Consider the following 228629-nt stretch of genomic DNA (forward strand, 5'->3'; position numbering starts at 1 on the left):
GGCAATCGCGACGAGTCCGGTGCGATCCGAGCCACGGCGACGGAGGCCGGCGCCGTCTACATCGACCCCGCGGCCCCGAGCCCCTGGCTCGACCAGGCCAACAGCCCCGACTTCGATCTCGGCGATCGGCTCCACCTGAACGATGCCGGGCAGGCGTACCTCGCGGCGCGGTTCGTCGATGCCGTGCTGGCATCGGTCGAATGACCCCGGCGCTCAGGCGGGCGCGAGCTCCTTCGCCACGAGCGTGAGCACGTCGTACGACGCCACGAGCTCGTCGTCCTGGTTGCGCAGCACCGCGTCCCAGCGCACCTCGCCGTACTCGTCGGTCTCGCGCGGCGTGATCTGCTTCGCGGTGAGCTCGACCCGGATCGAGTCGCCGGGCGACACCGGCGTGACGAAACGCAGGTTCTCGAGGCCCGAGTTCGCGAGCACCGGGCCCGGCGCCGCGTCGACGAAAAGACCCGCAGCCCACGAGACGAGCAGGTACCCGTGCGCGACCCGGCCCGGGAAGAACGGGTTCGCGGATGCCGCATCCTCATCCATGTGCGCGTAGAACGTGTCGCCCGTGAACGCCGCGAAGGTCTCGATGTCGTCGAGCGTCACGGTGCGCGAACCCGACACGACCTGATCGCCGATGCGCAGTTCGGCGAGCGACTTGCGGAACGGATGCACTCCGCCGGGGCGCGCCTCCGACCCGGCGTGCCACACGCCGGTGAGGGCGGTGAGCATCTCGGGCGATCCCTGCACGGCCGTGCGCTGCATGTGGTGCAGCACCGCACGGATGCCGCCGAGCTCCTCGCCGCCGCCCGCCCGCCCGGGGCCGCCGTGCACGAGGGTCGGCAGCGGTGAGCCGTGGCCCGTCGACGAGCGCGCGTCGTCGCGATCGAGGAACAGCACGCGGCCGTTGTAGGCCGCGATGCCCGACGCCAGCGCCACGGCGACCTCGGGGTCGTGCGTCGCGACGCTCGTCACGAGCGATCCGCCGCCACGCGCCACGAGGGCGGCGGCCTCGGCGAGCGAGTCGTAGCCGATGATCGACGACACCGGGCCGAACGCCTCGACCTCGTGCAGCGCGGGGCTCGCGGCATCCGCGAATCTCAGCAGCATGGGGGCGACGAAGGCGCCATCGGATGCCTCGCCGGTGGCGCCGCCCTGAAGCGTGACGGTCGGGGCATCCGTCGAGCCGATGACGAGCTCGCCGCCGCCTGCCTCGAGCCGGCCGACCTGGCGCAGCACCTCGTCGCGCTGCGCGAGCGAGGCGAGCGGGCCCATCGTGACGCCCTCGGCGCGCGGGTCGCCGACGACCACCCGCTCGGCGATGCGGGCCCGCACGGCGGCGATCACGGCCTCGACGGATGCCCCGGGCACGATCGCCCGGCGGATCGCCGTGCACTTCTGCCCGGCCTTCGTCGTCATCTCGGCGACGAGCTGCTTCACGTACGCGTCGAACTCGGGGGTGCTCGGCACCGCGTCGGTGCCGAGCACGCTCGCGTTGATCGAGTCGGTCTCGCTCGTGAACCGTACGCCGCCGGTCTGCACCGAGGCGTGGGCGCGCAGCTTCTCGGCGGTCGACGCCGAGCCGGTGAAGGCGACGAGGTCGCCGAGCCGCAAGTGGTCGAAGAGCTCGGGCACACTGCCCGAGACGAGCTGCAACGAGCCCGCGGGCAGCAGCCCCGACTCGACGAGGATGCGCACGAAGGCCTCGGCGAGGTATCCGGTCGGCGTGGCGGGCTTCACGAGCGTCGGAACCCCGGCGAGGAACGCGGGCGCGAACTTCTCGAGCGATCCCCATACCGGGAAGTTGAAGGCGTTGATCTGCACGGCCACGCCGGGCAGGCGGGTGTAGATATGCCGCCCGAGGAATGAGCCGTCCTTCGAGAGGTTCTCGACCGCGCCGTCGACGTAGACCTTCGAGTTCGGCATCTCGCGACGCCCCTTCGACGAGTACGTGAAGAGCACGCCGATGCCGCCGTCGATGTCGACCCACGAGTCCTGCTTCGTCGCGCCGGTGCGCGCCGAGAGCTCGTAGAGCTCGGCCTTCCGCTCGCTCAGCGCGAGCGCCATCTGCTTCAGCAGCACCGCCCGCTGGTGGAAGGTGAGCTCGCCGAGCGAGGCCTGCCCGACGGTGCGGGCGTACTCGAGCGCGGCGCCGAGGTCGAGCCCCGCGGTCGAGACGCGGGTGACGAGCTCACCGGTCGAGGCGTCCCGCACCTCCGTCGCGCCCGCCGCCTCGCCATCAGGGGTCCACCACTCGCCGTTCACGTAACTCGGCAGCATCTCGGTCATCGGTGTTCCTTTCACGGGGCATCCCAGAGGTAGAAGCCCTCGCCGGTCTTGCGGCCGAGCTTGCCCTCGGCGACCAGGCGCCGCAGCAGCGCGGGCGGGGCGAAGCGTTCGCCGAGCGTCGACGAGAGGTACTCGGCGATGCCGAGTCGCACGTCGAGGCCCACGATGTCGGTCAGGCGCAACGGCCCGATCGGATGCTTGTAGCCGAGGGTCATCGCCGCGTCGACGTCTTCCGCCGAGGCGACGCCGTCTTCGAGCATGCGGATCGCCTCGAGCCCGAGTGCGACCCCGAGCCGTGACGAGGCGAAGCCCGGGGCATCCGCGACGACGATCGGCGTCTTGCCGATCGCGTGCACCCAGCCGCGCGCCCGCTCGACGAGCGGCCCGTCGGTCGCCTCGCCGCGCACGATCTCGACGAGCGTCGAGGCGGGCACGGGGTTGAAGAAGTGCATCCCGAGGAACTGCTCGGGCCGGTCGAGCAGGGCCGCGAGCTGGTCGATCGAGATCGACGAGGTGTTCGAGGCGAGGGCGGCGCCGGGCGCGAGCACCGACTCGACGCGGGTGAGCGCGTCGATCTTCACTTCGAGCTGTTCGGGCACGGCCTCGACGACGACGTCGCAGCGGGCGAAGTCCTGCACGTCGGTCGACGTCGCGAAGCGCGAGGCGATGGCCGGCTCGTCGTCGTCGGCGGTGCCCCTCGCGACGGACGCCGCGATGGACTCGAGCACCCGGCCCGACGCCGCCGACGCGGCATCCGCATCGCGCTCGACGACCGTGACGCGGGATCCGGCGAGCAGGAAGGCGTGCGCGATGCCGGCGCCCATGCGCCCCCCGCCCAGCACGCCGACATCGGCAGGAGCGCCTGTTGCGGTCTCGTTCACTTCTGCTTCCTCTCGAGGAACTCGGTCATGCGCCGGAACTTCTCGGGGCTCTCGAAGAGCACGGCCTGCTCCTCGAGGTCGACGGCGGGGTGCTCGCCCCGCTGGGCGCGGAACACGCGCTTCGTCGCGATCGTCGCGGCCCGGTCGTTGCGGGCGATGCGGTCGGCGATGACGTGGGCGGCCGCGAGCAGTTCGTCGGCCGGATGCAGCTCGCTCACGAGCCCGATCTCGAGCGCCTCGGCGGCGCCGATCGTGCGGCCCGTGAGCAGCAGCTCGATCGCGCGGGCGTCGCCGACGATCTCCTTCAGCCTCCAGCTCGCGCCGGCCGCGGCGATGATGCCGAGGCCCGTCTCGGGGTTGCCCATCTTCAGCGTGGGCGTCGCGATGCGGATGTCTGCGGCATACGCGAGCTCTGCACCGCCGCCGAGCGCGTACCCGTCGAGGGCGGCGATCACGGGCATCGGCAGCAGCGCGAGGCGCACGAACGCGTTCGCGTTGATGCCCGCGCGCGCGTCATCGGCTCGGCGTTCGCGAAGCTCGGCGATATCGGCGCCCGAGGCGAAGACACCGCCCGCACCGGTGAGGATGAGGGTGCGCGGCATCGCTTCGAGCTCGGCGCAGAGCAGGTGGAGCGCATCGATCGTCGCCTGGTCGATCGCGTTGCGCTTGCCCGGCCGATTGAGCGTGGCGACGACCCGGTCGTCGTGCCGCTCGACGAGGAGCGGTGAGCTCGCGGCATCCGTCGTCGCGCCCATCATCGCGCCTCGCTCCCCGGTCGATCCGTCGTCGCGCCCATCATCGCGCCTCGCTCCCCGGTCGATCCGTCGTCGCGCTCATCGCACGCGCCCCGCTCCCGGTCGATCCGTCGCCGCGCTCATCGTCGCGCCTCGCTCCCCGGTCGATCCGTCGATGTTCGCCCAACAAGGCGAGACGAAGGGCGAAGATCGACGGATCGATGCCTGACGACTGCCCGCACGGTGGCCCGCACGGTCGCCCGAGGCCCGCAGGCGCGGCCCGACGCGTCGTCGCGCTCATTTCACGCGCTCCACGATGAGTGCGCTGCCCTGGCCCACTCCGACGCACATCGTGGCGAGGCCGTAGCGCGAGTCCTCGCGCTCCATGCGGCCGAGCAGCGTCACCACGAGGCGCGACCCCGACGAGCCGAGCGGATGCCCCAGCGCGATCGCCCCGCCGTCGGCGTTGACCCGCTCGGGGTCGAGGCCGAGCCGGCGCATCGCGGCGAGCGACTGGGTGGCGAACGCCTCGTTGAGCTCGATCGAGCCGAGATCGGCGATCGACAGGCCCGAGCGGGCGAGCGCCTTCTCGGTCGCGGGCACCGGGCCGAGGCCCATGATCTCGGGCGCGAGCCCGGCAGAGGCGCCGACGACGACGCGCGCCCGCGGTGTGAGCCCGTAGCGCTCGACCGCTTCGGCGCTCGCGACCACGATGGCCGAAGCCCCGTCGTTGAGGGCGCTCGAGTTGCCCGCCGTCACGATCGAGCCACCGGGCACGACGGCGCGCAGGCGCGCGAGCGCCTCGAGGGTCGTCTCCGGCCGCGGACCTTCGTCGACGAGCACCTCGCCGCGCGCCGTCGCCACGCCGACGATCTCGGCCTCGAACCGGCCCGCCGCGATGGCTGCCTCGGCGCGCCGCTGCGAACGCAGCGCGAAGGCATCGGCCTCTTCGCGCGTGATGCCGTCGACCCGCGCGACCTCTTCGGCCGTCTCGGGCATCGAGAAGGTCGCCTTGTCGCGCGAGAGCAGTCTCGGATTCGGGAAGCGCCAGCCGATCGACGTGTCGTAGGCGGCGCCGGGCTTCGCCCACGGCCGCTCGGGCTTGGCCTGCACCCACGGCGCGCGGGTCATCGATTCGACGCCGCCGGCGATGATGAGGTCGGCGTCGCCGGCCCGGATCGCCTGCGCCGCCATCGTGATGGCCGACATGCCCGAGGCGCAGAGCCGATTGACCGTGATGCCCGGCACCGAGTCGGGAAGTCCGGCGAGCAGCACCGACATGCGGCCGACGTTGCGGTTGTCTTCGCCGGCCTGGTTCGCCGCACCGAAGATCACCTCGTCGATCGCGCCGGCCTCGATGGCCGCCCGCTCGAGGCCGGCCCGGCGCAAGGCCTCCCCGACGACGAGCGACGCGAGGTCATCGGGCCGCACTCCGGCGAGCACGCCGCCGTAGCGGCCGACCGGCGTACGCACTCCGCCGACGAGGTAGGCCTCCGCCATGGTTCACTCCTGACCGCACTGTCCGTGGAACGCTGCACCCAGCGTAGGCAGGTGCGCGGTATTCGACCGGTCCCGAATTCCCGACCGACCGTTCAGAAGGTAATTATGGCAAATGGATGCCTCGGGCGCCACCCGACTCACTCTGCCCGCGCCGATCGTGGGTGCGCTGCGCTGTAGGTCAGCGGATTTGCGCGAGGATCGCCTCGGCGACCGCCGTCGCCCCGTCGTGGCTCGTGACCTCGTACACCGAGTCACCGACCCTCATCAGCACCGGCGAGGACGGGCCGTCGGTCACCAGCGCAACGATCGCGGCGTCGGCACCGCTCGCACCTGCGACGGCCGAGAGATCGAGCGGTGCGAACGCCGTCGAGACGTCGTACTGCCCCAATAGGTCGAAGAAGACACCAGCGCCGTGGACGACCGAGATGCGCGGCCCGCGTTGACTGTCGGTGAGGTAGTCGCACGAGTACGACCGAGACGCGCCCGCGACCGCCTCTTCGAACGACTGCGGAGCGCGCGTCGTCGGGTCGTCGACCTCGGCCTCGGTGAACGTCGTGTCGAGCGCCATACCGATGGCTTGCGGGTCGAGGCCGCCGTTGCAGACGGCGTCTCCCTGTCTCTGCGACGCGGCGGCCGGCCACGCGAGTTGCGCGGGCGTCGCCTCCTCCACCGCGCCGAACACCGACTCGGCCACGGTTCCCAGCCTGGCGAGGACCTCTTCGGGCGGAAGGCCGTCGTAGCGCGTGCCCGTCGTGCCGAGACCGGGTGCGCTCAGGCGCATGGCGACCCATGCGTCTCCGACGGGTGCCGTGAGTTGCCAGCCCGACTCACCGACCGTTGTCGATACCTTGATGCCGCTGATGTCCAGCGTGTCGTCGGAGGGTGCGTCACCGGCCCACGCCGGTTGCCACTGCTCAGCTGCATCCGGCAGCACCTCGACGGTGAGGTACGCAACGTCGGCGCCACGGGCGTAGATCGTGGTCGGCGCCTCGCCAACGCGCCAGGAACAACCGAGGCCACCCGCCGCGGCGATTTCCACGGCGTCGAACGCATCGGTCGGCCGGATCGCCCGCACCGGCTCGGGCGCGATGGCGTCGCTGCCGGTCATCGCGGCCGCGAGGTGCGCACCCGACACGAGATCTCCGCACGTCAACGGTCCTGCGGGAGCGCCCTTCACCGGCGTCGGCTCGGCGACCGGCGTCGGTGCCGGGTCAGGCGCGGCGCAGCCAATCAGGAGCAGGACGAGGGCGGCGGCCATGCCGACATTCACGAGGCGCATGGCGCGAGCCTAGTGGGCCGAAGGGGGGTCAGAACTCAGGGATGCCCCGGTGACGACGAAGGCCCGCATCCACACGGGATACGGGCCTTCGATCGAGTGGTGCGCGACTCAGCCGGCGAGCTTCTCGTCGGCGGTGGCGGACTCGGTGTCGACGGCCTCAACGACGTCGACGATCTCGACGACCTCGACCGTCTCAGCGAGTTCGGCCGTCTGCTCGGCCACGACCGACTCGGCCCCGACCTCGGCGGCGCCGCGCTCGAGTTCGCCGGCGAAGTCGTCGCCGAGGCGCATGTCGACGAAGTCGACGTCGATCTCGGCGCGGTCGAGCAGCTCGGTCATGCGGCGTTGCCGGTTGCGCGGGATGAGCGTGACGACCTGGCCGGCCTTGCCCGCGCGGCCGGTACGGCCCGAGCGGTGCAGGTAGGTCTTGTACTCGTCGGGCGCGTCGGCCTGGATCACGAGATCGATGTCGTCGACGTGGATGCCGCGCGCCGCGACATCCGTTGCGACGAGCACGTTGACCCGGCCCGAAGTCAGCTGCTGCAGGTTGCGTGTGCGACGCGACTGGTTCAGGTCGCCGTGCAGGGCGACCGCGCGGATGCCGTAGTCCTCGAGGTGCTCGGTGAGGTCTTCGGCGAACGCCCGGGTGCGGCTGAAGACGAGGGTCTTGCCCGCGCGGTTGGCGAGCTCGGCGACGATGTCGCGCTTCTCGTGGTTGCCGATGACGAACACGCGGTGCTCGATCGTCGACGAGGCCTGGTCTTCACCGGCGACCTCGTGCACGGCCGGCTCGACGAGGAACTCGTCGACGAGCGTTGCGACGCCCTTGTCGAGCGTCGCCGAGAAGAGCAGCTTCTGGCCGCCCGCGGCGGTGTGACGGATGATGCGCTGCACCGGCTCGAGGAAGCCGAGGTCGCACATGTGGTCGGCCTCGTCGAGCACCGTGATGACGACCTCGGAGAGGTCGAGTCGGCGCTGCTCGATGAGGTCTTCGATGCGTCCGGGCGTGCCGATCACGATGTCGACGCCGCGCTGGAGCGCGCCGACCTGGCGCTGCTGCGGCACGCCGCCGTAGATCTGCGTGGTGAAGAGGCCGACGCTCTGCGCGATGGGCTGCACGGTGCGGTCGATCTGCAGCGCGAGCTCGCGGGTGGGGGCGAGGATGAGCGCGCGGGGCTTGCGGCCCATCTGGCGCTTGCCGCCGGCCTTGCCGGACTCGGCCCAGAGCGACATGAGACGCTCGACGGTCGGGGCGCCGAAGGCGATGGTCTTGCCCGAGCCGGTCTTGCCGCGGCCGAGCACGTCGCGACCCTCGAGCACGACCGGGATGGTCGCGGCCTGGATCGGGAACGGCGACTCGGCGCCGAGCTCCTTGAGGGCGCGCACGACGTTGCCGCCGAGACCGAGGTCGGCGAAGCTCACACCCTCGGCGTCGGTCGCCTGGATGGCCTCGGCCTCGAGGCGCTCGAGCACGACGTCGTCGTTCGGCGAGAAGCGGTGACCCTGCTCCTTGGCCGGGTAGAAGCTCGAATCGCGGCGACCGGAGTCGGCGAAGCCGGGGCGGTCGACGTCGCGGCGAGGCGCGCGGTCGGCACGGTCGTAGGAGCGGGCGGGGCGGTCGCTGCGGTCGAACGAACGCGCCGGGCGGTCGCTGCGGTCGAACGAACGCGCCGGGCGGTCGCTGCGGTCGAACGAACGCGCGGGGCGGTCCTCGCGGTCACGGCGAGGGGCCCGGTCATCGCGGTCGAAGGATCGCGCGGGGCGGTCCTCGCGGTAGGCGGGGCGAGCCGGGCGGTCGCTGCGGTCGAACGAACGCGCGGGGCGGTCGTCGCGATCGCGACGGGGTGCACGGTCGTCGCGGTCGAAGGAACGCGCAGGGCGGTCGTCGCGATCGCGACGGGGCGCACGGTCATCGCGATCGAACGAACGCGCGGGGCGGTCGTTGCGGTCGAACGAGCGAGGTGCACGGTCGTCGCGGTCGAAGGAGCGAGCCGGACGGTCGTTGCGGTCGAACGAGCGGGGCGCGCGGTCGCCGCGATCGTTCCGGTCGTACGAGCGGGGCGCACGCTCGTCGCGGTCGTTGGAGCGTGCCGGCCGGTCGTTGCGGTCGAACGAGCGGGGCGCGCGGTCGTTCCGCTCACCCGAGCGGGGCGCGCGGTCGTCACGATCGAAGGAACGCGCCGGGCGATCGTTGCGGTCGAACGAACGCGGTGCGCGCTCGTCACGGCCGTCGCGGTCGGAGCGATGGGGGGCACGGCCGGTGGAGACGCGCTCCTCGCGCGACCAACGCTCCTTGCGCGGGGCGTCGGCGGGCTCGGGGCGGTAGCCGCGGTGACCCTCGCTGCGCGAGCCGGGCTTCGACGAACCGGCGCGCGCCGGGCCGCCCTTCGAGCCGCCCTTCGCGTACGAGGGATCGAAGTTCTTGGCGGGCCTGCCGCCTTGGGGTTTCTTGTTCTTGGGCATGGTGACTTCCTGGGTTGTACTCGTGTACATGGCAGCGCCACTGCAGGCGCAGCACACTGAGAACCCGGAGCATCGTCGACCGGGGCCGTTCACATACGGTGACTATCCGAGGCCTGATGCCCCGAAACCGGCCCTTTGGACTCACAAACCCATCCGCGCACGGCGCGGTGTCCAGAACCGACTCGGCAACGATACCGGAATCTTCTGGGAAAGTCCCGCACGAGGCATCCGACCGCGAGCCCTTCACGAACGCCGGCCGCGCCGGTAACACCCGGGAAACGCACGCGGCGTACGCTCGGCGGGTGCACCCCTCAGTGACCGTCGCCGTCGAACCGCCCCGCCAGCCCGAGGTCGAGCGCCTGCTCGACGGCAGCACCGCCTACGCGGAGAGCCTCTACCCGCCGGAGAGCAGCTTCCTGCTCGACATCGCGACGCTCGAACGCGCAGAGGTGGCCTTCTACGTCGCCCGCGACGGCGACCGCGCCGTCGGCATCGCCGCGCTCGTCGCCGAAGCGGATGCCTCGCGCGGCGAGTTGAAGCGCATGTTCGTCGATCCCGAGGCTCGCGGGCGCGGCGTCGCCGCGGCGCTGCTCGACCGCATCGAGGCGGATGCCGCCGCCCGCGGCATCATCGAGATCGTGCTCGAGACCGGCGACCTGCACGACGCGGCGCAGGCGCTGTATGCGCGGCGCGGGTACCGCCTGATTCCGCAGTTCGGCCAGTACGTCGGCGAACCGCACTCGGTGTGCTTCGCGAAGACGCTCATCGCGGCCCCCACAGCGACGACGGGAAGCGTTTCCAACGACCCTGGCGTGAGGTAGCATCACTCCACCCCTGAACCCGGAGCCCGGTGTGACCTCGACCCGACGCACAGGCGGCTCCGGCACCCGCGCCAGGCGGGTGCTCTGGGCCGTCACGGCCGCAGCAGCCGCCATCGCGAGCGTCGGCGCGCTCTCGGGGTTCCACCAGCAGCTGCGGGAGATCGACCCGAAGGGCTCCGACGCCGCGAGCGAGGTCGCGAGCGCGGCGATCATCGGCATTCGCACCTTCACGGCGCCGGCCGGCATCGGCGTCGAGCCTGATCTCGAATACGGTGCCCGCGAAGACGGGACGCTGCTCACCCTCGACGTCTGCACCCCGGCGCGCGTCGGGTTCCCGGTCGAGTCCCGAGCCGCGGTCGTCTCGATCCACGGCGGCAGCTGGGCGCGCGGAGACAAGGCGAACTCCGACTGGCGCAACGTCTGCCTGTGGCTCGCGAGCGAGGGCTTCGTCGCGGCATCGGTCAACTACCGGCTCGTGCCCGACGTCCGTTTCCCGGCCCAGATCGACGACGTCGCCCTCGCCGTCGAGTGGCTGCGCTCGCCCGAGCAGGCCGAGCGATTCGGCATCGACCCCGATCGCATCGGCGCGTTCGGCGGTTCGGCCGGCGGCAACCTCGCCGCCCTGCTCGGCACGACCGGCGACGGTCCGCTCGACGAGGGCTCGCGGGTCGCGGCGGTCGCCGAGCTCTCGGGCCCCGTGGAACTCGGTGCGGCTGAGCTCGCGGCCGACGAGGCATCCGATTGGCTGCACCGCATCGTCGGCGAGTACCTCGACTGCCCGCCCGGAGCGAGCGATGCGCAGTGCCCTCAGGCGACGGATGCCTCGGCCGGCTCCCATGCCGACCCGAGCGATCCGCCGTTCTTCATCGGCCACGCCGAGCGCGAGGTCGTGCCGCTCGGCCAGTCGCAGCGATTCGCCCAGACCCTCGCGGCGGCGGGCGTGCCCGTCGAACTCGTGGTCGTGCCGGGCGTCGATCACTCGATCGGCATCCTCGACGAGACGCTCCGCGCCCGCGTGGCGGCGTTCCTGCACGCGCACCTCGGCTGAGCCGCGAGGTGCCGCCCCCCGACTCCGTGCCGCCCGCTCGGCACTCGGCAACCCCTGTGCCGAAGCCGGCCGCGCGTCGTAGGCTCGGGGCGTTCCCGATGGGAGGCGGCATGCCCGAGCACGACTCACCCGGCCTCGGCCGACGCAACGACGACCCAGGCCGCGGCGACGCACGCGACGGCTCGAGCGGCAACGGCTCGGACGGCAACGGCTCGGGCGCCCGCGACTCGAGCGGCAACGACTCGCCGGTGCAGCTCTCGCGCGACGACTGGCGGGTCATCCTCACCCGCACGGTGCACGAGTACCGCATCAACCAGGTGCACGACATCGCGGCCGCCCTCACCTTCTACGGGCTGCTGGCGGTCTTCCCGGCGCTCCTCGCCGCCCTCGCGCTGCTCGGCATCTTCGGGAGCGCCGAGGCCGTGATGGCCGACGTGATGAGCGTCGTGGAGGAGCTCGGCGGCGCATCCGTCGTCGACGCTCTCAGCGAGCCCATCGACCAGCTGCTGAACGCCTCCCACGCGGGCCTCGCGTTCGTGACCGGCCTCGTCGGCACACTCTGGGCCGCGTCGGGCTTCGTGGGCGCCTTCGGCCGCGGCATGAACCGCATCTACGAGGTCGAGGAGGGCCGCCCGTTCTGGAAGATGCGCCCCGCGATGCTCGCGGTGTCGGCCGTGCTGGTGGTGCTCGGCGCCATCGCCGCCGTCGGCCTCGCGGTGACCGGACCGGTCGCCGAGGCCGCCGCGAGCGTGCTCGGGCTCGACGACGGCGTCGCCTTCTGGTGGGATCTCGGCAAGATCCCCGTGCTCGCGGCGATCGGCATCCTCGTGATGGCGATGCTCTACTGGGCGGGGCCGAACGTGCGGCGGCGGAACCTGCGCTGGTTCAGCGTCGGCGCGGTCGGCGCCCTGCTCGCGTGGATCATCACGACGGCGCTCTTCGCCGTCTACGTCTTCGGGGTCGGCAACTACCAGCGGGTCTACGGCGTGCTCGGCGGGGTCATCGCCTTCCTCCTGTGGGTCTGGCTCTCGAACCTCGCGATGCTCTTCGGCGCCGTGCTCGACACCGAGGTCGAGCGGGCACGCCAGTTGCGTGCCGGCGTCGCCGCCGAGGAGCGCGTGCAGCTGCCGCTTCGCGACGCCCGGCTGATCTCGATCAATCGCGCGCAACGCCGGCGCGATGTGCGCGCCTCGGCGGCCATGCGGCCCGACGCGGTCGTCGACGCGGTGACCCCGCCCGCGGGGCGCCGACCGCACGGCTGACCCGCACCCGGGCACAGTACCGGCGTAGGGGCGGGGAATCGCTCTGACGAGGGATGCGACGGCGCGCACCGCGTGGTTGAGTACTGGCATCATGGCCCCGATCCAGCAGCCCACTCCACGCCCGTCGGATGCGTCGGCACCCGTGCCGCCCGCACCGCCGGCGCCGGGCGTGCCGCCGAGGCCGGCGGCATCCGCGGCGTCGGCGACATCCGCGACATCCGCGACGAAGTCGAAGTCGAAGCCGAAGCAGGCGAAGCCGCACCGACCGCGGAGCGCCGCGATGCCCGCGATGCCCGCGAATCCGGTCCACATCACCGACGACGAGCGCCAGTTCCGCGCGTGGATGTGGGTGACCACCTCGCTCCTCGCGATCACCCTGCTGTCGGTCTCCGTTCCCCTGGCCGCGACGATCTACGGCGTGCACCTGCTCGCGGCCTTCGGCACGAGCCTCGCTGTCGCCGGCGCCCTGCCCCTCTCGGTGCGACTGCCATGGGTCGCTGCCGGCCTCTCCGCGGCCGGCCTCCTCTCCTTCGCGCTGCTCGCGTCCGGCTCCGACGGGCCGCCGTGGCCGTGGCCGGTCACGTCGATCATCGCGCAGGGCGCACTGCTCATCGTGCTCGGCCTGATGTTCGAGTGGCGGGTGGGCTTCATCACCTGGGTCGCCGCAGTCGTCGTCACGTTCCCGTTCGCCTTCGTCGATGCGGGCGCCGCGGCCAACATGGTGACGGGGGCGGCCGTCACGGCGCTCGCCTTCTCCATCGCCGTGCTCGTCGCCCAGCGCCGGCTGATCGGCGTCGAGCTCTTCCGCGAGCGCGCGCATTCGGCATCGGAGCAGCAGCGACGCCTGCTCGTCGAGGAGCGCAATCGCATCGCCCGCGAACTCCACGACGTCGTCGCGCACGGGCTGTCGATCATCCACGTGCAGGCGACGAGTGCGCCCTACCGGGTCGAGGGGCTGAGCGAGGGGGCCAAGACCGAGTTCGCCGAGATCGCGGTATCCGCTCGCGCGGCGATGACCGAGATGCGGCAACTGCTCGGGGTACTCCGGAGCGCGGACACCGCTGCGGAGACCGCGCCGCAGCCCGGCCTCGCCGAATTGCCCGAGCTCGCGGCATCCGTCGAGCGCGCCGGGGTGCCGGTGACGCTCGGCGTCGCCGAATCGCTGCCCGACGCCGGGCTCGCCGCGACGGCCGCGTACCGCATCGTGCAGGAGGCGCTCAGCAACGTCGTGCGGCACGCCCCCGGCGCACCCACCTTCGTCTCGGTGGAGATGCACGCCGACGACCTCGTCGTGTGCATCGACAACGAGGCGGCGACGGCCGCCCCGGCGCCCGATGCGAAGGGCGGCGGCCACGGCCTCATCGGCATCGACGAGCGCGCAGCCCTGCTCGGCGGGCGCGCCGAGTACGGCGCGCGTCCCGATGGCGGATACCGTGTTCTGGCGACCCTGCCGATCGGGTCCGACGGAGGTACGGCGTGACGATCTCGGTGCTCATCGCCGACGACCAGGCGATGGTGCGCGCCGGGTTCGCCGCCGTGCTCGCCGCCCAGCCCGGCATCGAGGTCGTCGGGCAGGCCGCCGACGGCGACGAGGCCGTGTCGATGGCGCACGAGCTGCGACCCGACGTGGTCGTGATGGACGTGCGCATGCCCGGCCGCAACGGCCTCGAGGCGACGCTCGCGCTGCAGACCCCGCCGCGATCGAGCGACTACGTGCCGCGGGTGCTGATGCTCACGACGTTCGACATCGACGACTACGTCTACGAGGCACTGCGCGCCGGGGCGAGCGGCTTCCTGCTGAAGGATGCCACGCCCGAAGAGCTCGTAGCGGCCGTGCGCATCGTGGCCGCCGGCGACGCGCTGCTCGCGCCGAGCGTCACCCGTCGCCTCATCGAGGACTTCGCCCGCTCCGGGCCGCCGCCGCGCCCGTCGGGCACTCGCCTGGCCGAGCTCACCGATCGCGAGCGCGAGGTGCTCACCCTCGTGGGCCGCGGCTTCTCGAACTCGGAGATCGCCGCCGCCCTCTTCATCGCCGAGCAGACGGTCAAGACGCACGTCAGCAAGATCCTCTCGAAGCTCGGGCTCCGCGACCGCGTGCACGCCGTCGTGCTCGCATACGACACCGGGCTCGTGCAGCCGGGCTCCTGACCTCCGTCCCGCCCCTACTCCGGTAGGGCGCCGTCGGGCTCCCGAGCGCACCGCCGTAGGGGCGGCGAACCGCTCCCCCGGGTGATGATCGGCGCGGCACCGCGTTCCTAGCCTGCTCGCGTGGGCGGAAGGGCCGCCCGGACGGAGCCGGTCATGACCGACGCACTCGTACGCTCGCCGGGGATCACCCGGGTCGTTCCGGCGGCTCGCGCCGCGGCATCCGAACCCCGCTCGTCGGGCGTCGCCCGCGACCCGAGCGTCGACGCGATCCGCGTGGCACTGCTCGTCGTCGTCTTCGCCCTGCACGCGATGATGGTGGGCGTCAGCGTCGGCGCCGACGGCCCGGTGCTGCAGAACGCCATCGAGCATCAGGCCTGGTTCGCGCCGGTGAGCTGGGTCGTGCAGATCATGCCGCTGTTCTTCATCGCGGGCGGGTTCTCGAGCTTCCACCACTGGCGGTCGATGCGGTCGCGAGGAGCGAGCGGCGCCGAGTACGTGCGGGCCCGGCTCGAACGCCTCGTGCGGCCCGCGATCGCCGTCGTGGCCGTCGTGGCCGGCTCGCTCGTCTGGCTCGCCCCGGCCGGTCTCGCACCCGAACTCGTCGCGACCGCGGGGTTCCGCATCGGCCAGCCGCTGTGGTTCCTCGGCGTCTACCTCGCGACGTCGGCGCTCGTGCCGCTCATGGTGCGCGCCCACGAGCGAGCCCGCATGCTCACCCCGATCGTGCTGCTCGCGGCAGTCGTCGCCGTCGATGCGCTGCGCTTCTCGACCGGCATCGAGGCGATCGGCTTCCTGAACCTGCTGCTCGTGTGGCTGCTCGTGCAGCAGCTCGGCTTCCACCTCGCCGACGGCGGTCTCGACCGGCTCGCGCCCTCCGCGCTGTGGGGCGTCGCCGCGGCATCCCTGACGCTGCTCGCCGTGCTCACGGTCGCCGGCCCGTACTCGGGCGACATGTACGTGAACCTCAACCCGCCGACCCTCTGCCTGGTCGTACTCGGCGTCGCCCAGCTCGCGCTCTTCCAGCTGGCGCGCCCGCGCATCAGGGCCTGGGTCGAGCGGGCGGATGCCTCGCGGCTCGTGTCGGCCGTCGGAGAGCGCGCCATGACGATATACCTCTGGCACATGCCGGTGCTCGTCGCCCTCGCGGGCGGGCTGCTCGTCGCGAACGCCGGCGCCGGCCTCGCGCTGCCCGAGCCGCTGAGCGCCGACTGGTGGGCGACCCGACCGGTGTGGCTGAGCGTGGCCGCCGCCGCGGTCGTGCCCGTCACCCTGCTGTTCGCACGCTTCGAGCGGGGGCGGGCTCATCGCCCGGTGCCGCATGCGGCCCCCGCTGCGTCGGAGTCGCGGCCGGCCGCCCGATCGGCGGCGGTCGACGCCGTCTGCGGCGTCGCCGGAATCGCCGTCGTGCTCGTGACCGGGTTCGGCCCGGTGCAGGCCGTGATCGCGCTGGCCCTGCTCGCGGTCGCGCTGCGCGGCAGCACGACCGTGCGAGCGGCTGCACGGTCGGCGGTGCCCACCCGACCGACGGGGCTTCGTCGAGCACGCAGCAGGGCGGGAACGTAGACTGGTTCGCGGGGGAACGACCGGTGTCGCACACGTGCACGTGCGCCTCGCATGCGCAATCGACGCGAACACCGGGCTCCGTGCTCACCCGGCGCCCCACCGCCGGCGCACGTGCAGCAACCACGCACACGGACCTGAGGGGAACGAATTGTCCACTTCGATCAACACGCACGACGGTGTCACCGTGTTCCTGACCTCCGCCACCGAAGCCGACGTGCACGCCGACGGCGGCGTGGTCGGCATCCAGGCCGCCGACGGCAACGAGCTGCGCGACCGCGTCGTCGCCTTCGTTCAGGAGCGCGCGCAGCGTCTCGGCATCGAGGCCACGGCTTCGCTCATCGACGATTCCTCGCACTGGACGCTGACGGTGGAGGCCGACGGTCGGGTGACCGAGGTTCCGACGGGCCTCCTGCCCGATGAAACGGAGCACTCGCGCCCGACCCCGACCGCGCCGATCCCGCTCCTGCTCCCGGCCGCCGGGGTCGGTTCGACCTCGGTCTCGGTCTCGGCACCGGTTCCTGCGCCGGTCTCGGCCTCTGCCTCGGCCTCGACCTCGGCCTCGGATGCATCGCCGAGCCCGGTCGCGGCGCCGACGACGATCCCCGCGCCATCCTCGCCCTCCGCTCCAGTCGCCGCATCCGCACCGGCCGCCGCGCCCTCGCGGGCCGCAGCACCATCGCACTCACCAGCGGCACCGGTGTCGGCTCCGGCAGCAGAGGCGCCCGCGCCGGCCCCGGCCCCGGCTGCGGCTGCGGCTGCGGCTGCGGCTGACCTCAGGCCGCACCGTCCCACCGTCGACGACCTGCTCTCGAGCCGCCCCCGGGTGCGCCCGTTGAAGGCGACCACCGGCTGGCAGGGCCGGGTGCGCCGCATGAGCGGCGGCCTCATCTCGCCGAAGCCGAGCGCAACCGAGCAGACGAAGCACGAGCAGACGAACCGCGTGCAGAAGCGGCTCGACGGCCCGCGCACGATCGTCGTGCTGAACCCGAAGGGCGGCGCCCACAAGACCACGAGCACGCTGCTGCTCGCCGCGACGTTCGGCCGGCTCCGCGGCGGCTCGACGCTCGCGTGGGACAACAACGAGACGCGCGGCACCCTCGGCTGGCGCGCGCAGCACACCCCGCACCACCGCACCGCCGTCGACCTGCTCACCGACCTCGATCGGTTCGAGAACCCCAGCGTCGCGAGCCTCAGCCAGCTCGACGACTACGTGCGCACGCAGGTCGACGCCCGGTTCGACGTGCTGGCCTCCGATGAGGATGCCGCCGCGACATCCACCATCGACGACGCCGCCTTCGACCGGCTGCACCGCACGCTCTCGCGGTACTACCGGCTGCTGATCGTCGACACCGGCAACAACATGCGCGCCTCGAACTGGGTCGCCGCCGTGGCCGCCGCCGATCAGCTCGTCATCGTCTCGACGGTGCGCGAAGACACCGCCGCGAGCGCCGCCTGGCTGCTCGACGGACTCGCCGAGAAGGGCTTCGGCGACAAGGTCGACCGCGCCGTCACGATCCTGACGTCCCCTTCTGAGCGTCCCGATCGCGAGCTCGAGCAGCGCCTCACCGACCACTTCGGTGCGCTGACCGCCGCCGTCACGACGATCCCCTACGACGCCGCCCTCGTCGACGGCGGCACGATCGACTTCGACGCGCTCTCATCCGAGACGCACGACGCGTGGCTCAAGGCGGCCGCGGTGGTCGCCGACCAGCTCTGACCGGGAAGCTCTCATGACGACGGAACCGATCACCGTCTCGATCCGGCGCGAGGTCGACCCCGAGCGCATCTCCGAGGCGACCGCCTGGGTGCAGACGGGCGTGAACCTCGCCAACAAGTACCCGGGCTTCCTCGGCTCGGGCTGGGTGCGCGCCGGTGAGGGCTCGCAGGTCTGGCACATGCTCTACCGCTTCGCGAGTGAAGAGACGCTCGAGGCGTGGGAGCGTTCGCCCGAACGCACCTGGTGGCTCTCGATGGGCGAGGAATTCGTGCGCTCCGAACGCAGCAGGCGGCGCACCGGCATCGAGGGCTGGTTCGACGAGCCGGCGACGGGTTCGGTTCCGGTGACGGATGCCGCGGCATCCGTCGTGCTCGACGAACTGCCGCCCGCGCCGCCGCGATGGAAGCAGGCCGTGACCATCTGGCTCGGCTTCTTCCCGCTGAATCTCGTGTTCACCCTGCTCGTCACCTCGTTCCTGCCCGGCTGGAACGAGCTCGCCGTGGTCTGGAAGGTGCTCGTCACGACGCTCCTGCTCACGCCGATCATGACGTTCTGGGCGTTGCCGTTCGTCACGCGGATGCTCCGGCGCTGGCTCGCGCCCCGAGCGGGCTGAGTCGGGCAGGCTCAGCGGATGCCGCGGATGCGGCGCGACAGCGTCGCCGCCGCCTCTCGCACTCCGGCGACCGCCTGCTCGCGCAACTCGGGTCGCGCGCCATCGGGGAACGTCACGGCGATCGCGGCGGCCGGCCAGCCGAGGTGGTCGACGACGGCCGCACCCGCCGAGGCGAGCCCGGGGGTCACCTCGCCGTCTTCATCGGCCCAGCCCCGAGCACGCACCTCGGCGAGCTCGCGTTTCAGGCGACCGTAGCTCCAGTCCGCGGCCTCCGCGGCACCGCCGCCCGCGGCATCCGCCTCGCCCTGCGGTCGCCGCGACGCGAACGCCGAGCGGTCGGGGTAGAGCGCGCGCAACTGCGCAGGCGGCAGCGCGGCGAGCATCGCCTGGCCGGTCGCGGTGAGGTGGGCGGGCAGGCGCACGCCGACGTCGGTGACGAGCGATGGCCGCCGCGGCGCGCGCTCCTCGACGAGGTAGAGCACGTCGCGCCCGTGCAGCACGGCGAGGTGCCCGCTCTCGCCCAGACGATCGACGAGGGCGGCGACGAGGGGCCGGCCGAGACGGGCGAGCGGCTGCTGGCGCGAGAAGCCGCTCGACAGCTCGAACGCGGCGATGCCGAGCCCGTAGCGGCGCTCCTCGGGCAGGTGCACGACGAAGCCACGCTCCTGCATGACGGCGAGCAGGTGGTAGACCGTCGAGCGCGGGAGGCCGAGCGCGTGGGCGATCGTCACGGCGGGCACCGGCCCGCGCTGCGCCGCGAGGTGGGCGAGGATCGCGAGCGTCTGATCGGCCGCGGGAACCTTCGACACCCCGCGGTCGACTGCGCGCGCTTCGTCGCGCTGCTTGCTCGATTCCGACACGTTGGGTCCTCTCGACGAGATGGCTCGGCTTCAGCCTACGCCCTCGTCTGGGATACCGGACGGCTGCTGTTCTGGTCGTGTTCCCGCGCGCGCGAGGGCGGTGTGGAATCGGAGGCATGAGCATCGCTCCCGATTCCGTACCCGCCCGCGCCGCGGCATCCGTCACCGTCGGCACCGGCCCGCTCGGCATCGACGAGGTCGTCGCGGTCGCGCGCGGCCGGGCGACCGTCGTGCTCGACCCGGCCGCACTCGACGGCGTCGCGGCGAGCCGCGCGGTCATCGAGGGCCTCGCCGCCGACCCCGAACCGCACTACGGCATCTCGACCGGCTTCGGCGCGCTCGCGACGACCTTCATCGCCGAAGACCGCCGCGCCCAGCTGCAGGCGAGCCTCGTGCGCTCGCACGCCGCCGGATCGGGCGCCGAGGTCGAGACCGAGGTCGTGCGCGCGCTCATGCTGCTGCGCCTCTCGACGCTCATGACCGGCCGCACGGGCGTGCGCCGCTCGACCGCCGAGACCTACGCGGCGATCCTGAACGCGGGCATCACGCCGGTGGTGCGCGAGTACGGCTCCCTCGGCTGCTCCGGCGACCTCGCACCCCTCGCGCACTGCGCGCTCGTCGCGATGGGCGAGGGCAAGGTGCGGGTCGCGGGCCCGTCGAGCGGCACGGGTGGCTCGACCGGCTCGGGTGGCTCGGGTGGCTCGGGTGCCTCGACCGGCTCGATCACGGATGCCGCGGGCGCCCTCGCCGCCGCCGGCATCACGCCGCTCCGCCTCGCCGAGAAGGAGGGCCTCGCCCTCATCAACGGCACCGACGGCATGCTCGGCATGCTCGCCCTCGCGATCGACGACCTCCGGATGCTCCTGACCACCGCCGACATCGCCGCCGCCATGAGCGTCGAGGGGCTCATGGGCACCGACGCCGTCTTCGCCGAGGATCTGCACCGACTGCGTCCGCACGCCGGACAGGCGGCCTCGGCCGCGAACCTGCGGCGCCTGCTGTCCGGCTCCCCCATCGTCGCGAGCCACCAGGGCCCCGAGTGCACCCGGGTGCAGGATGCCTACTCGCTCCGCTGCGCCCCGCAGGTGCACGGCGCCGCCCGCGACACGCTCGCGCACGCGGCATCCGTCGCCGATGCCGAGCTCGCGAGCGCGATCGACAATCCCGTGCTGACGCTCGACGGCCGGGTCGAGTCGAACGGCAACTTCCACGGGGCACCCGTCGGGTACGTGCTCGACTTCCTGGCGATCGCGGTCGCGGATGTCGCGTCGATGAGCGAGCGGCGCACCGACCGGTTCCTCGACCGAGCGCGCAACCAGGGTCTGCCGCCGTTCCTCGCCCACGAGGTCGGGGTCGATTCGGGCCTGATGATCGCGCAGTACACCGCGGCGGGCATCGTGAGCGAGCTGAAGCGGCTGGCCGCACCCGCGTCGGTCGACTCGATCCCGTCGTCGGCGATGCAGGAGGACCACGTGTCGATGGGCTGGGCCGCAGGCCGCAAGCTGCGTCGCGCGATCGACGGACTCGCCCGCGTGCTCGCGATCGAGGTCATGACCGCCGCGCGCGGGCTCGCGCTTCGCGCACCGCTCGCACCGGGCGCGGCGACGGGCGCGGTCGTGTCGCTCGTCGCGGAGGCCGGCGCCGTGCCGGGGCCCGACCGCTTCCTCTCGCCCGAGATCGAGGCGATCTCGGCGCTTGTGGCATCGGGCGACGTGGCCGCACGTGCGAGCGCGGTCACGGGCGCACTCGCCTGAGCGGGTGACACCCGGGGCTGAGTCTCAGCTCAGCCGAACCGCCCATTGACGTAATCGAAGGTGCGCGGGTCGATCGGGTCGGCGAACATCGCCTCCGTGTCGCCGTGCTCGACGATCGCACCGGGCGTGCCGTGCGAGGCGAGGAAGAACGCGCACTGCTGCGAGACACGCTGCGCCTGCTGCATGTTGTGCGTGACGATCACGATCGTGACGTCGTGCACGAGCTCGAGCATCGTCTCCTCGATCACCCGCGTCGACGTGGGGTCGAGCGCCGAGCACGGTTCGTCCATGAGCAGCACGCGCGGTTTCACCGCGAGGGAGCGGGCGATGCAGAGGCGCTGCTGCTGGCCGCCCGAGAGTCCGCCGCCGGGCGCGCGCAGGCGGTCCTTGAGCTCCCGCCAGAGACCCGCCTTGGTGAGGCAGGTCTCGACGAGGTGGTCCTTCTCGTCGCGCGAGGCTCGGATGCCCGTCAGGGTGAGCCCGGCGAGCACGTTGTCGTAGATCGACATCGCCGGGAACGGGTTGGGCTTCTGGAAGACCATGCCGATGTGCTTGCGAGCGTCGACGAGGCGCCGGCCCGTGTCGTAGATGTCGTCGCCGTCGAGCAGGACCTCGCCGGCGAGACTCGCCGAGGGCACGAGCTCGTGCATGCGGTTGAGGATGCGCAGGAAGGTGGACTTGCCGCATCCCGACGGCCCGATGAGCGAGGTGACCACACCGGCGGGCATCGTGAGCGAGACGCGGTCGAGCACCTGGTGATCGCCGAACCAGGCGGAGATGTCGCGCGCGTCGAGGGTTGCGAGGGGCGCGGGGGGCTCGTCGGCCGGCGCCGGCGCGGTGGCGGTCGCGTTCCGCATCCCGGGCAGGCGCAGCGAAGGCAGCAGGCTGCCCCGGCCTCGCGCCCGGCTCTCGGGCAGCACCTCGACGATGGTGGTGGTGTTTTCGGACATGGTTCCGGCTTTCGAATCGGGCGGGATCAGAGGAGGTTCGGGAGCAGGCGGGCCACCTGATCGGCGACGAAGAGACCGGCGAGGAGGACGACCGGGACGAATACGATCCAGGTCTTCTGCGCGCCGATCCGGCGGAATGCCCAGACTGCCGCGACTTCGACGACGATGAGGAGCTGCAGTGCGAACACCAAGGCCCAGACCGTCGTGGTGTCGGTTGCGAGGGCGGTGTCCTCCCTCGGCAGCGTCAGGCTCGAGGTCTGCCGGGCCCCTGCCGGTTGCACCTCCGAGGTGAGCTTCGCGTCGACGTAGGCGATGCCGCCCGGCACGAACGCGGCGCCGCGCGCGGTCTGCAGGATCAGCCGGCTCTCGCCGCGCTTGGGCGCAGGCGGCGTCGGATCGCCGGCGTACCGGAGCCCGATCACCTCGAACTTCTGCAGGCCCTGGCCGGTGCGAACGGTGAACTTCTCACCCGGGGCCAGTCGCTGGATGCCCGAGAACGGGCCGCCGTACGCTGCGTTCCGGCCCATGATGACGCTGACCCCCGCCTGACCGGGCAGCGCCGTGTCGCGACGATGCCCCGGGCCCGCCGTCAGCTGCGCCGACGAGGTGCCCTCGACGACGAACTCCCGGAGGTCGAGGCTCGGGATGTCGAGCAGGGCGACGGGCACGCCGTCGGCGAGCAGCACGTCGTCGAAGTCGCCCTCACTCACCGGCGCGGTGCCCGCCTCGAGTGCGGCTCGGAACGTGTCCGACAATCGCTGCTGCGCGGCGAAGTGCTGAACATGGCCGAACAGCATCAGGTTGAGCACGAACATCAGCGCCAGCGCGGCGAGCATCGCCGAGGCGCTGCGGGCCAACGCCTGCGCGGGACTGAGCGGGGCGTAGACGACCGGTGCCCGCGGCGGACGCTTGGGCGGTTTGGGCGGCCTCGGGAGCTTCGGCGGCCTCGGCGGGCGAAGCCGACGTGCAGATGGCGCGGCGGTGGCGTCGCCGACCGTGTCGGCGCTGTCGTACTCCTCGAGCTCGGTGGTCGTCACGCGGTCTCCCCGGCGACGATCGGCAGCTCGGCCCGCCGCAGGAAGTGCCGCACGGCGGCCGCCCCGAGGAGCGCCGCGGCGGTCACGCCGATGAGCCACGGCGGCGCGAAGACGAAGGCGTCGCGGGTGACCGGGGTGAGCTCGGTTCCGTCGACCACCTTCGGCGGAGTGAGGCGCGCGTGTGCGGAGATGAGCGTCCACTGGCCCACCCCGGGCACGTCGGCGCTGATCGTGCGCCGCTCACCGGGCTTGAGATTCACGACGCGCACGTCGTCGACCTGGCCGATCCGGTTACCGAACGGCCCCTCCATCCAGAAGTCGGCCCGCATCGTGATGGCGGAGTCCGAGACGTTCCGAACGGTGAACCAGAGCTGCAGGTCGCCGCCGAAGGGGTTGGGTGATGGCGAGTACCCGCTGCTCAGGCCGCCGAGGTAGAGCACGCCGCCGAGCTCGAATTCATCGGGTCCGGGGGGCAGGTCGACGACCGGTTCGACGGATGCCCCTGGGGCGACGCTCCCCGGGCCGCGCGTGCTCGGCGATCCACTCCCGCCCGAGCTCCCGACCGGGGTACTGCCACTCGGGCGGCTGACCGGAGGGGCGCTCGGACCGCAGCTCGGCACCGGCGTGGGTGCCGCCGTCGACGTGGGCTCGGGCTTCGGCGGTGGGCCCAGGACCGTCGCCGAGAGCTCGATGCCGCGCACGTTCGGCGGCTCGGGGCACGTGAGCGCGCTCCGCACCTCGTCACCGGCTGCGTGCGCGGCCGCGACCCCGCCGCCCAGCAGCATCGTCGCGAGCGCGGCAGCCGCGACACCGCGTGTCACCGAGACTCCCAGTGCACCCGCCCCCGCGACCCGCCCTCGGCCGCTGCGATCCCGACCCACGGCGCTCAGCTCTCCGAAACGCCGCGCGAGCCCTCGCCCGCGCCGACGAGGTCGCGTTCGGCATCCGCCTTGCGACGCGCCTCCGCCTCGGTGTGTTCGATCCAGGCCTTCGCGTTCCGGTCGTTGCGGCTGCGGCTGAAGCGGATCCAGGCCCAGACGCCGAGTCCGATCACGACGAGCGCGAGCAGCACCCACGGCACGACGAAGATGACGATGTCACGGTGCACCACGCTGAGCGGACCCGGGTTGAGCGCTTCGGGGTCGACCTTCGGCGCCATCGACACGTACGGGTTCAGGTACACCCACTGCCCGACGCCGGGCACGACCACGGTGACGGTGCGGGTGCTGCCGGGCAGCATTTCGCTGAGCTCCTCTTCAACGGCGGCGCCCAGGCCGACGCCGAAGACGCCCGTCACTCCGACGATCATGTCGGCACCGAGCGCGACGTTGCCCGCGTTGCGAACCGTGAACGTGACCGTGGTGTCGCCCGCGAACGGGTTCAGGGTCGGCTCGTACGACGCGGTCATGCTCGAGACCGTGAGGTTCGGCTGGAGCTCGCCCGGCACCCGCACGTAGAGTCGCGTGCCGACGCGTCGGTCGACGAGTACCTGCCCGTCGGGCGAGACCGCGGAGATCACGATGCCGGCCGCGTGGTCGCCCGGCGCGGCATCCGCCGGCACCGTGACCGAGAACGGCACGACCTTCGACTCGCCCGGCTGAAGCAGAATGTCGAGCTTCGTCGTGCCGCCGTCGAACACGACCCAGGCACCGGCGTCCGAGGGCGCCACTCCGGTGTCGAGCAGGCCGTAGCCGCCGTCTTCGCTGTTGAACGCGTCGGTCGCGAAGACCGCGAAGGTCTGGGCGACGGTGCCCGTGTTCGCGACCACGTAGGCGTCTTCGACTGTCTGACCGGGACTCACCTGGTAGCTGAACCGAGTACGACCGGTGGTGTTGGCATCAGCCAGCGGGGCGCCCGAGATGCCGATGGTGCCGTCGTCTCCCTCGGCGAACGAGCCGGCGGCGGGCGCGATGGCGGCGGCCGTGCCCGCGAGGAAGGCGAGGGCGAGGAGCGCGGCGAGACGGGAGATCGGGCGCGCACGGGTCGGGAAAGATTGCACAGTACATCTCCCCAGCACCGGTTGTCCTCGACTCATCCGAGTGCTGAACGAGCCGTGAACGAGAGACGGCGAGGGGCGATCTCCGGCGGGGCGGCTCCGGCGGGGCGGTCCGCGGAAACGCAGAGGAGGGGCGGCGCCGAAGCGCCGCCCCTCCCCTGTTGCGGAGCTACTTCGAGACGAGCGTGAGCGTCATCTTCGAGGTGTAGGTGCCGGCGGGCGCGTCAACCGGAGCGACGAGCTTGAGGTCGGCGCTCAGCTTCGTGATGCCGAGGCTGCCGGGACCGGCGGCGCCGTCGGCGAATGCCGACGGGTAGGCGGCGGTGCCGGGCGTCTGCGCGGCGCCGGCCGTCGCCGTGGTGGAGGTGGTGCCCGCGGCGACGACCTTCGGGGTGCTGCCGAGGTGCTTCGCCTCGATGGTGTTGGTGCCGGAGACGAAGTTCGCGACCGACTGCGTCAGGGTCCAGCCCGGGCGCGAGACGACGCGGTCGTCGCTGACGGTGACCTCGGGGAGGGTGGCCGTCGAGGTCGACAGGCGGTTCACGAGCGTCGCGGTACCGAAGGTCGCCGCGGCGTTCGCCGGAACGGTCAGCTGCAGCGCACCGTCCTCAGCGGCGATGGTGGTCGCCTGGAGGTCGATGTCGCCGGTCTGGCACGAGGCCGGGTCGGCGACACAGGGGTCCACGGGCGCGGTGACGTCGGTCGACGCCACGTAGCTCCAGGTGCCGCCGGGGTAGACGGTGATGTGCGCGTACATCACGCCGGAGTCGGCGATCAGCACGTCGTTGCTCTTCGTGAAGGCGATGCCGAGCGAGAACTGACCGCCGTTCGTCTTCACCGTGCCCATGTTGGCGCCGTCGATCTGGAAGATCGAGATGTTCGGGTAGGAGACGTCCTTCGTTCCGGGAGCGAACCCGGCGTCGTTCTTGCCGACCCAGTTCTGGATGTCGCGCTCCTGGCCGCGGGTCGAGAGGAAGACCTTCACGCCCGTCGCGTCGGCCGAGCCGACGAAGGCGTCGCCGGGGTTGACGGCGTTCGGGTTGCCGAGGATGAAGTCATCCCACTGACGAACGGCGCCATCAGCGATGAGCGTCGCGTTGTCGTCGAGGATGTAGAAGGCCGACGAGGAGCCGGACGGCGTGATGGCCGCCATGGCTGCCGGCGCGGTGGCGCCGACGAGTGCGAGTGCGATGGCGCCGGCGACGGCTGCCTTCGCTCGGATGGACTTGAGCATGTTCGTGTTCTCTTTCTCTGAAAGCGGGATCAGCCGGCGGGGTACGCGGCGATGGGAGTGCTGCTCGAAGGTGCGAGGAAGCCGAACTTCTTCTTCACGGCGCCCGGGTGGAAGGCGAGGTTGCCGAAGTTGGTGAGGCTGTTCGACTTGGTGGAGTCGATCAGGTTGGCGAGTGCCGGGTCGAACGCGGCGGAGCCCGAGAACGTCGAGTCGACGCGCGAGCGCTCCACGATCAGGTAGGTGTCGCGGCCGAAGGTGCTGTTGGAGTAGTAGCCGGCGCTCGGCACGAGGTTCGGCGCGGTGCCGGTGAAGGGCACCTGACCGGCGACGGGCGAACCGAGCAGCACGGTCGGAGCTGCGGCGAGCGTGTTCACGCCCGAGACGTTGTTGCCCTGCGAGACCCAGTTCGCCACCGAGAAGGGGATGATCTGGTTGTCGCCGAGCACGGTCGCGTCGTTCTCGGGAAGCGTCGTGGTCGCCTGGTCCGCCACACCGGAGGGGTTCGTCACGCCGATCGCGCCGAGGAAGAAGCTGCGCGTGCCCGAGCCGTTCTGCGGCAGCTTCGGCGTCACGGTGACGCCGTCGATGCTCGTGAGGGTGCCCTCGTAGATCGCCTTGAGCTGCGCGGCGGTGAGGTTCGCCCACGCGGCGGTGCCGCCCTTGTAGGCGTACGCGAGTGCGTCACGGCCGTAGGGCACGTAGAGGAGCTTGCCGTTCGCGTCCGCGTTGGAGCCCGGGCCGCTCGACGAACGTGCGATGTCGACCTGGCCGGGGATGGGCTTCGCGGGCGTCGTGTTGCCGCTCGCCGACCAGTTCGCGCCGTCGATCGAACGACGCAGCGCGTCGCGACCCTGGCTCGAGCCTGCGGGGCGGGCGAAGTACACGCCGGCGCTCTTCGTCTGGATCGCGGCGGAGCCGAACGAGTCGAAGTTGCCGAGCGTCGAGATGCCCGACTTGACGCGGACGAACGATCCCGACGCACTCGTGCCGTTGATGAGCGCGTTCATCGAGTCCTGCAGGGTGTCCGAGCCGACAGCCACGTAGCTGTTCGACACGGGCTCCGCGGAGGCGGACGAGGCGATGGCGACGCCCGAGAGGGCGACACCGATGGCCGCGCTGAGCGCGACGATCTTCTTGAGTTTCACTGAGTTCCTATCCGAGAGGTGTGGATGTGGAGGTGACGATGTGCCGAACTGCAGATGATGCGGTCCTGCGGGTGATGCGGTACTTCGGGTGATGCGGCATTGCGGGTGGTGCGGTACTTCGGGTGGTGCGATGGAACGGTCGGGTGAAGTCGGGATGGTCAGCGACGCTGACGGAATCGGGGGATGAGCGGAACGGCGGCAGCGCCCGCCAGGCCGGCGAGGAGGCTGATGGGCAGTGCGGCCTGGACGCCGACGAGCTCGGGGTCGTCTGGCGTCGTTGCGCCCGAGAGCGCGGTGGCGGCCTCACCGGTCGCCTCCGGCGCGCCGTCGGCGGGGACCGGGGAGCCGCCCGCCGTCGAGCTGGATGGGGTGAGCCCGGTGGCCGCCGTTCGCGGCGCCTGGCCCGTCGACTGGACGCTGCCCCGTACGGGCGATTTCGCCGGCGTGCCCGCCTGGATGGCGTCGGCGGCGGCAACGGCCTGGGTGCGCCACCCCTCGGGCAGCGGCGCATAGCCCTCGGGCAACTGCCCGAGCGCGACGCCGGGCGTCTGTCCGGTCGATGCCGCGTAGCGGATGAACGTCGCGTAGCTGGCCCGCAGGCGGGCATCGGTCATCGCGGGATTGACCGCGGCGTACACCGGCATGGCGAGCGGGTAGGCCGCAGGTGCGCCCTGCGCCCTGCTCGATGAGAAGTCGAAGCCGTAGACCTGGGGCTGAGTGGAGGATGCGGTCATGGCCGCCGCCGCAGCGGCGATCGACTCCGTGCTCGGAGCGACGAACTGCCCCGCCGGGTTCAGCAACGAGGTGGTCACGATCTGGTACTTCGCCGCAGCCGCGGTGTCGGTCAGCCCGATCACCCCTTGGCTGCCGGGCAGGTTCCGGGGGGTCTTGACGTACTTCGGCGGATTGCCGAACGCGTCCCACGCGCCGAGGACGAGACCGTCGCCGCGCAAGGTGAGGTACCCGGCCGTGTCGAGCGTGTTCGTGTACGGACGCCAGGTCACGGTGTTGATCGCCGCGGGACCCTGCGGAACGGCGGCCACTTCGGACGGGTCGGCCTTGGGGAAGTCCTCCCTCGGCAGTTCGACCCCGTTCTGCGTGGGGTTGATCGCGCCATCCGTCGAGCTCCACTTGTTCACGACCATGCCCCACGGATCGGGTGCGCCCGCGAGGAAGGCGCGCGCCTCGGCGTCGGCCATCACGTAGCTCCACAGGGCGTACGCGGCATCCGAACGCCCCTGCGGGACGATCATGTCGGACAGTGAGACGTTCGCGATCGCCTGCTGCGACCACTCAGGATCGTCGGCGTTGACCTCGAGGAAGTCGGGATCGAAGAGCAGGTTGCGAGGGTTCGGCACGAATGCCGTTCCTGCGGTGTGGCCGAGGTGACTGCGATCGGCGTCGAACGGCAGTGCATCGCGATACGAGGAGGTGAGCAGCTTCGCGATCAGGCGCGGGGTGAGCTTCATCGACTCGAAGGGCAGGCGTGCCTTCGCCGCGTACTCCGGCGGCACGGTGCCGTCGACCTTCGGCAGCCGGTCGATGGCGAATGACACCGTCACGCCCGTGAGCGCGACGGGCGCGTAGCTCAGCTTGTCGGTGATGTCGGGCGCGAGCGGCCGCGACGTGAGTGCGAGCGGGGCGGGGATCGTGCCGTTCGCGGCGACCGACGCGTCGCTCTCGGGGCCCGTGAGGAGGGTGTAGGCGTCACCGCCCTGGGCGCCGCAGAGCGTCGGCTGCCAGGACGCGATCGCCGTCGCGGCGAGTTCGGAGCCCGCGAGGTGGCGTTCGGCGGCGCCGATCGTGCAGCTGAGCCCGAGCGGGCGGAAGTCGAGGCGCACGGCGAGGCGGTGCTTCCAGGTGTCCCAGAACAGCCCCGACTTGATGATCGCGGACTCGCCGGCGTCGGCGGTGCCGCGGGGAATGGCGACGAGCCAGCAGGATGCCCCGGTGACGCTGCCGTCGGTGGCGGTGACCCGGGATCCACAGCCGAGACCCCGCGACTGCACGGCGGTCTGCACCTCGAACTTCGTCGAGCCTTCGCCGTTCGACGCCGATCCGGCCCACGGGATCTCGTTCGACGTGAACTGCGTGAAGAACTCGTTGGTGTTGACGCTCACGCCCGGAACCTTCGCTCCACCGACGACCGCCGCGACGGTCTCCCCAGTCACCGAGCGGAACGGCACCGCGGAGTAGGCGGGCGAGAGGAAGCCGTTCGCCGGCGTCGAGAATGCGGCGTCTTCGGGGGCGACGGTGCCCTCGCTTCGGTTGCCGTCGCGAGTGGCGCCCGGTGTCAGGAAGGCGCCGTACTGGCACGTCTCGCGGTCGGGTCCGCCGTCGGGAGCATCCCCCCAGCACTGCGCGAACTGCAGGAAGTTCTCGCCGCCAGTCTGCTGGGTCGGCGGCGAGGACTCCTTGCCGCCGGTCCAGCTGATCTCGAGCCCCTGGGAGACGAGACCGCTGGTCTGCGAGACCGTGATCGCGAGATCGGGGAACGGGGCGTTCTCGACGTCGGGGTCCTGCTGGGCGGCCGTCACGGTCACCGACTGGGCGTCGTCGGCATGAGCAGAGGGGGATGCCGCGACACCCGCCAGAGCGAACACGCCGAAGACGAGCGCACCGGTGAGGGCTCCGGCGACGCCGGATGCCATCCACGTCGATGCGCGGCGGTCGGTACGTGCTTCGGGCACAGGACGCTCCAAGGTGATTCGCGGCAGACTCACTGCCGATCCGGGTCGAAAGTATGGGCGGTTCGTGTCATTCAGATGAACGATGCGGCAACGACGTCTCGCGCGGACATGGCGCGGAGTCGCGACATCCCGAACGCGCACGAAATCAAAGTTGAACTGGGGTTTCGACACGCCGATGAGCCGGAAGCGCGCGGCGCTCCGGCTCAACCGCTGCGGCGGTCAGTTCGGGGTCGACGCACCCCGTCGAAGACGACGGGAGGCCAGCGGCGGCACGACGATCGCCGCAACGAGGAACGCGCCGGCCGCGAGCATCAGGAACTGGGCGGCGCCCCATCCCTCGTCCGCGAGGGTGAACGGCGAGGAGACCGCGAGCCCGGCCGTCGTCGCGGATCCGGAGATGAGGTTGCCGTTGGCGTCGTAGAGCGGCTCGGAACCCGCAGCACCGGCCGCAGCACCGGCGGCGGCGGCATCCCCGCCCGCCGTGGACCCGGCGTCCGACGAGCCGCCGCCCGACCCCGACCCCGTGATCGCCGTCTCCTGGGGCGCTCCGGCGGTGCCGGTCGTGCACTGGTTCGGTCCCTGCTTGTCGCAGTCCGACGGCTGCGGCGCCGTGGCGGCGAGCTGATTGCTGCCTGGAGAGTCCCCGGGCTTGAAGGTCGGGTTGTTGCACGCATTGATGTCGACGTCGCCGACGGATGCCCCGGGGATGCGCTTGATCTGCTCGAACCCGGCCAGCACGAGGTTCATGGGCAGCGGCGAGTAGCCGAGCTGCGGCGCCTGCTGTTGTCCTTCGCAGAGCATGTAGTTCGCGAAGGTGCCGAGCGTCTTGCCCTTCTCGGCGGTGAACGTGCGGTAGACCGCGGAGTTCACCTCGGTGGGCACGATCATGTACGAGTAGCTCGAGAGCGGGTACGTGCGCGGGTCGGCGCTGTTGTAGACGCCGTCGAGGTTCTGCGTCAGGTCGGAGTTGATCTGCGCATGCATGAGGCCGACGGCGACGGACGACGCGGTCGGCTCGATGTAGTAGCCCGAGGAGTTCAGCACCTTCGCGACCGGGAATCCCGCCTTCAACGCGTAGGAGTACTCGACGTACGTGATGGCGCCCTCGCCGTAGTTCTGGCTGACGTACCCGGCCACGCCGAGCGAGCCGTTCTGCGCCTTGCCGTTCGACGGCGGCGGGAACTGGGAGGTCATGCCGCTCGTCCAGGTGTCGGGGTACTGGCGCGACATCCAGAGCGTGAACTGCGCCGACGACCCCGATCCGTCGGAGCGGACGACGGGCACGATGGGGCGGTCGGGCATCGCGAGGCCCGGGTTGTCGGCCTGGATGGCCGCGTCATTCCACTTCGAGATGGCGCCCGTGAAGATCTTGGCGATGACGGGCCCCGACAAACGCAGGTTCGTCACCCGCTTGCCGCCGATCTTCAGGTTGTACATGAGCGAGGTGCCGCCGGCGACGATCGGCATGTACGCGAACCCGCCGCGCGGGTTCTCGGGCTGCGAGCCGTCCTGCGGTTGGGACTGGAACGGGATCTCGCTCACCGCGAAGTCGACGGCGCCGTTGAGGAAGTCGGTGCGCCCGGCCGAGGAGCCCATGCCGTTGTAGTCGACCTTCATGCCGTAGTTCGCGAGCACGTTCGTGCGCCACTGATCGAGCGCGTTCTGCGACCACGTCGAACCCGACCCGGAGATCGGCGCCCAGGAGTCGGCGCGGGCCGACTGCGGAGCGGCCTGCCCGGCGACGCCGAGGAGCAGCATGCCGGCGATGCCGGCGCTGATGAGGCGGAACAGGCGTCGACGCGAGGTCATTGGGGGTGCTCCTTCGGGTGGTGCTGTGGCTCGGCCGGCGCGCTTCGCGCGGGCCGTTCGGCGATGCGTTGCGCGTCACGCGCCGACGCCGCGGCGACCGCGCGACGTCGTCGGCCCGAGAGCTGACCCGGGCCGCGTCCGCCGACGAGGCGCGCGATGGCGAAGAGTAGGAGGACTAGGAAGATGAGGGTGGCCGCCGCGCCGAACCCGCGCGCGATCATGTTCGGCTCCGGCGACTTGACGAGCTCGAAGACCTGCAGCGGCAGCGAGATCATCGGCCCAGAGAACGGGTTGAGGTTCATCGCCGCGGTCACGCCCGAGGTGAGGAGCACGGGCGAGGTCTCTCCCACGCCGCGCGCCGTGCCGAGGATGACGGCCGTGACGAGTCCGGGCCGCGCGGTCGGCAGCACGACATGCCAGACGGTGCGCCAGCGGCTCGCTCCGAGGGCGTACGAGGCTTCGCGGAGGTTTCCGGCGACGAGTCGCAGCACGACGTCGGAGGCGCGGATGATGATCGGCAGCATCATGACCGAGATCGCCAGCGATGCGGCGAACCCCGATCGTTCATGCGTGACGAGCGTGATGACGGCGGCGTAGACGAAGAGGCCGGCGACGATCGAGGGCAATGCCGTCATGGCGTCGGACACGGTGCGCACGAATCGTGCGAATCGCCCGCCGATCTCGTTCAGGAAGACCGCGGTCGCGATGCCGAGCGGGATGGTGACGGCGAGCGCGATGCCGATCTGGATCAGGGTGCCGACGATCGCGTGCAGCACGCCGCCCGCAGTGAGCGGGTCGAGCGGGCCGGCGAGGCCCATCGTCTCGGTGAAGAAGTTGAGGTGGCTGATCGCCGGGATGCCGCGGCCCACCGTGTACAGCACCACGAAGGCGAGCGCGCCGAGCAGCACGCCGCCCGCGCTGTAGAGCAGCGCCGTCATCACCCGGTCGGCGACCTCCTGGCGATCGGCACGCAGTGCGACGAGGAACGCGTACATGCCGATGAAGCAGACGAACGCCACGACGGCCCATCCCACCGCCCCGGTCATGGGCGTGAACCAGCCGAAGAGCAGCACCGCGACCGCGACCGCGGCGGCGAGCGCGCCTAGCAGGTTGAACCGGTCGTCGAGGGTGGCGCCGCGCACCTGGCGGCGGGGCCCGATCGGGAGGTCGCCACGTTGCGGTGTGACCGTTCGGCCGACGCGGCCCGCGGATGCCGCGGGGTCGCTCTCACCCGAGGGGGCGGCGTGACGCCCGCCCTCGAGTTCGGCGAGCTCCGCCGGGTCGATGACCGTCGTGATCGTGTCGGTCGCGTTCATGGTTACGCCTCACTCTCCGCGCCCGAGCGCGATCGAGCGACGATCGACGACGCCGTGAAGTTGACGACGAGCGTGATGAGGAACAGCACGAGTCCCGCCGCCATGAGTGCCGAGAGGCCGAACTGGCTCGCCTCGCCGTAGCGCAGCGCGATGAGCGCGGACACCGAGTTGGAGCCGGTCTTCAGCACCTGCCAGTTGATCGTGAAGATGGGCGAGATGATCATGTACACCGCGATCGTCTCGCCGAGCGCGCGCCCGAGGCCCAGCATGACGCCGCCGATGATGCCGCCTCGGCCGAACGGGAGCACGACCGTGCGGATCATCCCCCAGCGGGTCGACCCGAGCGCGAGCGCGCCCTCGCGCTCACCGGGGGGCGCCTGCGAGAACGCCTCGCGCATGACGGAGGTCTGGGTGGGCACGACCATGAGCGAGACCACGATGCCGGCGATGAACGCCGACGAGGTGAACGCGCTGGCATCGGTGAGCTGGTCCCCGTCGGGGCCCGTGACGGCGAAGATGGGAATCCAGCCGAAGTAGATCGAGATCCACTGCGCGACCGGGATCACATTCTGTTGCAGGAAGAAGACGCCCCACAGCCCGAAGACGACGCTCGGCACGGCAGCCATCAGGTCGACGAGCGAGACGAGCATCGACTTCACACGGCCCGGCACGATCTCGGAGATGAGGAGTGCGGTGCCGAGCGCCAGCGGCACCGAGATGCTCATCGCGACGAGCGCGATCGAGACCGTGCCGAACAGCACTGCGGCGATGCCGAAGGTCTGCGTCTCGGGCGACCACTTCTGCTCGGTCAGGAAGGAGAATCCCGAGACGGCGAGCGCATCGCCGGCACGCAGCGAGAGGAAGACGCCGACCGCGAGCATGACGGCGACGGTGATCCCGCCGGCCGAGTAGCTGAGGGCCCGGAACACCCCGTCGGCGGCCGACGGCTTCGACGCGAGCGATCGGGCGCGATCCCGTGACGGTTCCGATGCCGGCCCGGGTGACACCGGAGCACGCAGCACCTCGGTGCGACCACCGTCGGGCGAGGTTCGCGAAGCCGTCGCGATCTCGTCGACCGGCTCGAAGGGCGGATCCGCGTCGACGACGGCGCGGTGCGACGATCCGTCCGGCGCGTTCATGACGCGGCCGAACGACACGAGGACGGGCTCATCGGGTTCCTCAGGGATGACACGGGCGGGCTGTGGTGCAGCGGCGAAGCCGTGACCTCGGAACACGATCCGCGAGCAGGGTGAACGACCGACGTCGCGGGCGCGAAGGAGACGTGGACTGGGCGTGGCGCATGGGCCCTCAACCGCCCGGGGGCCCGGGGGTCGGCGCGGGCGTCGGTGTGGGCGTCGGCGTCGGCGACGGTGTGGGTGCCGGCGTCGGCGCCGGCTCGGCGCTCGCCGCGACGACGATCGTGACGGTCGTGCCGATCCGCAGCACGGTACCGGCGTGCGGTTCGACGCCGAGCACGGTACCGGCGGCGGCCGTGCCGCTCCGCTCCACGGCGACGTTCGCCGCGAAGCCGGCGCTCTCGAGGAGCGCGGCAGCACCGGCCTGCGACATCCCGACGGTCTCGGGCACCCGATTGAACCCCGAGGCGACGGTCAATCCGATCACGCTGCCCTGGTCGACGCGCGTGCCGGCACCCGGAGCCGATGCGAGCACCGTGTCGCCGGCGTGTCCCGAATCGATCACGGACAGCGTGCCCGCGACGAGACCGGCGGCCTTGAGCACGTCCCGGGCTTCGGCGAGCGACATCATCGCGAGTTCCGGCACGTCGACGGTCTCTGCGGGCGCGTCGGCCTCGGCCGAGGCCGACGGGCCGGGGCCGGCCGGCACGTCGACCGCGGGTGCGGAGCTGGGCGGCGCGGTGGCGGCGGGCGGCGTGGCGGCGACGAACGCGAGGATCGCCCCGACCGCGGCGACGGCTGCGATCGCGGACGCCCAGGCTCCGAGCCGTCGCGGTCGCCCGCCGACGATGCGCTTCGCGGCACCAGGCCTCACGCCTGGCGCCGTGGTCCGGGCGACGCGGTGCACGGCCGTCGACACCGCATCCGACGGCCGGGCCGGCACGCTCGTGCGCCCGAGGACCCGGGTCGCAGTCGGCGGGAGCGGATCGAGCCGACCGGGCTCGGCGAGGGCCGGCTCGGCGACGGAGACCTCGATCTCGATGGCGGCCCGCATCTCGGCCGCGGAGGGGAACCGGTCGTCGGGATCCTTGAGCATGGCGCGCACCACGATGCGGTCGAGCCCCCGCGGAATCCGCGAGTCCATCACCGACGGCACGGGAGGAGGCGCGGCGAGGTGGGCCCGGATCGTCTCCGCGGCCGTCGCGCGTTGGAACGGTGCGCGCCCGGTGAGCGCGAACGAGAGCACCGCTCCAAGCTGGTACAGGTCGCCGCGCTCGTCGACCGGGGCACCGCGTGCCTGCTCGGGCGACAGGTAGTCGACACTGCCGATCACGCCGGCGTCGCCGACGGCGTCGTCGCTGCGGAGGATGTCGGCGCCGAGCGCCGCCCGCCCCGCGGCATCCGCGAGGCCGAAATCGAGCAACCGCACGCCGTCGACGCCGATCTCGCCCTGCTCGCCGGCGACGACCATCACGTTCGCCGGAGACACGTCGCGGTGGATGACGCCGGCACCGTGTGCGACCTCGAGGGCCCGCAGCACGCCGTCGGCGACGGCGACGGCTTCGGCGACGGCGAGTGCTCCGTGGCGTGCGACGTGCTCGGACAGGCTGAGGCCCTCGGCGCGTTCGAGCGCGATCCACGCGACGGCGTCTCCGGATGCCTCGTGCACGCCGACCCCGAGCACCCCCACGATGTTCGGGTGGCGCAGCTGCTGCGCGCGTCGAGCCTCGGCGAAGAACGCCTCGCGCGCGCTCGGCCGGCCCGACAGGTGCGGGTGGAGGAGCTTCAACGCGACCCGGTCGCCGCTGCTCGTGTCGATGGCGGCGAACACCGACGCGGAGCCGCCGGTACCGAGGAGCTCCCCGAGTCGGTACCGGTCGGAGATGAGGCTCGAGCTTCCCGTCATTCGGGTGCGGACTGCGCGTAGCGGTTGGCTGCGTCGGCGACGGCGTCGACGTAGGCCTCGACGTGGTTGTAGGAGAAGATCGCCCTGCGCCACCCCGACGGGTCGGAGAGGTCGCCGGAGCTGCACAGGTATCGGCCGGCGGCGAGCGCCGCGTCGTCGATCTGCTGGGGGTCGGCCGTGCCCTCGCCATCGCCGTCTGCCCCCCAGCGGGCCCACGTCGAGGGGATGAACTGCATCGGGCCGACGGCACGGTCGACCCGCGCCGAGCCGTCGATCAGCCCGCCGTCCGTGTCGTCGATCGCCGCGAACTCCGTGCCGTCGAGGTCGGGCCCGAGGATCGCCGGCCGGGCGACGCCGCGCTCGTCGAGAGCGGAGCCCGCGTGGGTTCCGTGGCCGGACTCCAGGTGGCCGATGCCGGCGAGGGTCGACCACCCGAGGTGGCAGTCGGGCGATTCGCCGCGGATCGCGAGTTCGGCGCCCGCGTAGGCGCGCACCGCGCGCACCGGGATCCCGGTGCGCGTCGCCGTGGCGGCCGCCCACGCGGGGTCGACCCGATCGGCGTTGCCGCGCACGCTCGCGGGGGCCGCGTCGGGGGCCGCGAGCTCGGCGAGCCCGGCCGGCGGTTCCGCGACGGGATCGATCGCATCGGAGACGAGCGACGACGCGAGCCGGTCGTGCGCGCCCGGCTCGGAGTAGGCGAAGACGCCGCCGACGAGCCATCCCAGGAGTCCGACGAACGCGGCGACGACGCACACGGCCGCCCACCGCGGCGCGGACGCCGCGCGCGGCGTCCGGTCACCAGGACTGGGCATGCCCGCTCGAGGTGAGTCGCCGGCTGAGCCGGCCCGAGGGGGCCGGTCGATCGACCTCGGCCGACAGCACGGCGTTCGGCAGGGCCGCGAGCGTGCCCGCGACCGATGCGGCCATCGCCGAGGTCGAGCTGTACCAGCGGCCGCACGTCATCACCGGCACACCGTCGTGGGTGACGATCCATCCGTGCGTCGCGGGCTCGGGGCCCATCACTGCGGAGACCTCGAGATCGGCCGCGTGCCGCTGCAGCCGCTGCACGTGCATGCGCGCCGCCTCGAAACTCGAGTAGAGCAGGTAGCTTCGGCCGAGTTCACGGTTGTTCGTCGCAAGGAGGCGCCACAGGCCCGATACGGCACCCGGCGTCTTCGGGGCCGGGACGAGCGGCGCGGCACGACGCGCCGCTCCCGTCGCAGCGGGTCGCGTCGCCGCGGCCAGGGGTTCCCGGAACCGGCCCCACGCCAGCAGCATCGGACTGTCGGACAGACGGAATGCGGTGAACACGACGCGTGCGTGAGGTGCCTCAAGCTCGCCGGGCACGAGATCATGGATGCCGGTCACGGTGGTCTCTCTGGGGCAGGAGCATGGTCTGCTGTTCAAGAGAACATTCGGGGCGACAGGTTACCGCAGCCCCTCCGGTGTGCTTGCTACAGGTGTACGGCAAGTGATGAAACGGTGCCGGAGGCACGGTGCCCCGGGGCCTGGAATCCCTCTGACGCTCACGCCGCGTGCTCGGTGCGCGCTCGGGACCAGGACCGGGACGGCTCCCCTTCGCTGAAGGAGACGTGGCCGGCGGATGTCGAGTCGATGTCGTCTGCCTGACCCCGTTCCGGCCGATCCGCCCGAGTCCGCCGGAGTGGCGCGACAGGCGTCGCGACCGAGCGCCCGGGCCGCGCCCTCGGCTGTTGTGCGCCTCCGACGCCGATGCGAGACTGAGGGAGTCGGTCACCGATCCGGCAGCCGAACGGAACCCATGATGTCGAGACGTTTCCTCTCCGGCCACGACGAGCGGCCGCTCCAGGTACGGCGTGCCCGGAGCGACGGGTTCGCGCTCGCTGCCGCTGCAGCCGCGATCGTGCTCGGCGTGGCGGGGATCGGCCCCGCCCAGGCCGCGGAGCCGGCGCCCGGTCCCGGAGCTGCCACGAGTGCGCCGACATCGGAGACGCCGACCCCGACTCCGACGCCGACTCCGACGCCGAGCGATCCGCCCTCGACGCCGCCTCCGAGCCCCGAGCCGACGCCCAGTCCCGAGCCGACGCCCACGCCGAGCCCCGAACCGACGCCGACGCCGATTCCTCCGACGCCGACGCCGACGCCGATTCCTCCGACGCCGACTCCGACGCCGTCTCCCACACCTGCTCCGAGCCCCGCTCCCTCCGAGCCCGCGCCGACCGATTCGAGCACCTCGGCACCCGGCGGCGTCACTCGCTCCGGCACGCCGGTCGCGCTCGAGGGCGCCGGCCCGGTCGGCCGCATCGTGCGCGCGCGAATCGATCCTGAACTCCTGGCGCTGCTCGGCGCACGGTCCGCCATCGACCGGGCGGCCAGCGAGCTGCGCGAGGCCGAGGCGGAGCTCGAATCGGCGCAGGCGACCGAAGAGCTGGCCCACTCGATCGCCGAGCAGCTCGAGGTCGACGCCGAAGAGGCGCGCGACGAGGCCGACGCCGCGGCTCGCATCGCCCTGGCCGCGGCGCAGGGCGACGGCGCGGCGATGGGCTCGATGGACGCCGTCTTCGGCGCGGGCAACGATCTGCTCGCCGGCCTCGGGGCCGTCGCCCGGGTGACCCAGATCGCCGGTGACGCCGACGAGCTGCTCACGATCGCGGCGAAGCGCGCCGCCGCAGCCGAGCGCGCCGAAGACCGCGCGGCCGAGGCCGAGGCCGAGGCCGGCACGATCGACATCTCCGCCGTCGCAGACCAGGTCGCGAGCGCGACGCGGGTGCTCCAGACGGCGACGAACGAGTCGAGCGACCTCAAGACGCGAGTCGCCGCGTCGAGCATCGCCGTGGTCGAATCACTGCCGCACGATGCCGGGCAGCTGAGCAGCCAGGGCTGGGCGGAGCCGGTCGCGGGCCGCATCACCGACGGCTACGGACCCCGGCCCGACAAGCCCGTCGCGGGCGTCAACGAGTTCCACCGCGGCACCGATCTTGCGGCGGCCTGCGGCACGCCGGTCTACGCCGCGACCGCCGGCGTCGTCGCGGAGGCCGGGCCGAACGGCAGCTACGGCAACTGGGTGCTCATCGGCCACGGTGCCGACGTGTCGACCGGCTACGCGCACCTCGCCGACGGCGGCGTGCTCGTCGCTCCCGGACAGGCCGTGTCGGCCGGCGAACTGATCGGCACCGTCGGCAGCACGGGAGCCTCCACCGGATGTCATCTGCACCTCGAGGTGCGCCTCGGCGGGGTCGCCGTCGACGCGGTGCCCTTCCTCGCGGCTCGAGGCGTCGCATTCGACTGAGTCGCGGTGCATCGCGGCATGCGGCGAGCGCATCGGCCGATGGCGCGGCGTGCAGGCGCTTGCCTGCCCTCGACTCAGAGCGCGGCGAGCTCGGGGATCAGGGCCTGCGCCACCGAGAGGTCGCCGCGCAGCGAACGATCGTCGTCGTCCGCGGGGAGCACGGAAACCGCGCGCGCAGCATCGGCGAGGCGCGACGGCAGCGACGACGCGCGGATGCCGCGTTGCCGCAGCAACCTCGACGACTCGACGAGTTCGCACCCGAGCAGCACCCGGGCGGCCTCGAGCGCCTGCTCGAGCTGTGCGACCGCCTGCGTCGCGAAGCTCGCATCCTCCTCGGCGCCGCGCGAGAGCACGACCGACGACAGGGAAGCGGGCTGGGCCGCGTGCCGCAACTCGCCCAACGCGGATGCCGCCACGTACTCGATCATGAGCGTGCCCGAGGAGCCGGCGGGCCCGACTGCGAGGAACGGCCGGCGCCCGGTGAGATCGGGTTCGTTCAGCATGCGGATCCGCGAGAACGAGATCGGCCCGGTCTGCGCGAGCGCGAGGTTCATGCCGTCGCTCGCCAGCCCGAGCGCGGCCTGGAAGAAGCCGGCGTGGTGCACGACAGCGCCATCGCCGTCGAAGACGAAGAGCGGGTTCTCCTGGGCGACGTCGATGAGGGCGTCGAGCCGGGAGCGCAGGCGCCCGGCCGCATCCCACGCCGCCGCGGTAGATACGACGAACGCTCGCAGACCGTAGGAATCTTGGATTCGCGCGGGCTCCACGATGCCGTCGCCGACGAAGGAGCGCACACGTTCGGCGACCGCCTCGGCACCGGGTGCGGCGGCGGCCGCTGCTGCCGCCGCGGAGAACGGCGACGGGTTGCCGTCGAGCGCCACGAAGCTCAGCGAGTACGCGACGATCGATGCACGCAGCACCTCTTCGAGCTCGACGAGCGCGAGGCATGCGCGACCGATGGTGAGGGCGCTGCTGCTCATGAAGGCGAGCGCGTTCTCGGATCCCCACGGACGCATCGGGGCCAGCGGCCGGCTCGCGGGCAGTTCGCCCTGCAGGGTCAGGCCGGTTGCGGCGAGCGCTGCGAGGTCGGCCGTGCCGATGGCTCCGTAGCGCAGCACGGTCGGCAGCGCATCGTCGTTCAGCATGGCGGCGACCCCGTCGAGCACGTCGGCACGGATGCCGCTGCCGGCGCGGGCGAGTTGCGCGAGTCTCACGGCGAGCATCGCCCGGACCGCCGGGGCGGACAACGGATCGCCCGCATCGGTGGCGTGGCTGCGGAGCAGCCGCAGGCCGTGATCGCCGTCGGCCGTCTCGACGATGGTGGACCGGTTCGCCCCGACCCCGGTCGTGCGCCCGTAGGTCGGGATGCGCGCGCTCAGCGCGTCGGCGTCGCGCGCTGCCCGCACGACACGGTCTCTCGTGGCGTCGGAGATGCGCACCGTCTCGCCCCCGACCGCCACCGCGACGATGTCGTCGACCGTCGTTCCTCCGTCGAAGTTGATCACAGGGTCCTCCGTTCTCGATGCCGTACTATTCGACCTCCTTTGTACCTCAAATCAAAGAAAAGTATTGCCATTCGGTGACAAATGGTTTTTACTAGATGAAACACTCATTGGAGAGCGAACATGGCCGAACCGTCCACCCGAACAGTCGATCGGGCTCTGAGCCTGCTCGCCGTGATCTGCGACGACGGCCGATTGACGCTCTCCGAGGCATCCCGGGCGGTCGACCTCTCGCCGAGCACTGCGTTGCGTCTGCTCCGCACGCTCGAGACGAGCGGCTTCGTCCGTCGCGACGACGACGGCAACTACCGCCCGGGCAGCCGCATCATCCAGCTCGGTGCGCAGTCGCTGAGCAATGAATCCCTCATCGCCCAGGCGCATCCGATCATGGAGGCGCTCGTCGAGGAGACCGGTGAATCGGCCTACCTCAGCATCGAGGGGCACCGTTCCACCGCCCTCTACATCCACATCGTCGAAGGCACCCACTCGGTCCGCCACACCAGCTGGGTGGGCCGAACGATTCCGCTCGATCGCTCCGCGGCAGGGCACGTACTCACCGGCGGCACGCCCGCAGAGGGCTACGTGGTCGTCGAACGCGGCGTCGAAGCGGATGTCACGGCGATCGCAGCCCCGATCCGATCGGAGCGAACGGTCGTCGCAGCGCTCAGTCTCGTCGTCCCGAGCTATCGGATCGACGACCTGGGCATCGCCCGTCAAGGCCGCGCCCTCGCCGAGGCGGCCGCGTCGCTCTCGGCCGGTCTCAGCAAGCGCACCATTTCGTCTGCAGGAGGAGACGCATGATCACGTTCGACAAGGTCTCGAAGGTCTATCCCGACGGCACCGTCGCCGTCAATGAATTGAGCCTCGAGGCTCCCAACGGCAAGCTCACGGTACTCGTCGGTCCATCCGGATGCGGCAAGACCACATCCATGCGGATGATCAACCGGCTCATCGACCCGAGTTCGGGGGTGATCAGCCTCGACGGGGTCGACACGCAGTCGCTCGACCGTGTCGCGCTCCGCCGCCGCATCGGGTACGTCATCCAGAATGCCGGCCTGTTCCCGCACCGCACGATCGTCGACAACGTGGCGGCACTGCCGCGACTCCTCGGCAACGGTCGACGCGAGACGCGCGCCGCCGCGCTCGAACTGCTCGAGCGGGTCGGGCTGAACGAGAGTTTCGCGAACCGCTACCCGTGGCAGCTCTCGGGCGGCCAGCAGCAACGCGTCGGCGTCGCGCGGGCACTGGCGACGAATCCCCCGTTCCTGCTCATGGACGAGCCGTTCAGCGCCGTCGACCCGATCGTCCGCGAGCAGCTCCAAGACGAGTTCCTCCGGCTCCAGGCCGACATCTCGAAGACGATCGTCATGGTCACCCACGACATCGACGAGGCGCTGAAGCTCGGCGACCAGGTGGCGGTGATGCGCTCGGGCGGCACCCTCGCCCAGGTCGCCTCGCCCGCTGAACTGCTCGCGGGGCCGCGCGATGCCTTCGTGGCCGACTTCATCGGCACCGCCCGCGGCTACCGGGCGCTCGGCTTCATCCACGACGACACCGTCGCCGTGACCCGGGAGCCGACGATCACCTTCGGCCAGAACACGGGCACGATCACGGCGGCCGGCGACTGGGCGGTCTTCGTCGATGCCTCGAACCGCCCGCTCGGCTGGGTCGACGTGCACGGGCCCGACCGCGTCGTCCGCGAGTCCGAGATCAACCTCAGTGGAACCGTGGCCCGTTCGTCGGGCACCCTTCGCGACCTGCTGAACTCCGCGCTTTCCAGCCCGAGCGGCCGCGGTGTCGTGGCCGGCGATGGCGGGCAGTTCGTCGGAACCGTGTCGGCGACCGAGATCGTCGAGGCGATCCGCCGGTCGAAGGAGACGAGGGTGGCGTCATGAACATCGACTGGGTCTGGTCGAACCTGCCGCGCATCGGCGAGCTCACGATGAACCACATCGTGCTGACGCTCATTCCGACACTGCTCGGCCTGCTCGTCGCGCTGCCGCTCGGCTGGTGGGCGCACCGTTCCCGTCGGGGCTACCCGGTGATCGTCGGGGCCGCCGGCCTGCTGTACACGATCCCCTCGCTCGCGCTCTTCGTGATCCTGCCGCCCATCCTCGGCACCAGAATCCTCGACCCGCTCAACGTGGTCGTCGCGCTCACGGTCTACACCGTGGCACTCCTCGTCCGCGTCGTGTCCGACGGGCTCGGCTCCGTGCCGTTCGAGACGGTGCAGGCCGCCGAGGCGATGGGGTACCGCAGCTGGCAGCGGCTCGTGCTCGTGGAGCTGCCCGTCGCCGTGCCCGTCATCGCGGCGGGCCTCAGGGTCGCGGTCGTCTCCAACGTGAGCATCCTCACGATGGCGGCGCTCCTCGGCATCCCGCAGCTCGGCTCCCTGTTCACGCAGGGCTTCCAGCTCCGGCTCTTCGTGCCCCTCATCACCGGCATCGTGCTCTGCGTCGTGCTGGCGGTCATCTTCGACGCCCTCATCATCTGGTTCAACCGAATCGCCACCCCGTGGCGCCAACGGACGGTGACCTCATGAACGTCCTCGACTGGTTCCTCGACCCCGCGAACTGGGTCGGCCCCGACGGCATCCCCGTGCAGGTCGGATTCCAGCTCCTCTACTCGGCGATCGCCCTCGCGATCTCGCTCGCCATCGGTGTTCCGCTCGGCATCTTCATCGGGTACACCGGCAAGGGCGAGGGCATCGTGGCCGGCCTCGCGAACTCCCTCCGGGCGCTCCCGACCCTCGGCCTCCTCGTGCTCCTCTACCTGGTGCTCGCACCGGTCGTGATCGGCCAGATGGTGTACGTGGTGCCGACGATCATCGTGCTCGTGCTGCTCGCCGTGCCGCCCATCCTGACCGGAACCTACTCGGGCATCCAGTCGGCCGACCCCGACGCCGTGAACGCCGCACGCGGGCTCGGCTACACGAAGCGCCAGATCCTCTGGAACGTGCAGCTGCCCTGTGCGCTCCCGCTGCTGCTCTCGGGCGTTCGCAGTTCGACCCTCCAGGTCGTCTCGACCGCCACGGTGGCCGCCTACCTCGGCCTGCAGGGCCTCGGCCGCTACATCCTCGATGGGCGCGCTCAGGGCGATTACGCGCAGATGGCCGGCGGGGCCATCCTCGTCGCCGCTCTGGCCCTCGTGCTCGAGTTCACATTCATCGGCGTGGGACGCCTGGTCGTCTCGCCCGGTCTCCAGCGCGTCACCCGGCGAACCCGGAAGACCAACGTTTCCACCGCGACGTCTGCGATCCAGCTCGGCGCATCCTGATCCCCACCCCCCTCCACCCCTTCCACCCAGGAGAGTCATCATCATGAAGAAGGCATTGGCCATCACGGCCCTCGCGGCCGCGGCCGCGCTCACCCTGTCCGGCTGCGCCGGCGACCCGCTCTCGGCCGGCGGCGACTCCGGCGACTCCTCGAGCTCGCAGGTCATCATCGGCTCGGCGGACTTCACCGAGAGCCAGCTCATCGCGAGCATCTACTCGCAGGCGCTGCAAGCCGCCGGCGTCGACGTCAAGGAGCAGTTCAACATCGGCAGCCGCGAGGTCTACATTGCCGCGCTGCAGGACGGCTCGGTCGACCTCCTCCCCGAGTACTCCGGCGCGCTGCTGAAGTACCTCGACCCCGAGTCGACCGCGAGCGCCTCCGACGAGGTGCTCGTCGAACTCGAGGAGAAGCTGCCCGAGGGCGTTTCGATGCTCGAGGCGTCCGAGGCGCAAGACAAGGACATCCTCGCGGTCACCCAGGAGACCGCCGACAAGTACTCGCTGACCAAGATCTCCGACCTCGTGCCGGTTGCCGGCGAGCTCTCGCTCGGCGGACCGCCCGAGTGGAAGACGCGCGTCAACGGCGTGCTCGGCCTCGAAGAGGTCTACGGCCTGCAATTCAAGGAGTTCGTGAGCCTCGACGCCGGCGGACCCCTCACCATGACGGCCCTGACGACCGGTCAGGTCCAGGTCGGCGACATCTTCAGCACCGACCCGGGGCTGACCGAGAACGACCTCGTGGCGCTCGAAGACGACAAGTCGCTCTTCGCCGCCGAGAACGTCGTGCCGATCATCACCTCGTCGAAGTCGAACTCGACGATCGAGGAGACGCTGAACGCGGTCTCCGCCAAGCTCACCACCGAAGACCTCATCGCCATGAACGGTGAGGCCGCGACCGGGACGAACCCGGCCGACATCGCAAAGAAGTGGCTCGCCGACAACGGATTGAGCTGAGCCATCACCGTGCCGGGCCGACTGTCTGGAATCCCGGACAAGCCTCGCGCGAGCCGCGTTGTTCCGCGGCCCGGCACGGTGTGCAATTCACTCGAGGGGATTTCTGCGTGAAGCACGCGCCGACATCCGCATCTCACAACACTGCACCGACAAGGAGCGACAGCATGTCCGAATCCCGTACCGTCCGCGCCGCGCGCGGCTCTCAGCTCACTGCGAAGAGCTGGCAGACCGAGGGGCCGTTGCGGATGCTCATGAACAACCTCGACCCCGAGGTGGCCGAGCACCCCGAAGACCTCGTCGTGTACGGCGGCACGGGCCGAGCAGCCCGTAGCTGGGAGGCGTACGACGCGATCGTGCGCACCCTCGAAGACCTCGAAGCCGATGAGACCCTGCTCGTGCAGTCGGGCAAGCCCGTCGGCGTGTTCCGCACCCACGAGTGGGCACCCCGCGTGCTCATCGCGAACTCGAACCTCGTCGGCGACTGGGCGACGTGGCCCGAGTTCCGCCGGCTCGAGGCACTCGGCCTCACCATGTACGGCCAGATGACGGCCGGCTCGTGGATCTACATCGGCAGCCAGGGCATCCTGCAGGGCACCTACGAGACCTTCGGGGCGGTCGCCGACAAGCGCTTCGGCGGCACGCTCGCCGGCACGCTCACCCTCACCGGCGGCGCAGGCGGCATGGGCGGCGCCCAGCCGCTGGCCGTCACCATGAACGAGGGAGCGGTGCTCATCGTCGACGTCGACGCGACCCGCCTGCAGCGCCGCGTCGACCACGGCTACCTCGATGAGATGACCGACGACCTCGACGACGCGATCGCCCGGGTGCTCGCCGCGAAGACCGAACGCCGCGCCCTCTCGGTCGGCCTCGTCGGCAACGCCGCCACGGTGTTCGCCGAGCTGCTCGAGCGCAAGGTGCCGATCGACATCGTCACCGACCAGACCAGCGCGCACGACCCGCTCTACTACCTGCCCGAAGGCGTCACCGTCGAGGAATGGCACGCGTACGCCGAGGCGAAGCCCGAGGAGTTCACCGAGCGCGCCCGCGCCGCGATGGCCAAGCAGGTCAAGGCGATGGTCGAGTTCCAGGATGCCGGAGCCGAGGTGTTCGACTACGGCAACTCGATCCGCCGCGAGGCGGAGCTCGGCGGCTACGACCGCGCATTCGCGTTCCCTGGCTTCGTCCCCGCCTACATCCGGCCGCTCTTCGCCGAGGGCAAGGGCCCGTTCCGCTGGGCGGCGCTCTCGGGCGACCCGGCCGACATCGCGGCGACCGACAAGGCGATCCTCGAGCTGTTCCCCGAAGACGAGCACCTGCGCCGCTGGATCATCCAGGCCGGCGAGAAGGTGCACTTCGAGGGCCTGCCCGCGCGCATCTGCTGGCTCGGCTACAAGGAACGGCACCTCGCGGGCCTGAAGTTCAACGAGATGGTCGCCTCGGGCGAGCTCTCGGCGCCCGTCGCCATCGGGCGCGACCACCTCGACTCGGGCTCCGTCGCCTCCCCGTACCGCGAGACCGAGTCGATGGCCGACGGTTCCGACGCCATCGCCGACTGGCCGCTGCTCAACGCCCTGCTCAACACGGCGTCGGGCGCCACGTGGGTCTCGATCCACCACGGCGGCGGTGTCGGCATCGGCCGCTCCATCCACGCGGGCCAGGTCGTCGTCGCCGACGGCACCCCGCTCGCCGCCGAGAAGATCGAGCGGGTGCTCGTGAACGACCCCGGCACCGGCGTCATGCGCCACGTCGACGCGGGATACGACCGCGCCGTCGAGGTCGCCCGCGAGCGCGGCCTCCGCGTGCCGATGCTCGAGGGCTGACGGCCGCTGCCCGACACCTCGCGCCGAGCGTGCAGTTCTCGCCCTCTCAACGGCGAGGACTGCACGCTCGCGAGTGCGTTCCATCCGACTCCCGCCGCAACGTCTCACCGATCCCGGAGCAGGCCATGAGCATCCTCATCACGAACATCGGCGAACTCGTCACGAACGACCCGGCACCGGGCCGCGACGGCGGGTCGCTCGGCATCATCCGCGACGCCGCCGTGCTCGTCGACGACGGCCTCGTGAGCTGGGTCGGCAGCGGCGGGGATGCCGCGGCGCACGCCGAGGCATCCGGCACCGAGCTCGTGGACGCCGGCGGCCGGGCGCTCATCCCCGGCTTCGTCGACACCCACACCCACCTCGTCTTCGGCGGCGACCGCGCCGAGGAGTTCGCCGCGCGCATGGCCGGACGGCCGTACGAGGCGGGCGGCATCCGCTCCACGGTCGCGGCGACGCGAGCGGCCGGCGACGACGAGCTTCGGGCACGCCTCGCGGGCTTCGTCGCCGAGCTGCACGCCCAGGGCACGACGACGTTCGAGATCAAGTCGGGGTACGGCCTGTCGGTTCGCGACGAGGAGCGCCTCGTGCGCCTCGCACGCGAGGTGACCGACGAGGTCACGTTCCTCGGCGCCCACGTCGTGCCGTTCGAGTACCGCGAAGACCCCGCGCTCGGCGACGGCGCCGCCGACGCCTATGTCGACCTCGTGGTCGGCGAGATGCTCACCGCCTGCGCCCCGCACGCCCGCTGGATCGACGCGTTCTGCGAGCGCGGCGCCTTCACGCCCGAGCAGTCGCGCCGCGTGCTCGAAGCCGGCGCTGCCGCCGGGCTCGGGGTGCGGGTGCACGGCAACCAGCTCGGCGAAGGCGGCGGCGTGCGCCTCGCGGTCGAGCTCGGGGCCGCCTCGGTCGACCACTGCACCTACCTGAGCGATGCGGATGTCGCGGCGCTCGCCGCCGGCGACACGGTCGCGACCCTGCTGCCCGGCGTCGAGTTCTCGACCCGACAGCCCTACCCCGACGCCCGACGGCTCCTCGCCGCCGGCGTCACCGTGGCACTCGCGAGCGACTGCAACCCCGGGTCGAGCTTCACGAGCTCGATGCCGTTCTGCATCGCCGTCGCGGTGCGCGACATGGGCATGACCCCGGCCGAGGCGCTGTGGGCGTCGACGGCCGGTGGCGCGGCAGCGCTCAGGCGCACGGATGTCGGCGCGATCCGCCCCGGCGCACGAGCCGACCTCGTGCTGCTCGACGCCCCGAGCCACGTGCACCTCGCCTACCGCCCCGGCGTGCCGCTCGTCGCGCGCACGTGGAAGGACGGCGCGCTCGTCGCCTGAGCGCGAGGCCGCGGCATCCGCTCCGCTCGGCTCGTCGACCGGCCTCAGCCGCGACGCACCTCGATCGCGCTGACGCCGCTGAGGCTGATCCACGCCCGGTCGCCGGTCTCGACGAGCGTCGCGAGCACGTGGTCGCATGTGCTGCAGCGCACGACCGTGCCGGCGCCGCTGCGGTAGACCATCGCACGGGCGAGCTCGCCGACCGAACCGCAGCCGTTGCACCGCGCCGTCGCGGTCGTGACGTCGAAGCTGAAGAAGTCGGCGAACGGGCCGGCGAGCGCGTTGCCGTCGACATGCTGCATCAGGTTCCTCCGTATCGCTCGGTGCGGATCGATCGCGGATCGTGCCCGAGTTCGACGAGCCAGTCGGCGACGCGCTCGACGAAGCCGGTCGACCCGCAGACGTAGACGCGCGGCTGCTCGGCGGCCGGGAACACCGCCGCCTCGAGCGTCTCGCGCGTGATGCGCGCAGCCGGCGCCCGCCACCCCTCTGGGGCACGCCGCGTGTAGACGAGGTCGAGCCGGAACGGTGCGGATGCGCCGACGAGCCGCTGCAGTTCGCCGGCGAAGTACACGTCGTCCGGTGTGCGCGCCGAGTACAGCAGCCGGAATGGCACCGGGTCGTCGGCATCGCCGTGCGCCTGCGCCATCGCGAAGAGCGGCACCACCCCGGATCCGCCGGCGATGAGCTGCACGGGGCGGGCGTCGCCGGTCTCGGCGACGGGCGCCCAGACGAAGAACGCGCCGAGCGGCCCGTGCACCTCGAGCATGTCGCCGGCCCGAACCTCGTCGACGAGGTACGGCGAGACCTCGCCGTCGGGCAGCTTGTCGACGGCGAGCGTGACGCGGGTGCCCGGCCCAGACGAGGCGATCGAGTACGAGCGGGTCGCCGTGTATCCGTCGGGCGCGGTGAGCCGCACGTCGAGATGCTGCCCGGCCGCGTTGCCGGGCCATCCGTCGACCTCGAGCTCGAGGCGGGAGGCATTCGGGGTCTCGCGCCGCGCCGCCGCGACGGTGGCGACGTGCCAGCCCGAGCGCGGGACCGCTCGGAGGGCGGCGCTTGCGGCCGGCGTCGCGGTCGCACCCGGAGTCGAGACCTCGCTCACCAGTAGCGCTCCTCCTTCCACGGGTCGCCGTGCAGGTGGTAGCCGTTCTGCTCCCAGAAGCCTGGCTCGTCCTGGTCCATCATCACGAGGCCGCGCACCCACTTCGCGCTCTTCCAGAAGTAGAGGTGCGGCACGAGCAGTCGCGCCGGCCCGCCGTGCTCGGGCTCGAGTGCTTGGCCGTCGAACTCGAATGCCACCCAGGCCTTGCCGTCGAGCAACTCGTCGAGCGGCACGTTGGTGGTGTATCCGCCGTAGCTGTGCGCCATGACGTACTCCTGCTCGGTCTCGACCTGCTCGAAGAGCGTGTCGAGCGAGACGCCGCGCCAGCTCGTGCCGAGCTTCGACCAGTGCGTGACGCAATGGATGTCGGTGTCGACCTCGTCGATCTGCAGCGCAAGGAACTCGTCCCAGTTCCAGCGGTGCACGGCCGACTCCGTGCGGATCGTGAACTCCCATTCGGCGGTGTCGACCTCGGGCGTCGGTCCCGCCGACAGCACCGGAAAATCGTGCACGAGGGTCTGGCCGGGTGGAAGCCGGTCGTCGCGCTCACGACTCCGCCCGCTGAATCCCCTGGTGATGAACGACATGGCGCACCCCTCCCGTTGGCATCGACACTAGCGAGGCACGGGCCCGCTGTCACCGGAGATTCCTGCTCGTCGGACCAGGCGGCACCGAAGTGGCGGCGCGAGGCGGAGTCGAGAATACGACTCGAGGTGATCGAAGCTCGAGAGGCAGGCCCGAGGTTGCGCCTCGGACCTGCCTCCCCTGCAGCACGGCCGCCCTCCACCGGCCGCTGCGTTCCCCTGGCCTCGCCCGCTACCCATCGGTCGCGCCAGGGAAAGCGGTCAGCTCACGGATATCTCCCAGAGCGAGTAGCCGTACGACGTGCCGCGTGCGGTGCCGAGGACTCGCACGTGGCGGCCGGTCGCGTTCACCGCGACCACGTCGACGCCGCCGTCCCCGCCGATCACGGAGGCCGCGGTGCTCCACGTCGTTCCGTCATCGGAGACCTGCACCTGGTAGTCCCGTGCGTACGCCCCCTCCCACTCGAGGCGCACGGAGCTGAGCTGACGCGGCACTCCGAGGTCGACCGCGATCCACTGCGGATCGGAGCGAAGGCTCGACCAGCGGGTCGTGGCATTCCCGTCGACGGCATTCGAGGCGGGGAACGCGGCCGTCTCCTGGCTGGAGGCGGAGGCGGACTTGCCGTGAGCGAGGTTCGCCGGTGAGCCGTAGGCACTGAGCGAGAACAGCGAGTAGCCGTAGTTCGTGCCGCGCGCGGTGCCGAGGATCCGCAGGTGCCTCCCGACGACGTTCAGCGAGACCGTGTCGACCCCGCCGTTGCCGCCGTTGACGGTCTCCGCCGTCGTCCATGTGGTGCCGTCGCCCGAGACCTGCACCTGGTAGTCGCGCCCGTATGCGGCCTCCCACTCGAGACGCACCGAGCTGAGCTGGGTCTGCGCGCCGAGGTCCACCGCGATCCACTGCGGATCGGAGCGAAGGCTCGACCAGCGGGTCGTCGCGTTGCCGTCGACCGCGTTCGAGGCGGGGAAGGCCGCGGTCTCCTGGCTGGACGCGGTCACCGGGCGACCCTGTGCGAGGTCGGTGGCCCCGGTGCCGTACCCGTCGTGGAGGGTCGCGACCGCCGAGCTCGAAAGCGCCTCGTCGTAGAGCAGCACGTCGTCGAGTCGCCCACCGAACGAACGGTTGCCGCCGAGCGCACCCTGCGGGAGTGCGATGGTCTGGGCGATCTGCCCGACCTGCTGGCCGTCGACGTACAGCCGGGTCCCCTGGCTGTCGGCGACGAGCGCGATGTGCACCCATTCGTTCAGCGGCAAGGTGTAGTCGAAGGAGTAGTCGCCGACGCCGAACTTGGTGATGCCGAGCCTGGCGCCGGTGTTGTGCTGCTCGGCCTTGATCGCCCCGTTCCACGACCGCAGCAGCTGGGTGTCGGTGCTCGCGGTTTCGCGGTTGACCCACATCGCTGCCGTCCACGGAGGTGCGACGTCGGCGCCGCCGAGCGAGAACCGGCGGTTTGCGGCTGCCGTGAACCGGATCGCGGCGCCGTCGACGCCAGCCACGTCGCGAGTCGGCGCCGAACCGGTGTACGCGGTCCCGTGCAACTCGCCGATGCTGTCGGTGACGCCTGGATGGGTCATCGCTGTGGCGTAGTGGGTGTCACTCGACGGCGTAAAGGCCGTGTCGAAGTCGTATCGGTGGCTGGGCTGCCCGTCGTCGGTACGAGCATTCGACGGCGCGATTGTGCCGGGCGCGTCGCCGATCGCAGCCACCCGCTCGCGGAACTGAGCGAGGGTGTCGAGCGTCGGAGTGCTGTTCCAGGTGCGCTCGGCGAGCTCGGATCGGCGGGGCGCGAGCTCATCCATGAAGTAGCGGTCCTCGCCGTAGAACAGCTCGTCGGCCCACACCGCCAGCTGCTGACCGAGGTTGTGCCCACCTGGAGTCGCCGGGGTCCAGCTGTAGATGTTGCCCTTCGCCACATGGCGGCTGTCGCCGAACATGGCGGGGATCAGGAAGAACCGGGTGTAGCTGCCCGTGTTGTACGCCGTGTTGACCACGTCATAGCCGAGGGATCGCAGGTTGTCGGCGTTCGCGAGCGATCCGAAGTTCACGAGGATGATGTCGGTGTCGGGCAGCACATTCGACCCGTTGGCCCACATCATCGCGCGCTTGCCGTTCTCCGCGAGCGCATCGGCCTGCTGGTTCGCGAAGCGTTCTTGCAGCTGTTCGAAGGTGTCGATGGCCGGGTCGCTCGCGATCGCGGCCTCGACGTAGTCGCAGCTCGCGAGCTCGTGCGGCACCTCGTCGTTGCCGATGTGGAAGTAGGGGCCGTCGAACCACGCGGCGAATTCGCCGATGAGATCGACCGCCCACTGCCGCTTGCCGGCGTCTGTGTAGTCGAGGACCCAGTTGTACTGACTGCCGCACTGGCTGCGCAGCGATCGATCGGTGCCAGTGCCGAGGGCGACCGCCGTGGCGTGCGCGGGCAGGTCGATCTCGGGCACGAGCGTGACGTTGTGGTCGTTCGCGAAGCGTTCCAGGTCGTCGATCTGCGCCTGCGAGTAGCGCTCGGACGGGCTCGATGGGGCGATACCCGCATACGCCTCGCTGTACAGGCGAACGGCCTCCGACTCGTTGAAGTGGAGCTGGAGCACGTTGAGCTTCTGCCAGGACATGTCCCGGATGAGCGCCTTCAGGGTGTCGATCTCCCAGTAGCGCCGCCCGACGTCGACGCTGATGGCGCGGTAGCTGAGGCTCGGCTGGTCGACGATGACCCCGCGGGCGAACTCGTCGGCGCCGGTGTTCAGCCGCAGCAGTTGCAGGAGCGTCCGGGTGGCATTGAACAAGCCACTCGACGTCTGGGCCTCGACGGTAACGGTGTCGGCGGTCGTGACCCGGTAGCCGCTGTCCCCGAGCCCGGTGTCCGTCGCGAGGTCGAGCACGATATCGCCCGGAACCGGTGTCGCGCCGACCGTCACCGCGAGCGTAACACCGCCGACCTCCGCGAGGTCGGCGGCGAAGGAGTCTGCGACGTGCTGGACGCTCCGGTCGACCACGAGCGCGGGCCGCGGCGAGATCACGGAGACATCCGTCGCCTCACCGGCCGGGATGACGATCCGGCCGGACTGGTGCAGGGCGAAGCTGCCGCTGCCCGCGGTCCAGGACTGCACACGTGGGACGATGTCGAGCGGGTCGGCGGCGGCCGCGTGCGCGGTCGGAGCGCTCATCGGGAGCAGGGTTGCGGCGACGACGACGGCCCCGCCGACGATGGCGGCCAAGCCGCCGTGGATGTGTAGGTTCGGTGACACTGGTTCAACTCCTCATCGAATAGTTCAGCTGTTCATCCGGGTAGTCGGTGCGCTCTCTGATGACGCGGGCGACGGTGCTCCAGGCTGCATCGGACAGCCCTTCCGCGGGGAAGAGCACGAATCCATGACCGGTGTCGGCGAGTCGTCCGAGCTCGGGAACGAGGTCGTCGAAGTCGAAGGGGGAACCCCAATCAGCGGCGCCCGCGAAGTGCGGGTCCGCCGTCGTCTGCACCACCGGCACGACTGCTGGACCATCGGCGTGGAGCCGGACGTCGGCGAACATGCGAGATGCGAGACCGACGTCCTGATGGATGATGGAGTGGTAGGCCATCGGCAGCAGCGCGTCGACGTACGGTGCGAGTTGCGCGGCCGATTGGCCGACCGCGGCGGAACGCTCGAACTCTTCTTGCGGCACCAGGAATGCGCCGACCCAGGCGTCGGGCCGTACCGCTCGGATCGAGCCGCTCACCCGCTGCACGACGTCCGTGATCGTCTTCGTGCGGAAGGCTCGCCATTCCTCTTCGAAGCTGCCGAGAATGACCTGGGCGGCGGCGGCCGGGTCGTTCCGTGGAAGGTCGAGGCCCGTCTCGGCGCAGAACAGGGCGACGGTCCGCTCATCGAACGAGTACTCCCCGAGACGCGGACCCGGCGTTCGAAGCTCGAGTTCCCAGTGCATCGGCCAGCGGATGAAATCCAGGCCGATTCCGTCGGCACCACTGCTCAACAGAAGCGCGACCGCTCGTGCGGCGAGCCCGTCGGCGATGCCGCCGTCGGTGGGGACGGCGCCCGTGTACCACTCGAGCCTCGGCCGTGACCGGCCCTCGGCACTGATCGGCTCGACCGTCGCCGACCGTTCCGAAACCTCGAGGTCGTCCTCGAAGAAGCACGCCATGGAGACGATCAGCTGCATTCCCCACGCGTGACACGCATCCGTCAGCCAGCGAGGCGGCTGACGGTGCTCGACGAACACGTGGCTGAGACCGTGCCGTGCTGCGGAGGCGACGAGCGATCGTGCGGTCGAAGGATCGTCGAGCGTCGAGACCTGCAGGAACACCCCGAACACTCGCTTCGTCATTTGACCCCCGACATCAGTTCCAGGCCGCGCATGTAAGGCCGCTCGAACACGATGAAGAACGCGAGCGGGGGCAGCACCGCGAGCGTCGCCGCTGCCATCCAGATGTTGTAGTCCGTCTGGAACGTGGAGCCGAGTCCGAGCAGCGACAGGCCGAGCGGGGCGGTGAACGTGGACTGCGATTCGGCGACGACGAGCGGCCAGAGGAACTGATTCCACGAGAGGAGGAACGTCATGACGCCGACGGTGGTGATGGCGGGCGCCGCCATCGGCACGATGATCCGCACGAAGATGCCCCACTCGCTGGCACCGTCGATGCGAGCCGCCTCGATGTACGAACTCGGGATGGCGAGCACGAATTGGCGAGAGAGGAAGATCGCCTGCCCGGTGAGCACGAAAGGGATGATGAGCGCCCAGAGGGTGTCGATCATGCCCAGCTGCCGGATCACGAGGTAGAGCGGAATCAGCACGGCCGAGAACGGCAGGAGGGTCGAGCCGAGCAGCGTCCACATGAGCCCGTCGCGACCGCGGAAACGGAACTTCGCGAACCCGTATCCGACCATGAGCGAGAGCGCGATCGACGCGAGCGCGGTGAGCGCGGCGACGAGGGTGCTGTTCCAGAGGAAGGTGATGAACGACTCACCGGCGAATCGCGGCTCGAACAGCGCTTCGACGAAGTTCTCGGGATGCCACTCACGAGGAATCCACTGGATCGGCACGGTGAGCACCTGGTCTGCGGACTTGAAGGCCGCCGAGACCATCCACACGATGGGGAAGAGGCTGACCGCGGCCCACACGAGGAGGACGGCGTACGAGGCGACGAGCGATGCACGCACGCGGCGGGTTCGGGTCATGATTCGTAGCTCTCCTTGAGCATGCGCGATGCGACGAGGGCGAACGCGAGCGAGATGAGGAGGAACACGACCCCCGCGGCCGAGGCGTATCCACTGTTGCCGAACGAGAAGAAGTTCTCGTAGAGGAAGATCGGCAGGGTTCTGGTCTCACCGGCCGGACCACCGCCGGTGAGCATGAAGACCGGCTCGAACAATCCGAGCGTCGTCACGAACGCCGTCACCACGACGAAGACGGTGATGGGCTTCATCATCGGCCAGCGGATGCGCCAGAAGACTGCCCATGCGCTGGCGCCATCGAGCCGCGCCGCCTCGATGACGTCGTCGGGGATGCTCCGGATGCCGGCGAAGAAGAAGATCGTGTACAGACCGGTCTGCTTCCAGATGATGAAGATGCTCACTGCGATCGGAGCCAGCGTCCGATCGGAGACCCACGGAACGTTGATCAGTGCCTCAGCCCCGACGGACGCCGCGAGCGACGCGAGCACGCCCTGATTCGGCAGGAAGATGAGCTGGAAGACGAGACCGGTGGCCACCCAGTCGGTCACGACGGGCAAGATGATCGCCAGTCGCCAGAGCCGCCCACCGCGGATCGCCGGCTGCGCGAGCACGGCCGCGAGCCCCAGCGCGATCGCGAGGCTGACGACTGATGCGCCGACCGAGATCGTGAGCGACGCCGCCACCGAGCGGTGGAACAACGGGTCGCTCGCGAGAGCGAAGTAGTTGTCGAGTCCGATCCATTCGGGGTCGCTGCCAACCCTCCACGAGGTCATGGAGTACCCGATCGTCGCGATGAGGGGCAGCGCCCAGAAGACGACGAAGAAGGCGAGCGACGGTGAGATGAAGCTGAGCGCGATGCGAGCTTCTCCGTTGCGTGGCCGTTTGGGCGGCCGGGGGCGCTGGGTCGAGGGCGGTGCCGCGACGGGTGGTGCGATGGTGTCGATCACGTTGAGTCTCCGTGGTGGGCCCTGCCCGACCCGGCAGAAACTCGGGTCGGGCAGGGAATCGAGTGGGACTTAGCCGAGCCGCTCCAGCTCCGCCTGGAGCTGGTCGGCCGCTTCCTCGGCAGATGCACCGTCGTAGATGACGCGGTCGATCGCGCGCACGAGGGCGGCACCGGCTTCGTCATAGCTGTGCGGCACGGGGGTCACCTCGTAGTTGCTGAGGGCGTCGACCCACAGCTGCAGCCAGGGGCTCTCCTCGAGTGCGCTCTGGTAGGCGTCCGACTCCAGGAAGGCCAGACTCGGCTGCATGTATCCCAGTCGCTCGAACCAGTCGGCGGACTGCTCGGTCTCGCCCTTCTTCCCGAGCATGAAGGCCAGGAACTCCTGGCTCGCGGCCTTTCGCTCCTCCTCTGCGTTCGCATTGATGGACCAGCCCCACAGCCACGAGACGTTCTTGTAGGTGTCTGGGTTCTCGGGGTCGACGACGGGGTTCGGAGCAACCCCGAAGTCGAAGTCCTCGTTGTTCTGGATGGCCGACGAGGGGTACCAGGTGCCGGCACTCACCATGCCGGCACGACCCTGCGGGACGTCGGCGAACCAGTTGTTGAGGAAGTTCGGGTCGTACGCCTCGTACTTGTACGTGAAGTCGTGGATGAGCTGGAACGCCTCGACTGCGGCCTCGGTGTTGCCGGCGGGCGCACCGTCGACGAAGATGTCGTCCTGGCCGTACTGCCGCAGGAAGGTGTAATAGTTCTGCGCGTACCACTGCGGGGAACGGAAGTTCGCGAAGAACCCGAGCTGAAGCCCGATGCGTTCGAGCGCCCCGCCATTCTCGACGCGCAGCTTCTGGCCGATCTCGCCGATCTCCTTCCACGAGACCGGCTTGTCCTCGGGCAGCGGCTCGATGCCGGCATCCGCGAAGACCTCCTTGTTGTAGAAGAGGTTCAGCGTGTTGAACTCCGAGAAGAGGCCGAGGAGCTCACCATCGGAGACGAGCGCGTCTGTGCTCCCCGGCAGGTACGCGTCGATGAGTTCCTGGTCGTCCTCGTAGCCGAACGTCTCGGGGTCGATGGGCTCGAGATACCCGTTCTCGGCGAAGGTCTTGTAGTTCCAGTCGCCCATGTCCCATACGTCGGGACCGCCGCCGGACGAGAGTGCCGAAATGAGTTTCGCGTCGTACGACACAGCGCCCGCGAAGGGGATCGAGGTGAGCTTGATCTGGACCCCCTCGTGCTCCGCCTCGAACTCCGGGATCCACTTCTCGGTGAGGACCTGTTGCAGCGGCTCGAATTCGTGAGTCCAGACTTCGAGCGTGATGGTGTCATCTCCGCCCGCGCCGGTCGAGCAGCCGGCGGCGCCGAGCGCAAGCGCTGCCACCGCTGCCGCCGACACGTACTTCCGTACGATTGGTAGCCGTTCCATGGAATATCCTCCAATGTTCCGCTCCACGAGTGTGAGGCTCGTGTCGCCCAGTGCGTTTGATAGGTTCTCCGTCGTCCACGTGACGCCGAGGCGCTGGCGGAAGGCGTGAGTTGCGGCGCCGAGGATGACGCCGTCTGCGCCGAGCGTCGAGAACCGAACGACGGGAATGTCTCCCTGCCGTACGACCCGAGCGCGCAGCTCTTTGCGGGTAGCTTCGACGAGCGCGCTTCCGAGCGCGCGCACGGGTCCGTCGAGAACGAACTCCGGAATGCCGGACGTCGCACCGAGAATGTCGACGTAGGCGGCGATGTGGCGACTCGCATCCGCGATCCGCGAATTCAAGACGCGGACGGCCCCGTTTGTGACGCCGTTGTGGCGCAGGAAGAGGGTCTCGGGGTCGACCCCATCGAGGATCGCGTCGAGCGAGGCGACGGCGCTGAGGCAGCCGGCATGGCCCAATGGGCAGACGCGGTCGCCGCCGAGGACGATGAGATGACCGATGTCACCCCCCGACTGCGCAGGTTCGATCAGGTTGACGCCGCGGGCGAGCATCGCGACCGACAGCGTCTTGCCGAGGTGGATCGCGCCGATGCTCGGGCTGACAGCGCGGCTGAGCGTCGCTTCGAAGACCGCCGACGCCGCAGCGTCGCTCATGACTAACACGGGCGCTTCGACCTGCTCGCTGACCAGGGCTGCGATATCGAGTCCGTCCCAGCCGAGCTCGTGGGAGACGACTCGGCCGTCGCCCGAGACACCGCCCGGAACGGCGATCCCGACGGAGAGGACGTTCTCTGGCCGCCGCCGCCGAAGCGAGGCCACCGCCACCGCCACGACGTCGATGATCGGCGTCGTGCCGACCGAATACTCGGTGAACTCGTCGACGGTGCCGTCGAGGAGCACGCACGTGCAGGTGACCTGACGGGCGCGAACATCGATCGCGATGACGATGTGGTTCACCCGGTCCAGCTCGAGCCGGGTCGCCGGCTTCCCGCTGTCACCCGCGCGCGTGCCGGCCTCGGCGACGATACGCCGCTCGATGAGCTCGGCCACGATCGCAGAGACTGTCGCCCGGGTCAGGCCCGTCGATCGGGCGATATCAGCACGAGACGCCTGCGCATTCGCAGCCGCGATGTGCTGCAGAACGAGCTGCTCGTTCGTCACCCGAAGCGACTGCTTCGTGCCCTTGGTGCCCTGGTTCATGGGGTCCTTTCTTTGATTGTTTAGTAAACGAACAATCGATCCAGGAGTCAAGACCCAATATGTTCCAGCTCGATAACGGAACGATCTCGCTGCCCGGAGCGCCCCCACGGCCGACACCGTCGCCTCGATGTCACGGAACGGCCGGCCCCGTTCGGCTCGCGGGAATTACACCCGGATCAACAGAGAGATCATCGAAGGGCAGACGTGGTCGAGCTTCGCTGCGACGTGCTGTGCCGACGTCGCCGACGCGCCCCGGTGACGGTTCGTCGGCCCGCTGTCACCGGCCGTGCAGTGGCGAGCGATCGGGAGCGTCGAACGTCACGCTGACGGGCGGCGCTGCGCTGCGGCCGCCGTGCGTCGCGATGCGCACGTCTGACCAGGAGGCCACGTCGAATCGGAACACGGCGACCGCGGCCGTCGGCATCGCCTCGGCCTCGCGGAAGAGGCGCGCGGCCAAGTCGGTCATCTCGGGGTTGTGCCCCACGAACATCGCGCACGCGAGGCGGTCGTCGAGCGAGCGCACGACCCTGAGCAGCGTGTCGACGGATGCCGAGTACAGCCGCTCGTCGGCGATGACGCGCCGCTCCTCGGTTCCGAGCGCCGCGGCGACGAAGGCGGCGGTCGAGCGCGCACGCTCGGCGGTGCTCGTGACGATCACGTCGGGGCGGATGCCGCGCTCGCCCAGGCGGCGACCCATTCGCGGTGCCTCGCGCCGGCCGCGCTCGTTCAGCGGACGGTCGTGGTCGAGCAATCCCGGCGTGTCCCAGCTCGATTTCGCATGGCGCATGAGTACCAGTGTCTTCACGATGCGTCCTTCCCGTCGAGCCGGTCGTCGGGGCCGCCGGTCAGCGCAGAGCGATTCCCGCCGCGACCTCCAACACGCAGAGTGCAGCCAATCGTACGGTACGCCCGTCGGGCGCGTCTGCGGTGGCGTCGACCTCGGCGAGATCGACCGACTCGACGCGCGAGTCGCCTCCTGCGGCTCGGGCCGCCTGCCGAAGCTCGTGCGCCGAGATGCCGCCGGGCACGGATGCCGGGCACCCGGGCGCCACGCTGCGGTCGCACACGTCGACGTCGAGGTCGACGTGGATCGGGCCGCCACCGGCGCCGGCGATCTCGAGCGCCTCGGCGAACACCTCGGCCATGGGGCGGCGATGCAGTTCGTCGCGGTGCACGACCGTGATGCCGAAGTCGCGTGCGCGATCGGCGTACTCGCGCGAGTTCACGAAGTCGGCGATGCCGATCTGCACGATGCGCCGGCCATCGAGCCCGGCCTCGAGCAGCCGCCGCACGGGAGAGCCGTTGCTCGCTCCGTCGCGCAGGTCGTAGTGCGCGTCGAGCGTGATGAGGCCGGCGCTCGCGAGCCGGTCGCCCCAGGTGCCGAGGGCGACGGGGAGGGTGAGCGAGTTGTCGCCGCCGAGTGCGATGACGGCCGTGGATCGTCCGGCCGCCGCAGCGACGGCCTCACGTACGCGGGCTTCGCCCTCGGGGCCGTCGGGCTCGGCGACATCGCCCGCGTCGACGATGGTCAGCCCGTCGAGCGAGCGTGCGTCGTCGCGGCGCCCTCGATCGGCCATGATCGTCGGGCTGTAGCGCCGAAGCGTCGCCCGGATCGCCGCGGGCGTCTCGTGCGCCCCAGTCGGCGAGAGCGAGGTGCGAAAGGCCGGCACGCCGATCAGGGCGAGGTCGGCGCGCTCGTTCGCGGGGAGCCCGTCGAGCGGCGGCCAGTCCCCGGCCCGAGGCCAGAGCGGATCATTCGGAAGCGCAGCATTGCCCATGCTCTGACGCTAGCAATGACGGATGCCGCGAGCCGAGGCATCCGTCATCACCGCTGTCTGTGATGCCAGACGCTTCGGTCTCAGTTCGAGTTTCAGCTTCGGGTTCAGCTCAGCTCAGCCGCGGAGTGCGGCGAGGAGCTCGCGCTCGCGCGCGGCGCTCAGGCCCGCGCCGCGCTCACGGTCGAGCCCCTCGCCGCGCTCCCACTCGAGCAGTTCGCCGAGCAGCGCGTCGAGCGGCCGGAGCCGGAGACCCGCCGCGATCGCCGCGGCGTTCGAGCGATCGAGGAACGCCTTCCACTCGGGGTCGATGATCCAGAGCGGCAGCGACTCGGGGCCCGACCACTCGGCGACGCCCTGATCGGCGAGCCACCTGGGCGAGACCGCGACGACCTCGCCCTGGTGCCCGGCGATCGCCCGGGACCGCTCGATCCAGTCGCCGAACGTCGTGCGTTCGCCGACCGTGTTGAAGGCGCCGGTCAGCCGCCGCTCGATCGAGTCGAGCGTGAACGCCACGAGATCGTCGACGTGGATCGCCTGCACCGCGTTGTCGAGGGTGTCGGGGACGAGCATCGGATCGTCGCTGCGCGCCGCGCGCGCCACCCAGTAGCCGCCGCGCCCCGAGGCGTCGCCGGGCCCGGTGATGAGCCCCGGCCGGATCACGAGTAGCCGGTCGCCGAGCGCATCGCGGTATGTCTGCTCGATGGCGGACTTCGCCTCGCCGTAGGTCTCGGCGGTCGACTCGTCGTCTTCGAGCGGCGGCATGAGCTCGGCCGACTCGTCGGCGCCCGGTTCGTTCTGCGCCGCGTAGACGTTGCACGAGGAGATGAAGGTCCAGTGCTTCGCCCGGGACGCGAGCGCGGCGGCCGCACGGCGGGCGAAGCCGGGCTGGCGGGTGACGTCGATGACGGCATCCCACTCGCGTTCGGCGACGGCATCGTAGGCGCCGGGCTGCGAGCGGTCGGCCGCGACGAACGCCGACCCCTCGGCGGCCGCGCCCGCCTCGCCTCTCGCGAGCGAGGTCACCGCGTGCCCGCGGCGCAGCGCCTCCCTCGCGAGTTCGCGACCGAGCCACTGGGTTCCACCGAGGATCAAGATGTCCATGCGGCCATCACAGCACGATGCGGATGCCGCGTGCGCGTCTGTTCTCGCAGCGCGAACCTCGCGGCATCCGCTGCTACCGTCGGAGCATGCTCGGGTGGCACGTCCTCCCGGTTGCGGGAAATCGATCGTGCGCAGGCGGGGGCCGCAGCAGCGCTCTTCATCGGCGCGACTCGGGAATAGTCCGGGCCGGCACGCGTTCCACCTGATGACAGATACCCCCTAGGGGTATATTGTCGATTCGAGCGGCACGACGGAGGAAGATCGATGAGCACGACTCACGACGGACGACACGAGCACGAGGCGCACGCCGTGCACGCCGTGCATCAGCACGATGCCGCCGGCCACGACGCGCACGACAACGCCGGCCACGCCGGCCACGCCGGCCACGCCGGTCACGATCCGCATGCCGGCCACGACATGAGCGGCCACGGCGGCCACGGAGACCACGTCGGCCAGTTCCGGCGGCTCTTCTGGATCATGCTCGTCATCGCGATCCCGACGATCGCCTTCAGCCCGATGTTCGCGTCGATCCTCGGCTACCCGCTGCCCGACAACGCGGTGCTCCCGTGGATCTCACCGGTGCTCGGCACCGTCATGTACGTCTGGGGCGGCAAGCCCTTCCTCACCGGCGCCTGGTCGGAGCTGAAGGCCCGCACGCCCGGCATGATGCTGCTGATCGGCCTCGCGATCACGGTCGCCTACTTCGCCTCGCTCGGTGCGAGCCTCGGCCTGCTCAGCCACCACCTCGACTTCTGGTGGGAGCTCGCCCTCCTCATCGTCATCATGCTGCTCGGCCACTGGATCGAGATGCGCTCGATCATGCAGGCCTCGAGCGCTCTCGACGCCCTCGCGGCCCTGCTGCCCGATGAGGCCGAGCGGGTGATGGATGCCGCGGGCGCAGCCACCTCGACCGAGACGGTCTCCCCCTCCGAACTCGTGGTCGGCGACGTCGTCATCGTGCGCCCCGGCGGGCGCGTCCCGGCCGACGGCGAGGTGATCGACGGCACCGCCGCGATGGACGAGTCGATGATCACCGGCGAATCCGTCACGGTCGCCCGCGGCCCGGGCGACCACGTCGTCGCCGGCACGGTCGCCACCGACACGGCGATCCGGGTGCGGGTCGGCGCCGTGGGCGACGACACGGCACTCGCCGGCATCCAGCGACTCGTCGCGCAGGCTCAGGCGTCGAGTTCCCGCGCCCAGCGCCTCGCCGACCGGGCGGCGGGATGGCTGTTCTGGTTCGCGCTCGGCGCCGCGGTGCTCACCGCGATCGCCTGGACCCTGCTCGGCGACCCCGACGACGCCGTGATCCGCACCATCACCGTGCTCGTGATCGCCTGCCCCCACGCGCTCGGCCTCGCCATCCCGCTCGTCGTCTCGATCGCGACCGAGCGCGCGGCGAAGGGCGGCGTGCTCGTCACCGACCGGCTCGCGCTCGAGACCATGCGCACGGTCGGCGCGGTGCTCTTCGACAAGACCGGCACCCTCACGAAGGGCGAGCCCGCGGTGACGGATGCCGCGGCGGCACCCGGCCACGACCTCGACGAGGTGCTCGTGCTCGCGGCCTCCGCCGAGGGCGATTCCGAGCACCCGCTCGCCAAGGCGATCGTGGCCGAGGCCGCCCACCGCGGACTCGCCGCCCGCGCCGCGCGCGGCTTCGAGGCGTCCGCCGCGATCGGCGTGCGCGCCACGGTCGACGGCCGCGCCGTGCAGGTCGGCGGCCCCGGCATGCTCGAGCGCGACGGGCTCCCGCCGCTCGAGGCATCCATCGCCTGGGCCGAAGCCGGCTCGACGGTGCTGCACGTGCTCGTCGACGGCGAGGTGGCCGGTGCCATCGCGCTCGCCGACGAGGTGCGGCCCGAGTCGAAGGAGGCCGTCGACGCGCTCCACGCGCTCGGCGTGCAGGTCGTGATGATCACGGGCGACGCCGAGCCGGTCGCCCGCACCGTCGCCGCGCAACTCGGCATCGACCGGGTCTACGCGGGCGTGCGCCCCGAAGACAAGGCCGCCAAGGTGCAGGAGCTGCAGCACGAGGGGCTCTCGGTCGCGATGGTCGGCGACGGCGTCAACGACGCGCCCGCGCTCGCGCAGGCCGATGTCGGCATCGCGATCGGCGCCGGCACGGATGTCGCGATCGCCTCGGCCGGCGTCATCCTCGCGTCATCCGACCCGCGTTCGGTCGTCTCGGTCATCGAGCTGTCGCGGGCGAGCTACCGCAAGATGTCGCAGAACCTCTGGTGGGCGGCCGGGTACAACCTCATCTCGGTGCCGCTCGCCGCGGGCGTGCTGGCCCCGATCGGGTTCGTGCTGCCGATGTCGGTCGGCGCGATCCTGATGAGCCTCTCGACGGTCATCGTCGCGGCGAACGCGCAGCTGCTGCGCCGCCTCGACCTGCGGCCCGAGGCCTCGACCCGTGCGGTGCTCGAGCGGGTGCGCTGAGGTACGGACCCGCGTACGTCGACTCGTCGGCCCGGGCGCCCCCGTCGACTCACCGCACAACTGCAGGGGATTTCGAGCATCGGGGCCGTGTGGGACTCCATGACGACGAATCCCCTGCATCCTGCACGCGAAGCGCGGCGCAGGCTCCCCCTCACACGAACTCGATCAGCCGCTCGATCATGATGATGCGCCGCGCCGCCTCGATGAGGGCGAGGTGCGAGAACGCCTGCGGAAAGTTGCCGAGGTGCTGGCCGGTCTCGGTGTCGAGCTCCTCGGCGAGCAGGCCGAGCGGCGAGACGATGCGCAGCAGCTTCTCCATCAGGGCGCGGGCCCGCTTGCCCTCGCCGATGATCGTGAGCGCCGACACCAGCCAGAACGAGCAGATGAGGAAGGTGCCTTCGCGACCGGTCAGGCCGTCGTCGGTCTCATCCGTGCGGTAGCGCAGCGCGAACCCGTCTTCGCTGAGCTCGTCGGCGATCGCGAGCACGGTGGCCCGCAGCCGCTCGTCGTCGGGTTCCAGGAACCCGTAGATCGCGGCCAGCAGAGCGGATGCGTCGAGGGCGTCGGTGCCGTAGTGCTGGCGCAGCACCCCTCGATCGCTCAGCCCGTTGCCGATGACGTCGGCGGCGATCTCGTCGGCGACGCTGCGCCACTCGGTCGCGCGTTCGGCATCGCCGACGATCCGGCCGAGCTTCGCGGCCCGGTCGAGCGCGACCCAGCACATGATCTTCGACGACACGTAGTGCTGCGGCTCCCCGCGCGCCTCCCAGATGCCCTGGTCGGGCTCACGCCAGGCCACCGAGGCGCTCTCCGCCTGCGAGCGGATGAGCGGCCAGAGCGAGCGCGGCACCCGCTGACTGCGCCGCGAGTGCATGAGGATCGCATCGAGCACCGCCCCGTACAGGTCGTTCTGGCGTTGCGCGAACGCGCCGTTGCCGGTGCGCACGGGGCGGGAACCCCGGTAACCCGTGAGGTGGTCGAGTGCGTGCTCGGTGAGGTCTCGCCGCCCGTCGATGCCGTACATGATCTGCAGCGAGCCGTCGTCGTTCGTCTCGAGACCCGAGAGGAACTCCACGAACTCGTCGGCCTCCCAATCGAGGTCGAGATAGTGCAGCGCCTGCACGGTGAACGACGAGTCGCGGATCCAGGTGTAGCGGTAGTCCCAGTTGCGCTCGCCACCGGGCGTCTCGGGCAGCGACGTCGTGAGGGCCGCGACCGTCGCGCCCGTCGGCATGTACGTGAGCCCCTTGATCGTCAGGGCCGAACGCTCGAGCGCTTCGCGCCACGGGTGGTCGGGGATCGTCGCGTCGCTCAGCCAGTCGCGCCAGAATGCCGCCGTGGAGTCGAGGTCGTCGCTCGCCTCCTCGACGCTCGCCGGCCCATCGAGGTCGTCGGCCCACGACAAGGAGCAGAACGCCTGCTCGCCCGCGTGCAGCGTGTGACGGGCGCGCACGTGTCCGCCCTGGATGCCGAGCCGGAGGTCGGAGCGAAGCCTCAGCGACGAGCCGGCACCGCTCGCCGTGGCACTGTGCTCGTCGGCGGCCTCCCAGACGGCGTCGACCCGTCCGTAGTCGAAGACCGGCTCGCAGAGGAGTTCCATCTCCACATGACCGGCGAAGCAGCGCACGGTGCGCACGAGGCAGTGCGCGGCATCCGCGTCGTCGGGCGCCCGGGTGTGCGGGGTGGTCGTGTCAGAGGTGGCGCGCGGAACGACGGTGAGCGCGTCACGCACCTCGGCCCAGCCCGTCGGGGTCTTCCACGTGGTGATGAGCACGTTGGTGCCGGGCTCGTACGTGCGGGCCGATGGGGCGTTGACGTCGAACGGCGCGAAGCGGAAGTATCCCGCCTGCCGATCGAGGATCGTCGCGAAGACGCTCGGCGCATCGAACCTCGGCGGGCAGAGCCAGCCGACCGCACCGTCGGGCGCGACGAGCGCGCCGGTGTGGCAGTCCGAGAGGAAAGCGAACGACGCGATCGGCGGGAAGGGCGACCGGGCGACCGCCCCCTGCAGCTGCGGCGCCCGCCCCCCGCTCACGTCGTCGCCCCCGCGATGTCGGGTGCCCGCTTCGAGTCCGTCACCCACTCATGACAGCACAGCAACGGGGTCCGGCGCGAGGGGCGCGTGATTCGGCCGCGCCTCGATCAACGACCTCGGGCACTTCCGGCACCCGAGCGATCAGGCGTCGAGCAGCTCTCGCACGAGCCCGATGTTGCTCATCGCTCGGCCACCCGATACCCGGCTTCGTCGACGGCCGCGGCGATCGCGGCGCCCGAGATCGGAGCGGCACTGCGCACCGTCACGCTCGAGACGCCGCCGGCGACGAGATCGATCGCGACCGCCTCGACGCCATCGATCGCGGCGAGTTCTTCGGTCACGTGCGCGACGCAGTTGCCGCAGGTCATGCCCGAGACGCCGAAGCTCGCCTCGACGAGCGCCGCGTCGTCGCCGTGCCGGTGCGCCGAATCGGGAGCCGAGGCATCCGCCGCCGTGTCGACCGCGCAACAGGCGCAGCCGCCGCCCGTCAGTGCGATCTCGGTTCTGCCGTCAGGGGTCAGTGTCATCGAACCATCCGTTCCTCGTCGCTTCACTATACCCCCCTCGGGTATAACGAACGCCAAGTCGCTCCGGCGTGCAAGCATGAGGAAGGAAATTCTCGGGCGTGATGTCGATCCGGCGTCGGCCCGTTCGACGCCAGAGTGAGGCGGGCACTTCGGCCCCCTCCCCACGAAGGAGAGAACCATGAAGTACATGCTGATCATGCGGTCCGACGACGCAGCGGTCGAGGCCTACGAGAACCTCGACTTCACCGAGGTCATCGCCGCCATGGGCGCCTACAACGAATCGCTCCTCAAGGCGGGAGTGCTGCTCGCCGGCGAGGGCCTCACCGACGCGAAGGAGGGCTTCGTCGTCGACTTCGACTCGACTCCCCCGGTCGTCACCGACGGCCCCTACGGCGAGACGAAGGAGCTCTTCAACGGCTTCTGGATCATCCAGGCCTCGAGCGCCGAAGAGGCCGCAGAATGGGCCAAGCGCTGCCCGCTCGGCCCCGGCTCGAAGCTCGAGGTGCGCCGCGTCACCGAGCTGGAGGACTTCCCCCAAGACAACGAGTGGATCCAGAAGGAGGCCGGCTGGCGCGCCGAGGCCGAGGCACGCACCGAAGGCACGGTCGGCTGAATGAGCGAGACGGATGCCCCGGGCACGGCCGGAGCGGCGAACGACGCCGCCGACCGTGCCCGGCGCGCCGTCGCCGCCGTCTGGCGCATCGAATCGGCGCGCATCGTCGCGACCCTCACGCGTTTCGTCGGCGACGTCGGCCAGGCGGAGGACCTCGCGCAGGAAGCGCTCGTCGAAGCCCTGCGGCAGTGGCCGGCCGAGGGTGTGCCGAACAACCTGGGCGCGTGGCTCACCGCGGTCGCCAAGCGCCGGGCGATCGACGGCTGGCGCCGCCGCGAGCGCCTCGACGAGCGGTACGCGGCCATGGCGCGCGATCTCGAGCGCGACGGCGCCGAGGCATCCGACACCTTCTGGGACCCCGACACCATCGACGACGACATCCTGCGGCTCATCTTCGTGTCGTGCCATCCCGTGCTCTCCCGCGAGGCGCAGATCGCCCTGACGCTGCGCATCGTCGGCGGCCTCTCGAGCGACGAGATCGCGCGGGCGTTCCTCGTGCCGACGGCCACGATCCAGCAGCGCATCGTGCGCGCGAAGAAGACCCTCGCCGCGGCGAAGGTGCCGTTCGAGGTGCCCGAGCCGAACGAGTACGCCGAGCGCCTCGGTTCGGTGCTCTCGGTGCTCTACCTCATCTTCAACGAGGGCTACCTGCCCGCGACGGGCGAGGCCTGGGTGCGACCGGATGTCTCGGCCGAGGCCCTCAGGCTCGCCCGCATGGTCGCCGGGCTCATGCCCCGCGAAGCCGAGGCGCAGTCGCTCGTCGCGCTGATGGAGTTCACCGCCTCGCGCTTCGCGGCGCGCACGGCCCGCGACGGCACGCCGATCCCCCTCGACGAGCAGGACCGCTCGCGCTGGGACCACTCGCAGATCGCGCGCGGCCGCGATGCTCTCGCCCGCGCCGACCGCCTCGGCCGCGGCCGCGCGGCCTATGGCCTGCAGGCGGCGATCGCCGAGTGCCACGCGGTCGCGGCATCCGTCGACGACACCGACTGGGCGCGCATCGTCGTGCTCTACGAGGCGCTCGGGCGCCTCGCCCCGTCGCCGGTCGTCGAGCTGAACCGCGCCGTCGCGGTCGCGATGTCGACCGGGCCGGCGTCGGCGCTGCGCATCGTCGACGAGCTCGTCGCCGGGGGCAGGCTCGCGGGCTTCGCGCCGCTGCCGGCCGTGCGCGGGGAGCTCCTGCGCCGACTCGGCCGCACCAGCGAGGCCCGGGCCGAACTCGAGGCCGCCGCGCGGCTCACCGGCAACGAGCGCGAGCGTGCGTCACTGCTCGCGAAGATCGCCGAGCTGCCGCCCGCGACGCGGTAGACCACGGATCGCGCACGTTCCTGCGTCGCGTGCGCACGTTCCTGCGCCGCGTGCGTGCGTGCGGGCGTGCGGGCGTGCGAGCGTGCGGGCGGGCGGGCGGGCGAGCGTGCGTGCGGGCGGGCGGGCGTCGGTTTCGTTCGCGCGCCGAGCCCTGGACGGGAACCATCGATCGCAGACCACATCGATCCGTCGATGTTCGCCCTACGCCTGACGGGATGGGGCGAAGATCGACGGATCGATGGAGGAAGTGCCGCCAGCTCAGTCGCTCTTGCTCGGCGAGACCGCTCCGGGGTTTGATTGCCCGGCGGCGTGCGACCCGCCAGCGGCGGAGGCACCAGCCCCGGCCGAGGCGCCAGCCGCACCCGAGGCACCAGCCGCACCCGAGGCGCCAGCCGCACCCGAGGCACCAGCCCCGGCCGCCGAACCTGACCTGTCCGCCGCGCCCGACCCGCCCGCGGCGCCCGAGCCATCCGAGCCACCCGGCGCATCCGGCCCACCGTCGGCCGTCGCCTCACCCGAGGCATCCGGCCCGCCGTCGGCCTTCGCCTCGCGCCTGGCCCGGCGACGCTCGCGCCCGCCCTCGACGAGGTCGTAGAGCACGGGCAGCACGACGAGCGTGAGCGCGGTCGACGACACGAGTCCGCCGATGACGACGAGCGCGAGCGGCTGCGAGATGAACCCGCCGTGCCCGGTGATGCCGAGCGCCATCGGCAGCAGCGCGAAGATCGTCGCGAGCGCGGTCATCAGGATCGGCCGCAGACGACGTGAGGCACCGTGCACGAGGGCTTCGCGCACGGTCATGCCGCGATCCCGATACTGGTTCACGAGGTCGACGAGCACGATCGCGTTCGTCACGACGATGCCCACGAGCATGAGCACGCCGACGAGCGAGGCGACTCCGAGCGGGATGCCGGTGATCACCTGCAGCGCGATCGCCCCGGTCGCGGCGAACGGCACCGACACGAGCAGCAGCAGCGGCTGCAGCAGCGAGCGGAACGTCGCCACCATCACGATGTAGACGATGAGGATCGCCGCGAGCAGCGCGAGGCCGAGCTGCGAGAACGACTCGGTCTGGTCGGCGGTGACGCCGCCGATCGACGCGGTGGTGCCGGCCGGCAGCTCGACCGACTCGACGGCGGCCTGCACCGCGCCGCTCGCCGTGCCGAGGTCGTCGCCCGAGGGCGTCGCCGAGACGGTCGAGCTGCGAAGGCCCTGCACGGTCGTGACGGATGCCGGCCCCTCGACGTTCTCGACGGTGGCGAGCGTGTCGAGCCGCACGAGCCCGGCGGGCGTCGGCACCTCGAGGGCGGACAGCTCCTCGAGGGTGGCCGGCGGGTTCGCGGTGGCGAGGTAGATCGTGAGGGTCTTCTCGTCGATCACGACGGAGCCCGCGCTCTGCGGCTGCATCGCCGCGGACACGACCGCACCGAGGGCGACCTCTGAGTAGCCCGCGGCCGCGGCATCCGCTCGGTTCACCTCGACGGCGACGTAGGGCTGGGACTCCGACAGGTTCGACGACACCTGCGCGATGGAGTCGATGCCGTCGAGCTCTTCGACGACCGCGTCGGTCGCGGACTGCAGGTCTTCGGCGTTCGAGGCGGTGATGTCGACCTCGATGTCGTTCGAGGCGCCGAACCCGCTCGACGCGGCGAGCGTCACGTCGCCGACGTCGTCGAGCTCGGCCAGTTCGTCGCGCACACTCGCCTGCAGGGCGTCTTGGTCGGCGCTCTCGTCGGTCGTGACCGAGTAGGTCACGGTGGCACCGGCACCGCCGAACGCGGCCGCGAGTCCGCTGCCGACACCGATCGAGGTCTGCACGGTCTCGACGCCCTCGGTGTCGCGAATCACCTGCTCGACCGGCTCCGACGCCGCTTCCAGCGCGTCGAGGCTCGTGCCGACCGGCAGCTCCTGCGACACCTGGAACGTGTTCTGACCCGAGGAGCCGAGGAAGTTCGTCTTCATGAGCGGGGTGAGCGCGACCGTGCCGCCGAGCACGAGCACGGCGATGATGAGCGTCACGGCGCCGTGCTTCAGGGTCCACTCGATGATCGGCAGGTAGCCGCGCTGCAGTCGCGACGGGTGCTCGAGTTCGTCGACGGATGCCGCGGCGCTCGTGCCGCCGGCCGGAACCGCCGTCTCGTCGACGAACGCGGCCGCGGCGATCTCGGCCTCGTCTTCATGCTTGTGCAGCTTGGCGGGCTTCAGGAACCAGTACGCGAGCACCGGCACGATCGTGAGCGAGACGAGCAGCGAGGCGGCGAGCGCGATGGTCACCGTGAGTGCGAAGGGGCGGAACAGCTCGCCCGTCACGCCCTCGACGAGTGCGAGCGGGAGGAAGACCGCGACGGTCGTGATGGTCGACGCCGTGATGGCGCCGGCGACCTCGCGCACGGCGTGCACGATCGTGGCGGCCTTGTCGACGCCCTCGATGAAGTGCCGCTTGATGTTCTCGATGACGACGATCGAGTCGTCGACGACGCGGCCGATCGCGATCGTGAGCGCACCGAGCGTGAGGATGTTGAGCGTGTAGTCGGCGGCCTGCAGTCCGATGAAGGTGATCAGCACCGAGGTCGGGATCGAGATCGCGGTGACGAGCGTCGCCCGGATCGAGAGCAGGAAGACGAGGATCACGATCACGGCGAACACGAGCCCGAGCAGGCCCTCGGTCGCGAGCGACTCGATCGACTGCTCGATGTAGGGCGCCTGGTCGAAGACGACCGTGAAGCTCGCACCCGGGTTCGTGGTGTCGAGCGAGGCCTCGAGGTCGGGCAGCAGCGCGGTCACCGCGTTCGACACCTCGACGGTGTTGGCGGCGGGCAGCTTCGTGACCGAGATGGTGAGCGCCGGCTCGCCGTCGACCCGCGAGATGCTCGAGACGGGATTGTCGGCGAGTTCGACGGATGCCACGTCGGCGATGGTCGCCGCGACGGGCACGCTGACCGGGGCCGCCTGCGCGCCGGGGAACTGCTGCTCGGCCCCCGCGGGAAGCTCGGCACCCGGCATCTCGGCGCCGGGCGTCTCGGCGCCTGCGTCGGGCGCCTGCGCCGCGGCATCCGGCGCCTGCTGCTCGGTCGCGCCGAGTACGGGCAGTGCGGCGATCTCGTCGATGCTGCCGATGCGCGTGCCCGTCTGCACCGCGAAGGTGGAGTCGCCCTCGGTGATGGTGCCGGCGGGCACGAGCAGGCCGTTCTGCTGCAGCGCGTCGCGGATCGCCTGCTGCGACAGCCCGAGCGCCGCGAGCTTCTCGGCGTCGGGCGTGATGGTGACCCGCTGGCCGACCTGGCCGATGAGGCTCGCCTCGCGCACGCCGTCGATGTCGGCGATCTCGCCGAGCGTGGTGCGCTCGATCTCGTCGGAGAGCGCGCTGATGTCGTCGGCGCCGGTGACGGCGATCTGCAGCACCGGGAAGTCGTCGAGGCTGAGGGCGAGCACCTGCGGGTCGACGTCGTCGGGCAACTGGCTCGAGATGCGGTTCACTGCCGACAGCAGCTTCTGCTCGGCGAATGCGAGGTCGGTGCCGTAGGTGAAGCTCGCGGTCACCCGCGAGACGCCCGTGGAGCTCGTGGTCGAGGTCGACTCGAGCCCAGTGATGCCCTGGATCGCGGTCTCGATCGGCGTCGAGACATCCGTGTCGACGATGTCGGGCGAGGCGCCGGGGTAGCTCGTCACGATCGAGAGCTGCGGGAACTCGATCGACGGCGCCAGCTCCTGCTTCAGGCTCGTGAGCGAGATGCCCCCGAAGATCGCGACGACGACGGTGATGAGGGCGATGAGCGCGCGGTTCTTCATGCTGAGCGCGGCGAGCAGATGCATTGCACGATTCTCGCAGGCGTCTGCCTCGCGGGTATCCCCGAAGCAGTGAAATCCGAACGAGACTCGGCAATTTCCCATGGTCGCGCTGTCTCATCGGCCGGCGGATGCCGCGCTCGACGTCGCCCGCGGGCATCGCCCGGGATGACTCAGATGACCGAGGCGAGGAGGCTCTGGTCGGGCGCCGGAGCCGCGCCGGAGAGCGAGCGCCAGGCCCGGGCGAGCGCCTGCACCGCGGCATCCGTCGTCTCGGCGGGAGAGCAGATCGGCAATCGCAGGAATCGCTCGAACGCACCGTCGATGCCGAACCGCGGGCCCGCGGCGACGATCAGCCCGTGCGAGCGGGCCGCGAGCGCGAGCTGCGAACTCACGGCGGCGCCGAGCCCGACCCACGTCACGATGCCGCCGTCGACGTGCGGCACGTGCCATTCGGGGAACGCTTCGGCGAGCAGGCCCTCGAGCCGCTCGCGCCCGGCGCGCAGCTGCTCGCGGCGCAGCTCGAGGATGTCGTCCATGTGCTGCAGTGCGCGCGTGACGAGCAGCTGCTCGATGATCGGCGTGCCGAGATCTCCGGGCGACCGCACCGCGAGGAGGCGCCGGATGAGCGGCCGGTCCGCGCGGATCCAGCCGACGCGCACGCCGCCCCAGACGGTCTTGCCGACGGATCCCACCATGATCGCGGGCCCGTATGCGGCCATCGGCAGCAACGACTCCGCGCGGTCGATGTCGAGTTCGCCAGTCGTCTCGTCGGCGACGATCACGGTGCCCTGCCGCGCGGCCGCGTCGAGCACCCGCTCACGGGTTTCGGCGCTCATCGAGCGCCCCGTCGGGTTCTGGAAGTCGGGCATGAGGTAGGCCGCCACTGGGTTCGAATGCACGATCGCCCGGGTCATCGCCTCAGCCTCGGCCTGGCCGCTCCAGCCCTCGTCGTCGCGCGGCGCGACACCGACCGGCACGAGCCGGGCACCCGCGACGCGGAGCGCTTCGTACGCGTGCGGATAGGTCGGCGCCTCGATGATCGCCCGGTCGCCGCGGCCGATGAGCGCGCGCGAGAGCAGGGAGATCGCGTGCTGCGCACCGATCGTGACCATGATCTGCTCGGGCGTCGTCGGGAGGCCGCGCGCCGTGTAGCGGTCGGCGATCGCCGCCCGCAGCGCGGGCGTGCCGATCGGGTCGAACCCGGCGTCGCCGAGGTGCTCGGGCAGGTCGTCGACCGCCTGCCGTGCGAGATCGGGGAGCCACGGCAGGGCCGGCGGCGCCGCCTTGGAGAAGTCGATGTAGTCGGCCGCGGGCGGAGCCGGCAGGATCGTCGGCGCCCCTGGCAGTCTCGCGACGCTGCCCGAGCCGCGCACGCTCAGCACGAGGCCGTGTTCGCGAAGGTGGCGATACGCGGCGGTCACGGTCGTGCGGCTGAGCCCGAGTCGCTCGGCGAGGTCGCGTTCGGCCGGCAACCTGGTGTCGACGGGGATGCGACCGTCGAGCACGAGCAGCCGGATGCGTTCGGCGAGCGCGTGGTACGCACTGCCGGCGCCCGCACGCCAGTCGCCGAGCAGCCGCTCGAGCGATCGCGCCGTCAGTGTGGACTCCGCCATTCGAGCCACTTTAGGCGAATTGGCTCTTGGAGAACAGGCCAATCGTGCAATTGGATTGCAGAATGCCCCGCCCCGCCCGCTTCACCTCCGCCGATTCGACGCCAGTGCTCGTGCGCCGATTCGTGCAGCTCTTCGTCGGCCTCTTCCTCTACGGCATGGGCATCGCCCTCATCGTGCGCGGCGAGCTCGGCGTCGCCCCGTGGGACGTGCTGACCCAGGGCATCGCGAAGCAGACCGGCCTGCAGTTCGGCCTCATCACCGTCATCACGAGCGGGTTCGTGCTGCTGCTCTGGATCCCGATCCGGCAGCGGCTCGGCTTCGGCACCGTCATGAACGCGCTGCTCGTCGGCCCGTCGGCCGACATCGGGCTCTGGCTCATCCCCCCTGGGCTCGATCTCTGGGTGCGCGTGCTCCTGCTGCCCGCGGGCATCGTCGTGCTCGCCGTGGCCACGGGCCTCTACATCGGCGCGCACTTCGGCCCGGGTCCGCGCGACGGCCTGATGACCGGCCTGCACCGGGTCACCGGTTGGAAGATCTGGATCGTGCGCACCGGCATCGAGCTCGTGGTGCTCGCCGCCGGATGGCTGCTCGGCGGCAATGTCGGCCTCGGCACCGTCGCCTTCGCGGTGCTCATCGGCCCGCTGTGCGGGGTCACGATCCCGATGTTCGCGATCAAGCGCACCCCGCTCGCCGCCGGCGACCCCGCTCTCGTGGCACCGACGGCCGTGGCCGCCGACGCGGCATCCGCTCGCTCGACGACCTGACCACCCTCGAACGGCAGTCGCCCCCGAGGCCGGGACACGTCGGGGCGACTGCGCTCCCCGCCCGAGGCAACGAAGCGCGTCGGAGGCAACGGATCCGTTGCCTCCGACGCAACCCGTTGCCTCCGACGCGCAGGGCCTAGAGCTCGCGCTCGGCGTAGGCCGTCATCGCGTCGCGCACGAACCCGGCACCCGCCTGGCCGCCGTAGTTCGCGCCGAAGCGCTCGTCGGCCACGTACATCTCGGCGAGGCCGAGGAAGTACTCCTTCGTCGGGCCCGCGCTGCCGCCGCCGGGCGTGCCCGGGATGCCGCGCAGCCACTCGAACTGCCGCTGCGCGAGCCCCTGCGCCTCGTCGCCCGCGGGGTCGACGCCGCGTTCGTGCGCCGAGATCCAGTCGCGGTTCAGCTGCGACAGGCGCTGCTGCCAGGCCGTCTTCTCGTCGGCGCTCATCGAGCGCCACCACGCGTCGCTCTTCGCATACGCGTCTTCGCCCCACCGCTCCTCGACCTCCTCCCTGTACCGGGTGTGGTCGAAGCCGTCGAACATGTTCTCCGCCATGAGTCGTTCACCTCCTTCCAGTGCTCCGATGGTGTGCTCGACCGACGCGATCTGCCGCGCCAGTCGGTGCTGCTCCCTGCGCAACCACTCGAGGTGGCTGCGCAGCGCATGCCCGGCGCTCCCCTCGCGGTCGAGCACCTCGCCGATCGCGGGGAGCCCGAGCCCGAGGTCGCGCAGCAGCAGGATGCGCTGCAGGCGCACGAGCGCGCCGTCGTCGTAGTAGCGGTACCCGTTCGAGCCGACGCGCGTCGGCGCGAGCAGCCCGATGTCGTCGTAGTGACGCAGGGTGCGGCTCGTCGTGCCGGCGAGCTTCGCGATCTCCTGGATCGACCAGTCCACGGCGTGGCTCCTCTCTCGTGATCGGGCGGTCGTGCCCACGTCTGGAACGGTAAAGCTTGACGCCGCGTCAATGTCAAGTGCCGCCGCCCTGTCCTTCCGGCGGATATACGATCCGCCACCCCGCGCCGATCGAGCCGCTCCCGGCGCGCCGGATCGTATATCCGCCGGAATGGGCGACTTGCGTCGGGCGCAAACGCGATATATCGTGTCCTCATCAGAACTCGCGATATATCGCGACCCGGATTTCGAGGGCAGCGGATGCCGCGGCATCCACCTCGCGTGACGCAACGGCAACAGAAGGAGCACGGCATGTCCATCGAGAAGTGGGTCGTGAACCCCGGCGAGAGCCGGGTCATCGACCTCGAACTGGTCCGCAAGCTCAAGGTCAGCCTGATCGGCGGCAAGGTCGACGTGATCGCGCACGACGAGCCCGGCGCCCGCATCGAGATCTCGAACGTGACCGGCAAAGACCTCAAGATCGAGGTCGACGGCGATGCCGTCGAGATCGACCACCCGCAGCTCCGGTGGGACAACTTCATCGACGTTTTCAAGGGGTTCATGGGCCAGGCCAAGGCCGAGATCTCGATCCTCGCGCCGCGGCACATCGTGCTGAAGCTCGGCGTCGTCTCAGGCGACGCGCTCATCTCGGGCTTCACGAGCGACGCGAAACTCAACACCGTCTCGGGCGACCTCGTGCTCGACAACCACGAGGGCGACGTCGAGCTCTCGACCGTCTCGGGCGAGGTGTCGGCGGGCAACCACACCGGCCGCATCACCGCGCACTCGGTGTCGGGCGATGTCGTCGCCACCGGCGACGTGCGCTCGTTCAACGCCGACACGGTGTCGGGCAACATGATCCTCGACGCCTACGGCACACCCGACCGGGTCGACGCCAACACCGTGTCGGGAGACCTGACGGTGCGCTTCGCCCCCGGCTCGGGTGCGCGCTACCGCATCAACACCGTCGGCGGCACCGTGCTGCTCGACGACACGACCATCAAGGGCATGCTCGGCAAGGGCTTCGAGCGCACCACCGGCGAACTCGCCGGCCAGTGGCTCGACCTCGGCGCGAACAGCGTGTCGGGCTCGATCTCCGTCATGCACCGCGAGCCCGCGGGCAGCAGGGCGACGGATGCCGCTGGCGCGAGCCACGGCGACGCGGCGAGCTCCTCGGGCTCGGGCGACGAGGCATCCGCATGACTCCGCCGGTCTTCGCGCACGGGAGTCTGCGCCTCTACCTGCTCGCGCTGCTCGACGAACAGCCGCGCCACGGCTACGAGCTGATCCAGGCGCTCTCCGAGCGTTTCGGCGGCACGTACAGCCCGAGCGCCGGCACGATCTACCCCCGCCTGTCGAAGCTCGAAGAAGAGGGCCTGGTCTCGAAATCGACCGACGGTCGCAAGACCGTCTACGAGATCACCGATGCCGGTCGCGCCGAACTCGAGGCACGCCGGCCCGAGCTCGACGCGATCGAGAACGAGGTCACCGACTCGGTGCGGCGTCTCGCCGATGGCGTGCGGGCCGAGGTGAACGACGCCATGCGCTCCCTCAGGGCCGAGCTCGCGAGCGCGGCCCGCGAAGCGAAGCGGTCGGCGACCAAGACCTCGGCGTCGACGGCGGGCGGCACCTCCACCACCGGCTGGGGCGGCGACGCCCGCGTCGAGACGAGCCGCGCGGTGCATGAGGCCGACCTCGTGCTGAGCGAGTTCCGCCAGCAGCTGCGCACCGATCTGCGCACGCAGGCGAACCGCGGACGCGTCACCCCCGAGTCGGTCACGCTCTTGAAGGCGCGCCTCGCCCAGGTGCGAGCCGACGTGCTGGCGACGCTCCCCGAGCACTGAAGGTGCGAGCCGGGCGGCGCCTCACCCGGGGCGTCGCCCATTCGGCCTGCCCGCTCCGGCGCGCTCCGGCCGGCTCCGGCCCGCGTGTCGGCGGGCGGTGCTTGCATGGGCAGATGCCCGACATCGAACTGCGCGCGTGGTCGAAAGACGATCTCGAGTTGCTGCACCGTGCGAACACCCCTGAGCTCATGGACCAGCTCGGCGGCCCCGAGAACGACGAGCAGGTGCTCGCCCGCCACGAGCGCTACCTCCGGCTGCAGCGCGAGGGCACGGCCCATCAGTTCCGCATCGTGATCGAAGGTCATCCCGAAGGCGTCGGCATCGTCGGCTACTGGCAGCACGAATCCCACGGCGAGCCCGCCCTCGAGGCCGGCTGGTCGGTCGAGGCCGAGTACCGCGGCCAGGGCATCGCCCCCGCCGCGGTCATCGCGATGCTCGAGGCGGCGCGCTCCGCCGGCGAGTCGCTGCCGGTGCACGCCTACCCTCGGGTCGACAACCCCGCGTCCAACGCCGTCTGCCGCAAGGCCGGCTTCCGGCTGCTCGGCGAGGAGCGGTTCGAGGTGAAGCCCGGTCTGGTGCTGCAGACCAATGACTGGGTCGTCGACCTCGAACCGCTCGCTCGCGCGTAGCGGGCCTCTGCACAGCGGGCCTCTGCACAGCGGGCCCGTACGTAGGGAGCCTCCGCGTAGCTGGCCTCCGCGCAGAGCGTCCGCGCTACGCGGCCTCCGCGTAGCGGGCCTCCGCGCGCCTCAGCCGGCGCCGTCAGCTCAGGCCGTGCCGCCCGAGGAACCCGTGCCGTCGCCCGTGCCGTCGCCGGCACCGTTTCCGTCGCGCGGCCCCGCCCCGGGGCCGGCGCTCTTGCGCTTCGCGTTCACGATGATCGCGGCGATGAGCGCGAGGATGCCGAGCCCGCCGACGACGAAGCCCGCAACGGCCCATCCGTCGGGCCCGCCGGCGGCGGTGTCGAGCGTCTCGGCGTGCTCGCCCTCGTGCTCGCCGCCTTCGTCACCGCTGTCGGCGTGGTCGCCGTCTTCAGCTGCCGCGTCGTCGTGCGGCGGCTGTTCGGTCCAGACGCCGGTGGCGCCGTCACCCACGCCGAAATCGATGGTGCCCTCGATCGGGTGGCCGTCGCTCGAGACGGCTCGCCAGCGCACCTGGTATTCGCCCTCGAGGTCGGCGGGCAGCGATGCGGTCACGCGCGGGCCGGCGATCACGGGCTCACCGACGGCGACGTCTTCGCCGTGGTGATCGACCACGACGACGGCCGTGCCGACCTCGATGATGTCGTTCGAGAAGTCGAGCGCGACCTCGCTCGGGGCGGCGTCGAAGACCTGCCCGGGTTCGGGGCTCGAGCCGATGAGTTCGTCGTGCGCGAAGGCGGGCGCCGCGCCGGCGAGGGTGATGCCTGCGGCGACGGTCAGTGCCGCCGCGGCGAGCACCATGGTGCGGAGGCGAGTGGTTCGGGTCGTCGGCCGGTCGACGGTGGTTGCGATGGTCATTGCGATGGGGAGTCCTTCTCCTCGGGTCCGGGTCGCGCGGCGATCGCGCACAGGCGCGCCACGAGGCATCCGGAAATCTCTGGGTTCCGCCGGTCGGCGGGATTACGCGGAGACGAGGAGGAACGGCGGTCCGCGGTACCGGAAGGCGGTGAACCGGAGCCTCGACCGAAGCCGCGGCGCCGGCGCCTCGATGGGCCGGCTGCCCGGCAGCGGGAGCGCGACCGGCCGCAGGTGCGACGAGAGCCGCAGCACGAAACGTCGTGCAGCGGTGCCGATCGCCCGCCACGCGGCCTGCTCGACGGCGAGCAGGTACACGACGGTGAGCGCCGCGGCGAGCGCGTGCCCGCCGAGCATGGCGATCTCGGTGTGCGGGTGCGAAGCGCTCGCAGCGGCGGCGACGAACGTGACGGTCTGATGATGGCCGGCGCCGCTCTCGACGAAGGAACCGGTCGGCGCGCCCGCCACGACCCCGAAGAGCAGGTGGAACGCGCCCTGGCTGACGATCACCGCGAGCGTGGTGCCCAGCGGGGTCGAGCGCCGGCCGACGAAGGCGACGGATGCCGCGAGGGCGACGATGCCGGCGAGCGCCAGGCCGACCCAGCCCGGGGCCTCGCCCCCGCTGACCCCGTGCGAGAACGCCGCGAGGAACACGGCGACCAGAGCGGTGGCCGAGCCACGCGCAAGCTGCGCCGCACGGTTCACGTCATGCCCCCAAGGGGTCGAAGGGTCGAGGAATCGCCACAACTCTACAAGGCGCTCCTGACCCCGGCCACGGCGGCCGCCCGACCGCCCCGCGAGCCGCCCGTGACCCGCCGCGCGACCAACCCCGTGCCCCGCCCTGTGACCCCTGCCACGGGGCATCCAACACTTCATGACGTTCGCACTTGACACCGGGCGGCGCAGGAGTAGTGTCAACCGCCGTGACGAATGAGGCGGACACCCCGCCGGCCGAACTGAAGTCGCCGAAGCACTGGATCATCGGCGACCCGCTCCCGACCGAACACCTCGAGGGACAACTGCTCCCGAAGCGATTCGCCCTGCCGATCTTCGCGAGCGACCCGCTCTCCTCTGTGGCGTACGCGCCGCAGGAACTCCTCATGATCCTCATGGTCGGCGGACTCGCGTTCCTGAGCTTCGCCCCGTGGGTCGCGCTCGCGGTCATCGTGCTGCTCGTGACCGTCGTCGCGAGCTACCGCCAGCTCATCCGCGCCTACCCCTCGGGTGGCGGCGACTACGAGGTGGCGCACCGCAACCTCGGCGAGAAGGCCGGTCTCGTGGTGGCCTCGGCGCTGCTCGTCGACTACGTCATGACAGTCGTCGTCTCGGTGGCCTCGGGCGTCGACAACATCATCTCGGCGATCCCCGAGCTGAACCCGTTCCGGGTCGAGATCGCGATCCTGTTCGTCATCATCCTCGCGGCCATCAACCTCCGCGGCGTCTCGGAGTCGTCGAAGGCGTTCGCCGTGCCGACCTACCTGTTCATCGCCAGCGTCTTCGTGATGGTCGTCGTCGGCCTCACCCGCACCTTCCTCGGCGATCCCCCGGTCGCCGAGTCGGCGACGTTCGGCGTCGAGGCGGAGTCGCTGACCCAGGCCGGCATCATCCTCCTGCTGCTTCGCTCCTTCGCGAGCGGATGCTCCGCCCTCACGGGCGTCGAGGCCATCTCGAACGGCGTGCCGGCATTCCGGCTGCCGAAGGTGCGCAATGCGCAGATGACGCTCGTGCTCATGGGCGGCATCGCGATCGTGCTCTTCGCAGGCCTCACGGTGCTCGCCCTCATCTCGCAAGTGCACTACGCCGAGAACCCCTGTCATCTCATCGGCTGGACGGAGTGCGCGACCGAACCGCAGCGCAGCCTCATCGCCCAGGTCGCCGCGGCGACGTTCGGCGACGCCACGGTCTTCTTCTACGTGATCCAGGCCGCGACCGCGCTCGTGCTGCTGCTCGCGGCCAACACGGCCTTCAACGGATTCCCGTTGCTCGGCTCGGTGCTCGCCCGCGACGGCTACGCGCCGAAGTCGCTGTCGACGCGCGGCGACCGCCTGATCTACTCGAACGGGGTCGTGATCCTCGCGCTCGCGGCATCCCTCATCCTGCTGATCTTCCAGGCGAACCTGACGGTGCTGATCCAGCTCTACATCATCGGCGTCTTCGTCTCCTTCACCCTCGGCCAGACGGGCATGGTGCGGCACTGGATCCGGGCGCTGCGCGCGCCTGGCCGCCCCGCGCAGCCGAGGGCGAAGCAGGTCGACGACGTGAAACCGCTCTCCCGCGGCGCGATCTGGCGGGCCCTCGTGATCAACGCGATCGGCGCGGCGATGACGGCGGTGGTGCTCATCGTGGTCACGATCACGAAGTTCACCCATGGCGCGTGGATCGTGTTCGTGCTGATGCCGATCCTGTTCTTCCTGATGATGGGCGTGAACCGGTACTACCGCGACGTCGAGAAGGAGATCGAGGTCGACCCGACGACAACGTTCGGCGCGACCGGCGACCACGCGGTCGTGCTCGTGGGCCGCATGCAGAAGCCCACGCTCAAGGCGCTCGATTACGCGATCGCCGCCCGGCACGACTCGATCGAGGCGGTGCACGTCTCCCTCGACGACGAGGAGACGAAGCGCCTCAAGAAGGACTGGGTGAAGCAGAACATCCACGTGAAGCTGCGCATCCTGAACTCGCCGTATCGCGATCTCAGCCACCCGCTGATCCAGTACATCAAGGCGCGTCGCGAGGAGCACGGATCCGAGGTGGTCACGGTGTACATGCCGCAGTACATCGTGGGCCACTGGTGGGAGAACCTCCTGCACAACCACAAGGCCAGGCGCGTCCGCCAGAAGCTGCTCCTCGTGCACGGCGTCACGGTCGCCCTCGTGCCGTGGTTGCTCGACTCCTCCGACCTGCTCTACGGTCGGCGTTCGCGGCCGCTGCCCGGCCAGGATCGCCGCGGCGAGCCCGTGCGCCCGGTGCCGCGGCGTCCGATCACCGAGAGCGCGCAGAAGCCGAAGCGGTAGCATCGGTCCATGGCCACTGAGGCGACGGATGCCGCGGTGCGCGAGTTCCTCGACGGGGTGGCGCATCCGGTGCGCAGGCGCGACGCAGCGACGCTGCTCGCCCTGATGCAGCGCGTGACCGGCGAGCCGGCGCACCTCTGGGGGCCGTCGATCGTGGGCTTCGGCGCGTACCACTACGCGTATGCGAGCGGCCGCGAGGGCGACGCCCCGGCCGCCGGGTTCTCGCCGCGCAAGGCCGCATCGACCGTGTACCTCGCCGACGGCATCGGCGCGCACGCCGAGAAGCTCGCAGCACTCGGCCCGCACACGACGGGCGTCGGATGCCTCTACCTGAAGAACCTCGACGACGTCGACCTCGGCGTGCTCGAGAGCATCGTGCGCGACTCGTACCAGACGGTGACCGACGGCACCTTCGGTCAGCGCGCCCGCGACGGCGGCTCGGCAGACTGACGCGCACGCGCCGCAACAGGCGGACACGCCGGGACGGCGACGGAATCAGGTGGCTCCGGCCATCTCGTGCGCCCGGTTCCTGTTCTCGCTCAGTCGCTAGAGCATCGCCATGATCTGCCGCGCGATCATGCGACCCGCCCGGTTGGCGCCGATCGTCGAGGCTTGGGGTCCGTAGCCGGCGAGGAAGATGCGCGGGTCGTTCCACGCGGCGCCCTGCCCGACCGTGATTCCGCCGGTCTTCTCGCGCAGCTTCAACGGCGCGAGGTGCCGCAGGTCGGGGCGGAATCCCGTGGCCCAGATGATCACGTCGGCGCGCGCCATGCCCGACTCGTCACCGTCCCAGACGACCCGGTCGCCCTCGATGCGATCGAACATCGGCCGCGCGACGAGCAGCCCGCGTTCGATGCCCGCGGCGATGCGGCGGCTCCTGGGCACTCCGGTGCCGCTCACGATCGACGGCAGGGCGCGGCCCGAGCGTGCGGCCTCGTCTTGCGTGGCCACGGCGGCGGATGCCCCTTCGAGGTCGAGCTCCTGCCGGTCGAGCCAGTCGATCGGGCGCCGTGACACCCAGGTGAGCCCGGCCGCGACCTCTTCGAGTTCGAGCATGAAGCCGATGGCCGACGTGCCGCCGCCCACCACCACGACGTGCTTGTCGCGGAAGTCCTCGGCGTCGGTGTAGTCGGAGGTGTGCACGTGCCGGCCGGCGAACTCGGCCATGCCCGGGTAGTACGGCACGAACGGCGACCCCCAGGTGCCGGTCGCGTTCACGAGGAACTGGGCCGAGATCTCATGCTGGGGCACCGACGGCGCTGCCGGCTCTTCGAAGGTCTTCCGGCGTCGCCCGAAGAGGCCACGGGCGGCCTTCTGCTCCTCGAGCGGTTGCGGGGCGAGGTCTTCGTAGCGCACGAGCAGGTCGACCCCGTCGTTGGAGACCCGGCGCACGTTCATCGGGCGCCGCACTCGCAGGTCGAAATGCCGTTCGAACCGGTCGTAGTAGTCGGCGACGACCTCTTTCGCGGGCAGGTTGCGGTCGGCGGTGTCGAAACTGAGGCCCAGCTCCGCCATGCCGGGCAGGTCGTTGACCCGATGCGCGGTGCCGAGCCGAAGCGAGGACCATCGGTGCTGCCATGCGCCGCCCGGGCCGGGCGCGCGGTCGAGCATGACGAAGTCCTCATCTGCCACGAGCTCGAACCGGCGCAGATAGAAGGCGACCGACAAGCCGGCCTGCCCGGCGCCGATCACCACGACCTTCACGCGTTCGGGGCTCGTCATCACCTGACAATCTCAGCATGGGTTGCTGTGTACGTGCAGCAAGCGAGCCGAGCGCCCGCGCACACCGACCGCGCACACGGCCTCGGTCCGCCCTGTGGAGGACGCCGAAGCGCCTCGACGGCGGTGCTAAACTGGCGGTCGGACGAATTCATTTATCAGATGAGCGCCGGGTGAAGAACACATCCCACCCGGCCAGATGTCGTAAGGGGGTCACGCATGGGGCGCGGCCGTCAGAAAGCCAAGCACACCAAGGTCGCTCGGGAGCTGAAGTACTTCAGCCCGAACACCGACTACAACGCGCTTGAGCGCGAGCTTACGAGCTCGCCGCATGACGAGTACAGCGAAGAGGCGTCGAAGTGGGCGGAGTATGCCGCCGACGATGACGACACCTATGTCGCGGGTGACGAACAGCGCGCATAGACGCCGCTCTCGTCACCGAACCTCCTTCCCAGCGTTCGACGCACCCGTCTGAGGCCGAGCCTCGACGATACCGAACCATGACGCTGTGTGACATGCGCGTGTCGCTAGACCGCGTCGCGCCACCCGGCCGCCGTCTCGACGAAGTGTTCGAGCTCGGCGAGTGACCCGGTCGGCGTGATGGCACGAAGCACGATCTCGTCGACGACGCCGTCGTAGTCCGGGAGACCGGCCGGCCCGTCGAGCGTCGCATCGATCGCGCGGATGCCGAGACGGGCGAAGTTCGCCGCGTACGACGGGAACGCGCCGTAGCGCTCAGCTTCCTGCTCGAGCTCGGCACGCGCGGCGGGGTCGACGATGGTGCGCACATAGAGGATGCCGCGGGCGGCTCGATCGCCGGCAGCGGCGCGAAGGTCGGCCATCGCCGGATCGGCGGCCTCGGGCGTCAGCCAGTTGAAGAGCACGCCGTCGGCCTGCTCGGCCGCGAGCCGGCGCATCCGCGGCCCGAGTGCACCCACGACGATCGAGGCGCCAGTCGACTCCCGAAGCGCGGCGATGCCGTCTTCGACGAGGGCGAGCGGATGCCGCGCACGACCCGAACCGATGCCGATCGTCACCCGATCCACCGGGAGCCCGGTGAGGTCGAGCGTCGTGGCCGGCCGGCGGTCGAGCGGAATCACCCCGGTCGCGAGCCCGAGCGTCTCGGTGACGCCGGCGGCCGCACGGAGTCCGGCGAGCGAGTCGCCGCCGGGCACGTCGTTGAGCCACAGCGCGTTGAACCCGAGCCGCTCGATGCGCGGCGCGAGTGCGCGCATCACCTCGTCGCCGGTGGAGCCGATGAGACCGATCGAGACCGGGGTGCGCATGATGCCGCGTTCCGGCTAGCCCGCGTACGAACCGACGAGCCGCACGGCGCCGCCGTCGACGCCCTTGGCGCCCTGTTCGAAGCCCGCGAGGTCGCGGTCGCCGACGGTCACCGTTCCGGCCTGCCAGGCCGGCAGTCCGAGGGCGCCGAGTGCCGAGACGACGGATGCCGCGGCATCCGCTCGCACGACGGCGAAGAAGCCGATGCCGAGGTTCCAGGTGCCTTCGGTCGACTCGAGCGTCGTGCCGGCGAGGTCGTTCAGCACGCGGAAGACGGGGGCCGGCGACCAGGTCGAGCGGTCGAGCTCGACCCACGAGCCGAGCGGCAGCACGCGAGCGAGGTTCGCGGCGATGCCGCCGCCGGTGACGTGCGAGAGCGAGTGCACCGCGTCGCCGTGCGGGCCGGCGAGCAGCTCGACGAGCTGGCCCGTGTAGAGGCGAGTGGGCTCGAGCAGCGCCTCGCCCCACGAGGAGCCGAGCTCATCAGACCGATCGACGTAGTCGATCTCGGCCTGCCGAAGAATACTGCGCACGAGCGAGAACCCGTTGGAGTGCAGGCCGCTCGACTCGATCGCGATGACGACGTCGCCCGACTCAACCCGATCGGCGCCGAGCAGCCGGTCGGCTTCGACGATGCCCGTCGCGGCCCCTGCCACGTCGTAGTCGTCGGCGCCCATGAGGCCCGGGTGCTCGGCGGTCTCGCCGCCGACGAGTGCCGTGCCGGTCTCGGCGCATGCACGGGCGATGCCCGAGACGATCGAGGCGATGCGCTCGGGAACGACCTTGCCGCAGGCGATGTAGTCGGTCATGAAGAGCGGCTTCGCGCCGACCACGACGATGTCGTCGACGACCATGCCCACGAGGTCTTGCCCGATGGTGTCGTGCTTGTCGAGCGCCTGCGCGATCGCGATCTTCGTGCCGACGCCATCGGTCGAGGTCGCGAGCAGCGGGCGTGCGTAGTCTTTGGCGAACGAGAGATCGAAGAGACCGGCGAAGCCGCCGACCCCGCCGAGCACGTTCGGTCCGTGCGTCGCGGAGACCGCCGCCTTCATGAGTTCGACGGCGAGATCACCCGCTCGCGTGTCGACTCCGGCAGCGGCATAGGACGAGTTCGAGGTCACCCGTCAAGCGTACTCGCGCGCCGCGCGCCGAACCGTGCCGATGAACGCGACGAGGGCTAAAATACTGCCATGCAGCCGGAAGGCACGCCATCGTGGGTGATCCGTGAGAACGCGAGTCGCCCGGTGCTCCTTGCGCTCTACCTGCGCGAGGTGCTCGCGATCGCCTCGCCGGTCGAGCTGCCGCGCCTCCGCGATGTCGGGCCCGTCGGCGAGCGGCTGGAGATCGACGAACACGACCTGCTCGAGCGGCAGTGGCGCGCGTGGTGGGCGATGACCGTCGAGCCCGAGGCGCATCCGTCGCTCGTTCCACTCGAACTCGTCGACGCCTTCGAGACGGACGTCGCGCTGCCGACCTCGGAAGCCGAGGCCCTCGCCGCCGCCATCGTGCCGCACGCCGAGGCCGCACGGGCGTGGGCCGCCTGGGCGCACGAGGGCTACCGCAACGCCTCGGCGTCGCGCCGCGGCGACTCCTACCGCGCGTACGCCGGCACGATCGCCGAGCACGAACGCGAGGTCGGCCGCCGGGCGCACTCCTTCGAACTCAACGTCGAGGTCATCCCGTTCACCGCGCCAGGCGTCTGGTGGATCGGTGCGATGACCGTCGCGGTCACCGACTCGCTGCGAGCGGATGCCTCGGCGTTCGACGACGCCATGCACCCGATCATCGCCGAACTCGCGTGAGGTTCCGCGTGCCAGACTCGACCGCATGAGCATCTGGTTCGGCGAGCCCTCCGTGGAGTGGGCGAACTCGCGCTGCGACGACACCCTGATCCGCGCCCTCGGCATCGAGATGACCGAGCTCACCGGGCATTCGCTGAAGGGGCGCATGCCGGTCGACCACCGCACCCGGCAGCCCGGCGGGGTGCTGCACGGCGGGGCATCCGTCGCCTTCGCCGAGACCCTTGCGAGCTGGGGCTCGAGCTTCACCGTCGACGCCGACGCGAACTACTGCGTCGGCATGGAGATCAACGCCAATCACGTGCGCCCGGTCGCCGACGGCTGGGTCTACGGAGAGGCGACGCCGCTCACCCGAGGCCGCACCACGCAGGTCTGGGAGATCAAGATCACGGATGCCGCGGGCAAGCTCGTGTGCGTCTCGCGGTGCACCATGGCCGTGCTCGCGAAGCCGTCGGAATACTGAGTCCGACGCCGACATCCGCTCATCTGAGCACCCGAACCTGTACAGACGGCTCACACGCGCGCGTATGCGAGGATTGATACGTCCTGCTCGGACACTTTCCCCACCTTCGAGGAGCCATCGCTCGCATGTGCGGCATCGTCGGCATCGTCTCCACTGAACCGGCCAACCAGCAGATCTACGACAGCCTGCTGCTGTTGCAGCACCGCGGTCAGGACTCCACCGGCATCGCCACGGCCGATGGCTCGGTCTTCCACATCGCGAAGGCGCGCGGGCAGGTGCGAGAGGCGTTCCGCACGCGTGACATGCGCTCGCTCATCGGCAACATCGGCCTCGGCCACGTGCGCTACACGACGAAGGGCGCAGCCGAGCGCGAAGAAGAGGCGCAGCCCTTCTACGTGAACGCGCCGTACGGCATCGTGCTCGTACACAACGGCAACCTCACGAACACCCGCGAGCTGTCTGAAGACCTCTTCCGCATCGACCGCCGGCACGTGAACTCGACGAGCGACACCGAGATGCTGCTGAACGTGCTCGCCACCGAACTGCAGGGCCAGATCACCGGGCTCGATCTCGACCCCGACCAGATCTTCGCGGCCGTCGAGCACGTGCACGAGCGCGTCGAGGGCTCCTACGCGGTCATCGCACTGATCGCCGGCTACGGGCTCCTCGCCTTCCGCGACCCGTTCGGCATCCGCCCGCTCATCCTCGGCCGCCGCACCGCCGACAACGGTCGCGACGACTGGGTCGTGGCATCCGAGTCGCTCGTGCTCGAGTCGGGCGGGTACGAGATCGTGCGCGACGTGCACCCGGGCGAGGCCATCTTCATCGGCCTCGACGGCGAGATGATCTCGCGGCAGTGCGCGAAGAACTCGCAGCTCGTGCCGTGCTCGTTCGAGTACGTCTACCTCGCCCGTCCCGACTCGATCATGAACGGCATCTCGGTCTACGAGGCACGACTCCGCATGGGCGACCGGCTCGCGACGACCATCGAGACGCACGTCGACAAGGGCGACATCGACGTCGTCATGCCGATCCCCGACTCATCCCGCCCGGCCGCGATGCAGGTCGCGCAGAAGCTCGGCATCGAATACCGCGAGGGCTTCTACAAGAACCGCTACGTCGGCCGCACCTTCATCATGCCCGGCCAGGCCGAACGCAAGCGCTCGGTGCGCCAGAAGCTCAACGCCATGGGCACCGAGTTCAAGGGCAAGAACATCCTCATCGTCGACGACTCGATCGTGCGCGGCACGACCTCGAAGGAGATCGTCGAGATGGCCCGCGCGGCGGGCGCCAACAAGGTCACCTTCACCTCGGCCGCCCCGCCGGTGCGCTTCCCGCACGTCTACGGCATCAACATGCCGAGCCGTCAGGAGCTCATCGCCTACGACCGCAAGCTCCCCGAGATCGCCTCGGAGCTGAGCGCCGACCACATGATCTACCAAGAGGTCGCCGACCTGCAGGCCGCGATCACCGAGGGCACCTCGATCGAGAAGCTCGACCTGTCGTGCTTCACGGGCGAGTACGTCACGGGCACGGTCACCGAGGAGTACCTCGGCTGGGTGGAGCGCACGCAGCTCTCCTGAGCGGATGCCGCAGCATCCGTTCGCGTCGACCGGCGCGCGCTCGACGACTATTCGTCGACGGGGTGGATCGTCTCGTGCTCCGCCGTCACGGCCTTCGCCCGCCGGGCCGAGGCACGGTCGATGAGGAGCGCCACGACGGCGCCGAGGGCGACGCCCACCGTCGCGCAGGCGAGCAGCAGGAAGCCGAACACCTGCCCCTTGTCGAACTCGTCGTTGTCGGGGAACGCGACCGTGAGGATGAGCGCCACGACGGCGCCGAGGAGGGCGCCGAGGGTGAGGAAGCGCGAGTACTTCGGGGCGCGCCGCACCGTGACGGTGTCTCGCGCGACCTCGGTCTCGAGCGGCACGGCGCGGGCCACGTCGGCGCGGAGCTCGTCGCGGAACTCGTCGGGATCGGAGGCGTTCGAGTGGTCGGTCACCCTTCCATTGTCCCGCACCTTCACCCCGTCGACGACGGGAGCTTCGCCTCAGCCGACGATCGGGAGCACGTCGGCGAGCTCGGCGCGCTGACCCGAGGCGTGAACGCGGCCCGTCGCCCGAGCGTCGGTCCACGACAGGGCGCCCGTCGCGAGGGCGAGCCAGGTCGAGGCATCCGTCTCGACGACGTTCGGCGGGGTGCCGCGGGTGTGCTTCGGCCCCTCGATGCACTGCACCGCACCGAACGGCGGCACGCGCACCTCGACCGTGCCGCCGGGCGCCTGCTCGGCGAGCAGCTGCAGCGTGTACCGCACCGCGAGCGCGAGCGTCGAACGGTCGACGGATGCCGCGGCCTCCGCCCCGTCGGCCGTCACCGTCTGCACGACGGTCACCGCCGCTCGGCCTATCTCGTCGCTGATCCTCACCCGTGCCATGCCGGTCATTCTGCCATCGGCGCCGGCTTCTCGTGCGGCGCGAGGCGATCAGGCCTCGCTCGTGCGCCCGCCCTTCGGTGCGATGCCCATGAGCGTCAGCACGAGGATCATCACGGCGCCGGCGAAGATCGCGATGTCGGCGACGTTGCCGATGAAGAGGTCGCCGTAGCCGATGAAGTCGACGACGTGGCCGCGGCCGAAACCGGGCTCGCGGAACAGTCGATCGCCGAGATGGGTGATCGCGCCGCCGAGCAGCAGCCCGAGTGCGATGGTCCAGCCGACGGAGCCGACCCGGCAGGCGAACCAGGCGAGGGCGATCGCGCCGACCCCCGCGAGGATCGCGAAGACCCACGTGTACTCGGCGCCGATCGAGAACGCGGCGCCGGGGTTGTAGACGAGCACGAACCGGATGAGCTCGCCGATCACCGGCACCGTGCCGCCGTCGCCGAGTTCGGTCTCGGCCCACCACTTGCTGCCCTGGTCGACGAGCACGACGAGCGCGGCGATGCCGAGCACCCACCAGAACAGGCGATGGCCGCCGGCGGCGGGCCGCGGGCCCGCGCTCGAGCGCGCGCCCTCACTGCCGGCCGGTTCGGGCGCGTCGCTGGTGTCTGAGCTCACCCGCACCATTCTCGCAGCCCGGCCGGGCGACCGCGCGTGCCGTCGGCGCACGCTCACCCGCCGACCGGGCGACCGCAACCGGACGTCTCGGCGCGGCCCGACGCGGTAGCCTGAACCGGTGAGAATCCTGGTCCTCGGCTCGGGCGCGCGCGAGCACGCCATCATCCTCGCGCTCCTCGATGAGGAGGCCGGCCACGAGATCATCGCGGCCCCCGGCAACGCGGGCATCGCGGCATCCCGCACCTCGTCGGCCCGCGGCAGCGTGACGTCCATCGCGCTCGACCCGACCGACCCCGGGCTCGTCACCGACTACGCGCTCGACAACGACATCGAGTTCGTCGTCATCGGCCCCGAGGCCCCGCTCGTCGCGGGCGTCGCCGACGCGCTGCGCACGCGCGGCATCGCCGTGTTCGGGCCGGGCAAGGCCGCCGCCGCGCTCGAGGGCTCGAAGACCTTCGCGAAGCGAATCATGCAGGCCGCCGACGTGCCGACGGGGCGTGCGAACCTCGCCGAGACCCTCGACGACGTCGAGGCGACGCTCGACGAGTTCGGCGCCCCGTATGTCGTCAAGGCCGACGGCCTCGCGGCCGGCAAGGGCGTGCTCGTCACCGACGATCGCGCCGCCGCCGTCGCCCACGCCACCCACTACCTGCAGCAGGGGCCGGTGCTCATCGAGGAGTTCCTCGACGGGCAGGAGGTCTCGCTCTTCCTGCTCTCCGACGGCACGAACGTGCTGCCGCTCTCGCCCGCGCAGGACTACAAGCGCCTGCTCGACGGCGATGCCGGCCCCAACACCGGCGGCATGGGCGCGTACTCGCCGCTGCCGTGGCTCGCCGACGCCGCCGACGGCCGGGGTGGCCGCTTCGGCAGCGAGCAGGCGTTCGTCGACGAGGTCATCGAGACGATCGCGCTGCCCACCGTGCGCCGGCTCGCGGCCGAGCAGACGCCGTTCATCGGGCTGCTCTACGCCGGCCTCATCCTCACCTCGCGCGGCATCCGCGTGATCGAGTTCAACGCGCGCTTCGGCGACCCCGAGACCCAGGTCGTGCTCCCCCGCCTCGACACCCCGCTGTCGGGCCTGCTCTACGCCGCCGCAACGGGCGGGCTCGGGTCGCTGCCGCGTCCGGAGTTCCGGGCGGATGCCGCGGTCACGATCGTGCTCGCGAGCGAGGGCTACCCCGAGTCGCCCGAGACCGGGCGCCCGATCGAGGGCATCGAGGCCGCGGCATCCGTGCCCGGCGTTCATCTCGCGCACGCCGCGACCGCGATCGGCGCAGCGATCGCAGCCGGCACCGACGAGCTGCCGCTCATCGCGACGGGCGGCCGCGTGCTCAACGTCGTCGCCGTCGGCGACGACTTCGCCGAGGCCCGCCGCCGCGCGTACGAGGCACTCGGGCACCTGCGGCTCGAGGGCGGCCAGTACCGCACCGACATCGCGGCCCGCGTCGCCGGCTGACGGCGCCGACCGTGCGCGAGTACGGTCGAGACATCCGCGAATGCCGCTGCCGATCCCGGAGGACATCATGACGAACCACAACGGGGCCTACCCCGGCTGGACCCACGTCTACTCGGGCAAGGTGCGCGACCTGTACGTGCCGACCAAGGTGCTCGACGACGACGACACCTGGACCGGCGACCCGCTGCGCCTCTCCCCGCTCGTGCTCGTGGTCGCGACCGACCGGGTGAGCGCCTTCGACCGGGTGCTCTCGCCCGCGATCCCGGGCAAGGGCGCGATGCTCACGAGCCTCACGCGCTGGTGGTTCGACCGCCTGCCCGAAGTGCCGAACCACCTGGCTCATCCGCTCGACGACCGGCTCGAGGCGCTGGAGTTGCCCGGCGTGCCGACCGAGTTCGCCGATCGCGGCACGCTCTGCCGCACGCTCGACATGTTCCCCGTCGAGTGCGTCGTGCGCGGTTTCCTCACCGGCGGCGGCTGGAAGGAGTACCAGGAGACGGGCGCCATCGGCGGCGTGCCGTTGCCCGAGGGGCTGCAGAACGGCGACCGCCTGCCCGAGCCGATCTACACGCCCGCCTGGAAGGCCCCGCTGGGCGAGCACGACGTGAACGTCTCGTACGAGCGCACCGTCGAACTCGTGGGCGAGGTCGTGGCCGCGCAGCTGCGCGAGCTCTCGCTCGAGATCTTCGCCCGGGCGTCGGTGATCGCCGAGGCCCGCGGCCTCATCCTCGCCGACACGAAGTTCGAGTTCGGAGCCGACCGTACGACCGGCATCGTGACGCTCGCCGACGAGGTGCTCACGAGCGACTCCAGCCGCTACTGGGATGCCGATGCGTACGCCACGGCCGCGACGCCCGAGCTGCGCATGGCGAGCTTCGACAAGCAGATCGTGCGCGACTGGCTCGCCGCGAACTGGGACCCCGAGGTCTCCGAGGAGCCGCCGACGCTCCCCCACGAGATCGTCGAGCAGACCGCCGCACGGTATCGCGAGCTGCTCGAGCGGTTGACGACCGGCGACTGACGACCGGCGACCGGCGACTGACGCCGGAATACCGTCGGGTCGACCGAGGTTACTATTAGTTGTGATTACAACCAATGGCCAGCCCGGCGGCACCGGCCTCCTCGCCGCGGACACCGGCATGGGCGCCGTGACGCTGCGCGTCGGCGATCTCGACGCCATGATCCGCTACTACCGCGACGGCGTCACCCTCGAACTGCTCAGCCACGACGGGCCGACGGCCGTGCTCGGCCGCGGCAGCACGCCGATCGTGATCCTCGAGCACGCGCCCGAGCTTCGACACGCCTCCCCGCGCGACGCCGGCCTCTTCCACACCGCGATCCTCTTCGACACCCGCGAGGCGCTCGCGACCGCGATCTACTCGGTCGCCTCGAAGCATCCCGGCACCTTCACCGGCAGCGCCGACCACCTCGTGAGCGAGGCCTTCTACTTCACCGACCCCGAGGGCAACGGCGTCGAGTTGTACTTCGACCGCGACCGCTCGCAGTGGAGCTGGGTGCACGGCACCGTCGAGATGGCGACCCTGCAGCTCGACCCCAACGCGTACCTGCGCGAGCACCTGACCGAGGGCGGGGCGGATGCCGCGGCATCCGGCGCCGGACTGGGCGACGCCGTGGTCGGTCACGTGCACCTCGCGGTCGGCGACGTCGCGAGCGCTCGCGAGTTCTACGTCGAGCGGCTCGGCTTCGCGACCACGGCGGCGATGGGCGACCAGGCACTGTTCGTCTCGGCGGGCGGCTACCACCACCACATGGCGATGAACACGTGGAACAGCCGGGGAGCGGGTCGTCGCGGCCTCGCGCTCGGGCTCGGCAAGGTCGAGATCGTCGTGCCGGGCGCCGACGACCTCGGCGCGCTCGGCGAGCGGATGTCGCACTTCCGCGTCGCGACGCGCGACGACGGCCGCAGCCTCGCGTTCGACGACCCGTGGGCGAACCTCGTCGAGGTGCGCGCCGCGGGCTGACGCGATTCGAGCCGGCCCGTCAGCTCGAGACGGGCTTCGGGCCCTTCGCGTGCGACATGTCGTGGAAGGCCGCGAATTCCTGCCCGGGCACGGGCATCGGCGTCGTGCCGGGTCGCGCCCTGAGGCCGTCGAGCACGATCGTGAGCTGCCGCCGCCAGAACGGCAGGTACTGGTGGCCGTACTGCCCGAGCGACCCGAGCATGTCGACGAGCACGCTGAGGTCGACCGCCGTGACGTCGGCGCGGAGGGTCCCCTCGGCCTGCGCGCGTGCAACGAGGCCGTTGATCCCCGCTTCGAACTCGGCGCCCGGCCGGTACGAGGGATCGAGCTCGGCGACCCGCCGCATCACCAGGGGCAGGTACGGCGAATCGGCGAGCCAGGCGCCGAGCCGCTCGAGGTAGAGCTCGACGGACCGCCAGCCGGTCTCGGCCCTGAGTATCTCGGGCGCGAAATCGTGCAGCTCGGCAACGGCGGCGTCGTAGAGCTCGCGTACGAGCGCGTCGCGGTTCGGGAAATGGCGATACACGGTGCCGGCGCCGACGCCGGCCCGTGCCGCGAGTTCATCGAGTGGCGCATCGATGCCCCGCTCGGCGAAGAGACGCCTCGCTTCGCCGAGCAATCTCTCATGATTACGTCGCGCGTCGCGACGGATCGGTGCTGGCGGACTCACCCTCCCACTGTACGCTCGCGGGCGAGTATCATTCGGAGGGTCGTCTCCGCTTACCCGAGGATCGACGACCGGCTCCCTCGAGGGGAAGAGGGACCGCGGCGCGGCAGGCATCGAACCGGTTCATCCGAGGATGCCCGCCGCGCCGGCTTCGAGCCGCACACGACGTGGGATGCCGCGCGGCTGGGCCGCGCCGAGCTGGGCCGCCACGACCCCCGCGCCCGCCTCCGTCACAGCTCCCGTCACGGCCTCCGACCCGGCGAGCGCGAAGAGCGCCTGACCAGCTCACCCGTCGCCGGGGCGCCCCGTGGCTAGGCTGGAGCCGTGACTACTGAGCCAACCGAACCCGGCGAGGGCGCGGTCGACGGCGTCGAAGCCAACACCCGCACGATCGAGGCATCCGTCGTCACCGATTTCAGCGATCGCATGAGCTACGGCGGGTACCTCGACCTGCCGACGCTGCTCTCGGCGCAGCGGCCGATCTCGCGGCCCGAGCACCACGACGAGCTGCTGTTCATCATCCAGCACCAGACCACCGAGCTCTGGCTGAAGCTCGTGCTGCACGAGCTCGAGACGGCGCGCGACCTGCTGCGGGCCGACGAGCTCGCGCGTGCGCTCAAGTGCATCGCACGCGTCAAGCACATCCAGAAGACCCTGACCGAGCAGTGGTCCGTGCTCGCGACGCTCACGCCCGCCGAATACGCGCAGTTCCGCGGCGTGCTCGGCAACGCGAGCGGCTTCCAGTCGTACCAGTACCGCGCGGTCGAGTTCGTGCTCGGCAACAAGAACGCGAAGATGATGCAGGTCTTCGAGTCGGATGCCGCGGCGAGCGCGATCCTCCGCCACGCGCTCGAATCGCCGAGCCTCTACGACGAGTTCCTGCGCCTGCTCGCACGTGCGGGCTACCCGATCCCGGCCTCGATCCTCGAGCGCGACGTGACCGAGGCGTGGACCTTCGCGCCCGAGCTCGTGCCCGTCTTCGCGAAGATCTACGCCGACACCTCCGAGCACTGGGCCGCGTACGAGACGTGCGAGGAGCTCGTCGACCTCGAAGACAACTTCCAGCTCTGGCGGTTCCGCCACCTGAAGACCGTCGAGCGCATCATCGGCGGCAAGACCGGCACCGGCGGTTCGAGCGGCGCGACGTTCCTGCGCCGGGCCCTCGACCTCACCTTCTTCCCCGAGCTGTACGCCGTGCGCACGGAGATCCCGGGCTGACGATGCCCGGCCGCTTCGATCTCGGACCGCTCGCACAACCCGTGCGGCGCTCGATGTGCGGCGAGCGTGCGGGCGAGGCCGGCACGATGCTGCCGCCGTTCATCGACCACCACGTGCACCTCATGATCATCGGGCCCGATGCGCTGCGCGAGACGGCACTCGCCGGCGTCGTCGACCTGGGCGGCCCGCTCGACTCGATCTCGACGTACGCCCGTCGCAGCGGCGTGCCGCGGGTCGCCTTCGCGGGCAGCTTCCTCACCGCACCGGGCGGGTATCCGGTCGGGCGGCCGTGGGCGGCGCCCGGCAGCGCCCGCGAGATCGGCGCCGAACGGGGCGACGCGCGCGCCGCCCTGCCGACCGCCGCCGAGACGGCGGTGGCCGAGCAGCTCGCGTTCGGGGCATCCGTCATCAAGGTCGCCCTCAACTCGGCGGCCGGGCCGGTGTTCGACGCCGCGACCCTCGGCTCGATCGTCGCGGCCGCGCACGCGTCGGGGGTGCCGGTGGTCGCCCACGTCGAAGGCGATGGGATGTCGCGGCTCGCGATCGACGCGGGCGTCGACGCCTTCGCCCACACGCCGTTCACCGAGCGGCTCGACGACGCGGTGATCGCCCGTGCCGTCGCGGCGGGGCAACGCTGGATCTCGACGCTCTTCGTGGCCGGGTACGGCGAGCAGACGCCCGAGGCCCGCATCGCCGTCGACAACCTGGCGCGCTTCCATGCCGCCGGCGGGCGGGTGCTCTACGGCACCGACCTCGGCAACGGCGACCAGCCGCTCGGCGTGAACCCCGCCGAACTCGCACTGCTGCTCGACGCGGGCCTCTCGCCGGCCGCGCTGATCGAGGCCCTGACCGACCCCTGGCCCGCGCGAACGCGTCATTCCACGCCGGATTCCCTCGACCGCGCGCCCTTCTCGTCGCGATCCGACGCGCTCGCGGCTTCGCCCGGCGATGAGCACGGGGGCTGGGCGAGCTCGGCGGGCTCCGCGGTGGCGACGTTCGTGCCCGGGGATGCGCCCGCCGACGTCGCGGAGCTTCCCGGCTGGCTCGCCGCCGCCGCTCTCTCGCCCATCGAAGACCTCGAGCCGCACGACGACGGCCGCTCCCCCGACCGAACCCTCATCCGAACCGATGACTTGGAGTCCAGGTGACCCTCGACCAGCATCTCGCCTTCGCCCGCCGCATGGATCGCGCCGACGGGCTCGCCCACTATCGCAAGCGATTCGCGGACGCCGAGACCGACGTCGTCTACTTCGACGGCAACTCGCTCGGCCGGCCGCCGCTGTCGGCGATCGAGCGCGTCGAGCGGTTCCTGCGCGACGACTGGGGCGGGCGGCTCATCCGCGGCTGGGATGAGGCGTGGCTGCAGATGCCCACCGAGATCGGCGACCGCATCGGCCGGGCCGTCATCGAGGCCAAGGCCGGGCAGACGATCATCGGCGACTCGACGACCGTGCTGCTCTACAAGCTCGCTCGTGCGGCGGTCGACGCCCAGCTCGCCCGCAGCCCTGCTCGGCGCGAGATCGTGGTCGACACCGACAACTTCCCGACCGACCGCTACGTGCTCGACGGCATCGCCCGGGAGCGCGGCATGCGGCTGCGCTGGATCGAGGTCGACACCTCGGCGGGCGTGACGCCCGAGCAGCTGGCCGAGGCCGTCGGCCCCGAGACGGCGCTCGTCGTCGTCTCGCACGTCGCCTACCGATCGGCCTACCTCGCCGACGCCCCCGAGCTCACCCGCATCGCGCACGACGCCGGCGCGCTCATCCTCTGGGATCTCTGCCACTCGGCCGGCTCGGTTCCCGTGAAGGCCGACCTGTGGGGCTTCGACCTCGCGGTCGGATGCACCTACAAGTACTTGAACGGCGGCCCCGGGTCGCCGGCCTTCGCCTACGTGCGCGACGACCTGCAGGAGGTGCTCGTGCAACCGATCCAGGGCTGGTGGGGCACGAGCGACATGTTCGCGATGGGGCCGGAGTACGAACCGGTGCCCGACATCCGCCGCTTCCTCTCCGGCACAGCGCCGATCGTCGGCATGCTCGCGATGGAGGAGACGCTCGCGATGATCGAGGAGGCCGGCATGCCCGCCCTCCGCGAGAAGTCGATCGCGCTCACCGAGTACGCGATCACCCTCGCCGACGACTGGCTCGCCCCGCTCGGCGTCACACTCGCCTCCCCCGCCGACGCCGAGGAGCGCGGCAGCCACGTCACCCTCCACCACGGCGCCATGCGCGAGGTGACCGCGCGGCTCTGGCAGCAGGACGTCATTCCCGACTACCGCGACCCCGGGGGCCTGCGCATCGGACTCTCGCCGCTCTCGACGAGCTTCGAAGAGGTGCACCGCGGACTCGCGGCGACCCGCGACGTGCTGAAGACGGTGCTGCTCGAGCGAGCGGGGCTCGCGTAGGGGCCACCCGCCCCGGCGCTGCCGGCCGGCACCGCGTGGGGGCATCGAGCGCGTCTCGTCGCGTCGCTTTAGCAGCCCTGCGCACCGGTGGCAAGCCCATCGGCCGATCCGGGGGGCTTCGAGGCGTCGAGCGTACGATGACTCGATCACCGGCGAAGGGAGCAATGATGACGGACACCGACCGGAACATCGATGACGCCAAGGACGCCGCACAGGACGCGGCGAACCGAGCGGCCGAGACGACTCGCGACACCGCGAAGCGAATGACCGACATCGCGGCGGACGGCGCGCGAGACGTGAAGTCCGCCGGCGAGCGATTCGGAGACACGGCGGCACAGTCCGCCGGGCAGGCTGCCGCCGGGTTCCGCGACCTGAAGGGCACGGCCGGCGGCGCAGCCGACGCGGTCGGGGGGCAGGCGAGCGCCGCCCTCTCGAGCGCGAAGGAGATCGCCGACGACGGCGTGAGCTATGTCAAGGCGAAGTATCGGGAGAACCCGGGCCTCGTCATCGCCGTCGGCGCTGCGGCGCTCGTCGGCATCAGCTTGGTGGTCAAGGCCATCTCGCGCCGCTGACGGCCAGATCTGCCGAATACGGACGAAGGACGACCCGGCCGCCGACGACGCGGCCGGGTCGTTCGCCCGTAGACCCGATGCGCACCGTCGGCCACGGATGTCCCGCCGCCACGGCCGCCCGGTAGAATCGAGGCATCCACCTCCCCACACCGGACGGAGAACCTCGGTGCCCACCATCGTCGTCGACGTGATGCCCAAAGCCGAACTGCTCGACCCCCAGGGGAAGGCCGTCGCCGGCGCCCTCGCCCGCACCGGTCGCACCGGGTTCAGCGGCGTGCGCATCGGCAAGCGATTCGAACTCACCGTCGACGGTCCCATCGACGACGCCCTCAAGGCGAGCGTCAAGGAGATCGCCGAGGAGATCCTCTCGAACGGCGTCATCGAAGACGTCGTGGGCATCCACTACGAGGTGACGAACGCGGAGCTCGCCGAAGAGGCGTCCGAAGCGGCATCCGTCACCGACGACGGCTTCGGCGCTCCCGCCGGCGAGACCCACTGAGGCCCGGGGGCGATCGCATGCGCATCGGCGTCATCACCTTCCCCGGCTCGCTCGACGACCGCGACGCCCAGCGCGCCGTGCGCATCGCGGGCGGCGAACCGGTCGCGCTCTGGCACGGCTCGCACGACCTCGAGGGCGTCGACGCGCTCATCCTCCCCGGCGGCTTCAGCTACGGCGACTACCTGCGCTGCGGCGCGATCGCCTCGCTCAGCCCGATCATGACCGAGGTCGTCGACGCGGCGAACGCCGGCATGCCCGTGCTCGGCATCTGCAACGGCTTCCAGATGCTCACCGAGGCGGGCCTGCTCGAGGGCGGACTCATCCGCAACGACCACGGCTCCTTCATCTGCCGCGACCAGGTGCTCACGGTCGAGAACGCGTCGACCGACTGGACCGCCGAGTTCGAGGCCGGCCAGCAGATCACCATCCCGCTGAAGAACGGCGAGGGCGGCTTCATCGCCGACGGCGAGACGCTCGACCGGCTCGAGGGCGAAGGCCGCGTGGTGTTCCGCTACGTCGACGTGAACCCCAACGGCTCGCTCCGCGACATCGCCGGCATCTCCAACGTGCGCGGCAACGTCGTCGGGCTCATGCCGCATCCCGAGCACGCCGTCGAGCCCGGCTTCGGCCCCGACACCGCGGCCGCGATGCGTTCCGGCATCGACGGGCTCGGCTTCTTCACGAGCGTCGTCAAGCGCGCCCTCGTCGAGGCCTAACCCCCGACACGAGAACAGGAACGGGCGGCCCGGTCGGGCCGCCCGTTCCTGTTTCCGTGGCCGAAACGGCGCGCCCTCCTGTACTGAGAACGCGCCGCTCAGGGAAAGACGACTACGCCGCCACGCCCTCGCCCGCAGCCACCGCACGGAGCGTGGCGCCGAGGCCGGCGTCGACGTTCGTCCAGTACTGGAAGAAGCGCTCACGGATCTCGTCGACCGTGATCGCGGACGCCTGGCCGAGGAGCGTCGCGATGAGGCGCGCCCGCGCCTCATCGTCGAACACCTCGCGGTACAGGGTGCCGGGCTGGCCGAAGTCGCTGTCGTCGGCACGCAGGGTGTACGCCGAGCGCACGAGCTCGCCGTCGCTCTCCCAACCGCCCTCGGCGGCCTTCTCGGCATCGGCGACGGGGCCGCCGAATGAGTTCGGCGCGTAGACCGGGGCGCTCGGTGCGTTGAAGTGGTGACGCTGCGCGCCGTCTTGCGAGTAGTTGGCGACGGGCGCCGCGTGCGGCGCGTTCACCGGAATCTGGTTGTAGTTCGTGCCCACCCGGTAGCGCTGCGCGTCGGGGTAGCTGAAGACGCGAGCCATGAGCATCTTGTCGGGGCTGATCGCGATGCCGGGCACCGTGTTGGCGGGCGAGAACGCCGCCTGCTCGATCTCGGCGAAGAAGTTCTGCGGGTTCCGGTCGAGGGTGAGCGTGCCGACCTTGACGAGCGGGTAGTCGGCGTGCGGCCACACCTTGGTGAGGTCGAACGGGTTGAACCGGTACGTCTTCGCGTCGTCGTAGGGCATGACCTGCACGTGCAGGTCCCACTTCGGGTGGTTGCCGGCCTCGATCGCCTCGTGCAGGTCGCGGCGGTAGTAGTCGGCGTCGGCACCGGCGATGGCCTCGGCGGCGGCCGGGTCGAGGTGCAGGTCGCCCTGCTGGGTGCGGAAGTGGTACTTCACCCAGAACTTCTCGCCTGCGGCGTTGATCCACTGGTAGGTGTGCGAGCCGAAGCCGTGCATCTCGCGCCACGACTTCGGCAGGCCGCGGTCGCCCATGAGGTAGGTGACCTGGTGGGCCGACTCGGGCGAGAGGGTCCAGAAGTCCCACTGCATGTCGGCGTCGCGAAGACCCGAGCCCGGGAGGCGCTTCTGCGAGTGGATGAAGTCGGGGAACTTGATCGCGTCGCGGATGAAGAAGACGGGCGTGTTGTTGCCGACGATGTCGTAGTTGCCCTCGGTCGTGTAGAACTTCACCGAGAAGCCGCGCACGTCGCGCCAGGTGTCGGGCGAACCCTGCTCGCCGGCGACGCTCGAGAAGCGCATCAGGGTCTCGACCGTCGAGCCGGGCTGGAACACCGCGGCGCGGGTGTACGCCGAGACATCCTCGGTCACCTCGAAGCGGCCGAACGCGCCGCCGCCCTTCGCGTGCACGATGCGCTCCGGAATCCGCTCGCGGTTGAACTGCGCGAGCTTCTCGACGAGGTAGCGGTCGTGGAGCACGGTTGCGCCGTCGGCGCCCACCGTGAGGGAGTGGGCGTCACTGGCGACCGGGGTACCGGTCTGCGTCGTGGTGGGTTCAGACATGCGTCCTTCTCTCTCTTCTTCTCTGGGGTCGCCGGCCATCGGTCGACGGGGCGTCGATAGGGAACGCCCGAGTTCGGGCGCGACGGCGCGAACCGACGCGGATGCGAAGCCGTCGGGCGATCCGACGGCGGGACTCAGCTCAGCTCACTGCGCGCGCTGCACTCGGGGCAGAGCCCCCAGAAGGTGACCTCCGCCGTGTCGATGCGGAACCCGTGGGTCTCGCTCGGCGTCAGGCACGCGGCCTCGCCGACGACGCAGCCCACGTCGAAGACGGTGTTGCAGCTCGTGCACACGAGGTGGTGATGGTTGTCGCCGGTGCGCGTCTCGTACAGCGCGGGCGAGCCGGCCGGCTCGATCTTGCGGAGCAGACCCGCCTCGGCCAGTGCGCCGAGCACCCCGTAGACGGCCTGCCGCGACGTGCTCGGCAGGATCGCGGCGACGCGCGTGTGCACGTCGTCGGCGTCGAGGTGCTCGCCCGGGCGGAAGACGTCGAAGACCGCGAGGCGCGACTCGGTGACCTTGAGGCCCGCGCCGCGAAGCCGGGCCGACGCCTGTTGGCGTTCGTCGGTGGCGCTCGAGGTCATGACTCGAGCCTATCGGTTGTTTTGAATCTGTCAAAACAACTTGGCGGTGCCGGCTCGGGCACTCGGGCGCCGCACCCGGGCACCGCACGCGGGCACCGCACGCGGGCACCGCACGCGGGCGCCGCACTCGCCCGACGTAGGCTGTGAGCGAGCACGCACCGCGGAGCAGAGGAGATCGTCGTGGCGACGCTTTCGGCAAGCCAGGTCACCGTCACCGTCGGCGAGGTCATGGCCGACCTCGCCGCCCTCGAAGACCCGAAGATGCGCGCGGTGAACGAGCGCCACGGCGACGACCACGGCGTCAACCTCACCAAGCTGCGCGCGGTGGCGAAACGCCTGGGAACCCAGCCCGACCTCGCCGATCGCCTCTGGGCCACGGGCGACACTCCAGCCCGTCTCGTCGCGATCCTGATCTGCCGCCCCAAGGCGTACCGCGCGTCAGAGCTCGACGCCATGCTCCGCGACACGCGCGTGCCCAAGGTGCACGACTGGCTCGTCAACTACGTCGTGAAGAAGAGCCCGCACGCCGAAGAGCTCCGCTCCCTGTGGTTCGACGACCCCGACGCGGTCGTCGCCAGCGCCGGGTGGGCGCTGACCACCGCCCGTGTGGCGAAGTCGCCCGAGGGTCTCGACCTGCCCGGGCTGCTCGATCTCATCGAGACGCACATGAAAGACGCGCCCGATCGCCTGCAGTGGGCCATGAACGAGTGCCTCGCGAACATCGGCATCCACCACCCCGAGCTCCGCGCCCGCGCGGTCAGCATCGGCGAGCGGCTCGAAGTGCTCAAGGACTACCCCACACCGCCCAATTGCACCTCGCCGTACGCGCCGATCTGGATCACCGAGATCGTGCGCCGCCGGGCCGCCGGGCAGCCCGGCAGCTGACCGAGCCGCTCAGCGGTCGGTGCGGCGCTCCAGCGGTTCGGGCAGCACCCAGCGCTTCGGGCGCTCCGCGTCGACGGGCTGCGAACGACCGCGGAGGTAGAACATCACGAGGGATGCCGCGATGAGCGCCGTGCCGAGCGGGATGACGAGCGTGTTCAGCAGATCGAGCGCCAAGAGCCAGAAGTACAGCACGGTCTGGCCCGGTTCGGTGTTGAGCCAGGCGCTCGAGTAGAGCCCCGGCTGCACGAACGTGGCCAGTACGCCGCCGGCGAGCGCGAGCGCGATGCCCCACCAGAGCGTGATCTTCGGCATGCTGTCCCGCATCGGACCTCCTCGTTCGGTGGCACACGCTACCAAGGATTGCCCGCGATGACCCGGATGCTCCGCGAGGCGGACGGGCCCCGCGGCATCCGCTCGGTCGCATCCGCTCAGTACTGCAGGAGCGAGAAGACCTCGTATCGGTCGCCGAGCGCCTCGCGCCCGCCGAGGCCCTCGAGCTCGAGGGCGACGGAGATGCCGGCGACCTGCCAGCCGGCGCGCTCGACGAGACGAGCGGCGGCTCCGACCGTGCCTCCCGTGGCGAGCACGTCGTCGACGATGAGCACCCGCGAGCCCGGGGGCAGCTCCCCCTCGTGCACCTCGAGTGCGGCCGTGCCGTACTCGAGGGCGTAGTCCTCGCGCAGCACCGCACGCGGCAGCTTGCCCGCCTTGCGCACCGTCAAGACGCCCGCGCCGCAGATCGCCGACGCCGCGCCGGCGATGAGGAACCCGCGCGCCTCGACCCCGCCGATGACGTCGAACCGGCCGGCGAACGGCTCGGTCAGCGAGGTGCCGAGCGCGTGCAGCGCCGGCCCGCTGGCGAAGACCGGGGTCAGGTCGCGGAACGTCACGCCGGGTTCGGGAAAATCGGGGATCGACGCGATGAGGCTCGAGACGAGCTCGCGTGCAGACTGCTCGGTCACCGGCCAAGGCTATCGCGCGGCGGCTGGGCGACCGCGGGGAGCGCCGAGCCACCGCCATCGCCGCCACCACCACCACCACCGATCAACCGTTCGTACGATGGCACGCTCAGCCGGGCCTGACAGCATGGAAGCATCCCGAACTCTGGAGCACCCGTGTCACCGAAACGCCTGTACCGCACCCTCGCCCTCGCCGAGGCCGTCACGTGGACCATCCTCATCGTCGCGATGATCCTGAAGTACGCAGCGGGGGTCGAATGGGCGGTGCTGGTCGGCGGCTCGATCCACGGGTTCGTCTTCCTGTCGTACGCGCTCACGGCCGTGATCGTCGGCGTCAACCAGCGCTGGAACCTCGGCCGCATCGCGTTCGCCGTGCTCACCGCGATCGTGCCCTACGCGACCATCCCGTTCGAGCTGTGGCTCGTGCGAAAGGGCCACCTCGAGGGCGATTGGCGCCGCGAGAAGACCGACCACCCGGCCGACGGCAACTGGGTCAACGCCCTGCTGCGCTGGTTCCTCGCCCGCCCCGTGCTGCTCGTCTCGCTCGCGGTCGTCGGCATCGCCGTCGTCTTCGCGAGCCTGCTCGTGATCGGCCCGCCCGGGGGCCGCGAGGCCTGACGACGAGCGGATGCCGCGGCATCCACTCGCCCGCCCGGCCCTGCGGCCCGAATTCGGCGCCGCCGTCGCCCGACCGGCGCAGAATGGTGGCATGCCCATCCTCAACAAGGACATGTCGGTCTGCATCTCGCTCGCGGGCCGGCCCTCGAACCTCGGCACGCGATTCCACAACTTCCTCTACGACGAGCTCGGCCTGAACTTCATCTACAAGGCGTTCACGACCGATGACATCGAGGGCGCCGTGCGCGGCATCCGTGCGCTCGGAATCCGCGGATGCTCCGTGTCGATGCCCTTCAAAGAGGCCGTGATCCCCCTCGTCGACGTCGTCGAGCCCTCGGCCGCGGCGATCGAATCGGTCAACACGATCGTGAACGACCACGGTGTGCTCACCGCCTCGAACACCGATTACGAGGCGATCGCGCAGCTCATCGCCGAGCACGGCATCGACCCCGCCCAGCGCGTGCTCGTCCGCGGATCGGGCGGCATGGCGAAGGCCGTCGTCGCGGCGTTCCGCGGAGCGGGATTCGCCGACGTCACCGTGCTCGCACGCAACGCGTCGCTCGGCCCGGCCCTCGCCGAGCAGTACGGCTACGCCTGGACCCCGACCGACCCCGCGCCGGGTGCCGACGTCATCGTGAACGTCACCCCGCTCGGCATGCAGGGGGCGGATGCCTCGGCGCTGGCGTTCTCCGACGAGCACGTCGCCGCGGCATCCGTCGTCTTCGACGTCGTCGCGTTCCCCGCGGAGACGCCGCTCGTCTCCGCCGCTCGCGCCGCAGGCAAGCTCGTGATCAGCGGTGCCGAGGTGCACGCGATGCAGGCCGCGGCGCAGTTCGAGCGGTACACGGGCGTGCCGCTCACCCGCGATCAGGTCGAGCGCGCCGCCGCGTTCTCGCGGGTGGAGTAGCCCGACGGATCAGCGCCGCACGCGGTTGACGAGCGCGGTCCAGACGAGCGCGGCGGTCGAGCAGACGAGCAGCGCCACGAAGACCCAGGGCAGTCCGCCGAGCCCGATCACGCTGTAGAGCACGGCACCGAGCAGCGCACCGCCGCCGATTCCGGTGTTGAACGCGGTCGTGTAGAAGGATGCCGCGGCGTCACGGATGCGCGCCGAAGCCGAGTGCAGCAGCCGGGTGTTGAGCATCGGCGGGAGCGCCCCGAACGCGGTGCCCCACAGCAGGAAGCACGCGATGCCGACTCCCGGCACCTGCGGGAACAGGGCGAGCCCCGCGACGCCGAGCGCCGTCGCGATGAGCGCGACCGCGAGTCCGACGGTGGGGCGACGGCCGAGCAGTGTGCCGGCGAGCAGCAGGCCGACCGCGCCGGCGATGCCGTAGGCGAGCAGCATCGGGCTGATCGCACTCGGCGCCATGCCCATGACGTCGGTGATGAACGGCGCGACGTAGGTGTAGAACGTGTACGCGCCGACCATCGTCACCGCCGTGATCAGGCACACGACGAGCACCGGCACGAAGGTGGCGTCGCCGCGCAGCCGGAGCGGTGCGGCATCCGCCTCACCGGCGTGGTGGCGCACCGGAGGCAGGAACCGCCACACGAGCAACGCGCCGAGCAGGGTCAGCGCGCCGATGCCCGCGAATGCGAGTCGCCAGCCGAAGGCCTGGCCGAGCGCGGTGCCGAGCGGCACGCCGAGCACGAAGGCGAGCGAACCGCCGGCGACGCTGATCGAGACGGCGCGGGCGAGCTGCTCCTTCGGCACGAGGTGGCCGGCGTAGGCACCGACCACCGACCAGAAGAGGCCGTGCGCCGCGCCGCCGAGGATGCGGGTCGCGAGCACCGTGCCGTAGTTCGGCGCCAGCGCCGTGAGCACGCAGCTGACCGCCAGCACGGCGAGCGTGATGACGATGAGCGTGCGCCTCGGCACGCGCTTGGTGAGGCTCGCGAGCGGCACCGTGAGCACCACGACGGTCGCCGCGAAGACCGTGACGAGCAGGCCGATGAGCGGCTCGCCGACCTGGAGCTCGCGGCTCATGTCGGGCAGGAGGCCGGTGGGGATCATCTCGATCGTGACCGAGAGGAACACCGCGGCGGCGAGCACGAGCAAGCCGAGCCACGGGAACGGTGGCGCGACCGTGGGTGTGGAGGCGGAAGAAGTGGAATCGACGGGAGTTGACGGCGTCATGGAGTACCTGAGCGAAGGGCGTTCCCCGCGGGCGCGGGGCGGGGCTCCGCGAGCGCTACGGCGGGTCGACTGCGCGCTGATGTGCGCGCCCAGGGCCGCCGGGAATGCGACGACCACTCGACAGTCTACCGAATGTCCATCTTCGCCGGGCGTGGGAGGCAACGAGTCGCGTGGGAGGCAGCCAGTCGCGGGGGAGGCAACGGATCCCGTGGAGGCAACGAGTCGCGTGGGAGGCAACGGATCCGTTGCCTCCGACGGGATTCGTTGCCTCCGACGTGAGGGTCGCGCGCAGGTCGCGCGTGCGGGTCGCGCGCGGGTCCGCGCGCGGGTCGCGCGCGGAGAGAGGTGCGCCGCGGCGGCCGGTAGACTTCTCGGGTCAGGCATCCGCCCCGCGGCATCCGCTCGCCGCCGTTCTCTGGAGCTCGCCACTCGTGACCACCGAAACCCCCGAGACCATCGCTGCTCCGACGACCCCGGTGCTCGACACCGTCGAGGTCGCGGCCACCACGCCCGAGAAAGAGCAGCCGTACGCCGCGCTGGGCCTGAAGCCCGACGAGTACGAGCGCATCCGCAACATCCTCGGCCGCCGCCCCACGAGCGCAGAGCTCGCGATGTACTCCGTCATGTGGAGCGAGCACTGCTCGTACAAGTCGTCCAAGGTGTACCTGAAGCAGTTCGGCAAGAAGGTCACGCCCGAGATGAAGAAGAACCTCATGGTGGGCATGGGCGAGAACGCGGGCGTCATCGACGTCGGCGAGGGCTGGGCGGTCACCTTCAAGATCGAGAGCCACAACCACCCGAGCTACATCGAGCCGTTCCAGGGCGCCGCGACCGGCGTCGGCGGCATCGTGCGCGACATCATCTCGATGGGCGCCCGGCCCGTCGCCGTCATGGACGCCCTGCGCTTCGGCGCCATCGACCACCCCGACACCGCCCGCGTCGTGCACGGCGTCGTCTCGGGCATCAGCTTCTACGGCAACTGCCTCGGCCTGCCGAACATCGGCGGCGAGACCTGGTTCGACCCGGTGTACCAGGCGAACCCGCTCGTGAACGCCCTCGCGGTCGGCGTCATGCGCCACGAAGACCTGCACCTCGCGAACGCGAAGGGCGCCGGCAACAAGGTCGTGCTCTTCGGCGCGCGCACGGGCGGCGACGGCATCGGCGGCGCGTCGATCCTCGCCTCCGACACCTTCGCCGAGGGCGGCCCCACGAAGCGCCCCGCGGTGCAGGTGGGCGACCCGTTCGCCGAGAAGGTGCTCATCGAGTGCTGCCTCGAACTCTTCGCGGGCGACCTCGTCGAGGGCATCCAAGACCTCGGTGCGGCCGGAATCTCGTGCGCCACGTCGGAGCTCGCCTCCAATGGCGACGGCGGCATGGCCATCGTGCTCGACGACGTGCTGCTGCGCGACCCCACGCTCACGCCCGAAGAGATCCTGATGAGCGAAAGCCAGGAGCGCATGATGGCGATCGTGCGCCCCGAGAAGCTCGACGGCTTCCTCGAGGTCGTCAAGAAGTGGGACGTCGAGACGAGCGTGCTCGGCGAGGTCACCGACACGGGCCGCCTCAGCATCATGTGGCACGGCGAGGAGATCGTGAACGTCGACCCGCGCACCGTCGCCGTCGACGGCCCGGTCTACGAGCGACCGGTCGCCTACCCCACCTGGATCGACGCACTGCAGGCCGACACCGCCGCGAAGCTCGACCGCCCGGCCACCCCCGACGAGATCCGCGCACAGTTCCTGCAGCTCGTCGGCTCGGCGAACCAGGCGGATGCCGCGTGGGTGACCAACCAGTACGACAAGTACGTGCTCGGCAACACCGCGCTCAGCTACCCCGACGACGCCGGCATGGTGCGCGTCGACGAGGAGTCGGGCCTCGGCGTCTCGATCGCGACCGACGCCAACGGGCGATACTCGCAACTCGACCCGCGTCAGGGCGCGAAGCTCGCCCTCGCCGAGGCGTACCGCAACGTCGCCGTCTCCGGCGCGGTGCCGGCCGCCGTCTCCGACTGCCTGAACTTCGGCTCCCCCGAGAACCCCGAGGTCATGTGGCAGTTCTCCGAGACCGTCGAGGGCCTCAGCGACGGATGCCTCGAGCTCGGCATCCCCGTCACGGGCGGCAACGTCTCGTTCTACAACCAGACCGGCGACGTGCCGATCCACCCGACCCCCGTGATCGCCGTGCTCGGCGTGATCGACGACGTGGCCCGCCGCATCCCGAGCGGCTGGCAAGACGACGGCCACAACATCTACCTCCTCGGCGACACCGCACTCGAGCTCGACGGCTCCGCGTGGGCGGGCGTCGTGCACGGCCACCTCGGCGGACGCCCGCCGGCCGTCGACCTCCCCGGCGAGAAGCGCCTCGCCGAGCTGCTCAACGCGGCGGCGATCGAGGGTCTCATCGACTCGGCGCACGACCTCTCCGACGGCGGCCTGGCGATCGCCCTCGCCGAGGCGGTCGGCCGCTTCGGCCTCGGCGCCCGCGTCGTGCTCGACGAGATCGCCGGCGACGCCGGCATCGACCTCGCCACCGTGCTCTTCTCCGAGTCGACCGGCCGGGTCATCGTCACGGTGCCCCGCGAAGACGACGTGAAGTTCCGCGGGCTCTGTGAGGGCCGCGACTACCCGGTGCGCCGCATCGGCGTGACCGACGCGACCTCGAGCGCACTCGAGGTGCAGGGCCTCTTCACCATCTCCATCGACGAGCTGCGCAGCGTGAACCGCGCCCCGCTCGCCGAGGCGTTCGGCCCCATCGTCGGGTATTGACGAGCGGCGTCTGACGAGCCGGGCCCTGAGCGAGCGGATGCTGCGCCGATGACCGATCCCGACGGAACCTCGTACACCGAGGCGTACGCCGCGTCGCACGGCAGGTTCGCGGTCATCCCGGCCGCCTACGTGGTGCTCCTGAGGGGCGACGAGGTGCTGCTGCAGCTCCGCCGCGGCACGGGCTACTTCGACGAGTACTGGGCGTGCGGCGCCGCGGGACACGTGGAGCAGGGCGAATCCCTGCTGGCGGCCGCGGTGCGCGAGGCCCGCGAAGAGCTCGGGGTCGAGCTCGACGAGTCGGCTCTCACTGTGCTGACCGTCATGCACCGCACCGGGGGCGCCCCGCACCTGGCGATCGAGGAGCGCATCGACGTGTTCTTCAGCGCGACCGAGTGGCGGGGCGATCCCCGGCCGATGGAGGACAAGGCGGCCGAGCTCGGCTGGTTCGCGCTCGACGCGCTGCCCGACCCGGTCGTGCCGCACGAACTCGCGGTGCTCGAGGCGTTGCGCGACGGCCGGCTCGGGCCGATCACGCCCTACGGATTCTGATCGTGGCTCCCGAGTCGTCTCCGCTCGCCCTCATCTGGGTGCCGATCGCGGTGTTCGCGCTCGCGATCGTCGTCGGCGTCGTCGTGCGCTGGATCCGCGCGCCGCGCGGGGCGCGCTCGCGCTTGCGCCACGCCCTCGGTCCGATCATGAGTGCCGGCGAGACCTACCAGGAGCTGCACACCGGGCAGCGCGGCCTGCAGGACTCGATCATCGAGGCGGTGCAGGAGCAGGAGTCGCACGGCGCGGAACGCGGCACCGGCGACGACACACCCGACGCCACCCGCTACGCCGGGCGGTAGCCTGTCGACGACGGGCGCGGGGAGGCGACGACGAGCGGGCTGAGCGAAGGGACCGAGACGATGGACGGCATGTTCGGCTGGAACATCATGGCGGCGCTCGTGGCGCTGCTGTATCTCGCCGTCATCGTCTGGGTCGTCTCGCAGATCGTCCGAAGCGCCGAGCTCAACGAGCTCGAGCGATGGGTCTGGGCCATTGCGGTGATCTGCTTCCCGCTCCTCGGATCGATCGTGTGGTTCATCGCCGGGCCGCACCCGTTCGGCATCCGCCTCGCTCGCGGCCCTCGGTAGCGCGGCGCCGGCTGAGGCCGGTTCGGGCCGACGCGCTCAGTGGTGCCCGACCGCGTTCAGGCGCCGGACGGCGGGTTCGCGAGCAGCTCGACCCGATCGGCGAGATACCGGTCGAGGGCGGTGAGGGCGTCGGGCTGCGTCGGGCTCCATCGCACGAACACCTCGTCGCCGACGACGACGAGCGGGCCGGATGCCGCGGCGCGACCGAGCTCGGCCAGGTCGATCGGCACCGTGTCGAAGTTCACGGTCTCGCCCTCGGCGATGCCGCCCTTGATCGCGGCGGCCCGATAGGCACGTTGCTCGGCGATCGCCGCGGCGGGCGTGCTTCGCCGGGCCTCGCGCTCGGCACGCACGACACGGCCGGTCGCCGAGAGCCGGCCGTCGGGCGCGAGCAGGAGCACCCCGAGCCTCCACACCCGCCCGATCGGCGCCATCCGCGCCGCGCGTGGAATGCCCAGGGTGCGTCGCTCGGGCACGTAGTCGGCGAGCACCTCGTCACGAGCCGAGTGCTCGCGCAGTCGCGCGACGGCGTCGACCACGAGGGCGCCCACGGCGTGCGCGGCACCGGCGGCACCAGCGCCATCGGCGGCGTCCGCACCACGATCGGCGTCCGCACCACCGGCGCCCTCCCCGGCATCCGTCATCGTGATCGCCCGATGAGCTCGAGCAGGGCGAGACCGTAGGCCTCGGAGACATCCGGATGCTCGAAGCGCCGCCGCTCGCCGCCGAGCTCGATCTCGACCTCGAAGGAGTCGTCGAGACGCCGCAACGCCCGGAAGGTGGAGCGCAGCAGCTCCCGCAGCTGGTCTTCGCGGGGCAGCCAGACCGCGTCGCCGATCGAGACCGAGTCGAGCGCCCACTCGGTCGTGCCGTTGAACCCCAGCACCGTGTCGGTCGGAAACCGCTGCGGCTCGATCGTCATCTCACTGACGGTGAACACGTCGGCCTCGACCTCCGCCTCGACCGATTCGGGCAGGTCGAGCTGAAACCGGTCGCCCGATTCCGGATGCCAGGAGAGCCCCGCGTTGCGGAGCGCGAGCGCGAGCTCGCGGCTGATCACGACGAGCCCGTCGCGCCGGTCTCGCTCACCGCGCCCGTCTCGATCACCGTGCCCGGCTCTACCGCCGCGCCCCTCTCGACCGCCCCGCCCGTCTCGACCACCGTTCCCGGTTCGATCGACCCGCCCGGGCCGGCCACCGTGCCGGGCGCGCTGTAGTTCGCATTCACGAGGATCGGCATGTGATCCGACGACCCCCGCGGGAGCGTCTCGATGCCCACGATGTCGAGGCCGACCGACGTCGCGAGATCGAAGTGCCCCCGGAAGAACTTGTACCGCGTGTAGGTGCGCTTGTCGCTGAGCGTCAGGTCGTAGCCCGAATCGCGTACCTTCTCGCCGAGATTCTCCTTGAAGATCGGGTAGTTGTAGTCGCCGACCATGAGGGTGGGCAGGCCGGGGCCGAGGAACTGCAGCTCGCCGAGCGCCGACTTGATCTGGTGCCGGCGCAGCGAGTTGAGCGCGGTCAACGGCGCCGCGTGGAACGACGCGACGATGAGCTCGCGCTGCGCCTCGAGGTCGAAGAGCCGCACCCCGATGAGTCGCTCGTGCGCGGGGCGCAGCACCCGATCGTGCAGGGACTTCTTGAGCGAGAACGCCTGGATGCGCACCGCGTGGAAGCGATCGGCACGGTAGTACAGCGCAAGACCGAGTCGGTTGCGCTGGGTCGCGTCAGCGAGGTGGAGCTCGTCGATCTGCCGTGGCAGGTCTTGCGTGTCGCACTCCTGCAGGCACAGTATGTCGGGCGAGTAGCGTTCGACGAGGCCGGCGAGCTCACCGCTGGCCCGGTGCTTGCGGAGGTTGTAACTGATCACGCGCATGATCGAATCAGCCTACGTCGCCAGACTCCGGATCCTCCCAGAATCACACCGGTCGCCGGCCCGGCGCGACTCCGACCCGCACGTACCGCCCGGTCGCCGCCTCGTCGAGTGCGAGATCGATTTCGGTCAGCGGATGCGTCGCCCCCACGAGTTCATCGAGCCGCAGCGGTTGCCACGACCGCTCCAGGAACTCGACGGCCCGCACCAGCTGCGGTGCGGAGTAGTTGTGCACCCCGGTGACCGAGACGAGTCGCCGCACGATCGACTCGGGGTCGACGCTCACTTCGGCCCCGGGGGCGCCGCTGCCGATGATCACTGCGACACCGCCGACACCGACGACGTCGAACACCGTGCGAACGGCGGTGGCCGCCCCGGATGCCTCGACGGCCACGACCACCTCCCTGAATCCGCGTGCCTCGAACCGCGTGAGCACCGCTTCGAGCCGGTCGGGCGAGGCCCCCTTGGCATTGGGATCGACCGGCACCGCACCGATCCGGCGGGCGAACTCACGCCGAGAGGCATCCGGATCGGCGACGATGACCTCGGCCCCCGACTCGATCGCCATCGCCGCGACGCTCAGTCCGATCTGGCCGGCGCCGGTCACGAGCACGAGCGCGCCGGCGAGCTCGACCCGCTCGGCGGCCGCGTCGAGCGCAGCCATGGCCGTCGCCGTCGCGCACGAGGCCGGCGCGGCGACCGCGGCCGGCAGCGTCTCGCTCACTCGCACGATCGCGGTGCCGGCTCGCACCTGCACATGGGTTGCGAATCCGCCCGAGAGTTCCCAGCCGCGGTGCACGCGCTCGTGCCCGTACTTCGCGAGTGAGCGGCACTTCTGGGTGAGGCCGCGTCGGCAGCGGTCGCACTCACCGCAACTGACGGTGACCGACCAGACGACGCGGTCGCCGAGTTCGAGCAGGCTCCCGTCGGCCCGCACGGCGCCCTCGCCGATGGCGACGACCCGGCCGACCTGTTCGTGTCCGAGCACGAGCGGCGCGGCGGCCGCTCGATCGCCACGCACGGTGTGCACGTCGGATCCGCAGATCGTCGCGAGTTCGACCTCGACGAGCGCCTCGCCCGGGGCGAGTCGCACTCCCGGTGCGGCGAGCGCGTCGTGCGGCCGACCCGGTTCATTCCAGACCATGGCCACGGGCGAGGGCTTCACGATGACGTCGAGCTCGCCGACCCGCTCCACGGTATGCATCGTCACCCCTTACTCGCCCCGGAGACCGAGCAGCGCGGGCAGCTCGGTGATGGCGTCGATGACGGCGTCGGCTCCTGCCGCCTCGAGCGCGTCGCGGTCGTGGGCGCCGCTCAGCACGCCGACGACCCAGCCGGCCCCGGCGTTGACACCCGACTCGATGACGCTCGCCGTGTCGCCGACGACGACCATCGCATCCACCGCGCTCGCCTCCGTGCGCAGCAGCGCCGTGAGCGGCAGATCGGGGTGCGGGTAGCCGCGGCCGGCGTCGGCCGGCGACAGCACGAGCGCGGCGAGGTCGTGCCACCCGAGTTCGTCGAGGATCAGGTCGCGGGTCTCGGGCGAGAAGCCGGTGGTGATGGCGATGGATGCCCCGGCGCCGTGCAACTCTTTGACGACGTCGGCCGCACCGACGATCTCGGCGATTCCCTCGCTCGCGACGAGCTCGGCGTATGCGCCCTCGAACGCCGCGTTGCCGCGCTGCGCAAGCTCCTCGTCGCCGCCGGCGAGCACCCGGAACACGCCGATCTTCGACTGGCCCATCGTGTCGCGCACGAATTCGAGCGCCGGTTCGAGCGCCTCGACCGCGACGATGCCGCTGCGTTCGACGGCGAGCGCGAAGGCCCGTTCGACGACGACGCCGTCTGCGACGGTCATGCCGGCCAGGTCGAACACGATGAGCTCGATGTCGCTGGACTCCTCGTCTTCGTCGAGGTCGTCGCCGAGATCGTCGAACTGCTCGTCGAGGTCGTCGAGGTCGACGTACAGATCACGGGAATCGGTCTCGCCCGGCTCGGCGAGTTCGGCGAGCTCGTCGCGTTCGGCGATCTCGTCAGCGGAGAGTCCGGCGGTGGGATTCGAGGTCATGATGCACCTTTCCGAGGGTGTCGTGCCTGACGTGCCGCAGGTGCGAGCCCGCGCTGGCCGGCGGCTCTTCGGAGCACGTGACAACGAGTGGTCGGACCTCCCGTGACCGCAGCTCCCCCGAGCGCATGCTGTGAGGTGTTCCGTCCGCCCACGGTAGGTGCCAGCCGTCAACGCCGGGCGGCGCCATGGTTACGGGAAGGTGAACCGCGTGCGGCGCTCGCACTCCGCGCCGACACCGGCTCGGGATGCGGGCGACGGCTCAGCGGCGGATGCGCGCGGGCCCCATCGCGGCACCGAGCCCGACGAGGATGATGCCCGCGAAGAGCCAGCCGTACCGTGCCGAGACGACCCCGATCACGGCGAGCACGATGCCGATCGCGACCACGATGCGGGCCAGGATGCGGCGCAGCTTCGGTCTCTCGAGGAGCCGAGGTCGTTCGCCGGACCCGCTCATGCCCCCACCGCGAACGTCGTGCCGGTGGCCTGCTCGGCGAAGGCCCAGAAGCGGGCGCCGATCGCGGCATCCCTCGACGTGCGTGTCGGATGCTGCAGGGTCGGCTCGCCCTTCGTGCGGAAGCGCGGCCCCCAGAACTGGCCGCCCTCGACCTCGGCCGCGGTGAGCGCGTGCAGGGTCACCTCGGCGCCGCGGTGCTTTCCCTGCGCCCAAGCCGCCTGCAACGCGTCGGCGAACCGTGCGCCCGGGGTCGGCTCGTTGACTCCGGGCACCCTCGGGGTGCGGCCGCTGATCGAGTAACCCGGGTGGGCGACGAGGCTCGACACCGGGGAATCCGCTGCCCGAAGCCGCCGGTCGAGCTCGAAGGCGAAGACCTGCGAGGCGATCTTCGACTGCGCGTACGCCCGCCAGAAGTCGTAGCCGCGGGTCAGCTGCAGGTCGTCGATGCGGAACGTCGAGAGCCGGCTCGAGAGCGAGCCGAGCGCGACGATGCGGGCACCGGGCACGAGGTGGGGCAGCAGCCGGGCGAGCAGGGCGAAGTGGCCGAGCACGTTCGTGGCGAGCACGAGTTCGTTGCCGTCGGGCGATTCGAGGCGGGCGCCGGGCGTGTGCACCATGCCCGCGTTCGTCACGACGCCGTCGAGCGGCGGGCGATGCAGCAGTCGCCCGGCGCCGGCCCGCACCGAGTCGAGCGACGCCAGGTCGATCACGAGGGGCTCGACGGATGCCTCCGGGCGCGCGCAGCGGATCGCCGCCATCGCCGCCTCGAGCCGCTCGGGGCTGCGCCCGGCGAGCACGACGTTGGCTCCGGCTCCCGCCAACCGTGCCGCGGTGAAGAACCCGAGCCCGGCATTCGCGCCGGTGATGAGGTACCGCTTGCCCGCCAGCGGCGGAAGCGCGGGCGGGTACCAGCTCACAGCTCGTCTGCGGTGCCCGGCGCACCCGCGCCGTTGGCGAGCTCCACGTGGTGCTGGATGACCTCGTCGACGACGAAGTTGAACCACTTCTCGGCGAACGCGGGGTCGAGGTGCGCGTCGACCGCGAGGTTCCTGAGCCGGGCGATCTGGCGCCGTTCGCGGTCGGGATCGCTCGGCGGCAGGCCGTGCGTCGCCTTCAGCCGCCCCACCTGCTGCGTGAACTTGAACCGCTCGGCGAGCAGATGGATGAGGGCCGCGTCGATGTTGTCGATGCTCGATCGGATGCCGAGCAGCTCGCTCATCGCGGCGTCGCGTTCGTCGAAGGACCCGTCAGTCATGCTACGAGAGTACCCGCGACGGCGGGCGCCGGTCGTCAGATCGTCGCCGCCCGCTCGAGCATCGGCTTCGTCGCGAGCAGGCCCAGCCGCACCACGCCGATGCCGCCCGCGAGCGGCGCGGCATCCGGTCCCCATCGAATGCCGCGCCGCCCGCCCGAGCTCGCGATCAGCGGGGTGTCGCCCGCCGGATCACGAGGTACCCGCCGATGGCGCAGACGACCGCGAGCCCCAGCACGATGGTGAAGCCGCCGGCGACGCCGATGCTGCCGAGCCACGCGACGATGGCCGGCCAGCTGCCGCTGAACGTGGCGATCGCGATGAAGGCCAGCAACAGCACGATCGAGCTGAACAGCACGATCATCATGCCCCGCATGCGCCACCGCATGTACACCGTGGTGACGCTCGCGCCGATGAACAGCACGAGCAGTTGCATCGCCAGCGTCGTGTAGAAGTCGGTGAGCCACCCCTGCTGCCCGTACCAGAGCGAGTCGAACATGGCGATGCCGATGCCCCAGCCGTTCGTCGCCTTCTCGATCTGCACGAGCGTGGCGATGGCGACCGCGTTCAGGAGCGAGACGATCCCGAACATCGCGCTCGTCCCGAGCCAGAAGTCGCGCCGGGTGGTGCCGAAGCCGAGCGCGAACGAGAACGTCAGGCCGATCGCCTGCACGCCGACGACGACGAGGTACCACTGCGGCGAGAGCACCGCCCAGCTGTAGCGCATGCCCTCGGCCATGTCGTCGGCGGGCCCGCCCGCGCCCGTGATGATGAGCCCGACGATCATCATGATCGCCCAGGCGGAGCCGAGGATGATCCACGGCACCCCGAAGAACACCGATGGGTTGACGCAGTGCAGGCGCACGATGCGCCAGATCTCGTGGGCCCGCGAGCGGGCCTCGGTGCGCACGATCGGCTGATCGATGACGGCGGTCATGCTGCGACCTCCTGCTCGGTCGAGTCGGCACTCAGGTCGGTGCCGGTCATGTGGATGATGAGCTGCTGGAGCGAGACGGGCGCGAGTTCGAGTCCGAGCTCGGCAGCCTTGATGCGCTCGCCCTGGTCGAGGCGGCCGTCGATGGTGGCGGATGCCAGTCCGCCGAGGCCCTCGCGGCCGATGACGGGCCGGTCGGCGACGAACGACTCGACCGCGGCTCGCGGACCCGCGACGGTCGTGGCGGACCCGCGCAGTTCGTCGGCGTCGCGATCGAACAGGATGCGGCCCTGGTCGATGAGGATCACGTGCTCGAGCAGGTTCGCGACCTCGTCGATCAGGTGGGTCGAGAGCACGATCGTGCGGGGGTGTTCGGCGTAGTCCTCGAGCAGGCGGTCGTAGAAGTTGTGCCGCGCGACGGCATCGAGCCCGAGGTAGGGCTCGTCGAAGAACGTGAGCGGCGCGCGCGAGGCGAGGCCGACGATGACGCCGACCGCAGAGAGCTGGCCGCGAGAGAGCTTCTTGATGTAGCGGTTCAGTGGCAGGCGGAAGTCGGAGACGAGCTGCTCGGCGAACGCGGCATCCCAGTTCTCGAAGAACCACGGCGCCGCCTTGAACACGTGCGCCGCCTTGAAGCTCTCGGGATAGCGCTGCGACTCGGCGATGAAGCACATGCGGCGCAGCACGTCGGCGTGCTCGGCGGGCTCGCGGCCGAACACGTCGAGCGCGCCGGCATCCGGGAACAACTGGCCCGTGAGCATCTGCATGATCGTGGTCTTGCCGGCGCCGTTGCGGCCGAGGAGCCCGTAGATGCGGTTCTCCTCGAGCGCGAAGTCGACCCCGTCGACCGCGGTGAACGCGCCGTAGCGCTTGGTGAGGCCGGTCGCACGCACCACTGTGCGGGTCATGATTGGATCCTTTCCGCGCGGAGCATGCCCGCGAGTTCGTCGATGCCGATGCCGAGCTTCTCGGCCTCGATGATGAGTGGTCTGAGGTATTCGGCGGCGAAGCCCACCCGCCGGCGCTCGATGAGCCGTTCACGGGCGCCGGTCGTCACGAACATGCCGATGCCCCTTCGTTTCTCCACGATGCCGTCGTCGACAAGGCGGGTCACCCCTTTCAGTGCTGTGGCCGGGTTGACGCGCAGGAACGCAGCGAACTCGTTCGTCGAGGGGATCTGGCTGCCCTCGGGCAGGGTTCCGTCGATGATGTCGTTCTCGATCTGTTCCGCGATCTGGATGAAGATCGGACGTGATTCGTCCATGCCCGCCCGTCTGTTCCCGTTCGACCTGAGGGTCGAACCTTGGTTGGTTCGTTACTTCAGTAACTAACCAACCACGTGCTGCCGAGCCTGTCAAGAGCCGGATCGTTGACGGCACGGGATCACTCGTGTCGCACGGGACGCACGACATCTCGGGTCCGGTGCGACACGAGTGATCCCGAGCGGCGTCTGCAGCCGGGCGACGGATGCCGCGCGGCGGGTCAGGCCGGGGCGGGCACGCGCCGGCGGGGCAGGCGCAGCCGCCCCTGCGCGAGCAGGATGCCGAGGAGCACGAGCACCGCGCCGATCGGCTCGTGCCACGAGAAGCGCTCGCCGAGCAGCAGCACCCCGAGCGCGACGCCCACGACCGGGGTGACGTAGGTGACCGTCGACGCGTTGGTCGGGCCCCAGGCGCGCAGCACGTTGATGTTCCAGATGTAGGCGAGGCCCGTGCCGAGCACGCCGAGCGTCAGCAGCGAGCCGACGATCGCCGGGTCGAGCGCCACCGGCTGCCACGCGACGATCGGCGTCGCGACGAGCATGATCGCGCCCGCGATGCCGATGTTCAGGAACGCGAACGTGGCCGGCGCGATCGGCCGCGTGCTCAGGAATTTGCGCGTGTACCCGAACGTGAAGCCGTAGCAGACCGCCGCGCCGAGGCACGCGAGTTGTCCGAGCAGGCTCCCCGTGAGCGCGGCGTACTGCCACGGCCCGATGATCACGAGCACGCCGGCGATGCCGACGACCACGCCCGCCCACTGGGCGAACGCGAGCCGCTCGACGCGGAACGCGAGCGTCGCCATGAGCGCCGTCGTGATGGGCGTGACCGCGTTGTAGATCGAGGCGAGGCTCGACGAGACGTGCAGCTCGGCCCACGCGAAGAGCAGGTGGGGCACGACGCATCCGCTGATCGCGATGACCGTGAAGTGCAGCCAGACGATCGGCTGCCTGGGCAGCACCGGGCCTCGCTCCCCCGTCGGCGACACCACGCGCGGGCGCATCACGAGCACGATGAGGCCGAGGGTGAGGCCGCCGAGCACGAGGCGCGACCACGCGACTTGGGTGAAGCTCACGCCCTCGAGCGCGACCTTCATGAAGAGGAAGCTCGCCCCCCACACGACGCCCATGCCGAGGAACTGCAGCCACGTCGACAGCCGCGTCGGCTGCGACGGGGCGGATGCCGCGGCGACGGCGTTCGGGGCGGTGCGCGTGCTCACCGGTCGAGCGTACGCCCGGCCGGCGGCCGCCCGACACGGGTGCCGAGGTGCGTGTCCGGAATCCGCCGAAGGTCGACAGTCGTGCACGCGCCGCTCGGCGTCGGCTCGGCGTCGGCCCCTGCCGCTGGCGCGGCACCCCGCATAGGCTGGCCGAATGACCAGCCATTTCGATGTCGTCGTTCTCGGCGCCGGCCCCGGCGGCTACGTCGCCGCGGTGCGCGCCGCCCAACTCGGCCTGCGCACGGCCGTGATCGAGGAGAGGTACTGGGGCGGCGTGTGCCTCAACGTCGGGTGCATCCCCTCCAAGGCGCTGCTGCGCAACGCCGAGCTCGCCCACATCTTCCACACGCAGGCCGCGACCTTCGGCATCTCGGGCGAGGCGACCTTCGACTACGGCGTCGCCTTCGATCGCAGCCGCCAGGTCGCCGACGGGCGCGTCAAGGGCGTGCACTACCTGATGAAGAAGAACGCCATCACCGAGTTCGACGGGCGCGGCACCTTCCGCGACGCGAACACGATCGAGGTCGCGAAGGCCGACGGGTCGACCGAGACGCTGACGTTCGCCAATGCGATCATCGCGACCGGTTCGCGCGTGCGCCTGCTGCCGGGCGTCGAACTCAGCGAGAACGTCGTCACCTACGAGACGCAGATCATGCAGCGCGAGCTGCCGAAGTCGATCGCGATCGTCGGCGCCGGCGCGATCGGCATGGAGTTCGCCTACGTGCTGCGCAACTACGGCGTCGACGTGACGATCCTCGAGTTCCTCGACCGGGCGCTGCCCAACGAAGACGTCGACGTCTCGAAGGAGATCACGAAGCAGTACCGCAAGCTCGGCGTGCCGATCCTCGCGTCGACGAAGGTCGAGACAGTCACCGACACCGGCTCGTCGGTCACCGTGACCTACACGGGCGCCGACGGCCAGCCCGGCTCGCTCGAGGTCGACCGTGTGCTCATGGCGGTGGGCTTCGCGCCCAACGTCGAGGGCTTCGGGCTCGAGTCGACGGGCGTGCAGCTCACCGAGCGCGGCGCGATCGGCATCGACGAATTCATGCGCACCAACGTGCCGCACATCTTCGCCATCGGCGACGTCACGGCGAAGCTCATGCTCGCCCACGTCGCCGAGGCGATGGGCGTGGTCGCGGCCGAGACCATCGGCGGAGCGGAGACCATGGCGCTCGGCGACTACCGCATGATGCCGCGGGCCACGTTCTGCTCACCGCAGGTCGCGAGCTTCGGCCTCACCGAGCAGCAGGCCCGCGACGAGGGCTACGACGTGAAGGTGTCGACCTTCCCGTTCTCGGCGAACGGCAAGGCGCACGGACTCGGCGAGCCGATCGGCTTCGTGAAGCTCGTCGCCGACGCGAAGCACCTGGAGCTGCTCGGCGGTCATCTCATCGGGCCCGACGTCTCGGAGCTGCTGCCCGAACTGACGCTCGCCCAGAAGTGGGACCTCGGCGCGCTCGAGCTCGCCCGCAACGTGCACACCCACCCGACGCTCTCCGAAGCGCTGCAAGAGGCGTTCCACGGCCTCGCCGGCCACATGATCAACATGTGAGCCGGCGATCGTCGGATCGAGACCCGACGACGAAAACGGGGGCGGATGCTGCAACTTGACGTTGCGACATCCGCCCCCGCTTGTTCATTCGACACGGCATGGGCAGGCATTCCCGCCGTATCGAAGGGGGTCCCGGCGACGGGTGGAACGTCGCCGCCGCCGGGAGTCTCTCAGTGGCTCGTGGCCTTCTCGGCCCCGATTCCGGTGAGCGAGCGAACCTCCATCTCGGACTGCTTCGCGGGGTCTTCCTTCTTCTTGTCGAGCACCGTGCCGAGCCAGCCGAGGAAGAAGGCCAGCGGGATCGAGACGATGCCCGGGTTCGAGAGCGGGAAGATCGCGAAGTTGATCTCCTCGGTCTTCAGCATCGACGTCACGGAACCCGAGACGACCGGCGAGAAGATGATGAGGATGATCGCCGACGAGAGGCCGCCGTACATGCTCCACAGCGCGCCCTGGGTGGTGAAGCGCTTCCAGAAGAGCGAGTAGACGATCGTTGGCAGGTTCGCCGACGCCGCCACCGCGAACGCGAGCGCCACGAGGAACGCCACGTTCTGGCCGTTGGCCCCGATGCCGCCGATGATCGCGACGACACCGATGATGACCACCGTGCGACGGGCCACCTTGACCTCGGCACCCGGGCCGGGCTTGCCCTTCTTCACGACGCTCGCGTAGATGTCGTGGGCGAAGGATGCCGCCGCCGTGATCGTGAGGCCGGCGACGACCGCGAGGATCGTCGCGAAGGCGATCGCCGAGATCAGGCCGAGCAGCACCGGACCGCCGAGCTCGAACGCGAGCAGCGGAGCCGCCGAGTTCGGGCCGCCGGGGGCTGCCGCGATGACGTCGGCACCCACGAGTGCCGCTGCGCCGTAACCGAGCACGAGCGTGAACACGTAGAAGATGCCGATGAGCCAGATCGCCCAGACGACCGACTTGCGAGCCTCCTTGGCGGTGGGCACTGTGTAGAAGCGCATGAGCACGTGCGGCAGGGCCGCGGTGCCGAGCACGAGCGCGAGGCCCAGCGAGAGGAAGTCGACCTTCGCGATCTCGGAGACGCCGTACTTCATGCCCGGGTTCAGGATCTCGGGGTTGCCCGCGACCGCGACCGCGTTGTCGAGCAGCGTCGAGAAGTTGAATCCGTTGAGCGCGAGCACCCAGACCGTCATGACGCCGGCACCTGCGATCAGCAGGACCGCCTTGATGATCTGCACCCAGGTCGTGCCCTTCATGCCGCCGATGAGCACGTAGAGGATCATGAGCGCGCCCACGACGGTGATGACGAGCGCCTGGCCGACCTGGTCACCGATGCCGAGCAGGAGCGAGACGAGACCGCCCGCACCGGCCATCTGCGCCAGCAGGTAGAAGAAGCACACGACGAGGGTCGTCGTCGCGGCGGCGATGCGCACGGGCTTCTGCTTGAGTCGGAACGAGAGCACGTCGGCCATCGTGAACTTGCCCGTGTTGCGGAGCAGCTCGGCGACGAGCAGCAACGCGACGAGCCAGGCCACGAGGAAGCCGATCGAGTAGAGGAACCCGTCGTACCCCGTGATCGCGATCGCGCCGACGATGCCGAGGAACGACGCCGCCGAGAGGTAGTCTCCGGCGATCGCCGAGCCGTTCTGGCCACCCGTGAAGGAGCGGCCTGCGGCGTAGTAGTCGGCGGCGGTCTTGTTGTTGCGGCTCGCGCGGAACACGATGATCATCGTGATCGCGACGAACGCGCCGAAGATGGCGATGTTCAGCCAGGGCTCGCCGGGCGAGACGCTGGCGGCTTCGAAGTGGAGCATCAGCGGTTCACCCCCGTGAAGGTCGCGCCCGACTCGATCTCATCGCGGATGTCTTCCGCGATCGGGTCGAGCTCCCTGTTGGCGTAGCTGACGTACCAAGTGGTGACGGCGAACGTCGTGATGACCTGCGTGAGACCGAGCAGGATGGCGACGTTGACGCTGCCGAACACGGGCGTCGACATGAAGTCGTGCGCGTAGCCGGCGAGTAGGACGTAGGCGAGGTACCAGACGAGGCAGGCGCCGAGCACGGGGAAGACGAACTTCCGGTGCTTCGAACGCAGACGCTGGAACTCTTCGGATTTTTGCACCGCGCGGTAGTCGACGACCGGGGCCGTCTCGCTCTCCGCGCTCAGGGCTTCGTTGCCCATGGCGTCTCTCCTTCGGGGGTTGCAGCGAACCTGGGTCCGCCGCTTCGGATGTGCAGTGCACCTACTCTCGCGCTCCTGACAGGCCGCGTGGGGCGGTCGCCGCTCGTCGTCGCCGAACGGCATCCACGATGCGACGAACGGCGGGCGTCCGACGACGAGCGAAAGGAGCGGCGACAGCGATTACGCTGTCGTGCATGCCCGAGTCGATGTTGCTCGCCGCCGCCGTCGGTGCCGTCGGCGGCGCGCTCGCCGTCGGACTCGTGCTGTTCCTGCGGCGCATCGTGCTGGCATCCAAAGAGCTCGGCACCGATGCCGAGCAGGCGACGTACCAGACGCTGCACCTCGCATCGCGCGCGGCCAAGCACCTTCGCGGCGGCATCGACGAGCTCAATGCCATCCGCGCCGGCAAGCACCTGCGGGCGCTGCTCGGCTGCGAGAGCCTCGCCATCATCGATCGCACCGGCACGATCGCGATCGACGGCGACGACGCGGTGCGGCCCGTGGCCGAGCGGCTCGCCGCCGCCGGCCTGGCCGGCGGCCGGCAGCAGGTGCAGCGCCGCATCCCGATCGGCTCGTGGGAGACGGATGCCGTCGTCGCCCCGATCATCGGCAGCACCGGGCCGCTCGGGGCGATCGTCGCCTTCGCCTCTCCCGTGCGCGCCGGCCTCGTGCGGGCGACCGGCGAGGTCGCCGACTGGGTCGCGGCCCAGGTCGAGCTCGGCGAGCTCGACGCGTCGCGCGCGGCCCTCGCCGAGGCCGAGGTGCGGGCGCTGCGCGCGCAGATCAGCCCGCACTTCATCTACAACTCGCTGAACGCGATCGCCTCGTTCATCAACACCGACCCGGCGCAGGCCCGCGAACTCGTGCTCGAGTTCGCCGACTTCACGCGCTACTCGTTCCGCCGGCACGGCGACTTCACGACGGTCGCCGAGGAGCTGCGCTCGATCGACAGCTACCTGCGGCTCGAGCGCGCCCGCTTCGGCGAGCGCCTGAAGGTGACGCTGCAGATCGCCCCCGAGGTGCTCTCGACCGTCGTGCCGTTCCTGTCGATCCAGCCGCTCGTCGAGAACGCCGTGCGGCACGGACTCGAGTCGAAGGAGGGCGGCGGGCGCATCACGATCACCGCCGACGACTCCGGCTCGTTCGCCGAGATCACCGTCGAAGACGACGGCGTCGGCATCGACCCCGAGGCCCTCGCGGCGGTGTTCGCCGGCGCCAAGGCGGGCGGCGAGCACGTGGGCCTGCGCAACGTCGACGCCCGCCTCCGGCAGGTGTACGGCGACGACCACGGCCTCGTCGTCGAGACCAACATCGGCGCGGGCACGCTCGTGCGCATGCGGGTGCCGAAATCCGGTCCGAGACGACCCTCGGCAGGGGCGAGTCCCGATGGGAGACTGGAACCATGATCTCCGTGCTCATCGCCGATGACGAGCAACCTGCGATCGACGAACTGGCCTTCCTGCTCGGGCAGGATCCCCGGATCGGCATGATCCACCAGGCCTTGTCGGGCGCAGAGGCTATCCGCCTGCTCACCCGGGAGCCGGTCGACGCCGCATTCCTCGACATCCACATGCCCGGACTCACGGGGTTCGACCTCGCCCGCGCCCTCGCCCGGTTCGAGCACCGACCCGTGCTCGTCTTCGTCACCGCCGACGAAGAGGGGGCGATCGAGGCGTTCGACCTCGCCGCGGTCGACTACCTGCTGAAGCCCGTGCGCACCGAGCGGCTGCATCGTTCGGTCGGTCGCATCGCCGAGGCGCTGAAGGCCGGCTCGACGAACCAGGCCGCCGCCGGGGCATCCGCAGAGCCCGAGATGATCGCCGTCACCCTCGGCGGCACGACCCGCATGATCCGCCGCGACGACGTGCGCTACGTGCAGGCGCAGGGCGACTACGCGCGACTGCACACCGAAGAGGCGAGCTATCTCGTGCGGGTGCCGATGAGCGACCTCGAGCGGCAGTGGGCCGATGCCGGATTCGTGCGGGTGCACCGCTCGTACCTCGTGTCGTTGGCGCACCTCAGCCGCATCCGGCTGGGTTCCGACCACCCGAGCGTCACGGTGGGCCAGGCCGAGCTGCCGGTCAGCCGGCGGCTGCTGCCGGCACTGCGCGACCGGCTCGACCAGGCGATGATCCGGCCGAGGACGTAACGTGGGCGAGTCGTCGAGCGAGCGAGCGGATGCCGCGGGGCCGCCGCCCCGGATCCGGGTCACCGCTCCGCGGCCCGGCGCGGCCGGGGCATCCATCGGACCGTTGCCGCAGCACGGCACCGGAGCGCCGACCAGTGACATCGCGGGAGTGTACGCGCGCTCGCTGATCCGCTCGCAGCTCCGGCTCGCGATCGTCTTCGCGGTCGGGTTCGGCATCGCGACGGCGTTCTTCGTGCTCGCGATCACCCTTCTGCCCCAGCTCGACACGACCTTCGTGTACGGGGTGCCCGCCTCGTGGCTGCTGCTCGGCGCGGGCGTGTATCCGCTCACCATCACCGTCGCGGGCCTCTACGTGCGCGCGGCCTCGCGCAACGAGGCACGCTACCGCTCGCTCACGGAGGCCGAGTGAACCCCGTCGTCGGCTACACCGCGATCGCCGCCGTCGCCCTCGCCTCGGCGTTCATCGGGTTCTACGGGCTGCGCGTCTCGCGCACGACGAGCGACTTCTACGTCGCCTCGCGCACGGTGCGACCGTGGTGGAACGCCTCGGCCATCGGCGGCGAGTACCTCTCGGCCGCGTCGTTCCTCGGCATCGCGGGGCTCATCCTGCTGCAGGGCTCGGGCGGGCTGTGGTTCCCGATCGGCTACACCGCCGGATACCTCATGCTCCTGCTCTTCGTCGCCGCCCCGCTGCGCCGCTCGGGCGCCTACACGATCCCCGATTTCACCGAGGCGCGACTCGAGTCGACCTGGGCGAGGCGCGTCACGTCGACGCTCGTCATCGTCGTCGGATGGTTCTACATCGTGCCGCAGCTGCAGGGCGCCGCGCTCACGGTGCGCATCACGACCGGGCTGCCGTCGTGGGTCGGTTCGGTCGCCGTCGCCGTGATCGTCGGCGTCATCGTCGCGGCGGGCGGCATGCGGTCGATCACCTTCGTGCAGGCGTTCCAGTTCTGGCTGAAGCTCACCGCGCTCGCCGTGCCGGTCGTGGCGCTGCTCCTCATCGTCGGGGGTGGCGAGCCGGCGCCGGAGCTCACTCCGGCCGAGGCCTTCCCGCCGGCCGCGAGCCCCAGCAACCTCGACGCGTACCGCACCGTCTCGCTCATGGTGGCGCTGCTCTTCGGCACCCTCGGACTCCCGCACGTGCTCGTGCGCTTCTACACGAACCCCGACGGCGTCGCCGCGCGCCGAACGACGGTCATCGTGCTCGGGCTGCTGTCGGTGTTCTACCTGTTCCCCACCGTGTTCGGTCTCCTCGGCCGGGCGTTCGCACCCGACCTGGCCGCCCCCGGCGAGGCCGACGCCCTCATCCTGCTGCTGCCCGGGCGTCTCGTGCCGGGTCTCGGCGGCGATGTGCTCACCGCGTTCGTCATCGCCGGCGCGTTCGGCGCCTTCCTCTCGACGTCGTCGGGACTCGTCGTCTCGCTCGCCGGTGTGATCAGTCAGGATTTGCTCGGCGGCAGCGTGCGCGGATTCCGCATCGCGGCGATCGTCTCGTCGCTCGTCCCGCTGCTCGTCGCGCTCACGACCGAGTCGTCCGGGCTCGCCGGAAGCGTGGGGCTGGTCTTCGCGTTCACGGCGTCGACGCTCTGCCCGATCCTGATCCTCGGCATCTGGTGGCGCGGACTCACCGCGCGCGGGGCGATCTCCGGCATGGTCACGGGCGCGGTGCTCTCGGGCGTCGCCATCCTCGGCGGCCCGCTAATCACCGCGGCGGTTCCCGCCATCCGGCCGTTCGTCGAGCAGCCGGCCGCCTGGACGGTGCCGGTCGCCTTCATCGTGACCGTGGTGGTCTCCCGCGCCGACCGCCGCGGCATCCCGCGCGGCACCGATGCGTTCCTCGCGAGACTGCACGTGCCCGAAGCCGGCCGATCCCCCACGCCCGACGCGGGCCGGCGCTAGGTTCCGTCGGCTGCGCCGCCGCGTCGCGCCTCGACCGGTCGGTCGCCCCAAGCCGCGAGCCGCGCCTCGAGCCCCGACCGCACCGCAGGCCAGTCGTCGATGATCACCGAGTAGACGGCGCTGTCGCGCCAACTGCCGTCGGCACGGCGCTTGTGGCGGCGCAGCACGCCGTCGAGCCGAGCGCCGAGCCGCTCGATCGCGGCGCGCGATCGAGCGTTGTTCGCGTCGGCCTGGATCTTCACTCGGCCGAAGCCGTTTCGGAACGCGAGATCGAGCAGCAGCAGCTTCGTCTCGGGGTTGACCGTCGTGCCCCACACGCCGGGGTCGTAGGCCGTCCACCCGATGTGCGTCGACTCGTTCGGCAGGTCGAAGTCGGCGAGCTTCGTGGCGCCCACCACCCGGCCGTCGTCGGCGCCGCCGCGGAGGCGCACGGTCCACGGCATCGCCGAGTCACCGGCGTCGTAGTACGACCGCGCGAACGCCTCGAACGCGGCGAGATCGGCCGGGAGTCCCGCCGGACCGCCGCCGTACCCGCCCGCGAAGACCTCTGGCCGGGCGATCGCACGGTACAGCTCGGCGGTGTCGGCCTCGTCGAACGGATCGAGGCGGATGAATCGGCCGATGAGCGGGTCGGCGGCGGGGAGCGTCGCGGTCACCCGAAGAGTCTCGCACGGCCGCGAGCCGAGGCGGCCGGCCGTGGTGGCCTCGCGCCGGGGCTTCCGCTCGCCCCGCGACATCCCTACCATGACGAAAGCAGGACTCCGTCGAACGAGAGGTGGGGAGCCATGGGCGCTCTGGACGACATCACGAAGAAGGCACAGGACTTCGTCGAAGAGAACAAGGAGAAGATCTCCGAAGTGCTCGGCAGCGAGCAGGCCGAAGACATCAGCGACAAGGTGCTGGACGGCGTCGCCGAGGCGGCGAAGAAGGTCGTTCCCGAAGAGCACCACGCCAAGATCGACGACGTTCGCGGCAACGTCGACGGAGCCATCGGCACCGACAAGAAGTAGCGGTCACCGCTCGAGGGGGCGGATGTCACGGACATCCGCCCCCTCTGTCGCCGTCGCGGCGGACGTGCGTCAGGCTCGCCCGCGGCGCCGGCGCACGATCGCGATGACGGCGAAGCCGCCGCCGATCATGAGCAGGGCCGAGATCAGTCGCGCGGCGAGCTCGCCCCCGTCGACGCCGGTCGCGGGCAGCGGCAGGTCGAAGCGGTTGTCGACCGTAATGGTGACGGGGGCGCCGCCGCCGACGACCACCGGAGCGGCCTCGGTCGCACTCACCGTCACCGCGGCCGCGCCGCCGGCGTCGACCTCCTCGGCCCAGCACTCGGTGCCGATGGGCAGCCCGTCGATCCGCTTCGTCTCACCCGCGGTGATCGCGATCGGTTCGGCGTCGAGCGCGACGTACGGGTCGTTGGCACCGCGGTCGAGCACGCACGTGAGCTCGATGCGGAAGGTCTTGCCCGTCGCCTGCGACGTGACTCCGCTCACCGTCTTCTCGAGCTCGAGACTGCCGAACTCGAAGGTGTTCGTCGCCGTGATCGTCAGTCGCTGCGCCGTCTCGGATGCCTCGACGATCGCCGCGTCGTCGTAGGAGTCGAAGTCGACCGACCACGCAGACGCGCCGCCCGCATCGGTCTCGGCGCCGAAGCAGTGCGTGCCGCCCGGCAGTAGAACCGGGTCGCCGTCGGCGTCGACGATCTCGACCGTCTCGCCGGCCGTGATCTCGACCGCGCCGTCGTGGAGGGTGACGAGTTGCCCGTCGACCTCGACCTGGCAGGTGACCTGCACCGTGAAGACCGCGCCGGTGACGTACTCGGCATCGGCCGCCTCGCCGTCGACCTGCTTCACGAGTTCGACCGTGCCGAGCGAGAACTTGTTGACGAAGCCGGCCGTGACGACCGTCTCGACGCCCTGCTCCGTCTGATCGGGGATCGTGACGGTCACGGGCGGCGCCGGTTCGTCGGCGTTGCCCGCAACGGTCTCGGTGACGACGCACTCGGCGCCCACCGGGATGCCCGTGATCGTGTCGCTGCGGAACGGCCCCTCGCCGCCGTCGCTCTCGACGACGAGTTCCTGATCGACCACCGTCTCGCCCCCGGAGGTGCAGACGACCTCGAACACGTACTCCCCCTCGGAGAAGGCCGGAGCACCCGGACCCGCGACCTGCTTCAGCACATCGAGCGCCCCGGTGCGGAACTCGTTCTCGATGTCGACCCGCACGGGCTCGCCGGCGGAGGCATCTCCGACGACGATCGACTCGGGCGTCACGGTCGACTCGGTCGCGCCACCCGCGTCGGTCTCGGTGACCCGGCACTCGGCCCCGGTCGGCAGGTGCTCGACGAGCCACGCATCGCCGGGGGCATCCTTCGTCAGGGTGTGCGTGCCGTCGTAGACCGTGTCGGGGTTCGCGGCCGTGAGAGTGCAGACGAGCCGCACCTCGAAGTCGCCGAAGCTGCCGCCCCAGGCATCTGCTCCGGTGCCGGTGACGGACTTCACGACCTCCACCGAGCCGACCGTGTAGTGGTTCGTCACGGCCACGAGGGTGACGGACTGGTCCTCTTCGTCGTCGGGCAGCACGGTGAACTCGGCGCTCGCGGTGTCGCCGCGATCATCGTCGACGCCGTTCTGCGTGACGACGATCGTCGTGCCGGCCCCGCGCTGCTCGGTCTCCTCGACCGTGCAGTCGGAACCGGCGGGCAGGCCGGTGAACGGCCGCACCGCGCCGCCTGTCAGCTCGAACTCGACGTCGAGCACCGTCGCGCCCTCGAATTCGCAGCTCGCGGTGAAGCGGTAGCTCGTCTCGTACTCGATCGGCACGCCGTCCTGATTCTCGGCCCCGCCGTTGTCGACGGTCTTGCTCACCGAGAATCCGCCGAGTTCGTAGCTGTTCGTGACGGTCACCTGCTCGACCTCGCCGCTGTCGGGTGCCGGGTGATGGATGTCGGGCCTGACCGTGAGGTCCCGGCGCGCCGTCACCGTTCCCGAGCGATCGCCGACGCCCGCGGGATCGTACGTGACGGTGGAACCCTGCGCCGCGATCTCCTGCACGGTGCAGTCGGAGTACATCGGCAGGCTCGTGCCCGCGCCGAAGGCGACCCGGGTGCCGTCCGCCGGCACCGTCACCGGCGATGCGGGGTCGCCCTCGCCGTCGACGAGCGCGACGGCCTCGCCGCCCGAGGTGCACTGCACGTCGAAGTCGTACGAGCCGGGCAGCTGCCATTCGTCGGGCCAGCCGTCGGGGAGGACGACCTGCTTCTCGAGCGCGATCTCGCCTGTCGGCACCGCGACTCCCGAACGCACCGGCTCGACCGGGCCCTGATAGATCTCGACGCCGTCGAAGACGCTGCGTGATCCCGCCGCGACCGCGTTCCACGCGATCGGCAGGCCTCCGTTGACGGCTGCCGGGTTCGACAACGGTGTCTGCGTGTCGAAGGTGAGTGCGCCCGATGCTCTCGGCGTCAAGCCGATCCCGTCGACCCAGGTCACGACGACCTTGAGGGCCTTCGCCTGAGCGAGCTCTGCCGCCGGGGTGGCGTCCGTGAACTCGATCCAGTCGCGCGCGCTCACATCGGCGTAGCAGGGGTCGCTCGTCGGCATCGGCGTCGTGCGCGTGCTGAACTCGATGTCCGCCGCATTGCATTCGCGCGCCGGAACCGTGGTCATGTAGGAGCTCGTGAACACCACGCTCGGATCGAAGACCGTGACGTTGCCGAGGAACGTCGGCGACCACTCCGAGCCGCGGCTGGTTCCGACCGTCACCCCGGTATCCCCGACCCCGGGCAGCACATCGATGCCGCCGATCGAATCGACCGGAACGTTGCCGAGGTTCGTGAAGCCGATCGCCCATCGTTGCACACCGCCGGGGCGGGTGATCGGAACGCAGCCGCCGAGGTAGTAGCCGGAGATCATCGCGTTGGGCTCGGCGCACGCCTCGCCCGAACTCGGGTCGGTCGTGTTCAGCACCCCGAGGTCGTTGTAGTTCGAGTCGGCGGGATCGACGCCCGGGACTCCCGCTCCGACGCCCCTCACCGCCTTCTGCAACGCGATGGGCGCTGCCGCGGTGGGGTTGACCGTCGTGTTCGCCGCGCACGCCTCGACCACCTGGGTCGCAGGCACCGGCTGGGCGAACGCGGTCGACTCGCACCTGTCGAAGGTGCGGTCGCTCGTCGCCGTGATCGTGTTGCCGACGGGGGTGCCTGGCGCGAGGCGCAGGCGGAACTGCAGCGCGGCCGAGATCACGAGGGCATCGCCCGGTTCGAAGACGAACCCGTCTGGCACCGTGATCGTCACGGCGCCAGTCGTCGTGTCGAGCGCGCCCGAGAATCCGCTCGCGTCGAGCTCGGTGCCGTCACCGGCGGTCAGGGTGAACCCGAAGACGGGGTCGGCGTCGGGCTGCGGCACGAGCAGCGAACCGTCCGCGTCGGTCGCCACCTGGTCGGTGAGCTCGAGGCCGGTCATCGGCCAGTCGCCGGTGTTCGTGACGGTCATGCGGTACGGGATGGCGCCGATCGGCGGGAACTGCTGCGACGCCGCTCCATCCGAACCGTTGCCCGGCGCCTTCTCGACCCTGATCGCGTTCTGCAGGTGCAGGAGCTGCGTGGTGGCGGTCGCGCCGGCGTCGGCCTCCCAGACCGTGTCGCCAGTGTCGATCCATGATCCGGTGCCGTGCACCTCGACGACGTCGGTCATCGTGCCCGGCACCGTCTCGCCCGGCGCCGTCGGCTGGCCGGGCTGGGTCGAGGGCACCGGCACGGAGTCGACCTGGCCGGTCGGACCGAAGTGCAGGAACTCGAGCCGGTCGGCGGTGAAGGCGATCGGCACGATCGGATTGATCGGGTTCTCCCAGTTCGAGCCGTCGGCGTCGACGCGGACCTCGAATCGCAGGCCCCGCACGTCGGCGTTCGAGACTCCGTTGGGGAGCACGGGCACGACGGCGCCATCGGATGCCGCGTTCTGCCAGTCGTCGACGACCCAGCAGGCCGTGAGGTCGGCAGATCCGTCGCACGTGTAGCCGAGCTCGCCGGTGCCCGCGTCGAGCGCCCACTCGACGCCGACGAGCGCAGAGACCCGCAACTGGTGCAGGTTCGGCGGCAATGTCGCGGTGGGGAACGAGGCCAACTCGAAGGCATTCCAGAACGTCGCCTCGGCGTCGGTGATCGCGAGCTCTCTCGTGCGCACGTTACCGGTCGGCTGGCCGGTGAGTGTCACCGTGTACCCGTCGCGCGGCTCGTTCTCGTAGCGCGAGGCGGGGTCGATGGCCTTCTGCGCGACCACGCCGTACGTCGCCTCGACGAACGGGAGCGTGTCGGTGGCGGTGCCGGATGCCTCGTCGATGGCGGGGTTGTCGCCCGGCCGGGTGACCTCCGCTCCGGCGACGTTGGTCGCGAGATCTGCCGTGGTCACCGGGTCGGCGGGGGCGCTGCGCTGGGTCTTGCGGGCCTGATACGTGAGCACGACCGTGCTCTGCGCCGTGCTCTGGATCGAGACGCCACCGGGGTCGGTGTGCAGCACCTCGACGCCGATGACATCGGAGAGCTGGCTGTGCCCCAACGCGAGGGCGTCGTCGATCGAGATCGGCGGGTCGACGCTGCCGCCCTCACGGGTGAGGGTGACCGTCGACTGCGTCGCGCCGTCGGGGACCGAGATGGAGGCGATGCGATACAGGTTGAGGTATTCGTACACGTCGGTCGCCGATCCGGGTGCCGGGTCCGAGATCCGCAAGGTCGCCACCGCAGCCTCGGTCTCGTTGCGAGCGGTGATCGTGGTGTTGACGAGCGGATACCTCGATGAGGGTGTGGTCGCGGGCGGGATCGGCAGCGAGTCCTGGTCGAAGGCCTTCGAGACCGAGACGTTGACCGTCGAGTCGAGGATCGTGATGAGATCGCTGTCGACCCGGTCGACGGGCGCCGGCCCCTCGCCGACCAGTTCGGCGGTGTTGCTCACGATGCCGGGCTGGCCCGAGTTGTAGTCCTCGCTGTGCAGAGTCCCCGTGACCGGCCCGCCGTCGCTCCGGGTGAAGTCGCGCAGCTGGAAGACGAGGTCGAGCAGGCGCTGGTGGTCGTAGGAGGCGGCGACACCGGAACCGGGCGCGGGTCCTGTTCCGCCGCCGCGATGCGAGCCCTCTTCGTAGGTGATGCGCACAGCGCGGGTGGTTCCGACCTCGTCGGCCGACAGCGTGTAGCCGGGGAACGCCCCGTCGCACGCGGTGCCGTCGCCGCACGCGGCCGTCGTGACGTTCTGCCAGGAGCCTGTTGCGCCGTTGAAGAGCTCGACGGCCGCGATGCGGTCGTACGGCATCATCGGGTCGAGCGTCGAGTCGATCGCGGCGATCTCCACGAGATTCCACGCGTCGAACGCCGACTGGGCGATCGCCGCGTCGCCGTATGCCGGGCCCGCCATCGGGTCGTCGGTGATCGCGACGGAGTCGAACGGCAGCCCGTCGGTCGACCACGAGACGCGGGCGGTGCGCTGGTCGCCACTGAAGGCGAAGAGCGGGTCGATCGGGTCGACCAGCCAGCGCTTCGCGAGGAGGTCGATGCCGGAGCCATCCGAATCGAACGGCTTCAGGTCGATCTGGTCGCCATCGGTCGCGGTGTTGTCGTCGGGGCTCGCGTCGTTCGGATTCGCGACCTCGGAGCCCGCCGTGTTCGCGACGGTCAGCGGGTCGGCGGCCTCGGCCGCGTCGGCGACCGATCCGGAACCGTCGCGGAACCGGTCGCGAGTCTCGACTGTGACCGTCGGCGTGACCTGGAAGCCGGGCGGCAGCAACTCGCCCGGCTTCGGGGTGTAGACGAAGCGGATTCCCTCGATCTCATCCTTCAGACCGGACGGGATCGCGACGACGAGTGTGCCCTCGCCGTCGAGCTGCCCACCGGGCAGGTTCACCCACGCGGTCCCATCCCAGTACTGCACCTGCAGATCGGTGTTGGCCGCCACCCCGGCGACGATCTGATCGGCGTCGAAGGCGTTCCAGAACGGCGTGACCGGGTCGCCCGGCTGCGGGTCGGGCGGATCGCTCACGATCAGGCGCTCGGACCCGATCGTCGAGGGGTTCGGCTGCTCGTTGTTCACGGTCGCGTGGAAGCTCACGTCGGTGGTCGCGCCCGGCACCGCCCAGATCTCGTCGCGGGCGATGTTCTTCTCGATCGTGGTCGAGACCCGACCGGGCTGCCGCGTGATGTCAGCGGAGTCCTCGTCGGCGCCCTGCTTTCCGACCGCGTCGGTCACGGTCGACGTGGTCTCGTTCGTGCTCACGACGTCTTCGGTGCCGACGGCCTGGGCGGTCACGGTGAACGGCAGCGTGGCGGCGGCGTTCTGGATGATCGGTCCGGTGAACGCCACCGTGAACCCGACGACGCCCGCCCTCGTCGGGTCGGGCAGCGTGTTCGGGGCGTCCGCCGCGAGCGTCTCCTCCGACCCGTCGTCGTAGACGTAGGTGACCGTCGCACCGGTGGAATTCGGCGGCCACACCACGCCGCTCGTGAACCCGTCGAAGTCGAGGCCCTGCTCACCGAGGTCGGGCGACCCGGGGGTCGGCTCCTGGATGACCATGGAGGTGACGGGTCGGAACCCGTTGGTCGACGTGATCGTCGCCGTCGTCTGTTGCCCCCCGAGGAGGTTCGGGTTGGCGAACGACTTCTCGGTGTCGACGACCGGTCCGGTGTTCGAGACGACGACGTCGCCGGGCGCGGTCTTCGGCGTGCTCGAGTCGCCGTGCACCACGATGTTCGACGACGCGGTGTTGGGCACGGTCACCGACTGCTCCGCCGGGATTCCCTCGACCGTGTCGTTCGTCTCGGCGCCGATGCCGATCGCCGCCTGCTCGTCTGCGGGCGTCGGCGGCAGCGGGCCCGTCGTCGAGCTGAACGTGAAGCGCAGCCCTTTCACGTCGGAGAGCGGGTCGACGTCGGGGATGTCCGTGAAGTCGGTCGGGATCGGTCCGGTCGTGTACGCGACCTTCCAGACCCCGTCGGTGTCGAGCCACTCGATCTCGACCTGGTCGGCACCGGCCGGCGGGGTGATCGAGGTGATGCCGGTGAAGTCGAAGTACGAGTCGAAAGGACTCGCGACGCCCTCGGCGGGATCCTGCACGACGATCTGGTCGACGGAGCGGTTCGAGGCGTTGCCGCCGCCGATCGTGTAGTCGACGGGTTGGCCGGCAAGAGCGGGGATGCCGGGGGTGCCATCGGGCTGGTGGTCGTCGACCGACTTCTGCACGGTCGAGTCGAGCACCTCGGTCACTTCGATGGAGATCGCCGCCGAGGCATCCGTCGGCACGGCGTTGTCGGCCGTGGCATGCACGGTGTTCACGATCTCGGTGCCGTCGTAGTCGGCGCTGACGTCTGCGGGCACCTGCACGAAGACCGTGATCGAGGCCTTCGACCCGGCCGGCTGCCCCGTGCCGGCCGCGCCCGCCCTGGTGAAGTCGACCGTGAAGTCGGCCCCGTCGACGGCGACCGTGCTCGTGCCGCCACCGCTCACGACCACGGGGTTCGACACCGCCGGGTCGAAGATCAGCGGCGCCGGCAGGGTATCGGTGAGTTCCGCGTTGATGCACGTGTCGACGAGGTTGCTGTTGCAGATCAGCTCGATCGTGTAGTTGAACTGCTCACCGGGCTCGTACGGGGAGGTGTCGGGGTCGACCGTCTTGGTGAGGAGGAATTCGGCGTCGCCGGGCGCTGCGTACGCCGCCGGAAGTGCGTTGGGAGCGGTGAGCCCGATGGCGAAGACGACTGCGATGGCCCCCGCGAGCGCACGACGAATGACCGACATGAAATCCCCCTCGCCCTCGGCCGCCCCTACGACCGCCCCATGGGCAAACTCGGGCGCCCTTCGGATCGGGCACCCGCTTCGACCCTATCGAGGGCGCGCTCGAGAAGGAAGACTCGCCGTCGCGACCTCAGCCGAGCAGGTCGTGCAGCGTGACGATCTCGTCGCGGCCCGGGCCGACGCCGATCGCCGAGATGCGGGAGCCGCTCATGGCCTCGAGCTCGCGCACGTACGACTGCGCGTTCGCGGGAAGGTCGGAGAACTCGCGGGCACCGGAGATGTCCTCGGTCCAGCCGGGGAACTCCTCGTAGATCGGCTTCGCGTGGTGGAAATCGGACTGCGAGACGGGCACCTCGTCGAAGCGCTGGCCGTCGACGTCGTAGGCGACCGCCACGGGGATGCGATCGATGCCGGTGAGCACGTCGAGCTTCGTGAGCACGAAGTCGGTGACGCCGTTGATGCGCGAGGCGTATCGCGCGATCGGCGCGTCGTACCACCCGGTGCGACGGCGACGCCCGGTCGTGGTGCCGAACTCGTGGCCCTGCTCGGTGAGGAAGTCGCCCCACTCGTCGAAGAGCTCGGTCGGGAAGGGGCCGGCGCCCACGCGGGTCGTGTACGCCTTCACGACGGCGATGACCCGGTCGATGCGGTTCGGCGCGATGCCCGAACCGGTGACGGCGCCGCCGCTCGTCGCGTTCGACGAGGTGACGAAGGGGTAGGTGCCGTGGTCGACGTCGAGCATCGTGGCCTGGCCGCCCTCGAAGAGCACCGTCTCGCCGGCATCGAGCGCGCGGTGCAGCAGCAGCGAGGTGTCGGTGACCATCGGGCGCAGCCGCTCGACGTAGCCGAGCAGCTCGTCGACGACCTCGTCGACGCCGATGGCCCGACGGTTGTAGACCTTCACGAGCAGGTGGTTCTTCTGGTCGAGGGCGCCCTCGACCTTCTGCCGCAGGATGTTCTCGTCGAACAGGTCTTGCATGCGGATGCCGACGCGGTTGATCTTGTCGGCGTAGGCCGGGCCGATGCCGCGGCCGGTCGTGCCGATCTGGCGCTTGCCGAGGAAGCGCTCGGTGACCTTGTCGAGGGTGCGGTGGTATTGCGTGATGAGGTGCGCGTTGGCCGAGATGCGCAGCTTCGAGACATCCACGCTGCGGGCCTCGAGGCCCTCGAGCTCTTCGAAGAGCACTTCGACGTCGACGACGACGCCGTTGCCGATGACCGGCGTGACGCCGGGCGTGAGGATGCCCGACGGCAGCAGGTGCAGGGCGTACTTCTCGTCACCGATGACGACGGTGTGCCCGGCATTGTTGCCGCCGTTGAACTTGACGACGTAGTCGAGGCGCGAGCCGAGCAGGTCGGTCGCCTTGCCCTTGCCCTCGTCGCCCCACTGTGCACCGATCAGTACGGCTGCGGGCATGTCAGTCCTCTCCTGCCGCCGCGTCGGACGCGGCGGGTTCGGCGAGCGGGTCACCGGTGTGTGTTTCGACGGATGTTGCGGGCGTGAAGGTCTCGGACGTCGAGATGATCGTGATCAGCTGGGTCGGCGTGAACTCCGAGGCGATGCGGGCGGGCGCCCCGGCGTCTGCGGTGGCGAGCTCGTCGGCCAGGCGCGCGGCGCGGTCGCCGAGGCCGAGGCTCTGGGCGGCGCGGCGCTGGGTGTCGAGGGCGCGCAGGTAGGCGCGATTGGGTTCATCCGACCAGGGAACGAGATCGCCCGGCTGCCAGCCGGCGGCGGTGAGCTGCTCGCGGGCGAAGTCGGCTGCGACGGAGGCGAAGGCGAAGGACTCGATGGCCCGGCCCTCGGAATCGGCGAGGTCGGCGAGTTCGGTCCAGGCGAGCGGCGACGACGGATGCCCCGCGACGACCGTCGAGACGGACGTGCGATCACCCGCGGCGAGCGCCCGCCTCACCTCGGGTTCGTCGGCGAGTGACGCCTCGGGCTCCGATGCTGATTGGTCTGCAGTCACACTCAACCTTACCGCGAGGCCGGTTCGAGGCTCGGGAAGCGGCGGCGGCGGAGCCGCGGAGCGCTGATCCGGCCCCTCGCTGCGCCCCTCCCGCCAACGCAATGTCGCTGCGCCGCCAACTAGGCTGGAGGGCATGTCGAAAGTCCTGACCAGCCTCCCCGTCGGCGAACGCGTCGGCATCGCCTTCTCCGGAGGGCTCGACACCTCCGTCGCCGTCGCGTGGATGCGCGAGAAGGGCGCGGTGCCCTGCACCTACACGGCTGATCTGGGCCAGCCCGACGAGCCCGACGTCGAAGCGGTCCCCAGCCGCGCCACCGAGTACGGCGCCGAGATCGCCCGGCTCGTCGACTGCCGTTCGGCCCTCGTCGAAGAAGGGCTCGTGGCCCTCGCGACGGGCGCGTTCCACATCCGCTCGGGCGGCAAGACCTACTTCAACACCACGCCCCTCGGCCGCGCCGTCACGGGCACGCTGCTGGTGCGCGCGATGCGCGACGACGACGTCGAGATCTGGGGCGACGGTTCCACCTACAAGGGCAACGACATCGAGCGGTTCTACCGCTACGGCCTGCTCGCCAACCCCCGCCTGCGCATCTACAAGCCGTGGCTCGACGAGGCGTTCGTCACCGAGCTCGGCGGCCGCACCGAGATGAGCGAGTGGCTCGTGGCCCGCGGCTTCCCCTACCGAGCCTCGGCCGAGAAGGCCTACTCCACCGACGCGAACATCTGGGGCGCGACGCACGAGGCGAAGACACTCGAACACCTCGACACCGGGGTCGAGATCGTCGAGCCGATCATGGGCGTTCCCTCATGGCGCGACGACGTCGAGATCGCCCCCGAGGTCGTCACCATCGGCTTCGAGGCGGGCCGCCCCGTCACGATCAACGGCACCGAGTTCGCCGACTCCGTGGCGCTCGTGCTCGAGGCCAACGCGATCGGCGGCCGGCACGGCCTCGGCGTCTCCGACCAGATCGAGAACCGCATCATCGAGGCGAAGAGCCGCGGCATCTACGAGGCCCCCGGCATGGCCCTGCTGCACATCGCCTACGAGCGCCTGCTCAACGCGATCCACAACGAAGACACCGTGGCGAGCTACCACCAAGAGGGTCGTCGCCTCGGCCGCCTCATGTACGAGGGCCGCTGGCTCGACCCGCAGTCGCTCATGCTGCGCGAGTCCCTGCAGCGGTGGGTCGGTTCGGCCGTGACGGGCGAGGTGACCCTGCGGCTTCGCCGGGGCGACGACTACACGATCCTCGACACGCGCGGCCCCGCCCTCAGCTACCACCCCGACAAGCTCTCGATGGAGCGCGTGGGCGACGCGGCATTCGGCCCCCTCGACCGCATCGGCCAGCTCACCATGCGCAACCTCGACATCGCCGACTCCCGTGCCCGGCTCGAGCAGTACGCGAAGCAGGGCATCGTCGGCGGCGAGACGGCGAAGCTCGTCGGCGACCTCGCACAGGGTGAGGCGGCCGAGATCTCCGCGGGCGTGGTCGAGACCGATCTCGAGGCGGCGACCGACGCAGCGATCGAGGCCGCGGCCTTCGACCTCGGCACCGACTGAGCGGAGCCGGCCGGCCGATCAGGCAGCGGTCTGCTCAGGCGGCGGTCTGCTGGTGCGCGGCGACCCGCCACGCACCGTCGTCGATGAGATACGTCGTCGACATGCGCAGGTTCACGGTGTCGTCGCCGCGGCGGGCGACCGCCCGGTAGACGAGGATGCCCGCCCGGTCGCCGAGCCGGATCACGGCGGGCTCGTGCAGGTGGTACTCCTCCCACGGCGCCACGCCCCGGAAAGCGGCGAGGATGTCGTCACGACCGAGCACCGCGCCCTCGATGATCATGAGCGCGTCGCGCGTCATCACCCGCTGGTAGTGCTCACCGCCTCGACCTTCGACGATCGAGCGCCATCCGGCGTGTTCTTCGTGCATCAGGCGGGCGGGCAGATCGTCGGTGATCTCGGTCATACCCCAACGCTAACGGCCATCGGATGCCGCGGGAAGGGCTGACCGGCATCACGCGCTGTTCCTCAGCACTTCACTTCTCGGCCGAGTCGGCCGACCGCGGGCTCAGAGCCAGTTGCGGCTCTTGAACACCCCGTAGAGCACGAAGCCGAGTAGCACCATGAGCAGCACGGCGAACGGGTAGCCCCACGCCCAGTGCAGCTCGGGCATGTGCGTGAAGTTCATGCCGTAGACCGTGCCGATGAGCGTGGGAGCGAAGAGGATGGCCGCCCAGCTCGAGATCTTCTTCGTCTGCTCGCTCTGGGCGAGGCTCGTCTCGGTGAGGCGTTTCATCTCCTCGTTCTGGCGCTGGCCGACGAGGGTCGCGTGCACCGTGAGGGCGTTCTGCAGCAGCTGACGGAACGACTCGCCGCGCTCGACGGCGCGGAAGACATGGTCGAGCACGTCGCGAAGGTAGCGCTGCAGCTCGAGGTCGACGCCGTACTTCTCGAATCCCCGCTCGAGGGCCTGGAACATGTCGACGAGCGGACGGGTCGCCCGCTGGAACTCCATGACCTCGCTCGCGAGATCGTAGATGCGGCGGGTGACCATCGGGTCGCCGTCGAAGAGCTGCTCCTCGATCTCGTCGATGTCGTTCTCGAGGCCGGCGAGCACGGGGGCGTAGCCGTCGACGACCTCGTCGAGGATCGCGTAGAGCACCGCCTCGGGGCCCTTCGCGAGGAGCTCGGGCGAGTGCTCGAGCCGGTCGCGCACCTTCGCGAGGTCGGGCGACTCGGCGCGGCGAACGGTGATCGCGTAGTCGGCGCCGACGAAGACGTGCAGCTCGCCGAACTCGACCTCCTCTTCGGCGTCGAGGTAGCGGGCCGGGCGGAGCACCACGAAGAGCGCGTCGCCGTATCGCTCGAGCTTCGCGCGCTGGTGACCCTTGCGGGCGTCTTCGACGGCGAGCGGATGCAGGCCGAATTCGGCCGCGACGGCCGCGAGCTCTTCGGGCGTGGGGCGGTACAGGCCGATCCACGCGAAGCCCCCGTGCTCGGCGCGCAGCTCGAACGACTCGTGAAGGCTCGTCGGGGAGGCGACGCGCGCGCCGTCGCGGTAGATCGCGTTGTCGATGACAGTCATCGAGGCAAGTCTCGCACGGGTCGCCCGCCGGTCGAGGAGCGACGACCCGGCTACGGCACGGCGTGCGTGAGCACCCAGGAGTGCATCGCGATCGCCGCTGCAGCGCTCGCGTTGAGCGACCGGGTCGAGCCGTACTGCGTGATCTCGACGATCGCGTCGGCCACCGCCGTCGCCTCGGCCGACAGGCCCGGCCCTTCCTGGCCGAAGAGCAGCACGCAGCGCTCGGGCCACGCGAACGCCTCGATCGGCACGGACCCCTCGACGTTGTCGACGGCGATGATGGGCACGGATGCCTCGCGCGCCCACTCGGCGAACGCCGCGACATCCGGGTGGTATTCGACGTGCTGGTACCGGTCGGTCACCATCGCTCCCCGCTTGTTCCAGCGGCGACGGCCGATGATGTGCACGGTGTCGGCGGCGAAGGCGTTGGCGCTGCGCACGATCGAGCCGATGTTCATGTCGTGCTGCCAGTTCTCGATGGCGACGTGGAACGGATGCCGGTGGGTGTCGAGGTCGGCGACGATCGCGTCCATGCGCCAGTAGCGGTAGCGGTCGATGACGTTGCGGGTGTCTCCGCGCTCGAGCAGTTCGGGGTCGAAGTGCTCGTCGCTCGGCCAGTCCGACTCGCCGCCGGGCCACGGGCCGACGCCGTGGGTCAGCGCAGGCTCGGCGTCGTTCGCTGGGTTCGCTTCGTGCACGTCTGCAACGGTACCCATTCCCACGCCGGCGCCGTGTGACGAACGGTTCCGAACCCGCTTTTCGGCATACCGAAATCTTGCTATGTTTTCGGTATGCCGAAAACTCTCGACGATGAGCTGCACACCGCCGGCGCCGGCGCCTCCGGGCGCCGCGAGCGCGCAGCATCCGTGCCCCGCGTCGCATGGCTGATCGGCCCGGCGCTCGTGGCCGGCGTCGCCTACCTCGACCCCGGCAATGTCGCGAGCAACATGACGGCCGGCGCGCAGTACGGCTACCTGCTCGTGTGGGTCGTCGTGCTCGGCAACGTCATGGCCTGGCTCATCCAGTACCTCTCGGCGAAGCTCGGCATCGTCACGGGGCGCAGCCTCCCCGAAGTGCTCGGCGCCCGCATCACGAACCGCTGGGGCCGCCGCGCCTACTGGCTGCAGGCCGAACTCGTCGCCATGGCGACCGACCTCGCCGAGGTCATCGGCGGCGCCGTCGCCCTCAACCTGCTCTTCGGCGTTCCGCTGCTCTGGGGCGGGCTCATCACCGGCACCGTCTCCATCGCGCTGCTCGTGCTGCAGTCGCGGCGGGGCCCGCGCACCTTCGAGTTCGTCATCATGGGGCTGCTCGCGATCATCGCGATCGGCTTCACCGTCGGGGTCTTCATCGCACCGCCCGACCCGGGGGGCCTGCTCGCCGGCCTCGTGCCGCGCTTCGCGGACACGAACTCGGTGCTTCTCGCCGCTTCGATCCTCGGCGCGACGATCATGCCGCACGCGATCTACGCGCACTCCGCCCTCACTCGCGACCGTTTCGCGACCCGGCGCGGAGGGCCGGGCGCCCGCCGCGACTCGGGCGACCCGACCCGTCGCATCGCGTGGCACGGCTTCGGCATCAGCCGGCCCGCCGATGAGCCGGCGCCCGCTCCCGGCACCTCGACCGAGGTGCCGACCGGGGTGCTCGTGCGCGCCACCCGCTGGGACGTGTCGATCGCGATGGCGATCGCCGGCACGGTGAACCTCTGCATCCTGCTGCTCGCCGCCGTGAACCTCGCGGGCGTCGAGGGCACTGACAGCCTCGAGGGCGCCTACGCCGCGCTCGGGGTCGCGCTCGGTCCCGTCGTCGCGACCCTCTTCGCGGTCGGCCTGCTCGCCTCGGGGCTCGCCTCGACCTCGGTCGGCGCCTACGCGGGTGCCGAGATCATGCACGGACTGCTGCACGTGCGGGTTCCGCTGATCCTCCGCCGGCTCGTGACCTTGATCCCGGCGCTCGCGATCCTCTGGCTCGGATTCGACCCGACGCTCTCGCTCGTGCTGAGCCAGGTCGTGCTGTCGTTCGGCATCCCGTTCGCGCTCGTGCCGCTCGTCGTGCTGACCGCGAAGGTGGGGGTGCTCGGCCAGTGGCGCAACCACTGGGCGACGACCGCGGCGGGAGTCGGGGCATCCGTCTTCCTGATCGTGCTCAACGGCGTGCTGCTCTGGCTCGTGTTCACGGGCGCCTGATCTCACGACCCTGAGCCCGGCCCGGCCCGGCCCGGCCCGCTATCCTGAGGCCGATGCCTGCAACGAGCCCCGCGATCGAGGACTACCTGAAGACGGTGTACGCCTACACCGAGTGGCAACCCGACGCCATCACACCGTCGGTGCTGGCGGGCCGGCTCGGTGTGGCGCCGTCATCGGTCACCGAGATGGTGAAGAAGATGGCCTCCGCGGGCCTCGTCTCGCACGTGCCGTACGGTGCGGTGCGGCTCACCGACACGGGGCTCGCGCAGGCCCTCGCGGTGGTGCGCCGGCACCGGCTCATCGAGACCTGGCTCGTGGAGGAGATGGGCTACTCGTGGGACGAGGTGCACGACGAGGCCGAGATCCTCGAGCATGCGCTCTCCGACCGGCTGCTCGAAGCGATCGACGTGCGCCTCGGCCGGCCGCGCAACGACCCGCACGGCGACCCGATCCCCAAAGCCGACGGCACGCTCGAGCGCGAACCGGCGCTCCTCCTCGCCGAGGCGCCGGCAGGTCACCGCGGCACGGTGCTGCGCATCAGCGACCGCGACCCTTCGGTGCTGCGCGAACTCGACGAGTCGGGCGTGCGCCCGGGCACCGAGCTCGAGGTGACGGATGCCGCGGCCGACCGCTTCGCCGTCACCGCCGCCGTCGGCGGGTCGCCGGTCGACCTCACGCTCCCCCGCGAGACCGCGGCATCCATCTGGGTCACCGTCTAGCGCCGCACCCAGGACACGGAGGAACGGGCCCCGGCGTCGGCTCGACGCCGCCACGAGACATCCGCCCGACATCGACCGGTGACACGCGCACCCTAGGCTGATGACATGTCACGACGTGAAGAAGTCGAGTGCTGGCTGACCGACATGGACGGCGTGCTCGTGCACGAGAACCACGCCCTGCCCGGCGCCACCGCGCTGCTCCAGCAGTGGGAGGACGCGGGAACCCCGTACCTCGTGCTCACCAACAACTCGATCTTCACGGCCAGGGACCTGTCGGCGCGGCTCCGCGCGAGCGGCCTCAACGTGCCAGAGGAGCGACTCTGGACGAGCGCGCTCGCCACGGCCGACTTCCTGCGGCAGCAGCTGCCGGGCGGCTCGGCGTTCGTGATCGGCGAGGCGGGCATCCTCACCGCACTGCACGAGGCGGGGTTCGTGATGACCGAGACCGCGCCCGACTTCGTCGTGGTGGGCGAGACCCGCAACTACTCGTTCGAGGCGATCACGAAGGCGATCCGCCTGATCGGCAACGGCGCGCGGTTCATCGTGACGAACCCCGACGCGACCGGCCCCAGCGCCGACGGGCCGCTGCCCGCGACCGGTGCGATCGCGGCGCTCATCACGAAGGCCACGGGCAAAGAGCCCTACGTCGTGGGCAAGCCGAACCCGATGATGTTCCGCTCGGCACTCAACAAGATCGGCGCGCACTCCGAGAACACGGCCATGATCGGCGACCGCATGGACACCGACATCGTCGCGGGCATCGAGGCGGGCCTGCACACGATCCTCGTGATGACCGGCATCAGCGATCAGGCCGAGATCGAGAAGTACCCGTTCCGCCCCGATGAGATCCTCTCGGGCGTGGCCGAACTCGTGCACGAGGCACCGGCCGAGACCGAGCTGTAGGCTCGGCCCGAAACGGCCCTCAGAAGCCCTGAGTCAGGCGAGCCGGGCGACGGATGCCGCGACGCCCGCCCAGAACCGGTCGACGTCGAGCTCGGTCGCGACCCAGGCGTTCGGCTCCTGGCCGAGCATGCCGTCGAGGTCGACGCTCGTCGCACCCGCCGTCTCGACGCCGGCCACTTCGACGTCGAGCCGAGTGTGCCGCAGCCCGACGCATCCGGGGTCGGTGAGCACGGCGACGGCGACGGGGTCGTGCAGCGGCCCGTCGGGCATGCCGAACACCTCGTCGTTCGTGCGGCAGAAGAAGTCGAGCAGTTCGGCGCCGAAGGCCGCGGTGCGGGTGCCGATCGCGGTGATCTGCCCGCGTACGGCGGCGGTGACGAGCGCGAGGTGGGTCACATTCAGGCCGACCATCGTGAAGCGCACGCCGCTGCGCACGACGAGGTCGAGCGCCTCGGGGTCGACCCAGGCGTTGAACTCGGCGTAGGGGGTGACATTGCCGCGTTCGGTCGAGCCGCCCATCCAGACGATCTCGCGGATGCGCCCGGCGAGTTCCGGGTGATCGCGCAGCAGGATCGCGACGTTCGTGATCGGCCCGGTCGCGATGATCGCGACGGGTTCGCTCGACCGGGCGAGCGTGTCGACCATGAGCTCGGTCGCGGTGCGCGGGTCGAGCGGCACCGCCGGCTCGGGAAGCTCCGGGCCGCCGAGCCCGTTCTCACCGTGGATCCACTCGGCCGTCTGCAGCGTGCGAACGAGCGGGCCGACTGCTCCGGCCGCGACCGGCACCTCGGTGACGCCCGCGACGGAGAGGGCGATGCGGGCGTTCCGGGTCGTGTGGTCGAGCGGCGCGTTTCCGCCCACGGTCGTGACGGCGACGAGTTCGAGCGCCGGATGTCCCGCGGCGAGCCACAACGCGAAGACGTCGTCGTGACCGGGGTCGCAGTCGATGATCACGGGGATGGTCATTCGGCGGTCATTCCTTCGTCTGCGTGGAGGCCGGCTCGGCGGAGAGGTCGGTGTCGGCGGAGAGCGGCGACGCCGCCGCATCCGATGCCGACGACGCAGCGAGCACGGTGTCTCGCGGCGCATAGGAGTCGACCGTGCCGCGTGCCTGCACGGCGAGTGCGCCCGCCGCGACCGCGATGCGGAGCGCCTCGGGCAACGAGCGCCCCTCGGCGAGGAACGCGGCGAGGGTGCCGGTGAACCCGTCGCCGGCGCCGGTCGTGTCGACCGCGGTAACGCGGGGCGCCGGCGCGGCCCACGAACCGGCGGCGTCAGCTGCGACGGCACCGGCGCCGCCGAGCGTCACGACGATCGAGCGAGCCACCACCCCGGCGGCGGATGCCGCGAGCGCGCGCCACTCGTCGAGGGTGGCGTCGCTCGGGGCATCCGTGCCGATGCCGACCGCTCGCGCCTCGTGTTCGTTCAGCACGAGCGGATCGGCGACGCGGAGCGTCTCGGCCGAGACGGGCGCGGGCGGCGCGAGATTCAGCACGAACCGGGCGCCGAACTCGGCCGCGATGACGGCGACTCGCTCGATGGTCGGCACCGGCAGCTCGCCCTGGGTGAGCACGAGGGCCGCAGCGGCGACGCGCTCGCGCTCTGCCTCCACCATCTCTGGCGTCAGGGCGAGGTTCGCGCCGCCGGTGACGATCACGGTGTTCTCGCCCGAGTCGGCGACGGTGATCTGGGCGACGCCGGTCGGGGCATCCGGAACCAGCCGGACCGCCGTCATCGGCACTCCGAGGCGTTCGAGGGTCTCGCGCGCGAACGCTCCGCTCGCGTCGTCGCCGACGCAGGCGACGAACTCGACCGGCAGCCCCGCGACGTGCGCTGCGACGGCCTGGTTCGCGCCCTTGCCGCCGAGCGCGACACGGAAATCATGCGCGAGGATCGTCTCGCCCGGTGCGGGGAACGCGTCGACGTAGCTCGTGGAATCGACGTTCAGCGAGCCGAAGACGACGACAGCGCCCGCGCCATTCCGGCGCGCTGCAACCGCACCCATGCCGGTCAGGCCGTCGGCCCGGGGCCGTTGATCGCCCCGGTCAGCGGCTCGCCGCCCGCACGGTTCGCGAAGCAGTAGTAGTTGCGCTGGCCCTCGGCCCACTGCTCCTCGGTCACCGGGAAGCTGCCCAGCACCTGCAGATCGCCGATGCCGGCCACGAGCGTCGGTTCGAAGACGCCGGCGGCCCGGCAGAGCGCGGGCATCTGCGCTGCGAGCTCGGCCTCACCCGGGAAGGGGGCGGCCGCGTCACCCGGCAGTGTTCCGCGATAGACGAGCTGGGCCGCGTGGGGCGCCGCACAGTCGACCACGGTGAACTCCTCGGCCCAGACCGAGTCGAACGGGTCGATGCACTCGCCGCCGAAGAGGGTGTTCCAGGCGTGCACGCCGGCCGGCTGCGGGCCGGTCGGCTCGACGACGGGCGTCTCCGAGGCACTCGCCGACGCACTGCCCGAGGCCTGACCGCCGCCGTCATCGTCGCTCGAGAGCTGCGTGCCGACGAAGTAGAGCCCGGCGATGACGAGCAGCACGACGAGGCCGCCGGCGACCCAGATGAGCGTGCGGAGGGTGCGATTGCCGCCCTTCGGTGCGCCCGGAGGGCGCCCGCCGGTGCCGCCTGCCGCGCCGCCGTTGCCGCCGCCGCCGCCGTTGCCGTTGCCGTTGGGTCCGCCGGGCCTGCCGGCGCCTCCCCGCTGCGGGCCGATGCCGGTGCTGGCCGGGCCGCCGACCGGAGTCGTGGGGGAACCGCCGGCCGCAGGCTGGGCGCCGGGCGCCGGGGCCCCGAACGGGTCGTTCGATGCACGGGGCGAGCCGAAGGGGTCGCTTGCGGCAGCGCCGAAGAGCGCCGTCACCGAGTCGTCGGATGCCGCGGCCGGCGTCGAGGCCGCGGCCGGCGTCGAGGCCGCGGCCGACGAATCGCTCACGGGGAGGGCGATCGTCGCCGCATCGAAGGCAGGGCCGGCGGTGAGGCGGTCGGCGAAGTCGCTCGGAAAGGGCGCGGTGTCTTGGGGGAACGCCCAGTCGGGCTGCATCCCCTGCTCGCCGGCCGGATCGAGGTCGGGCTCGACGTCGGGCTCGGGTTCGACGTCAGGGCCAGCGTCAGGCTGAGGCTCGACTTCGAGCTCGGCGTCGTCGCGCCACCCGGCGCCGAAGACATCGGTCGCACCGTCGCCCGCGGCACCGGGCGCCGCCAGGAACGAGGTCGCCACGGCCTCGGGGCGATCCTTCGGGTCTTCGGCAGTCGGATCCGGCGTCAGGTTCCACAGGTATCCGGTCTCGCCTGCCTCGAGCCCGTCCGGCGCTTCGTCCTCGTCGAACTCGGGTTCGGGGTTCCGGCCACGACCGAAGAAGCGGCCTCGGATGCCGGGTGTCGCCTCCGCATCGACGCCACGTCGCGGCGCTGTGTCGTCGGCCGCTTCGGGTTCGTCGTCGAAGCCGAACCCGAGGGCATCGAGGCCGGAAGGCACGGGTCCCGTCGGCGGGGTGGCCCCACCGGGGGTCGCGCTCTCGCGCGCGGGCGGCACGGCGTCGCGAGTCCGCGGCGCACCGCTGCCCAGCGAGGCGAGCAGGTCGTCGACGGGCTCCGGCGGCTCCCGTGTGGGGTCGTCGCCGCCGCTCGCGCCCGAGGCGAATGCGGGGAACGGCGTGGCGTTGAACGCGTGGGCCTCACGTGCGGGTGCGGCGTTCGGTTGCTGCCCGCTCGCGCTGCCGGGACGCGGCTCGGTTTCGGGGGCGGATGGCTGCACGGGGAGCGCTGTCGTCGCGGCGAGGGCCGCGAAGGGGTCGGTCGTGTCAGCGGCGAAGGCGGCGAACCGGTCGTTCTCCGCGCGTGCCGGGGCTGCCTGCTGGGTGGGCTGGGCCGACGCCGGGTTCGCAACCGGCTCGGGCTCGTGGAGGGCAGCCCACAGCTCGTCGTCGTAGTTGGCGGCCGGCGCCGAAGCGCGCGGACGCCGCTCATCCCAACCGGCCGGGGCAGTCGACGGAGTGGCCGGTGAGGTCGGAGGGATCGGCGAGGCCGGTGCATCCCAACCGGCCGGCGCAGTCGACGGAGTGGCCGGTGAGGTCGGAGGGATCGGCGAGGCCGGTGCATCCCAACCGGCCGGCGCGGTCGACGGAGTGGCCGGCATGACCGGCGCATCCCAACCGGCCGGCGCGGTCAACGGAGTGGTCGGATGGGTCGGCGTGACCGCCGGACGCACGGGGGTGAACGATTGACGGGCGACGGGAGGCGGGGCGAACCCGGCGAACGGGGATTCGGCGTCGACGGGCGGTACGGGCGCGACCGGTGCGGCAGGCGCGACGGGAGTGGCAGGCGCGACCGGAGCGGCAGCCGGGGTCACCGGCGGAAACGGCTGCACGGGCGCGGCCGGGGCCACGGATGCCTCGTGCGTCTGAGCCTCCGAAGGCGCCGGGTCGGAGAGACTGCGGAAGGCCGCTCGAATCGCATCCTCCGACTCGAGTTCCTCTGAACCCCAGGTGAGAGCGAATGGCGCGGTGGGAGTCACCGGTCCGGGCGGGGTCGGCTCGGCCACCGGTCGGGTGGCCGGCACGACCGGAACGAAGGGCCGAGCGGCGGGCGACAACGACTCGACAGTCGGGTACCCGGAAGGCGCCAGGGGCGGCAGCGGGGCCGGGGCAGCCGGGGCAACGGGCGGTGCCGACGAAACGGCCGGCGGCCACGGTGCGGCGGCCGGCCGCAACGGAGCCGGGCCGGGCGTGCCGACCGGCGGCTCGACCTGCGTCAGGTAGACGGGAGGGGTCGATGACGATTGCTGGGGTGTCGGCGCACCGACGACGGGAAGCGATCGGGTCGCGGCATCCGGAGCCTGCGCCGCAGCCTGCGCTGGAGCCTCGGAGAACCAGTCGAGCACTTCGTCGCGACGCGGCGCCGGAGTGCCCGGAGCGACCGGCGGGTGACCGACCGGCGGAAGCTGGTGGCCCGGCTGGGCGGGCGTGGCGACGGGCGGCTGCGGAGGAACGTCGCGGTGCGGTGCGGTGCCGCTCGCCAACTGGGCGAGCAGCCAATCGGCCCCGTCGCCCCCCAGACCCTGCCCGTCGCGGCTCATCAGGCCAGTCCCAGGTCTTCGAGCCCGATGGCGGCGAGGTACGGCACTCCGGCCGCCTCGATGACCTCACGCGCCCCGGTCGCCCGATCGACGACGACCGCGACGGCCACGACCTCGGCGCCGACCTTCTTCAGCGCCTCGATCGCCTGCAGGGGGCTGCCGCCGGTCGTCGACGTGTCTTCGACCACGATGACCCGCTTGCCCGCGAGGTCTGGACCTTCGACCTGCTTGCCGCGGCCGTGGTCTTTCGGCTCCTTGCGCACGACGAATGCGTCATAGGAGAGGCCCCGCGCTGCGCCCTGATGCAGGACCGCCGCGGCGATCGGGTCGGCGCCCATGGTCATGCCGCCGACGGCGAAGACGTCGGGAACGTCTTTGATGAGGTCGATCATGACCTCACCGATGAGGGGCGCGACGCGGTGGTCGAGGCTCACCTTGCGGAGGTCGACGTAGTAACTGGCCTTCTTGCCGCTCGTCAGGGTGAAGTCCCCGTGGAACACGGCGTCGGCGGCGATGAAGTCGATCAACCGGCTGCGCGCGGCGTCGGTGTGCTTGGCGTCTCGGAGGGTCACCCGAATACTCTACGACTCGGTTGCCTGAGAAAAAGGGGAGGATTCCTCTGTTGCGGCGGGTGTCGACGAGGCATCCCCTCGATGATCGGGCGTCGGGCGTCGGCGACGTCGCCGCCAGAACGTGCGCGGCGTGCCCGGCACGAGGCGCGCCCAGAACGGCGGCTTCTCCTCCTCGGTGAGCGAGGCGGGCACCTCGATGTGGAAGTCGGCGAGTTCTTCGGCACCCTGGTGCACCACCCGGTAGAGCGCCGTGCCGATCAGCACGCCCAACGCGATCGACATGATCGAGATGAGCGCTTCGGTGAAGTCCTCGAAGCCGCGCGTCGTGCCGATCGCCTCGGTGAGGCCGACGAGACCGGCGGCGCCCGGCACCAGCAGCCAGAACGCCGGCAGGAAGGTGAGCTGCGACGGCGCGCCGTGCCGTAGCGTGGCGATCCACAGCACGACCGGCGTCATGGCGAGCGCACCGATGAACCCGCTCACCGATGCCCCGATGAGCGCGCTTCCCACTACCTGGCCGCCGTACGCGACGAGCAGCACGAGCAGCACCCAGCCGAAGGTGCGCGGTGGGGCCGAGAAATGCAGATAGTTGCCGATCGCGAAGAGCAGGACTCCGACCATCGCCGTCCACCACGGGAAGGCCTCGTTCGTCTGGAGCGGCACGTAGGAGGAACTGCCGACGCCGACAAGCGTGCCCGCGGCCAGGATGCCGAACGCGAGCAGCGAGAGCTGCACGAGCCCGAATACGAGACGGGAGGCACCGGCGAGCATCTGGCCCGCCGCGAGCTCGACGACGGCCGTCGTCAGCACCCCACCCGGCAGGAATGTCGCGAGCGGCGCGATGAGCAGCTTGATCGGGTCGCCAACGGCGAAGTACGGCGCGATCAGGAACACGGCGATGGCGCAGACGAACGCCGCGAAGACCGGGAAGACGATCTGCAGCGTCGGCGAGCGCACGAGCTTGGCGACGCCGATGAACGCCCCGAGCACGAAGGCAACGAGCGCGCCCTCCCACGTCGGCGCGAGCAGCAACGCGAGTCCCGTGGTGAGCACCGCGTGCCCGAAGGTGCGCACGACCCAGCCGTGCGACGGTTTCATCGCGCCGATGTCGTTGAGCCGCTTGATGCCGTCGAGCGGGGCGATTTCGGCACGCTTGGCGTCGTCGATCAGTCGGTAGAGCGCCGCGATCTGGTCGAAGCGGAACGAGGCGTTCACGGCCGAGCGGATCGCCACCCGGCCTTCCTCGCCGGCACCGGTCTGGATGATGATCACGGTCGGCAGCACGACGAAGTCGGTGTCCTCGCGACCGTTCGCTCGCGACACCTGCACGAGCGTGTCGCGGATCTTGTCGACGGAATCAGCTGCGGCATTCATGCCTTCCGCGAGCCCGAGCAGGAACCTGCGGAGGAGTGCCTGGTCGCCCGCCTCGGCCATCAGACGATGACGAACGAGAGCGCGACGCCCACGATGATCGCGACGACCACGTAGATCAGGTTCGGCAACTGGAACGAGTGGTCGACGACGAACTTGCCCATCTTCGTCGTGCCGGTCTGGTCGAAGGCGACCGTCGCGACCTGGCTGCCGTTGGCGGGCAGCGTGTAGATGCCCATCGCGGCCGGCCAGAGGCCGACGAGGAGCGAAGCGGGCAGCCCGATCGTGATGCCGATCGGCACGATCGCGTTCGTCGCGCTCGACTGGCTCGTCGTCAGCATCGCGACGACGAAGAGCGCGAACGCGAAGAGCAGCGCGCCGAGGAAGGCGGAGGAGCCGGAGACGAGCGAGCCGAGGCCCTCGACGATGAGCGTGTTGTTCGCCGCGACGAAGGTGTTCGCGAGCCAGGCGATGCCGAAGAGGGCGATCGCGCCGACGATGCCGGCCGGGAAGGTCGACTGCTTCGGGACATCCGACGCCTTGACCTTGCACGTCACGAAGATGAGCGCCGCGATGATGCCCATGACCACCTCGATGATGACGGTGATGCTCACCCGCAGCGGGTCGCCGTCGTCATCGGTGCCGATGACGGGGCGAATGCCCTCGAAGAGGCCGAACAGCACGATCACGCCGACACCCGCGAGGAAGAGCGACGCCGAGAGCACCGCCGAGCGGGGCAGCTTCTTGTCGACGTCGACCTGCACTGCAGGCTTCACGAGGTGCGCGGCGAGGCGGCGCTGGAACTCGGGATCGTCCTCGAGCTCCTTGCCCTTGCGCACCATGACGATGGCCGCGACGGCGAGTCCGACGATCGACGCCGGCCACATGATGAGCAGCAGCTTGCCGAGATCGACGCCCTGGGGCGCCAGCAGCACGACCATCGACGCGGTCGCGGCGGAGACCGGACTGCAGAGGATGCCGACCTGCGAGGCCACCGCCGAGACCGACAGCGCCCGCTCGGGGCGGATCTTCTGCTGGTACGACACGTCGTAGATCACCGGCAGCAGCGGATAGAAGATGTTGCCGGTGCCCGCACCGACCGTGAACAGGAACGACATCGCGGGTGCCAGGAACACCACCGACTTCGGCCGCTTCTTGATCACCTTCGCGGCGACCGACACCATCCAGTCGATGCCGCCGGCGGCTTGCATGACGGATGCCGCGGTGATGACGGTGATGACGATGAAGACCGCATCGACGGGCGCGTTGCCGGGTGCCTCGCCGAACACGAAGATGAGCACCGCGACACCCACGAGGCCCCAGACGCCGAGGCCGATCCCGCTCGTGCGGGTGCCCATGAAGATCGCCGCGATGACGACGATCAGCTCGGCGACGAGGATCCACACGTTGTCGTTCACGACGAGGGCCCCTTCGCGATGGGGCCGGTACTCTCGAGCACTTGCACCGGGAGCTTCGTCTCGACGATGCTGCCGTCGACCGCCTCGACCTTCAGCGCGAGCGCGTTCTCGACCGGACTGATCGCGGTGACGAACTCCGAGCCGTCGAAGTGCAGCGACTGCAGGTTGCCGACGGCGTAGCCGGTCGTGAGCTCGCCGCTGAGGAGCGAGGCGTGGAAGAGCGGTTGCCGCTGGTCTTCCGCGTCGTAGTGCGGGCAGAAGCTGCCGTGCAGGAATCCGAGCCCCTCGGGAAGCACCTGCAGCGTCGGCCCGTAGCTGTCGGTCGTGCCGCCCTCGAACCAGCAGATGCCGCCGGCGCTGCCGCCGGTGAAGACCGTGTTCGACGACGGGTCCTCCCACATCTCGCGCATGATCTCGTCGAGGCCCTGGCGTTTCCAGACATCGAGCATGTTCGCGGTGTTGCCGCCGCCGACGTGGATCACGTCGAAGCCGCGCACGAATCCGGCGAGGTCGTCGACGGCCCGGTGGAAGAGCGGGAGATGATGCGGCGCGCAGCGGTCGGAGTCGTACGTCGTGTAGAAGCTCACGATGTACGCGGCGTCGTCGCCGGTCGCCGTGCCGACGAAGAGCACGCGCGGTCGCTCCTTGCCGGTGAGCTTCAAGATGTACTCGTGCGTCGGATCCGCCCGACGCTCCATCATGACCTTGCCTGCGCCGGTCGCGACCACATGCGCCATGTTCCCCCCAAAACGTCGTTCCCCTGGGCACACGCTAGCGGGAGAGCGTCAGCCGTGTCGAGAACCGTCCGGTGGGTCGGGGAGCGCACGACGACGACGGACTCTTCCCGAGACCTGCGGATCGGAATCCCCCCAGCGCCTCCCGATGCGCATGCTGAAGGGCCGCCCCGCGGGGTGTCCCTCCCCCGCGCGGCGGCCCTGCAATCCGGGGAACGGACCCCCGGGATTCGCGGCGCCTAGACGGTGCGCGCGAACGTCTCTCGCGGCTGACGACGGTAGCCGTCACGCGCGGTGACGACGATCGAGCCGATGACGGCGGCGGCGGAGACGCCGCCGAGAAGCACGATGATGCTGAGCACGGTGGATCCTTTCGAAGTACGAGCGGGTGATCGAGCGTTCGATGCCCCATTGCACGTGTTCGACACCTCAATTGAACCGCGAACAACCATGCAGCACAAGCTCACAATTCTACAATGACAATGTAGGCTAGCTTCATGGATGTGCGTCGACTGGACCTGCTCAGAGAGCTCGCTGAACGGGGCAGCATCACCGCGGTCGCCGAGGCGACCGGCCGCACCCCTTCGGCGGTGTCGCAACAGCTCAAGGTGCTCGAACGCGAGGCCGGCATGCCGCTCACCGAACGCTCCGGCCGAGGTGTCGCGCTCACGAGCGCCGGTCACGCACTCGCGCGGAGCGCCGCCGACGTCGCGATCGCCCTCGAGCGCGCCACGGCCCTCTGGGACGAGTTCCGCAACCACCCGAGCGGCGAGGTGTCGCTGCTCACCTTCCCGACCATCGGGGCGACCCTGCTGCCGGCCGTGCTCGCCGACCTCGCACCGGTCGCCGGTCTCGTCGTGAACGCCACCGACCTCGACCCCGGGCTCGCCGAGTTCGCCGACCTCACCGCCGACTTCGACATCGTGCTCGCGCACACGATGCCGGGGGTGCTGCCGTGGGGCGGGCGCGGTCTGAAGGCGGTGCCGCTCCTGACCGAGCCGCTCGACATCGGCATCCCCGCCGATCACCGACTCGCCGGGCGCGCCCACGTGACCCCCGCCGACCTCGTCGACGAGACCTGGCTCAGCGTGCCGCCGGGCTTCCCGTTCGAGCGCATCCTGCACGCGATCGAGCAGCAGACCGGGCACCGTGCCACCGTGCGACAGCGTTTCAGCGACATGCGCATCATCGAGGCGTTCATCGAGGCGGGTCTCGGCATCGCGTTCGTGCCGCGCTACACGACGGGCACGGTGCCCGATTCGATCGTGTTGAAGCCGCTGCGCGGCGTGGCATCCGCTCGTCAGATCGTGGCGCTCGTGCGGCCGGATGTCGCGGAGCGCCTCGCCGTGCGCACGGTGCTCGACGTGCTCGTGGCGCGGGCGTCGCGCCTCGAGCGGGCGCACGCCGCGGCCTGAGCACGCCCGGGGGTGCCGACGGGACACTTCGTGTCGCACGGGATCGTGGATATCGGCGGTCCCGTGCGACACGAGCGGTCCCGACGGCCGTAGCGGCCCCGGTGGACCGAAGTAGACTCCACGTTCATGAGCGATGACGCGATCCTGTTCGATGTGAGCGACGGGCTCGCCCGCATCACCCTCAACCGGCCGGCCCGGCTGAACGCCGTCGACCCCGAGGCGATCGCACGCTGGCAGGTGCTCGCGCACGAGATCGCCGAGCGCGACGACATCGGCGCGGTGCTCTTCGACGCCAACGGCCGTGCGTTCTGCGCGGGCGGCGACGTCGTCGCGATGTCGCAGCTCGCCGCGGGCGAGCCCGACGCCGGGGCCGTCATCACGGGCCTCGCCGATCGCATCCACGACGGCCACCGAACGCTCCGCGAGAGCGCCAAGCCCATCGTCGCCGCCGTGCAGGGTCCGGTCGCGGGCGGCGGCCTCGGCTTCATGCTCGTCGCCGACCTCGTCATCGCCTCCGAGCATGCGACGTTCGCAAGCAGATATGCGGATGTCGCGCTGACCCCCGACTGCGGAGTGAGCACCCTGCTGCCCGAGGCGATCGGCACCCGGCGCGCGCTCGAACTGACCCTCACGTCGCGCACACTCACGGCCACGGAGGCGCTCGACTGGGGACTCGTCACCGAGGTCGTCGCGCCCGGCGCGCTCGAGGCGCGGGCACGCGAGATCGCGGCCGGTTGGCTCGCCGGCGCCACCGGTGCGTTCGGTCAGGCGAAGCGGCTCGTGCGGTCGGGGCTCGAGCGCCCGTTCGCCGACGCGCTCGACGACGAGGCGCGCACGATCGGCGCAGCGTTCGAGACGCCGCAGGCGCAGGCCGCGATCTCGGCATTCACGGCGAGGTCGGGGTCGCGCTGACGTCTCGGGCGTCGAGGATCCCAGGAATCGGAGGCTGACCATGCAGGACCCGGCTGACGAGTTCGCGGCGATCGCCCGCGACATCGCATCGCGAACGCAGGCCGCCGGCGTGCGGGTTGCAACGGCCGAGTCGCTCACGAGCGGCGCGATCGCCAACGCCCTCGGCGCGGCACCGGATGCATCCGAGTGGTTCCAGGGCGGTGTCGTCGCCTACGCGGAATCGGTGAAGCGCTCCGTTCTCGGCGTGACCGCCGAGTCGGTCACCTCGACGCAGGGCGCGCGCGAGCTCGCGGAGGGCGTCGCCCGATTGCTCGACGCCGATGCCACTGTCGCGGTAACGGGCGTGGGAGGACCGGGCCCCGAGGACGGCGAGCCCGCGGGCAGCGTCTACGCCGCCGTCTCGGTGCGCGGCAAGATCCTCGACGCGCACTTCCAGTTCGACGGCGGCGACCCGTCGGCGGTCGTGCACCAGACGGTGCGCGCCGCGCTCGAGATGCTGCGCGACGCGCTGCCACGCTGACCGCCCGCCGCCGAAGGGCGGCCACCGCACGAACCCCTACTCGTGCTGCGGGAAGCCCAGGTTCAGCCCGCCGTGGCTCGGGTCGAGCCAGCGCGAGGTGACCGCCTTCTCCTGCGTGAAGAAGTCGAAGCCGCGCGGGCCGTAGGCCTTGGCATCGCCGAAGAGGGAGTCCTTCCATCCGCCGAACGAGTGATAGGCGACGGGCACGGGGATCGGCACGTTGATGCCGATCATGCCGACCGTCACCTCGCGCTGGAACCGCCTGGCGGCCCCGCCGTCGTTCGTGAAGATGGCCGTGCCGTTGCCGTACGGCGAGTCGTTGATCACGTCGACGCCGTCCTGATAGCCGTCGACGCGCACCACCGACAGCACCGGTCCGAAGATCTCGTCGCGGTAGACGGATGACTCGAGCGGCACCTTGTCGACGAGGGTCGGGCCGAGCCAGAACCCATCGGGCTCCCCGTTGATCGGGGCGGAGCGCCCGTCGACCACGACCGACGCGCCGTCGGCGGCCGCCACCTCGAGGTAGCCGACGACCTTGTCGCGGTGCTCGCGGGTGATGAGCGGGCCCATGTCGCAGCCGCGCGTGCCGTCGCCGGTGGTGAGCCGCGACATCCGCTCGCCGATCTTCTCGACGAGTTCGTCGGCGACCGAGTCGACGGCGAGCACGACCGAGACGGCCATGCAGCGCTCCCCCGCCGAGCCGAAGCCGGCGTTGACCGCGGCGTCGGCGGCGAGGTCGAGGTCGGCGTCGGGCAGCACGAGCATGTGGTTCTTGGCGCCGCCGAGGGCCTGCACGCGCTTGCCGTGCGCGGTCGCCGTTGCGTAGATGTACTTCGCGATCGGGGTCGAGCCGACGAACGAGATCGAGCGCACGACGGGGTGCTCGAGCAGGGCGTCGACGGCGACCTTGTCGCCGTGCACGACGTTCAGCACGCCGTCGGGCAGCCCCGCCTCCTGCATGAGCCGGGCGAGCCAGATCGATGCCGACGGGTCCTTCTCCGACGGCTTCAGCACGACCGTGTTGCCGGTCGCGATCGCGAGCGGGAAGAACCACAGCGGCACCATCGCCGGGAAGTTGAAGGGGCTGATGATGCCGACGACGCCCACGGGCTGCTTCGTCGAGTACACGTCGATGCCGGTCGACACGTTCTCGGAGTACTCGCCCTTCGCGTATCCCGGCATCGCGCACGCGAGCTCGACGACCTCGAGGCCGCGCGCGATCTCGCCCGCCGCGTCCGAGAGCACCTTGCCGTGCTCGCTCGTGAGGATCGCGGCGAGCTCGTCGCTGCGGGCGTTCAGCAGCTCGCGGAACGCGAACATCACCTGCTGGCGCTTGGCGATCGAGGTGTCGCGCCAGGCGGGGAAGGCGCGGGCCGCCGCCTGCACGGCGACGTCGACGTCTTCGGTCGAAGCGAAGCGCACGCGCTTCTGCTCGACGCCGCGCGCCGGGTTGTAGACCGGTCCGCTTCGGGCGGAGTCGCCGGCGACGGATGCCCCGTCGATCCAGTGATCGACGGTCACGAGCTCGGCGTCCAATGGCTGGGTCTCGCCCGGCGACGAGGTGTTCAGGTCGGTCTGGCCCATGGTTCAGCCCTCTCCTTCGAGTGCGGTGCTCAGTACTTCGTCGTAGATCGCCATCGCGTCGGCGACCTCCTCGGCCGTGACCACGCAGGGCGGCACGACATGGATGCGGTTGTCCTGCACGAACGGCAGGAGTCCGCGCGCGACGAGCGCGGACTTGAGACGGCCCATCGCCGCCGCGGGCAGCGGCTCGCGGGTGGCCCGGTCGGCGACGAGTTCCAGCGCCCAGAACACGCCCTCGCCTCGCACCTCGCCGATGACGGCGTGCCGCTCGGCGAGCTCGGCGAGCGCGGGCGCGATGACCGTGGCGCCGACGTCACGGGCGTGGTCGACGATGCCCTCCGACGACATCGCGTCGAGGGTCGCCACGATCGAGGCCATCGCGAGCGGATGCCCCGAATAGGTGAGCCCGCCCGGAAAGACCCGCTCGTCGAACGTCTCGGCGATGGGTTCGTCGATGATGACGCCGCCCGCCGGCACGTACCCCGAGTTCACGCCCTTCGCGAAGGTGATGAGGTCGGGGCGCACGTCGTAGCCGTCGAAGGCGAACCATCGCCCGGTGCGGCCGAACCCGGCCATGACCTCGTCGAGGATGAGGAGGATGCCGTGCCGGTCGCAGAGCTCGCGCACGCCGGCGAGATAGCCGGGCGGCGGCACGAGCACGCCCGCGGTGCCGGGGATCGTCTCGAGCAGGATCGCGGCGATCGACGCCGGCCCCTCGGCCTCGATCACGCGGCGCAGGTGCTGCAGCGCGCGTTCGGCCTCCTGCTCGGGGGTCGTCGCCCAGAACTCGGAGCGGTAGTAGTAGGGCCCGAAGAAGTGCACGTGGCCGCGCGCGAACTCGTTCGGGATGCGGCGCCAGTCGCCGGTCGCGACCACGGCCGCGCCGGTGTTGCCGTGGTACGAGCGGTAGGTGGAGAGCACCTTGTCGCGGCCGGTGTGCAGCCGCGCCATACGGATCGCGTTCTCGTTGGCGTCGGCGCCGCCGTTGGTGAAGAACACCCGGCGGAATCCGGCTGGCGCGTGCGCGACGATGCGCTTGGCGGCCTCGCCGCGAGGGAGGTTCACCGTCGAGGGCGCGATCGTCGTGAGCAGTTCGGCCTGTTCACGGATCGCCTGCACGACCGAGGGATGCTGGTGGCCGATGTTGACGTTCACGAGCTGGCTCGAGAAGTCGAGGTACTCGCGGCCGGCGTGATCCCAGACCCGCGAACCGCGGCCGCTCGCGACCACGAGGTTCGACCCCTGGGACTGCGCCGACCAGGAGTGGAAGACGTGCTCGCGGTCGAGTTCGCGGGCGAGCTCGTCGAGGCCGTCGGTGAGGTTGTCGGTCATGGCGTCAGTGCCTTTCCTGTCGGTGTCGGATGCCGCGGGGTGGATGCCGCGGGGTGGATGCCGCGCGGCCGGCCGGGACGCACCGGCCACGCGGCATCCACTCGCCTAGTTGCCGCCCTCGGTGAGTTCGACGCTCTGTCTGGCGCTTCTCGAAGGGCGACGCATGACTAGTTGCCGCCCTCGGTGAGTTCTACGTCGATGGGCTCGAAGCTCTCGCCCGTGACGTCGACGCCGTCGGCCTTCAGTTCGTCGAGCGCCGTCGTGATCCACTCGTTCGACCACGCCGATGCCGGCGGCTCCTCGGTGATGGGGCTCGCTCCCGACTCGTTCACGGCGCTGAGCGCGCCCTTCACGGTGGCGGCCCACGCGGCCTCGTCGATCATGCCGATGCCGTCGGGTGCCGGCCAGATGAGCTTGTTCGTCTCGTTGACCATCCAGAGCTCGTGGCTCGGGCCCCAGCCGGAGCCCTCGGCGATCGTGATCTCCGATGCCTCCTCGGGGTTCTCGGCCGCGTAGATCCAGCCCTTGATGACGGCCTTGAGGAACGCGACGGTCGTGTCCTGATACGCCTCGTCGCTCTCCAGCCGCTCGGTGTCGGCCCAGATCGCGTCCTGCAGCATCGCGCCGACCGTGTCCTGGTAGGAGATGACGTTGAAGTCCTCGGGCTGGTAGAGCTCGCCCGTGTCGGGGTTCGGCGTCTCGAGCAGCTGCGCGTACTCGTTGTAGGTCATCGCCTGGGCCGCGTCGATGTCACCCTGCAGGAAGGCGTTCATGTTGAAGTCCTGCGTGATGATCTGCACGGTCGACGAGTCGAGGCCCTCTGCGGCCATCGCCGCGAAGATCTCCCATTCGTTGCCGAAGCCCCATGAGCCGATCTTCTTGCCCTCGAAGTCGGCGACCGAGTCGATGCCCGAGTCGGCCCACGAGACCTGCAACGTGCCCGACTTCTGGAAGATCTGGGCGATGTTGGTGAGGTTCGCACCCTGCTCGATCGAGCCGAGCACCTTCGGCACCCAGGCGATCGCGTAGTCGACGTCGCCGTTGGCGAGCGCGTCCTGCGGCACGATGTCACCGCCCGAGGGGATGATCTCGACGTCCAGGCCCTCCTCTTCGAAGTAGCCCTGGTCGACGGCGGCGAAGTAGCCGGCGAACTGGCCCTGCGGCAGCCACTGGAGCTGGAGCTTCACCGAGGTGAGGTCGCCCGAGCCCGACGCGTCGTCGGTAGCGCCGTCCGACCCGTCGCCGGATCCCGAGCATGCGGTGAGGGCGAGCGCGGCCGAGATGGCGAGCGCGCCGCCGATCGTCGCGAAGCGACGTCTGCTGTGGTTCATGTCGGTCCTTTCATCATTCTCGTGGTGCATGGCTTCCACTCGTCGAACGCGTCAGTTCGCGCCATCCGATGGGGTCGTGCGGCCGTTGCCGGCCGGCTGGAGCAGGCGTTCGAGGGCGAGCGTCGCGAGGTAGAAGAGCAGGCCGAGGGCGATGGATGCCACGACGTACGCCCAGGCGCGGGCGTACGCGCTCGACGCGGCCGACGTCGAGATGAGCCCGCCCAGCCCGCCGCGCGGGCCGCCGAAGTACTCGGCGACGAGGGCCGAGATCACGGCGAGCGACGAGGCGATGCGGATGCCGGTGAGGATGAAGGGCCGCGCGGTCGGCAGCGTCAGGGTGCGCAGCACCTGGCCCGAGTTCGCGGCATACGCCTTCATGAGGTCGCGGTGCACGGGGTCCGTCTGCCGGAACCCGCGCAGCGTGTTGACGAAGACCGGCACGAACGAGGCGAGTGCCGCGATCGCCTGCCGGCCGAACTGGCTGTCGGCGCCGAACATCGAGTTGAGCACCGGGGCGAGCGCGACGATCGGGATGACGGCGAGGGAGGCGACGACGGGCGCGCTCATCTGGTCGATCGGCCGCCATCTCGCCGCCAGCGCGGCGAGCGCGATGCCGAGGATCGAGCCGACGATGAGGCCGAGCAGCGCGTTCGTGCCGGTGAGCAGCGTCGCCTGCACGACCGACGGCCAGTAGGCGATGAGCTCCTCGACGATCGATGCCGGGCTCGGCAGCAGGTAGTCGCTGACGCCGACGACGCTCACGAGGAACTGCCAGATGCCGAGCACGATGAGCCCGACCGCGACCGGGGCGACGATGCGGAGCGTCGTCTCGGTGCGCGGGCTCATGCCGTGCGGCCGCGATCCGCCACGGCCCTGCGGGGCGGCGCCCGTGCTCGCGGCGGTGGCCGACATCAGCGGTTCTCCACTCCACGCGGGCCCGCCGCGACCGGTGAGCCGCCGTGCAGGGCTTCGCGCACCGCGGTGACCATGTCGAAGAAGCCGCGCTCCTCGCGGAGCTCCTCGGTGCGAGCCGCCCGCTGGGCGTCGGCGCCGAGCCGCATCGGCACGATCTCCTGGATGCGCCCGGGCCGGGGCGACATGACGACGACGCGGTCGGAGAGGAAGACGGCCTCGGGAATCGAGTGCGTGACGAACACGACGGCCGCACCGGTCTCGGCGGAGATGCGCACGAGCTCGGTCTGCATCTTCTCGCGCGTCATCTCGTCGAGCGCGCCGAACGGCTCGTCCATGAGCAGCAGTCGCGGCTGCTCGGCGAGCGCCCGGGCGATCGCCACGCGCTGCTGCATGCCGCCCGAGAGCTGGTCGGGGTAGCGGTCGGCGAAGTCGGAGAGGCCGACCATGTCGAGCAGCTCGGCGACCCGGGCGGTGCGAGCAGCGGATGCCGCGCCGTGCAGCTCGAGGGGCAGGGCGACGTTGCCCTCCACAGTGCGCCACGGCAGCAGGCCCGCCTGCTGGAACGCGATGCCGTACTCCTGGTCGAGCCGGGCCTGCTTGGCCGACTTGCCGAACACGGAGAGGCTCCCCGAACTCGGCTGGTCGAGATCGGCGACGAGACGCATGAGCGTCGACTTGCCGCATCCGCTCGGGCCGATGAGCGAGACGAACTCGCCGGCGGCGACCGTGAGGCCGATCGAATCGAGTGCCTGCACCTGACCCGAGCGGGTCTCGAACACCTTGTCGACCCCGCTGATCTCGACCGCGGCGATGGCGGGCGTTGCGTCCGTCATGCGGCTTCCTCCGTTCGTCGGTAGTTCGTGAGGATCACGCCGAGGAGCGCGACCGATCCGGCCGCGACGAGCCCGAGCACGATCGAGCCGAAGATCGGCCCCCAGGCCTTCGCCGGGTCGCCCGAGGCCTGCCCGGCGAACTGGATCAGGATGCGGCCGATGCCGCCCTGGAGGCCCGTCGAGACCTCGGCGACGACCGCGCCGATCACCGCGTTCGCCGCGCCGAGCCGCAGCGCGGGCAGCAGGTAGGGCACGGATGCCGGGAACCGCAGCTTCACGAGCGTCTGCCAGTAGCCCGCCGCATACGTCTGCATGAGCTCGGTGTGGATGCGGTCGGGCGACTGCAGGCCCTTCAGCGCGCCGATCGCGATCGGGAAGAAGGCGAGGTAGCTCGCGATGAGGGCGACCGACATCCAGTCCTGCCACTCGAACGAGCCGATCTCGACCCGCGAGCCCCAGCTCTTCACGACCGGCGCGAACGCGATGAGCGGCACGGTCTGGCTGAGCACGATCCAGGGCAGCAGCCCCCACTCGGCGATGCGCCAGCGCTGCATCACGAGCGCGAGGCCGATGCCCACGACGACGCCGACGAGCCACCCCGCGGCCGCGATGCCGAGGGTCGTGAGCGCGGCGAGCGCGACCACCGCCCAGAGCGGCAGCGCGTCGTCGGCTCGGGTGACGGGTTCGGCGAGGCGGGCGCCCATGTCCCAGACGTGCGGCATCGCGAGATCGGTGGTGCGCGGGAGCACCCGCATGCCGCCGAGCACGACCCCGTCGGCGGGTCCGAGCAGCTTGTAGCCCTCCCAGACGAGCGCGATGACGAGGATGCCGGCGAGGCCCCAGACCCACCGGCCGACCCCGCGGCCCGCGCGCCCCGGGCGACGCGACGCACGGATGCCGGGCGCCGGCGCCGCGGCATCCGTCATCGTCGTCTCGCGCACACCGGTCTCGATCATGCCTTCGCCGTGAGGTGCTCGGAGAGCGCCGGGATCACGGTCTCGCCGTAGACCCGCAGCGTCTCCTCCTTGTTGTCGTGCTGGAGGTACCCGGCGAACTGGTCGACGCCGAGCGCCTTCAGCTGCTCGAGCTTCTCGATGTGCTGCTCGGCGGTGCCGAGCAGGCAGAACCGGTCGACGATCTCGTCGGGCACGAACGCCGTGTGCACGTTTCCCGCACGGCCGTGCTCGTTGTAGTCGTAGCCCTCGCGCGCCGCGATGTAGTCGGTGAGGGCGTCGGGCACGGCGCCGTGGGCGCCGTACTTCGTGACGATGTCGGCCACGTGGTTGCCGACCATGCCGCCGAACCAGCGGCACTGCTCGCGCATGTGCTCCCAGTCGTCGCCGATGTACATCGGAGCGGCGACGCAGAACTTGATCGACATCGGGTCGCGGCCAGCGGCTTCGGCGGCGTCGCGCACGTGCTGGATCATCCACGCGGCGATGTCGACGTCGGCGAGCTGCAGGATGAATCCGTCGCCCACCTCGCCCGTGAGCTTCAGCGCCATCGGGCCGTAGGCCGCGACCCACACGTCGAGCTCCGAGCCGTGGCTCCACGGGAACTGCAGCTGCGAGCCGTGGTACTCGACCGGGCGCGAGTTCGCGAGCTCGCGGATCACGTGGATCGCCTCGCGCAGCTCGGCGATCGTCGTCGGCTTGCCGTTGGTGACGCGCACCGCCGAGTCGCCGCGGCCGATGCCGCAGATCGTGCGGTTGCCGTACATCTCGTTGAGGGTCGCGAAGATCGACGCCGTCACCGTCCAGTCGCGCGTGGCGGGGTTCGTGACGAACGGCCCCACCTTGACCTTGCGGGTCTCGGCGAGGATCTGGCTGTAGATGACGTACGGCTCCTGCCACAGCAGGTGCGAGTCGAAGGTCCACACGTGGGTGAACCCGTGGTTCTCGGCGAGCTTCGCGAGCTGGATGGTTCGCGATGCCGGGGGGTTGGTCTGCAGGACCGCTCCGAATTCCATCGGTACTCCCTTAGATGAGGTACTGGCTGAGGCCGCGCGCGAGGAAGCGGCCGTCGCCCTTGGCGCCGAGGTACTGGTCGTCGTCGACGATGACCTTGCCGCGCGAGAGCACCGTGTCGACGTGACCGTCGATCTCGAAGCCCTCCCACGCGGCGTGGTCCATGTTCATGTGGTGCTTCCTGCCCGTCGGCCTGCCGGCCTCGTCGACCGGCATGCCGATCGAGGTGTGCCCGTTCGGGTCGTAGACGACGAGGTCGGCGTCGGCCCCCGGCTGGATGACGCCCTTGCGGCCGTAGAGGCCGAACATGCGCGCGGGCGTCGTGCTCGTGAGTTCGACCCAGCGTTCGAGGGTGATCTCGCCCGTGACGACGCCCTGGTACATGAGGTCCATGCGGTGCTCGATCGAGCCGATGCCGTTCGGGATCTTGCGGAAGTCGCCGAGGCCGAGCTCCTTCTGGTCTTTCATGCAGAAGGGGCAGTGGTCGGTCGAGACCATCTGCAGGTCGTTCGTGCGGAGGGCCCGCCACATGGAGTCCTGGTGCCCCTCCTCGCGAGATCGGAGCGGCGTCGAGCAGACCCACTTCGCACCCTCGAAGGCGCTCCACTCCTCGCTCGTCGCGCCGAGCTGGTCTTCGAGCGAGAGGTAGAGGTACTGCGGGCACGTCTCGCCGTAGACGTTCTGCCCCTTGTCGCGCGCCCAGGCGAGCTGCTCGACCGCCTGGTTCGCCGACACGTGCACGACGTAGAGCGGTGCCCCCGTGAGCTTCGCGAGCATGATCGCGCGGTGCGTCGCCTCCTCCTCCATCTCCCACGCCCGGGCGATGCCGTGGTAGAACGGGTCGGTCTTGCCCTGCTCGACGAGCTGCTGCGCGAGCACGTCGATCGCCGGTCCGTTCTCGGCGTGCATCATCGTGAGCATGCCCGTGTCGCGCGAGACCTGCATGGCCTTCAGGATCTGCGCGTCGTCGGAGTAGAAGACGCCCGGGTAGGCCATGAAGAGCTTGAAGCTCGTGACGCCCTCGTCGGGCAGTCTCGCGAGCGATGCGAGCGAGGCCTCGTTGACATCGCCCACGATCTGGTGGAACGCGTAGTCGATCGCGCAGTTGCCGGCCGCCTTCTCATGCCAGGCGGCGAGGCCGTCTTCGATGCGCTGGCCGTAGGTCTGCACCGCGAAGTCGACGATCGACGTCGTGCCGCCCCAGGCGGCGGCCCGGGTGCCGGTCTCGAACGTGTCGATCGCTGCGGTGCCGCCGAAGGGCAGCTCCATGTGGGTGTGGGCATCGATGCCCCCCGGGATCACGTACTTGCCGGTGGCGTCGATCACCCGGTCGACGGATGCCGCGACATCCGTGCCCAGCAGGGCGGCGCCGGGCTCGAGCACCGCACGGATCGTCTCGCCGTCGACGAGCACATCGGCAGCGGCCCGGCCCGTGGCGCTCACGACGGTGCCGCCGGTGATGAGGGTGGTGGTCACGTTTCGCTCCTTGGCGTGGCTCGTGGACTTACGGCTTCGGGATGGAGGTGTACGAGTCGGGTCGGCGGTCGCGGTAGAACTGCCAGGCGTTGCGCACCTTCCGGATCATGTCCAGGTCGAGGTCGCGCACCACGACCTCCTCGTCGCTCTCCGACCCGTAGCCGCCGACGATGTTGCCCTGCGGGTCGCAGAACTGGCTCTTGCCGTAGAAGTTCACGGCGAGATCGCCGTACTCGTTGTCTTCGAGGCCGACCCGGTTGGCCGCGGCGACGAAGTACCCGTTCGCGGCGGCAGCCGCCGGCTGCTCGATCTCCCAGAGCCTGTTCGAGAGGCCCGGCTTCGTGGCGTTCGGGTTGAAGACGATCTGCGCGCCGTTCAGGCCGAGCTCGCGCCATCCCTCGGGGAAGTGCCGGTCGTAGCAGATGTAGACGCCGATCGGACCGACGGCCGTGTTGAACACGGGATAGCCGAGGTTGCCGGGGCGGAAGTAGAACTTCTCCCAGAACTTGTCGAGGTTCGGGATGTGGTGCTTGCGGTACGAGCCGAGGATCGTGCCGTCGGCGTCGACGACGACCGCGGTGTTGTAGTAGACGCCCGGCTGCTCCTCTTCGTAGATCGGCAGCACCATCACCATGCCGAGCTCCTTCGCGAGCGCGGCGAAGCGCTGCACGATCGGGCCGTCGGCGGGCTCCGCGTAGTCGTAGTACTTCACGTCTTCGGTGATGCCGAAGTACGGCCCGTAGAAGAGCTCCTGGAAGCTGATGACCTGGGCGCCCTGCGCCTTCGCGTCGCGGGCGAACTGCTCGTGCTTGTCGAGCATGGACTCCTTGTCGCCGGTCCAGGTCGTCTGCGTGATGGCCGCTCGGACGATCGTCATATTGCCTCCTGAGTCGGTCGGCGCCATTGCCGTGCACTCGATGGGCGTGGAACAGAGGTGCTCACCGGGTGGTGCTGTGACGCCGAGGGGGGGGTGCCGCGGACGTCGTCGTCCGGAGCGCTCGAACGGGACTCGCGACCCGTTCTGTTATTGTTCGGCGTGAACATTTCTCTTGTGTTTCACACTGTGACGTTGTGGTTACTTATCTTGTCCCTCGTGTCGTGAGGAGGCAATGGTCGTGTCAGGTATTCGTGCGAATGGATTTCAGGTGACCGATGTTCGGGTCGACGGCGCGGCGCTCATCGCGCTCGCCGAGTTCCCCGAGCCGAGCCCCCGGGGCATCGCGGGAGTGATCGCGCGGCTCGTGAACTCCGGCGAGCTCGCCGCGGGCACCAGGTTGCCGACCGTGCGCGAGCTCGCGAGCGAACTCGGGGTCAGCCCCGCCACCGTGAGCCAGGCCTGGCAGGCGCTCTCGCGCACCGGACTCATCGAGTCGCGTGGGCGGGCGGGCAGCTTCGTGCGCCCGCTCTCGCCGGGCTGGCTCGCCCCGCGCATGCGCGGCATGGCGGCGCCGAACGACCCGGTGCGCCTCGACCTCTCACGCGGCACGCCCGACCCGCTGCTCCTGCCGGCGCTCGGCCCCGCGCTGTCGCGGGTGTCGGCCCGAGCCGAGACCGGCAGCTATCAGGCCGAACCGGTGATCCCCGCGCTCGCGGCGGTGCTCGAGGCATCCTGGCCCTCTGAGGCCGAGTCGATCATGGTGGTCGACGGCGCGCTCGACGCGATCTCGCGCACGCTCGAGCAGCTCGTGCGCTTCGGCGACCGCGTCGTGGTCGAGAGCCCGGGGTTCCCGCCCTTCCTCGACCTGCTCGAGGTGCTCGGCGCCGAGCCCGTGCCGGTGCGGCTCGACGAGCACGGCATGGTGCCCGAGGCCCTCGCGCGAGCCCTCCTGCGGCGCCCGGTCGCGGTGCTCCTGCAGCCGCGGGCGCAGAACCCCACGGGCGCCTCGATGAACGCCGAGCGGGCCGTGGCGCTGGCCCGGGTCATCCGCTCGGCCCCCGACGTCAACGACCTCGTCGTCGTCGAAGACGACCACTCGGGGCTCATCTCGACCGAGGGCGACGTGTCGCTCGGCGGTGCACTGCCGGGCCGGGTGGTGCACGTTCGCAGCTTCTCGAAGTCGCACGGACCCGACCTGCGCATCGCCGCGCTCGGCGGGCCGCGCGACCTCGTCGAGCGCGTCGTCGCGCGACGTATGCTCGGTCCGGGATGGACCTCGCGCATGGTGCAGACGATCCTGCTCGACCTGCTCACCGAGGGCACCTCGATCGACGCCGTCGCCGAGGCGCGCCGCCAGTACTACACCCGCCAGCGTGCGCTCGGCGACGCACTGCGCGCCCGGGGGGTCGCCGTCGCCCCGGCCGACGGCATCAACCTGTGGATGCCGGTGCTGAGCGAACGCTCGGCGCTCGTGCAGCTCGCGGCCGCCGGCGTGCGCGTCGCGGCCGGCACGCCGTTCCTCGCGGCATCCGATGTCGCCGAGGCCGCGAACGGTGCCCGCACGCGCGCGGGCGGCGACTTCGTGCGCGTGACCGTCGGCATGCTGCGCGACGGCACCGACGAGATCGCCGACGCGCTCGCCTCGGCCGCTCACCACGTCGCTGCCGGCGGGTACTGACCGCGGACGTCGACCGGGCGGGGCCCAGCGCACCGGGCGCCTCACCGATCGACGGCGCCCGGCAGCATCCTCGCGTAGTGGTCGGGGGTGATCGTCAGCTCGGCCCGCCCGCCCGTGATCGAGCGCAGGTCGAGCACGTAGCGACCGAGCTCCGCCTCCGGCACGCTCGCCACGATGCGAGCCCGGCCATCGTCGGCGGCCTCCGTGGCGCTGACCCGCCCGCGACGGCCGGAGAGATCGGTCAGCACCGTGCCCTGCAGCTCGCTCGGCACCGTGACCGTGACGAGCGACACGGGCTCGAGCAGCACCGTGCCTGCCTCGGCGAGCGCCGCCTTCACCCCGATCGAGGCGGCCGTGCCGAAGGCCATGTCGGAGGAGTCCACCGAGTGCGACTTGCCGTCGACCAGCTCGACCCTGACGTCGACGACCGGATGCCCCTGCGGCCCACCAGCCGCGAGGGCGTCGCGTGCCCCCTTCTCGACGGCGGGGATGTACGAGCGCGGCACCGCTCCGCCGACCACGGAGTCGACGAACTCGAAGCCGCCCCCCAGCGGCAGCGGTGAGACCCGCAGCTGCACGACGGCGAACTGTCCGTGGCCGCCGGACTGCTTCTTGAGTCGCCCCTCGGCCTCGGCCCGGCCCGAGATCGTCTCGCGGTAGGCGATCGGCGCGGGCCCCGTCGTGACGTGCACGCCGAACACGCGGGCGAGTCGTTCGACGGCGACGGCGACGTGCGTGTCGCCGAGGCCGCGGAGGATCGCCTCGCCTCCCGTGCGGTCGATCACGAGCGTCGGATCTTCGGCGACGATGCGGCCGAGCGAGGTCATGAGCTTCTCGTCGTCGGACTGCGCGACCGGGGTGAGGGTCACCGCGAACACGGGTTCGCGGCGCGGCAGCGGTGCCGGCCGAGCGCTGCCGCCCACGCGCGTCCACAGCAGCGTGCCCGACGGCGACCCCGTGAGCTTGGCGACCGCGCCGACGTCGCCGGCCCGCAGCACGTCGGCGGGCAAGTGGTCGGCTCCGCGCAGACGGAAGAGCCCGTGCAGTCGCTCGTCGGATCCGGTCGTGGCGTTGTGCAGCCGGGCGCTCGGCCGAACGACCCCCGAGAGCACCTTGAACATCGACACCTGTCCGACGAACGGGTCGGCCACGGTGCGGAAGACGTGCAGCAGCGTCTCGCCGTCGGGGTTCGGGGCGACCGCCACCTCGGTGCCGCCCATCACGATCCGGCTGTCGTGGTCGAGCGCCGACGGTGCCAGGGCGCACACGAGGTCGGCGACCCGGTCGATGCCGGTGTCGTTCACCGCGGAGCAGGCGACCACCGGGATCGCTTCGCCGGCGGCCACTTCGCGGGCGAGGGTTCGCTCGAGTTCGGATGCCGCGGGCTCCCTGCCGTCGAGGTACGCCTCGAGCTGCTCGTCGTCGTGCGACACGATCTCCTCGGCGACCTCGACGTGCATGCGGTGCCCTTCGACTTCGGCTGCCCCGGCCGGCAGCGGCTCGTCGTGATGCCGACCCGTGTCGTCGTAGACGAGGGCCCGCTCGCTGAGCACATCGGCGAGCGCGGTGAAGTCGTGCTCCTCGCCGAGCGGCAGTTCGAGCGCCACGAGGCGCTCGCCGAACGCGACGCGCAGCTCCTCCAGCACCCGGCGGAAGTCGGCGCGGGCCCGGTCCTCCTGGGTGATGACGACGATGAGCGGCACGCCGGCCGCTTGCACCGCGGCCCACGCGGACCTCGTGCCAGCGGTCACGCCGTCGACCGCGCTCACGGTCAGCACCGCGACATCCGCCACCGCCAGTGCCGTGTCGACGCTGCCGACGAAATCGGGATGCCCCGCGGTGTCGGCGAGCGTGACGGTCTGCTCGGTGCCGTCGGGCCCGGCCCAGGCCAGGTGGGCGAGGGAGAGCCCGAGGGTCATGCCTCTCGCGATCTCCTCGGGCTCGTGGTCGCCGACCGTGGTGCCCTGCTCGACGCTGCCCGCCCTCGGGATCGCGCCGGCGCGCAGCAGCAGCGCCTCGAGCAGGGTCGTCTTGCCGGAACCCGCGCCGCCCACGAGGGCGACGGCCCGGTGGGTCGGGTTCGGTGCCGAGTTCATGAGGCCTCCCGCGCCGGTGCGGCGTCGTCCCATCGTCCACCCGACCGATCACGACCGCCAGCCCTCTGCGGACTCGACCCGACGAGACGACGGTCGCCGCGCGTACCAGGCGCGCCGTGAGCGCCAGCCCTCTGGCGGTCAGCACGCAGCTCAGCTCGCCGGGAGGAGCCTGACTCCGGCGCGGTCGAGTTCGAGCATCGCCGGCGAAGCGGCATCCGCATCGGTGACGACGCCCGCCACCTCGTCGAGGGGCAGCACCCGGTACGTCGAGGCCGCGCCGATCTTCTCGGTGCTCGCGAGCACGTAGGTCTCGGCGGCCGAGCGTGTGAGCGCTCGCTTCATCGCCGCCTCCTCCGCATCGCCCGTGGTGAGGCCGGCCTCGGCGTGCACCCCGGTGACGCCGAGGAAGAACAGGTCGGCGCTCACATCGCGCAGCGCCTCGACGGCGATCGCGCCGCACGTGACCATCGAGTGCCGGTAGACGCGGCCGCCGATGAGCTGCAACTCGATGTGCTCGTGCTCGGCGAGCGCCACGGCGATGGTCGGGCTGTGCGTGATGACGGTCGCGTGCAGCGAGCGCGGCAGCGCGCCGACGAGGGCGAGCGTGCTCGTGCCGCCGTCGAGCAGCACGGTCGCGCCTGGTTCGATGAGTGCGGCGGCGGCCGCGGCGATGCGGTGCTTGCTCTCGGGCTCGATGCGGGTGCGCGCCTCGTAGGGTTCGACGGCCGGTGAGGCCGGCAGCGCTCCCCCGTACACGCGCTGACAGAGGCCCGCCGCCGCGAGTTCGCGGAGGTCGCGGCGGATCGTGTCCTCGGAAATGCCCAGATCGGCCGCGGCATCGGCGGCCACGATGCGGCCGTCTCGCTGCAGCAATTCGAGCAGCAGTTCACGGCGTTGCGCTGCCAACATGCACGTTCCTCCTTGTTTCTACACATTCTTGCACGTTATGGTGGCCGACATGTCGAAACCACTGCTCATTCTCATCGCCGGCCCCTACCGCTCGGGCACCGATGGCGACCCCGCCCGCATCGCCCGCAACCTCGAACGCCTCGAAGCGGCCTCCTGGCCGATCTACGAACGCGGCCACGTGCCGATGATCGGCGAATGGGTCGCGCTGCCCATCCTGCGCGTGGCGTCGACGGATGCCTCGGGCCCCGACGCATCCGCTGCGCCCACCGACGCCGCGCCCGTCGAGGGCGACGTCATGTACACGACCGCCCACCGCCTGCTGCAGCACTGCGACGCCGTGTTGCGCCTCGAGGGCGCCTCGCACGGCGCCGATCAGGACGTGCGCATCGCGGAGGCCAGGGGCATCCCGGTGTACCGCTCGATCGACGAGATCCCGGTGCTGGAGGCCGCGCCGGTCGCCTGACTCCGTTGCCGCCGGACCACTCGTATCGCACCGGACCGCGGATATCCACGGTCCGGTGCGATACGAGCGGTCCCGATGCGGGCTCGCACTCGGCCGTAGGGTGGCAGGGTGCAGATCACGGTGCTCGCGGGCGGTGTCGGAGGCTCGCGCTTCGTGCGCGGCGTGCGCGAGGAGTGCGCCCGGCGCTGGCCCGACGGCGAGGGCGGCACCGAGGCATCCGTCACCGTCGTGGTGAACACGGGCGACGACCTCTGGCTCGCCGGCGTGCGCCTCATGCCCGACTTCGACTCGCTGCTCTACTCGCTCGCGGGCGTCAACGACACCGATCGCGGCTGGGGCCGTTCCGGCGAGACCGAGCGCGTCGCAGCCGAGCTGCGCGAGTGGGGCGTGGGCTGGCCGTGGTTCACCCTCGGCGACCTCGACCTCGGCACCCACCTGGCCCGCACGGCATGGCTTCGCGAAGGGGCGACGCCCTCCGAGGTGGCGCACCGCCTGCAGCGGCGCTGGCCGCTCGGCGTGCAGCTGATTCCGGCGACCGACACCGAGGTCGACACGCACGTGCTCGCCGCAGACGCCGACGACCCGACGGGCGAGCGCGAGATGCACTTCCAGGAGTGGTGGACGAGGTACCGCGCCGCCTTGCCCGCGGTCGCATTCCGGCAACGGAATATCGACGTGGCCCGGCCGGCCCCCGGGGTCGTCGAGGCGATCGTCGGCGCCGACCTCGTGCTCGTCGCACCATCGAACCCCGTGGTCTCGATCGGCACGATCCTCGCCGTGCCCGGCATCCGCGAGGCACTCGGCGAGACGCACGCCCCCGTCGTCGGCGTCTCGCCGATCATCGGCGGCAAGGTCGTGCGCGGCATGGCCGACGCGTGCCTCAGCGCGATCGGCGTCGAGACGAGCGCCGAGGCCGTCGGCCGGCACTACGGCTCGCGGTCGGGCGGCGGCCTGCTCGACGCCTGGCTCGTCGACGACGCGGATGCCCCGGCGGCGGCAGCACTCGAGCAGAGCGGGTTCACCGCGGCATCCGCCCCGCTCTGGATGCACGACCTCGACACCTCGGCGGCCCTCGCCGGCGCGGCGTTCGACCTGGCGCGCCGCGGTTCGGCACGGCCGCTCGACTGAACGCGCGGCGCGCCCTCGCGAGACGGGTCGCTGCGGCCTAAGATCGTCGTAGACCGCCGGTGTGTTTTCACCGGTCGTGACGGCCCGGGATTGGGCTGCGTGTCGCCGATGTCATCGGCACCCCTTCACGCCTACCCCCCGGAGATCACATGCCGTTCACCCGTTCCCTCCTCTCTGCCCGCTCGTCGCGGCATCGCTCGCGTTCCGGCGTGGCCGTCGCCGCCGCAGCGGCCGCACTCCTCCTCACGGGCTGCGCCGCCACCGCCCAGGCGGGCGACCCGGATGCCTCGGATCAGGCGGATGCCGCGGCATCCGCCTACCCGCTCACGATCGACAACTGCGGCACCGAGGTGACCTTCGAGTCGGCGCCCGAGCGCGTCGTGACGATCAAGTCGTCGACCCTCGAGCTGCTGCTCGCGCTCGGCCTGGAAGACCGCGTGATCGGCTCGGCCTTCAGCGACGGGCCGGCGCCCGAGGCGTTCGCCGACGCTGCGGCCGGCATCGACGTCCTCTCCGAGAAGGTGCCCTCGCAGGAGGCGACGCTCGCGGCCGAGCCCGACCTCGTCTTCGCCGGCTGGGAGTCGAACCTGTCGGCCGAGGGCGCCGGCGACCGCGCGACCCTCGCGAAGCTCGGGGTCGCGAGCTACGTCGCACCGGCCGCCTGCAAGGGCGAGGGCTACATGCCGAACCCGCTCACCTTCGACGAGGTCTTCCGCGAGTTCGAGGAGGCCGGCGAGATCTTCGGCGTTCCGGATGCCGCGGCCGAGCTCGTCGCCGAACAGCAGGCCGAGCTCGAGGCGATCGAGCCGAACGCCGACGGACTCACCGCCCTCTGGTACAGCTCGGGCGACGAGACGCCGTTCGTCGGCGCGGGCATCGGCGCCCCGCAGATGATCATGCAGGCCGCCGGTCTCGAGAACATCGCCGCCGACGTGGCCGACACCTGGACCTCGATGGGCTGGGAGGCGATCGTCGATGCGAACCCCGACGTGATCGTGCTCGTCGATGCGGCCTGGAACACCGCGGAGCAGAAGATCGCGCACCTCGAATCGAACGCCGCGACCGCGGCCCTGCCCGCCGTGCAGGCGAAGCGATACCTCGTGGTCGACTTCCCGGCGACCGAGGCCGGCGTGCGCAACGTCGGAGCCGTCGCCGCGCTCGTCGAGCAGCTCGGAGCCCTCGGCTGATGAGCGAGCGTGTCGTCTCCCGTCGGGTTCGGGCCGCTTCCGGCCCGGATCGGCGGGATGCGACGCGCTCACCCACGGCCGGCACGCCCGGCACGCGAGGCACGGGCGGCACGCGAGGCACGGGCGGACGCACGATCGCGTGGGCCGTCGCGCTCGGCGTGCTGCTCGTGGCATCCGTCATCGCGGCCGTGACCATCGGGCCCGCCGGGCTCGCGCCGACCGATGTCGTCGCGAGCGTGATGGCGCACCTCGGACTCGGCGAGCCGACCCTCACCCCGCTGCGCGACGGCATCGTCTGGGAGTTGCGGATGCCCCGCGTGCTCACCGCCGCCGCGGTCGGGGCCGGCCTCGCGCTCTGCGGCGCGGTCATGCAGGCGCTCACCCGCAATCCGCTCGCGGATCCGTACCTGCTCGGCCTCTCGTCTGGCGCCTCGGTCGGGGCGGTCGTCGTGATCGTGCTCGGCGTCGGCCTGCTGCTGCCGTTCGCCGCGTTCGCGGGGGCGCTCGCCGCGCTCGTCGCGACGCTCGCGCTCGCGGGGGCGGCGGGCCGAGGCGGGCAGGGCGGGGCGGGCGCAGGCGCAGGCGGCGGCGTGGGCGGCGGCCTCACGCCGACCCGCACGGTGCTCGCCGGACTCGCCGTCTCGGCGATGTTCGGCGCGATCACGAGCCTCGTCATCTTCTGGAGCGCCACCGGCGACAGCTACCGCGAGATCCTCAACTGGTTGCTCGGCTCGCTCGCCGGCACCGACTGGGTCTCGGTCGCGATCGCGGGCGGCGCACTCGTCGTCATCGGCATCCCGCTCATCACGAGCGCCCGAACCCTCGACGCCTTCGCGTTCGGCGACGCCGCCGCCTCGGCGCTCGGGGTGCACGTCGGCCGCAGCCGCACGCTCCTGCTCGGCGGCACGGCCCTGCTCACGGGGGCGCTCGTCGCCGTGAGCGGTTCCATCGGTTTCGTCGGGCTGATCCTGCCGCACGCGGTGCGGCTGCTCGTGGGGTCGCGCCATCGCGCCCTGCTGCCGTTGTCGGCACTCGCCGGTGCGCTGTTCCTGGTCTGGGCCGACACCGCCGCCCGCACCCTCTTCGACCCCCGCGAACTGCCGGTCGGCATCATCACCGCGCTCGTCGGCGGACCGGTCTTCGCCCTGCTGCTCATGCGCAGGAGGGTCTCGTGACCGACGGACTCGATCTCTCGCGCGTGCGCTTCTCGCGCGCCGGCCGCCTCGTGGTCGACGACGTCGACATCACCGCGCCCGAGGGCTCGCTCGGCGCGCTGCTCGGCCCGAACGGCGCCGGCAAGTCCACGCTGCTGCACCTCATCGCGGGCATCGAGCGAGCGGATGCCGGTGCGCTCGCGTTCGCCGGCCGGGATCTCGCCGCCCTGCGCCGCCGCGACCGGGCCCGCCGGGTCGCGCTCGCCGAGCAGGAGACGCACGACTCCCCCGAGCTGCGGGTCGACGAAGTCGTCGCGCTCGGGCGCACCCCGCACCTCGGCCCGTGGGCCGGGCTCGGCGATCGAGACCGCCACGTGGTCGCCGAGGCGATCGCCGCGCTGGGGCTCGAGCCGCTCGCGGCACGCGAGTACGCGGCACTGTCGGGCGGCGAGCGCCAACGCGTGAACCTCGCCCGGGCCCTCGCGCAGGAGCCCGAGTTGCTGCTGCTCGACGAGCCCACGAACCACCTCGACGTGCGCGCTCAGCTCACGAGCCTCGAGCTCCTCCGCTCGCTCGCCTCCGCCGGATGCACGGTGCTCGCCGCCCTGCACGACCTCGGCCTCGCGGCGGCGTACGCCGACCATGTGATCGTGCTCGACGGCGGACGGGTCGTCGCGGCCGGCGCCCCGGCAGCGGTGCTCCAAGCGGGGTTGATCCGCGACGTCTGGGGCGTCGAGGCCGAGGTGCTCGAGCACCCGGCGACGGGCAGGCCGCTCATCGCGTACTCGGGCGTCGCGACGGGGAGCAACCGCGCACCCGTGTGACGTCCCGCGGCGTGAGCCGCGGCATCCGTCACGACAGGATGTCCTTCGTGAGGAAGCGGCCGGAGGCGAGCGCACCGAACACGAGCACGTATCCGGCCTGAAGCACGGCGTTGTCGAGGAACGAGTCCCACACGGGCGGTTCGCGCAGCAGGTCGCCGAAGTCGAGCCAGTAGTGCGTGAAGAGCCACGGATGCAGCCACTCGAGCTGCGGCAGCGCACCCACGATCTGCGCGGCGACCGCGAGGATGGCCGTCGCCGCCATCGCCCCGACGGGCACCGTCGTGAGGGTGGAGAGAAACACGCCGATGGCCGACATGCCGAGCAGTGACACGGTCACGTACGCGGCGATCGCGAGGAAGCGCAGGAGCCCGTCGCCGATGCCGACGGTCGCCCCCGAGAGGAGCGTGACCGGCCCGATCGGAAAGAGCGCCCAGCCGATGAGGGTGCCGACCACGACGACCGTGAGCGTCGCCGCGACGCAGAACACCGCGGCGGCGAGGTACTTGACGAACAGCAGGCGAAGGCGTCCGGCGGGGGCGAGGAGCAGGTAGCGGAGCGTGCCGTGGCTCGCCTCCCCCGCGATCGCGTCGCCCGCGACGACGCCGATCGTGAGCGGCAGGAACAGCGGGATCGCCACGGTGATCGCGGTGACGCCGACGAAGAGCCCGTTGTTCGTGATCTGGTCGAGGAACGCCGGGCCCCGGCCGTCGGGTGAGTCGCCCGCGACCCGGAGCGCGACGGCGATGAGGATGGGGATGAGCGCGAGCGCGCCGAGGAGCGCCCACGTGCGACGGCGTCGGAACAGGGTCAGCAGTTCGGAACCGAGGAGCGAGATGCCGCCGCCGCCGGTACGGGCAGCGGATGCCTCGATGCCGACCCGGCTCGCCGCGGCATCCACTGCCGTGGACTCACTGGACAACGTCGAACCCCTCGCCGGTGAGCTCCACGAAGCGCTGCTCGAGGTTCGCATGCACGGTCTCGAACCCGCGAACCCGCACGCCGGCCGCGACGAGGGCAGCGACCACGGATTCCGGGGCGGCCGATCCGAGCCGGGCGACCACGACCTCGTCGGCGGCCGCGACCTCGCCTGCGGCCGCGGCAGGGGTGCCGGCGCCGGGGGCGTCGATGACGAGCCCCGACCCGATGAACACCTCGCGAGCCGCCTCGACGTCGGGCGTGCGCACGAGCACGCGCGTCTCGCCCTCGTCGCGGAACTCGTCGAGCGTGCCCTGCGCCACGAGGCGGCCGGCGCTCATCACCCCGACGTGGGTGCACACCTGCTCCACCTCGGCGAGCAGGTGGCTCGACACGAAGACCGTGGTGCCGTCGCCCGCGAGCGAGCGGATGAGGGCGCGCACCTCTCGCGTGCCCTGCGGATCGAGCCCGTTCGTCGGCTCGTCGAGCACGAGCAGCCGACGCGGCATGAGCAGGGCGTTCGCGAGGCCGAGGCGCTGCTTCATGCCGAGCGAGTACGCGTGCACCTTCTTCTGCGCGGCGTGCGAGAGCCCCACCCGATCGAGCGCCGTCGCGACCCGATCCGAACGCGACCGTCGAGGCGCCCGCCGGTCGGCGGCATCGAAGCGATGCAGGTTCGCGGCACCCGAGAGGTACGGCGAGAACGCCGGCCCCTCCACGAGGGCGCCGACGCGCGGCAGCACCGAGTCGACGCGGCGGGGCATGTCTTCGCCGAGCACGCGGGCGCCGCCGGCGCTCGCCGCGACGAGGCCGAGCAGCATCCTGATGGTCGTCGTCTTGCCAGAGCCATTCGGTCCGAGGAATCCGTAGACCGCGCCCTCGGGCACTGCGAGGTCGAGGCCGTCGACGGCGAGCTGCGAACGGAAGCGCTTGGTGAGCCCGTGCGTCTCGATCGCGAGTGCGGTCACGCCGGCGCCCGTCAGCGACCGTCGGCGGCGACGTCGAGCAGGCGATCGGGCGTCACCGCACCGGCGAGCACGCGGCCGTCTGCGGTGAAGAGCACGGTGACGAGCGAGGTCGAGAGGATGCGCCCGCCCTCGACGGCCTCGGTGAAGGTCTCGAGCATCGCGGATGCCTCGGCGCCCCGGCCTGCCGCGCTCATCGGCAGCTCGACCACGGTCGACCAGCCGTCGCCGTGCACGATCGGCTGCGGCATCCGCTCGCCGGACGGGTGCGACCCAGCCTCGGCCTTCCACTGCTCGAGCTCGGCGACGGTCGGGATCGGCACGGCCTGCTCGGTGACCGCGGTGCCCTCGGGCGGGGTGAACGCGAACACCGAAGGATCGGGCGCGTCGAAGGAGATGTCGGTGAACGCGACGCGGAAGGCGGGCTCGTCGGAGCCGCGCGCGGTGATCGACGCGCCGAGGGCGACGCCCGTCGCGCCGTCGATCGCGACCGCCACCTCGCCGACGAGCGTCGCCGTGTCACGCGGCGTGAGCACGAGCTCGTAGACCTCGCGCCCGGCGACCCGCGCGTCGGTGCCGACCGTCACCTCCGTCGTCTCGTCGAGCCGGGCGAGCGCCTCGTCGAGCACCTCTTCGGGAGTGGGCATCGGTTCGCCGAGCTCGGCCTCGAGCTGTCGCCTCGCCTCGTCGCCGTGAGACTCGGCGTCGGCTTTCAGTGCGTCGAGGGCGGCCGTGTCGACCGTGAGGTGCGTCGCCGCGCGTTCGGCGGAATCGTAGATCCAGGCTTCGGCATCGCCGAGGTAGACGTTGCGCTCGGCGAGGCGATCGAGCACCTGCAGGCGAGCGTTCGAGCCGTCGACGTAGACGCGGGCGGTGTGCGAGCCCGTCGCGAGCGAGACCAGGTCGTCGAGATCGGACGCGGATGCCTCTGCGCCACCGCCGCCGGCGGCGTTCGGGGCGCCCATCGCACCGGTGAGACCCGACAGCTCGGGCAGCCCGAGCTCCGACGTCTGCTCGACGGTGCCCGAGAGCGCCTCGACGTCGCTCGTGCCGGCGAACTCGAGGAGCTCGGCCGGGGAGAGGTCGGGCAGGTCGACCGCCGCGTTGGCCGAGAGCGGCACGAGCACGACGCCCAGACCGATCACGATCGGCGCGGCAACGGCGGGGATCCAGCGGCTGAGCCTGCGGGAGGCCCCGGACTCTCGGGGGCGCATGTGCTCAGGCTACGCCTGCCCGCGGCATCCGGAGCCGATCTGTGGGCAACACTCAGGATCACCGATCCCGGGCACTCGAGCTGCCCGCCGAGACGGTGCCGGCCGAGCGGGCACCGTCTCTCGGCTCAGAGCGCCCGCAGTCGCGGTGCCAGGTCGCGCGCGAAGAGCTCCTGGAAGCGCGCCTGGTCGTGCCCCGGCGCGTGGAAGACGAGGTGGTTGAACCCGGCGTCGACGTAGGTCTTGACCCCGGCGACGACCTCGTCGGGGTCGCTGCCGACGATCCAGCGCTTGGCGATCTGCTCGATCGGCAGCGCATCGGCGGCGCGCTCCATCTCGATGGGATCGGTGATGTCGTGCTTCTGCTCGGCCGAGAGCGAGAGCGGCGACCAGAACCGCGTGTTCTCGAGGGCGGCCGTGGCGTCGGTGTCGTACGAGAGCTTGATCTCGATCATGCGGTCGAGGTCGTCGTAGGAGCGACCGGATGCCTCGACGCCCGCCTGCACCGCGGGAATCAGCTGCTCGGTGTAGAGCTCCATGCCCTTGCCCGAGGTGCAGATGAACCCGTCGCCGGCGCGGCCGGCGTACTTCGCGACGGTCGGACCGCCGGCGGCGATGTAGACGGGCACGCCGCCCTCGGGCCGGTCGTAGATCGAGGCGTCGTGGGTCGAGTAGTACTCGCCCTCGAAGTTCACCCGGTCGCCGGTCCAGACCGCGCGCATGAGTCGCACGGCCTCGCGGAGCCGCGCGAAGCGCTCCTTGAACTCGGGCCACTCCTGCTCGCCCGCCCCGCGGAACCCGGTCGCGATCTCGTTGAGCGCCTCACCGGTGCCGAAGCCCGCGATGACGCGGTCGGGGTAGAGGCAGCCGAGGCTCGCGAAGGCCTGCGCGAGCACCGCCGGGTTGTAGCGGAACGTCGGGGTCATGACGCTCGTGCCGATCTTGATGGTCGAGGTGCGTTCGCCGACGGCCGCGATCCAGGCGAGCGAGAACGGTGCGTGGCCGCCGTCGTGCCGCCACGGCTGGAAGTGGTCGCTCGTGAAGACGGATTCGAATCCGTTGCCTTCGGCTGCGACCGCGATCTCGACCAGCTCGCGCGGCGCGAACTGCTCGGCCGAGGCCTTGTATCCGAGTGTGAGCGTCATGTTCCGATCCTCCCACGATCAGCGTAGCCGGGGCCGGCACGACGTGCAAGAACGTTTTAGCAGCTACGAGGACTTTGGAGCGCTCGCGCCGCCGCGCAACGGAATGCGCGAGGCCGCGGCACTCGTCAGCGGGCCGACGCCGAGCTCGAGCGCGTCGGCGAGCGCGTCGATCGTGTCGACGTCGCGCGTGAGGCCGGCGGATGCCTCGAGCTCGACGAATCCGGCGGCGGCATGGCGCGCCGCCGAGTCGGCACCGAAGTGCGGCCGCAGCACCGCGCCGCTCGACGCGGTCGCGAGGGTCGTTCCGGTGCCGTCGGCGTCGCGCACGAAGGCGAGCGGATGCCGCGCAGCCGCGTCGAGCGCGGCATCGAGTTCTTCGGGCTTCAACGCCGGCAGGTCTCCGAGGAGCACGGCGACGCCCTGCGCTTCGAGCTCATCGCCGCTCGCCCCGGCATGGGCGATGCCGTACTCGATGGCGCGGGTCAGGCCCCGCGGCCGGTCGACGGGCTCTGGCACGAACTCGGCCTCCCCGGCGAGCGACGCATCGTCGCCCACCACGACGACGCGGGCGACCGAGCGGGCGGCGAGCGCGGCGGCGATCGTGTCGAGGGCGAAGGCGCGGGCGAGCGCCTCCCGCTCGACGGTCGGCACCGCCACGGCGAGCCGGGTCTTCGCGCCGGCCGGCGCCTTCACGGGGATCACGACGGTCCACGCGGCGGTCGGCACCGCGGCATCCGCTGCCCGGTTCATGCCCGGAGCCCCGGCAGCACCTCACGACCGAAGACCTCGAGGAACCGGGCCTGGTCGCGACCCGCGTTGTGCAGGTAGATGCGGTCGAACCCGAGGTCGAGGTGGCGCTGGATGTCGGCGCGGTGCACGTCGGGGTCGGCGGAGACGACCATGCGGCCGGCGAAGTCCTCGGGGCGCACGGTGCGGGCGAGCTGCTCGAACTCGAAGGGCGAGCGGATGTCGCCGCGCGGGATGCGCAGCCCGCCGATCGGCCACTCGGCGAGCGCGTTGCGCATCGCCTGCTCGTCGGTTGCCGCCCACGACAGGTGCAGTTGCAGCACCCGGTGCAGGCGCGCGGGGTCTCGACCGACCTCACGGGCCCCCTCGCGGAAACGGGTGAGCAGGGCCGCGAGCTTGTCGGTGGAGGCGCCGGTCGTGATCATGCCGTCGACCGTGCGGCCGGCGCGCTTGGCGGTCACCGGGCCGGAGGCGGCGACGAGGATCTCGGGAGCAACCGGCGGCATCGTCCAGAGCCGCGTCGCCTCGAGCTTGAAGTGCGGGCCGGAGTGGCGCACGTCGCGCCCGGCGAGCGATGCGGAGAAGAGCTTCTTGATCACGTCGACCGCTTCGAACATGCGGTTGATGCGCTCGGGCGCCTCGGGCCAGTACGGCCCGACGACGTGCTCGTTCAGCGCCTCACCCGAACCGAGCCCGAGCCAGTGGCGCCCCGGGTGCATCGCCCCGAGCGTCGCGCTCGCCTGGGCCACGACGGCCGGATGCATCCGGAACCCCGGAGTCGTCACGCCAGGGCCGAAGTCGCCGCGCGTGCGTTCGCCGATCGAGCCGAGCACGCTCCAGACGAACGACGACTCACCCTGCGCCGGGATCCAGGGCTGGAAGTGGTCGCTCGCCATGACGCCCGTGAACCCGTGCGACTCGGCGAGCGCGCTGAGCGCGACCGCCTCGGCGGGCGGAAACCGCTCGAGCATCGCGGCGTAGCCGATGTGTGCTGACACGCCTCTATCCTCGCGGGTCGGCCGTCGCAACGGGGCGGTTTCGCGGGCGGAACCCGTTCGTCATTCCGACGCCGCGACCGCAGCCTCGGCCTGCGACTCGTCGAAGCCGTCTCGATAGCCCTCGTTGTACGCCTCGTCGGCGCCGAGCCGGAACAGGTCGCGCTCGGCCGGCCGCTGGATGGACCGCGCCCCCGGCAGGTCGAGATCGCCGACGAGGTGGCCGAGCCCGCGCACGACGGCGACCGGCACTCCCGACGACTTGCCCTTGACGAGTTCGGCCGCGCCCGCGATCTCATCGGCCACGCACGGCATCGTGACCGAGAGCGGCTTGCCCGAGGCATCCGTCGAGCCGCGCAGGTCTTCGAAGACGTGCACGCCCGCCGCGCCGATCGCGAGGTCGGTCTGACCTTCGCGCCACGGCCGGCCGAGCGTGTCGGAGAGGATGATGCCGACGCGGGCGCCGGTGAGGGCGCGGATGCCGGTGGCGAGCGCCCGCGCCGAGGCGTCGGGATCGATCGGCAGCAGCAGCACCGTGCCATCGGGGGCGTTCGAGGCGTCGACGCCGGCCGCGGCGCCGATGACGCCCTGCCGGTTCTCGACGATGCGGGTCACGCCGCCGTCGAACTCGCGGCTCGCCACGACGCGCACGGTCTCGTCGGTGATGGCCTGCTCACGGTCGGCGGCCTGCACGATGCGCCCCTCGGCCTTCGAGACGATCTTCGAGGTGATGACGAGGATGTCGCCGTCTTCGATGTCGGTCGCGGCGGCGATGAGCGCGGCGAGGTCGGCGCCGCCCGCGATCTCGGGGAGGCCCTCGACGCCTTCGATGCTGAATTTCACGGCCACCCCCGGATTCGCGTACTCCGATCTTCGCAGCTTCGCCCCCCGGGCCGCCAGGATGGCACTGCGTTACGATCGCGTATGGCCATCGATCCCGCAGCCGACGATCGCGACGGCGGTCGCGACGACGGCCGCGATGACCGCCGCGACGAGACGCGAATCGAGCGCCTCGACCGCAACTGGGGCGACATCCTGCAGGAGCTCCGCGCGGTGCAGACCGGCACGCAGATCATCACGGGATTCCTGCTCGCTGCGGCGTTCCAGCCGCGCTTCAGCGAGCTCGACGGGTATCAGCTCGTGCTCTACCTCGTGCTCGTCGCGCTCGCCTGCTTCGCGACCCTGCTCGGGCTCGCGCCCGTGATCCTGCACCGGCAGCTGTTCGGGCTCCAGCAGAAGGAGCGGATCGTCAAGCGTGGCGACCTGCTGCTCCGAACGCACCTCCTGGTCGCGTCGCTGCTCGCGGCGGGGGTCGCGGGGCTCATCTTCGAGTTGGCGCTCAATCGCACGGCGGGCTTCATCGCCCTCGGCGTCGCCCTCGTGATCGCGGCGGTGCTCTGGGGCGTGGTGCCGAGGCTCGCGTCGAGGCGACCGTAGCCGCCGTTGCGTGACAGCCCGCCCGAATAGGCTTGGGGCATGCGCATCGCCACCTGGAACGTCAACTCGATCCGCGCCCGATCCGGTCGCGTCGTCGATTGGATGGTGCGCGAAGACGTCGACGTGCTCGCCATGCAGGAGATCAAGTGCAAGCCCGAGCAGTTCCCGGTCGAGGCGTTCGAAGAGGCCGGCTACGAGCTCGCGATCCACGGCCTGAACCAGTGGAACGGCGTGGCGATCGCGAGCCGCACGCCGATCGGCGAGGTCGAGACCTCGTTCCCGGGCATGCCCGGCTTCCTCAAGGGGCTCGAGGGCCCCGACCAGCCGCAGGAGGCGCGCGCGATCGGCGCGACCGTCGGCGGCGTGCGGGTGTGGAGCCTCTACGTTCCCAACGGCCGCTCGCTCGGCGACCCGCATTACACCTACAAACTCGACTGGCTCGCCGCACTCACGGAGTACGCGCGCGCCGAGACATCCGCTCGGCCCGAGGTGCCCTTCGCGCTCATGGGCGACTTCAACATCGCTCCGCTCGATGAAGACAACGGCGACCCGGCGGTCGTCGAGGGCCTCACGACGCACGTCTCGCCGGCCGAGCGGCAGGCCTTCTTCACGCTCGAGAACGCCGGGGTCACCGACGTCGTGCGCCCGCGCATCCCCGAGGGCTACACCTACTGGGACTACAAGCAGCTGAAGTTCCCGCGCAATGAGGGGCTGCGCATCGACTTCATCCTCGGTTCGGCGGCGTTCGCCGAGGCTGTGACGGATGCCTCGATCCACCGCAACGAGCGCAAGGGCGACGCCCCCAGCGACCATGTGCCGGTGCTCGTCGAACTCGCGCTCGGCGAAGACGACGACGACCGGCCGATGATCTTCTAGCTCGCGCGAGGGCAGGCCGCCTGCACCGTTCCCGGCTCCCAGCCGGCGACGGTACCCTCGAACACGTGACCACCACCGATCGACCCACGGGCGATCCGTTCACCGACGTGACGCTCGGCGGGCGCTACCGCCTCGACGGCCTCATCGGCCGTGGCGGCATGGCGAGCGTGTACCGCGGCAGAGACCTTAGTCTCGGGCGGTCGGTCGCCGTGAAGATCTTCGCCGAGACGGCCGAGGGCATCGACGACGTGGCCCGGCGTCGCTCCGAGACGGCGCTGCTCGCGAGCGTCGAGCACCACGCGCTCGTGCGCCTGTACGACGCGGCGCGCGACGAGGCGAGCGGCCGCGAGTACCTCGTGATGGAGTTCGTCGACGGGCACGACCTCGGGCAGGCGCTGCGGCTCGGACCCCTCAGCCCATCGGATGCCGCGGCGCTGGCCACCGACCTCGCCGAGGCCTTGCACGTGATCCACGAACGAGGCATCGTGCACCGCGACGTGAAGCCCGCGAACGTGCTGCTCGCGCCGGCGCTGCTGCCCACTCGCACGTGGAACGCGAAGCTCGCCGATTTCGGCATCGCCCGGCTCATCGACGATGCCCGCCTCACCCGCGCCGGCACGGTCGTCGGCACCCCCGGCTACCTCAGCCCCGAACAGGTGACCGGAACCGCGCCTGGCACCGCGGCCGACGTCTACTCCCTCGGGCTGGTGCTGCTCGAGGCGCGCACGGGCCGGACGGCATATCCCGGGCCGGCCGCCGAGTCGGCGCCAGCCCGGCTCTCGCACGATCCCGAGATCCCCGAAGCGCTCGGCGGCGAGTGGGTCGCACTGCTGCGCGCCATGACCGCCCGCGAGCCGGCTGCCCGGCCGTCGGCGCTCGAGGTCGCGATGACGGCGAGCCGGCTCGACGGGTCGGCGCGGCCGCTCGCGCGTCCAGTCGCGCCACCGGCGGCGGCTTCGGCGTCGGCGTCGGCGTCGGCCGACCCCGCGGCGACCGAACCGCTCGAAGCATCCGACGCCCCCACCGTGGTGCTGCCGGCCGAAACCGGAGCCAGAACCGGAACCGGAACCGGAACCGATGATGCGGTCGCCGCCCGCGCGGTCGCCGCCGCGATGCACTCGGCGCCGCGCCCTTCGCGTCGTTGGATGCGTCCGGCGATCGCCGTGATCCTGCTCGCCGTCATCGCGGTCGGCGCGGTGCTGCTCGTGCCGCCCGTCGTCGCGAGCCTCACCGACCCGCCGACCGCACCGGCCGAGCCGCTGCCGAGCCTGCCCGGGGAGCTCGGCGTGCACCTCGAACAACTCGACGAAGCGGTGACCCCATGATGCGACTGCGATCCCGTACGGCGCTCGGCGCCGCATTCCTCGCCGCCTCGCTCGCGTTGGGCCTCACCGCCTGCGGCCAGTCCGCCGAATCGATCGGTGCAGAGCTGCACGCCTCGGTGGTGCAGGTCGCCGAGCGTGCCGCCTCCGGCGACTACGTCGGTGCGATCGCCGAGCTCGCACTTCTCGAGAAGGATGTGAATGCCGCCGTCGACGACGGCACGATCGGGGCCGAGCAAGCGCAGGAGATCCGCGAGGCACTCGCGCTCGTGCAGGCCGACCTCGAAGCGGCCGAGATCGCCACCACGCCCGCGCCGACGCCGGTGGCGCCGGTCGACGACAGCGGTCCCGGGAACAGCGACGGGAACGGCAACGACAAGGGGAACAAGGGCGACAAGGGGAACAAGAACGACAAGGGCGAGGGCAACGACGACGACTGACGGGTGCGTAGTCTCGGAGGCATGCCTGCCCTCACCGTTCCCGGCGCCGAGCTCCACTACGAGTCATCCGGCCACGCCTCGGCCCCCGCGTTGCTGTTCGTCCCGGCGGGCATCGCGACCCTGCGCATGTGGGACGCTCAGGTCGCGGCCCTGGCCGAGCATCATTTCGTGGCGACGTTCGACCCGCGCGGCTTCGGCGCCACCCGGCACGACGAGGCCGTGCCGTTCGCGAACCACGCCGACGCCCTCGCCGTGCTCGATCACCTCGGCATCCCTGCGGCGACCGTGATCGGTGCGAGCCGCAGCGGCAGGATCGCGCTCGACACCGCGCTCGCAGCACCCGACCGGGTGAGCGGCGTGGTGACCGTGGGCTCCGTGCCGAGCGGCTTCCCCGAGCTGCCGCTCCCCGAGGAGGAGCAGCGACGCTTCGACGAGATCGATGCCGTCGACCCCGCCATCGATGCTCCGCTCCTCGCGCGACTCGAGACGACGCTCTGGGCGGCGGGTCCGCGGCGGACCGAGTCCGAGCTCGACCCGGAGTTCGTGCGGCTGGCGCACCGACTGAACGCCCCCAATGTCGCGCATGCCGCCGACGAGGGCACCACCGTGCCGCTCGAACCGCCCGCCTACGACCGGCTCGGCGACATCCGCGTGCCTGCGCTCGTCACGGTGGGCGAGTACGACTTCAGCACCGAACTCGCGGCCTACGACCACCTGCTCGCGAACCTGCCGAGTGCGACGGGCCTTCGCCTCGAGGGCACCGCCCACCTGCCGAGCGTCGAACGGGCCGAGGAGTTCACGCGCGTGCTCGCCGGCTGGCTCGAACAGCACGGGCTCTGAGGCAGCGGAAGGTCAGCGGCGCCCGGTGAACCGCTCCATCGAGCGGTAGACGCCGAAGCCGTCGCCGACGACACGGTCGAACAGGCGCGTCGGCAGGAGCCCTCGCAGCGCACGTGACAGCCCGACGCTCCACGGCAGCTCGAGCAGGGGTCGCCCGTCGAGCATCGCGCGCCAGACCCGGTCGACGACGTAGTCGGGGTCGAGCACCGGGGCGAGCAGCGGCCCGCGGGCGCCGGCGAACATGCCGGTCGAGATGTAGCTCGGCGTGACGGTGGTGACCTTCACGTTGCCGTGGTCGGCCTGCTCGAGCTCGAGCCGCAGCGAGTCGCTCCAGCCGATGAGCGCCGCCTTCGACGCGGCGTAGACCGCCATGCGCGGGTTCGCGAGCGTGCCGGCCGCCGATGCGATGTTCACGATGCGCGCGGGCCGGTAGGCGTGGGCGATCATGCCGGGCAGGAACTCGCGCGTGATGTACATCGGCGCGAGCGCGTTCACCTGCATCGTCGGCCGGGTGTCGTCGCCGTTGTCGGTCTCCCAGAAGTACCGGTTGCCGCGCACGATTCCGGCGTTGTTGATGAGCACGTCGGGGTTGCCGACGTCTTTGCGCACCTTCTGCGCGGTCTTCGCGATCGCGCCGAGATCGCCGACATCGACGACGAAGGACTGGATGCGGGTGCGCCCGCGCGAGATCGCGCCGAGCTCGTCGACCGTGCGCGCGAGGCCCGCGGCGTCACGATCCCACAGGGTCACGGATGCCGCGTGCTCGGTCACCGCCCGTTCGGCGTACATGCGGCCCATGCCGCCGGCCGCTCCCGTGATGAGGACCTTCGCGCCACTCGCCGTTCTCGTCATCCCCCCATTTTCACGCACGCGGACGCCCTCGACGAACGCGTCGCTTCGCGACATCCGGCGCCGAATTCTCGCGAAGATCGGCGGAACGTGTCGCCTTCTCGGCGACGCGATCACCAGGGCGCGTCGACCGTCGGCATGAGCGCGCGAAGCTTCGCCACTCCGTCGGCGAAGCATGCATCGAACATCTCGGTCGCTGACAGTTCGTCGCCGTACTCCCCGATCAACCGGAGTCCGACGATCGTGTTGATGAGCATGCCGGTGGCCATGAACTCGCGCGCCTCCTCTTTCGAGAAGCCGGCCTCTTCGCGCACGAATCGCCAGATCTCGCTGAACCCCGTGCGCGCCGCCTGCCCGATCACCGGCTCGCCGCCGAGAGCGGTCGAGTTGGCGATGACGGGGAGCATGCCCCGCTCGGCGAGCAGGCCGGTGTACGCGGTGCCCATGCGTTCGGCTCGGCTCTCCACCGGGCCCGGCAGCGCCGCACGGAACTCGGCGAGCAGTCGCCGGTACGCCCGCTCGATGACCTCGACGAAGAGCTTCTCCTTCGTTCCGAAGAGCCGCACGACATAGGGCTGGCTGACGCCGGCCGCCCGCGCGATCTCGTCGGTCGTGGTGCCGACGTAGGTCTTCGCGCCGAAGACCGCCGTGGCGGCCGTGAGGATGAGCTCGCGCCGGTCGGCGGACCTCATGCGCGGGGCGTGGGCGACATCTTCGACGGACATGCTTGACATGTTATCAGTCGATTACTACTCTCCAAGTAATCATCCGATTACAACTGAGGAGCATGCCGTGTCCACCACGCTCGAGGCAGCAGTCCCGCTGCGCACCCGTCGCCCGAGCCCGCTCTGGCTCGTGCTCATCGCCACCGCCCTGCCGATGTTCATGGCGACCCTCGACAACCTCGTCATGACCAACGCACTGCCCGTACTGCACTCCGACTTCGGGGCATCCGTCGAAGAGCTGCAGTGGTTCATGAACGCCTACACGCTCGCCTTCGCGAGCACGATCCTCATGGCCGTCGCGCTCGGCGACCGGTTCGGTCGGCGCACGGTCTTCGTCATCGGCATCGTCGTGTTCACGCTGAGCTCCGCCCTCGCGGCGCTCGCCACAGACCCGGGCCAGCTCATCGCGGCGCGCGCCGCCCAGGGCTTCGGCGCCGCGGCGATCATGCCGCTCTCCCTCACCCTGCTCGCCGGCGCCGTGTCGCCGGCCCGGCGACCGCTCGCCATCGGCATCTGGGGCGGCGTCGCCGGCCTCGGGGTGGCGACCGGCCCGCTCATCGGCGGCGCCGTCATCGAGGGCTGGGCCTGGCAGGCGATCTTCTGGATCAACGTGCCCGTCGGCGTCGTCTCGGTCGCACTCGCACTGCTCGCCCTGCCGAACGGCTTCGGCGCGCGGCTGCGTGCCGACGTCGTCGGCCTCGTGCTCTCCGGCCTCGGGCTGCTCGCCCTCGTCTACGGCATCGTGCGCGGCAACGACGCGGGCTGGTCGAGCTTCGAGGTGCTCGGCAGCCTCGTCGCAGGCGGGGTGCTGCTGCTCGCCTTCCTGGTCTGGGAGGCACGAACTCCCGCACCGCTCCTGCCGCTGCGGCTCTTCCGCGACCGCAGCTTCACCGTGGCGAACCTCGCTGGATTCGGGTTCAGCTTCGGCGCCTTCGGCTCGATCTTCATCCTCATCCAGTTCCTGCAGGTCGTGCAGGGCGCGAGTCCGCTCGAGGCGGCCCTGCAGACCTCGCCATGGACGCTCGCCCCCATGGTCGTGGCGCCGCTCGCCGGCGCATTCGCCGGCCGCATCGGCACTCGCGCACTCATCGTGGCCGGCCTCCTAGCGCTGTCGGGGGCGCTCTTCTGGCTGACGCAGCTGCTCGAGCCCGGCACCGAGTACTCGGCGTACATCGCACCCTTCATCGTCGCCGGCGTCGGCATGGGGCTCGTCTTCGCCCCCTCGGCGACCGCGGTGCTCGCAACCATGGCGCCCGACGACCATGCCAAGGCGAGCGGCACCAACTCGATGCTGCGCGAGATCGGCGTCGCCCTCGGCATCGCCGTCTCGACCGCGGTGTTCACGGGCGCCGGCGGCGCGCTCACGCCCACCGAGTACGGCGCGGGCGCGCAGCCGGCGGTCGCGGTCGGCGCCGCCGTGCTGCTCGCATCGGCGCTGCTCGCTCTGCTGCTGCCGGCCGGCCGAGCCGCGCCGGCCGTGATCGCGGCCACCTCGCGGGAGGGCGAGCTCGTGCACTGAGCCGGGCGCCGGCGCGGTGCTGCGTGCCGCAGCGATCTTCGCCGTGGATTCTTGCGTCCACGCAAGAATCCCGCGCCGGGGCACAACCAATCGCGGAGGCCCGGCTCGTAGCCTTGATGATGTCGGCGATTCGCGCCGCACGACCACGCGCGGCTTGCGCAAGCCCCTCATCGAGGAACGGAGGTTCACATGTCGAGCAACATCACGATCGACGCCATCATCGGCGAACCCGAGGTTCTCGAAGACTCGGTCAGCGCCGCGCACCTCGCGCTCGCCGAGGGCGTCGAGACGGATGCCGCGTGGCTCCGCCTCAAGGAGTCGGCGACCGCGCTGCAGGCACTGCAGGTGAAAGACGGTTCGGTGCCCGACGAGCACGCGAAGGGCGAGGCGTCCGGCCTCGTCGATGCGATCGTCGAGTCGATCGAGGCGCTCGCGCCGCGGTTCCCGCACGAGGCCGAGTACCTCGCGGCATCCGTCATGGATTTCCGCCGCTGGCAGGCCGAGGGTTTCGGCGTGCCCGACTTCCTCGACTCGCTCGTCGAGTTCCAGCCGCAGCGGCACCGCATCGACGGCATCCGTCATCTCGTGGTCTTCCCGATGACCACGCAGAACGGCTCGAGCGATCGGCACGTCGAGGCCCTCGTGGTCGAGACGATCTGGCCCGAGTTCATCGCGGCGCTCGAGGCCGGCGACTACGGCAACAAGCTCTTCGTGAGCCTGCGTCTCGTCGACTTCACGCCCGGTTACGACACGAACTCCGCCGTGCTCTTCCCCGAGACGGTCGCGATGCGAGAGATCCCGACCTTCACGTGGGGCGCGATCTTCCAGGATCGCGAAGCGGCGCGCTACCGCAGGGTGGTGCGCGCGGCATCCGAGATCACGAAGCTCGAGCTGCCGGCAGACGCGGCAGCGCTGCTCGACGACCAGGAGCTCGCCGAGCGCACCTTCGTGATGTGGGACATCATCCACGACCGCACGCACATGCGCGGCGACCTGCCGTTCGACCCGTTCATGATCAAGCAGCGCATGCCGTTCTTCCTCTACTCGCTCGAAGAGCTGCGGTGCGACCTCACGGCATTCCGCGAGTCGGTCAAGATCGAGCGCGGCCTGCGTGCGCGGTCGGATGCAGGCGAGGTGCTCACCGACGTCGAGCAGCAGCTGCTCGAGCACGGCAAGCTCGTGCAGTACGCGGTGATCTTCGACCGCATCTTCCGCTTCGCGATCACGGGCTCGAGGGTGCGCAACTACGACGGGCTCGGCGGCCAGCTGCTGTTCGCGTGGCTGCACCAGAAGCACGTGCTCGAGTGGACGGACGTCTCGCTGAGCTTCGACTGGGAGGCCGTTCCCGACGCGGTCGTCGAACTCGGCGACCTGATCGACGAGCTCTACTGGAAGTCGATCGACCGGCCGAAGACATCGCACTGGCTCGCCGCGTACGAACTCGTGCGCGGGGTGCTCACCCCCAACCCGGCGTCGGAGTGGGCCGAGGGCCTGCCGCGCGAGGTGCTCGCCGGCCCGCCCAAGGGCTACACCGACCTCGTGATGGACGACGAGTTCCCGCTGTCGATGTTCTACGAGGCCCTCGACAAGAAGATGAAGCCCGTCATCGAGTCGACGGTCGGCATCACGGCTGCGAATGCCTGACCTCGCCGCAGCGGGCGACCTCGCCGGCCGGACGGTGCTCATCGCGGGAGCGACGAGCACCTCCGGCCGTGCGGTCGCGCGTGCCCTGCTCGACGCGGGAGCCCGCGTGATCGTCGTCGGCAGCGACCAGGGCCGCATCGAGGCCCTCGAGGCCGAGCTGCCCGGAGTCGTCGGCGAACGCGCCGACCTCACCGACGGCGACGACGTGCTCGAACTCGCGATGCGCGTGCACGCACAGGTCGGCGGGGTCGACGGGGTCGTGCACCTCGTCGGCGGCTGGCGGGGCGGCGGCGGCATCCCGGGCCAGACCGAAGAGGACTACCGCGTGCTCGAGCGGTCGTTCACCGCACTGCGGTACGTCAGCCGGGCGTTCTGGAACGACCTCGTCGGCGCACCGGCCGGGCGCATCGCGATCGTCTCGTCGACGAGCGTCGAACGGCCCACCGCCGGCGGCGCCAACTACACCGCGGTCAAGGCCGCGAGCGAGTCGTGGATGCGCTCGCTCGCGCAGGGCTTCAGCACGGCGGGCGACACCGCCGCAGCGGTCACGTTCCGCGTGCAGTCGCTCGCGGGCCTCGAAGACCGGTTGGCCGATTCCGTCGTCGGGCTCTGGGGCGAGGATGCCGCGGAGCTGAACGGTCGCGTGATGGAGCTCGCTCCCTGACGAACCGGCCGTCGGTCGCGGCGGTCGCCACGGTCGCGTCGGCGGTCGCCCCGGTCGCGGCGGTCAGCCCTCCGGCGACTCGTCGGGTGCGACGCCCTCGGAGTCGGGAGCGCCGGGGGCCGGCGTCGCCGATGCCGGCGGCTCGGCCGGCCGTTGCTGGTCTGCGCGCACCGCCTCGCCGAGGCATCCGTCGTCATCGCCGCCGGTGCCCTCGAGCGCGAGCCGCCACGCGGCCTCCCCCTCGGGGGTGAACCCATCGGGCATCGCCGGGTCCGTTGAGGTCGGGTCGCGCGGTTCGGTGTTCCACCACTCCCAGTAGCGGTACTCGTGGCCCGCGCCCGTCATGCACTCGCGCACGAGCTGTTGGAAGCCGAGCCAGGCCTGCTGCTCTTCGGCGGTGGGGACGGGGTCGGCGGGAGGGGTCGCGGGCGACGGGGTCGGTGCCGGAGTCGGGGCGGGAGCGGTCGACGGCGGCGTGGGCGACGCCGGCAACGGCGCATCGTCGTTCGAGTCGGCGCCGTCGGCGGGAACGTGCGAGTCCCTCCCCGTGGCCGGCCCGGCCTCGACGCCGAACTCGCCTGACGACTTCGCGACGGGTTGCGGCGAGCGGGCGTCGTAGAGCACCGGCGCGCCCGTCGTGGCAGCGGCGATGCCCACGAAGATCGAACCGATGAAGAGCACCGCGACGGCTCCACTGAGCAGGATGGTCTTCCGCATCGGGCACCTCCCCGCCGCGATTCGGGAACGACCCCTCGGCCGTTCAGACGTGTCCGCCCCATGCTACACACCCCCCGAAAAGGGGTCCTGCTCGACGGCTCAGACCGGCGACCCGGATTCCGTCACGTCGTCGGGCGTCTCGGGCGACACGCCGGTCGCGACGTCCGCCGGCGAGCCCTGCTTGCGACTCAGCCACAGGAACGGCACGGCGAGCGCCTGGATGCCGCCGCTGACGAGCAGCGACCCCGGATAGCCCAGGACATCGGCGGAACGACCGAGCACCGGCTGGATGACGGCCCCGCCCGTGCTGCCGAGCAGCGAGTCGAACGAGAGCACGGTCGCGCGCTGCTGCGACGGGATCATGTCGTTGAGGTACGCCTGCTGCACCGGTCCGGCCGCCGCATCGACGAGTCCCCACACGGTGAGCAGCACGAGCGCGAGCCAGAAGTTCTGGTTCACCCCGAGCGCGACGAGCACGAGACTCGAGACGACGAGGCTCGCGATGATGGTCGTGGTGCGCTTGTGGAACAATCGGCGCACCCACGGCGCGAGCAGGCCGCCGATCACCTGCGCCCCCGAGAGGATCGCCGCGGCGAGACCGGCGATCGAGTAGGCGCCCGTGTCGCCCCAGAGCTCGACCAGGTAGGGCTGCAACGCGTAGAAGACGTAGAAGCCGACGCCCGTCGTGAAGAACGACGCGAACATGACGTACCGCACCGGTCGCCGCCCGAGGCCGTATTTCACCGAGGCGCTGAACACCTCCTTCGTGGCGCGGAGCGGATGCGCGCGGTCTTCCGGCGTGAAGCCGAGGTCGTGCATCACGAGCGCGGCGACGACGAACATGACGACGAGGATGCCGGCGCGGATCAGGAACGGCACACCGAGATTCGTCGCCTGGGCGACCACGCCGCCGGCGATCGAGCCGATGAACATCGCCGCGCCCGAGAGGGCCAGCCCTCGCCCGAAGACGCGCTCGAGCTGGCCCGTGTACCCCGTCGCCGTCAGCGCATCGACGAGCCAGGCCTCGACGGCGCCGGAGAAGAACGTGAACCCGAGCCCCAGCAGCACGGAGACGATCGCCCACATCCAGAACGGCGAGTGGGCGACCCACAGCAGGTAGTACAGCACCGTCGTCGCGGCGAGCGTGACGGTGCCGAGCAGGTACGAGACGCGGCGGCCCAGCGTGTCGGCGACGACGCCGGTCGGCACCTCGAAGATCACCATGCCCACCGAGAAGAAGGCGTTCGCGGCGAACGCCTCGAAGTTCGTCAGCCCGGCATCGAGCAGGAACAGGGTGTTGACGCCCCAGATGAACGACGCCGCGAGGGTGTTGCCGATGAGCAGCGTGAAGTACACCGACTGCACCCGTCGTGCCGTCGGGTTCGCTACCGTCCGATTCCCACCGCGCGCCGCGCGTTCGGCCATGAGCACATCTTGCTCGCTCGATCGCCCGCCGCCAAGCCGCAGTACCGGATGCCTCGCGAGCCGCTACGCTCACGGCATGGTGCGCTTCCTGATCCGCGCGGCGATCTTCCTCGGCACCGCCGCCCTCGGACTCCTCATCGCCTGGCTCGTGCTCCCGGGCTTCGACATCGACTGGACGGGCTTCCTCGTCGCGATGCTGATCTTCGCGATCGCGCAATCGCTGCTGAGTCCGCTGATCTCGAAGCTCGCGCAGCGTCACGCGCCGGCGATCCTCGGCGGCGTCGGACTCGTGTCGACGTTCATCGCCCTGCTGCTCGCGCACTGGATCGGCAACGGCCTGCAGATCGACGGCCTGCTCACCTGGGTGCTCGCGACCCTCATCGTCTGGCTCGTCACGGCCCTCGGCACCTGGCTGCTCCCGCTCATCTTCCTGAAGCGTCGAGCCGGCGAGCGGCGCGAAGCGCGCCGCTGAACCGAGCGGGCCCGCTCAGCCCCGCCGGGTGAACGGTGCGGGCGTGGATGCAGCGGGGCGGCGGCATCTCCGTCGGGCGGCGGATCCGGCGCGCGGGGCCACTCGCTAGCGTTGAGGCATGACCACCACCGCGACTCCGCCCGTCGTCGACGGCGTCGAGTGGGTCCGCCCCCGGCCGGGGCCCCGCGCCCTCCGCAACGACCTGATCCTCGCCCTCGTGCTCGCCGCCGGCACCACCGCCAGCGTGCTGCTGTACCGCATCACCGGCTGGGGCGAGGGCGCGCCCTGGTGGGCATCGGTGATCTGGGTCGTGGCGATGACGCTGCCGCTCGCGGCGCGGCGGCGGTGGCCCGAGCTCGTGGCGCTCGTGGCCTCTGTCGTCTTCGTCGTCGGCGCCGTCGCCGAGGTCGGCGAAGCGCTCTTCAGCAACATCTGCCTGTTCGTCGCCATCTACTCGGTGGGGGCGTGGGGGCGCAGCCGGCGCTGGGCGACGATCGTGCGAGGGATCATCGTGGTCGCCATGTTCGCGTGGCTGTTCTGGGGGCTCATCTACTTCTCGGCCGTGCAAGACCACCTGCCCGACTTCTCGCGCGAGGGCGTGCTCTCGCCGTATCTCGCCTACGGGCTCATCAACGTGCTGACGAACCTGCTCTACTTCGGCGGCGCATGGTACTTCGGCGACAATGCCTACCGCTCGGCGAGGTCGCGGGCCGAACTCGAACAGCGCACCGCCGAGCTCGCCTCCGAGCGCGAGCGCACGCGGGCGCAGGCCGTCGCCATCGAGCGGCTGCGCATCGCGCGCGAACTGCACGACGTCGTCGCCCACCACGTCTCGGTGATCGGCGTGCAGGCCGGTGCCGCCCGGCGGGTGCTCGCGAAGGACCCCGACGCCGCAGCGACCGCCCTCTCGTCGATCGAGGCGAGCGCCCGCGACGCCGTCGACGAGCTGCACGGGTTGCTCGGCACCCTTCGAGGCGACTCCGACACCGCGGCATCCACTCTGCTCGACGACGCACTCGGCCTGCCCGGCGGCAGCGACGTCGAGGCCGCGACGACGAGCACCTCGACCCGCGGCATCGAGCGCATCGACGAACTCGTGGCCGAGTGCGCCGCGAACGGCCTGCCGACCACGCTCGCGGTCGTGGGCGAGGCGGTTCGGGTCTCGGCGGTCGTCGACCTCAGCGCCTACCGCATCGTGCAAGAGGCCCTGACGAACGTGCGCAAGCACGCCGGCGCGGCCGCGACGGCCGAAGTGCGGGTGCGCTGGGCCGACGAGTCGGTCGAGGTCGAGGTGACGAACACGGGCGTGGTGCGACACGCGCAGGCCGATTCGGCGATGGATGCCGGGGGCCGCGGCCTCGGCCAATTGGGCATGCAGGAGCGGGTCGCCGCGGCCGGCGGCCGCCTCGAGCTCGGCCCCCGGGCCCGCGGCGGATACCTCGTGCGCGCGCAGTTCCCGCTGCGCCGGGTCGAGGAGGTGCCGGCGTGAGCATCCGCGTGCTCGTCGTCGACGATCAGAGCCTCGTGCGCGGCGGGTTCCGCACGATCCTCGACTCGGAGGACGGCATCGAGGTCGTGGGCGAGGCCGCGAACGGCGAGGAGGCCGTGGCCGCGGTCGCCGCGCTCGCACCCGACGTCGTCTGCATGGACGTGCAGATGCCGGGCATGGACGGACTCGAGGCCACCCGGCGCATCACGGCCGACGAGGCATCCGCTGCCGCCGTGCTCGTGCTCACGACGTTCAACCGCGAGGACTACCTCTTCGCCGCGCTCGAGGCGGGCGCGAGCGGATTCCTGCTGAAGAACTCGAGCCCCGAGCAGCTGATCGATGCCGTGCAGGTGGTCGCGCGGGGTGATGCGCTGTTGTCGCCCGATGTCACCCGGCGCGTGATCGAGGCGGTCGCGAGGCGAAACCCGTCGACGGAGCCGCCGGGTCCGGTGGTGCCGCCGGCGCCAACAGCGCCGATACCACCGATGCGGCCGAGTGCCGTCGGCCGGGCCCCGGCCGAGCCCGGTGTCGAGCACCCGCGCCCCGCCGCACTCGACACCCTCACCGAGCGCGAGCGCGAGGTGCTCGAGCACCTCGCGGCCGGCATCTCCAACGCCGCGATCGCCGAGCGGCTCTGGGTCGGCGAAGCGACCGTGAAGACGCACGTGTCGAAGGTGCTCATGAAGCTCGGCCTGCGCGATCGCGTGCACGCAGTCGTCTACGCCTACGAGCACGGGGTCGTGCGGCCGCGGCGCTGACCTTCGGGGCGGCAGCGCGAGGGTCTAGGCGACCGACTGCGGTGAGCGCAGCGCGCCGGTGGCGCCGGGTTCGGCAGCGTCGTGGCCGAGCGAGACGATGGAGTTCGCCGCGTCGACGTGCACGATGTGCGGCTGGAAGACGCGGGCGGCCGCGTCATCCATCTGCGCGTAGGAGATGACGATGACGAGGTCTCCCTCGTGCATGAGGTGGGCGGCCGCGCCGTTGATGCCGAGCACGCCCGAGCCGCGCTCGCCCTCGATCACGTAGGTCTCGAGGCGGGCGCCGTTCGTCACGTCGACGATGGAGACCTGCTCGCCGGGCAGCAGGTCGGCAGCTTCCATGAGGTCGCGGTCGACCGTGACGGACCCCACGTAGTGCAGGTCGGCGTGGGTGACCGTGGCACGGTGGATCTTCGACTTCAGCATGGTGCGCAACACGCGTCCAGCCTACGTCGGTCACGCCGTCGGCTGCCGCACCGGCCGACCGGGCAGCCGGCGCGAGGCGGATGCAGGGGAATCGCGCCCATGACCCTGCATTCGGGCTCGTACCGCAGAATCCCCTGCAGTTCGCCGGAACAGGCCAGCCCCAGTCGGGCACCAGGATGCGGTCCGCAGGTTGCGCACCTCGGTTGTTGCGGCGTCTCCCTCTTGACGCGACGCAATCGGAGGCATAACGTAAGCACATCATTAATTAAGGAGTTGCTTACATGCAGAACGGGCCCGACGAGCTCAGCCTCGTGTTCCAGGCGCTCGCCGATCCGACGCGGCGCGAGATCCTGTCGCGACTCCGCAACGGGCCGACGACCGTCGGCGAACTGGCCGAGCCCTTCGCGATGAGCCGGCCCGCCGTCTCGCAGCACCTCAAGGTGCTCGAGCGAGCCGGACTCATCGAACGCACCGCGACGGCCCAGTGGCGCACCTGCACCCTCCGCACCGAACCGCTCGACGAGGCATCCGCCTGGGTCGAGCGCCATCGCGGCGAGTGGAACGAGCGCTTCGATCTGCTCGACGAGCGACTTCGCGAACTGAAAGGACAGACGGATGCCTGAGCAGACCGCTTCTGCAACGAAGCAGTTCACCATCACCCGCATCTTCGACGCACCCCGCGATGTCATCTGGCGCGCCTGGACCGACCCCGGCGAGGCCGCCGCATGGTGGCACCCGGCCGGCGTCGTGACACCGCGCGAGAGCGTCGAGCTCGACGTGCGCCCCGGCGGGCGCTACCGCTACACGATGATCGCACCCGACGGATCGGAGTACCCGACCGCGGGCGTGTACCGCGAGGTCGTCGAGCCCGAGCGGCTCGTCTTCACGTGGGGCAATCCTGATGACGACGACGACCTCGCACCGCTCATCACCGTCACCCTCGCCGCCCTGGGCGAGCGCACCGAGATGACGTTCCACCTCGTCGGCATCGCCGGAGCACCGGGCGACGACAACGTCTACGACGGCTGGGCGAGTGCGTTCGACGTGCTCGACGAGCGTCTCGCGAGCGCCGACGGCGCGTGACGAACGCGCTCACCGCCGCTCGGCGGGCGCCTCGTCGGCGCTCGTCGAGTCGACGGTCGTGGAGTCGACAATCGCCGAGTCGACAATCGTGGAGTCGACAATCGCCGAGTCGACAATCGTCGAGTCGACGGTCGTGGAGTCGACAGTCGTCGAGTCGACGTGGGCGTCCGAACCAGCCTCCCCATCGTCGTCCGAAGGCGCTTCGCCCTGGTATTCCGCCGAGAGCGTCCGATACGAACGCGTGCTGAAGGCCAACACGCCGAGCGCGACCATCGCGAGCCCGCTGAACAGGAAGACGAGCGCGATGCCCCTGGCATCCCCCTCGCCGAGCAGCCACGTCCAGGTCGCCTGGCCGCCCTCCGACTCCATGTAGGGGATGATCCAGAACTCGGCGATCGGCGCGATGAGAAACGCGGTGATCGGCGCGGCCGCAGCCTCGAACGCCTGCGCGAAGCCGAACACGCGGCCCTGACGCCGGAACGGCACGACCTTCTGGATGACGGTCTGCTCCGCGGCCTCCACCGCGGGGATGAGGGTCATGTAGCCCCAGATGCCGAGGCCGTAGAGAACCCACCACTCCCGGATCGTGAAGAGCGCACCGAGCAGCCCCATGCCGATCACGACGAGCAGCATCGTGCGGATCGGGTTGCGGCCGAGACCCCACTTCGCGATGGCGAGCCCGCCGACGATGAACCCGGTCGAGGCGACGCCGAACATGATGCCCCACCCCTCGACCGGGAAGAGGGTGAGCCCGTAGGGATCCATGAGCGCCATATAGACGCCCCCGATGAGGTTGTTGAACGTCGAGAAGAGGATCAACGCGAACAGGCCGGGCGCGGCCCGGATCGCCGCGATGCTGCCGCGCAGGTCGATCGCCGGGGCGTGGTCGCCGTCGACGACCGGTTGCTCCTCGGGGATGCGCACGAAGAACAGGTGCACGAGTGCCACGAGCGTCGCCGCGATCGCGATGGCGAGGGTCCAGCCCATGCCGGCCATTCCGATGGCCAATCCGCTGAAGACGCTCGTGACGATGAACGCCAGCCCCTGCACCGTGCCGACCAGGCCGTTGGCGTTGGCGTGCCGCTCTTCGGGCACGAGCAGGGTCACCGTCGTCGACAGCGCGATGTTGCGCATGTTCTCGACGACCGAGCCGAAGAGGATGATGCCCGAGAACAGCCAGAACCACGGGCCGCCGAGATCGAGAAGCGCGGACTCGGGCTGCGTCAGGTAGAGCAGGCCGGCCACGCCGAAGGAGACGAGCGTGATCACGCTCGAGAGCACCATGACCCGGTGCTTGCGGTGCCGGTCGACGATCGTGCCGAAGAAGATCGAGAAGACGGCGATGAGCAGCATGTAGGCGCCGCCGATGATTCCCGTCGCCAGCACCGACCGCGTCTCGAGGTACACCCAGAAGGTGAGCGCGAACCAGAGGAAGCTCGTCGTGATGTTCGCGATCATCGTGTTCGCGAGCACCTGCACGAAGGTGCGCATGCCGCCCGGCGGCGGCTCGATCCGCGCGCGCGAGTCGGTGGGCAGCGAGGTCGTCGGCCCCTCGCCGCTCCCGGATCCGTCGATCCGCTCGGTCACCCTGCGAGGATACCCAGCGACCGCGGCATCCGGAACCCCTGCGCGGCATCCGGAACCCCCGCGCGGGTCGGGCCTCGCCCGCACGGCTCCGGGCCTCCCCCGCACGGCGGAGACGTCGGTCACGACGGCCCTCGAAGACCCGTCGCCCGGCGGATGCCCCCGGCCACGCGGCATCCGTAGCTTGGGGGCATGCTCGAACTCCACGACGTCACCAAGCGCTACGGCGAGCGCCTCGCCCTCGATCATGTGAGCTTCACCGTCGGCGACGGCCGGCTCACCGGCTTCGTCGGCGGCAACGGCGCCGGCAAGACCACCACGATGCGGATCATCCTCGGCGTGCTCGCCTCCGACGGCGGCACCGTGACGCTCGGCGGCGCGACGCTCACCGACGCCGACCGGCGCCGCTTCGGCTACATGCCGGAGGAGCGCGGGCTCTACCCGAAGATGCGGGTGCTCGAGCAGACCGTGTACCTCGCACGCCTGCACGGCTGGAGCGCCGCCGCCGCCCACCGCAACGCCCTCGAGCTGCTCGAGCGCCTCGGCCTCGGCGAGCGCACGAACGACACCATCGAGTCGCTCTCGCTCGGCAACCAGCAGCGCGCGCAGATCGCCGCGGCGCTCGTGCACCGCCCCGAGGTGCTCGTGCTCGACGAGCCCTTCTCGGGCCTCGACCCGATGGCCGTCGAGACGGTGCAGTCGGTGCTCGCCGATGTCGCGGCATCCGGAGCCCCCGTGCTCTTCTCCTCCCACCAGCTCGACATCGTCGAGCGGCTCTGCGACGACCTCGTCATCATCGCGGGCGGGCGCATCGCCGCCGCCGGCAGCGGCGACGCCCTGCGCACCCGGCACGGCTCCGAGCGGTGGGAACTGCTCACCTCGGGCGATCTCGGCTGGCTGCGACAGCAGCCGGGCATCCGGGTCGCCGACTTCGACGGCGGATGGGCGGTCTTCGAGGCCGAGTCGGATGCCGCGCGGCAGGCCGCGCTCGCCGAGGCCGTCGCCCGCGGCGGCGTCGTCAGCTTCACCCGCGAGCACACGACGCTCGCCCAGATCTTCAAGGAGGTCGTGCTGTGAGTCTCGACACCAGCGCATCGCGCACCACCCCGGCGGCCGACGGCGAGCGCCGGACGCCGACGTTCATCGACAGCGTCACCCTCATCGCCGGTCGCGAGATCTCGATGCGGTTGCGCAGCAAGGCCTTCCTCATCTCGACCGGCGTGCTCATGCTCGCGGTGCTCGCCTCGGTCGTGCTCGGCAGTGTCTTCAGTTCGCAATCCGACCTGCCGAAGGTCGCCGTGGTCGCCGGCGCGACCGACGTCGTCGCGGGCAACGCCGCACTCGAGGCGGTTGCGGCGGCCGACCAGGGCGAGGCCGAGCAGATGCTGCGCGACGGCGACGTCGAGGCGATCGTGGCCCCCGCGGCATCCGAACCGCTCGGTGTCGTCGTGTACGGCCTCGACTCGACGCCGAACTCGGTCGTCTCTGCGCTGTCGGTGAACCCCACGGTCGAGCTGCTCGACCCGGCGGCCGTCGACCCGATGCTCGCCTACTTCGTCGCGTTCGGGTTCGGCATCGTGTTCTTCATGTCGGCGATCACCTTCGGGTCGACGATCGCCCAGTCGGTCGTCGAGGAGAAGCAGACCCGCGTGGTCGAGATCCTGCTCTCGACGGTCTCGGCCCGCGCCCTGCTCACGGGCAAGGTGATCGGCAACAGCGTGCTCGCGTTCGGGCAGATCCTCGCGATCGCGGTGCTCGCGATCCTGGGGCTCATGCTGACCGGCCAACGGGTGCTGCTCGGCGGGCTCGGCACCTCGGTCATCTGGTTCGTGGTGTTCTTCGCGATCGGCTTCGTGATGCTCGCCGCCCTCTTCGCCGCGACGGCCGCGCTCGTGTCGCGCGCTGAAGACATCGGCTCCGTCACGACGCCCGTGACGATGCTCGTGATGATCCCGTACTTCCTCGTGATCTTCTTCAACGACAACCCGCTCGTGCTCACGATCATGAGCTACGTGCCGTTCTCGGCGCCCGTCGGCATGCCGATGCGGGTGTTCCTCGGCACCGCCGAATGGTGGGAGCCGTTCGTCTCGCTCGCGATCCTGCTCGCGACGGCGGCACTCGCGGTCGCGATCGGCGAGCGCATGTACCGCAACTCGCTGCTGAAGACCGGCGCCCGGGTGCCGTTCGCCGAGGCGTTGCGCGGCTGACGTCCCGCGCGGTTCGCGCGGGCCGCTTCGAGGGTGCAGTCGTCGCCGGATTCCGACTCTGGTTCCGGCACCGACTGCACTCTCGGCGACGGCGGGCGGTCGCGAGCGAACACGAGTGGCGTCGACCAGGGTGAGAGGATGGTTCGGTGACCGAACAGCTCCACGACACCTCCATTCGCGGCTTCGCATCCGACAACTACTCGGGCGTGCACCCCGAGGTGCTCGCGGCGATCGCCGCGGCCAACGACGGACATCAGGGCGCCTACGGCCAAGACGTCTACACCGAGCGGCTGCAGCAGGTGTTCGCGCGGCACTTCGGCGAGGGCATCGAGGTGTTCCCGGTCTTCAACGGCACCGGTGCGAACGTCATGGGCCTGCAGTCGATGCTGCCCCGCTGGGGTGCGGTCATCTGCGCGTCGACCGCCCACATCAACTCCGACGAGGGCGGCGCCCCCGAGCGGGTCGGCGGCATGAAGCTGCTCACCGTGCCGGCGCCCCACGGCAAGCTCACGCCCGAGCTCATCGACCGCGAGGCGTGGGGCTGGGGCGACGAGCACCGCGCCCAGCCGCTCGTCGTGTCGATCACGCAGATCACCGAACTCGGCACGGCCTACACGGCCGCCGAGGTGCGCGAGATCGCCGACCACGTGCACGCGCGCGGCATGAAGCTGCACATGGACGGCGCCCGGCTCGCCAACGCCGCGGCATCCCTCGACCTTCCGCTGAAGGCGTTCACCCGCGATGCCGGGGTCGACGTCGTGAGCGTCGGCGGCACGAAGAACGGCGCGCTCGGCGCCGAGGCGATCGTGGTGCTGAACACCGAGGCATCCGAGGGCCTGACTTACCTGCGCAAGCTCAACATGCAGCTCGCGTCGAAGATGCGCTTCATCTCGGCGCAGCTCATCGCGCTCTACGAGGGCGAGCTGTGGCTCGAGAATGCGCGGCATGCGAACGACATGGCCCGGCGTCTTCGCGACGCGCTCGACGCCGGCGTCACGGCCGGCGAACTGCCGGGCCTCGGCTTCACGCAGCAGACCGAGTCGAACGGCGTCTTCGCGACGCTGCCCCCGGGGGTGGCCGATCGGCTGCGCGAGCGGTTCCGCTTCTACGACCTGGATGCCGCGCGCGGCGAGGTGCGCTGGATGTGCTCGTACGACACGAGCGAGGCCGATATCGACGCGTTCGTCGCGGGCATCCGCGAAGAGCTGACCCGGCGGTAGCGTCCGCGCGTCGGGACCACTCGTGTCGCATCGGACCCACGAGATCCTCGGTCCCGTGCGAAACGAGTGGTCCCGAACCGGCACGGTCGCCGGGAACATGCATGAGCATGGAATAGCGGATGCCGCGGCGCGTTGCATCCGATGGGTCGACGATGCCCCGGCATCCGTTCCCCTCGCTGAAAGGCGCACACGCATGACCCTCATCACCGACATCGCCTCCCGACGCGCGCAGACCGACGCGCCGCTCATCACGCCGCTGGTCGAGCGCTTCAGCCCTCGCGCGTACGACCCGACCGCCGTGATCGAGCCCGAGGTCATCCGCACGATCCTCGAGGCGGCCCGGTGGGCGCCGTCGGCGAACAACGTGCAGCCGTGGCGCTTCATCGTCGCCCGCCGCGGCACCGAGGCATTCGCCGAGGTGCACGGCGCCATGCTCGGGTTCAACCAGGCGTGGGCCGACTCGGCCGCCGTGCTCATCGTGAACATCGCCGAGACGGTCGACGCCGAGGGCAACGCCCGCCCGTGGGCCCGCTACGACCTCGGCCAGGCGGTCGCGCACCTCTCGGTGCAGGCCCAGCACGAGGGCCTGCACACCCACCAGATGGGCGGCTTCGAAGCCGAGACGATCCGCGCCGCGTTCGGGCTCGCCGACGGACTCGAGGTCGTCTCGATCACCGCGATCGGCGTGCTCGGCGATGTCGACGCCCTGCCCGAGGCGCTCCGCGAGCGCGAGAGCGCGCCGCGCCTGCGCAAGCCCCTCTCGGAGCTCGTGCTCGTCGGCGAGTAGCGCCGGGCCCGTGCGCGCCGTCACGCCGAGCGCGCCGTCGTAGCGCGCTCGCAGCGCGCCGCGTCAGGGGCGCAGCATGACCTTGATCGCGCGCCGCTCGTCCATCGCCGCGTAGGCTTCGGCCGCGTCGGCGAGCGGCAGCTCGAGGTCGAACACGAGCCCCGGCTCGATCGCGCCGGAGCGCACGTCGGGCAGCAGCTCCTCGATGTAGCCGCGCACCGGGGCGACGCCGCCGTTCACGCCGACGTTGCGGTCGAAGAGCGGTCGCACCGGCAGCTCGGGTCCGCCGTTCGGCACGCCGACGTAGCCGACCATGCCGCCGGGGCGGGTCGAACGGATCGCCTGGTCCATCGACTCCTTCGTGCCGACGCACTCGAGCACGCGGTCGGCGCCGATGCCGCCGGTGAGCTCCTGCACGCGGGCCACGCCCTCGGGGCCGCGCTCGGCGACGACGTGCGTCGCGCCGAACTGGCGTGCCAGCTCCTGGCGCTCGGGATGCCGCGACATCGCGATGATCGTCGTGGCACCGAGCCGCTTCGCCGCGATGATGGCGCAGAGGCCCACGGCGCCGTCACCGACGACGGCCACCGAGTCACCGGCGGAGACGCCGGCCGAGACCGCCGCGTGATGGCCCGTGCCCATGACGTCGGACAGCGTCAGCAGACCCGACACCTCGGCGTCGGCGACCGGCCCGGGCACGACGACGAGCGTGCCGTCGGCGAGCGGCACGCGCACACGCTCGCCCTGGCCCGCGTCGGCGAAAGCGCCGCGGCGATCGTCGGAGCCCCACCATCCGCCGTTCAGGCACGAGGTCGAGACACCGTTGCGGCAGTTGACGCAGGTGTTGTCGCACACGTAGAAGGGCGCGATCACGAAGTCGCCGACGGCGACCGCCGCGACATCCGGCCCCACAGCCTCGACCACGCCGACGAACTCGTGCCCGATGCGATGCGGCTCGCGAGTGGGCGTGATGCCGCGATACGGCCACAGGTCGGAGCCGCAGACGCACGCCGCGACGACCTTCACGATGGCGTCGCCGCCGGTCGAGAGCACGGGATCTGGCACGGTTTCGACACGGATGTCGCGGGCGGCATGGATGACTGTGGCGAGCATGTCTCGAGCCTACGGCGCGGATGGAGCGCCGTTTGTTCAGAATCCGGCCCAACACGCCGAGGCGACTTCCGGCAGACGGGACGATTGTGTTTCAGTGGATGGATGTCCCCCCGCATGCCTTGCTCCTCCCATGTTCGCTCACGAGCGACGCGCAGGCCCTGCCCCCGCGTCGACCGTGGCCGCTGACCACGGGCTGGGGTGGTACGACCCGGAGACGCTCGAGCCATCCCAGCGTCGTGCGCTGTCTGCGTACCTCCGGCTTCGCCGTCCGATCGGCGTCGTCGGGCAGGGTGAACGCAATGACGCCTTCCTCCGCGAGCTGACCGTGAGGTCTGCCGCGGCGTTCGAGGTCGACGGCATGGAGACGTGGGGCATCCTCGAGACCGTCGAGCACGGCGCTCTCGTGGTGCCCGCCGACCTCGCGGCTGCGGCGACCGTCGCGAGGGCATCCGTCGCCCTCCGTCGCCTCGGCGCACGCGTGGGACCCACCCGGCGTCGCCTCGAGGCGGCGCAGGCCGCGGTGGAGGAACGCCCCGCCGTTCGCCGCCTGCGCGCCCGGTTCATCGCCGCTGCCGTGGCGCACGCCGCCCTGCACGGTCAGCTCGAGCGCTGGGCGACGACTCCGCAGGCGTGAACGGCGCGCGGCTCCATACCTGACACCGTCGGCGACGAGGTCGTAGGCTCGCGTCGACGCACCGGCACGGGCAAGCCCCCCAAGTGTGCGGCGGCTCCGGTGCCTCGGCGCACGCGGAGCGGCATCCGGCATGAACGGGGTGCGAGCGCGAGTCGCACGCTGCGCAGCACCGGTCGTGACGATCGGATGACGGGTGCCGCCGCGTCATCGGATGCAACGGCGAGCGCGAACAATTCACAACCCCGCCGAGTGGTCGCCCGAGGCGCTGGTGACTCGGCACGTGCACTCGGTAGCGTCGAAGACGGCGGATGCCGGCTCCTGTGCCGGCGGCGCCGAATGGTCGATCGAACCATGCTCGCTGCGCGGGGGGCCGTACCCCTATACTCGCCGCCCGCGCAGCGGCTCTCACGCTCAGTGCGGGTCGGGCTTCCGTCGCGGCTCCTGGTGCCCGGCGAGCGGACTCCGCCGCGTCGCCCGATGCTCCTCGATTCCTCGCGCAGCTGCTCTCGGCCGCGAGACGAGTACCGCGGCCGCCGGGCTCGCGAACCCGCCGACTGAACCGTGCGGCGGCAGGGTTCCCGGTGATCGACGCAGGTGCCGCAATCGCCCGCCCTGGTGCACGAGCGAGTCCGTCGAAAATCCCGACCCCCCTTTCGGGGGGGGCTATCGCCTGATCCTTTGAGGCTGCTGGGCGAACGCTGCGGCGGATTGATGCGGAATCACGGGCCACCGGGCGCCTCAAGCCCAGGGCGAAACCGGTTTCACGCAACCGTTCGCCGTTGTACATGTCCAACTCCGCCGTGTGAGAATCGCCGCATACCACCGTGCGACACGGGAACGGGCCTCACTTTCCGGGGGGAGCGCGTGGTGGGGCGGAGATCCGCTGGGGAGGCGGATCTCCGCGGGGAAACGTGGTGCGCGGACCGAACGAACGCGCCGTGAAACGGGCCGCGCCCGACGGCGGGCGCAAAGCAGATGGGGACACGATGGTGGAGAGCTGGAACCCGGGGCGTCGACCCGTCCGCTCCGCTGCCCGCTCGATGCCGCAGGGTTTCGGCGGCTGATGCTCGCACCCCATCCCGGAGCAACCGACACCGTCTCCCGACGTCGAGACGCCAGTGCCGCTCCGGATGTGCGCGAGCGGTTCGCCGCGGCTCCGACGGCGTACGCCGACGACCTCGACTGGGAACGGGCGGCACTCGCCGTCGTCGATTCCGCGGTGCGCGACGGGCGGCTCCCGTCGTCGGGCGCTGGTACCGACCCCGAAGAACGCCGCCGCGCCCGGTGGCTGCGGCACCAGCGGGAGCTCTCGCGTTCGGGGGCCCTCCGGCGGTGGCGGTCGGAATGGCTCGACCTGCACCTGCCCGGCTGGCAGCGTCCGCTCGACGGACGCTGGCATGCTCGGGCGGTCGGCGTCGCGACCCATCGGGTCGAGCACGGCACGCTGCCGTCGATGAACGCGGTCGATGAGCAGACCCGCCGCCTCGGCAACTGGCTCCACGCGCAGCGGCGCCTGCACCGTGCGGGCGAACTCGACCCGCTGCGCGGCGTGTGGCTCGATCTCAACCTGCCGGGGTGGCACGACCCGACAGCCGAATCCTGGTATGCGAACGCCGAGAACTGCGCGCTGCTCGTCGCCGACACCGAACGATTCCCCTCGGCGAGCGCCGACGACGCCGCCGAGCGTCGGCTGGCGATCTGGCTTCGAACCCAGCGCGCGGCCGCCAAGGGCGATCGACTCGGCTACGACCGGCGCCAGTGGCTCGACGAAGCGATCCCGGGCTGGAACCGCTCGCACGAATCGGCGTGGTACGGCGCGGCCGAGCAGCTCGTCGCCTTCCGGCAGTCGGCGCAGCGGATGCCTCGCACGCGATCTGCGGCCGACCCTGCGGAGCGCCGCCTCGGGGTCTGGCTCGCTCGACAGCGGTCACGGCAGGCGGCCGGAAGGCTCCCCGTCGAGTACGGGCGCTGGCTCGACGAACGAGTGCCGTGCTGGCGGGCGCGGGCCTCCGAGCAGTGGTCGGGCCACCTCGAGTGCACGGTCGCCTTCGCGTCGGAGAATGGCCGGCTCCCGGCTCGATCCCGGCTCTCCGGCGAGCGCGAGCGCGAGCTGGCGATCTGGCTCGGCAACCAGCGCACAGCGGCTCGCCGGGGCTGTCTCTCAGCCGATCGACGGCGGCAACTGGATGACGCCCTGCCGGGATGGCCGAGCGCCCGAGGCACGGCGTGGAGCGCGACCGCCGAAGCTCTCGCGCGGTATCACCGAGCGCACGGCCGGCTCCCCGGTCTCGCTGAGGCCGACGCGGAGCCACGCCGCCTCGCCCTCTGGCTGAGCCGGCAGCGCGCCGCGGCGAACGCGGGCTCGCTGCCGCTCGAGCGCGAACGCTGGCTGCGCCAGCACGTGCCCGGATGGCGCATCCACCACTTGAGCGCATGGCTCACGACCGCCGAGCGCGTCGCCTGCTTTCGCGGAACGCACGGCCGCCTGCCGACCCGGCGCAACTCGGCACCGCCGCTCGAGCGCGAACTCGGTGTCTGGCTCAACAATCAGCGCACGGCGGCCCGGTCGGCGCAGCTCGCCCCCGAGCGCCGGCACTGGCTCGACGAGCAGCTCCCGGGATGGGACGACCCCCGGTTCGCCGCGTGGACCGTGAACGCCCGCGCCGTCGCGCACTACCGCGAGGCGAGCGGATACCTTCCGCACGGGCGCGCGAGCGACCGGCTCGCGCGCCGGCTCGGATCATGGCTCGACACGCAGCGGTCGGCTCTCCGCGCCGGCGCGCTGGACCAGCGCAAGGCGGAGTGGCTCGACCGCCACCTCGGCGGATGGGCCGCGGCCGAGACCGTGGGGCCGCCGTCCGCGGTGCCGCGTGACGACCGGTTCAGTGCGCCGCGGCGGTCTGCCGACGAAGGTCGTCGTCGAGCAACCGGGTGATCGACCGCAGGGTCTCGGGCGCCACGTCGAGCAGGCTCCGCGCAGCGAAGTCGCGCACGCGACGCGTGCGAAGGGCGCGCAGGTGGTCGAAGCTCGACCCGACGCGCTCGGGCCCGGCGTCGTCGCCGAGGAGGTAGGCCGGGTCGACGTCGAGCACCGCGGCGATCGCCGAGAGGAGCTGCTGGTCGGTCACGTGCGGTCCGTTGCCGCTGAGCATGTAGGCCCACCGGGCACGCGACAGCGAGATGCCCTCGCGCCCGACGGCATCGGCGATGGTGCGGAAGGTGATCGGCGTGCCCCCCTCCGCCACCGCGAGGTCGAGCGAGAGGTTCAGGCGACGCGCGAGCTCCTGCTGCGGGCTCGTGAATTCGGTGTACTGGTCATGCATGGCTCATCTCCCTGGGTCGGGGCGTATGGGCGGCACTCCGCACGTGGATGCGGGCTCGGTTCGGGTCGAGCACCGCTCCGCCGTGGGAGTTCGTCGGGTCTGTCAGGATAGTAGACCAGGTCTCGCCCGCGACGACATGGGCGGAGCTCCCCAGTGCGAGGGGCACTCGCCGTGCGAGGGGCCGTCACACGTGCGGCACGAACTCCTGCCAGGCGAGCCGCTTCTCACGGCGCGGGTCGGCGACGACTCGGTCGACCCGGTCGAAGAGGAGGGTGCGCCGGCCCCCGTCGTCGTATCGCGGCCACTCGGGGCCGGGTGCACCGGATGCCGCGAACAGCACCCAGTGCCGCTGCATCCGTCGCCCGACCGAGCGGAACATCCGGCGACCGCCGAGTATCGTGAGGCCGACGCCGACCGGGGTGTCGAACTTCTCGAACAGGGCGAAGAGCTCGAGCCCGTGCGTGGCGTCGAGGCCGAGCATGCGGGCGGTGCGCGGGGCCGCGTCGAAGCGGTAGGCGTAGACGGGCGCGTACCTCGAGTGGCGTTCGGCGACCTTCACGGTGGGAAACCAGAAGGTGAAGTCGCCGGCGAAGTCGGCCGCAGGGCGGCGCTCGGGCAGGCCGGGGTACTGACGCTTGATCACCTTCCGCGCGCGCTTGCGGGTGTTCGCGAAGATGGCGCGGATGCGCGGCTTCGTCGTCGGCAGGATGTCGATGCGCCCTTCGAAGAGCGATCCCTCGCGATCGTTCGTGCCGATGATGAGGGGCACCCGGTGCGCGAGCCCGTCGCGGAACGCATCGAGCGGCCGGTGGGGCAGGAACTCGCCGTCGATGACGGGAGCGAGGCTGATCGTTCCCGGGTTCTCGTCGGGAGTGCGGATCGTGAGCGCCGTCGTCGCCTCGGCGAGCAACTTGGGGTCGGCGGAGCAGAGCATCGCCGCGGCATCCTCGACCGACTCGCTCTCGAGGTCGTCGTCGTCGACCACGCGGCTGAGCAGCTGCACGTACTCGCGCGCCCAGCGTGCGGCGATCTCGGGCAGGTAGACCGCGTTGGCCGGTGAGCTCTGCGAGATCGCGCGAGTGAAGAGACCCTCGGCCGCAGGCACGGTCAGCAGGGTCGTCACCGAGTTCGCGCCGGCGGATTCGCCGAAGAGCGTCACCCGGTCGGGATCGCCGCCGAAGGCGCGGATGTTGCGGCGCACCCACTCGAGCGCCGCGACCTGGTCGCGGAGTCCGAGGTTCGCCTCGATCGGGCGATGCGGCCTCGAATAGGCCCGGAAATCGAGCCAGCCGAGCGCGCCGAGCCGGTAGTTCAGGCTCACGTAGACGACGCCGTGCTGCCGCACGAGCCGCTCGCCCTGGCGCGGGTACTCCCCCGACGAGCCGACGCTGTACGCCCCGCCGTGGATGAACACCATGACGGGCAGACCCGTGCCCGCCCCCTCGGGCGCCACCGGCCAGTCGGGCGCGATCACGTTCAGGCTGAGGCAGTCCTCGCTGCGAGCCAGGTGGGGTGCCGCCCCGACGAACTGGCCGCTCCGCTTCTGCGGCGCGACCGGTCCGAACTCGCTCGCGTCGCGCACGCCGTCCCACGCGAGGGCGGGCCGCGGCGCACGGAAGCGGAACGCTCCGCCCGTCGAGGCCGCATACGGGATGCCCCGCCAGCTCAGCACGCCGCCACGGCGCACCCCGCGCACAGCACCCGTCTCGGTCTCGACCACCAGGCCGTCGCCGGTTCGCACCGCGTTCCCGAGCAGCATGGCCGGGAGCCTACGCCCCTCGTGTGAACGAACGGGGCATGTCTCAGCCCGTGGCGCGCGTCGACACGCGCGCCGGCGAGGGCACGATCATGCGCAGCGCCCACCCGAAGAGGATGAAGACCACGCCGACCCCCGCCGCGAAGAGGGCGACGCCGAACGACACGACCGAGGTGAACAGCGACGCCCGCAGGAACGACGCCGTCATCACGGTCTGCCGCACCGGGTCGTCACGGTCGAGTTCGGCGTAGGTCTTGCCGTCGCTCGACTCGAGCGCGTGCATGTTGATCACCCCCGCCTGGATGAACGCGTCGATCGGCCCGTCGACGACCTTGCCCGCGAAGAACGGCGCATCGTCGGGGATCGTGATGTTCTCGGCGCGGAGCTGCGCCGACACCGCGATCCAGACGATGATCGCCACGACGATCATCACGATTCCGCCGACGACGCCGGCGAGTCCGATGACTCGGATCCCCTGTCGCTGGCCGTGGCTCAGCACGACCTCGCCGATCTCGTCTCCGTTCGCTGCAGACATGTCGCCTCCCCCAAGGATCATCACTGCGCTGCCCACCCTAGCCGGGTGGGCCCGGGCGGCGGAAGGGGGCGTGGGCGCCGGAAGGCGTGCGCGATGTCCGCGCTCGCGCCGAAGCACGCCGAAACGCGCTGACGCCCCGCCGGGCGTGGCCGGCAGGGCGTCAGCGGCGGCGGTCGCCCGCTACTCGTCGAGCAGCTCGGCGTCGATCACCTCGTCGTCGACGGGCACGGATCGCCCCGCGTCCACGAGCGGAACGTCGGCACGGGTGATCGTGAGCGACTCGCCGTCGTCGGCGATCGCGACCACGACGGCGTCGCCGTCGCGCACGTCGCCCGTGAGCAGTGCGCGGGCGAGCCGGTCGTCGATCTCGTGCTGCATGAGGCGGCGCAGCGGCCGCGCCCCGTACAGCGGGTCGTAGCCGCGCTCGGCGAGCCACGCCCGGGCGTCGGGCGTCACCCCGAGCTGCAGTCGCCGCTCGTGCAGCCGCGCCGAGAGCCGGTCGATGTAGAGGTTGACGATCTCGCCGAGCTCCTGCTCGCTGAGCGCGGAGAACACGACGATGTCGTCGAGCCGGTTGACGAACTCGGGCTTGAACGACTGCCGCACGGTCTGCAGCACCGCCTGCTCCTTCTCGTTCCAGCTGAGGCCGGGGTCGATCAGGTACTGCGAGCCGAGGTTCGAGGTGAGGATCAGGATCGTGTTCCGGAAATCGACCGTGCGACCCTGACCGTCGGTGAGGCGCCCGTCGTCGAGCACCTGCAGCAGCACGTCGAAGACCTCGGGGTGCGCCTTCTCGACCTCGTCGAAGAGGATCACCGAGTACGGGCGTCGCCGCACGGCCTCGGTGAGCTGGCCGCCCTGGTCGTAGCCGACATACCCCGGAGGGGCGCCGACGAGGCGCGAGACCGAGAACTTCTCGCCGTACTCCGACATGTCGATGCGCACCATGGCGTGCTCGTCGTCGAAGAGGAACTCGGCGAGCGCCTTGGCGAGTTCGGTCTTGCCGACGCCGGTCGGGCCGAGGAACAGGAAGGATCCCGTCGGCCGGTTGGGGTCGCTGATGCCGGCCCGCGAGCGGCGCACCGAATCGGCGACCGCCGCGACGGCCCGCTTCTGCCCGATGAGGCGCTTGCCGAGTTCCTGCTCGAGGTGCAGCAGCTTCTCGGTCTCGCCCTGCAGCAGGCGGCCGACGGGGATGCCGGTCCAGGCGGCGATCACCTGTGCGATGTCCTCCTCGGTGACCTGCTCGTTGACCATGCGCGGCTCGTCGGGAGCCTCTTCGGCCTGCTCGGCGGCCGCGAGGTCGCGCTGCAACTGGGCGATCGTCTCGTACTCGAGCTTCGAGGCCCTCGCGTAGTCGGCCTCGCGCATGGCGCGGTCGCGCTCGGTGACGGCTTCATCGAGCTTCTTCTTCAGCTCGCCGACGCGGTTCAGGCCCATGCGCTCGCGCGCCCAGCGCGCTTCGAGGGCCGCGAGCTCGCGCTCCTGTTCGCGCAGGGTCTCGCGAAGCTTCGCGAGTCGCTCCTTCGAGGCGTCGTCCTTCTCCTTCTTGAGGGCGAGCTCCTCGAGCTTCATCCGGTCGACCTGGCGCTTCAGCTGGTCGATCTCGACGGGACTCGAATCGATCTCCATCTTGAGGCGCGACATGGCCTCGTCGACGAGGTCGATCGCCTTGTCGGGCAGTTGCCGCGACGAGATGTACCGATTCGACAGGGATGCCGAGGCCACGAGCGCGGCATCGGAGATCGTGACCCCGTGGTGCGCTTCGTACCGGCCCTTGAGCCCGCGCAGGATCGCCACGGTGTCTTCGACGCTCGGCTCGCCGACGTAGACCTGCTGGAATCGTCGTTCGAGCGCGGCATCCTTCTCGATGTACTCGCGGTACTCGTTGAGGGTCGTCGCGCCGATGAGCCGCAGTTCGCCGCGGGCGAGCATGGGCTTCAGCATGTTCGACGCCGCGACGGATCCCTCGCCGCCGCCTGCGCCCATGAGCAGGTGCAGCTCGTCGACGAAGGTGATGATCTCGCCCTCGGCCTCGTCGATCTCCTTGAGCACGGCCTTCAGCCGCTCCTCGAACTGGCCGCGGTACATCGCCCCCGCGACGAGTGCGGAGATGTCGAGCGAGATGAGTTGCTTGCCCTTGAGCGACTCGGCGACGTCGCCCGCGACGATGCGCTGGGCGAGTCCTTCGACGACGGCGGTCTTGCCGACGCCCGGTTCGCCGATCAGCACCGGGTTGTTCTTCGTGCGCCGCGTGAGCACCTGGCTGACGCGGCGGATCTCGGCATCACGCCCGATGACCGGGTCGAGCTTTCCCGCTTCCGCGATCTCGGTGAGGTTGACACCGTACTGTTCGAGCGCCGATTTCTGCTCTTCTTGCGAGTTCGGCGCGCCCTGCATGTTTGCCACAGGCATTTCCCTTCTTCAAACTTGAGCCTATTAGACTCAACTTTGGCGACAGGGTTTGGTATTCCGGATTCGACGCCGGAAATCCCCCCGGCCTCACGCTAGACGGATGCCTCGGCGCGCGCCAGCATCCAGCTCGGCCGTCGGGGGTGAGTCCGGCGCTTCGCGCCGCGTCATCCGCCGTCATTTCGACGCTGGCGCCGCGCGGATTCACACCGTTGTCACATTGATCGGCGATGCTCGAAGTCCGACACTGGGAGCAGCATGCAGAAGCGCACGAAGATCATCACCGTCTCGATCATCGCCGGAGCGCTCGTGCTCGGCGCCACCGCCGCCATCGCCGGGCCCATCGTCTACCGCGACCTGATCGTCGGGGAGGCCGACGCGGCGCCCTCGGTGACGACGACCCCGCAGGGCTCGAGCGGCACGGGTGAGGCGGCATCCGATCTCAGCGGCGACTGGGCCGTCGTCGACGGCTCGTTCGCCGGCTACCGGGTCGACGAGGTGCTGAACGGCACCGACGTGACGGTCACGGGTCACACCGAAGACGTCACGGGCACCCTCACGGTCGACGGGCTGACGCTCACGAGCGCGTCGATCGAGGTCGACGTCGCATCCATCGCGACCGACTCGGGCAACCGCGACGAGTACTTCCGCTCGAGCGCCTTGCGCACCGACGAGTTCCCGACCGCCGCCTTCGTGCTCACCGAGCCGATCACGGTCGGGTCGGCGCCGACGGTCGGCAAGGTGCAGACCGTGCAGGCGACGGGCGACCTCACGCTCGCGGGCGTCACCCGCAGTGTCACCGTCGACCTCGAGGCCGTGCTGAACGGTGCCGACGGCCAGGTCGCCGGCAGCATCCCGATCATCTTCGCCGACTTCGGCGTCGAGGCGCCGAACCTCGGCTTCGTCTCGGTCGAGCCCACCGGCTTCGTCGAGTTCTCGCTCGTGCTTGCACGCGCCTGAGCCGGCGGCGGTCGAACTCCCCGCCCCGAAGCGTCCATGCAATGGAATGCGATCGGGCGGCGCGACGTTCCATCCGACGTGCAACGATTCGGAACGCTCTCATTCGGACACTACGGTCCGCTCGGCGGTGGCCGTGAGCTCTCCGCCGCCGACTCGATGCTGCAGGCGATCGACCTCGCCCAGGGCATGGACGAGCTCGGCGTCAACGGCGCGTACTTCCGCGTGCACCACTTCGCCCGCCAGCAGGCGTCGCCGATGCCGTTGCTCGCGGCGATCGCGGCACGCACCCGGCACCTCGAGGTCGGCACGGGCGTCGTCGACATGCGGTACGAGAGCCCGCTGCACCTCGCCGAGGAGGCGGCGGCGGTCGACCTCATCTCGGGCGGCCGACTCGCGCTCGGCGTCAGCCGCGGCTCACCCGAGACGGTCGTGCGCGGCTACGAGGCCTTCGGATACACCGGCTCGGAAGACCCGCGCGGCGCCGACATCGCCCGCGCGCACTTCGAGCGGTTCCTGCAGGCGGTCGAAGGCGAGGGCATCGCCGAACCGGATGCCTCGTCGCCGTTCGGCGGCGGCGCGAGCGGCCAGCAGCGCATCGAGCCGTACTCGCCCGGTCTGCGTTCGCGCATCTGGTGGGGCGCCGGCAACAGCGACTCGGCCGCATGGGCCGGGCGTCGGGGCGTGAACCTCATGTCGTCGACCCTGCTCACCGAAGACCGCGGCATTCCCTTCGACGAGCTGCAGGCGCAGCAGATCGAGACGTTCCGCGCCGCCTGGCGCGAGGCCGGCCACCCCGGCAAGCCTCGCACCTCGGTGAGCCGTTCGATCTTCCCGATCACCACCGCCGAAGACGAGCTCTACTTCGGCGGCCGCCAGGACGGCGACGGCGTGGGCTACATCGACGGCATGCTCTCGACGTTCGGCAAGACCTACGCGGGCACGCCCGACAAGCTCGTCGAGCAGTTGCAGCGCGACGCGGCGATCCGCTCCGCCGACACGCTCATGCTCACGATCCCGAGCCAGCTCGGCGTCGAATTCAACCTGCGACTCGTCTCGGCCTTCGCCGAGCACGTCGCGCCGAGCCTCGGCTGGGAGCCCACCCGCAGCTGAGCGGGCCCGCGCCTCCCTGCCGTCAGTCGGGGGAAGCCCCCGACGATCGCACCGCCGCGCGGCTCGCGATCCGGGCCCTCGACCGCCGAGCGGATGCCCCGAGCCGGAATGCCCCGGCCCGACGCGGGGTTATCGTCGAGCAGACCATCGAGGAGGATCCATGCCGTTGGAAGGCGAGTACGAGCCAAGCACGTCGGACTGGGCGCGCAAGCAGGCCGAGGCATTCGAGGCGTCGAACGGCGAAACGTCGAACACCCTTAGGGGCATGCCGATCATCGTGCTCACGACGCTCGGCGCGAAGTCGGGCAAGCTCCGCAAGACCGCGCTCATGCGGGTCGAGCACGACGGCGAGTACGCGGCCGTCGCCTCGCTCGGCGGGGCGCCGAAGCATCCGGTCTGGTATTGGAACGTGAAGAAGCACCCGCACGTCGAACTGCAGGACGGCACGGAGAAGCACGACTACGAGGCGCGCGAACTCGAGGGCGACGAGCGGCGGATCTGGTGGGAACGGGCCGTCGAGGCCTACCCGCCATACGCCGACTACCAGACGAAGACCGACCGGCTGATCCCCGTCTTCCTCCTCACCCGCGTCGTGCTCTGACCCGTCGGAGGACGCGAGTCGCGTCGGAGGCAACGAATCCGCGTCCTCCGACGGGACACGTGTCCTCCGGCGCGGCGGGGCGCGCGGGGGCGCGCGGCGCGCGGCGCGGCGGGCGGCCGGGCGGGCGGTCGCCAGCCGCTACAGCCAGCGCATGGTGAACGCCTGCGCCAGCACGGCGCGCAGCGGCGGCACGGCGAGGGCACGCACGGCCGCGTTGCGCAGCCGCAGTCGCAGGCCGGCGGCGGGGGCTCCCATCGCCATGTTGAACGCGGCCTGCCGCATGGCACGGGCGGCTGCGCTTCGACGAGTGCGCTCGTAGCGGGTGAACGCCTCGAGCGGCGCACCGGCGTCGAGCGCCGCGGCCAGCTCGCGATCGAGGGAGAGAGCGTCGAGCCAGCCGAGGTTCATGCCCTGACCGCCGATCGGGCTCACCTCGTGGGCCGCGTCGCCGACGAGTGCGACGCGTCCGAGCGACATCCGCTCGGCCAGGTGCTGCCTGGCCTCGAAGGCGCTCGGCGTCGACGCCGAGGCGAGGTCGAAACCGGCGCCCGTGCGACTCGCGACGATGGTTGCGAGCACATGTGCATCGAGTCGCGCCGGCGGCCGGCGCACCCACGCGACCCATCGGCGCTGCGCCCCCGGCATCGGGAACGACTCGACCACGCCGGCCGGCTCGAAGTGCAGCAGAGCGGTCGCGGGCTCACCGGTGTCGTCGCGGGTGTCGCCCATCACGTAGTGCGCGCGCCCGGGCCAGGCGTTCCAGCCGATTCCGGCGAGACTCCGGATGTCGCTGCGCACGCCGTCGGCCCCGACCACGTACCGGGCCGGCACCGTGGTCGTCTCGCCGCCTCGGTCGGCCATGACCTCGATGTGCGTGCCGCGGTCACGGAGGCCGCCGACCGCCACCCCGCGCTCGAGCGCCCCCGGCGCGAGCTCGGCGAGCCGCCGCTCGAGCAGTGCCTCGGTCGCGAGCTGCGGCAGCGACCACACCGATCCGGCGCCGCTGAACGACATCGCCCCGAGCACGCGCCCGTCGCACATGACCCGGCCGTCGCGGATCTCGACGGCCCCCGCCCGCACGTCGGCCGCGAGGCCGACGCGGGCGAGCGCGCGCAGCCCCGGCGGGTGGATGCCGATCGCACGCGATCGTCCCGATCGCTCGGTACGGCGCTCGAGCACGACGACGTCGCGGCCCCGCTCGGCGAGCAGGCACGCGAGCAGGAGCCCGACCGGCCCGCCGCCGACGATGACGACGTCGTGCATGCGGCCGGCGGATGCCTCAGGCATCCGCGCCCCATACGAGCTCGAGCCGCGACGGGAACGCCCGCCGCACGGCCCAGCCCTCGGGCAGCACCCGGGCGAGCTCGGCGGCGGTGTGGCTGCGGCGGATCGACGTCAGCCCGTCGGGGCGGATGTACGAGCCCGCGAGCAGGTTGCCGGCGAACGGCAGCGTGCCGAGCCAGAATCCTGCGTACCCGAGCCGGGTGCGCTCGATGTCCCCGTGCACCGCGAGCCCCCCGGGGCCGAGCAGCAGCTCGCTGTCTCGCAGCAGGGCGCCCAACTCGTGGCCGTCGAGGTGATGCAGCACGTGGTTCGACAGCACGAGGTCGAAGTGCTCACCGGCGTCGACGAGCTCGCCGCTCACGGCACGTCGCAGCGTGAGCCCGGGCGTCGGCGGCTGAGCCGAGGCCCACCGCATCGCCCGCGCATCGGGGTCGATCGCGGTGATCTCGAGCCGCAGCCCGTCGTCATCGGCCCACCGCAGCAGTCGTCGCGGCAGATCGGCACTGCCCGAGCCGATGTCGAGCAACCGCGTGCCCCACACCGGCGAGAGCCGCGGGCGCACCCAGCGCCGGTACACCGCCCGCTCCCCCGAGACCACGGCGTTCACCAGTCGGAACCGCTCGTAGGTCTTCTCGAGCATCACGGGGTCGGCGCCGGGCCCGTCCATGTGCTCCCGCGCGTCGGCGTCGCGCGCACGCAACGACCTCATCCCCATCCCCTGTCTCTGCCTCTGCCTCTGCCTCTGCCCATTCCCCTGCCCCGCTCAGAACTGCGGATATACGATCGGGCGCGCCGACGCGCGAAGCCGATCAGCGGCGCGCCCGATCGTATATCCGCAGTTGTGCACGGCGATGATGGAGTGCGGGCGGGTGGGGTTCCGGGGCGCACGAGCGTCACAACCGCACGGTCATCAGTGCCGACTCAACGGTCAGGCCCGGCCCGAACGCCATCGCTGCGACCCGGTCGCCGTCGGCGGCGGCATCCGAATGCAGGATGTTCTTCAGCACGAACAGCACCGTCGCGCTCGACATGTTGCCGAAGTCGCGCAGCGTCTCGCGCGCCGGCACGAGCTGGGCCTCGGTGAGCCCGAGCCTCGACTCGACCTTGTCGAGGATGCTCCGCCCGCCGGGGTGGATCGCCCAGTGCTCGATCGCGTCGCTCGACCCGTCGGTCGCCAGCGCCGTCGCGAGCGCCTCGTCGTGCGCGAAGAGCGGTTCGAGGGCGCCGGTGATGTGGTCGTCGATGATCGCCGGGATCGCGTTGGAGAGCACCATCTCGAAGCCGTGGTCGCCGATCTTCCACGCCATGTCGCCCTCGCCCACCGGGGTGATGCGGGTCGCGAAGCGGTCGAGCTCGAAGGCGCGTTCGCCGGGCTCGGTGGGCCGTGCCGTCACGATGCCCGACCCCGCGCCGTCGGCGAAGAGCGACGAGGCGACGATCGTGTCGGGGTCGTTCGAGGAGCGCAGGTGCAGCGTGCAGAGCTCGACCGAGACGACGAGCACGACCGCCGAGGCATCCGCTTTCGCCAGTTGCGACGCGATGCGCAGCGCCGGAATCGCCGCGTAGCAGCCCATGAACCCGAGGTGGTAGCGCTCGACGCCGGGGTCGAGGCCGAGCTCGCGGGCGATCATGAAGTCGGGCCCCGGCGCGTAGAAGCCCGTGCACGAGACGGTGATGACATGCGTGACATCGGATGCCTCGATGCCCGGCGTCGCCTCGATGGCGAGGCGGCCCGCCTCGACGTAGAGCCGCGTCGCGTGCTCGGCGTAGAGCTCGTTCCGGGCCTTGGTGCCCGGCAGCAGCAGCTCCCCGGAGCCGACGTCGAAGAAGGTCGGCTCGTCGGGGTGCGCGTCGCGGCTCAGCTCCTCGAGCACCGTGTAGCGGGTCTCGATGCCCGAGACGTTGAACGAGGTGGCGACGATGCGTTCGGCCAGGCGGCCGAGCCCGGGCTGGGCGGCGAACACGTCGCGCACCTCTTCTTGCACGAGAACAGTCGGCGGAACGACGGTGGAGACGCCTCTCAAGGTGACGGTCATGCCTCAGTGTAGGCAGGCGGGCGGATGCCGCGACAGGACTTGCGCAAGGCTCGCCGGGTCGGCTAAGTCCCGCGGGCGAGGCGGGTCCGGGCAGGGGTCGGCGGGTCCAGCAGGGGTCGACGCGTGCCGCGGCTCAGCCGAGCAGCTTCGCCTTGGCTGCGGCGAACTCGTCGTCGCTGAGGATGCCCTGCTCGTGCAGGGTGCCGAGCTTCTGCAGTTCGCCGACGATGTCGACCCCACCGGCCGGAGCAGCCGGCGCAGCGGCGGCCTGCTGTGCCGCGGCCTGCTGCGCCGCGGCATCCACCTGCGCCTGTTGCTGCTGCGCCTCGTACTCCTGCTGCTCGTACTGGTCTTGCGCCTTCTGCTGCTGGCGCCGTTGCATGCCACCGCTGACGGCGGTGGCCGTGCCGGCGACGACGGCGGTGCGGGCGGCGAGGCCGACGAGCCCCGGGCGTCCCATTCTTCTGAACGGCATGTTCCTACTCCTCTTCGGCTTCGGCGAGCGCGGCGTTGACGACCGGCGCGGGAATGCGTTCGGTCTGCAGCACGATGCCACCCGACTGGGCGAACTTCGACGCGAGTCGCTTCGCCCACACGAGCTCGATCGCGAGCAGTGCGCCCGACGTGCCCGGCGGAATACCCTCGGCGAGCTCGTTGACGTCTTCGTCGGCGACGAGGCCGATCGCCTCGAGCTCGACCGTGCCGAAGCCGTACTCGTCGCTCACGTCTTCGAACTCGGTGATCAGCACCGAACCGTCGAGCTCCCGCGAGATCACGAGGAAGTCGAGCAGCCGGATCTCACCGCCCTCGATCAACTCGCCGATCGCCTCGATGGTGCCGGGATCGGGCCGGTCACCCTCGAACCCCACCAGATACAACTCCACCGGGCCGTATTCGAAGTCCGCCATGATCTCCCCTATCTCACGTGGTTGCAGACTACGCGCGCCGCCCCTCGCGGCGCTACAGTCCGTTGGGATTCGTCGATGGACCCCTCATCCGCCTCACGCCACCGCCTGCGGATCACCCGAGAGCCGCCGCAGCGCGCCCGCCCTCGGGTCGGGCTCCAGCAGCAGCGCGCGCACGAGCAGGGTCAGCGGAATGCAGAGGATCGCCCCGATCGGGCCGATCACGAGAGTCCAGAACACGACCGAGAAGAAGGTGAGCGCGAGGCTGAGGCCGACCGCATCGCTCACGAACTTCGGCTGCACGAGCACCTGCAGCACGACGTTGATCACGCTGTAGGCGAGCACCACGACGAGCGCGAGCGGCCAACCGCCGACGACGAGTGCGAGCACCGCCGGCGGGATGACGCCGATCACGAAGCCGATGTTCGGGATGAAGTTGGTGACGAACGCGAGGATCGCCCACACGATCGGGATCGGCACGCCGATCGCCCAGAGCAGCAGCCCGTCGAGCACGGCGACGATGAGGCCGAAGGTCGCGTTCACCACGTAGTAGCGGCGCACGCCCGAGAAGTAGCGGGTGCCGATCGCCTCGGCCGCCGCGGTGCCGAAGACCCGGCCGTCGCGACCGAGGCGCGAGGCGTCCGCCGCCATGAAGATGACGTAGGCGAGCACGAAGAAGAACGCGGTCGCGGTGCCGAGCACGGCGTCGGCGACCCCTGCGGCGATCGAGAGCAGTGCCTCGGGGTCGACCGCCGACGCCGCCGAGGACGCCGCGTCGCTCGAGAGGCCGAGTGAGGCGAGCCAGTCCGAGACGGCATGCACGGTTGCGGCGAGCTCGTCGGCGTAGTCGGGCAGCATCGCGATGAACTGCGCGGATGCCACGACGAGCAAGGTGCCGAGCGCGGCGAGGATCAGGTACGCGACCACGATCACCGCGGTCGTCGCGAGCCAGCTCGGCCAGCCGCGTCGCTCGAGCGGATGGCGCACCGGGTGGGCGATGATCACGACGACCGCGGCGACCGCAGCGGGGGCGAGGATGTCGCGGGCGAACCAGATGCCTGCGAAGACGATCACCGCCGCCGCGAGCGTGAGCAGCACGCGAGTGCCGTGCGCGAGACCGGGGCCGTCGACTCGTGCGGGAGCGTCCGTCGCCGCGGCATCCCCCATCAGAAGCTCCCGATGCCCTTGCCGACCATGACGACTCCGATGACGAGGAGCAGCACCGCCATGACGGTCGCGTTGTTCTGCACGAGCCAGGTGCGCAGCGACTCGAGCGGAGCGGCCATCTTCTCTGCGGCGACGAGGTAGGCGATCACGGGCACCGCGACCGAGCAGGCCGCGATGACCACGAAGATCACGATCGACAGCGTGATCTCGCCGCCGTTCAGGCCTCCCGTGCCGATGATCACGCCGGCGCCGGCGGCCATGAGCAGGTTCTTCGGGTTCACCGCCGCCAGCAGGAAGGCGAGCACCGCGGCGCGCACGGTGGTCATCGTGTCGATCGCCGACATCCACTTCGGCAGCGCCGCCGTCTCGCCGGGCTTCGGCCGCCCGCGCCATTGCCGCAGCGCGAGGAACAGCAGGCCGGCGCCGAGCAGGATCTTGATCGCGCCGGCGATCGGCTTGGCGGTATCCGGGTCCTGCTCGGGGATGATCGACGCGAGCAGCGTGAAGACCACGACCGCGACGACGATGCCGAGCACCCAGCCGATGAGGAAGCCGACGCTCGTGCCCTTCGCCTTCGGCGAGAGCAGCATGAGGATCGCCGCGATGATCGGGATCGGGCTGATCGCGATTCCGAGTGCGAGCGGCAGGATGCCGCCGATGACCTCGCCCATGTGTGTGTTCTCCCGTCTGGCGGACGCGTCCGCCGTCGACTATGAATCCCGTTGTGTCTGCGGTGCGCCGGCGAGCGCCGTGATCGCGGCGCGGTTGGTGTCGAAGACGCGGTGCTCGCCGAGCAGGCCGAGTTCGGTCAGGCGCGCCCGGGCATCGGACCGCACTCGGCTGAACCCGAGCTCGATGCCTCGGGCCTCCAGCCACTCCACGAGCGTGGCGAAGCTCTCGGCGCCGGTCACGTCGACATCGGTCACCGCCTCCATGTCGATGACGACGTGACGCACCGAGCCTTCGGGCTCGGCCTTCGCGGCCTTCTTGACCGCGTCGGCGAAGACCGAGCCGTTGGCGAAGAAGAGCGGGGCGGCGAGTCGGACGACGACCACGCCCGGAGCCGTCACCGTGCCGATCGCGGCCTCGCCGAGCAGCGACTCGGCGGGTGAGTCCCCCGCCGCGAGCACGTCGATCGGCGGGTTCGCCGCCCGCTTGGCGAGGTTGACGAGCGCGAGCACGAACGCGACGACGATGCCCGCGATGGAGCCGATGAAGAGGGTCACGAGGAAGCACGCCGCGGCGATGGCGAACTCGAAGCGGTCGGCCCTCCAGAGCATGCGGAAGTCGCCGATGCCGAGGAGCGGCAGGATCGCGACTCCGACGATCGCGCCGATGGCGGGCGACGGGATGTCGGCGAGCAGGGCGGTGCCGAAGAGGAGCAGCAGCAGCGTGCCGACCGCGAGCACGAGCGACGGCAATTGCGTGCGGGAGCCCGCCTGGTCCATCGCCGCGGTGCGCGAGGTCGACGAGCCCATGGCGAAGCTGCCGCTCGCACCCGCCGCGATGTTCGCGGCGCCGAAGGCGAAGAGGTCGCGGTTCGGCCGAGTCGAGTAGTCGCGCTTGTCGCCGTAGGCGCGGGAGACCAGCAGGCCTTCGGCCGTGGTCACCATCGTGAGTGCGATCGCCGAGGGCACGAGCATGAGCCACATCGACCAGTCGATGACCGGCCAGGTGAGCGTCGGCGGCCCGGCCGGCACCTCGCCGAGCACGTCGACCCCCGCGTCGACGAGCCCCGTGAGCACGACGGCGACGGTCGCGACGACGAGCACGATGAGCGCCCACGGCACGCGCCGCAGGAACCGCTGCCCGACGACGAGCACCGCGACCGAGAGCGCAGCGATGAGCGCCGACCACGGGTTCAGCGTGCCGAGTCCGGTGACCAGCCCGACGACCTTGTCGGTGAACTCGCCGCCCGAGTCGATCTTCACGCCGAGCATCTTCGCGATCTGGCTCACGAGGATGTCGAGCGCGAGCCCGCCGACGAAGCCCACGAGGATCGGCTTCGACAGGAAGTTCGCGATGAAGCCGAGCTTGAACACCGCCATCAGCACGAAGAGGATGCCGCAGATGATCGCCTGCGCGAGTGCGAGCGTCGAGTAGTCGGCGCTGCCGGCCGTCGCCAGTCCGCCGATCGACGAGGCGACGAGGGCGGCGGCCGCGGCATCCGGCGACACGATCAGCTGGCGCGACGAGACGAGCAGTGCGTAGACGATCGTCGGCACGATCAGGGCGTAGAGGCCGGCCGTGGGCGGCAACCCGGCGATCTGCGCGTAGCCGATGTTGAGGGGGATGGCGATCGCGAGAAGGGTGACGCCCGCGGTCAGCTCGCGGAACACGTTCCGCCTGCTGAGCCCTGCCAACGGTTTCTGCACTGGACCCCCCTCCATCGTGCTCTGCTCCGACCCTAGCGAGCCGATGCGCTCGCAGCGCGAACGCTCAGTCGGCCCCGGCCGGTGTCGACGCCGGCGCCGGTCCCTTCGGCGGCGCGATCCGGAACTCGGGCGCCCCCGTCACGAGGAGCCACACCGGCAGCACGATCACGCACAGCATGGGCAGGATCGTGATGTCGCCGGCGACGGCGACGGCGACGAAGATCGCGATCCACCCGTCACGGGTCACGACGAGCAGCACGCCGACGACGGCGCAGCCGACGGCGAGGCCGAGTGGCAGCGATGGGATGAGGGCGTGACCGAGCATTCCGAGCGCGACGCCGATGAACGTCGCCGGGAACACCCGCCCGCCGCGGAACAGCGAGCTCGCGGCGATGAGCAACGCGAGGATCTTGATGCCCGCGATCGCCGCGAGCTGCGCGCCGTCGTAATCGTCGGGATGCTCCAGGAGGTCGCCGATCTGCTCGAGGCCCTTGAACATCGTGATCGGGCCGCCGAGCAGCCCGAGGAGCCCGAGCAGCAGACCGCCCGCCGTGGCGATCAGCACCGGATGCCGGAGCGCGTGCATGGCGCGGTAGATGATCGGGAACGCTGCGAGCATCGCGAGCCCGATGACGGCGGCGCCGCTCGCGACGAGCGCACCGGTCAGCAGGTCGACCGCCTGCGGGGCGCCGTAGGCGGGCAGATCGGAGGAGAAGATCGGCGCACCGAGGAGACGCATCGTGAAGGCGCCGGCACCGGCGGCGACGAGCGGCAGGAACAGCCGGTCCCAGAGCGCGCCCCCCGACTTCAGCGCGGCGACGATTCCGGTGAAGACGAGCGCCGCGGCCACCGGGGTGCCGAACAGCGCACCGATCGTGGCGGAGGCGGCGAGCAGCACGGTGAGCTGCTTCGGCACTGCCGGCATGAGTCTCGCGATGGCCGCCACCATCAGCGCCGTGTTGACGGCGATGATCGGATTCTCGGGGCCGAGGCTCACGCCGCCGGCCAGTGCCAGCACGGTCACGATGAGCAGGCCGGGGAGGTTCCGCAGCGGCTGCGGCTGCTCGACGAGTTCGGTGGTCGCCGAGTCGGGGCCGCCATGGCCGGGCACGAACCGCAGCACCAGGCCGACCGCGAGGCCGGTGAGAGTGAGCACGGCAACGATCCACCAGCCCGAGGGATCGACGCCGAGGGCGTCGGGCAGCGCATCCCAGAGCGCCGACTGCAGCACCGCCGCGACCCGATCGAGCGCCCAGAGCACGAGTGCGGAGATGACGCCGATCGCGAGCGCGGGAACGGCGAGGACGACGAGTCGCTTCGGCGTGACCTCGGGGTCGCGGGGCGGGATGGCGAGGCTCACGGTCGGATCCCGCCCTCGAGGTCATGCGCTGCCGCACGGTTCGCCATGGTCCCTCCCGATGCCGAGGCTACCGCCGCCGCAGCCCGCGCGGTGGGATACTCGCCGCCGCGACGCCCACAGAGTTCCGAGACGTATCTCTGGACTCGCGACCATGCCACGCGATAGGTTCGCCTCAGCAGCGCTCTCAGGGGGGGGCGCTCATTTTCAGTGAAAGGCTGCGATATGAGTTTTTGGGAGAGTTTCTGGGACCTGATCTGGTGGTTCCTCTGGGCGTTCGCATTCGTCGCATATCTGTTCGCGCTGTTCGCGATCATCGGCGACCTGTTCCGCGACCAGAAGCTCAACGGCTGGTGGAAGGCGGTCTGGATCGTCTTCCTGATCTTCGTGCCGTTCCTCACCGCGCTCGTCTACCTGATCGCCCGCGGAAACGGCATGGCCGAGCGCTCGCAGAGGGAGTACAAGCAGGCGCAGGCGGCAACCGACGAGTACATCCGCCAGACCGCCGGCACCGGCAGCCCGTCTGATGAGATCGCGAAGGCCAAGGCCCTGCTCGACTCCGGCAGCATCACCCAGCAGGAGTACGAGGTGTTGAAGGCCAAGGCGCTCGCGCACCCTGGGCACCCAGCCCAGACCGTCTGATCGCAGACCACCGCCGGGAGGGTCGGATGCTTCGGCATCCGGCCCTCTCAGCGTTTCCGCTCAGGCGGCTGGGGCAGGGGCCGGCACTGCGGGGGTCGCCGTCTCGGCGGCCGGTTCCGCGGCGGCCGGCGCCTGCTGCCCGTGCATCGCACCCGAGTTTCGCAGGAAGACGATGATCCAGCTGAAGATCAGCACCGACACGACGAGCTCGACCGCGGTGAGGTTGTAGTACCCGGTCGCGAAGAACACCGTCAGCACGACGATCACGCCGACGTAGACGTAGCCGAGCAGGATGAACACCCTCGGCATCGACGGGATGAACCAGCGCAAGCCGATCACGAGGATCGCGTAGGCGACCGCCATGCCCGTCGCCACCGTGTTGTGCAGGATGAAGAACCGGTCGACCGGGAAGATGCCGACGCAGGCGAGGAAGATCCCGATGAGGATCATGCCGACCCGCACGATGTTGCGCCCCCGCAGCTCGGCCCGGGTCGCCGTGGGCACCGCGGCGGTCGCGTACTTGGCGATGGTCGTGACGATCACCCCGGCGATGATCAGGGTCATGTTGAACGCGAGCGCCGAGATGTCGTTCGTCATGCCGAGTGCGCTCAGGTTCTTCTGCCACCACAGGGCGTCGCTCGAGCTCAGCATGCTCGCGAGCGACCCCACCACGAGGAAGAGGGCGAGCACGAACGAGAGCATCATCGGCGTGAGGTGCACCGAGGAGAGGAACGCCGCGTAGGCGGTGACCGCCATGCCGACGCCGGCGAGCAGGGCACCGGGGATCGTGAAGACGACCGCCCCTTGGAAGCTCTGCTCGAGGAGGTCGGCGAGGCCGATCCAGCCGAGCAGGGCGATCGCGGCGTGGGCCACGCCGATCGCGGCGAGGTCGAACCAGTGGATGTGCGCGCCGGGCGCGTCGAGGCCCAGCCGTTTCGCCTCAGCACGGCCGGCCGCGTTCTGGGTGCGCAGGGCGAGCCGGCCGATCAGGAAGGTGATGAGCGTCGCCGCCGCGGCACCGTAGCCGATGAACTCGCCGAGCGAGCCCTCCCCGGCGATCGGCAGGTTGTGGCCGAGGAAGGCGATCCAGGCGACGAGCCCGCCGACGACGAAGGTGGCGGCGCCGATGAGCAGGGCGATCGACTCGAGGGACTCGGCGTTCGCCGCGGGGTTCCGCAGCACTCGGGCGATCGATGTCGGCACGATCGGGGCCGGCATCGCGGCCAGCACCTTCGGGGTCGGGACCTTCGGGGTCGGGGCGGACGGCATGGTCGCGGCGTCTCGGCTCATGGGCGCTCCTTGTCGGTGTGCAGCA

209 protein-coding genes and 1 pseudogene (1 of these 210 cut by a window edge) are annotated in these 228629 nt (G+C 70.9%); 89 read left to right on the forward strand and 121 right to left on the reverse strand.

Translation table 11 applies throughout. From position 1 onward, the window contains the following. Positions 1-204 carry the 3' end of an SGNH/GDSL hydrolase family protein gene (locus tag DCE93_RS12870; protein ID WP_108596227.1) on the forward strand. The gene continues 558 nt to the left of window position 1, outside the view, so the window shows 204 of its 762 coding nt (coding positions 559-762); the start codon falls outside the window, past its left edge; the stop codon is at positions 202-204. A 9-nt stretch (positions 205-213) separates the two neighbouring features. Here the strand turns inward: DCE93_RS12870 and paaZ are convergent, their stop codons facing one another. The 6 genes from paaZ to DCE93_RS12900 all read right to left on the reverse strand — a co-directional run bounded on the left by paaZ (position 214) and on the right by DCE93_RS12900 (position 9143). Next, positions 214-2286, reverse strand: coding sequence for a phenylacetic acid degradation bifunctional protein PaaZ (paaZ, locus tag DCE93_RS12875; RefSeq protein WP_108596228.1), 2073 nt, complete (start codon positions 2284-2286; stop codon positions 214-216). Between the two features lie 11 nt (positions 2287-2297). Beyond that, complete coding sequence (locus DCE93_RS12880; protein ID WP_108596229.1) at positions 2298-3167, reverse strand: 3-hydroxyacyl-CoA dehydrogenase family protein; 870 nt, start codon at positions 3165-3167, stop codon at positions 2298-2300. Continuing rightward, on the reverse strand, positions 3164-3925 hold the full coding sequence (locus DCE93_RS12885) for an enoyl-CoA hydratase/isomerase family protein (RefSeq protein WP_244284172.1): 762 nt from the start codon (positions 3923-3925) through the stop codon (positions 3164-3166). Before DCE93_RS12885 ends, DCE93_RS12880 begins: the two co-directional genes overlap by 4 nt. A gap of 273 nt (positions 3926-4198) precedes the next feature. Further along, positions 4199-5401 carry a thiolase family protein gene (locus DCE93_RS12890; RefSeq protein WP_108596230.1) on the reverse strand — a complete coding sequence of 401 codons (1203 nt, stop codon included), beginning with the start codon at positions 5399-5401 and terminating at the stop codon, positions 4199-4201. 178 nt (positions 5402-5579) lie between these two features. Continuing rightward, positions 5580-6680 (reverse strand): hypothetical protein, encoded by a 1101-nt coding sequence (locus DCE93_RS12895; protein ID WP_108596231.1) that lies wholly within the window; start codon positions 6678-6680, stop codon positions 5580-5582. Between the two features lie 108 nt (positions 6681-6788). After that, complete coding sequence (locus tag DCE93_RS12900; RefSeq protein WP_108596232.1) at positions 6789-9143, reverse strand: DEAD/DEAH box helicase; 2355 nt, start codon at positions 9141-9143, stop codon at positions 6789-6791. A 302-nt stretch (positions 9144-9445) separates the two neighbouring features. Between DCE93_RS12900 and DCE93_RS12905 the strand changes: the two genes are divergently transcribed. From DCE93_RS12905 to DCE93_RS12945, 8 genes are all read left to right on the forward strand, one after another. Further along, the gene (locus DCE93_RS12905; RefSeq protein WP_235825150.1) at positions 9446-9964 is read left to right on the forward strand and encodes a GNAT family N-acetyltransferase; all 519 of its coding nucleotides are present in this window, start codon (positions 9446-9448) and stop codon (positions 9962-9964) included. Between the two features lie 31 nt (positions 9965-9995). Further along, on the forward strand, positions 9996-11012 hold the full coding sequence (locus DCE93_RS12910) for an alpha/beta hydrolase (protein ID WP_168186228.1): 1017 nt from the start codon (positions 9996-9998) through the stop codon (positions 11010-11012). 110 nt (positions 11013-11122) lie between these two features. Further along, positions 11123-12274, forward strand: a complete 1152-nt coding sequence (locus tag DCE93_RS12915) for a YihY/virulence factor BrkB family protein (RefSeq protein WP_168186229.1) — start codon at positions 11123-11125, stop codon at positions 12272-12274. A gap of 91 nt (positions 12275-12365) precedes the next feature. After that, positions 12366-13754 (forward strand): sensor histidine kinase, encoded by a 1389-nt coding sequence (locus DCE93_RS12920; RefSeq protein ID WP_108596236.1) that lies wholly within the window; start codon positions 12366-12368, stop codon positions 13752-13754. Beyond that, on the forward strand, positions 13751-14422 hold the full coding sequence (locus DCE93_RS12925) for a response regulator (RefSeq protein WP_108596237.1): 672 nt from the start codon (positions 13751-13753) through the stop codon (positions 14420-14422). The genes DCE93_RS12920 and DCE93_RS12925 overlap by 4 nt, the downstream gene beginning before the upstream one ends. A gap of 153 nt (positions 14423-14575) precedes the next feature. Then, complete coding sequence (locus DCE93_RS12930; RefSeq protein WP_108596238.1) at positions 14576-15985, forward strand: acyltransferase family protein; 1410 nt, start codon at positions 14576-14578, stop codon at positions 15983-15985. A gap of 148 nt (positions 15986-16133) precedes the next feature. Continuing rightward, positions 16134-17702: a MinD/ParA family ATP-binding protein gene (locus tag DCE93_RS14465; RefSeq protein ID WP_244284173.1), complete on the forward strand. Its 1569-nt coding sequence runs from the start codon at positions 16134-16136 to the stop codon at positions 17700-17702. Between the two features lie 13 nt (positions 17703-17715). Beyond that, entirely contained in the window at positions 17716-18315 is a 600-nt protein-coding gene (locus DCE93_RS12945; protein WP_108596241.1) for an antibiotic biosynthesis monooxygenase, read from the forward strand. 11 nt (positions 18316-18326) lie between these two features. Here the strand turns inward: DCE93_RS12945 and DCE93_RS12950 are convergent, their stop codons facing one another. Continuing rightward, complete coding sequence (locus DCE93_RS12950; protein WP_244284174.1) at positions 18327-19175, reverse strand: IclR family transcriptional regulator; 849 nt, start codon at positions 19173-19175, stop codon at positions 18327-18329. A 116-nt stretch (positions 19176-19291) separates the two neighbouring features. Between DCE93_RS12950 and hutH the strand changes: the two genes are divergently transcribed. Then, entirely contained in the window at positions 19292-20929 is a 1638-nt protein-coding gene (hutH, locus tag DCE93_RS12955) for a histidine ammonia-lyase (RefSeq protein ID WP_108596242.1), read from the forward strand. 29 nt (positions 20930-20958) lie between these two features. On the opposite strand, the gene DCE93_RS12960 is transcribed toward hutH, so the two are convergent. The 14 genes from DCE93_RS12960 to DCE93_RS14665 all read right to left on the reverse strand — a co-directional run bounded on the left by DCE93_RS12960 (position 20959) and on the right by DCE93_RS14665 (position 38392). Next, on the reverse strand, positions 20959-21879 hold the full coding sequence (locus tag DCE93_RS12960; protein ID WP_244284175.1) for a phosphate ABC transporter ATP-binding protein: 921 nt from the start codon (positions 21877-21879) through the stop codon (positions 20959-20961). Between the two features lie 26 nt (positions 21880-21905). Beyond that, positions 21906-22916 carry a sortase domain-containing protein gene (locus tag DCE93_RS12965; protein WP_235825154.1) on the reverse strand — a complete coding sequence of 337 codons (1011 nt, stop codon included), beginning with the start codon at positions 22914-22916 and terminating at the stop codon, positions 21906-21908. Then, complete coding sequence (locus DCE93_RS12970; RefSeq protein WP_108596243.1) at positions 22913-23737, reverse strand: hypothetical protein; 825 nt, start codon at positions 23735-23737, stop codon at positions 22913-22915. The genes DCE93_RS12965 and DCE93_RS12970 overlap by 4 nt, the downstream gene beginning before the upstream one ends. Before the next feature lie 65 nt (positions 23738-23802). Continuing rightward, positions 23803-24915, reverse strand: coding sequence for a COG1361 family protein (locus tag DCE93_RS12975; RefSeq protein WP_165906038.1), 1113 nt, complete (start codon positions 24913-24915; stop codon positions 23803-23805). Positions 24916-25081: 166 nt separating this feature from the next. Then, on the reverse strand, positions 25082-26146 hold the full coding sequence (locus tag DCE93_RS12980; RefSeq protein WP_108596245.1) for a hypothetical protein: 1065 nt from the start codon (positions 26144-26146) through the stop codon (positions 25082-25084). Positions 26147-26175: 29 nt separating this feature from the next. Beyond that, entirely contained in the window at positions 26176-27291 is a 1116-nt protein-coding gene (locus tag DCE93_RS12985) for a substrate-binding domain-containing protein (RefSeq protein ID WP_108596246.1), read from the reverse strand. A 158-nt stretch (positions 27292-27449) separates the two neighbouring features. Then, positions 27450-29981: a hypothetical protein gene (locus DCE93_RS12990; RefSeq protein WP_133411787.1), complete on the reverse strand. Its 2532-nt coding sequence runs from the start codon at positions 29979-29981 to the stop codon at positions 27450-27452. A 219-nt stretch (positions 29982-30200) separates the two neighbouring features. Then, positions 30201-31790 carry a phosphate ABC transporter substrate-binding protein PstS gene (gene pstS / locus DCE93_RS12995; RefSeq protein ID WP_108596248.1) on the reverse strand — a complete coding sequence of 530 codons (1590 nt, stop codon included), beginning with the start codon at positions 31788-31790 and terminating at the stop codon, positions 30201-30203. Next, positions 31787-33106 carry a phosphate ABC transporter permease PstA gene (gene pstA / locus DCE93_RS13000; RefSeq protein ID WP_108596249.1) on the reverse strand — a complete coding sequence of 440 codons (1320 nt, stop codon included), beginning with the start codon at positions 33104-33106 and terminating at the stop codon, positions 31787-31789. Before pstA ends, pstS begins: the two co-directional genes overlap by 4 nt. Positions 33107-33108: 2 nt before the next feature. After that, on the reverse strand, positions 33109-34245 hold the full coding sequence (gene pstC, locus DCE93_RS13005) for a phosphate ABC transporter permease subunit PstC (RefSeq protein ID WP_108596786.1): 1137 nt from the start codon (positions 34243-34245) through the stop codon (positions 33109-33111). 169 nt (positions 34246-34414) lie between these two features. Next, positions 34415-36148, reverse strand: a complete 1734-nt coding sequence (locus DCE93_RS13010) for a protein kinase domain-containing protein (RefSeq protein ID WP_108596250.1) — start codon at positions 36146-36148, stop codon at positions 34415-34417. Then, positions 36145-36960, reverse strand: a complete 816-nt coding sequence (locus tag DCE93_RS13015; RefSeq protein ID WP_108596251.1) for a lytic transglycosylase domain-containing protein — start codon at positions 36958-36960, stop codon at positions 36145-36147. The genes DCE93_RS13010 and DCE93_RS13015 overlap by 4 nt, the downstream gene beginning before the upstream one ends. After that, the gene (locus tag DCE93_RS13020) at positions 36944-37516 is read right to left on the reverse strand and encodes a YegP family protein (protein WP_108596252.1); all 573 of its coding nucleotides are present in this window, start codon (positions 37514-37516) and stop codon (positions 36944-36946) included. The genes DCE93_RS13015 and DCE93_RS13020 overlap by 17 nt, the downstream gene beginning before the upstream one ends. Before the next feature lie 384 nt (positions 37517-37900). Continuing rightward, positions 37901-38392, reverse strand: coding sequence for a hypothetical protein (locus tag DCE93_RS14665; protein ID WP_168186230.1), 492 nt, complete (start codon positions 38390-38392; stop codon positions 37901-37903). Between the two features lie 40 nt (positions 38393-38432). Here DCE93_RS14665 and DCE93_RS13025 point away from each other — a divergent pair, with 40 nt between their 5' ends. Then, positions 38433-39416 (forward strand): M23 family metallopeptidase, encoded by a 984-nt coding sequence (locus tag DCE93_RS13025; RefSeq protein ID WP_168186231.1) that lies wholly within the window; start codon positions 38433-38435, stop codon positions 39414-39416. Positions 39417-39490: 74 nt separating this feature from the next. Here DCE93_RS13025 and DCE93_RS13030 read toward each other — a convergent pair whose 3' ends face one another. After that, complete coding sequence (locus DCE93_RS13030) at positions 39491-40921, reverse strand: aromatic amino acid lyase (RefSeq protein ID WP_108596254.1); 1431 nt, start codon at positions 40919-40921, stop codon at positions 39491-39493. 120 nt (positions 40922-41041) lie between these two features. Between DCE93_RS13030 and DCE93_RS13035 the strand changes: the two genes are divergently transcribed. The 7 genes from DCE93_RS13035 (at position 41042) to hutI (ending at position 48300) form a co-directional block, all read left to right on the forward strand. Beyond that, positions 41042-41719, forward strand: coding sequence for an IclR family transcriptional regulator (locus DCE93_RS13035; RefSeq protein ID WP_108596255.1), 678 nt, complete (start codon positions 41042-41044; stop codon positions 41717-41719). Then, the gene (locus DCE93_RS13040) at positions 41716-42813 is read left to right on the forward strand and encodes an ABC transporter ATP-binding protein (protein WP_108596256.1); all 1098 of its coding nucleotides are present in this window, start codon (positions 41716-41718) and stop codon (positions 42811-42813) included. Before DCE93_RS13035 ends, DCE93_RS13040 begins: the two co-directional genes overlap by 4 nt. Continuing rightward, positions 42810-43460, forward strand: coding sequence for an ABC transporter permease (locus tag DCE93_RS13045; protein WP_165906040.1), 651 nt, complete (start codon positions 42810-42812; stop codon positions 43458-43460). Before DCE93_RS13040 ends, DCE93_RS13045 begins: the two co-directional genes overlap by 4 nt. Continuing rightward, on the forward strand, positions 43457-44194 hold the full coding sequence (locus DCE93_RS13050) for an ABC transporter permease (protein WP_108596257.1): 738 nt from the start codon (positions 43457-43459) through the stop codon (positions 44192-44194). Before DCE93_RS13045 ends, DCE93_RS13050 begins: the two co-directional genes overlap by 4 nt. Positions 44195-44237: 43 nt before the next feature. Further along, positions 44238-45146 carry an ABC transporter substrate-binding protein gene (locus DCE93_RS13055; RefSeq protein ID WP_108596258.1) on the forward strand — a complete coding sequence of 303 codons (909 nt, stop codon included), beginning with the start codon at positions 44238-44240 and terminating at the stop codon, positions 45144-45146. Positions 45147-45310: 164 nt separating this feature from the next. Next, positions 45311-46966, forward strand: coding sequence for a urocanate hydratase (gene hutU, locus DCE93_RS13060; RefSeq protein WP_108596259.1), 1656 nt, complete (start codon positions 45311-45313; stop codon positions 46964-46966). Positions 46967-47091: 125 nt separating this feature from the next. After that, positions 47092-48300 carry an imidazolonepropionase gene (gene hutI, locus DCE93_RS13065; protein WP_108596260.1) on the forward strand — a complete coding sequence of 403 codons (1209 nt, stop codon included), beginning with the start codon at positions 47092-47094 and terminating at the stop codon, positions 48298-48300. Between the two features lie 44 nt (positions 48301-48344). On the opposite strand, the gene DCE93_RS13070 is transcribed toward hutI, so the two are convergent. The 11 genes from DCE93_RS13070 to DCE93_RS13120 all read right to left on the reverse strand — a co-directional run bounded on the left by DCE93_RS13070 (position 48345) and on the right by DCE93_RS13120 (position 61600). Next, a complete protein-coding gene (locus DCE93_RS13070) occupies positions 48345-48602 on the reverse strand; it encodes a DUF6510 family protein (protein WP_235825156.1) in 258 nt (85 codons plus the stop codon). Next, complete coding sequence (locus tag DCE93_RS13075) at positions 48602-49405, reverse strand: ferredoxin reductase (protein WP_108596261.1); 804 nt, start codon at positions 49403-49405, stop codon at positions 48602-48604. Before DCE93_RS13075 ends, DCE93_RS13070 begins: the two co-directional genes overlap by 1 nt. Next, a complete protein-coding gene (locus tag DCE93_RS13080; protein ID WP_108596262.1) occupies positions 49402-49992 on the reverse strand; it encodes a sulfite oxidase-like oxidoreductase in 591 nt (196 codons plus the stop codon). Before DCE93_RS13080 ends, DCE93_RS13075 begins: the two co-directional genes overlap by 4 nt. Positions 49993-50250: 258 nt before the next feature. Then, entirely contained in the window at positions 50251-53232 is a 2982-nt protein-coding gene (locus DCE93_RS13085; RefSeq protein WP_146185009.1) for a discoidin domain-containing protein, read from the reverse strand. A gap of 4 nt (positions 53233-53236) precedes the next feature. Further along, entirely contained in the window at positions 53237-54307 is a 1071-nt protein-coding gene (locus DCE93_RS13090; RefSeq protein WP_108596264.1) for a glycoside hydrolase family protein, read from the reverse strand. Beyond that, entirely contained in the window at positions 54304-55158 is an 855-nt protein-coding gene (locus DCE93_RS13095) for a carbohydrate ABC transporter permease (RefSeq protein ID WP_108596265.1), read from the reverse strand. Before DCE93_RS13095 ends, DCE93_RS13090 begins: the two co-directional genes overlap by 4 nt. Next, entirely contained in the window at positions 55155-56102 is a 948-nt protein-coding gene (locus DCE93_RS13100; protein ID WP_108596266.1) for a carbohydrate ABC transporter permease, read from the reverse strand. Before DCE93_RS13100 ends, DCE93_RS13095 begins: the two co-directional genes overlap by 4 nt. A gap of 69 nt (positions 56103-56171) precedes the next feature. After that, positions 56172-58721 (reverse strand): extracellular solute-binding protein, encoded by a 2550-nt coding sequence (locus DCE93_RS13105; RefSeq protein ID WP_108596267.1) that lies wholly within the window; start codon positions 58719-58721, stop codon positions 56172-56174. A gap of 277 nt (positions 58722-58998) precedes the next feature. After that, positions 58999-59526, reverse strand: a complete 528-nt coding sequence (locus DCE93_RS13110) for a SixA phosphatase family protein (protein ID WP_108596268.1) — start codon at positions 59524-59526, stop codon at positions 58999-59001. A gap of 40 nt (positions 59527-59566) precedes the next feature. Beyond that, positions 59567-60499 (reverse strand): arginase family protein, encoded by a 933-nt coding sequence (locus DCE93_RS13115; RefSeq protein ID WP_108596269.1) that lies wholly within the window; start codon positions 60497-60499, stop codon positions 59567-59569. A 114-nt stretch (positions 60500-60613) separates the two neighbouring features. After that, positions 60614-61600 carry an NAD-dependent epimerase/dehydratase family protein gene (locus tag DCE93_RS13120; protein WP_108596270.1) on the reverse strand — a complete coding sequence of 329 codons (987 nt, stop codon included), beginning with the start codon at positions 61598-61600 and terminating at the stop codon, positions 60614-60616. Between the two features lie 264 nt (positions 61601-61864). On the opposite strand from DCE93_RS13120, the gene DCE93_RS13125 reads away from it, so the two are divergent. Beyond that, positions 61865-64039: a copper-translocating P-type ATPase gene (locus tag DCE93_RS13125; protein ID WP_108596271.1), complete on the forward strand. Its 2175-nt coding sequence runs from the start codon at positions 61865-61867 to the stop codon at positions 64037-64039. A 151-nt stretch (positions 64040-64190) separates the two neighbouring features. Here the strand turns inward: DCE93_RS13125 and DCE93_RS13130 are convergent, their stop codons facing one another. Continuing rightward, entirely contained in the window at positions 64191-66122 is a 1932-nt protein-coding gene (locus DCE93_RS13130; protein WP_205647435.1) for a glycoside hydrolase family 15 protein, read from the reverse strand. A gap of 131 nt (positions 66123-66253) precedes the next feature. Further along, entirely contained in the window at positions 66254-66601 is a 348-nt protein-coding gene (locus DCE93_RS13135) for a heavy-metal-associated domain-containing protein (RefSeq protein ID WP_108596273.1), read from the reverse strand. Positions 66602-66779: 178 nt separating this feature from the next. Between DCE93_RS13135 and DCE93_RS13140 the strand changes: the two genes are divergently transcribed. Together DCE93_RS13140 and DCE93_RS13145 are read left to right on the forward strand one after the other, a co-directional pair. Then, complete coding sequence (locus DCE93_RS13140; RefSeq protein ID WP_108596274.1) at positions 66780-67214, forward strand: YciI family protein; 435 nt, start codon at positions 66780-66782, stop codon at positions 67212-67214. Beyond that, a complete protein-coding gene (locus DCE93_RS13145; protein ID WP_108596275.1) occupies positions 67215-68522 on the forward strand; it encodes an RNA polymerase sigma factor in 1308 nt (435 codons plus the stop codon). A gap of 258 nt (positions 68523-68780) precedes the next feature. Here DCE93_RS13145 and DCE93_RS13150 read toward each other — a convergent pair whose 3' ends face one another. Both DCE93_RS13150 and yczR read right to left on the reverse strand, forming a co-directional pair. Continuing rightward, entirely contained in the window at positions 68781-72335 is a 3555-nt protein-coding gene (locus tag DCE93_RS13150; protein ID WP_108596276.1) for an efflux RND transporter permease subunit, read from the reverse strand. 146 nt (positions 72336-72481) lie between these two features. Beyond that, positions 72482-73924: a MocR-like transcription factor YczR gene (yczR, locus tag DCE93_RS13155; RefSeq protein WP_108596277.1), complete on the reverse strand. Its 1443-nt coding sequence runs from the start codon at positions 73922-73924 to the stop codon at positions 72482-72484. 62 nt (positions 73925-73986) lie between these two features. On the opposite strand from yczR, the gene yczE reads away from it, so the two are divergent. Then, positions 73987-74688, forward strand: coding sequence for a membrane protein YczE (gene yczE, locus DCE93_RS13160; RefSeq protein WP_205647436.1), 702 nt, complete (start codon positions 73987-73989; stop codon positions 74686-74688). Positions 74689-74824: 136 nt separating this feature from the next. On the opposite strand, the gene DCE93_RS13165 is transcribed toward yczE, so the two are convergent. Then, the gene (locus DCE93_RS13165) at positions 74825-75583 is read right to left on the reverse strand and encodes a MerR family transcriptional regulator (RefSeq protein WP_108596278.1); all 759 of its coding nucleotides are present in this window, start codon (positions 75581-75583) and stop codon (positions 74825-74827) included. Between the two features lie 309 nt (positions 75584-75892). On the opposite strand from DCE93_RS13165, the gene DCE93_RS13170 reads away from it, so the two are divergent. The 3 genes from DCE93_RS13170 (at position 75893) to DCE93_RS13180 (ending at position 78053) form a co-directional block, all read left to right on the forward strand. Further along, positions 75893-76783 carry a DUF4097 family beta strand repeat-containing protein gene (locus tag DCE93_RS13170; protein ID WP_108596789.1) on the forward strand — a complete coding sequence of 297 codons (891 nt, stop codon included), beginning with the start codon at positions 75893-75895 and terminating at the stop codon, positions 76781-76783. Next, entirely contained in the window at positions 76780-77424 is a 645-nt protein-coding gene (locus DCE93_RS13175; RefSeq protein WP_108596279.1) for a PadR family transcriptional regulator, read from the forward strand. Before DCE93_RS13170 ends, DCE93_RS13175 begins: the two co-directional genes overlap by 4 nt. Before the next feature lie 113 nt (positions 77425-77537). Continuing rightward, positions 77538-78053, forward strand: a complete 516-nt coding sequence (locus DCE93_RS13180; protein ID WP_108596280.1) for a GNAT family N-acetyltransferase — start codon at positions 77538-77540, stop codon at positions 78051-78053. Positions 78054-78191: 138 nt separating this feature from the next. Here DCE93_RS13180 and DCE93_RS14935 read toward each other — a convergent pair whose 3' ends face one another. Both DCE93_RS14935 and DCE93_RS13190 read right to left on the reverse strand, forming a co-directional pair. Next, the gene (locus tag DCE93_RS14935) at positions 78192-78923 is read right to left on the reverse strand and encodes a copper resistance CopC family protein (protein WP_168186232.1); all 732 of its coding nucleotides are present in this window, start codon (positions 78921-78923) and stop codon (positions 78192-78194) included. 102 nt (positions 78924-79025) lie between these two features. Further along, entirely contained in the window at positions 79026-79625 is a 600-nt protein-coding gene (locus DCE93_RS13190) for a hypothetical protein (protein WP_108596282.1), read from the reverse strand. 218 nt (positions 79626-79843) lie between these two features. Between DCE93_RS13190 and DCE93_RS13195 the strand changes: the two genes are divergently transcribed. Then, on the forward strand, positions 79844-81934 hold the full coding sequence (locus DCE93_RS13195; RefSeq protein ID WP_244284176.1) for an APC family permease: 2091 nt from the start codon (positions 79844-79846) through the stop codon (positions 81932-81934). Positions 81935-81943: 9 nt separating this feature from the next. Continuing rightward, complete coding sequence (locus DCE93_RS13200) at positions 81944-82384, forward strand: DUF1801 domain-containing protein (RefSeq protein ID WP_108596283.1); 441 nt, start codon at positions 81944-81946, stop codon at positions 82382-82384. Between the two features lie 96 nt (positions 82385-82480). Here the strand turns inward: DCE93_RS13200 and DCE93_RS13205 are convergent, their stop codons facing one another. Beyond that, positions 82481-83656, reverse strand: coding sequence for an NAD(P)-binding domain-containing protein (locus tag DCE93_RS13205; RefSeq protein ID WP_108596284.1), 1176 nt, complete (start codon positions 83654-83656; stop codon positions 82481-82483). Positions 83657-83872: 216 nt separating this feature from the next. On the opposite strand from DCE93_RS13205, the gene DCE93_RS13210 reads away from it, so the two are divergent. Further along, on the forward strand, positions 83873-84076 hold the full coding sequence (locus DCE93_RS13210) for a DUF3073 domain-containing protein (RefSeq protein ID WP_056654186.1): 204 nt from the start codon (positions 83873-83875) through the stop codon (positions 84074-84076). Between the two features lie 104 nt (positions 84077-84180). Here the strand turns inward: DCE93_RS13210 and DCE93_RS13215 are convergent, their stop codons facing one another. Continuing rightward, entirely contained in the window at positions 84181-84939 is a 759-nt protein-coding gene (locus tag DCE93_RS13215) for an LLM class flavin-dependent oxidoreductase (RefSeq protein ID WP_244284177.1), read from the reverse strand. 15 nt (positions 84940-84954) lie between these two features. Then, complete coding sequence (gene purM, locus DCE93_RS13220) at positions 84955-86058, reverse strand: phosphoribosylformylglycinamidine cyclo-ligase (RefSeq protein ID WP_108596286.1); 1104 nt, start codon at positions 86056-86058, stop codon at positions 84955-84957. A gap of 69 nt (positions 86059-86127) precedes the next feature. Here purM and DCE93_RS13225 point away from each other — a divergent pair, with 69 nt between their 5' ends. The 3 genes from DCE93_RS13225 (at position 86128) to purF (ending at position 88782) form a co-directional block, all read left to right on the forward strand. Continuing rightward, positions 86128-86739: a zinc-binding alcohol dehydrogenase gene (locus DCE93_RS13225; RefSeq protein ID WP_108596287.1), complete on the forward strand. Its 612-nt coding sequence runs from the start codon at positions 86128-86130 to the stop codon at positions 86737-86739. A gap of 25 nt (positions 86740-86764) precedes the next feature. After that, positions 86765-87199, forward strand: coding sequence for a PaaI family thioesterase (locus tag DCE93_RS13230; RefSeq protein WP_108596288.1), 435 nt, complete (start codon positions 86765-86767; stop codon positions 87197-87199). Between the two features lie 125 nt (positions 87200-87324). Further along, positions 87325-88782: an amidophosphoribosyltransferase gene (gene purF / locus DCE93_RS13235; protein ID WP_108596289.1), complete on the forward strand. Its 1458-nt coding sequence runs from the start codon at positions 87325-87327 to the stop codon at positions 88780-88782. A gap of 47 nt (positions 88783-88829) precedes the next feature. On the opposite strand, the gene DCE93_RS13240 is transcribed toward purF, so the two are convergent. The 3 genes from DCE93_RS13240 to DCE93_RS13250 are packed head-to-tail and all read right to left on the reverse strand — an operon-like array spanning position 88830 to position 90254. Further along, positions 88830-89201, reverse strand: coding sequence for a potassium transporter Trk (locus tag DCE93_RS13240; protein ID WP_244284178.1), 372 nt, complete (start codon positions 89199-89201; stop codon positions 88830-88832). A gap of 48 nt (positions 89202-89249) precedes the next feature. Beyond that, on the reverse strand, positions 89250-89633 hold the full coding sequence (locus tag DCE93_RS13245) for a sterol carrier family protein (protein WP_108596792.1): 384 nt from the start codon (positions 89631-89633) through the stop codon (positions 89250-89252). A 48-nt stretch (positions 89634-89681) separates the two neighbouring features. Continuing rightward, positions 89682-90254: a signal peptidase II gene (locus tag DCE93_RS13250; RefSeq protein WP_244284179.1), complete on the reverse strand. Its 573-nt coding sequence runs from the start codon at positions 90252-90254 to the stop codon at positions 89682-89684. 118 nt (positions 90255-90372) lie between these two features. Between DCE93_RS13250 and purD the strand changes: the two genes are divergently transcribed. The 3 genes from purD (at position 90373) to DCE93_RS13265 (ending at position 93692) form a co-directional block, all read left to right on the forward strand. Continuing rightward, the gene (gene purD, locus DCE93_RS13255) at positions 90373-91710 is read left to right on the forward strand and encodes a phosphoribosylamine--glycine ligase (protein ID WP_108596291.1); all 1338 of its coding nucleotides are present in this window, start codon (positions 90373-90375) and stop codon (positions 91708-91710) included. A gap of 67 nt (positions 91711-91777) precedes the next feature. Further along, positions 91778-92731: a phosphoribosylaminoimidazolesuccinocarboxamide synthase gene (locus tag DCE93_RS13260; RefSeq protein ID WP_108596793.1), complete on the forward strand. Its 954-nt coding sequence runs from the start codon at positions 91778-91780 to the stop codon at positions 92729-92731. 118 nt (positions 92732-92849) lie between these two features. After that, positions 92850-93692, forward strand: coding sequence for a VOC family protein (locus tag DCE93_RS13265; RefSeq protein WP_108596292.1), 843 nt, complete (start codon positions 92850-92852; stop codon positions 93690-93692). Between the two features lie 19 nt (positions 93693-93711). Here DCE93_RS13265 and DCE93_RS13270 read toward each other — a convergent pair whose 3' ends face one another. Both DCE93_RS13270 and DCE93_RS14940 read right to left on the reverse strand, forming a co-directional pair. Beyond that, on the reverse strand, positions 93712-94311 hold the full coding sequence (locus tag DCE93_RS13270) for a TetR/AcrR family transcriptional regulator (RefSeq protein WP_168186233.1): 600 nt from the start codon (positions 94309-94311) through the stop codon (positions 93712-93714). Between the two features lie 171 nt (positions 94312-94482). After that, complete coding sequence (locus tag DCE93_RS14940; RefSeq protein WP_276329504.1) at positions 94483-94605, reverse strand: hypothetical protein; 123 nt, start codon at positions 94603-94605, stop codon at positions 94483-94485. A 78-nt stretch (positions 94606-94683) separates the two neighbouring features. Between DCE93_RS14940 and kynA the strand changes: the two genes are divergently transcribed. The 6 genes from kynA to purQ all read left to right on the forward strand — a co-directional run bounded on the left by kynA (position 94684) and on the right by purQ (position 99768). Beyond that, positions 94684-95577, forward strand: coding sequence for a tryptophan 2,3-dioxygenase (gene kynA / locus DCE93_RS13275; protein WP_108596294.1), 894 nt, complete (start codon positions 94684-94686; stop codon positions 95575-95577). A 2-nt stretch (positions 95578-95579) separates the two neighbouring features. Continuing rightward, positions 95580-96725 (forward strand): amidohydrolase family protein, encoded by a 1146-nt coding sequence (locus DCE93_RS13280; RefSeq protein ID WP_108596295.1) that lies wholly within the window; start codon positions 95580-95582, stop codon positions 96723-96725. Between the two features lie 32 nt (positions 96726-96757). Further along, positions 96758-97981 (forward strand): kynureninase, encoded by a 1224-nt coding sequence (locus DCE93_RS13285; RefSeq protein ID WP_108596794.1) that lies wholly within the window; start codon positions 96758-96760, stop codon positions 97979-97981. Positions 97982-98148: 167 nt separating this feature from the next. Continuing rightward, on the forward strand, positions 98149-98553 hold the full coding sequence (locus DCE93_RS13290; RefSeq protein WP_168186234.1) for a protein-tyrosine phosphatase family protein: 405 nt from the start codon (positions 98149-98151) through the stop codon (positions 98551-98553). A 166-nt stretch (positions 98554-98719) separates the two neighbouring features. Next, complete coding sequence (gene purS, locus DCE93_RS13295) at positions 98720-99052, forward strand: phosphoribosylformylglycinamidine synthase subunit PurS (RefSeq protein ID WP_165906043.1); 333 nt, start codon at positions 98720-98722, stop codon at positions 99050-99052. Positions 99053-99069: 17 nt separating this feature from the next. After that, a complete protein-coding gene (purQ, locus tag DCE93_RS13300) occupies positions 99070-99768 on the forward strand; it encodes a phosphoribosylformylglycinamidine synthase subunit PurQ (RefSeq protein ID WP_108596297.1) in 699 nt (232 codons plus the stop codon). 112 nt (positions 99769-99880) lie between these two features. On the opposite strand, the gene DCE93_RS13305 is transcribed toward purQ, so the two are convergent. Further along, positions 99881-101341, reverse strand: coding sequence for a catalase (locus DCE93_RS13305; RefSeq protein ID WP_108596298.1), 1461 nt, complete (start codon positions 101339-101341; stop codon positions 99881-99883). Positions 101342-101475: 134 nt separating this feature from the next. Then, a complete protein-coding gene (locus DCE93_RS13310; RefSeq protein ID WP_108596299.1) occupies positions 101476-101925 on the reverse strand; it encodes a Fur family transcriptional regulator in 450 nt (149 codons plus the stop codon). A gap of 228 nt (positions 101926-102153) precedes the next feature. On the opposite strand from DCE93_RS13310, the gene DCE93_RS13315 reads away from it, so the two are divergent. Then, the gene (locus DCE93_RS13315; RefSeq protein ID WP_108596796.1) at positions 102154-102810 is read left to right on the forward strand and encodes a DNA alkylation repair protein; all 657 of its coding nucleotides are present in this window, start codon (positions 102154-102156) and stop codon (positions 102808-102810) included. 9 nt (positions 102811-102819) lie between these two features. Here the strand turns inward: DCE93_RS13315 and DCE93_RS13320 are convergent, their stop codons facing one another. Together DCE93_RS13320 and DCE93_RS13325 are read right to left on the reverse strand one after the other, a co-directional pair. Further along, positions 102820-103134, reverse strand: a complete 315-nt coding sequence (locus DCE93_RS13320) for a hypothetical protein (protein ID WP_108596300.1) — start codon at positions 103132-103134, stop codon at positions 102820-102822. 104 nt (positions 103135-103238) lie between these two features. Continuing rightward, complete coding sequence (locus tag DCE93_RS13325; protein ID WP_108596301.1) at positions 103239-103772, reverse strand: adenine phosphoribosyltransferase; 534 nt, start codon at positions 103770-103772, stop codon at positions 103239-103241. 153 nt (positions 103773-103925) lie between these two features. Here DCE93_RS13325 and DCE93_RS13330 point away from each other — a divergent pair, with 153 nt between their 5' ends. Together DCE93_RS13330 and DCE93_RS13335 are read left to right on the forward strand one after the other, a co-directional pair. Further along, positions 103926-104387, forward strand: a complete 462-nt coding sequence (locus DCE93_RS13330; protein ID WP_108596302.1) for a DUF3817 domain-containing protein — start codon at positions 103926-103928, stop codon at positions 104385-104387. Between the two features lie 91 nt (positions 104388-104478). Beyond that, entirely contained in the window at positions 104479-105294 is an 816-nt protein-coding gene (locus DCE93_RS13335) for a shikimate 5-dehydrogenase (RefSeq protein WP_108596797.1), read from the forward strand. A gap of 9 nt (positions 105295-105303) precedes the next feature. Here the strand turns inward: DCE93_RS13335 and DCE93_RS13340 are convergent, their stop codons facing one another. Further along, positions 105304-106527, reverse strand: a complete 1224-nt coding sequence (locus tag DCE93_RS13340) for an MFS transporter (RefSeq protein WP_108596303.1) — start codon at positions 106525-106527, stop codon at positions 105304-105306. A 431-nt stretch (positions 106528-106958) separates the two neighbouring features. On the opposite strand from DCE93_RS13340, the gene purL reads away from it, so the two are divergent. The 4 genes from purL to DCE93_RS13360 are packed head-to-tail and all read left to right on the forward strand — an operon-like array spanning position 106959 to position 110428. Continuing rightward, complete coding sequence (purL, locus tag DCE93_RS13345; protein ID WP_235825161.1) at positions 106959-109292, forward strand: phosphoribosylformylglycinamidine synthase subunit PurL; 2334 nt, start codon at positions 106959-106961, stop codon at positions 109290-109292. A gap of 48 nt (positions 109293-109340) precedes the next feature. Further along, a complete protein-coding gene (locus DCE93_RS13350) occupies positions 109341-109841 on the forward strand; it encodes an NUDIX hydrolase (RefSeq protein ID WP_108596304.1) in 501 nt (166 codons plus the stop codon). A gap of 2 nt (positions 109842-109843) precedes the next feature. Beyond that, positions 109844-110140 (forward strand): hypothetical protein, encoded by a 297-nt coding sequence (locus DCE93_RS13355; protein WP_108596305.1) that lies wholly within the window; start codon positions 109844-109846, stop codon positions 110138-110140. A gap of 60 nt (positions 110141-110200) precedes the next feature. Further along, positions 110201-110428, forward strand: coding sequence for a PLDc N-terminal domain-containing protein (locus DCE93_RS13360; RefSeq protein ID WP_108596306.1), 228 nt, complete (start codon positions 110201-110203; stop codon positions 110426-110428). Between the two features lie 56 nt (positions 110429-110484). Here DCE93_RS13360 and DCE93_RS13365 read toward each other — a convergent pair whose 3' ends face one another. The 12 genes and pseudogenes from DCE93_RS13365 to DCE93_RS13420 form a co-directional block, all read right to left on the reverse strand. Beyond that, on the reverse strand, positions 110485-111072 hold the full coding sequence (locus DCE93_RS13365) for a hypothetical protein (protein WP_108596307.1): 588 nt from the start codon (positions 111070-111072) through the stop codon (positions 110485-110487). After that, on the reverse strand, positions 111069-111488 hold the full coding sequence (locus DCE93_RS13370) for a pilus assembly protein CpaE (RefSeq protein ID WP_108596308.1): 420 nt from the start codon (positions 111486-111488) through the stop codon (positions 111069-111071). Before DCE93_RS13370 ends, DCE93_RS13365 begins: the two co-directional genes overlap by 4 nt. A gap of 155 nt (positions 111489-111643) precedes the next feature. Then, positions 111644-112303 (reverse strand): annotated as a pseudogene (locus DCE93_RS13375) (endonuclease/exonuclease/phosphatase family protein); the annotation flags it as partial. 43 nt (positions 112304-112346) lie between these two features. Then, entirely contained in the window at positions 112347-113504 is a 1158-nt protein-coding gene (locus DCE93_RS13380; RefSeq protein WP_108596799.1) for an alcohol dehydrogenase catalytic domain-containing protein, read from the reverse strand. Positions 113505-113513: 9 nt separating this feature from the next. Beyond that, positions 113514-114368 carry an HAD family hydrolase gene (locus DCE93_RS13385; RefSeq protein WP_235825162.1) on the reverse strand — a complete coding sequence of 285 codons (855 nt, stop codon included), beginning with the start codon at positions 114366-114368 and terminating at the stop codon, positions 113514-113516. A 259-nt stretch (positions 114369-114627) separates the two neighbouring features. After that, the gene (locus tag DCE93_RS13390; protein ID WP_108596310.1) at positions 114628-114822 is read right to left on the reverse strand and encodes a hypothetical protein; all 195 of its coding nucleotides are present in this window, start codon (positions 114820-114822) and stop codon (positions 114628-114630) included. Next, complete coding sequence (locus DCE93_RS13395) at positions 114819-115739, reverse strand: SDR family NAD(P)-dependent oxidoreductase (RefSeq protein WP_108596311.1); 921 nt, start codon at positions 115737-115739, stop codon at positions 114819-114821. The genes DCE93_RS13390 and DCE93_RS13395 overlap by 4 nt, the downstream gene beginning before the upstream one ends. After that, complete coding sequence (locus DCE93_RS13400; protein ID WP_165906044.1) at positions 115736-116077, reverse strand: chorismate mutase; 342 nt, start codon at positions 116075-116077, stop codon at positions 115736-115738. The genes DCE93_RS13395 and DCE93_RS13400 overlap by 4 nt, the downstream gene beginning before the upstream one ends. 166 nt (positions 116078-116243) lie before the next feature. After that, entirely contained in the window at positions 116244-117011 is a 768-nt protein-coding gene (locus tag DCE93_RS13405) for a hypothetical protein (protein ID WP_108596312.1), read from the reverse strand. Further along, on the reverse strand, positions 117008-117916 hold the full coding sequence (locus DCE93_RS13410; protein WP_108596313.1) for an ABC transporter ATP-binding protein: 909 nt from the start codon (positions 117914-117916) through the stop codon (positions 117008-117010). The genes DCE93_RS13405 and DCE93_RS13410 overlap by 4 nt, the downstream gene beginning before the upstream one ends. After that, complete coding sequence (locus tag DCE93_RS13415; RefSeq protein WP_108596314.1) at positions 117913-118272, reverse strand: GntR family transcriptional regulator; 360 nt, start codon at positions 118270-118272, stop codon at positions 117913-117915. Before DCE93_RS13415 ends, DCE93_RS13410 begins: the two co-directional genes overlap by 4 nt. Positions 118273-118490: 218 nt before the next feature. Next, on the reverse strand, positions 118491-119396 hold the full coding sequence (locus tag DCE93_RS13420) for a DMT family transporter (RefSeq protein WP_244284301.1): 906 nt from the start codon (positions 119394-119396) through the stop codon (positions 118491-118493). Between the two features lie 244 nt (positions 119397-119640). Between DCE93_RS13420 and lpdA the strand changes: the two genes are divergently transcribed. Further along, a complete protein-coding gene (gene lpdA / locus DCE93_RS13425) occupies positions 119641-121041 on the forward strand; it encodes a dihydrolipoyl dehydrogenase (RefSeq protein WP_108596315.1) in 1401 nt (466 codons plus the stop codon). Positions 121042-121211: 170 nt separating this feature from the next. Here lpdA and DCE93_RS13430 read toward each other — a convergent pair whose 3' ends face one another. Both DCE93_RS13430 and DCE93_RS13435 read right to left on the reverse strand, forming a co-directional pair. Beyond that, on the reverse strand, positions 121212-122825 hold the full coding sequence (locus DCE93_RS13430) for a solute symporter family protein (RefSeq protein WP_108596316.1): 1614 nt from the start codon (positions 122823-122825) through the stop codon (positions 121212-121214). Next, positions 122825-123193 (reverse strand): DUF485 domain-containing protein, encoded by a 369-nt coding sequence (locus DCE93_RS13435; RefSeq protein ID WP_108596317.1) that lies wholly within the window; start codon positions 123191-123193, stop codon positions 122825-122827. Before DCE93_RS13435 ends, DCE93_RS13430 begins: the two co-directional genes overlap by 1 nt. 194 nt (positions 123194-123387) lie before the next feature. Here DCE93_RS13435 and DCE93_RS13440 point away from each other — a divergent pair, with 194 nt between their 5' ends. The 4 genes from DCE93_RS13440 to DCE93_RS13455 are packed head-to-tail and all read left to right on the forward strand — an operon-like array spanning position 123388 to position 127244. Beyond that, positions 123388-124599, forward strand: a complete 1212-nt coding sequence (locus DCE93_RS13440; protein WP_108596318.1) for a sensor histidine kinase — start codon at positions 123388-123390, stop codon at positions 124597-124599. After that, positions 124596-125342: a LytR/AlgR family response regulator transcription factor gene (locus DCE93_RS13445; RefSeq protein WP_108596319.1), complete on the forward strand. Its 747-nt coding sequence runs from the start codon at positions 124596-124598 to the stop codon at positions 125340-125342. Before DCE93_RS13440 ends, DCE93_RS13445 begins: the two co-directional genes overlap by 4 nt. Position 125343: 1 nt before the next feature. Next, a complete protein-coding gene (locus DCE93_RS13450) occupies positions 125344-125751 on the forward strand; it encodes a DUF485 domain-containing protein (RefSeq protein ID WP_244284180.1) in 408 nt (135 codons plus the stop codon). Continuing rightward, complete coding sequence (locus DCE93_RS13455; protein WP_108596320.1) at positions 125748-127244, forward strand: sodium/solute symporter; 1497 nt, start codon at positions 125748-125750, stop codon at positions 127242-127244. Before DCE93_RS13450 ends, DCE93_RS13455 begins: the two co-directional genes overlap by 4 nt. On the opposite strand, the gene DCE93_RS13460 is transcribed toward DCE93_RS13455, so the two are convergent. After that, complete coding sequence (locus tag DCE93_RS13460) at positions 127241-127900, reverse strand: GNAT family N-acetyltransferase (protein ID WP_168186235.1); 660 nt, start codon at positions 127898-127900, stop codon at positions 127241-127243. The two genes, DCE93_RS13455 and DCE93_RS13460, sit on opposite strands and share 4 nt — an antisense overlap. A 129-nt stretch (positions 127901-128029) precedes the next feature. Here DCE93_RS13460 and DCE93_RS13465 point away from each other — a divergent pair, with 129 nt between their 5' ends. Then, a complete protein-coding gene (locus tag DCE93_RS13465; protein ID WP_108596322.1) occupies positions 128030-128254 on the forward strand; it encodes an Rv0909 family putative TA system antitoxin in 225 nt (74 codons plus the stop codon). 69 nt (positions 128255-128323) lie between these two features. Here the strand turns inward: DCE93_RS13465 and DCE93_RS13470 are convergent, their stop codons facing one another. The 3 genes from DCE93_RS13470 to DCE93_RS13480 all read right to left on the reverse strand — a co-directional run bounded on the left by DCE93_RS13470 (position 128324) and on the right by DCE93_RS13480 (position 137985). Further along, positions 128324-136021, reverse strand: coding sequence for a DUF5979 domain-containing protein (locus DCE93_RS13470; protein WP_108596323.1), 7698 nt, complete (start codon positions 136019-136021; stop codon positions 128324-128326). 127 nt (positions 136022-136148) lie between these two features. Then, positions 136149-137435 carry an adenylosuccinate synthase gene (locus tag DCE93_RS13475; RefSeq protein WP_108596324.1) on the reverse strand — a complete coding sequence of 429 codons (1287 nt, stop codon included), beginning with the start codon at positions 137433-137435 and terminating at the stop codon, positions 136149-136151. Between the two features lies 1 nt (position 137436). Beyond that, entirely contained in the window at positions 137437-137985 is a 549-nt protein-coding gene (locus DCE93_RS13480; RefSeq protein ID WP_165906052.1) for a DUF3151 family protein, read from the reverse strand. Between the two features lie 133 nt (positions 137986-138118). Here DCE93_RS13480 and argG point away from each other — a divergent pair, with 133 nt between their 5' ends. Further along, entirely contained in the window at positions 138119-139546 is a 1428-nt protein-coding gene (gene argG, locus DCE93_RS13485) for an argininosuccinate synthase (protein WP_108596325.1), read from the forward strand. 34 nt (positions 139547-139580) lie between these two features. On the opposite strand, the gene DCE93_RS13490 is transcribed toward argG, so the two are convergent. The 3 genes from DCE93_RS13490 to DCE93_RS13500 all read right to left on the reverse strand — a co-directional run bounded on the left by DCE93_RS13490 (position 139581) and on the right by DCE93_RS13500 (position 141784). Continuing rightward, positions 139581-139949, reverse strand: a complete 369-nt coding sequence (locus DCE93_RS13490; protein WP_108596326.1) for a nuclear transport factor 2 family protein — start codon at positions 139947-139949, stop codon at positions 139581-139583. Between the two features lie 102 nt (positions 139950-140051). Then, positions 140052-141068: a magnesium and cobalt transport protein CorA gene (locus DCE93_RS13495; RefSeq protein WP_108596327.1), complete on the reverse strand. Its 1017-nt coding sequence runs from the start codon at positions 141066-141068 to the stop codon at positions 140052-140054. A 50-nt stretch (positions 141069-141118) separates the two neighbouring features. Next, positions 141119-141784 (reverse strand): TrmH family RNA methyltransferase, encoded by a 666-nt coding sequence (locus DCE93_RS13500; RefSeq protein ID WP_108596328.1) that lies wholly within the window; start codon positions 141782-141784, stop codon positions 141119-141121. 75 nt (positions 141785-141859) lie between these two features. Between DCE93_RS13500 and DCE93_RS13505 the strand changes: the two genes are divergently transcribed. The 3 genes from DCE93_RS13505 to DCE93_RS13515 all read left to right on the forward strand — a co-directional run bounded on the left by DCE93_RS13505 (position 141860) and on the right by DCE93_RS13515 (position 144876). After that, positions 141860-143254, forward strand: a complete 1395-nt coding sequence (locus tag DCE93_RS13505; RefSeq protein ID WP_108596329.1) for an Nramp family divalent metal transporter — start codon at positions 141860-141862, stop codon at positions 143252-143254. 53 nt (positions 143255-143307) lie between these two features. After that, on the forward strand, positions 143308-143973 hold the full coding sequence (locus DCE93_RS13510; RefSeq protein WP_108596330.1) for a metal-dependent transcriptional regulator: 666 nt from the start codon (positions 143308-143310) through the stop codon (positions 143971-143973). 105 nt (positions 143974-144078) lie between these two features. Then, on the forward strand, positions 144079-144876 hold the full coding sequence (locus DCE93_RS13515) for an HAD-IIA family hydrolase (RefSeq protein WP_108596331.1): 798 nt from the start codon (positions 144079-144081) through the stop codon (positions 144874-144876). Between the two features lie 33 nt (positions 144877-144909). On the opposite strand, the gene DCE93_RS13520 is transcribed toward DCE93_RS13515, so the two are convergent. The 8 genes from DCE93_RS13520 to DCE93_RS14945 all read right to left on the reverse strand — a co-directional run bounded on the left by DCE93_RS13520 (position 144910) and on the right by DCE93_RS14945 (position 154400). Further along, a complete protein-coding gene (locus DCE93_RS13520) occupies positions 144910-145842 on the reverse strand; it encodes a nucleoside hydrolase (protein ID WP_108596332.1) in 933 nt (310 codons plus the stop codon). Positions 145843-145849: 7 nt separating this feature from the next. Beyond that, the gene (locus DCE93_RS13525; protein ID WP_108596333.1) at positions 145850-146881 is read right to left on the reverse strand and encodes a ribokinase; all 1032 of its coding nucleotides are present in this window, start codon (positions 146879-146881) and stop codon (positions 145850-145852) included. 5 nt (positions 146882-146886) lie between these two features. Beyond that, on the reverse strand, positions 146887-149943 hold the full coding sequence (locus DCE93_RS14710) for a hypothetical protein (protein ID WP_108596334.1): 3057 nt from the start codon (positions 149941-149943) through the stop codon (positions 146887-146889). Continuing rightward, positions 149943-150515: an orotate phosphoribosyltransferase gene (gene pyrE / locus DCE93_RS13535; RefSeq protein WP_108596335.1), complete on the reverse strand. Its 573-nt coding sequence runs from the start codon at positions 150513-150515 to the stop codon at positions 149943-149945. Before pyrE ends, DCE93_RS14710 begins: the two co-directional genes overlap by 1 nt. 9 nt (positions 150516-150524) lie before the next feature. Next, a complete protein-coding gene (locus tag DCE93_RS13540) occupies positions 150525-151949 on the reverse strand; it encodes a threonine/serine exporter family protein (protein ID WP_108596336.1) in 1425 nt (474 codons plus the stop codon). Further along, on the reverse strand, positions 151949-153304 hold the full coding sequence (locus tag DCE93_RS13545) for an anaerobic C4-dicarboxylate transporter family protein (RefSeq protein ID WP_108596337.1): 1356 nt from the start codon (positions 153302-153304) through the stop codon (positions 151949-151951). The genes DCE93_RS13540 and DCE93_RS13545 overlap by 1 nt, the downstream gene beginning before the upstream one ends. Beyond that, positions 153301-154041, reverse strand: a complete 741-nt coding sequence (locus tag DCE93_RS13550) for a Type 1 glutamine amidotransferase-like domain-containing protein (RefSeq protein WP_108596338.1) — start codon at positions 154039-154041, stop codon at positions 153301-153303. The genes DCE93_RS13545 and DCE93_RS13550 overlap by 4 nt, the downstream gene beginning before the upstream one ends. A gap of 236 nt (positions 154042-154277) precedes the next feature. After that, complete coding sequence (locus tag DCE93_RS14945; RefSeq protein WP_268876719.1) at positions 154278-154400, reverse strand: hypothetical protein; 123 nt, start codon at positions 154398-154400, stop codon at positions 154278-154280. 135 nt (positions 154401-154535) lie between these two features. Here DCE93_RS14945 and DCE93_RS13555 point away from each other — a divergent pair, with 135 nt between their 5' ends. The 3 genes from DCE93_RS13555 to DCE93_RS13565 all read left to right on the forward strand — a co-directional run bounded on the left by DCE93_RS13555 (position 154536) and on the right by DCE93_RS13565 (position 156885). Beyond that, on the forward strand, positions 154536-155453 hold the full coding sequence (locus tag DCE93_RS13555) for a LysR family transcriptional regulator (RefSeq protein WP_108596339.1): 918 nt from the start codon (positions 154536-154538) through the stop codon (positions 155451-155453). A gap of 126 nt (positions 155454-155579) precedes the next feature. Then, the gene (locus DCE93_RS13560; protein ID WP_108596340.1) at positions 155580-156365 is read left to right on the forward strand and encodes an enoyl-CoA hydratase/isomerase family protein; all 786 of its coding nucleotides are present in this window, start codon (positions 155580-155582) and stop codon (positions 156363-156365) included. Between the two features lie 40 nt (positions 156366-156405). Further along, positions 156406-156885 (forward strand): CinA family protein, encoded by a 480-nt coding sequence (locus DCE93_RS13565; RefSeq protein ID WP_108596341.1) that lies wholly within the window; start codon positions 156406-156408, stop codon positions 156883-156885. 36 nt (positions 156886-156921) lie between these two features. Here the strand turns inward: DCE93_RS13565 and DCE93_RS13570 are convergent, their stop codons facing one another. The 9 genes from DCE93_RS13570 to DCE93_RS13610 form a co-directional block, all read right to left on the reverse strand. Further along, entirely contained in the window at positions 156922-158472 is a 1551-nt protein-coding gene (locus DCE93_RS13570; protein ID WP_108596342.1) for a CoA-acylating methylmalonate-semialdehyde dehydrogenase, read from the reverse strand. Between the two features lie 3 nt (positions 158473-158475). Then, positions 158476-159804, reverse strand: a complete 1329-nt coding sequence (locus tag DCE93_RS13575) for an aspartate aminotransferase family protein (RefSeq protein WP_108596343.1) — start codon at positions 159802-159804, stop codon at positions 158476-158478. 167 nt (positions 159805-159971) lie between these two features. Further along, on the reverse strand, positions 159972-161135 hold the full coding sequence (locus DCE93_RS13580) for an ABC transporter substrate-binding protein (protein WP_108596344.1): 1164 nt from the start codon (positions 161133-161135) through the stop codon (positions 159972-159974). A gap of 51 nt (positions 161136-161186) precedes the next feature. Then, positions 161187-162047, reverse strand: a complete 861-nt coding sequence (locus DCE93_RS13585) for an ABC transporter permease (protein WP_108596345.1) — start codon at positions 162045-162047, stop codon at positions 161187-161189. Beyond that, the gene (locus DCE93_RS13590) at positions 162047-162883 is read right to left on the reverse strand and encodes an ABC transporter ATP-binding protein (protein WP_108596346.1); all 837 of its coding nucleotides are present in this window, start codon (positions 162881-162883) and stop codon (positions 162047-162049) included. Before DCE93_RS13590 ends, DCE93_RS13585 begins: the two co-directional genes overlap by 1 nt. Then, positions 162880-163839 (reverse strand): ABC transporter permease, encoded by a 960-nt coding sequence (locus DCE93_RS13595; RefSeq protein WP_244284182.1) that lies wholly within the window; start codon positions 163837-163839, stop codon positions 162880-162882. Before DCE93_RS13595 ends, DCE93_RS13590 begins: the two co-directional genes overlap by 4 nt. Further along, a complete protein-coding gene (locus DCE93_RS13600) occupies positions 163836-164852 on the reverse strand; it encodes a TIGR03842 family LLM class F420-dependent oxidoreductase (RefSeq protein ID WP_108596347.1) in 1017 nt (338 codons plus the stop codon). The genes DCE93_RS13595 and DCE93_RS13600 overlap by 4 nt, the downstream gene beginning before the upstream one ends. A gap of 10 nt (positions 164853-164862) precedes the next feature. Next, positions 164863-166326 carry a dihydropyrimidinase gene (gene hydA, locus DCE93_RS13605; protein ID WP_108596348.1) on the reverse strand — a complete coding sequence of 488 codons (1464 nt, stop codon included), beginning with the start codon at positions 166324-166326 and terminating at the stop codon, positions 164863-164865. A gap of 28 nt (positions 166327-166354) precedes the next feature. Further along, the gene (locus DCE93_RS13610) at positions 166355-167203 is read right to left on the reverse strand and encodes a nitrilase-related carbon-nitrogen hydrolase (RefSeq protein WP_108596349.1); all 849 of its coding nucleotides are present in this window, start codon (positions 167201-167203) and stop codon (positions 166355-166357) included. A 268-nt stretch (positions 167204-167471) separates the two neighbouring features. On the opposite strand from DCE93_RS13610, the gene DCE93_RS13615 reads away from it, so the two are divergent. Next, the gene (locus DCE93_RS13615) at positions 167472-168881 is read left to right on the forward strand and encodes an aminotransferase-like domain-containing protein (RefSeq protein WP_244284183.1); all 1410 of its coding nucleotides are present in this window, start codon (positions 167472-167474) and stop codon (positions 168879-168881) included. A gap of 41 nt (positions 168882-168922) precedes the next feature. On the opposite strand, the gene DCE93_RS13620 is transcribed toward DCE93_RS13615, so the two are convergent. Both DCE93_RS13620 and DCE93_RS13625 read right to left on the reverse strand, forming a co-directional pair. Then, entirely contained in the window at positions 168923-170977 is a 2055-nt protein-coding gene (locus DCE93_RS13620) for an elongation factor G (protein ID WP_108596351.1), read from the reverse strand. Between the two features lie 150 nt (positions 170978-171127). Next, positions 171128-171886: a DeoR/GlpR family DNA-binding transcription regulator gene (locus tag DCE93_RS13625; RefSeq protein WP_108596352.1), complete on the reverse strand. Its 759-nt coding sequence runs from the start codon at positions 171884-171886 to the stop codon at positions 171128-171130. A gap of 49 nt (positions 171887-171935) precedes the next feature. Between DCE93_RS13625 and DCE93_RS13630 the strand changes: the two genes are divergently transcribed. The 5 genes from DCE93_RS13630 to DCE93_RS13650 all read left to right on the forward strand — a co-directional run bounded on the left by DCE93_RS13630 (position 171936) and on the right by DCE93_RS13650 (position 176642). Next, on the forward strand, positions 171936-172349 hold the full coding sequence (locus tag DCE93_RS13630) for a DUF4406 domain-containing protein (RefSeq protein WP_108596806.1): 414 nt from the start codon (positions 171936-171938) through the stop codon (positions 172347-172349). Between the two features lie 108 nt (positions 172350-172457). Continuing rightward, positions 172458-173477 (forward strand): 2-phospho-L-lactate transferase, encoded by a 1020-nt coding sequence (cofD, locus tag DCE93_RS13635; protein ID WP_108596353.1) that lies wholly within the window; start codon positions 172458-172460, stop codon positions 173475-173477. 209 nt (positions 173478-173686) lie between these two features. Beyond that, positions 173687-174664 (forward strand): putative F420-0 ABC transporter substrate-binding protein, encoded by a 978-nt coding sequence (locus DCE93_RS13640; protein ID WP_338027581.1) that lies wholly within the window; start codon positions 173687-173689, stop codon positions 174662-174664. Continuing rightward, the gene (locus tag DCE93_RS13645) at positions 174664-175839 is read left to right on the forward strand and encodes a putative F420-0 ABC transporter permease subunit (protein ID WP_108596355.1); all 1176 of its coding nucleotides are present in this window, start codon (positions 174664-174666) and stop codon (positions 175837-175839) included. Before DCE93_RS13640 ends, DCE93_RS13645 begins: the two co-directional genes overlap by 1 nt. Next, positions 175836-176642, forward strand: coding sequence for an ATP-binding cassette domain-containing protein (locus DCE93_RS13650; protein WP_108596356.1), 807 nt, complete (start codon positions 175836-175838; stop codon positions 176640-176642). Before DCE93_RS13645 ends, DCE93_RS13650 begins: the two co-directional genes overlap by 4 nt. 28 nt (positions 176643-176670) lie before the next feature. On the opposite strand, the gene DCE93_RS13655 is transcribed toward DCE93_RS13650, so the two are convergent. The 7 genes from DCE93_RS13655 to cofE all read right to left on the reverse strand — a co-directional run bounded on the left by DCE93_RS13655 (position 176671) and on the right by cofE (position 183469). Beyond that, a complete protein-coding gene (locus tag DCE93_RS13655) occupies positions 176671-177513 on the reverse strand; it encodes an ABC transporter permease (protein ID WP_244284302.1) in 843 nt (280 codons plus the stop codon). 37 nt (positions 177514-177550) lie between these two features. Continuing rightward, positions 177551-178525, reverse strand: coding sequence for an ABC transporter ATP-binding protein (locus tag DCE93_RS13660; protein WP_235825167.1), 975 nt, complete (start codon positions 178523-178525; stop codon positions 177551-177553). Between the two features lie 11 nt (positions 178526-178536). Beyond that, positions 178537-179736: a LolA family protein gene (locus DCE93_RS13665; protein WP_146185010.1), complete on the reverse strand. Its 1200-nt coding sequence runs from the start codon at positions 179734-179736 to the stop codon at positions 178537-178539. 125 nt (positions 179737-179861) lie between these two features. Beyond that, the gene (gene fgd, locus DCE93_RS13670; RefSeq protein ID WP_108596359.1) at positions 179862-180878 is read right to left on the reverse strand and encodes a glucose-6-phosphate dehydrogenase (coenzyme-F420); all 1017 of its coding nucleotides are present in this window, start codon (positions 180876-180878) and stop codon (positions 179862-179864) included. Between the two features lie 63 nt (positions 180879-180941). Continuing rightward, positions 180942-181628, reverse strand: a complete 687-nt coding sequence (gene cofC, locus DCE93_RS13675) for a 2-phospho-L-lactate guanylyltransferase (RefSeq protein ID WP_108596360.1) — start codon at positions 181626-181628, stop codon at positions 180942-180944. Continuing rightward, positions 181625-182623: a TIGR03557 family F420-dependent LLM class oxidoreductase gene (locus DCE93_RS13680; protein ID WP_268876720.1), complete on the reverse strand. Its 999-nt coding sequence runs from the start codon at positions 182621-182623 to the stop codon at positions 181625-181627. Before DCE93_RS13680 ends, cofC begins: the two co-directional genes overlap by 4 nt. Positions 182624-182683: 60 nt before the next feature. Beyond that, on the reverse strand, positions 182684-183469 hold the full coding sequence (cofE, locus tag DCE93_RS13685; protein ID WP_108596361.1) for a coenzyme F420-0:L-glutamate ligase: 786 nt from the start codon (positions 183467-183469) through the stop codon (positions 182684-182686). Positions 183470-183544: 75 nt separating this feature from the next. On the opposite strand from cofE, the gene DCE93_RS13690 reads away from it, so the two are divergent. The 5 genes from DCE93_RS13690 to DCE93_RS13710 all read left to right on the forward strand — a co-directional run bounded on the left by DCE93_RS13690 (position 183545) and on the right by DCE93_RS13710 (position 187535). Then, positions 183545-184057: a DUF6328 family protein gene (locus DCE93_RS13690; protein ID WP_108596362.1), complete on the forward strand. Its 513-nt coding sequence runs from the start codon at positions 183545-183547 to the stop codon at positions 184055-184057. Between the two features lie 39 nt (positions 184058-184096). Continuing rightward, positions 184097-184933: an exodeoxyribonuclease III gene (locus tag DCE93_RS13695; protein WP_108596363.1), complete on the forward strand. Its 837-nt coding sequence runs from the start codon at positions 184097-184099 to the stop codon at positions 184931-184933. Positions 184934-184998: 65 nt separating this feature from the next. Continuing rightward, positions 184999-186258, forward strand: a complete 1260-nt coding sequence (locus tag DCE93_RS13700) for a serine/threonine-protein kinase (RefSeq protein ID WP_108596364.1) — start codon at positions 184999-185001, stop codon at positions 186256-186258. Further along, positions 186255-186695 (forward strand): hypothetical protein, encoded by a 441-nt coding sequence (locus DCE93_RS13705; protein WP_108596365.1) that lies wholly within the window; start codon positions 186255-186257, stop codon positions 186693-186695. Before DCE93_RS13700 ends, DCE93_RS13705 begins: the two co-directional genes overlap by 4 nt. A gap of 21 nt (positions 186696-186716) precedes the next feature. Further along, on the forward strand, positions 186717-187535 hold the full coding sequence (locus tag DCE93_RS13710; protein ID WP_108596366.1) for an alpha/beta fold hydrolase: 819 nt from the start codon (positions 186717-186719) through the stop codon (positions 187533-187535). Between the two features lie 12 nt (positions 187536-187547). Here DCE93_RS13710 and DCE93_RS13715 read toward each other — a convergent pair whose 3' ends face one another. Together DCE93_RS13715 and DCE93_RS13720 are read right to left on the reverse strand one after the other, a co-directional pair. Then, the gene (locus DCE93_RS13715) at positions 187548-188387 is read right to left on the reverse strand and encodes an SDR family oxidoreductase (protein ID WP_108596367.1); all 840 of its coding nucleotides are present in this window, start codon (positions 188385-188387) and stop codon (positions 187548-187550) included. A 110-nt stretch (positions 188388-188497) separates the two neighbouring features. Continuing rightward, positions 188498-189118 (reverse strand): TetR/AcrR family transcriptional regulator, encoded by a 621-nt coding sequence (locus DCE93_RS13720; protein WP_108596368.1) that lies wholly within the window; start codon positions 189116-189118, stop codon positions 188498-188500. 145 nt (positions 189119-189263) lie between these two features. Between DCE93_RS13720 and DCE93_RS13725 the strand changes: the two genes are divergently transcribed. From DCE93_RS13725 to DCE93_RS13735, 3 genes are all read left to right on the forward strand, one after another. Next, a complete protein-coding gene (locus DCE93_RS13725; protein WP_420836978.1) occupies positions 189264-190628 on the forward strand; it encodes a DHA2 family efflux MFS transporter permease subunit in 1365 nt (454 codons plus the stop codon). Between the two features lie 189 nt (positions 190629-190817). Continuing rightward, the gene (locus tag DCE93_RS13730) at positions 190818-192272 is read left to right on the forward strand and encodes a DUF6421 family protein (protein ID WP_108596370.1); all 1455 of its coding nucleotides are present in this window, start codon (positions 190818-190820) and stop codon (positions 192270-192272) included. Continuing rightward, positions 192265-192936, forward strand: a complete 672-nt coding sequence (locus tag DCE93_RS13735; protein ID WP_108596371.1) for an SDR family NAD(P)-dependent oxidoreductase — start codon at positions 192265-192267, stop codon at positions 192934-192936. Before DCE93_RS13730 ends, DCE93_RS13735 begins: the two co-directional genes overlap by 8 nt. Before the next feature lie 63 nt (positions 192937-192999). Here the strand turns inward: DCE93_RS13735 and DCE93_RS13740 are convergent, their stop codons facing one another. Together DCE93_RS13740 and DCE93_RS13745 are read right to left on the reverse strand one after the other, a co-directional pair. After that, on the reverse strand, positions 193000-193653 hold the full coding sequence (locus tag DCE93_RS13740) for a hypothetical protein (RefSeq protein ID WP_108596372.1): 654 nt from the start codon (positions 193651-193653) through the stop codon (positions 193000-193002). Between the two features lie 99 nt (positions 193654-193752). Then, complete coding sequence (locus DCE93_RS13745) at positions 193753-195078, reverse strand: MFS transporter (protein WP_108596373.1); 1326 nt, start codon at positions 195076-195078, stop codon at positions 193753-193755. A gap of 76 nt (positions 195079-195154) precedes the next feature. Between DCE93_RS13745 and DCE93_RS13750 the strand changes: the two genes are divergently transcribed. From DCE93_RS13750 to DCE93_RS14720, 3 genes are all read left to right on the forward strand, one after another. Continuing rightward, a complete protein-coding gene (locus tag DCE93_RS13750) occupies positions 195155-195550 on the forward strand; it encodes a phage holin family protein (protein WP_108596374.1) in 396 nt (131 codons plus the stop codon). A 118-nt stretch (positions 195551-195668) separates the two neighbouring features. Next, positions 195669-197039 carry a sensor histidine kinase gene (locus DCE93_RS14715; protein ID WP_205647437.1) on the forward strand — a complete coding sequence of 457 codons (1371 nt, stop codon included), beginning with the start codon at positions 195669-195671 and terminating at the stop codon, positions 197037-197039. Next, entirely contained in the window at positions 197036-197797 is a 762-nt protein-coding gene (locus DCE93_RS14720; protein WP_205647438.1) for a response regulator, read from the forward strand. Before DCE93_RS14715 ends, DCE93_RS14720 begins: the two co-directional genes overlap by 4 nt. A gap of 24 nt (positions 197798-197821) precedes the next feature. On the opposite strand, the gene panD is transcribed toward DCE93_RS14720, so the two are convergent. Continuing rightward, positions 197822-198235, reverse strand: a complete 414-nt coding sequence (gene panD / locus DCE93_RS13760; RefSeq protein WP_108596375.1) for an aspartate 1-decarboxylase — start codon at positions 198233-198235, stop codon at positions 197822-197824. Between the two features lie 269 nt (positions 198236-198504). Here panD and DCE93_RS13765 point away from each other — a divergent pair, with 269 nt between their 5' ends. Beyond that, on the forward strand, positions 198505-198846 hold the full coding sequence (locus DCE93_RS13765) for an ArsR/SmtB family transcription factor (RefSeq protein ID WP_108596376.1): 342 nt from the start codon (positions 198505-198507) through the stop codon (positions 198844-198846). Continuing rightward, positions 198839-199306, forward strand: a complete 468-nt coding sequence (locus tag DCE93_RS13770) for an SRPBCC family protein (protein ID WP_108596377.1) — start codon at positions 198839-198841, stop codon at positions 199304-199306. Before DCE93_RS13765 ends, DCE93_RS13770 begins: the two co-directional genes overlap by 8 nt. Before the next feature lie 9 nt (positions 199307-199315). On the opposite strand, the gene DCE93_RS13775 is transcribed toward DCE93_RS13770, so the two are convergent. Continuing rightward, entirely contained in the window at positions 199316-200797 is a 1482-nt protein-coding gene (locus tag DCE93_RS13775; RefSeq protein ID WP_108596810.1) for an MFS transporter, read from the reverse strand. 285 nt (positions 200798-201082) lie between these two features. Here DCE93_RS13775 and DCE93_RS13780 point away from each other — a divergent pair, with 285 nt between their 5' ends. The 4 genes from DCE93_RS13780 (at position 201083) to DCE93_RS13795 (ending at position 205104) form a co-directional block, all read left to right on the forward strand. Further along, positions 201083-201967, forward strand: a complete 885-nt coding sequence (locus tag DCE93_RS13780) for an ABC transporter ATP-binding protein (protein ID WP_108596378.1) — start codon at positions 201083-201085, stop codon at positions 201965-201967. Next, positions 201964-203097, forward strand: coding sequence for an ABC transporter permease (locus tag DCE93_RS13785; RefSeq protein WP_276329505.1), 1134 nt, complete (start codon positions 201964-201966; stop codon positions 203095-203097). Before DCE93_RS13780 ends, DCE93_RS13785 begins: the two co-directional genes overlap by 4 nt. A 146-nt stretch (positions 203098-203243) precedes the next feature. Continuing rightward, positions 203244-204317 carry a threonine aldolase family protein gene (locus DCE93_RS13790; RefSeq protein WP_108596379.1) on the forward strand — a complete coding sequence of 358 codons (1074 nt, stop codon included), beginning with the start codon at positions 203244-203246 and terminating at the stop codon, positions 204315-204317. A 193-nt stretch (positions 204318-204510) separates the two neighbouring features. Continuing rightward, entirely contained in the window at positions 204511-205104 is a 594-nt protein-coding gene (locus tag DCE93_RS13795) for a nitroreductase family protein (protein WP_108596380.1), read from the forward strand. 63 nt (positions 205105-205167) lie between these two features. Here the strand turns inward: DCE93_RS13795 and DCE93_RS13800 are convergent, their stop codons facing one another. Further along, positions 205168-206217 (reverse strand): zinc-dependent alcohol dehydrogenase family protein, encoded by a 1050-nt coding sequence (locus tag DCE93_RS13800; RefSeq protein WP_108596381.1) that lies wholly within the window; start codon positions 206215-206217, stop codon positions 205168-205170. 175 nt (positions 206218-206392) lie between these two features. Between DCE93_RS13800 and DCE93_RS13805 the strand changes: the two genes are divergently transcribed. Continuing rightward, positions 206393-206851, forward strand: a complete 459-nt coding sequence (locus tag DCE93_RS13805; protein ID WP_146185011.1) for a hypothetical protein — start codon at positions 206393-206395, stop codon at positions 206849-206851. A 1063-nt stretch (positions 206852-207914) separates the two neighbouring features. Further along, the gene (locus DCE93_RS13810; protein WP_146185012.1) at positions 207915-209786 is read left to right on the forward strand and encodes a helicase associated domain-containing protein; all 1872 of its coding nucleotides are present in this window, start codon (positions 207915-207917) and stop codon (positions 209784-209786) included. Here DCE93_RS13810 and DCE93_RS13815 read toward each other — a convergent pair. From DCE93_RS13815 to DCE93_RS13830, 4 genes are all read right to left on the reverse strand, one after another. After that, entirely contained in the window at positions 209734-210174 is a 441-nt protein-coding gene (locus DCE93_RS13815; protein ID WP_108596384.1) for a hypothetical protein, read from the reverse strand. The genes DCE93_RS13810 and DCE93_RS13815 overlap by 53 nt on opposite strands. Before the next feature lie 184 nt (positions 210175-210358). Then, positions 210359-211933, reverse strand: coding sequence for a carboxylesterase/lipase family protein (locus DCE93_RS13820; RefSeq protein ID WP_108596385.1), 1575 nt, complete (start codon positions 211931-211933; stop codon positions 210359-210361). Positions 211934-211976: 43 nt separating this feature from the next. Then, complete coding sequence (locus tag DCE93_RS13825) at positions 211977-212465, reverse strand: aromatic ring-opening dioxygenase LigA (RefSeq protein ID WP_108596386.1); 489 nt, start codon at positions 212463-212465, stop codon at positions 211977-211979. Positions 212466-212645: 180 nt separating this feature from the next. Continuing rightward, positions 212646-214880: an ATP-dependent Clp protease ATP-binding subunit gene (locus tag DCE93_RS13830; RefSeq protein WP_205647439.1), complete on the reverse strand. Its 2235-nt coding sequence runs from the start codon at positions 214878-214880 to the stop codon at positions 212646-212648. A 255-nt stretch (positions 214881-215135) separates the two neighbouring features. Here DCE93_RS13830 and DCE93_RS13835 point away from each other — a divergent pair, with 255 nt between their 5' ends. The 3 genes from DCE93_RS13835 to DCE93_RS13845 all read left to right on the forward strand — a co-directional run bounded on the left by DCE93_RS13835 (position 215136) and on the right by DCE93_RS13845 (position 217548). Continuing rightward, the gene (locus DCE93_RS13835) at positions 215136-215837 is read left to right on the forward strand and encodes a YceI family protein (protein WP_108596388.1); all 702 of its coding nucleotides are present in this window, start codon (positions 215136-215138) and stop codon (positions 215835-215837) included. A gap of 78 nt (positions 215838-215915) precedes the next feature. Then, positions 215916-216947 (forward strand): LLM class flavin-dependent oxidoreductase, encoded by a 1032-nt coding sequence (locus DCE93_RS13840; protein ID WP_108596812.1) that lies wholly within the window; start codon positions 215916-215918, stop codon positions 216945-216947. A 160-nt stretch (positions 216948-217107) separates the two neighbouring features. After that, positions 217108-217548, forward strand: coding sequence for a nitroreductase family deazaflavin-dependent oxidoreductase (locus DCE93_RS13845; RefSeq protein WP_108596389.1), 441 nt, complete (start codon positions 217108-217110; stop codon positions 217546-217548). A gap of 138 nt (positions 217549-217686) precedes the next feature. On the opposite strand, the gene DCE93_RS13850 is transcribed toward DCE93_RS13845, so the two are convergent. The 9 genes from DCE93_RS13850 to DCE93_RS13890 form a co-directional block, all read right to left on the reverse strand. After that, positions 217687-218835, reverse strand: a complete 1149-nt coding sequence (locus DCE93_RS13850) for an FAD-dependent oxidoreductase (protein WP_108596390.1) — start codon at positions 218833-218835, stop codon at positions 217687-217689. Continuing rightward, the gene (locus tag DCE93_RS13855; protein ID WP_244284185.1) at positions 218828-219547 is read right to left on the reverse strand and encodes a methyltransferase domain-containing protein; all 720 of its coding nucleotides are present in this window, start codon (positions 219545-219547) and stop codon (positions 218828-218830) included. Before DCE93_RS13855 ends, DCE93_RS13850 begins: the two co-directional genes overlap by 8 nt. Positions 219548-219725: 178 nt before the next feature. Continuing rightward, a complete protein-coding gene (locus DCE93_RS13860) occupies positions 219726-220868 on the reverse strand; it encodes a type III polyketide synthase (RefSeq protein ID WP_108596392.1) in 1143 nt (380 codons plus the stop codon). A 133-nt stretch (positions 220869-221001) separates the two neighbouring features. Then, positions 221002-221343: an SHOCT domain-containing protein gene (locus DCE93_RS13865; RefSeq protein ID WP_244284186.1), complete on the reverse strand. Its 342-nt coding sequence runs from the start codon at positions 221341-221343 to the stop codon at positions 221002-221004. Between the two features lie 4 nt (positions 221344-221347). Continuing rightward, positions 221348-221776, reverse strand: a complete 429-nt coding sequence (locus tag DCE93_RS13870) for a DUF6325 family protein (protein WP_108596394.1) — start codon at positions 221774-221776, stop codon at positions 221348-221350. Between the two features lie 93 nt (positions 221777-221869). Continuing rightward, positions 221870-222940 (reverse strand): AI-2E family transporter, encoded by a 1071-nt coding sequence (locus DCE93_RS13875; protein WP_108596395.1) that lies wholly within the window; start codon positions 222938-222940, stop codon positions 221870-221872. Then, the gene (locus DCE93_RS13880; protein ID WP_108596396.1) at positions 222940-223611 is read right to left on the reverse strand and encodes a GAP family protein; all 672 of its coding nucleotides are present in this window, start codon (positions 223609-223611) and stop codon (positions 222940-222942) included. Before DCE93_RS13880 ends, DCE93_RS13875 begins: the two co-directional genes overlap by 1 nt. A gap of 39 nt (positions 223612-223650) precedes the next feature. Further along, entirely contained in the window at positions 223651-225315 is a 1665-nt protein-coding gene (locus DCE93_RS13885) for a SulP family inorganic anion transporter (protein ID WP_108596397.1), read from the reverse strand. Positions 225316-225379: 64 nt separating this feature from the next. After that, entirely contained in the window at positions 225380-226675 is a 1296-nt protein-coding gene (locus DCE93_RS13890; protein ID WP_108596398.1) for an ion channel protein, read from the reverse strand. Positions 226676-226897: 222 nt separating this feature from the next. Between DCE93_RS13890 and DCE93_RS13895 the strand changes: the two genes are divergently transcribed. Beyond that, positions 226898-227314 (forward strand): SHOCT domain-containing protein, encoded by a 417-nt coding sequence (locus tag DCE93_RS13895; protein WP_108596399.1) that lies wholly within the window; start codon positions 226898-226900, stop codon positions 227312-227314. Between the two features lie 60 nt (positions 227315-227374). On the opposite strand, the gene DCE93_RS13900 is transcribed toward DCE93_RS13895, so the two are convergent. Then, positions 227375-228604, reverse strand: coding sequence for a DUF998 domain-containing protein (locus DCE93_RS13900; protein WP_244284187.1), 1230 nt, complete (start codon positions 228602-228604; stop codon positions 227375-227377). Positions 228605-228629 lie beyond the last annotated feature (25 nt).

It is taken from the genome of Agromyces badenianii (assembly GCF_003070885.1).
In the GTDB taxonomy this organism is placed as follows: domain Bacteria; phylum Actinomycetota; class Actinomycetes; order Actinomycetales; family Microbacteriaceae; genus Agromyces; species Agromyces badenianii.

Coding starts and splice junctions, on each gene's coding strand:
- DCE93_RS13490 (WP_108596326.1), bottom strand. CDS start 139,949: ATGACCGAGATCACCGACGATCTGCCCGCCCGCCTGATGCACGAAGAA.
- DCE93_RS13780 (WP_108596378.1), top strand. CDS start 201,083: ATGCTCGAACTCCACGACGTCACCAAGCGCTACGGCGAGCGCCTCGCC.
- DCE93_RS12895 (WP_108596231.1), bottom strand. CDS start 6,680: ATGCGCCTCGTGAATGTCGGCATGGCCGCCGCCCTCGTCCTGCTCCTG.
- hutU (WP_108596259.1), top strand. CDS start 45,311: ATGTCCGAATCCCGTACCGTCCGCGCCGCGCGCGGCTCTCAGCTCACT.
- DCE93_RS13050 (WP_108596257.1), top strand. CDS start 43,457: ATGAACGTCCTCGACTGGTTCCTCGACCCCGCGAACTGGGTCGGCCCC.
- DCE93_RS13580 (WP_108596344.1), bottom strand. CDS start 161,135: ATGAACCACAGCAGACGTCGCTTCGCGACGATCGGCGGCGCGCTCGCC.
- DCE93_RS13365 (WP_108596307.1), bottom strand. CDS start 111,072: ATGACGGATGCCGGGGAGGGCGCCGGTGGTGCGGACGCCGATCGTGGT.
- DCE93_RS13465 (WP_108596322.1), top strand. CDS start 128,030: ATGGGCGCTCTGGACGACATCACGAAGAAGGCACAGGACTTCGTCGAA.
- DCE93_RS13280 (WP_108596295.1), top strand. CDS start 95,580: ATGCCCGGCCGCTTCGATCTCGGACCGCTCGCACAACCCGTGCGGCGC.
- DCE93_RS13475 (WP_108596324.1), bottom strand. CDS start 137,435: ATGCCCGCAGCCGTACTGATCGGTGCACAGTGGGGCGACGAGGGCAAG.
- DCE93_RS13820 (WP_108596385.1), bottom strand. CDS start 211,933: ATGCTGCTCGGGAACGCGGTGCGAACCGGCGACGGCCTGGTGGTCGAG.
- DCE93_RS13045 (WP_165906040.1), top strand. CDS start 42,810: ATGAACATCGACTGGGTCTGGTCGAACCTGCCGCGCATCGGCGAGCTC.
- DCE93_RS13770 (WP_108596377.1), top strand. CDS start 198,839: ATGCCTGAGCAGACCGCTTCTGCAACGAAGCAGTTCACCATCACCCGC.
- DCE93_RS13765 (WP_108596376.1), top strand. CDS start 198,505: ATGCAGAACGGGCCCGACGAGCTCAGCCTCGTGTTCCAGGCGCTCGCC.
- DCE93_RS13400 (WP_165906044.1), bottom strand. CDS start 116,077: ATGACTGACGGGTCCTTCGACGAACGCGACGCCGCGATGAGCGAGCTG.
- DCE93_RS13405 (WP_108596312.1), bottom strand. CDS start 117,011: ATGACCGCCGTCATCGATCAGCCGATCGTGCGCACCGAGGCCCGCTCG.
- DCE93_RS13320 (WP_108596300.1), bottom strand. CDS start 103,134: ATGCGGGACAGCATGCCGAAGATCACGCTCTGGTGGGGCATCGCGCTC.
- DCE93_RS13500 (WP_108596328.1), bottom strand. CDS start 141,784: ATGGGTACCGTTGCAGACGTGCACGAAGCGAACCCAGCGAACGACGCC.
- DCE93_RS13665 (WP_146185010.1), bottom strand. CDS start 179,736: ATGCGCCCCCGAGAGTCCGGGGCCTCCCGCAGGCTCAGCCGCTGGATC.
- DCE93_RS13315 (WP_108596796.1), top strand. CDS start 102,154: ATGGCCGACCTCGCCGCCCTCGAAGACCCGAAGATGCGCGCGGTGAAC.
- DCE93_RS13505 (WP_108596329.1), top strand. CDS start 141,860: ATGCCGAAAACTCTCGACGATGAGCTGCACACCGCCGGCGCCGGCGCC.
- yczR (WP_108596277.1), bottom strand. CDS start 73,924: ATGGCGGAGTCCACACTGACGGCGCGATCGCTCGAGCGGCTGCTCGGC.
- DCE93_RS13775 (WP_108596810.1), bottom strand. CDS start 200,797: ATGCGCACCTTCGTGCAGGTGCTCGCGAACACGATGATCGCGAACATC.
- DCE93_RS13645 (WP_108596355.1), top strand. CDS start 174,664: ATGAGCGAGCGTGTCGTCTCCCGTCGGGTTCGGGCCGCTTCCGGCCCG.
- cofC (WP_108596360.1), bottom strand. CDS start 181,628: ATGAACCGGGCAGCGGATGCCGCGGTGCCGACCGCCGCGTGGACCGTC.
- DCE93_RS13735 (WP_108596371.1), top strand. CDS start 192,265: ATGCCTGACCTCGCCGCAGCGGGCGACCTCGCCGGCCGGACGGTGCTC.
- DCE93_RS13215 (WP_244284177.1), bottom strand. CDS start 84,939: ATGCGCACCCCGGTCTCGATCGGTCTCATCGGCTCCACCGGCGACGAG.
- DCE93_RS13750 (WP_108596374.1), top strand. CDS start 195,155: ATGGTGCGCTTCCTGATCCGCGCGGCGATCTTCCTCGGCACCGCCGCC.
- DCE93_RS13115 (WP_108596269.1), bottom strand. CDS start 60,499: ATGGGCAATGCTGCGCTTCCGAATGATCCGCTCTGGCCTCGGGCCGGG.
- DCE93_RS13285 (WP_108596794.1), top strand. CDS start 96,758: ATGGATCGCGCCGACGGGCTCGCCCACTATCGCAAGCGATTCGCGGAC.
- lpdA (WP_108596315.1), top strand. CDS start 119,641: ATGACCAGCCATTTCGATGTCGTCGTTCTCGGCGCCGGCCCCGGCGGC.
- DCE93_RS13710 (WP_108596366.1), top strand. CDS start 186,717: ATGCCTGCCCTCACCGTTCCCGGCGCCGAGCTCCACTACGAGTCATCC.
- DCE93_RS13860 (WP_108596392.1), bottom strand. CDS start 220,868: ATGACCGTCACCTTGAGAGGCGTCTCCACCGTCGTTCCGCCGACTGTT.
- DCE93_RS13225 (WP_108596287.1), top strand. CDS start 86,128: ATGCAGCCGGAAGGCACGCCATCGTGGGTGATCCGTGAGAACGCGAGT.
- DCE93_RS13470 (WP_108596323.1), bottom strand. CDS start 136,021: ATGTCGGTCATTCGTCGTGCGCTCGCGGGGGCCATCGCAGTCGTCTTC.
- DCE93_RS13390 (WP_108596310.1), bottom strand. CDS start 114,822: ATGAGCGGGTCCGGCGAACGACCTCGGCTCCTCGAGAGACCGAAGCTG.
- DCE93_RS13590 (WP_108596346.1), bottom strand. CDS start 162,883: ATGACGGACGCAACGCCCGCCATCGCCGCGGTCGAGATCAGCGGGGTC.
- DCE93_RS13830 (WP_205647439.1), bottom strand. CDS start 214,880: ATGCCTGTGGCAAACATGCAGGGCGCGCCGAACTCGCAAGAAGAGCAG.
- DCE93_RS13445 (WP_108596319.1), top strand. CDS start 124,596: ATGATCTCCGTGCTCATCGCCGATGACGAGCAACCTGCGATCGACGAA.
- pstC (WP_108596786.1), bottom strand. CDS start 34,245: ATGAACGCGCCGGACGGATCGTCGCACCGCGCCGTCGTCGACGCGGAT.
- DCE93_RS14710 (WP_108596334.1), bottom strand. CDS start 149,943: ATGAGCCGCGACGGGCAGGGTCTGGGGGGCGACGGGGCCGATTGGCTG.
- DCE93_RS12890 (WP_108596230.1), bottom strand. CDS start 5,401: ATGGCGGAGGCCTACCTCGTCGGCGGAGTGCGTACGCCGGTCGGCCGC.
- DCE93_RS13815 (WP_108596384.1), bottom strand. CDS start 210,174: ATGCATGACCAGTACACCGAATTCACGAGCCCGCAGCAGGAGCTCGCG.
- DCE93_RS13880 (WP_108596396.1), bottom strand. CDS start 223,611: ATGGGCGAGGTCATCGGCGGCATCCTGCCGCTCGCACTCGGAATCGCG.
- DCE93_RS13145 (WP_108596275.1), top strand. CDS start 67,215: ATGAGCGAGACGGATGCCCCGGGCACGGCCGGAGCGGCGAACGACGCC.
- DCE93_RS13135 (WP_108596273.1), bottom strand. CDS start 66,601: ATGACACTGACCCCTGACGGCAGAACCGAGATCGCACTGACGGGCGGC.
- DCE93_RS13730 (WP_108596370.1), top strand. CDS start 190,818: ATGTCGAGCAACATCACGATCGACGCCATCATCGGCGAACCCGAGGTT.
- DCE93_RS13620 (WP_108596351.1), bottom strand. CDS start 170,977: ATGAACTCGGCACCGAACCCGACCCACCGGGCCGTCGCCCTCGTGGGC.
- DCE93_RS13140 (WP_108596274.1), top strand. CDS start 66,780: ATGAAGTACATGCTGATCATGCGGTCCGACGACGCAGCGGTCGAGGCC.
- DCE93_RS12980 (WP_108596245.1), bottom strand. CDS start 26,146: ATGCTCAAGTCCATCCGAGCGAAGGCAGCCGTCGCCGGCGCCATCGCA.
- DCE93_RS14935 (WP_168186232.1), bottom strand. CDS start 78,923: ATGACCATCGCAACCACCGTCGACCGGCCGACGACCCGAACCACTCGC.
- DCE93_RS13055 (WP_108596258.1), top strand. CDS start 44,238: ATGAAGAAGGCATTGGCCATCACGGCCCTCGCGGCCGCGGCCGCGCTC.
- DCE93_RS13245 (WP_108596792.1), bottom strand. CDS start 89,633: ATGGCACGGGTGAGGATCAGCGACGAGATAGGCCGAGCGGCGGTGACC.
- DCE93_RS13360 (WP_108596306.1), top strand. CDS start 110,201: ATGGACGGCATGTTCGGCTGGAACATCATGGCGGCGCTCGTGGCGCTG.
- DCE93_RS13175 (WP_108596279.1), top strand. CDS start 76,780: ATGACTCCGCCGGTCTTCGCGCACGGGAGTCTGCGCCTCTACCTGCTC.
- DCE93_RS13510 (WP_108596330.1), top strand. CDS start 143,308: ATGCCTGCAACGAGCCCCGCGATCGAGGACTACCTGAAGACGGTGTAC.
- DCE93_RS13385 (WP_235825162.1), bottom strand. CDS start 114,368: ATGACCTCGAATCCCACCGCCGGACTCTCCGCTGACGAGATCGCCGAA.
- DCE93_RS12915 (WP_168186229.1), top strand. CDS start 11,123: ATGCCCGAGCACGACTCACCCGGCCTCGGCCGACGCAACGACGACCCA.
- hutI (WP_108596260.1), top strand. CDS start 47,092: ATGAGCATCCTCATCACGAACATCGGCGAACTCGTCACGAACGACCCG.
- DCE93_RS13900 (WP_244284187.1), bottom strand. CDS start 228,604: ATGAGCCGAGACGCCGCGACCATGCCGTCCGCCCCGACCCCGAAGGTC.
- DCE93_RS13720 (WP_108596368.1), bottom strand. CDS start 189,118: ATGTCAAGCATGTCCGTCGAAGATGTCGCCCACGCCCCGCGCATGAGG.
- DCE93_RS13865 (WP_244284186.1), bottom strand. CDS start 221,343: ATGCCGTTCAGAAGAATGGGACGCCCGGGGCTCGTCGGCCTCGCCGCC.
- DCE93_RS13570 (WP_108596342.1), bottom strand. CDS start 158,472: ATGGGCCAGACCGACCTGAACACCTCGTCGCCGGGCGAGACCCAGCCA.
- DCE93_RS13290 (WP_168186234.1), top strand. CDS start 98,149: ATGACGGACACCGACCGGAACATCGATGACGCCAAGGACGCCGCACAG.
- DCE93_RS13540 (WP_108596336.1), bottom strand. CDS start 151,949: ATGGCCGAGGCGGGCGACCAGGCACTCCTCCGCAGGTTCCTGCTCGGG.
- DCE93_RS13565 (WP_108596341.1), top strand. CDS start 156,406: ATGCAGGACCCGGCTGACGAGTTCGCGGCGATCGCCCGCGACATCGCA.
- pstA (WP_108596249.1), bottom strand. CDS start 33,106: ATGAACGCGACCGACACGATCACGACGGTCATCGACCCGGCGGAGCTC.
- DCE93_RS13600 (WP_108596347.1), bottom strand. CDS start 164,852: ATGGAATTCGGAGCGGTCCTGCAGACCAACCCCCCGGCATCGCGAACC.
- DCE93_RS12885 (WP_244284172.1), bottom strand. CDS start 3,925: ATGATGGGCGCGACGACGGATGCCGCGAGCTCACCGCTCCTCGTCGAG.
- DCE93_RS13170 (WP_108596789.1), top strand. CDS start 75,893: ATGTCCATCGAGAAGTGGGTCGTGAACCCCGGCGAGAGCCGGGTCATC.
- DCE93_RS13105 (WP_108596267.1), bottom strand. CDS start 58,721: ATGAACCAGGGCACCAAGGGCACGAAGCAGTCGCTTCGGGTGACGAAC.
- DCE93_RS14715 (WP_205647437.1), top strand. CDS start 195,669: ATGACCACCACCGCGACTCCGCCCGTCGTCGACGGCGTCGAGTGGGTC.
- DCE93_RS13725 (WP_420836978.1), top strand. CDS start 189,264: ATGTTCATGGCGACCCTCGACAACCTCGTCATGACCAACGCACTGCCC.
- DCE93_RS13560 (WP_108596340.1), top strand. CDS start 155,580: ATGAGCGATGACGCGATCCTGTTCGATGTGAGCGACGGGCTCGCCCGC.
- DCE93_RS13550 (WP_108596338.1), bottom strand. CDS start 154,041: ATGGCGCATGTGGTCGCGACCGGCGCAGGCAAGGTCATGATGGAGCGT.
- DCE93_RS13595 (WP_244284182.1), bottom strand. CDS start 163,839: ATGATCGAGACCGGTGTGCGCGAGACGACGATGACGGATGCCGCGGCG.
- DCE93_RS13875 (WP_108596395.1), bottom strand. CDS start 222,940: ATGGGGGATGCCGCGGCGACGGACGCTCCCGCACGAGTCGACGGCCCC.
- DCE93_RS12945 (WP_108596241.1), top strand. CDS start 17,716: ATGACGACGGAACCGATCACCGTCTCGATCCGGCGCGAGGTCGACCCC.
- DCE93_RS13850 (WP_108596390.1), bottom strand. CDS start 218,835: ATGCCTGAGGCATCCGCCGGCCGCATGCACGACGTCGTCATCGTCGGC.
- DCE93_RS13410 (WP_108596313.1), bottom strand. CDS start 117,916: ATGACCCGCACAGTGGTGCGTGCGACCGGCCTCACCAAGCGCTACGGC.
- DCE93_RS13520 (WP_108596332.1), bottom strand. CDS start 145,842: ATGACCATCCCCGTGATCATCGACTGCGACCCCGGTCACGACGACGTC.
- DCE93_RS13420 (WP_244284301.1), bottom strand. CDS start 119,396: ATGGGCGTCGTGTGGGGGGCGAGCTTCCTCTTCATGAAGGTCGCGCTC.
- DCE93_RS12930 (WP_108596238.1), top strand. CDS start 14,576: ATGACCGACGCACTCGTACGCTCGCCGGGGATCACCCGGGTCGTTCCG.
- purQ (WP_108596297.1), top strand. CDS start 99,070: ATGCGCATCGGCGTCATCACCTTCCCCGGCTCGCTCGACGACCGCGAC.
- DCE93_RS13895 (WP_108596399.1), top strand. CDS start 226,898: ATGAGTTTTTGGGAGAGTTTCTGGGACCTGATCTGGTGGTTCCTCTGG.
- DCE93_RS13120 (WP_108596270.1), bottom strand. CDS start 61,600: ATGGACATCTTGATCCTCGGTGGAACCCAGTGGCTCGGTCGCGAACTC.
- DCE93_RS13180 (WP_108596280.1), top strand. CDS start 77,538: ATGCCCGACATCGAACTGCGCGCGTGGTCGAAAGACGATCTCGAGTTG.
- DCE93_RS13745 (WP_108596373.1), bottom strand. CDS start 195,078: ATGGCCGAACGCGCGGCGCGCGGTGGGAATCGGACGGTAGCGAACCCG.
- DCE93_RS13740 (WP_108596372.1), bottom strand. CDS start 193,653: ATGCGGAAGACCATCCTGCTCAGTGGAGCCGTCGCGGTGCTCTTCATC.
- DCE93_RS13835 (WP_108596388.1), top strand. CDS start 215,136: ATGCAGAAGCGCACGAAGATCATCACCGTCTCGATCATCGCCGGAGCG.
- DCE93_RS13380 (WP_108596799.1), bottom strand. CDS start 113,504: ATGCATACCGTGGAGCGGGTCGGCGAGCTCGACGTCATCGTGAAGCCC.
- argG (WP_108596325.1), top strand. CDS start 138,119: ATGTCGAAAGTCCTGACCAGCCTCCCCGTCGGCGAACGCGTCGGCATC.
- DCE93_RS13350 (WP_108596304.1), top strand. CDS start 109,341: ATGACCGATCCCGACGGAACCTCGTACACCGAGGCGTACGCCGCGTCG.
- DCE93_RS13855 (WP_244284185.1), bottom strand. CDS start 219,547: ATGGGGATGAGGTCGTTGCGTGCGCGCGACGCCGACGCGCGGGAGCAC.
- pstS (WP_108596248.1), bottom strand. CDS start 31,790: ATGACCTCGCGTCGACGCCTGTTCCGCCTCATCAGCGCCGGCATCGCC.
- DCE93_RS13040 (WP_108596256.1), top strand. CDS start 41,716: ATGATCACGTTCGACAAGGTCTCGAAGGTCTATCCCGACGGCACCGTC.
- DCE93_RS12960 (WP_244284175.1), bottom strand. CDS start 21,879: ATGTCCGAAAACACCACCACCATCGTCGAGGTGCTGCCCGAGAGCCGG.
- DCE93_RS13310 (WP_108596299.1), bottom strand. CDS start 101,925: ATGACCTCGAGCGCCACCGACGAACGCCAACAGGCGTCGGCCCGGCTT.
- DCE93_RS13705 (WP_108596365.1), top strand. CDS start 186,255: ATGATGCGACTGCGATCCCGTACGGCGCTCGGCGCCGCATTCCTCGCC.
- fgd (WP_108596359.1), bottom strand. CDS start 180,878: ATGACGCTCACACTCGGATACAAGGCCTCGGCCGAGCAGTTCGCGCCG.
- DCE93_RS13260 (WP_108596793.1), top strand. CDS start 91,778: ATGACGAACCACAACGGGGCCTACCCCGGCTGGACCCACGTCTACTCG.
- DCE93_RS13015 (WP_108596251.1), bottom strand. CDS start 36,960: ATGCCCAGTCCTGGTGACCGGACGCCGCGCGCGGCGTCCGCGCCGCGG.
- DCE93_RS13575 (WP_108596343.1), bottom strand. CDS start 159,804: ATGACCGACAACCTCACCGACGGCCTCGACGAGCTCGCCCGCGAACTC.
- DCE93_RS13010 (WP_108596250.1), bottom strand. CDS start 36,148: ATGACGGGAAGCTCGAGCCTCATCTCCGACCGGTACCGACTCGGGGAG.
- DCE93_RS13200 (WP_108596283.1), top strand. CDS start 81,944: ATGGCCACTGAGGCGACGGATGCCGCGGTGCGCGAGTTCCTCGACGGG.
- DCE93_RS13210 (WP_056654186.1), top strand. CDS start 83,873: ATGGGGCGCGGCCGTCAGAAAGCCAAGCACACCAAGGTCGCTCGGGAG.
- DCE93_RS13430 (WP_108596316.1), bottom strand. CDS start 122,825: ATGCTCCACTTCGAAGCCGCCAGCGTCTCGCCCGGCGAGCCCTGGCTG.
- DCE93_RS13795 (WP_108596380.1), top strand. CDS start 204,511: ATGACCCTCATCACCGACATCGCCTCCCGACGCGCGCAGACCGACGCG.
- yczE (WP_205647436.1), top strand. CDS start 73,987: ATGCCCCGCCCCGCCCGCTTCACCTCCGCCGATTCGACGCCAGTGCTC.
- DCE93_RS13095 (WP_108596265.1), bottom strand. CDS start 55,158: ATGACCCGAACCCGCCGCGTGCGTGCATCGCTCGTCGCCTCGTACGCC.
- DCE93_RS13205 (WP_108596284.1), bottom strand. CDS start 83,656: ATGACGAGCCCCGAACGCGTGAAGGTCGTGGTGATCGGCGCCGGGCAG.
- DCE93_RS13690 (WP_108596362.1), top strand. CDS start 183,545: ATGGCCATCGATCCCGCAGCCGACGATCGCGACGGCGGTCGCGACGAC.
- DCE93_RS13035 (WP_108596255.1), top strand. CDS start 41,042: ATGGCCGAACCGTCCACCCGAACAGTCGATCGGGCTCTGAGCCTGCTC.
- DCE93_RS13695 (WP_108596363.1), top strand. CDS start 184,097: ATGCGCATCGCCACCTGGAACGTCAACTCGATCCGCGCCCGATCCGGT.
- DCE93_RS13150 (WP_108596276.1), bottom strand. CDS start 72,335: ATGCATCTGCTCGCCGCGCTCAGCATGAAGAACCGCGCGCTCATCGCC.
- DCE93_RS13810 (WP_146185012.1), top strand. CDS start 207,915: ATGCTCGCACCCCATCCCGGAGCAACCGACACCGTCTCCCGACGTCGA.
- DCE93_RS13715 (WP_108596367.1), bottom strand. CDS start 188,387: ATGACGAGAACGGCGAGTGGCGCGAAGGTCCTCATCACGGGAGCGGCC.
- DCE93_RS13845 (WP_108596389.1), top strand. CDS start 217,108: ATGCCGTTGGAAGGCGAGTACGAGCCAAGCACGTCGGACTGGGCGCGC.
- purF (WP_108596289.1), top strand. CDS start 87,325: ATGTGCGGCATCGTCGGCATCGTCTCCACTGAACCGGCCAACCAGCAG.
- DCE93_RS13090 (WP_108596264.1), bottom strand. CDS start 54,307: ATGACGAAGCGAGTGTTCGGGGTGTTCCTGCAGGTCTCGACGCTCGAC.
- DCE93_RS13630 (WP_108596806.1), top strand. CDS start 171,936: ATGTCGAAACCACTGCTCATTCTCATCGCCGGCCCCTACCGCTCGGGC.
- DCE93_RS13610 (WP_108596349.1), bottom strand. CDS start 167,203: ATGACGATCGTCCGAGCGGCCATCACGCAGACGACCTGGACCGGCGAC.
- DCE93_RS13525 (WP_108596333.1), bottom strand. CDS start 146,881: ATGGGTGCGGTTGCAGCGCGCCGGAATGGCGCGGGCGCTGTCGTCGTC.
- DCE93_RS13495 (WP_108596327.1), bottom strand. CDS start 141,068: ATGACTGTCATCGACAACGCGATCTACCGCGACGGCGCGCGCGTCGCC.
- DCE93_RS13080 (WP_108596262.1), bottom strand. CDS start 49,992: ATGTCGTTCATCACCAGGGGATTCAGCGGGCGGAGTCGTGAGCGCGAC.
- DCE93_RS13230 (WP_108596288.1), top strand. CDS start 86,765: ATGAGCATCTGGTTCGGCGAGCCCTCCGTGGAGTGGGCGAACTCGCGC.
- DCE93_RS13340 (WP_108596303.1), bottom strand. CDS start 106,527: ATGACGCCGTCAACTCCCGTCGATTCCACTTCTTCCGCCTCCACACCC.
- DCE93_RS13585 (WP_108596345.1), bottom strand. CDS start 162,047: ATGTCGGCCACCGCCGCGAGCACGGGCGCCGCCCCGCAGGGCCGTGGC.
- DCE93_RS12900 (WP_108596232.1), bottom strand. CDS start 9,143: ATGCCCAAGAACAAGAAACCCCAAGGCGGCAGGCCCGCCAAGAACTTC.
- paaZ (WP_108596228.1), bottom strand. CDS start 2,286: ATGACCGAGATGCTGCCGAGTTACGTGAACGGCGAGTGGTGGACCCCT.
- DCE93_RS13265 (WP_108596292.1), top strand. CDS start 92,850: ATGGGCGCCGTGACGCTGCGCGTCGGCGATCTCGACGCCATGATCCGC.
- hutH (WP_108596242.1), top strand. CDS start 19,292: ATGAGCATCGCTCCCGATTCCGTACCCGCCCGCGCCGCGGCATCCGTC.
- DCE93_RS13870 (WP_108596394.1), bottom strand. CDS start 221,776: ATGGCGGACTTCGAATACGGCCCGGTGGAGTTGTATCTGGTGGGGTTC.
- DCE93_RS13825 (WP_108596386.1), bottom strand. CDS start 212,465: ATGTCTGCAGCGAACGGAGACGAGATCGGCGAGGTCGTGCTGAGCCAC.
- DCE93_RS13415 (WP_108596314.1), bottom strand. CDS start 118,272: ATGGACGAATCACGTCCGATCTTCATCCAGATCGCGGAACAGATCGAG.
- DCE93_RS13555 (WP_108596339.1), top strand. CDS start 154,536: ATGGATGTGCGTCGACTGGACCTGCTCAGAGAGCTCGCTGAACGGGGC.
- DCE93_RS13625 (WP_108596352.1), bottom strand. CDS start 171,886: ATGTTGGCAGCGCAACGCCGTGAACTGCTGCTCGAATTGCTGCAGCGA.
- DCE93_RS13515 (WP_108596331.1), top strand. CDS start 144,079: ATGTCACGACGTGAAGAAGTCGAGTGCTGGCTGACCGACATGGACGGC.
- DCE93_RS13435 (WP_108596317.1), bottom strand. CDS start 123,193: ATGGGCAACGAAGCCCTGAGCGCGGAGAGCGAGACGGCCCCGGTCGTC.
- DCE93_RS12920 (WP_108596236.1), top strand. CDS start 12,366: ATGGCCCCGATCCAGCAGCCCACTCCACGCCCGTCGGATGCGTCGGCA.
- DCE93_RS13800 (WP_108596381.1), bottom strand. CDS start 206,217: ATGCTCGCCACAGTCATCCATGCCGCCCGCGACATCCGTGTCGAAACC.
- DCE93_RS13125 (WP_108596271.1), top strand. CDS start 61,865: ATGAGCACGACTCACGACGGACGACACGAGCACGAGGCGCACGCCGTG.
- DCE93_RS13070 (WP_235825156.1), bottom strand. CDS start 48,602: ATGCAGCATGTCGACGGCAACGCGCTCGCCGGCCCGTTCGCCGACTTC.
- DCE93_RS13305 (WP_108596298.1), bottom strand. CDS start 101,341: ATGTCTGAACCCACCACGACGCAGACCGGTACCCCGGTCGCCAGTGAC.
- DCE93_RS13440 (WP_108596318.1), top strand. CDS start 123,388: ATGCCCGAGTCGATGTTGCTCGCCGCCGCCGTCGGTGCCGTCGGCGGC.
- DCE93_RS13335 (WP_108596797.1), top strand. CDS start 104,479: ATGCCCATCCTCAACAAGGACATGTCGGTCTGCATCTCGCTCGCGGGC.